Origin of the sequence: Pseudoalteromonas aurantia 208, from assembly GCF_014858725.1 — a bacterium.
In the GTDB taxonomy this organism is placed as follows: Bacteria; Pseudomonadota; Gammaproteobacteria; order Enterobacterales; family Alteromonadaceae; genus Pseudoalteromonas; species Pseudoalteromonas aurantia.
Genome location: NZ_AQGV01000012.1, coordinates 1,268,770 through 1,499,455, shown reverse-complemented (window position 1 = coordinate 1,499,455; position 230,686 = coordinate 1,268,770). Strand labels below are relative to the sequence as shown.

At 40.5% G+C, this 230,686-nt stretch carries 186 protein-coding genes and 5 pseudogenes (2 of these 191 running past the window's edge); 92 read left to right on the top strand and 99 right to left on the bottom strand.

Annotated features, from left to right (window positions below; translation table 11 throughout):
• The 9 genes from imuA to PAUR_RS10195 all read left to right on the top strand — a co-directional run.
• On the top strand, positions 1-315 hold the end of the coding sequence (imuA, locus tag PAUR_RS10235; RefSeq protein WP_192507662.1) for a translesion DNA synthesis-associated protein ImuA. 366 nt of this gene lie to the left of the window's left edge; 315 of the gene's 681 nt are visible here — the last part of the coding sequence; its start codon lies off the left edge, out of view; the stop codon is at positions 313-315.
• The gene (locus PAUR_RS10230) at positions 312-1,715 is read left to right on the top strand and encodes a Y-family DNA polymerase (protein WP_192507661.1); all 1,404 of its coding nucleotides are present in this window, start codon (positions 312-314) and stop codon (positions 1,713-1,715) included. The genes imuA and PAUR_RS10230 overlap by 4 nt, the downstream gene beginning before the upstream one ends.
• Positions 1,715-4,777 (top strand): error-prone DNA polymerase, encoded by a 3,063-nt coding sequence (locus PAUR_RS10225; protein WP_192507660.1) that lies wholly within the window; start codon positions 1,715-1,717, stop codon positions 4,775-4,777. The genes PAUR_RS10230 and PAUR_RS10225 overlap by 1 nt, the downstream gene beginning before the upstream one ends.
• 111 nt (positions 4,778-4,888) lie before the next feature.
• Positions 4,889-6,205 carry a methyltransferase domain-containing protein gene (locus tag PAUR_RS10220; RefSeq protein ID WP_192507659.1) on the top strand — a complete coding sequence of 439 codons (1,317 nt, stop codon included), beginning with the start codon at positions 4,889-4,891 and terminating at the stop codon, positions 6,203-6,205.
• A 171-nt stretch (positions 6,206-6,376) separates the two neighbouring features.
• Positions 6,377-7,750: a M24 family metallopeptidase gene (locus tag PAUR_RS10215; RefSeq protein WP_192507658.1), complete on the top strand. Its 1,374-nt coding sequence runs from the start codon at positions 6,377-6,379 to the stop codon at positions 7,748-7,750.
• Between the two features lie 117 nt (positions 7,751-7,867).
• Positions 7,868-8,308: a carboxymuconolactone decarboxylase family protein gene (locus PAUR_RS10210; RefSeq protein WP_192507657.1), complete on the top strand. Its 441-nt coding sequence runs from the start codon at positions 7,868-7,870 to the stop codon at positions 8,306-8,308.
• Positions 8,309-8,321: 13 nt separating this feature from the next.
• Complete coding sequence (locus tag PAUR_RS10205; RefSeq protein ID WP_192507656.1) at positions 8,322-9,113, top strand: helix-turn-helix domain-containing protein; 792 nt, start codon at positions 8,322-8,324, stop codon at positions 9,111-9,113.
• Positions 9,114-9,446: 333 nt separating this feature from the next.
• A complete protein-coding gene (locus PAUR_RS10200) occupies positions 9,447-10,172 on the top strand; it encodes a phytanoyl-CoA dioxygenase family protein (protein ID WP_192507655.1) in 726 nt (241 codons plus the stop codon).
• A 371-nt stretch (positions 10,173-10,543) separates the two neighbouring features.
• A complete protein-coding gene (locus PAUR_RS10195) occupies positions 10,544-13,381 on the top strand; it encodes a TonB-dependent receptor domain-containing protein (RefSeq protein WP_192507654.1) in 2,838 nt (945 codons plus the stop codon).
• 159 nt (positions 13,382-13,540) lie between these two features.
• Here PAUR_RS10195 and PAUR_RS10190 read toward each other — a convergent pair whose 3' ends face one another.
• Entirely contained in the window at positions 13,541-13,732 is a 192-nt protein-coding gene (locus PAUR_RS10190; protein ID WP_192507653.1) for a hypothetical protein, read from the bottom strand.
• 556 nt (positions 13,733-14,288) lie between these two features.
• Between PAUR_RS10190 and PAUR_RS10185 the strand changes: the two genes are divergently transcribed.
• Entirely contained in the window at positions 14,289-14,705 is a 417-nt protein-coding gene (locus tag PAUR_RS10185; RefSeq protein WP_192507652.1) for a globin family protein, read from the top strand.
• Positions 14,706-14,796: 91 nt separating this feature from the next.
• Here PAUR_RS10185 and PAUR_RS10180 read toward each other — a convergent pair whose 3' ends face one another.
• On the bottom strand, positions 14,797-16,014 hold the full coding sequence (locus PAUR_RS10180) for a glycoside hydrolase family 18 protein (RefSeq protein ID WP_192507651.1): 1,218 nt from the start codon (positions 16,012-16,014) through the stop codon (positions 14,797-14,799).
• Positions 16,015-16,640: 626 nt separating this feature from the next.
• Between PAUR_RS10180 and PAUR_RS23905 the strand changes: the two genes are divergently transcribed.
• The 5 genes from PAUR_RS23905 to PAUR_RS10155 all read left to right on the top strand — a co-directional run bounded on the left by PAUR_RS23905 (position 16,641) and on the right by PAUR_RS10155 (position 23,472).
• The gene (locus tag PAUR_RS23905) at positions 16,641-18,560 is read left to right on the top strand and encodes a S8 family serine peptidase (RefSeq protein ID WP_192507650.1); all 1,920 of its coding nucleotides are present in this window, start codon (positions 16,641-16,643) and stop codon (positions 18,558-18,560) included.
• A 115-nt stretch (positions 18,561-18,675) separates the two neighbouring features.
• On the top strand, positions 18,676-19,203 hold the full coding sequence (locus PAUR_RS10170) for a GNAT family N-acetyltransferase (protein WP_192507649.1): 528 nt from the start codon (positions 18,676-18,678) through the stop codon (positions 19,201-19,203).
• A gap of 654 nt (positions 19,204-19,857) precedes the next feature.
• Entirely contained in the window at positions 19,858-20,922 is a 1,065-nt protein-coding gene (locus PAUR_RS10165; protein ID WP_192507648.1) for a flavin reductase family protein, read from the top strand.
• Positions 20,919-21,971: a fatty acid desaturase family protein gene (locus PAUR_RS10160; RefSeq protein ID WP_192507647.1), complete on the top strand. Its 1,053-nt coding sequence runs from the start codon at positions 20,919-20,921 to the stop codon at positions 21,969-21,971. Before PAUR_RS10165 ends, PAUR_RS10160 begins: the two co-directional genes overlap by 4 nt.
• A 709-nt stretch (positions 21,972-22,680) precedes the next feature.
• Positions 22,681-23,472, top strand: coding sequence for a hypothetical protein (locus tag PAUR_RS10155; protein ID WP_192507646.1), 792 nt, complete (start codon positions 22,681-22,683; stop codon positions 23,470-23,472).
• Between the two features lie 63 nt (positions 23,473-23,535).
• Here the strand turns inward: PAUR_RS10155 and PAUR_RS10150 are convergent, their stop codons facing one another.
• Positions 23,536-24,432 carry a TIGR01777 family oxidoreductase gene (locus PAUR_RS10150; RefSeq protein WP_192507645.1) on the bottom strand — a complete coding sequence of 299 codons (897 nt, stop codon included), beginning with the start codon at positions 24,430-24,432 and terminating at the stop codon, positions 23,536-23,538.
• A 142-nt stretch (positions 24,433-24,574) separates the two neighbouring features.
• Here PAUR_RS10150 and PAUR_RS10145 point away from each other — a divergent pair, with 142 nt between their 5' ends.
• The 4 genes from PAUR_RS10145 to PAUR_RS10130 all read left to right on the top strand — a co-directional run bounded on the left by PAUR_RS10145 (position 24,575) and on the right by PAUR_RS10130 (position 29,809).
• On the top strand, positions 24,575-25,594 hold the full coding sequence (locus tag PAUR_RS10145; RefSeq protein ID WP_192507644.1) for an AI-2E family transporter: 1,020 nt from the start codon (positions 24,575-24,577) through the stop codon (positions 25,592-25,594).
• A gap of 478 nt (positions 25,595-26,072) precedes the next feature.
• Positions 26,073-26,411, top strand: a complete 339-nt coding sequence (locus tag PAUR_RS10140) for a PadR family transcriptional regulator (RefSeq protein ID WP_192507643.1) — start codon at positions 26,073-26,075, stop codon at positions 26,409-26,411.
• 1 nt (position 26,412) lies between these two features.
• The gene (locus PAUR_RS10135; RefSeq protein WP_192507642.1) at positions 26,413-27,132 is read left to right on the top strand and encodes a hypothetical protein; all 720 of its coding nucleotides are present in this window, start codon (positions 26,413-26,415) and stop codon (positions 27,130-27,132) included.
• A gap of 43 nt (positions 27,133-27,175) precedes the next feature.
• Positions 27,176-29,809, top strand: a complete 2,634-nt coding sequence (locus PAUR_RS10130) for a M1 family metallopeptidase (protein ID WP_192507641.1) — start codon at positions 27,176-27,178, stop codon at positions 29,807-29,809.
• A gap of 101 nt (positions 29,810-29,910) precedes the next feature.
• Here the strand turns inward: PAUR_RS10130 and PAUR_RS10125 are convergent, their stop codons facing one another.
• The 5 genes from PAUR_RS10125 to PAUR_RS10105 form a co-directional block, all read right to left on the bottom strand.
• A complete protein-coding gene (locus tag PAUR_RS10125) occupies positions 29,911-30,324 on the bottom strand; it encodes a hypothetical protein (RefSeq protein ID WP_192507640.1) in 414 nt (137 codons plus the stop codon).
• Complete coding sequence (locus PAUR_RS10120) at positions 30,311-31,651, bottom strand: ATP-binding protein (protein WP_192507639.1); 1,341 nt, start codon at positions 31,649-31,651, stop codon at positions 30,311-30,313. Before PAUR_RS10120 ends, PAUR_RS10125 begins: the two co-directional genes overlap by 14 nt.
• Positions 31,645-32,319 (bottom strand): response regulator transcription factor, encoded by a 675-nt coding sequence (locus PAUR_RS10115; RefSeq protein WP_192507638.1) that lies wholly within the window; start codon positions 32,317-32,319, stop codon positions 31,645-31,647. Before PAUR_RS10115 ends, PAUR_RS10120 begins: the two co-directional genes overlap by 7 nt.
• 2 nt (positions 32,320-32,321) lie before the next feature.
• Positions 32,322-32,564, bottom strand: a complete 243-nt coding sequence (locus PAUR_RS10110) for a PepSY domain-containing protein (protein ID WP_192507637.1) — start codon at positions 32,562-32,564, stop codon at positions 32,322-32,324.
• An 89-nt stretch (positions 32,565-32,653) separates the two neighbouring features.
• Positions 32,654-32,950, bottom strand: coding sequence for a YciI family protein (locus tag PAUR_RS10105; RefSeq protein ID WP_192507636.1), 297 nt, complete (start codon positions 32,948-32,950; stop codon positions 32,654-32,656).
• A gap of 167 nt (positions 32,951-33,117) precedes the next feature.
• On the opposite strand from PAUR_RS10105, the gene PAUR_RS10100 reads away from it, so the two are divergent.
• A complete protein-coding gene (locus tag PAUR_RS10100) occupies positions 33,118-34,542 on the top strand; it encodes a sodium-dependent transporter (protein WP_192507635.1) in 1,425 nt (474 codons plus the stop codon).
• A gap of 72 nt (positions 34,543-34,614) precedes the next feature.
• Here PAUR_RS10100 and PAUR_RS10095 read toward each other — a convergent pair whose 3' ends face one another.
• Positions 34,615-35,616, bottom strand: a complete 1,002-nt coding sequence (locus tag PAUR_RS10095; protein WP_192507634.1) for a hypothetical protein — start codon at positions 35,614-35,616, stop codon at positions 34,615-34,617.
• Between the two features lie 504 nt (positions 35,617-36,120).
• Here PAUR_RS10095 and PAUR_RS10090 point away from each other — a divergent pair.
• Entirely contained in the window at positions 36,121-38,142 is a 2,022-nt protein-coding gene (locus PAUR_RS10090) for a S9 family peptidase (RefSeq protein WP_192507633.1), read from the top strand.
• A gap of 60 nt (positions 38,143-38,202) precedes the next feature.
• On the opposite strand, the gene PAUR_RS10085 is transcribed toward PAUR_RS10090, so the two are convergent.
• Genes PAUR_RS10085 through PAUR_RS10075 form a run of 3 tightly spaced genes read right to left on the bottom strand, consistent with a single transcriptional unit; the run spans position 38,203 to position 43,147 of the window.
• Positions 38,203-38,775, bottom strand: a complete 573-nt coding sequence (locus PAUR_RS10085; protein WP_192507632.1) for a hypothetical protein — start codon at positions 38,773-38,775, stop codon at positions 38,203-38,205.
• Positions 38,772-39,530, bottom strand: a complete 759-nt coding sequence (locus PAUR_RS10080; RefSeq protein WP_192507631.1) for a hypothetical protein — start codon at positions 39,528-39,530, stop codon at positions 38,772-38,774. Before PAUR_RS10080 ends, PAUR_RS10085 begins: the two co-directional genes overlap by 4 nt.
• A 29-nt stretch (positions 39,531-39,559) precedes the next feature.
• The gene (locus tag PAUR_RS10075; protein WP_192507630.1) at positions 39,560-43,147 is read right to left on the bottom strand and encodes an ATP-binding protein; all 3,588 of its coding nucleotides are present in this window, start codon (positions 43,145-43,147) and stop codon (positions 39,560-39,562) included.
• Positions 43,148-43,883: 736 nt separating this feature from the next.
• Here PAUR_RS10075 and PAUR_RS10070 point away from each other — a divergent pair.
• Both PAUR_RS10070 and cspE read left to right on the top strand, forming a co-directional pair.
• Positions 43,884-45,746 (top strand): S8 family peptidase, encoded by a 1,863-nt coding sequence (locus PAUR_RS10070; protein WP_192507629.1) that lies wholly within the window; start codon positions 43,884-43,886, stop codon positions 45,744-45,746.
• 395 nt (positions 45,747-46,141) lie between these two features.
• Complete coding sequence (cspE, locus tag PAUR_RS10065; RefSeq protein WP_192507628.1) at positions 46,142-46,351, top strand: transcription antiterminator/RNA stability regulator CspE; 210 nt, start codon at positions 46,142-46,144, stop codon at positions 46,349-46,351.
• Between the two features lie 218 nt (positions 46,352-46,569).
• Here the strand turns inward: cspE and PAUR_RS10060 are convergent, their stop codons facing one another.
• Positions 46,570-47,319, bottom strand: a complete 750-nt coding sequence (locus tag PAUR_RS10060) for a response regulator transcription factor (RefSeq protein WP_192507627.1) — start codon at positions 47,317-47,319, stop codon at positions 46,570-46,572.
• 129 nt (positions 47,320-47,448) lie between these two features.
• Between PAUR_RS10060 and PAUR_RS10055 the strand changes: the two genes are divergently transcribed.
• Both PAUR_RS10055 and PAUR_RS10050 read left to right on the top strand, forming a co-directional pair.
• Positions 47,449-51,759 carry a hybrid sensor histidine kinase/response regulator gene (locus PAUR_RS10055; RefSeq protein WP_192507626.1) on the top strand — a complete coding sequence of 1,437 codons (4,311 nt, stop codon included), beginning with the start codon at positions 47,449-47,451 and terminating at the stop codon, positions 51,757-51,759.
• 134 nt (positions 51,760-51,893) lie between these two features.
• A complete protein-coding gene (locus tag PAUR_RS10050) occupies positions 51,894-53,477 on the top strand; it encodes an alpha/beta fold hydrolase (RefSeq protein WP_192507625.1) in 1,584 nt (527 codons plus the stop codon).
• Positions 53,478-53,812: 335 nt separating this feature from the next.
• On the opposite strand, the gene PAUR_RS10045 is transcribed toward PAUR_RS10050, so the two are convergent.
• The gene (locus tag PAUR_RS10045) at positions 53,813-54,454 is read right to left on the bottom strand and encodes a CPBP family intramembrane glutamic endopeptidase (protein WP_192507624.1); all 642 of its coding nucleotides are present in this window, start codon (positions 54,452-54,454) and stop codon (positions 53,813-53,815) included.
• A gap of 70 nt (positions 54,455-54,524) precedes the next feature.
• Positions 54,525-55,106: an inner membrane-spanning protein YciB gene (locus PAUR_RS10040; protein WP_192507623.1), complete on the bottom strand. Its 582-nt coding sequence runs from the start codon at positions 55,104-55,106 to the stop codon at positions 54,525-54,527.
• A 155-nt stretch (positions 55,107-55,261) separates the two neighbouring features.
• On the opposite strand from PAUR_RS10040, the gene PAUR_RS10035 reads away from it, so the two are divergent.
• Entirely contained in the window at positions 55,262-55,540 is a 279-nt protein-coding gene (locus tag PAUR_RS10035; protein WP_192507622.1) for an HU family DNA-binding protein, read from the top strand.
• A 9-nt stretch (positions 55,541-55,549) separates the two neighbouring features.
• Here PAUR_RS10035 and trpA read toward each other — a convergent pair whose 3' ends face one another.
• The 6 genes from trpA to PAUR_RS10005 are packed head-to-tail and all read right to left on the bottom strand — an operon-like array spanning position 55,550 to position 62,078.
• Positions 55,550-56,356, bottom strand: coding sequence for a tryptophan synthase subunit alpha (gene trpA / locus PAUR_RS10030; RefSeq protein ID WP_192507621.1), 807 nt, complete (start codon positions 56,354-56,356; stop codon positions 55,550-55,552).
• On the bottom strand, positions 56,356-57,540 hold the full coding sequence (gene trpB / locus PAUR_RS10025) for a tryptophan synthase subunit beta (RefSeq protein ID WP_192507620.1): 1,185 nt from the start codon (positions 57,538-57,540) through the stop codon (positions 56,356-56,358). The genes trpA and trpB overlap by 1 nt, the downstream gene beginning before the upstream one ends.
• Before the next feature lie 7 nt (positions 57,541-57,547).
• Positions 57,548-58,915 (bottom strand): bifunctional indole-3-glycerol-phosphate synthase TrpC/phosphoribosylanthranilate isomerase TrpF, encoded by a 1,368-nt coding sequence (trpCF, locus tag PAUR_RS10020; protein ID WP_192507619.1) that lies wholly within the window; start codon positions 58,913-58,915, stop codon positions 57,548-57,550.
• The gene (trpD, locus tag PAUR_RS10015) at positions 58,908-59,912 is read right to left on the bottom strand and encodes an anthranilate phosphoribosyltransferase (RefSeq protein ID WP_192507618.1); all 1,005 of its coding nucleotides are present in this window, start codon (positions 59,910-59,912) and stop codon (positions 58,908-58,910) included. The genes trpCF and trpD overlap by 8 nt, the downstream gene beginning before the upstream one ends.
• 8 nt (positions 59,913-59,920) lie before the next feature.
• Complete coding sequence (locus tag PAUR_RS10010; protein WP_404821682.1) at positions 59,921-60,508, bottom strand: aminodeoxychorismate/anthranilate synthase component II; 588 nt, start codon at positions 60,506-60,508, stop codon at positions 59,921-59,923.
• On the bottom strand, positions 60,501-62,078 hold the full coding sequence (locus PAUR_RS10005) for an anthranilate synthase component 1 (protein WP_192507616.1): 1,578 nt from the start codon (positions 62,076-62,078) through the stop codon (positions 60,501-60,503). The genes PAUR_RS10010 and PAUR_RS10005 overlap by 8 nt, the downstream gene beginning before the upstream one ends.
• A 447-nt stretch (positions 62,079-62,525) precedes the next feature.
• Here PAUR_RS10005 and rnm point away from each other — a divergent pair, with 447 nt between their 5' ends.
• The 5 genes from rnm to rluB are packed head-to-tail and all read left to right on the top strand — an operon-like array spanning position 62,526 to position 66,303.
• The gene (gene rnm / locus PAUR_RS10000; RefSeq protein ID WP_192507615.1) at positions 62,526-63,374 is read left to right on the top strand and encodes an RNase RNM; all 849 of its coding nucleotides are present in this window, start codon (positions 62,526-62,528) and stop codon (positions 63,372-63,374) included.
• Between the two features lies 1 nt (position 63,375).
• Positions 63,376-63,996: an L-threonylcarbamoyladenylate synthase gene (locus PAUR_RS09995; protein WP_192507614.1), complete on the top strand. Its 621-nt coding sequence runs from the start codon at positions 63,376-63,378 to the stop codon at positions 63,994-63,996.
• Between the two features lie 9 nt (positions 63,997-64,005).
• Positions 64,006-64,806, top strand: a complete 801-nt coding sequence (locus PAUR_RS09990; RefSeq protein WP_192507613.1) for a segregation and condensation protein A — start codon at positions 64,006-64,008, stop codon at positions 64,804-64,806.
• Between the two features lie 49 nt (positions 64,807-64,855).
• The gene (scpB, locus tag PAUR_RS09985) at positions 64,856-65,440 is read left to right on the top strand and encodes an SMC-Scp complex subunit ScpB (protein ID WP_192507612.1); all 585 of its coding nucleotides are present in this window, start codon (positions 64,856-64,858) and stop codon (positions 65,438-65,440) included.
• Positions 65,437-66,303, top strand: a complete 867-nt coding sequence (gene rluB / locus PAUR_RS09980) for a 23S rRNA pseudouridine(2605) synthase RluB (RefSeq protein ID WP_192507611.1) — start codon at positions 65,437-65,439, stop codon at positions 66,301-66,303. The genes scpB and rluB overlap by 4 nt, the downstream gene beginning before the upstream one ends.
• Before the next feature lie 89 nt (positions 66,304-66,392).
• Here rluB and PAUR_RS09975 read toward each other — a convergent pair whose 3' ends face one another.
• Entirely contained in the window at positions 66,393-67,136 is a 744-nt protein-coding gene (locus PAUR_RS09975) for a YciK family oxidoreductase (RefSeq protein ID WP_192507610.1), read from the bottom strand.
• Between the two features lie 196 nt (positions 67,137-67,332).
• Here PAUR_RS09975 and PAUR_RS09970 point away from each other — a divergent pair, with 196 nt between their 5' ends.
• On the top strand, positions 67,333-69,744 hold the full coding sequence (locus PAUR_RS09970; RefSeq protein WP_192507609.1) for a VolA/Pla-1 family phospholipase: 2,412 nt from the start codon (positions 67,333-67,335) through the stop codon (positions 69,742-69,744).
• Between the two features lie 74 nt (positions 69,745-69,818).
• The gene (sohB, locus tag PAUR_RS09965; RefSeq protein ID WP_192507608.1) at positions 69,819-70,823 is read left to right on the top strand and encodes a protease SohB; all 1,005 of its coding nucleotides are present in this window, start codon (positions 69,819-69,821) and stop codon (positions 70,821-70,823) included.
• 74 nt (positions 70,824-70,897) lie between these two features.
• Here the strand turns inward: sohB and PAUR_RS09960 are convergent, their stop codons facing one another.
• From PAUR_RS09960 to PAUR_RS09945, 4 genes are all read right to left on the bottom strand, one after another.
• A complete protein-coding gene (locus tag PAUR_RS09960; RefSeq protein WP_192507607.1) occupies positions 70,898-71,272 on the bottom strand; it encodes a PH domain-containing protein in 375 nt (124 codons plus the stop codon).
• Positions 71,273-71,274: 2 nt separating this feature from the next.
• Positions 71,275-72,177 carry an ABC transporter ATP-binding protein gene (locus tag PAUR_RS09955; RefSeq protein WP_192507606.1) on the bottom strand — a complete coding sequence of 301 codons (903 nt, stop codon included), beginning with the start codon at positions 72,175-72,177 and terminating at the stop codon, positions 71,275-71,277.
• Positions 72,174-72,983: a hypothetical protein gene (locus tag PAUR_RS09950; RefSeq protein WP_192507605.1), complete on the bottom strand. Its 810-nt coding sequence runs from the start codon at positions 72,981-72,983 to the stop codon at positions 72,174-72,176. Before PAUR_RS09950 ends, PAUR_RS09955 begins: the two co-directional genes overlap by 4 nt.
• A 103-nt stretch (positions 72,984-73,086) precedes the next feature.
• The gene (locus PAUR_RS09945) at positions 73,087-74,907 is read right to left on the bottom strand and encodes a M2 family metallopeptidase (protein ID WP_192507604.1); all 1,821 of its coding nucleotides are present in this window, start codon (positions 74,905-74,907) and stop codon (positions 73,087-73,089) included.
• A 144-nt stretch (positions 74,908-75,051) separates the two neighbouring features.
• Between PAUR_RS09945 and PAUR_RS09940 the strand changes: the two genes are divergently transcribed.
• Positions 75,052-77,310: an acyl-CoA dehydrogenase gene (locus tag PAUR_RS09940; RefSeq protein WP_192507603.1), complete on the top strand. Its 2,259-nt coding sequence runs from the start codon at positions 75,052-75,054 to the stop codon at positions 77,308-77,310.
• Between the two features lie 47 nt (positions 77,311-77,357).
• Here the strand turns inward: PAUR_RS09940 and PAUR_RS09935 are convergent, their stop codons facing one another.
• Together PAUR_RS09935 and PAUR_RS09930 are read right to left on the bottom strand one after the other, a co-directional pair.
• Positions 77,358-78,362 carry a hypothetical protein gene (locus PAUR_RS09935; RefSeq protein ID WP_192507602.1) on the bottom strand — a complete coding sequence of 335 codons (1,005 nt, stop codon included), beginning with the start codon at positions 78,360-78,362 and terminating at the stop codon, positions 77,358-77,360.
• Positions 78,363-78,657: 295 nt separating this feature from the next.
• Positions 78,658-78,972 carry a hypothetical protein gene (locus PAUR_RS09930; protein ID WP_192507601.1) on the bottom strand — a complete coding sequence of 105 codons (315 nt, stop codon included), beginning with the start codon at positions 78,970-78,972 and terminating at the stop codon, positions 78,658-78,660.
• Positions 78,973-79,560: 588 nt separating this feature from the next.
• Here PAUR_RS09930 and PAUR_RS09925 point away from each other — a divergent pair.
• The 6 genes from PAUR_RS09925 to PAUR_RS09900 all read left to right on the top strand — a co-directional run bounded on the left by PAUR_RS09925 (position 79,561) and on the right by PAUR_RS09900 (position 94,812).
• Complete coding sequence (locus PAUR_RS09925) at positions 79,561-82,227, top strand: TonB-dependent receptor plug domain-containing protein (RefSeq protein WP_192507600.1); 2,667 nt, start codon at positions 79,561-79,563, stop codon at positions 82,225-82,227.
• Positions 82,228-82,665: 438 nt separating this feature from the next.
• Entirely contained in the window at positions 82,666-82,974 is a 309-nt protein-coding gene (locus PAUR_RS09920; protein WP_192507599.1) for a hypothetical protein, read from the top strand.
• Between the two features lie 70 nt (positions 82,975-83,044).
• Positions 83,045-83,845: a hypothetical protein gene (locus PAUR_RS09915; RefSeq protein ID WP_192507598.1), complete on the top strand. Its 801-nt coding sequence runs from the start codon at positions 83,045-83,047 to the stop codon at positions 83,843-83,845.
• A 62-nt stretch (positions 83,846-83,907) separates the two neighbouring features.
• The gene (locus PAUR_RS09910) at positions 83,908-84,690 is read left to right on the top strand and encodes a hypothetical protein (RefSeq protein WP_192507597.1); all 783 of its coding nucleotides are present in this window, start codon (positions 83,908-83,910) and stop codon (positions 84,688-84,690) included.
• A 202-nt stretch (positions 84,691-84,892) separates the two neighbouring features.
• Positions 84,893-94,360 (top strand): SpvB/TcaC N-terminal domain-containing protein, encoded by a 9,468-nt coding sequence (locus PAUR_RS09905; protein ID WP_192507596.1) that lies wholly within the window; start codon positions 84,893-84,895, stop codon positions 94,358-94,360.
• Positions 94,360-94,812 (top strand): hypothetical protein, encoded by a 453-nt coding sequence (locus PAUR_RS09900; protein WP_192507595.1) that lies wholly within the window; start codon positions 94,360-94,362, stop codon positions 94,810-94,812. The genes PAUR_RS09905 and PAUR_RS09900 overlap by 1 nt, the downstream gene beginning before the upstream one ends.
• 241 nt (positions 94,813-95,053) lie before the next feature.
• On the opposite strand, the gene PAUR_RS09895 is transcribed toward PAUR_RS09900, so the two are convergent.
• Positions 95,054-96,019, bottom strand: a complete 966-nt coding sequence (locus PAUR_RS09895; protein ID WP_192507594.1) for a hypothetical protein — start codon at positions 96,017-96,019, stop codon at positions 95,054-95,056.
• Positions 96,020-96,199: 180 nt separating this feature from the next.
• Here PAUR_RS09895 and PAUR_RS09890 point away from each other — a divergent pair.
• Positions 96,200-96,304: pseudogene (locus PAUR_RS09890) on the top strand (transposase); the annotation flags it as partial.
• Between the two features lie 282 nt (positions 96,305-96,586).
• Positions 96,587-97,561, top strand: a complete 975-nt coding sequence (locus tag PAUR_RS09885) for an IS30 family transposase (protein ID WP_192507422.1) — start codon at positions 96,587-96,589, stop codon at positions 97,559-97,561.
• Here PAUR_RS09885 and PAUR_RS09880 read toward each other — a convergent pair.
• The 9 genes from PAUR_RS09880 to PAUR_RS09840 all read right to left on the bottom strand — a co-directional run bounded on the left by PAUR_RS09880 (position 97,491) and on the right by PAUR_RS09840 (position 111,052).
• Positions 97,491-99,026, bottom strand: a complete 1,536-nt coding sequence (locus PAUR_RS09880; RefSeq protein ID WP_192507593.1) for a two-component system response regulator — start codon at positions 99,024-99,026, stop codon at positions 97,491-97,493. The two genes, PAUR_RS09885 and PAUR_RS09880, sit on opposite strands and share 71 nt — an antisense overlap.
• Before the next feature lie 389 nt (positions 99,027-99,415).
• Positions 99,416-99,664 (bottom strand): DUF3862 domain-containing protein, encoded by a 249-nt coding sequence (locus PAUR_RS09875; RefSeq protein WP_192507592.1) that lies wholly within the window; start codon positions 99,662-99,664, stop codon positions 99,416-99,418.
• Between the two features lie 14 nt (positions 99,665-99,678).
• Positions 99,679-100,515 (bottom strand): CsiV family protein, encoded by an 837-nt coding sequence (locus PAUR_RS09870; protein WP_192507591.1) that lies wholly within the window; start codon positions 100,513-100,515, stop codon positions 99,679-99,681.
• Entirely contained in the window at positions 100,516-103,989 is a 3,474-nt protein-coding gene (mfd, locus tag PAUR_RS09865; RefSeq protein ID WP_192507590.1) for a transcription-repair coupling factor, read from the bottom strand.
• A 31-nt stretch (positions 103,990-104,020) separates the two neighbouring features.
• A complete protein-coding gene (locus PAUR_RS09860) occupies positions 104,021-104,911 on the bottom strand; it encodes a carbon-nitrogen hydrolase (protein ID WP_192507589.1) in 891 nt (296 codons plus the stop codon).
• A gap of 3 nt (positions 104,912-104,914) precedes the next feature.
• A complete protein-coding gene (locus PAUR_RS09855) occupies positions 104,915-105,958 on the bottom strand; it encodes an agmatine deiminase family protein (RefSeq protein ID WP_192507588.1) in 1,044 nt (347 codons plus the stop codon).
• A gap of 54 nt (positions 105,959-106,012) precedes the next feature.
• Positions 106,013-106,609, bottom strand: coding sequence for a PilZ domain-containing protein (locus PAUR_RS09850; protein WP_192507587.1), 597 nt, complete (start codon positions 106,607-106,609; stop codon positions 106,013-106,015).
• Positions 106,610-106,701: 92 nt separating this feature from the next.
• A complete protein-coding gene (locus PAUR_RS09845) occupies positions 106,702-109,875 on the bottom strand; it encodes an efflux RND transporter permease subunit (protein WP_192507586.1) in 3,174 nt (1,057 codons plus the stop codon).
• Between the two features lie 4 nt (positions 109,876-109,879).
• Entirely contained in the window at positions 109,880-111,052 is a 1,173-nt protein-coding gene (locus tag PAUR_RS09840; protein ID WP_192507585.1) for an efflux RND transporter periplasmic adaptor subunit, read from the bottom strand.
• 284 nt (positions 111,053-111,336) lie between these two features.
• On the opposite strand from PAUR_RS09840, the gene PAUR_RS09835 reads away from it, so the two are divergent.
• Entirely contained in the window at positions 111,337-111,939 is a 603-nt protein-coding gene (locus tag PAUR_RS09835) for a TetR/AcrR family transcriptional regulator (protein WP_192507584.1), read from the top strand.
• On the opposite strand, the gene PAUR_RS09830 is transcribed toward PAUR_RS09835, so the two are convergent.
• From PAUR_RS09830 to PAUR_RS09805, 6 genes are all read right to left on the bottom strand, one after another.
• A complete protein-coding gene (locus PAUR_RS09830) occupies positions 111,923-113,767 on the bottom strand; it encodes an ABC transporter ATP-binding protein (protein WP_192507583.1) in 1,845 nt (614 codons plus the stop codon). The two genes, PAUR_RS09835 and PAUR_RS09830, sit on opposite strands and share 17 nt — an antisense overlap.
• Before the next feature lie 236 nt (positions 113,768-114,003).
• Complete coding sequence (gene fur, locus PAUR_RS09825) at positions 114,004-114,450, bottom strand: ferric iron uptake transcriptional regulator (RefSeq protein ID WP_192507582.1); 447 nt, start codon at positions 114,448-114,450, stop codon at positions 114,004-114,006.
• Between the two features lie 105 nt (positions 114,451-114,555).
• A complete protein-coding gene (fldA, locus tag PAUR_RS09820; protein ID WP_192507581.1) occupies positions 114,556-115,083 on the bottom strand; it encodes a flavodoxin FldA in 528 nt (175 codons plus the stop codon).
• A 14-nt stretch (positions 115,084-115,097) separates the two neighbouring features.
• Complete coding sequence (ybfE, locus tag PAUR_RS09815) at positions 115,098-115,376, bottom strand: LexA regulated protein (protein WP_010363446.1); 279 nt, start codon at positions 115,374-115,376, stop codon at positions 115,098-115,100.
• Positions 115,377-115,378: 2 nt separating this feature from the next.
• Complete coding sequence (locus PAUR_RS09810; protein WP_192507580.1) at positions 115,379-115,600, bottom strand: DUF2788 domain-containing protein; 222 nt, start codon at positions 115,598-115,600, stop codon at positions 115,379-115,381.
• Between the two features lie 86 nt (positions 115,601-115,686).
• Positions 115,687-116,451, bottom strand: coding sequence for an alpha/beta fold hydrolase (locus PAUR_RS09805; RefSeq protein WP_192507579.1), 765 nt, complete (start codon positions 116,449-116,451; stop codon positions 115,687-115,689).
• A 126-nt stretch (positions 116,452-116,577) separates the two neighbouring features.
• Between PAUR_RS09805 and seqA the strand changes: the two genes are divergently transcribed.
• The 7 genes from seqA to PAUR_RS09770 all read left to right on the top strand — a co-directional run bounded on the left by seqA (position 116,578) and on the right by PAUR_RS09770 (position 124,642).
• The gene (gene seqA / locus PAUR_RS09800; protein WP_192507578.1) at positions 116,578-117,120 is read left to right on the top strand and encodes a replication initiation negative regulator SeqA; all 543 of its coding nucleotides are present in this window, start codon (positions 116,578-116,580) and stop codon (positions 117,118-117,120) included.
• Positions 117,121-117,130: 10 nt separating this feature from the next.
• Positions 117,131-118,768 (top strand): phosphoglucomutase (alpha-D-glucose-1,6-bisphosphate-dependent), encoded by a 1,638-nt coding sequence (gene pgm / locus PAUR_RS09795; RefSeq protein ID WP_192507577.1) that lies wholly within the window; start codon positions 117,131-117,133, stop codon positions 118,766-118,768.
• 125 nt (positions 118,769-118,893) lie between these two features.
• Entirely contained in the window at positions 118,894-119,928 is a 1,035-nt protein-coding gene (gene astE, locus PAUR_RS09790) for a succinylglutamate desuccinylase (RefSeq protein ID WP_192507576.1), read from the top strand.
• A gap of 260 nt (positions 119,929-120,188) precedes the next feature.
• Positions 120,189-121,406, top strand: coding sequence for a thiamine pyrophosphate-dependent dehydrogenase E1 component subunit alpha (locus PAUR_RS09785; protein ID WP_192507575.1), 1,218 nt, complete (start codon positions 120,189-120,191; stop codon positions 121,404-121,406).
• Positions 121,406-122,383, top strand: coding sequence for an alpha-ketoacid dehydrogenase subunit beta (locus PAUR_RS09780; RefSeq protein WP_192507574.1), 978 nt, complete (start codon positions 121,406-121,408; stop codon positions 122,381-122,383). Before PAUR_RS09785 ends, PAUR_RS09780 begins: the two co-directional genes overlap by 1 nt.
• Positions 122,384-122,392: 9 nt before the next feature.
• The gene (locus PAUR_RS09775) at positions 122,393-123,955 is read left to right on the top strand and encodes a dihydrolipoyllysine-residue acetyltransferase (protein WP_192507573.1); all 1,563 of its coding nucleotides are present in this window, start codon (positions 122,393-122,395) and stop codon (positions 123,953-123,955) included.
• Positions 123,956-124,246: 291 nt separating this feature from the next.
• Positions 124,247-124,642: a hypothetical protein gene (locus PAUR_RS09770; protein WP_192507572.1), complete on the top strand. Its 396-nt coding sequence runs from the start codon at positions 124,247-124,249 to the stop codon at positions 124,640-124,642.
• A 90-nt stretch (positions 124,643-124,732) separates the two neighbouring features.
• Here the strand turns inward: PAUR_RS09770 and PAUR_RS09765 are convergent, their stop codons facing one another.
• Complete coding sequence (locus PAUR_RS09765; RefSeq protein WP_192507571.1) at positions 124,733-125,275, bottom strand: hypothetical protein; 543 nt, start codon at positions 125,273-125,275, stop codon at positions 124,733-124,735.
• Positions 125,276-125,697: 422 nt separating this feature from the next.
• Here PAUR_RS09765 and PAUR_RS09760 point away from each other — a divergent pair, with 422 nt between their 5' ends.
• Genes PAUR_RS09760 through PAUR_RS09745 form a run of 4 tightly spaced genes read left to right on the top strand, consistent with a single transcriptional unit; the run spans position 125,698 to position 126,608 of the window.
• On the top strand, positions 125,698-125,838 hold the full coding sequence (locus PAUR_RS09760; protein ID WP_192507570.1) for a hypothetical protein: 141 nt from the start codon (positions 125,698-125,700) through the stop codon (positions 125,836-125,838).
• 39 nt (positions 125,839-125,877) lie between these two features.
• Complete coding sequence (locus tag PAUR_RS09755; RefSeq protein ID WP_225738333.1) at positions 125,878-126,261, top strand: Mor transcription activator family protein; 384 nt, start codon at positions 125,878-125,880, stop codon at positions 126,259-126,261.
• Complete coding sequence (locus PAUR_RS09750) at positions 126,258-126,419, top strand: hypothetical protein (protein WP_192507569.1); 162 nt, start codon at positions 126,258-126,260, stop codon at positions 126,417-126,419. Before PAUR_RS09755 ends, PAUR_RS09750 begins: the two co-directional genes overlap by 4 nt.
• The gene (locus PAUR_RS09745; protein WP_192507568.1) at positions 126,420-126,608 is read left to right on the top strand and encodes a hypothetical protein; all 189 of its coding nucleotides are present in this window, start codon (positions 126,420-126,422) and stop codon (positions 126,606-126,608) included.
• 416 nt (positions 126,609-127,024) lie between these two features.
• Here PAUR_RS09745 and PAUR_RS09740 read toward each other — a convergent pair whose 3' ends face one another.
• Positions 127,025-127,765, bottom strand: coding sequence for a hypothetical protein (locus tag PAUR_RS09740; protein ID WP_192507567.1), 741 nt, complete (start codon positions 127,763-127,765; stop codon positions 127,025-127,027).
• Between the two features lie 305 nt (positions 127,766-128,070).
• Here PAUR_RS09740 and PAUR_RS09735 point away from each other — a divergent pair, with 305 nt between their 5' ends.
• Genes PAUR_RS09735 through PAUR_RS09690 form a run of 10 tightly spaced genes read left to right on the top strand, consistent with a single transcriptional unit; the run spans position 128,071 to position 135,397 of the window.
• Positions 128,071-128,301, top strand: a complete 231-nt coding sequence (locus PAUR_RS09735; protein ID WP_192507566.1) for a hypothetical protein — start codon at positions 128,071-128,073, stop codon at positions 128,299-128,301.
• Positions 128,298-128,714 (top strand): glycoside hydrolase family protein, encoded by a 417-nt coding sequence (locus tag PAUR_RS09730; protein WP_225738332.1) that lies wholly within the window; start codon positions 128,298-128,300, stop codon positions 128,712-128,714. Before PAUR_RS09735 ends, PAUR_RS09730 begins: the two co-directional genes overlap by 4 nt.
• Positions 128,711-128,959: a hypothetical protein gene (locus PAUR_RS09725; protein WP_192507565.1), complete on the top strand. Its 249-nt coding sequence runs from the start codon at positions 128,711-128,713 to the stop codon at positions 128,957-128,959. The genes PAUR_RS09730 and PAUR_RS09725 overlap by 4 nt, the downstream gene beginning before the upstream one ends.
• A 1-nt stretch (position 128,960) precedes the next feature.
• A complete protein-coding gene (locus PAUR_RS09720) occupies positions 128,961-129,464 on the top strand; it encodes a DUF1804 family protein (RefSeq protein ID WP_192507564.1) in 504 nt (167 codons plus the stop codon).
• Entirely contained in the window at positions 129,464-131,203 is a 1,740-nt protein-coding gene (locus tag PAUR_RS09715; RefSeq protein ID WP_192507563.1) for a hypothetical protein, read from the top strand. The genes PAUR_RS09720 and PAUR_RS09715 overlap by 1 nt, the downstream gene beginning before the upstream one ends.
• Positions 131,196-132,683 (top strand): phage portal protein family protein, encoded by a 1,488-nt coding sequence (locus tag PAUR_RS09710; RefSeq protein WP_192507562.1) that lies wholly within the window; start codon positions 131,196-131,198, stop codon positions 132,681-132,683. The genes PAUR_RS09715 and PAUR_RS09710 overlap by 8 nt, the downstream gene beginning before the upstream one ends.
• Complete coding sequence (locus PAUR_RS09705; protein WP_192507561.1) at positions 132,676-133,140, top strand: hypothetical protein; 465 nt, start codon at positions 132,676-132,678, stop codon at positions 133,138-133,140. The genes PAUR_RS09710 and PAUR_RS09705 overlap by 8 nt, the downstream gene beginning before the upstream one ends.
• Positions 133,141-133,196: 56 nt before the next feature.
• The gene (locus PAUR_RS09700; protein WP_192507560.1) at positions 133,197-133,679 is read left to right on the top strand and encodes a hypothetical protein; all 483 of its coding nucleotides are present in this window, start codon (positions 133,197-133,199) and stop codon (positions 133,677-133,679) included.
• A 43-nt stretch (positions 133,680-133,722) separates the two neighbouring features.
• Positions 133,723-134,253 carry a hypothetical protein gene (locus PAUR_RS09695; protein ID WP_192507559.1) on the top strand — a complete coding sequence of 177 codons (531 nt, stop codon included), beginning with the start codon at positions 133,723-133,725 and terminating at the stop codon, positions 134,251-134,253.
• Positions 134,254-134,260: 7 nt separating this feature from the next.
• Complete coding sequence (locus PAUR_RS09690; protein WP_192507558.1) at positions 134,261-135,397, top strand: phage head morphogenesis protein; 1,137 nt, start codon at positions 134,261-134,263, stop codon at positions 135,395-135,397.
• A 588-nt stretch (positions 135,398-135,985) separates the two neighbouring features.
• On the opposite strand, the gene PAUR_RS09685 is transcribed toward PAUR_RS09690, so the two are convergent.
• A complete protein-coding gene (locus PAUR_RS09685; RefSeq protein WP_225738331.1) occupies positions 135,986-137,065 on the bottom strand; it encodes an ABC transporter substrate-binding protein in 1,080 nt (359 codons plus the stop codon).
• A gap of 63 nt (positions 137,066-137,128) precedes the next feature.
• Between PAUR_RS09685 and PAUR_RS09680 the strand changes: the two genes are divergently transcribed.
• The 7 genes from PAUR_RS09680 (at position 137,129) to PAUR_RS09650 (ending at position 144,488) form a co-directional block, all read left to right on the top strand.
• Positions 137,129-137,485 (top strand): LysR substrate-binding domain-containing protein, encoded by a 357-nt coding sequence (locus tag PAUR_RS09680; protein WP_192508549.1) that lies wholly within the window; start codon positions 137,129-137,131, stop codon positions 137,483-137,485.
• A 185-nt stretch (positions 137,486-137,670) separates the two neighbouring features.
• The gene (locus PAUR_RS09675) at positions 137,671-138,054 is read left to right on the top strand and encodes a response regulator (RefSeq protein WP_192508548.1); all 384 of its coding nucleotides are present in this window, start codon (positions 137,671-137,673) and stop codon (positions 138,052-138,054) included.
• Complete coding sequence (locus tag PAUR_RS09670) at positions 138,051-138,956, top strand: AAA family ATPase (protein WP_192507557.1); 906 nt, start codon at positions 138,051-138,053, stop codon at positions 138,954-138,956. The genes PAUR_RS09675 and PAUR_RS09670 overlap by 4 nt, the downstream gene beginning before the upstream one ends.
• Positions 138,956-139,888: a DUF58 domain-containing protein gene (locus PAUR_RS09665; protein WP_192507556.1), complete on the top strand. Its 933-nt coding sequence runs from the start codon at positions 138,956-138,958 to the stop codon at positions 139,886-139,888. Before PAUR_RS09670 ends, PAUR_RS09665 begins: the two co-directional genes overlap by 1 nt.
• Positions 139,878-141,812, top strand: coding sequence for a transglutaminase family protein (locus tag PAUR_RS09660; protein ID WP_192507555.1), 1,935 nt, complete (start codon positions 139,878-139,880; stop codon positions 141,810-141,812). The genes PAUR_RS09665 and PAUR_RS09660 overlap by 11 nt, the downstream gene beginning before the upstream one ends.
• Positions 141,809-143,131 carry a Na+/H+ antiporter family protein gene (locus PAUR_RS09655; protein WP_192507554.1) on the top strand — a complete coding sequence of 441 codons (1,323 nt, stop codon included), beginning with the start codon at positions 141,809-141,811 and terminating at the stop codon, positions 143,129-143,131. The genes PAUR_RS09660 and PAUR_RS09655 overlap by 4 nt, the downstream gene beginning before the upstream one ends.
• A 184-nt stretch (positions 143,132-143,315) precedes the next feature.
• A complete protein-coding gene (locus tag PAUR_RS09650; protein WP_192507553.1) occupies positions 143,316-144,488 on the top strand; it encodes a nucleotide sugar dehydrogenase in 1,173 nt (390 codons plus the stop codon).
• A 23-nt stretch (positions 144,489-144,511) separates the two neighbouring features.
• Here PAUR_RS09650 and PAUR_RS09645 read toward each other — a convergent pair whose 3' ends face one another.
• Positions 144,512-145,417 carry a LysR substrate-binding domain-containing protein gene (locus tag PAUR_RS09645; protein WP_318782617.1) on the bottom strand — a complete coding sequence of 302 codons (906 nt, stop codon included), beginning with the start codon at positions 145,415-145,417 and terminating at the stop codon, positions 144,512-144,514.
• A 141-nt stretch (positions 145,418-145,558) separates the two neighbouring features.
• Here PAUR_RS09645 and PAUR_RS09640 point away from each other — a divergent pair, with 141 nt between their 5' ends.
• Complete coding sequence (locus PAUR_RS09640) at positions 145,559-146,326, top strand: isocitrate lyase/PEP mutase family protein (protein ID WP_192507551.1); 768 nt, start codon at positions 145,559-145,561, stop codon at positions 146,324-146,326.
• On the opposite strand, the gene PAUR_RS09635 is transcribed toward PAUR_RS09640, so the two are convergent.
• Positions 146,310-148,337: an ATP-binding protein gene (locus PAUR_RS09635; RefSeq protein WP_192507550.1), complete on the bottom strand. Its 2,028-nt coding sequence runs from the start codon at positions 148,335-148,337 to the stop codon at positions 146,310-146,312. The two genes, PAUR_RS09640 and PAUR_RS09635, sit on opposite strands and share 17 nt — an antisense overlap.
• A 178-nt stretch (positions 148,338-148,515) precedes the next feature.
• On the opposite strand from PAUR_RS09635, the gene PAUR_RS09630 reads away from it, so the two are divergent.
• Positions 148,516-149,406 (top strand): gluconeogenesis factor YvcK family protein, encoded by an 891-nt coding sequence (locus tag PAUR_RS09630; RefSeq protein ID WP_192507549.1) that lies wholly within the window; start codon positions 148,516-148,518, stop codon positions 149,404-149,406.
• On the opposite strand, the gene PAUR_RS09625 is transcribed toward PAUR_RS09630, so the two are convergent.
• A complete protein-coding gene (locus tag PAUR_RS09625; protein ID WP_192507548.1) occupies positions 149,386-149,721 on the bottom strand; it encodes an Hpt domain-containing protein in 336 nt (111 codons plus the stop codon). The two genes, PAUR_RS09630 and PAUR_RS09625, sit on opposite strands and share 21 nt — an antisense overlap.
• 20 nt (positions 149,722-149,741) lie before the next feature.
• Here PAUR_RS09625 and PAUR_RS09620 point away from each other — a divergent pair, with 20 nt between their 5' ends.
• Positions 149,742-150,776, top strand: coding sequence for a glycosyltransferase family 4 protein (locus PAUR_RS09620; protein ID WP_192507547.1), 1,035 nt, complete (start codon positions 149,742-149,744; stop codon positions 150,774-150,776).
• 3 nt (positions 150,777-150,779) lie between these two features.
• Here the strand turns inward: PAUR_RS09620 and PAUR_RS09615 are convergent, their stop codons facing one another.
• The 14 genes from PAUR_RS09615 to PAUR_RS09550 all read right to left on the bottom strand — a co-directional run bounded on the left by PAUR_RS09615 (position 150,780) and on the right by PAUR_RS09550 (position 168,217).
• Complete coding sequence (locus tag PAUR_RS09615; protein WP_192507546.1) at positions 150,780-152,216, bottom strand: sigma-54-dependent transcriptional regulator; 1,437 nt, start codon at positions 152,214-152,216, stop codon at positions 150,780-150,782.
• Positions 152,217-152,256: 40 nt separating this feature from the next.
• A complete protein-coding gene (locus tag PAUR_RS09610; RefSeq protein ID WP_192507545.1) occupies positions 152,257-153,720 on the bottom strand; it encodes a SpoIIE family protein phosphatase in 1,464 nt (487 codons plus the stop codon).
• A gap of 13 nt (positions 153,721-153,733) precedes the next feature.
• A complete protein-coding gene (locus PAUR_RS09605) occupies positions 153,734-154,438 on the bottom strand; it encodes an AAA family ATPase (RefSeq protein WP_192507544.1) in 705 nt (234 codons plus the stop codon).
• Entirely contained in the window at positions 154,435-156,516 is a 2,082-nt protein-coding gene (locus PAUR_RS09600) for an SLBB domain-containing protein (protein WP_192507543.1), read from the bottom strand. Before PAUR_RS09600 ends, PAUR_RS09605 begins: the two co-directional genes overlap by 4 nt.
• Positions 156,517-156,520: 4 nt before the next feature.
• Positions 156,521-157,405, bottom strand: coding sequence for an OmpA family protein (locus PAUR_RS09595; protein WP_192507542.1), 885 nt, complete (start codon positions 157,403-157,405; stop codon positions 156,521-156,523).
• A 13-nt stretch (positions 157,406-157,418) separates the two neighbouring features.
• The gene (locus PAUR_RS09590; protein WP_010363390.1) at positions 157,419-157,733 is read right to left on the bottom strand and encodes an STAS domain-containing protein; all 315 of its coding nucleotides are present in this window, start codon (positions 157,731-157,733) and stop codon (positions 157,419-157,421) included.
• A gap of 162 nt (positions 157,734-157,895) precedes the next feature.
• Positions 157,896-159,707, bottom strand: a complete 1,812-nt coding sequence (locus PAUR_RS09585; RefSeq protein WP_192507541.1) for a sugar transferase — start codon at positions 159,705-159,707, stop codon at positions 157,896-157,898.
• Between the two features lie 12 nt (positions 159,708-159,719).
• Positions 159,720-160,796, bottom strand: a complete 1,077-nt coding sequence (locus tag PAUR_RS09580) for a glycosyltransferase (protein WP_192507540.1) — start codon at positions 160,794-160,796, stop codon at positions 159,720-159,722.
• Positions 160,793-162,292 (bottom strand): GumC family protein, encoded by a 1,500-nt coding sequence (locus PAUR_RS09575; RefSeq protein ID WP_192507539.1) that lies wholly within the window; start codon positions 162,290-162,292, stop codon positions 160,793-160,795. The genes PAUR_RS09580 and PAUR_RS09575 overlap by 4 nt, the downstream gene beginning before the upstream one ends.
• A gap of 122 nt (positions 162,293-162,414) precedes the next feature.
• Positions 162,415-163,557 carry a glycosyltransferase gene (locus tag PAUR_RS09570; RefSeq protein ID WP_192507538.1) on the bottom strand — a complete coding sequence of 381 codons (1,143 nt, stop codon included), beginning with the start codon at positions 163,555-163,557 and terminating at the stop codon, positions 162,415-162,417.
• Positions 163,554-164,270, bottom strand: coding sequence for an acyltransferase (locus PAUR_RS09565; protein WP_192507537.1), 717 nt, complete (start codon positions 164,268-164,270; stop codon positions 163,554-163,556). Before PAUR_RS09565 ends, PAUR_RS09570 begins: the two co-directional genes overlap by 4 nt.
• Positions 164,242-165,627, bottom strand: a complete 1,386-nt coding sequence (locus PAUR_RS09560) for an O-antigen ligase family protein (protein ID WP_192507536.1) — start codon at positions 165,625-165,627, stop codon at positions 164,242-164,244. The genes PAUR_RS09565 and PAUR_RS09560 overlap by 29 nt, the downstream gene beginning before the upstream one ends.
• Positions 165,620-167,032, bottom strand: coding sequence for a lipopolysaccharide biosynthesis protein (locus PAUR_RS09555; RefSeq protein ID WP_192507535.1), 1,413 nt, complete (start codon positions 167,030-167,032; stop codon positions 165,620-165,622). The genes PAUR_RS09560 and PAUR_RS09555 overlap by 8 nt, the downstream gene beginning before the upstream one ends.
• 33 nt (positions 167,033-167,065) lie before the next feature.
• A complete protein-coding gene (locus PAUR_RS09550) occupies positions 167,066-168,217 on the bottom strand; it encodes a glycosyltransferase (RefSeq protein ID WP_192507534.1) in 1,152 nt (383 codons plus the stop codon).
• 214 nt (positions 168,218-168,431) lie between these two features.
• Between PAUR_RS09550 and PAUR_RS09545 the strand changes: the two genes are divergently transcribed.
• Together PAUR_RS09545 and PAUR_RS09540 are read left to right on the top strand one after the other, a co-directional pair.
• Complete coding sequence (locus PAUR_RS09545) at positions 168,432-169,352, top strand: glycosyltransferase family 2 protein (protein ID WP_192507533.1); 921 nt, start codon at positions 168,432-168,434, stop codon at positions 169,350-169,352.
• Between the two features lie 13 nt (positions 169,353-169,365).
• On the top strand, positions 169,366-169,773 hold the full coding sequence (locus PAUR_RS09540) for a response regulator (RefSeq protein WP_192507532.1): 408 nt from the start codon (positions 169,366-169,368) through the stop codon (positions 169,771-169,773).
• Here the strand turns inward: PAUR_RS09540 and PAUR_RS09535 are convergent.
• The 4 genes from PAUR_RS09535 to PAUR_RS09520 all read right to left on the bottom strand — a co-directional run bounded on the left by PAUR_RS09535 (position 169,762) and on the right by PAUR_RS09520 (position 172,927).
• Entirely contained in the window at positions 169,762-170,670 is a 909-nt protein-coding gene (locus PAUR_RS09535) for an endonuclease/exonuclease/phosphatase family protein (protein WP_192507531.1), read from the bottom strand. The two genes, PAUR_RS09540 and PAUR_RS09535, sit on opposite strands and share 12 nt — an antisense overlap.
• 148 nt (positions 170,671-170,818) lie before the next feature.
• Positions 170,819-171,250, bottom strand: coding sequence for an acyl-CoA thioesterase (locus tag PAUR_RS09530; RefSeq protein ID WP_192507530.1), 432 nt, complete (start codon positions 171,248-171,250; stop codon positions 170,819-170,821).
• On the bottom strand, positions 171,247-172,074 hold the full coding sequence (locus tag PAUR_RS09525; protein WP_192507529.1) for a M23 family metallopeptidase: 828 nt from the start codon (positions 172,072-172,074) through the stop codon (positions 171,247-171,249). The genes PAUR_RS09530 and PAUR_RS09525 overlap by 4 nt, the downstream gene beginning before the upstream one ends.
• On the bottom strand, positions 172,067-172,927 hold the full coding sequence (locus PAUR_RS09520) for a 6-carboxytetrahydropterin synthase (protein WP_192507528.1): 861 nt from the start codon (positions 172,925-172,927) through the stop codon (positions 172,067-172,069). Before PAUR_RS09520 ends, PAUR_RS09525 begins: the two co-directional genes overlap by 8 nt.
• Positions 172,928-173,121: 194 nt before the next feature.
• On the opposite strand from PAUR_RS09520, the gene fabA reads away from it, so the two are divergent.
• The gene (gene fabA, locus PAUR_RS09515; protein ID WP_192507527.1) at positions 173,122-173,637 is read left to right on the top strand and encodes a 3-hydroxyacyl-[acyl-carrier-protein] dehydratase FabA; all 516 of its coding nucleotides are present in this window, start codon (positions 173,122-173,124) and stop codon (positions 173,635-173,637) included.
• A 63-nt stretch (positions 173,638-173,700) separates the two neighbouring features.
• Here fabA and rmf read toward each other — a convergent pair whose 3' ends face one another.
• From rmf to PAUR_RS09500, 3 genes are all read right to left on the bottom strand, one after another.
• Positions 173,701-173,871: a ribosome modulation factor gene (rmf, locus tag PAUR_RS09510; protein WP_192507526.1), complete on the bottom strand. Its 171-nt coding sequence runs from the start codon at positions 173,869-173,871 to the stop codon at positions 173,701-173,703.
• Positions 173,872-175,469: 1,598 nt separating this feature from the next.
• Positions 175,470-176,396, bottom strand: coding sequence for an electron transfer flavoprotein subunit alpha/FixB family protein (locus tag PAUR_RS09505; protein WP_192507525.1), 927 nt, complete (start codon positions 176,394-176,396; stop codon positions 175,470-175,472).
• Positions 176,393-177,145 (bottom strand): electron transfer flavoprotein subunit beta/FixA family protein, encoded by a 753-nt coding sequence (locus PAUR_RS09500; RefSeq protein WP_192507524.1) that lies wholly within the window; start codon positions 177,143-177,145, stop codon positions 176,393-176,395. The genes PAUR_RS09505 and PAUR_RS09500 overlap by 4 nt, the downstream gene beginning before the upstream one ends.
• A 175-nt stretch (positions 177,146-177,320) precedes the next feature.
• Here PAUR_RS09500 and PAUR_RS09495 point away from each other — a divergent pair, with 175 nt between their 5' ends.
• Entirely contained in the window at positions 177,321-178,970 is a 1,650-nt protein-coding gene (locus PAUR_RS09495; RefSeq protein ID WP_192507523.1) for an electron transfer flavoprotein-ubiquinone oxidoreductase, read from the top strand.
• Between the two features lie 121 nt (positions 178,971-179,091).
• Entirely contained in the window at positions 179,092-179,571 is a 480-nt protein-coding gene (locus PAUR_RS09490; protein ID WP_192507522.1) for an acyl-CoA thioesterase, read from the top strand.
• A gap of 269 nt (positions 179,572-179,840) precedes the next feature.
• On the opposite strand, the gene PAUR_RS09485 is transcribed toward PAUR_RS09490, so the two are convergent.
• Positions 179,841-180,923 (bottom strand): response regulator, encoded by a 1,083-nt coding sequence (locus PAUR_RS09485; protein WP_192507521.1) that lies wholly within the window; start codon positions 180,921-180,923, stop codon positions 179,841-179,843.
• Positions 180,924-181,013: 90 nt separating this feature from the next.
• Between PAUR_RS09485 and PAUR_RS09480 the strand changes: the two genes are divergently transcribed.
• Positions 181,014-185,021 carry a hybrid sensor histidine kinase/response regulator gene (locus PAUR_RS09480; protein ID WP_192507520.1) on the top strand — a complete coding sequence of 1,336 codons (4,008 nt, stop codon included), beginning with the start codon at positions 181,014-181,016 and terminating at the stop codon, positions 185,019-185,021.
• Positions 185,022-185,060: 39 nt separating this feature from the next.
• Here PAUR_RS09480 and PAUR_RS09475 read toward each other — a convergent pair whose 3' ends face one another.
• Positions 185,061-185,390 carry a hypothetical protein gene (locus PAUR_RS09475; RefSeq protein WP_192507519.1) on the bottom strand — a complete coding sequence of 110 codons (330 nt, stop codon included), beginning with the start codon at positions 185,388-185,390 and terminating at the stop codon, positions 185,061-185,063.
• Positions 185,368-185,541, bottom strand: a complete 174-nt coding sequence (locus PAUR_RS09470; RefSeq protein WP_192507518.1) for a hypothetical protein — start codon at positions 185,539-185,541, stop codon at positions 185,368-185,370. The genes PAUR_RS09475 and PAUR_RS09470 overlap by 23 nt, the downstream gene beginning before the upstream one ends.
• 171 nt (positions 185,542-185,712) lie before the next feature.
• On the opposite strand from PAUR_RS09470, the gene tsaA reads away from it, so the two are divergent.
• The 3 genes from tsaA to PAUR_RS09455 all read left to right on the top strand — a co-directional run bounded on the left by tsaA (position 185,713) and on the right by PAUR_RS09455 (position 189,238).
• Positions 185,713-186,417, top strand: a complete 705-nt coding sequence (tsaA, locus tag PAUR_RS09465; RefSeq protein ID WP_192507517.1) for a tRNA (N6-threonylcarbamoyladenosine(37)-N6)-methyltransferase TrmO — start codon at positions 185,713-185,715, stop codon at positions 186,415-186,417.
• Between the two features lie 91 nt (positions 186,418-186,508).
• On the top strand, positions 186,509-188,236 hold the full coding sequence (locus tag PAUR_RS09460) for a proline--tRNA ligase (RefSeq protein WP_192507516.1): 1,728 nt from the start codon (positions 186,509-186,511) through the stop codon (positions 188,234-188,236).
• A 183-nt stretch (positions 188,237-188,419) separates the two neighbouring features.
• Positions 188,420-189,238, top strand: a complete 819-nt coding sequence (locus tag PAUR_RS09455; RefSeq protein ID WP_192507515.1) for a UDP-2,3-diacylglucosamine diphosphatase — start codon at positions 188,420-188,422, stop codon at positions 189,236-189,238.
• A gap of 63 nt (positions 189,239-189,301) precedes the next feature.
• Here the strand turns inward: PAUR_RS09455 and PAUR_RS09450 are convergent, their stop codons facing one another.
• Genes PAUR_RS09450 through PAUR_RS09440 form a run of 3 tightly spaced genes read right to left on the bottom strand, consistent with a single transcriptional unit; the run spans position 189,302 to position 192,106 of the window.
• Complete coding sequence (locus PAUR_RS09450; protein ID WP_192507514.1) at positions 189,302-190,510, bottom strand: ABC transporter permease; 1,209 nt, start codon at positions 190,508-190,510, stop codon at positions 189,302-189,304.
• Positions 190,503-191,288 (bottom strand): ABC transporter ATP-binding protein, encoded by a 786-nt coding sequence (locus PAUR_RS09445; protein WP_192507513.1) that lies wholly within the window; start codon positions 191,286-191,288, stop codon positions 190,503-190,505. Before PAUR_RS09445 ends, PAUR_RS09450 begins: the two co-directional genes overlap by 8 nt.
• A 14-nt stretch (positions 191,289-191,302) precedes the next feature.
• On the bottom strand, positions 191,303-192,106 hold the full coding sequence (locus tag PAUR_RS09440) for a DUF3025 domain-containing protein (protein WP_192507512.1): 804 nt from the start codon (positions 192,104-192,106) through the stop codon (positions 191,303-191,305).
• A gap of 149 nt (positions 192,107-192,255) precedes the next feature.
• Here PAUR_RS09440 and PAUR_RS09435 point away from each other — a divergent pair, with 149 nt between their 5' ends.
• Together PAUR_RS09435 and PAUR_RS09430 are read left to right on the top strand one after the other, a co-directional pair.
• Positions 192,256-193,881 carry a M28 family metallopeptidase gene (locus tag PAUR_RS09435; protein ID WP_192507511.1) on the top strand — a complete coding sequence of 542 codons (1,626 nt, stop codon included), beginning with the start codon at positions 192,256-192,258 and terminating at the stop codon, positions 193,879-193,881.
• 71 nt (positions 193,882-193,952) lie between these two features.
• The gene (locus PAUR_RS09430) at positions 193,953-195,113 is read left to right on the top strand and encodes a putative manganese transporter (RefSeq protein WP_192507510.1); all 1,161 of its coding nucleotides are present in this window, start codon (positions 193,953-193,955) and stop codon (positions 195,111-195,113) included.
• A gap of 55 nt (positions 195,114-195,168) precedes the next feature.
• On the opposite strand, the gene PAUR_RS09425 is transcribed toward PAUR_RS09430, so the two are convergent.
• The 3 genes from PAUR_RS09425 to hutH all read right to left on the bottom strand — a co-directional run bounded on the left by PAUR_RS09425 (position 195,169) and on the right by hutH (position 199,358).
• Positions 195,169-195,513 (bottom strand): cupin domain-containing protein, encoded by a 345-nt coding sequence (locus PAUR_RS09425; RefSeq protein ID WP_192507509.1) that lies wholly within the window; start codon positions 195,511-195,513, stop codon positions 195,169-195,171.
• A 338-nt stretch (positions 195,514-195,851) separates the two neighbouring features.
• A complete protein-coding gene (locus PAUR_RS09420) occupies positions 195,852-197,852 on the bottom strand; it encodes a urocanate hydratase (protein WP_192507508.1) in 2,001 nt (666 codons plus the stop codon).
• A 12-nt stretch (positions 197,853-197,864) separates the two neighbouring features.
• Positions 197,865-199,358: a histidine ammonia-lyase gene (gene hutH / locus PAUR_RS09415; protein ID WP_192507507.1), complete on the bottom strand. Its 1,494-nt coding sequence runs from the start codon at positions 199,356-199,358 to the stop codon at positions 197,865-197,867.
• 134 nt (positions 199,359-199,492) lie between these two features.
• Between hutH and PAUR_RS09410 the strand changes: the two genes are divergently transcribed.
• Positions 199,493-200,395, top strand: coding sequence for a LysR family transcriptional regulator (locus tag PAUR_RS09410; RefSeq protein ID WP_192507506.1), 903 nt, complete (start codon positions 199,493-199,495; stop codon positions 200,393-200,395).
• 152 nt (positions 200,396-200,547) lie between these two features.
• On the top strand, positions 200,548-202,590 hold the full coding sequence (locus PAUR_RS09405; protein ID WP_192507505.1) for an ATP-binding protein: 2,043 nt from the start codon (positions 200,548-200,550) through the stop codon (positions 202,588-202,590).
• Between the two features lie 25 nt (positions 202,591-202,615).
• On the opposite strand, the gene PAUR_RS09400 is transcribed toward PAUR_RS09405, so the two are convergent.
• The 7 genes from PAUR_RS09400 to PAUR_RS09370 all read right to left on the bottom strand — a co-directional run bounded on the left by PAUR_RS09400 (position 202,616) and on the right by PAUR_RS09370 (position 208,615).
• Positions 202,616-203,131 (bottom strand): YdcF family protein, encoded by a 516-nt coding sequence (locus PAUR_RS09400; protein ID WP_192507504.1) that lies wholly within the window; start codon positions 203,129-203,131, stop codon positions 202,616-202,618.
• Between the two features lie 19 nt (positions 203,132-203,150).
• Positions 203,151-203,780: a LysE family translocator gene (locus tag PAUR_RS09395; RefSeq protein WP_192507503.1), complete on the bottom strand. Its 630-nt coding sequence runs from the start codon at positions 203,778-203,780 to the stop codon at positions 203,151-203,153.
• Between the two features lie 22 nt (positions 203,781-203,802).
• Positions 203,803-204,267 (bottom strand): GNAT family N-acetyltransferase, encoded by a 465-nt coding sequence (locus tag PAUR_RS09390; RefSeq protein ID WP_192507502.1) that lies wholly within the window; start codon positions 204,265-204,267, stop codon positions 203,803-203,805.
• 161 nt (positions 204,268-204,428) lie between these two features.
• Positions 204,429-205,058: a uracil phosphoribosyltransferase gene (upp, locus tag PAUR_RS09385; protein ID WP_192507501.1), complete on the bottom strand. Its 630-nt coding sequence runs from the start codon at positions 205,056-205,058 to the stop codon at positions 204,429-204,431.
• 139 nt (positions 205,059-205,197) lie between these two features.
• A complete protein-coding gene (locus PAUR_RS09380; protein WP_192507500.1) occupies positions 205,198-205,746 on the bottom strand; it encodes an NAD(P)H nitroreductase in 549 nt (182 codons plus the stop codon).
• Positions 205,747-205,856: 110 nt separating this feature from the next.
• A complete protein-coding gene (locus PAUR_RS09375) occupies positions 205,857-206,549 on the bottom strand; it encodes an HvfX family Cu-binding RiPP maturation protein (RefSeq protein WP_192507499.1) in 693 nt (230 codons plus the stop codon).
• Positions 206,550-206,653: 104 nt separating this feature from the next.
• On the bottom strand, positions 206,654-208,615 hold the full coding sequence (locus PAUR_RS09370; RefSeq protein WP_192507498.1) for an FAD-dependent oxidoreductase: 1,962 nt from the start codon (positions 208,613-208,615) through the stop codon (positions 206,654-206,656).
• 260 nt (positions 208,616-208,875) lie between these two features.
• Between PAUR_RS09370 and sppA the strand changes: the two genes are divergently transcribed.
• Together sppA and ansA (PAUR_RS09360) are read left to right on the top strand one after the other, a co-directional pair.
• Positions 208,876-210,750 carry a signal peptide peptidase SppA gene (gene sppA / locus PAUR_RS09365; RefSeq protein ID WP_192507497.1) on the top strand — a complete coding sequence of 625 codons (1,875 nt, stop codon included), beginning with the start codon at positions 208,876-208,878 and terminating at the stop codon, positions 210,748-210,750.
• A 66-nt stretch (positions 210,751-210,816) separates the two neighbouring features.
• Complete coding sequence (ansA, locus tag PAUR_RS09360) at positions 210,817-211,827, top strand: asparaginase (RefSeq protein WP_192507496.1); 1,011 nt, start codon at positions 210,817-210,819, stop codon at positions 211,825-211,827.
• 881 nt (positions 211,828-212,708) lie between these two features.
• Here ansA (PAUR_RS09360) and PAUR_RS09355 read toward each other — a convergent pair.
• The 6 genes and pseudogenes from PAUR_RS09355 to PAUR_RS09330 all read right to left on the bottom strand — a co-directional run.
• Positions 212,709-213,326 (bottom strand): IS5 family transposase, encoded by a 618-nt coding sequence (locus tag PAUR_RS09355; protein ID WP_225738329.1) that lies wholly within the window; start codon positions 213,324-213,326, stop codon positions 212,709-212,711.
• A gap of 22 nt (positions 213,327-213,348) precedes the next feature.
• Entirely contained in the window at positions 213,349-213,834 is a 486-nt protein-coding gene (locus PAUR_RS09350; protein WP_318782604.1) for a recombinase family protein, read from the bottom strand.
• 457 nt (positions 213,835-214,291) lie between these two features.
• Positions 214,292-215,077, bottom strand: coding sequence for a hypothetical protein (locus tag PAUR_RS09345; RefSeq protein WP_192507494.1), 786 nt, complete (start codon positions 215,075-215,077; stop codon positions 214,292-214,294).
• 16 nt (positions 215,078-215,093) lie between these two features.
• Positions 215,094-219,359 carry a hypothetical protein gene (locus PAUR_RS09340; protein WP_192507493.1) on the bottom strand — a complete coding sequence of 1,422 codons (4,266 nt, stop codon included), beginning with the start codon at positions 219,357-219,359 and terminating at the stop codon, positions 215,094-215,096.
• 91 nt (positions 219,360-219,450) lie between these two features.
• Complete coding sequence (locus tag PAUR_RS09335; protein ID WP_192507492.1) at positions 219,451-222,426, bottom strand: hypothetical protein; 2,976 nt, start codon at positions 222,424-222,426, stop codon at positions 219,451-219,453.
• Between the two features lie 295 nt (positions 222,427-222,721).
• Positions 222,722-223,159: pseudogene (locus PAUR_RS09330) on the bottom strand (Tn3 family transposase); the annotation flags it as partial.
• On the opposite strand from PAUR_RS09330, the pseudogene ansA (PAUR_RS23585) reads away from it, so the two are divergent.
• Positions 223,155-223,262, top strand: a pseudogene (gene ansA, locus PAUR_RS23585) (asparaginase); the annotation flags it as partial. The pseudogenes PAUR_RS09330 and ansA (PAUR_RS23585) overlap by 5 nt on opposite strands.
• A 532-nt stretch (positions 223,263-223,794) precedes the next feature.
• Here ansA (PAUR_RS23585) and PAUR_RS23580 read toward each other — a convergent pair.
• The 3 genes and pseudogenes from PAUR_RS23580 to PAUR_RS24030 form a co-directional block, all read right to left on the bottom strand.
• Positions 223,795-224,049 (bottom strand): GNAT family protein, encoded by a 255-nt coding sequence (locus tag PAUR_RS23580; RefSeq protein WP_225738328.1) that lies wholly within the window; start codon positions 224,047-224,049, stop codon positions 223,795-223,797.
• Positions 224,050-224,189: 140 nt separating this feature from the next.
• Positions 224,190-224,570, bottom strand: a pseudogene (locus PAUR_RS09320) (hypothetical protein); the annotation flags it as partial.
• A gap of 370 nt (positions 224,571-224,940) precedes the next feature.
• A pseudogene (locus tag PAUR_RS24030) lies at positions 224,941-225,063 on the bottom strand (IS91 family transposase); the annotation flags it as partial.
• Between the two features lie 335 nt (positions 225,064-225,398).
• Here PAUR_RS24030 and PAUR_RS09315 point away from each other — a divergent pair.
• Positions 225,399-225,770 carry a hypothetical protein gene (locus tag PAUR_RS09315; protein WP_192507491.1) on the top strand — a complete coding sequence of 124 codons (372 nt, stop codon included), beginning with the start codon at positions 225,399-225,401 and terminating at the stop codon, positions 225,768-225,770.
• A gap of 89 nt (positions 225,771-225,859) precedes the next feature.
• Positions 225,860-227,839 (top strand): TonB-dependent receptor plug domain-containing protein, encoded by a 1,980-nt coding sequence (locus PAUR_RS09310; RefSeq protein WP_192507490.1) that lies wholly within the window; start codon positions 225,860-225,862, stop codon positions 227,837-227,839.
• 141 nt (positions 227,840-227,980) lie between these two features.
• Here PAUR_RS09310 and PAUR_RS09305 read toward each other — a convergent pair whose 3' ends face one another.
• The 3 genes from PAUR_RS09305 to PAUR_RS09295 all read right to left on the bottom strand — a co-directional run.
• On the bottom strand, positions 227,981-228,508 hold the full coding sequence (locus tag PAUR_RS09305; RefSeq protein ID WP_192507489.1) for a GNAT family N-acetyltransferase: 528 nt from the start codon (positions 228,506-228,508) through the stop codon (positions 227,981-227,983).
• A gap of 159 nt (positions 228,509-228,667) precedes the next feature.
• Positions 228,668-229,195, bottom strand: coding sequence for a PepSY-associated TM helix domain-containing protein (locus tag PAUR_RS09300; RefSeq protein WP_192507488.1), 528 nt, complete (start codon positions 229,193-229,195; stop codon positions 228,668-228,670).
• A 9-nt stretch (positions 229,196-229,204) separates the two neighbouring features.
• Positions 229,205-230,686: the 3' portion of a TonB-dependent receptor domain-containing protein gene (locus PAUR_RS09295; protein ID WP_192507487.1), read on the bottom strand. It continues 399 nt past the right edge of the window; only the last 1,482 of its 1,881 coding nucleotides appear in the window; its start codon lies off the right edge, out of view — the gene reads right to left on this strand; it ends in the stop codon at positions 229,205-229,207.

The following is a 230,686-nucleotide window of genomic DNA, read 5'->3' as shown; positions in this document are numbered from 1 at the left end:
AGTGTGTTACTTTGGCAAAATAGACTCGCGATACATCATATAAAGCGTTTACAGCTAGCAGCAGAACGAGGGCAAGCATCACTATTTTTAATGCGCAGTGCAGAGGGGGTTAACCTGTCTTTGCCTGTGTCTTTATGTTTAAAATTACAAGCTCATGAGCGTGGCCTTGCTATTACTATAAAAAAGCAAAAAGGAAGATGGGATAAAACACACTTTATACTCGATATTTCCAGTTATTGGCCTGCGTTATATCGACCGACAATAGAGAGAAAAGTCGTTTCGTTGGCACAGCATCGCCGCAGGTTAATAACATGACTTTGTGGGTATATTTACACTTTAATAGTTTGCAATTAGATAGTTTATTTTGTGAACAAGCGCATCAACCTATCATTATTGTGGAGGGGAAAGACAATAGAGTTGTACAAGCGTGTACCAAGGCACAAACAGCGGGTATCACCATTGGGCAAGGTCTTGGGGCTGCGGCATCATTGTGTCAGAATTTACAGGTACAGCCCTATAATAAAGAGCTTGAACAAGAAAAATTAAAAGAAATTGCCCATAGCTTATACACGCTGACGAGTGATATCTGCTTTTTTGCGGATGCAGGTTTATTACTGAGGGTTAGTAATATGTTGAGCCTGTATCAGGGGCTGCACGCTTACTGGCAATCTATAAGTACTTTATTAAACCGTTTGGGATTTAATTATTGTTATGCCTGTGGCTATTCACCTTTAGCTGCTAGGTTGTTGGCAAGAAACGGCATGAATAAAATCACGGATGATCATGTACTACTCTTACGTGCAGTGAGAGCTCATGCGTTACATGAAAGTGACTTACCGCATAACATGAGCGAGCAACTAACTCGAGTAGGAGTACACACCTTAGATGCGCTTTTATCTATTCCAATGGTGCAATTAGCAAAGCGTTTTGACGCCGAGTTAGTGCATTATGTGGGTCGTTTACTTGGACATTTTAAGCATCCAGTGAATTTTTATCAGCCGCCCGAGCGATTTTCGCGTGAGTTAGAATTGCTTTTCGAACTAGAGAATATAAGTTGGTTAAGTAAACCGCTTAATAAATTATTACTCCAGCTGGAAGATTTTTTATCGAGCCGTAATAAGATTGCGTATCAAATTAATATCACATTACAGCAAAGAGACTGTGAGGCGTTAGTGGTAACCGTACAGTCCAAAGAGGGAGAATATAAAGCGACGAAGTGGTTAGCACTGAGTGAGCTTGCGATGTCAAATGTTCAGCTTGATGCCCCTATACAGGGGCTAAGTTTACAGGCTAAGCGTATTACAGCTTATGAAAATACCCATGGTGATTTATTTTCAAAACAGCAAAAAGGAGGCTCTCGCACTGCCTTGCTTTCTATATTGCAAGCTAAGTTAGGCGAGCATGCGATACATACAATGCAAGTGCATGCTGATCACCGGCCGGAGAAAGCAAATAGTTCGGTTACTCTGGGTGCTGAGACACCTGATTTGATACGTGATGCGAGTTTTATACGGCCAACAATTATGCTGCCCTTTCCTGAGATCTTATCTGAAAAAGTAATTATACAGCAAGGGCCTGAACGTATTTCAACGGGGTGGTGGGATGCACAACCTATTATTCGAGATTATTTTATAGCGAGAGATCCTAGTGGGCGATGGTTATGGGTATTTAGAGATCCAACGCAGCAATGGTTTGTGCATGGCGTGTTTCACTAATGCGGTACGCTGAATTATTTTGTCAGAGTAACTTTTCATTTTTGCAAGGCGCTTCACATCCTGAAGAGTTGGTAAAACAAGCTGACTTTTTGAAGTATGATGCCCTTGCTATTTGTGATGAGTGCTCAGTTGCAGGTGTCGTACGAGCCCATACAGCAGTAAAGAAATATGGGTTAGGTGTTAAACTGATCATTGGTAGCTTATTACGTTATCAAGACTTAGAACTGGTGGTTATTTGCCCAAATCGTACAGCATACGCAGAATTATGCCGAGTCATCAGCAATGCGCGTAAGCGCAGCAAAAAAGGGCAATATGAATTGGCTTTATGGGATGTGATGTCAATAAAGCATGGGTTTATTTTATGGCTACCAAGTTTATCTGAGCGGGACAATTATTGGGCATCGTGGTTACAGCAATATCATGCTAACCGTTTATGGATTGGCGTACAGCGACACTTACAAAATAATGATGCGGCTTACTTAGCACATTGTGAGTCACTCAGTGCACAGTTTTCATTGCCGATAAGTGCATGCGGTGGGGTGCTCATGCATAGCGCTACTCGACAGCGCTTACAACATGTTCTCCATGCGATTAGATTGGGTACCTCGGTTGAAAAAGTCGGTAGTACTTTGTTATGTAACGCTGAGCGCTCTTTAAGAAGCATTAATAAGTTAAGTAAGTTGTTTAAAAAAGCATGGGTGGACAATTCGGTTGTGATAGCAAAGCGCTGTGAGTTTAATTTAGACTCGTTGCGTTATGAATATCCAAGTGAGTTAGTACCTCGCTCTCACACTGCTATGAGTTATTTACGTGCATTAGTTGAACAAGGGAAACAGAGGCGCTTCCCCAATGGGGTACCCGATCATATTATAGGGATTATACATAAAGAATTAGCGTTAATAGAGGAGCTTGATTACGCGTATTTTTTTTTGACGATACACGATGTGGTGATGTTTGCTAAACAGCAAGGCATTTTATATCAAGGACGCGGTTCAGCGGCTAATTCGGTCGTATGCTATTGCTTAGAAATTACTTCAGTGGATCCTCAGCAGATTTCGGTATTATTTGAACGTTTTATTAGTAAAGAGCGCAATGAACCGCCGGATATTGATGTTGACTTTGAACATCAACGCCGAGAAGAGGTGATCCAATATATTTATAAAAAATATGGCCGAGAACGAGCTGCTTTAGCTGCGACAGTCGTGAGCTATCGGTTTAAAAGTGCGGTGCGGGATGTGGGTAAAGCACTGGGTATTGATGCCACTCAACTTGAGTATTTTATAAAGAATATAAATCGTCGTGACAAATCACAACACTGGCAGGCACAAATTGTTGAACTTGGGCTCGCCCCTCACTCTTTTTTGGGGCAACTATTCATTGAGCTTGTGGATGAAATTATGGGATTTCCAAGGCATTTATCGCAGCATGTAGGTGGCTTTGTGATTTCTGCTGGACCTTTGTATGAATTGGTGCCCGTCGAAAATGCCAGTATGACAGAGCGCAGTGTTATTCAATGGGATAAAGACGATTTAGAAAGTTTGGCGTTACTTAAAGTAGATATACTTGCTTTGGGCATGCTCACCGCGATTCGAAAAGCATTTCAAAAAATAGAATTACATTTAGGTCATCGTTGGCAAATAGCCGATATAACACGTTTGCAAGAGGATGCGCAGGTATATGGCATGTTACAAAATGCAGATACGGTAGGCGTCTTTCAAATTGAATCGCGTGCACAAATGAGCATGCTACCGCGTTTAAAACCTGCTTGCTATTACGATTTAGTGATTCAAATTGCGATTGTACGCCCAGGCCCAATTCAAGGAGATATGGTACATCCATTTTTAAAACGTCGTAATGGTGAAGAAGAAATTAGTTACCCCTCGGAAGCCGTTAAAGATGTGTTGTCTCGTACTATGGGTGTACCGATATTTCAAGAGCAAGTGATTAAACTCGCAATGGTGGCTGCTGGCTTTAGTGGCGGAGAGGCGGACCAATTACGTCGAGCAATGGCTGCATGGAAAAAGTCAGGTGAATTAATGCAGTTTAAAAATAAGCTGATAAACGGTATGCAAGAACGAGGGTATACTCAAGCATATGCAGAACAAATATTTTCGCAAATTTGTGGGTTTGGAGAGTATGGTTTTCCAGAAAGCCATTCAGCCTCTTTTGCGGTTTTGGCGTATGTATCGGCATGGCTAAAGTATTATTATCCTGCTTTTTTTTATTGTGCATTATTAAATAGTTTACCTATGGGTTTTTATAGTGCGTCACAGCTATGTCAAGATGCTGAGCGTCATAATGTAACAATATGGCCGGTGTGCGTGAATCAGTCGGATTATGATCATAAAGTATGTGAAACAGATAACGGTTTTGTCATTCGCTTAGGACTTAGATTAATTAAAGGACTTAAAGCAAGCATTGCAAAAACGGTGGTGACTGAACGGCCTGAGCAAGGATATAAAACTGTGGAAGCACTATTTGAGGTGGTATGTGAACACCGTACAATGTCGCATTTGGCCTCAGCCAATGCATTACATACTTTTACCAATGGGCGATACAGTGCCCGATGGGCAATAATGGATAGAGAGTCAACCCTACCATTATTTAGAACGCCAGAATTAGTTGTGGAACAAATACAAAAGAAGAATGTAGCTCCAGTAGGAGAAGCCGAAGAGATTGCCACGACGATTGAAGATTATAAATCAACAGGATTGAGTTTAAATAAGCACCCGATCACCCTATTAGACGAGGCAGGAAAGTTAGCGCACTTTACGCGCGCTCAGCACCTTATGAACTTACAGCATAAATCTTGGGTAACGGTTGTCGGGGTTGTGACGGGAAAGCAATCACCGGGGACCGCAAAAGGAGTGACTTTTTTCACGTTAGAAGATGATACGGGAAATATTAATGTTGTTGTATGGTCAGGTACTGCAAGAGCACAAAAGCAAGCATATTTAAACGCAAAAATACTAGAAGTAAAAGGGATTATAGAAAAAGAAGAGAAAGTAATTCATGTGATAGCAGGGCGCTTGACTAACTTAAGCGACCTGCTAACAATGTAATGGAGGGCTCAATGACTAGAGTGTATGTGTGTAAGTTGCTGTAATAGCAATTATAGTTATTTTTGATGCATTATGTTGAGAAGGTATACAGAATTACTTGAAAGGATATGTATGGAACATGTGAGTGATAGTGAATATAAAAATGCGGTATTAGCATTACTGAATTCAGAGCCAGATGCGGGGTTAATGGCACCATATATTTCAGTGTTAGTTGAGTACCTTGCCACTACTACGGGGATCAGCGCACATTTTGATATGAATGAGTGGAATGATGCTACCACCGATCAAGGTGTCGCAATATCACCCGTACAGGCTGCGAAGTGCTTACAGGAAACGTTACGCAGTCAAAAATTTATGCAAGGGGTACATTCAGCAATAAAAGATAAAGCTGCTCAGAGTGATGAAACGATTCAAGTGCTTTATGCTGGGACTGGGCCATATGCAACATTATTACTGCCTTTACTATCGGTGTTAGAATACACACAGGTTAAGGCAACACTAATAGATATTCACCCAGAAAATGTAGCAGCGGTAAAAGCGCTGATCACGCATTTTGGTGTTGAAGATAATATTATTGACATAGTGTGCGCTGATGCGACTCAATGGCAAGCCTCAGAAAATAGGTTATTCGACATCATTATTTCAGAAACAATGACCGCATTATTAAAACGAGAACCCCAAGTTTTTATTTTTGCACATTTATCTCAGTATTTAAAACCTTCAGGTGTACTTATACCAGAAGAAGTATCACTTAAGTCATGGCTAGTAGATGACATTAATCCGGATGTTTTATTGGGTGAGTTTTTTAAGTTAGATCTGGAGCATGCGCTAGATATTTATAAAGGTGATCGCAGTGCGTTTTCTGGTTCTCAACTTATTCCTGAGGGGTTTGAAACAGGATATCGATTTAAGTTAACTACAGATATTAAGGTATATGGAACACATTATTTAACTGAAAATGAGTGTAGTCTCAATATTCCGCTGACCTTTTTACCACACAAAGCGATACTTAAAGGAGGTGATAAAATTCACTATGACTATGTGACTCCCAATAGTGCCGATTTCGTATTCCGGTTTCCTTTAAAGGTAATACCCACATCAGAGCAAGAACTATCTAGTTGGGACGTTACAACAAGTAATGGCATAAAATTGGTCAAAAGAATATATGAACGCTCACAAACAGGGAAGCATGGCGGGGGACTTAGTGTGCCAGACAATGAGTGGCAGGCTCAACTGAGATTAGTAGAATTGCTGGATTTGCCATTACATAGTGTGATGCAAGCATTATTCGAATATGAATCGTTTCCATTATTTGAACAGTGGTTAATTGAGCACTATGAAGGGTTAGAAAATCCCGTTGCAGTTAATACAATGAATGACGCACTGATGGATTGCCTATTATCAAAAAGTGAGAATACGCCAGTATAGAGCTTGTATTACTTAGCCTATGGTGACTGAATGAGTATGTGATCATAGGTTATTTATTCTTGCTTATAAATAGCCTATTTCTCACCTTCACACCACTTAACGCAATTCTTTCGTATTTTATTTCATGGCTGCTAGTGTAAGTTATACTAAATCATTTTAGGCACTTTAGTTATGCATCAAAATAATAGAAATCATACTCGGTTGTTGAGTGCTTTATTGTCATTCGCCTTTTTACTTTATAGCTTTTTAAGTCACGCTGAAACGGAATTGGCTGATATGATCTTGCCCATGAAAGCACGTGCACAATGGATTGATAATAATACTCAGGAACGGGTAAAAGTACTTTTACCTCAATTGATGAAAGACACAAATATTGATATGTGGATATTAATCAGCAGGGAATATAATGAAGACCCCGTATTAAAAACCTTGCTCCCTGCCACGTGGTTATCAGCGAGAAGAACAACAGTGTTGCTTTTCGCACGCAATAAACATGGTCAAGTGGATGCATTGGCTATTGCACCATACAATGTGGGTGACGTGTTTCAACGGGCTTGGAATAAGGCAGAACAACCCGATCAATGGAAAGCTTTGGCTGAGGTAATAGAAAAATATAAACCAAATAGCATCGCGCTGAATACCTCCGAGCATTGGGCACATGCTGATGGGCTGGTTGTCACTGATAAAGAGCTGCTTGTTGCCCATTTACCAAAAGGCTATCAAAAGAAACTGGTATCAGCTGAACCGCTAGCTGTGGCTTGGTTGGAACAACGTACTAAAAATGAAATATTCCAGTATAGTCAGATTGTTAAAATTGCCCATGCAATCATTGCGGAAGGTTTTTCAAGTAAGGTAATAAAAGCCGGGGAAACAACGACAGATGACCTGACATGGTGGTACCGAGAAAGAGTACGAGAATTAAAGCTCACCACGTGGTTTCACCCAAGTGTGTCAATTCAAAGAGCTGGTGTGGAGGCTTTTGATCATGAGGCGAGCTTTACCAATGCCAATGGTGAAAATGTGATCCAACCGGGAGACCTATTACATTTAGATTTTGGTATAACATATTTGCGTTTAAATACAGACACGCAGCAGCACGCTTACGTACTTAAAAAAGGAGAGTTGCAAGCACCAGATTATTTACAGAATGCGCTCGCCAAAGGTAATTTATTGCAAGATATTTTGACAGAGCAATTTGTGGTCGGGCGTACTGGTAATATGATTTTGAAGCGAGCTCGTGAGTTTGCTATAGCTCAAAAATTAAAGCCGACCATCTACACGCACCCAATTGGTTTTCATGGTCATGGCGCGGGCACGACAATAGGTATGTGGGATGCTCAGCAAGGGGTTGTTGGCGATGGTGATTATCCTTTACATCTCAATACGGCTTATTCGATAGAGCTTAACAACGCAGTCTATCTACCACAATGGAGCAAAGAGATCCGCATTATGTTGGAAGAAGATGCGATTTTTACCAGTGAGGGTGTGCAATACTTAAATGGACGACAAACACAATTATTTTTGGTAGAAAGTGCTTCAAAATAACGACATGGAATGGGGCAAAAAAGGATGTTTCTATACATTTTATGTCATGTCGATTTTATTCAATACGGGATAATTAGGTACGCGTTACATTATGGTTTTAATCATAAGGAACGCCACATGATAGCAATTAACTATTATAAATTAGCACCAAATGCGGTTGAAATATTGTTAGAACAAGAGGCATATTTGAAAACCGCATTTGGCGATTCTAAATCTCTAAATTTGTTACTATGGGATTTAATCAAAATGCGTGTGTCACAAATTAATCAGTGTGCTTATTGTATTGATATGCATAGTAAGAGCGCTATCTCTAATGGGGAGTCAATAGAGCGGTTATTTGCATTGAGTGCATGGCAAGCATCATCACTTTTCTCAGAAAAAGAGCAAGCCATATTGAAATGGGCCGAGTTAATCACGGCCAATCAGGATATCGACGGTATTGAATTGGTCAATTTACAGCGACATTTGGACAAACGCGCGATTTGTGATTTGACCTTCGCAATTAATGCAATTAATAGCTGGAATCGAATCGCCAGAGTGTTTAAACCCGAAATATAATGGGTAGAAAGTAATGAAAATGTTGCTGCAACAGAGGGATGGTTTCGATTTACGCATCTATTTCCCTCAAGGTAAGTTGACGAAATACGTGCAGGGTATTTGGGTTGCAAATTATGATAGCAGCAACATATTGTTGCGGCACTTAAAAGCCAATGCATCTAATTCAATTGTGTATTGCTTATCAGGCAGTGTATTACTGGGTGGTGAGGAGAGATCAGCAGGCGTGTACTTATGCCCAACGGCATCACAAGCGCAAAAAATCGCGTTTTATCCAAATACACAGGTTGTGGGCATATGCTTTCAACCTGGAGGGATGGCGCAATTATCTCCACTGGCACAACCAAATGAAATTACCCCAGCGCAGAGCACTGAGTCTGAAAAGCATGATACGTGGGATGCGTTATTACGCCTTTCATGCTATAGCCAAAACCCGCAGGCGCTGCTCACTCTTTTGTATCGGAAGTTACTCCCGTTATGTGAGTTAGCGCAAGGGTTTGATCCCGTACTGATAAAAGCACTGTCTCGCTGTAAACAGCCGCTATTATTACAAAATATTGTAAGAGAATTACCTATTGGTCAACGACAGCTTGCCCGATTGTTTAAACAATCGCTTGGGATCACGGCTAAACAATATCAACGTATTACTAGGGTTAATAACACAATCGATTATTTAAAAAAGGCGCCAAAATGTAGCTTAACACAGTTGGCTTATGATTTTGGTTACTCAGATCAAGCGCATATGACACGTGAATTTAAATACTTTACTCACCATACTCCCAGTTATTATTGCCAGGAAATGGCGTAGGCCTTTTGTGAAAAGGGCAATAACACCCGAAATATCATTAAGATATTACATGTCACTGTAATGCTCTGTAATTGCTGATACTGGTTAATACCACTAACCTATTTGCATTAAACTAAGAGTTGCTAATTATAAGTGAGTGATGAGAATGAGAGTTCACAAAGGACATGTAAGCCATAAAATTCAAGAAAGTAAACAGCAATTGCGGTCTTACTTTGTCAGTGAGAAAGGGCACTTGGCTGTATACAATAAAACGGTACACGATGTGAGAATACATTGCGCATGTTCATTGCCTCCACTCGTTATTTGCTTGCACAATAGCATGGAGTGCTGTTAATGGTTAACGTTACGCCGAGTACACTTGAATTAAACAAAGTTTTTGCAGGTGAAAACTTTACTCATGCATGTATATGCTCGCATACGCCACTAAAAAATTGGTTGTTATTGGATTTTGATATTCATCAATTCCCCTTTGCAAAAATCATGAGTCAGCAAATCCTCAAGTGCAATAATATTGATAAGTATCATGAGAGTATCATGGCACAAAGAGCCCAATTTGGATTACCGCAAAAGTTATTCTCTCAGGATAATTTATTTTTTAGAGACATGATCATTACTCAAACTCAAGGAAGTGGCTTAATTGAATTATATCATCAGTTTATTAACAAGTTCTTAGCGTACAAGGTTGCTCATGAACTCAGTTTTGATGAACGTCCAGATATACGGGTTCATCTCCCCGGTACACTGCCTGTCAGCGAATTCCATGATGACTATTCTATAACTCATCACTTTGAACAAATTAATATGTGGTTGCCCTTAGTGGATACCGCGGGTACATCAACTTTGTGGTTAGAATCTGATTATGGGACGGGTCAAGTTACACCAATTGACGTTAAGTATGGACAAGTTTTACTTTTCGATGGAGGGATCCTAAAGCATGGAAGCCGCAAAAACGAGACTAACAATACACGGATCAGCTTAGAATCAAAATTGTCTTTATTAGGTGCGGGTTTACGTGCGGATGCTGTTCATTTACTCGACCGTTTCAGTTTTGTGCAATGACCTGATTTATGGTTTTTTTGTGCACAGCAGCGTTGTTTGTGCACAGCACCCGAAGTAAGTTATTATTCTTCGGCGGCTAGTTAAGCAGTTAAGTTCCCCACTCGTATGTCATACACACAGTTTTATCTATTACTGAATCTCTAAACCTCTAAATCTAAAAACCCACTTTTGTCGTTGAGTATGGCTCGCTGATCATGTCGTTTTTTACATAATATGTGTGTTTAATGTGCACTCAATGTTTATTTTGTGTTTGTTAAATGTTTATTTTTTGTATTTTATTTGTTTATAATGCGGTTGAAAAAGGTACGAAGTGATGAAGCTTCACCCATCACTATCCAATAAAACAATAAAATAATATTCAGGGGAATAATGTGAAAGGACGAAATATAATCGCCATAAGTGTTAAAGTTGCCTTATTGGCATCCGCTGCATCATGTGGTGTAACGGTCGCTGCTGACAAGGGAGATACGATAAAACTCGACAGGATAGAAGTAACGGGTTCAAGAATTAAGCGTACTGAAATTGAAGGCCCTGCACCGATTCAAGTGCTGACCGCGGAAGATATTCAGGATAAAGGTTTTCCTAATATTTATGAAGCAATCCAGTCTTTAACGGCTGCAACGGGGACCATTCAAGGGCAAGGTATTACGAATTCATTCACACCAAATGCAGAAACAGTTAATTTACGTGGGCTAGGGCCAAATAGAACTTTAGTCTTGTTAAATGGTAGACGAGTTGCGAACTATCCACGTGCATTTAATAGTCAAAATAATGTGTTTAATTTATCAACAATACCGACGTCAGCAGTTGCTAGAATAGAAATTGTAACCGGAGGAAAGTCAGCGGTATATGGTTCTGATGCTATGGCGGGTGTTGTTAATATAATAACCAAAAAGAATGTTGAGCACACTACTGTAACAGCACTAGCAAGTACCACAGATCAAGGCGGCGCAGACAATCGTAAGTTTACGATCACAGGTGGAGCGAGTACAGAATCATTTTCTTGGACGTACTCAGTTGATTACTCAAAACAAGATATGCTACTTGGTAATGAAAGAGACTGGTTAGACTCTGTGGATGATGGACCGGCCACTGATACTCAACCACTATATTCACGAGTCAACTCACGAAGTGTTATGGCTTGGACGATTGCGGGCGGCTCTCAATATGTTCACCCTAATGAATTCATAAATGGTGCATGCGATCAATGGACTGAATATGATTTATCTTTACGTCCTGACCGAGGTTATTATTGCGGAAAGGATACAACAGGTGATAGCTCGTATATAAATGAGCGCGAAAATGTGTCGATTTATAACAATTTTCAGTGGGATCTTTCAGATGACCACCAAGTTTTTGGTGATTTACTTTACTGGAACAGTGACTCAGCAAACCAAGGCGGTTTAGGTCCCAGCTGGCGTTCAGATAACTCCCCAATTGATAATTTAGCATACGGTCGTTTCTTTTTAGATGAGACAGCTGAAAACAGGCCTTTATATTTACAGCGTACGTTTACGCCATCAGAAATAGGCGGTGACAACAAGGGGCATTTCGAAGATGACATGTATTTTGTTGCGGCGGGCATGAAAGGCATTGTACTTGAAGAGATAGCGTACGAAGTTGCATTCTCGCACAGTAAATCGAAAAACTCAGAGTCTGAAATATTGGTTGCAGCAGATAAAGCCAGAGATTACTTTTTAGGTGCAAGGCTAGATGCCAACGACCCGCTATATAGCCCTGACTGGCAGCGTTTTTGGCGTCCATTAGATCAAGCAGGGCGAGACGCTATTTTAGAGTCTAATGATTCCACAGCAGATGCAAGTGTTACCACATTAACGGCGAGTTTGTCTGGTGCAATCATGGAGTTATCAGCAGGAGATTTAGGATTTGCGGCCGTTGTTGAGTATGGTTCGGAAGATTATCGAATTTCAGCCCATCCACGAACATTAGATGAAAGCAAAGGATGGGGTAACGGTTTAACAGCTACAGAAGGCAGTGGTGAACGCGATAGGTATGGAGTCGCACTTGAATTTGAAGTGCCAATTACAGAGCAAGTGAAAGCCAATATTGCAGGCCGTTACGACTATTATGATGATAATACCGATGTAGATGGTGCATTTACCTATCAAATTGGCATTGAATATCGACCTACCGATGATTTGTTAGTGCGAGGAAGTTATGGCACATCATTTAGAGCGCCAGACATTCATCAAGTGAATGCGGGCCCATCTGGGTCTTATAGCGGTATAACGGATGATCATTTAGAGCTTTTATGTCAAGACTATATTTCGGCTGGCAGAACCAACGATGGTGCACTAACAGAGCAATGTGATCCAGATAGTGCTGGACGTTTGCGTGCATCACAAACCATTTTTATCGAACGTACGGGTAATACAAAGCTAAAAGAAGAAACTGGGTTTTCCGCTACGGTAGGGTTTGCATGGGAGGTAGCTGAAGGACTTGATTGGACATTTGATGCTTATCGAATTCGTATTGAAGATCAAGTGGAGTCATGGAATTTAACCGATTTTTTCAAGAATGAAGCTGCGTGTCGTCGAGGAACTGCCAATGTCACTGCAGAGCGTTGTGATGAAATAATAAGTCGTGTTGACCGTTTTCCAGGTACTAATCCAACCAACGGCTATAGTGTTGATAAAATACGGACGACATATGTCAATCAATCATTTAACGAACTAACTGGTATTGAAACGAATGTAATATATAAATATGACGCGGGTAGTTGGGGTGAATTTACAGCCAATATGCGTTACAACCATGTTTTAGAAGTGATCCGCCAAGAATTTCCAGGAGATCCCATAAATAAAGAGTATCGTGATGATTTTGATAACGATGACCTACGTTCAAAAGTAGATAACACTTTTACTTGGCATAAAAATGCATGGCGTGTTTCTCTACAGCAAATTCGCTATGGTTCAACATGGAATGCAGAAGACCCAAATGGACAAGTTGAAAATAGAGCGGTGTTGGGAGGGCGATTAAAACCGTGGCTGATTTATAATGCTGGTGTGACATATGACATCAACGATGCACACTCATTGAGGTTTGGGGTTAATAATTTACGTGATACCAGAGCACGTAATGATGGCTCTTGGGATTCTGGGAGACCGTGGTTTAATCGTGAAGTTTACCCGACCACAATTGCTGTGATGGGACGTTCATTCTCGTTGCAATATACCGGTCGCTTCTAATCTAGCTGTATATGATAGCAAACTTTATATACTTCAGTTTTATATCGGGTTTTATATAAACTTTGTTTTATCATCTTAAGTATATGGCTGTTTGCTGTCCTTGTTAGTGAGGATAGAAAACAGCCTTGATTTATATCAAAAGTTGTTTGTACTCGGCCATTAATAGTATTGATATGAGTCACAATGACATTGTGGATCCGCTGTTAGGTCATTGGCGGTGAGCGTGAGTTGCAATTGATTCTGATGATCGTAAACTGTGGCCGTTTTTAAAATCTCATCAATGCCTATGACTTCGACTGGGTGGTTATTGTACTCAACCCATTCCCCATTTCTTAACTCTTTTAAGTTCATAATAATAACTTAACCTCAGCTCTGAATAAGCGAATTTGCCCAATAAAGCTATTTTTCTCACTCTCGGCGTTGCTTTCATTTGTAATAGCCCGCTATTACTGCATAAAAGCGCCTTGATATTGAACAAAATATCATCATTGGATCGTACTTAAGTTTGTTTACAAAATATTTCCTATTCCAAAACCCTTATCCAAACCTGAGGTTAACTTAAATCTATTCTATGGTGACTAAAGTATAGTGATTGATTTGTTGTGTGGGGATGTTTTTTAATAGTAGAGGTCAAACGAACTTGCACAGGGCTGGAAAAGGCTGATAGCGGTTATCGTATGCGGTATATGTTGAAAAGAGATAACAGCTTTATGGATGCAATTTTATATTGTTGATGCAATCACAACAACCCAATCACAGGTATACACAGGAACACTAGAATAGTCAGTACAGGGGGCTGTGCAGAAGTATAAAACCAAGCATGGTATGAAATATAATTCGCGACAATAGCGCTTAACGACTAAATTAGAAGGTAAAGTGCTAACTAACTGAATAATTAGGCAGGGCAATGACGATAACGAACAGGCAAAAGCAATTGGTGCAGCAGAGTTTTGCGCAGGTTGAACCCATTGCAGAGCAAGCTGCTGATATTTTTTATACCACCCTTTTCCAATATGATCCATCGTTAAAGCCTTTATTTAAAAATAGCTTGAAAAGCCAAGGCCAAAAGTTGATGGCAACCCTTAAGGTTGCGGTAAATGGTTTAGACGATTTAGATGCATTAATACCTATCTTGCATAAACTTGCTGATAGGCATGTCGCCTATGGTGTGCACGCCAAGGACTTTACCCCAGTAGGTAATGCGCTCTTACATACACTTAAAGTTGGGCTAGGTAATAGTTGGACCCCAGAAGTACGTCAAGCGTGGGTTGATGTTTTCAGGATCATTGCCACAGTAATGAAAGCACATGCATTTCGAGAGTAAGCGGGATAGGTTGTGCGCTTATGATTAATTGCGAACCAGATAATGTGTGTTAAGGTACAGATTATCTGGTGCGAGCTTAAATGAAACGAGGTTACAGTTGGCTTACCACGTAGTTTTTACATGCACCTAGATCTTTATATCTGTGTGTATGCCCTAATGTCATCGGTTGTACACTGTGTAGCGGGCCGCCCGTTACTTGCCAATTTTTCCCTGCAAAGCTTACGGTGTCACCCGTGTTATAAATAGCAGGGTATGACTGCCAAGGATCAGTACAAGGTTGGCATTTGGGGAGTTCTTTGGCAATCACATTAAGCAGCTTATACTGCTCATCTCTCGAGTCTTGATGTAACTCCCAAATAAATACCCCAGGATATCCATTTTCAGCAACGAATTGTGTTTTGGTGTGTATTAAGTTTGGGGTTTCCCAAAAGTATGCATCGTTATCTAAGATATATTGCCCGCTGTTATAGTTTATACCGAGCCCTTTGACTAGATTATCAACAATGCCACGAGATGTGTACACTGATACAGGACCATTTTTACCATCAATAAATGTTTTATTGTAAAATGGCAGGCCTAGGCTGGTTTTACTTACATCATATTTAGTTATCATGCTTTGACTGGCGACGTTTGGATTTACGAGGCCACTATGAATATCGTCCCATGATGCATGATGTCTAATCGGAGAGCCCCCCCAGCCTCCTGTATAGTCGTAGGCCATAAAGCGAATGATATCAGCATATTTGTCTAAGTCGGGGTGAAAGTTAATGCCTGACCAACCACCGGCTTGTACGTCGACAGTGACCTCAATATGTTTAGGCAGTGCTGCGCGGAGATCTTTGACTAAATTTAGGAGCCTGTTACTTTCTTCAGGGTTAGGTTGGTTATAACTACTCCAATCTTCCCAGTCAACGTCTATACCGTCGAGATTATGTCGCTTTGCATATTCAACGAGATTAAACACAAGCTGACTTCGAGCAGCTTCATCCATTGAAAGAAAGTCAACCCCAGCGCCGCCGACCGATATCATCACACCGGTATTATTGGCATGTGCATGACTCACAATATCATCGATATATTGATCCGCTTCTTGAGTATCAAGACTGCCATCAGACTGCGGGTAAGCAAATGCGACAATAATGTGAGTGAGTTGGTCGGTCGCCAAATCTTTAATATCCATATTACCACCGGCAGGGTGATCCCATGTTGCGTAAAACCCTTCAACACGAGGGCAAGACTGCTCTACTGATGCCATTACTGAAAGCGGGAGCACGCTGACTAAGCTGGCCATAACTGTTTTTTTAAACATTATATAATCCTTAATTTTACATGTTGTATATCGTTTAGCGACTTTGTTGTAGCACCAATATCAATTTTATGTAAAGTGAATAAAAATAATGTAATTAAAAGCACACTTAATTGTTGTGAAAAATAATAATAAGCAATGATGTGATCTATGGATAAGTGACTTATGTACTTGTATTAAAGAGTCAGAAATAGCCCGGTTTTGGACACAATATATGTTTATTTAGACAAAAATTAACATCACAAGGTAATGTCTTAATAGATGGAGGTGTAACTTTTAATTTGTATAAAACAAGTGCTTATGTGTTTTTTGTGATTTTATTTGTAATTGAGAGAGTAAGGTGAACAGTCGACGTATATGTGATAGCGCGAAGCGTATTTTGGATCTGTTTCATGGATTGAGAGACAGTGGTTGTAATTATATATTCCTACATTGATGCATCGTGTAAATATTATCAATTTCAAATAACGAAACTATTTACTTTTAACTTATTGTTTTAAAACTATTATTTAATTTTTATGTTGGTTTCGTTAACAATCTTTTACAATCCAGCTTCATTTACCTATGTTAATTTTTATGTTTTCTGATACATTTTTTAACGAAAATAATAACAAATGACAGGTTTAACCATGATCAAGCAACAAAAAAACAACAAAATACTTTTCAGCGCAACTTTACTATCGCTTGCTGTTTCAGCGTCGTTACAGGCTGCACCAATGCTAGAAGAAGCAAATAAATCGCCTCTTCCAAAGCGCTATATCGTTAAATATAAATCAGGAACAACTTCAGCTGTAATGGGCAGTGAAGGTGAGATGTCACATCTCACTCAATCTAGAATGTTTAACCTAGGAATTAACAATGCACAATTCAAACCGAGTCTGAATGCCGTTGTAACGCCATTAACCAGCGCACAGCTGCAAACACTACAAGAAGACAGCGATGTTGAATACGTTGAGGAAGATTTACCACGTCGTCTAATGTCTCAAGATATCCCTTATGGCATTAGTTTAGTTCAAGCTGATCAGGTTGATGATATGGTCGCATCAGCAGCCAGCGGTGGTAAAAAGATCTGTGTAATTGACTCTGGCCTAGATTTGCCACATGAAGATATGGGTTCTAACGGTGGAACGATATCAGGCACCAATGACAGAGGCACAGGAAACTGGTTTGAACATGGTGGCCCACATGGTACACACGTGGCTGGCACAATTGCGGCATTGAACAATGGTATTGGCGTTCGAGGTGTGATTGGCACAGATCCTTCAATGCATATTATTAAAGTATTTAATGCAAGTGGTTGGGGATATTCATCAGAGCTTGTTGACGCAGTTAACAAATGTCAATCGGCAGGTGCAGATGTTGTAAACATGAGTTTAGGTGGAGCAGGTTCAAGCACGACTGAACGAAATGGTATGCAAGCCGCTGCAGATGCAGGTATGTTATTAATTGCCGCAGCAGGAAATGACGGGGTGTTATCTAACCCAACGGATCTAGAAAGTTTCCCTGCATCATATGATTCAGTTATGTCAGTTGGTGGTGTAGATAAAAATAAAGATTTATACACCAGCTCACAAAAGAATAGCCAAGTAGAAATTGCAGCACCAGGCGTTGATGTGCAATCGACTTACCCAGAAGGTGATGGCTCTTCAGTATCTTTAACTGTAAATAGTATTTCGTACGATACCAATGCAATGGAAAACCAAGGTGTTGTTACTGCTTCTTTATATGATTTTGCAACTGGCGAAGCGACTGACAATGGTGCCAATGGTAAGGTGTGTTTAATTCAACGTGGTGCTATTTCGTTCCATGATAAAGTTAAGAATTGTGAAGACAGTGGCGGCGTAGGCGCGATTATATATAATAATGCAGCTGGGAGCTTCAGCGGCACTTTAGGTGATTCAAACCAAACAACGATTCCAAGTTTAACCGTGACTGATGTTGCTGGTGCAGCCATGCTAGCGGATGCAGGTACATCGGCGGCTATTAATATCAGCCCAGGTAACTACGGAAAAATGACAGGTACTTCAATGGCTTCTCCTCATGTTGCTGGTGTTGCTGCATTGGTATGGAGTCATCACCCAAGCTGTACCGCTGCACAAATTCGTACTGTGTTAACAGCAACAGCGGAAGACTTAGGTGCACCAGGAAGAGATGTGCAGTTTGGCCATGGTTTAGTTCAAGCAAAAGCAGCCGTTGATCACTTAAATGCAAATGGTTGTTCAGGTACACCAGGTGGTGACTTACCGGCAATTGATGAGACAACAAATAACATTAATGTTTCGCGCCGTAACTGGGTTCGTTATACGTTTGACTTAGCGGATGGCTATTCAAACTTTAACGTTGCAATGTCAGGCGGTACAGGTGATGCTGATTTGTATGTAACGTATGGCAAAGCATCTACTCGTTCGAAGTGGGATTGCCGACCTTATGCTGGTGGTAATGTTGAAAATTGCGCATTTACTAACCCACAAACAGGCACGTGGTATATCGATGTTTATGGTTATAGTACTGCAACAGGTGTCTCTGTGAATATCACAGCAACACCGTAATAAAATCTATTAGCTTAGAATAGGGCCGCATAAGCGGCCTTTTTTATTTCTCTATTACTCACTAATAGAGAGAGACTAATATCAGCCAAGCTTATTCCATCACTAGGTTAATTTAATGAACATACTCAATGATAATGTCAGGCTTGAGCCGCTTAACCAATCTGATTGGACGTTATTTTTAGAAATGAATCAATGTCAAAATGTAATGCACTATGTGTACGATTGTTTACCATTGGATGTACTTAGCGCTAACTTCAGTCGGCGTATAGCAAAAACATCATGCATGAGTGAAAGTTGGCATTTTAGTATTACAGATGCTGAAACAGATGAGAAAGTCGGCAATATTGGTATACAGCTCTTAAATAAAAAGAGGCGTGTTGGCGAAGTTGGGTTTATGCTAAAGCTACAGGCTCAGGGCAAAGGGTACGCGAGCCATGCCCTGAAGTTGTTAGTTGAGTATGCTTTTGAGGCACTCGCGATTCAAGAACTGATTGCAATTTGCGCCACAGATAACGTCAGCTCGTATAAATTGCTTGAAAAAGTAGGATTTACTCGTGTTCGAGTAATGGCAAAGAACACCATGATTAAAGGTGTGTTAGTCGATGACTATGTATATGCAATAACTAACCTCAGTTCTGGATAAGCGAATTTGCCCAATAAAGCTATTTTTCGCACTCTCGGCGTTGCTTTCATTTGTAATAGCCCGCTATTACTGCATAAAAGCGCCTTGATATTGAACAAAATATCATCATTGGATTGTACGTAAGTTTATTTTTAAAACATTTTCTATTCCAAAACCCTTATCCAAATCTGAGGTTAAGTAACCTCAGCTCTGGATAAGCGAATTTGCCCAATAAAGCTATTTTTCTCACTCTCGGCGTTGCTTTCATTTGTAATAGCCCGCTATTACTGCATAAAAGCGCCTTGATATTGAACAAAATATCATCATTGGATTGTACGTAAGTTTATTTTTAAAACATTTTCTATTCCAAAACCCTTATCCAAATCTGAGGTTAACTAAAAAGAGTGCGTAAAAATCAAAGAAGCCACCAAGTCTTCCGCTTTATAAATTTCCAGTACGTCATATTCACCCTCACATAATGCATGACAGTGGCCAATATACCTGTTGATAGATGGCTATTTATCGTATCAAAAATAATGATTTATCGCTGAGTTGTTCATTGCAATGATCTCATACGTTTCCTTCAATTGAGCTTTTATTCTAATTTAACTTGAATTCCTGAAATTTGAGCGTACACTTGTGCGCTCAAATTTAAGCTAACAGGTGTACGCTCAATTGAAACGAACATTACAGGCCGTCTCTAACAAGTTTTCACAATGGTTTTTACATCATCGGAGTTTTGCTGGGTATATTGAACCTGTGATACAGCACTTTAAACCCGCTTGGAGAGCCGACTTATATCGAGCTCATATCGAATGTGTGGAAAAAACGGCAGAACATTTTATTCGTATATCTTTACGGCCTGAGCATAACTGGCCTACCCATTTGGCAGGACAACATATAAATATAACGGTTGAAATGAATGGCCGTTTATTGACGCGTACTTTTACCATTGCGTCATGCCCATATGAGCGTGATAAACAGGGCTGTATCTCGTTATTAGTACGCGTTGACCTTAATGGGCGCTTTACAAGTCAACTCTATGAACAACTGAAAAAAACTGCATGGGTTAATATATCGAAACCACAAGGAATATTCGTTGTTCAATCTCTAAAAAAGCCTTTGCTTATGATTGCGGGAGGCTCAGGAATAACGCCAATCGCAGCAATGCTCGCACAGCATTTGCGTGATATACAGGAGCCAGTTCGCTTGGTGTATTTTGCCAAAGCAGATCAGCATCAACTTGTTGAACAGTTAACTCAACTTGAGACTGAGCACCGTAATTTTAGCTTTGAGTTATGTACGAGAGCGCACAGTAAACCATTATCCTATTATATATCAGTGAGCAAATTAGTGGATGTTTACTGCTGCGGACCGAATGAAATGCTACATGAGGTACAACAGGTGTGTGGTGATTTAGGACTAAAGTATTTTGACGAAGTGTTTGGTTTAAAACAAGCACCGACTGATCACAGTTTGGATATGGGGGCTGAGCATACTTTAAATGTTGATGGCCAAGTCATATCAGTCAATAGCAGCGATGTTCTACTTGAACAATTGGAAGAAAAAAATGTTGCTGTAACCCGAGGTTGTGGCATTGGGATCTGTCACCAGTGCCAATGTGTAAAAAGTAAAGGTGTGGTCAGAGATATTCGCACTGGCGCGCTATCTGATAATGGCCATCAGTTGATCCAATTATGTATCTCACAGCCCGTTTCTGATTTGGAGGTTACGTTATGAGTTCAGTTAATTTTGACTTATTGGCTAAGGAGTTAGATGAAATAAAGCAACTCACGTTAGCCAAAGTAGGTCAGTATGATGCAGATCATATTAGACGGGTAATAAGCATTCAGCGCTATAGTGAGTGGTTAGGTCGCGCTCTGTTGCTATTGGGGTTTTGGCAACCAGTTATATGGTTGCTTGGCGTTGCTTTACTTGCATTGGCTAAAATACTAGACAATATGGAGATTGGTCATAATGTAATGCACGGTCAGTATGACTGGATGAATGACAAAAATATAAACTCCATGGCCTATGAGTGGGATATTGCATGTGATGGACAGAGCTGGCATCGAGTGCATAATTACGAACATCACACTTATACTAATATCATTGGCAAAGACAGAGATTTTGGTTACGGGCTATTAAGGCTGTCTGATGACTTTCAATGGCGTTTAAAGAACACTTGGCAGTTTTTTACCTATATAAATTTGAGTGTATTTTTTCAGTGGGGCGTGTCTTATCACGAACTTGCAGCCGAACGGGTTTTTTTGGGTAAGAAAAAACAGAATCGAGACTATAAAGTATCACACGCTATATTGAAACGGCGCTTTTTTAGCAAAGGAAGTCGGCAATTGGTGAAAGACTATGTATTGTTTCCATTGCTTGCAGGGCCGTTATTTTTATGGGTGCTCGGGGGGAATTTTCTGGCTAATTTACTACGTAACTTATGGACATCAACCATCATCTTTTGTGGTCATTTTACAGAGCAGACCAAAACGTTTAGTCAACAGCAATGCGAAAATGAAAGTCAAGGTCAATGGTACTATCGCCAAGCATTGGGATCGTCCAATATTCAAGGAGGTCGTACTTTTCATATATTAACAGGACATTTAAGTTTTCAAATAGAGCATCACTTATTCCCTGACTTACCTTCGTCCAGATATCAAGAAGTCGCGCCGATGGTGCAGTCTGTCTTTGCACGTCATGGAATTGCATACAATACGGGTACATTTTTTTGCCAATATGGCTCTGTGCTGAAACGGATAATGCGTTATTCATTTCCCTGATTGTACAACTAGATATTGCTACCATTCCCACGGGGGTGTTATTGGTTTACTTTTAACCAGTTTAAACGTACGAAATTAAGCTGGTTAGTACCGCACTGAATTGCCCCTCATATAACAGTACGTGATGTGTGTTTATATTTGTGGGCAGCACGCAGTAACAAGGAAAAACCAGGATATAAGAGGTATACTAGGTATCAATAACCTTTCCATAGTACGTTAAATATTCTATGCATTTTATTACATTGCGCTTTATTTCAATATCGGTGATGTGACTTAATTCAAAGCGCACATATCGCCTCTCTTCTTAATTCGCCACTGCAAGATTCATATAGATACTGTTTGGTTCAGACCTAGCTAAGTGTACCTTAGTAATGTCCGTTCATTTATTGGTCAATAAATATTTATTAATAAAAATAATGGATAATAAAACTAATGTGAAGTACGGTGAATGAAATTCTCATTCTACTGAGTGCAAAATAAAGATAAATAAAACTAATCTGATGTGGTTGTTCTATGTTTATTTAAGTGAATGATATTTAATAAATTTTACGGTGTTTGTTGTTTCTAATTATGTTTTTTGAAAATATTTAGTTAAAAATTGTTAATTAATTTTGTTGATCTTAACTTTGATTTGTAGTTAAAATGGGTTCAATTGATGCGGGGTGAGCCTGTGTTCAATGAAATAAGTTACTTAAAAAGGAAATTAAACATGAATAAAACTAATGCGTTATTATTGGCTTCAACATTGTTCTCTGGGGCAAGTTTTGCATTAGCACAAAATGTAGAAGATACGGATGGATACGAGCGTTTGACTCAATATGCTTCTGGTCCGGTGGCTTCTGCGACAATTATCAGCGAATATGCACATCATTTAACAGTGGAGTTGTTACTAGCGCAAGATACCAGTTATTGCGATGTAGCGAATGTTTATTCGAACACGGGTGGTTGGAATAACAATGGTGAGCATGTTGCCAATACGCGTGTGACTATTGATACAAATAACCCTTCAAAGTTGACGGCGTCAGTGGCCATTCCAGAGCAGTTTTTATCTACAAACAAAAAGTTGCGCGTAAGTTGTTACGATGCACAAGGAACTGACTATAAAGTACAGGTTAATATCCCTGGTGCACCAGATGTGGATTGGCAAATTGATGTAACACCAAAAGGTGAGTTCGTTCACCAACCATATTCATTTGGTTACCACAGTGAGTATCACGTATCTAGCCGTTTAACAGTAAACAACCATAACAACCAAGCTTATTGTTCTGTTGTTGCCAATCGTGGTGTTGAGCTTGGTTTGTTTTCAGGCAAAGAGTCAAAAGGTCCATTCCATTCAGATGTATTCACTGCGAATAAAGATGTCGTAAATGTGCGTCAGCCAGTGTTATATCAGATCTTAGAATGTGAAAACGCGGCAGGAAAAACACTCGCTGTAAAAGTATTTAGCTTGACCGACCCCAATGGTATTTACTTGCTTGAAGACCAGTTAATCGTAAAATAATCGAATTGACTTAGTTTTAGTTATAGCGTTACAAAAATGCAAACACCCTCGGTGTCTGCATTTTTAACGTAAGAGGTTCGCTAATGCTTTATCTAAGTGACTAAATCTAAATGAAAACTGACTATCAAGTAATTTTTTTGGTATAACAGTTTGTCCATAAATCAGTAAATCAGCCATTTCCCCGAATAGTAGGCGTAATACAATCTTAGGCATTGGCAACACCGCAGGTCGCGACAGGGTACTGGCTAATATTTTTGTGAATTCTTGGTTACTGACAGGGTTGGGAGCCGTTGCATTAAAAGTACCAGACAGGTGTTGGTTATTAACTAAATGTAATATGATGTTCACCATGTCATCAATGTGGATCCAAGACATCATTTGTTGGCCATCGGCCATTTTTCCACCCAGACACAGCTTAAAGGCGGGTAACATCTTTGTAAGTGCCCCAGCATCTTGGCTCAATACAATGCCAGTACGCAATACACACACACGCGTGTTTCTTGACTCTGCACGACGAGCGGTTTGCTCCCATTCGTTACATAAGTGATGACTAAATTCTGGGTTGTAATCGTTGAACGTTTCATCAATCGTTATTAGGCTATTTTGTCTGCCATAGAAACCAATCGCACTGCCAGATATGAATGTATGAGGTGGGGTGGTGGCCTGCGTTATTTTAGTGACTAACTGTTGCGTTATATTGATACGACTTTCAGTAATGAGGTGTTTTTGTTTTGTTGACCAACGTTTTTCGGCGATAGGTTCGCCAGCTAGGTTAACCACAACGTCGATTGTGTCAAAGTTTATTGTCTCTAATGTTGAAATGCAGGTTACTTTACGACCAAATAGCGCTTGCGCGTTATCAACGTTACGGGTGAGGGCCGTCACTTTAAACTGCTGTGCTAAAAATCCACATAACTGCCTACCAATTAGCCCTGTTGCGCCTGTAACAAGTATTCTCATTTTTAATTATCTCCACCGAGGAAAGTATGCTGTGTATTTCAGTATACGAGATGATTGTACTATCGATCACCTTTCGCTCTATGCTGCTACAACTTTGGGATGGAATGATTTAGAATTAACAAAAAATTGTTAAGGAAATTCTGTGTCTTCTCTGTCAGGCCTAAACAAAAGTCTTGTTATTTTAGCGTCGTTATTTGTTGTACTTGCTGGTATTAAATTAGCAAGTGATATCGTGATCCCTTTTATTTTAGCTGCTTTTATCGCGATCATTTGTAATCCATTACTGAAGTTTTTTGCGCGTTTTCATATCCCAAAAGGGATCGCTATTGTATTGGTCATTTGCCTTATTACTGCAATTGGGATGAGCTTAGCAGGACTTGTTGGCCAATCTCTTACTGATTTTTCAAAGCAATTACCACAATATCGAGAGGAGTTACAAAATAAGTTTATTTGGACCGTGAATATTGCTGCACAATACAATATTTTGATAGATAAAAACCAACTTATTTCTTTGTTCGACCCGGGTAAAATGATTGATATGGCCACTAATATGTTAACAGGCTTTGGTGGCGTTATGGCGAATGTGTTTTTAATCATATTGACGGTTGTGTTTATGTTGTTTGAGGCACCGATGTTAAGTAAAAAAGTGCACTTGGCGTTGGATGATCCGCAAATGAAAATGCAACAAATCGACCGATTCTTAGACTCAATCAATTCTTACTTGGCGATAAAAACAATGGTGTCGTTGGCCACTGGATTCTGCGCTGGTTTGCTGCTGTGGGTATTAGGTGTAGATTACTTCGTACTGTGGGCGGTTGTGGCATTTCTCCTTAACTATATTCCTAATATTGGCTCAATGATTGCCGCTGTTCCTGCTGTGTTATTAGCATTGATCACATTGGGGCCAATTGTGGCTGGTATTGTCGCCGTTGGTTACATCATAATAAATACGGTAATGGGCAGTATCATAGAACCTAAATTTATGGGCCGTGGCCTTGGGTTGTCGACACTCGTGGTGTTCTTGTCGTTGATTTTTTGGGGCTGGTTATTGGGCACCGTCGGCATGTTATTGTCAGTGCCTTTAACAATGGTGGTTAAGATAGCCCTTGAAGCGACCGAAGAAGGGCAGTGGTTAGCAACCATGCTCGGAAACGCGGAATAACATAACGCGGATAGGAAAATTTAATAAAAAATGTAAAGCCTTGAGGTGTATAACCATGTAGGGCTTTACCTTTCAAAATAAAATCGGTGTGCCGATAGGTGAGTGATAACCCATTGATGATGAACTGTATTTTCTGATTTTTCCTCACATCAAATCATGTTAACTAAAAGCACTTTAAATAAAAAGCGAACATCTGCACCTGTAAGCACGCCATACCTTGATAACGACAAAACGCAATTTTCTCAACCCTTTACCCAGATGAGTAAAATCGAGAAGCTAACAGTATCTGCTTTGTGCGCAATGCCTTTTCTACTCAACTGTTTATAGCAGCAATGCAGGCTAAAATAGATTTTTCCTAGATACTTCGGTGCTTATATGAGGATCACGTAAGGGCATTAATAATAACTACATAATAGATATTATTGACATTGAATATGTTTATTCTATTATGTAGTTATTATTGTGAGGGCGGTGAAAAATGGCGAATAAAAAATCATATTTAGGCGAATTCGAACATTTGGTTTTGCTGAGTATTTTACATCTTGGCGATGAGGCTTATGGTGTGACGGTGCGACGTTATTTGAAAGACAGTATTGATAGAGAGGTGTCTATTGGCGCTATCTATACAACCGTTGAAAGGTTTGAGAAAAAGGGCTTTATCACATCAAAAAAGGGGGGGGCAACGGCTGAGCGCGGTGGTAAGGCTAAACGGTATTTTACAGTCACAGCACTTGGCGTATCGAGTTTGCAAGATACGCGGATCAGATTAGAAAAGATGTGGTGCAAATTACCTGTGATTGCAGGGCTTGGAGATTGACATGACAAGTGCATCATTAAAAATTGCAAAGTGGCTTCTTGACGTGATTTTACCCAGTAAAGTGAAGGATGAAATAGTAGGAGATTTGGAAGAAGAGTATTCCCATTATCTCGCAGTTGGTGCTGGCAAAGCCAATTATTGGCTTTGGCATCAAGTTTTGTTGACTTGCTCTCAGTATTTATTCATCTCTACTCGTTTACTGATGGCTCTCGCTGTGTGCGTTACTTTATGTGTGTTAGCTCTGTTTTATACGGCGTTGGCATTTTTATCATATGCAAATAGCCCCTTGGTTTATGGCAAGTCATACTGGCTCAGTGGCAGTGCTAACATGTTGTTTTTTGAGGCGGCATTTTGGCATTTCGCCGCTGAAGCGATAGATGGGCGGTTCGGCATTGATTTCTTAATTGATTCTAGAGCCGTGCTTTACACCGTTTTGATGTTTACGTTGCTACAGGTTATAGATAAGAAATACCCATTATCTGTTGCGCAATTTATAGCTGTGAGCATCGCCTTTATATTGCTCCCTCATATTTGTTTATTTTTTTACTTTCAAATGTATAACTTAGTACTACATCAAACTGGGCCTTACATAGCGCTAATGTGGCTATCTACCATGTACCTATTGCCAATTTGTAGCTATAGATTGGTAAGTAAACTCCATGAGCATGCGCGCCAATATGGGGGGGAGGGTCGCTCTTTGGCTTGTCATCGTAAACATTGAGCGTTTTTTATTACTATGAGTAAAAATAGTTGAGGGTAAAAGTTTGAGCACGAGAGATGTATTATGCACACTTTTTTATATTGCAGCGCTACTCATCAAGTTAGAACATGTTGAAGCGGCTGAGTATAAACTGGGTCATTATGTCACACCAGAACAGCAAAAAATTGTTCTGCACTTGAACCCCAATATAGATGAATACCGTGGTACAACGGAAATATTAATACATATTAAGTCGGCCGTTAGTGCGATTAAACTATATAGTAAAAAGCTAAATATACGCCGTGCCACACTCACTTTGAACGCTGAAGAGCCTATAGGTTTGGTCGCCTCTGAACCCAATAAATACGATATTATAGAACTTACAGCAACGCAGAAAATTGAGAGAGGGCATTATCTATTATCCGTTCAATTTTCAGGTAATTACAACCGAGATATGACGGGGTTGTATCAGTTTTATGATCAGGGGCATTATCTGGCGACGCAATTTCAGGCTATGCAGGCAAGAACGGTTTTTCCATCATTTGATGAACCTGAGTTTAAAATTCCTTTTCAAATAACCATTATAGCTCCCAGCGCTTTTGATGTAATTAGTAACACGCCCATCAAGTTCATTGATGAAAAAGACGGCTACAATACACATCACTTTAAAGAAACAAGGCCAATCAATACGGATGTGATTGCTTTTTCGGTAGGTAAATTTAAGTCATTAATCATCAAAGGGTTACCTGTCTCGTCAGTGATTTATACAACCCAAGGTGCAGATAATCATTATGAGCATGTGGCACGAGTCATTCCTAAACTTTTTAATTATATTCAGTGTTATTTTTCAATTAAATTCCCGTATCAAAAATTGGATTTTCTTGTGCTGCCTGCATATGAAGGCGCGGGTATGGAAAACGTGGGGCTCGTTACACTCAACAAAGCATGGATCACATCACCAAGTGAAGTGTCAAAATCAAAGCGATATGCACAGTATAAATTACTGGCACATGAAATAATTCACATGTGGTTTGGTAATTTAGTGACAATGCGGTGGTGGGATGATCTTTGGCTTAATGAGTCTTTTTCGGAGTGGCTAGCGAGAAAAATGGTTACCACTCACTACACCGAATTTGAAAATAATTTAGACTTGCCGCAACTTGAATCTTTTTGGGATGATACGCCAACATCACGACCAATTAAACGGACAATGCGCACAGTCGATGATTACCATTCTATTGGACAAGTGGTATATACAAAAGGCAGTTCGGTTATAGCAATGGTTGAGCAATATGTGGGTGAAAGCGCATTTCGACTCGCTGTTATTTCTTATATAAAGCAGTTTTATGGGAGAAATGTATCTTACTCTGAATTTATCGCGCATATAGAAGCGCATGCAAAACGGCCCGTCGCAGATATTTTTGACTCTTTTTTGAAACAGCCAAGTTACCCTTTTGTGAGTGTGACAAGAAAAAACAATCAACTGATCATTACTCAGCGTCCATTTACTGAATTAGGCAGTGAGCCAGTCAGAGAACTAAACAGCACCAATAAGGCTCCGTATTGGCACATACCGTTGCAGCTTAAGTTTTTTACACACCGTGGTGTGATCATTCAACCTGTTGTGTTGAATGAAACTGAGCTTACCGTGCCTTTACCTAAAGGCACGTTTGCGGTGTTTCCTGATGCATATGGCTTGGGGTATTACCGGTATACGAGCTATTTTGATGACACGGTGAGTGATGCAGGTAATGAAACTTGGATTAATTTACTGTCTGATATCGAAAAGCAGTCACTCATGGCAAATAATCAGGCTTTAGTTCGTGGCGGATATAGAAGTTATGCTGATGCACTGACTCTGCAGTTGCAAATGATAAACAATAAATCGGTTAATCAAGAGTTGGTTGTAGAAGGACTTCGCACTCTAAACAATGATTTTTATGATGTGGTACCCCCTCGTCTTTATGAGCCGCATGCGAGTTACATAATTGAAAAATTGTCGCCCATATTGAATGCGAGGCGTTGGTATCGTGATAATAGTGACGCAAGCGCCAATAGTGAATTGAAATCAATTTCTTTAATCTTCCTCGGGGCAAAATTACGAGATAATGACGCAATCAATTTCGCAAAAACACATTACCAAGCAATATTAACAAAACAATCCCAACTGGATATTGAACTACAAAATGCAGTACTTAATGTCATAGCCAGTACCTCAGGGAAAAAAGAATTTAACCAGTTTATGGCAGTTTATAAAACCTCGAAGAATGAAGCACTGAAAAAGCGCCTAATTCGCTACATGGGGTACTTTTCTTTTGAAGGTGCGGTGCACATGTATTACGCCTTTTTATTTTCTAAAGATGTGCGTAAAGAAGCGTTTAAAGGCTATTACCTCCAATACCCAATCTACAACCCGAAAAACAGAACATCAGCCATCAATTACCTTGAGAAAAACATAAATAAGTTGTTTGAAAAATCATCGCCTGAAGAGCAGCAGTGGCAGCCTTATTCTTTTGCGACTGTATGTTCTATTGAGCTGAAAGACAGAATAAATAAGTTATTTTCTTCATATATAGATAAAATTGATGGACTAAAGAGTAAGCTTGCCAACGTTAATCATATGATAACTCAGTGTGATGTTGCGCAAAAAGCGCAATATGAACGACTGGTTGATTTGTTTTCAGTGAAGGAGAACTAATGACTTTAAGCGCGTTTCAACCGAGAAGTTAATCGGTGCGTGCAGTTTAAAGCGCACGAGTATATTGAAAGGCACCCTTCGAAAACCACTCGCTGTTAAGATTAGAAGGGGAGCTTGAGGTCTTCAATGTGCCTTTGTAACATGCGAATTTTACATTTTTTATAGATGATGGCAGCCTTAGTCGCGTTAGGCATTTGATGTAAATATCGCCAGCGACAGCTGTCTTCAATATATTTGTCTTGCCTGATAAAGCTGCGTTCTACAATAGGTAGTAATTGAGAGTTGCCAGTATCTTGTTCGATTAAATTCATGTCTAGTCTAAGTTTGGTGATCCAGGTTTTTCTGGTGCGCTCTAGGTTGGTAATGTTCCCGTCTAAACAAATAATATAATTTTTTGCGCGTGACGGATGCGTATCAGCCAATGGCTCACAGTCTTTTAAAATATCGATATTCGCATTGGCTGATGCCGCACAAAATAGCAGTGAAAAATAAAAGACGTGTTTAGTTTTTTTCATAATTAAACTCAATCGAAAACCTAGCTCCACCAAGTGGTGAGTTATCTATATGTATATGCCCATGGTATGCGTTCACTAAGTCGGATACAATGGCCATTCCGACACCATGTCCAGCTTCATATGTGTCTAATCTCGCACCACGTTTTAATAGTTCAGACCGTTGATGGTCGGGTATTCCAGGGCCGTCGTCAGATACTTCAATACATATCCCTTTATTATTCAATGCACGTAGGTTTATTTCAACTGTGTGTTGGCAAGCTTTACAAGCGTTATCAATAATATTGCCTAGAATTTCCATTAAGTCTGTTTTATCGCCTAAGAAAGCAAGGTCCGGGCTACATTGACAATGGAAGTCAATATTTTTGTCGTGATATACCTTACGCATTGCATTCAATATAGATTTTAGCACAGGTTCTACAACTGTTTGCTTTTTCCAAGTATCTGATGCGCCTGTCGCAGCCCGTTTTAATTGGTGCTCTATCATTGCATTTATTCTATCGAGCTGCTCTTGTGCGTCTTCATCTGATGCCATCGGGCTAGATTTCAATACTGCTAAGGGGGTTTTTAAAGCGTGGGCTAAGTCACTTAAGGATGATCTATAACGCTCTTTTTGGCGGCGTTGAGAATCAAGTAATAAATTTAGGTCAGCCTTAATGGTTTGCAGTTCAACAGGGTAGAGGCCACTGATTTTGTCTCTTTCACCGGCTTCCACTTCTTTAATTTCTTTATCAAGCCGTTGCAAAGGTCTGGCATTCCAAATAAAGCCCACAGCCATGAGCGCTGCAATAAGTACCCCCATGACCAACATCCAATTGACAAGCGTATTGCGAAAACCCGACATTTGTTCAACGAGTGCATCGTTGCGTTTTAATAAAATAAACCGTGCATGTTGAGATTGTTCTGCGTTACCTAAAATCACAGTTAAGCTTAATTGCCAGTACTTTGCTTGATTGTATTTCACTAACTCAAATTCAGCTGCGCCAGCTTCTCCGTTTACAAATTCAGGTGTGACAGACAGGTTAACCGCTGATTCAGAATACCAAACAAGCGTTTGATCTTGATAAACCATTGCAAAGGTATCTGAATTTAACCGATTTAGCTCAGGTGCCAAAATGGTTCGAGGCATTTCAATGCCATCAGTGACAAATTCGACTTCAGATATTAGGGAGTATAAATGCGCTTCTAAGGTTTTCTCTGTTGCTTCAACTAAAGAGGCATGATAGGCACGGCCAATGGAGAAAAACAAGGCCGGAAGTGCAACTATAAGCACAAAGACAAGAATGAATCCTTGTCTTATTTTTAAAGAGATTTGTGCAGCGTTTACCACTGGTTTTTAAACCTGTAGCCTCTTCCTCGCAATGTTTCGACAGGATTAAGCGTACCATCGGGATCGAGCTTTTTCCGCAATCGTAAAACAAAGACTTCAATGACGTTTGAATCTAAATCAAAATCTTGATCATAAATATGTTCTGTAAGTTCTGATTTTGATATCACTTTTTGGGGGTTAACCATTAAATACTCGAGTACTTTATACTCATAAGCTGTTAACGAGAGTTCTCTTTCGTTAACCCATACCTGCTGAGAACGGGTATGAATTTTTATTGGCCCAATACTGATTTCGGGATTTGCTTGACCTGCACTTCTACGAATTAGGGCATTACAGCGAGCGATGAGTTCTTCTAAATGAAACGGTTTGGTTAAGTAATCATCTGCACCAGCATCAAGCCCTTCAACTTTATCTTGCCAACGATCTCGCGCGGTGAGTATTAGAATAGGAATGTCTATTCCAGCAGCTCTGGCTTGACGAATAATTTCGATACCATTTAATTTCGGGAGCCCCAAATCGATAACCGCCATATCTAACGGATATTCTTTCAGATGAAACAAACCAGACTCACCATCATGGCATAAATCGATACTGTATTTTTCTTTCTCAAGTGCGCTACGCAGGTTTTCGGCCAGTTGAATATCATCTTCAATTACTAAAATTCGCATTTCTAATCCTTTTTGACCTCTCCAGTCACTTTATTAACTTTGAGATCTACAATACGACCGTTGCTTTGCAATATACGTACGATGAAATAGTCACCTTGCTCGGTTATTTTCAAGGTTCTACCAGAAAAGTCTGCTAAGGCAAGTTCGACAGCCTGTTTTTTGGTTATTGTCTGCTTTTCAGCACTTGAGGCGTTACTTGACAGTAACAACAACCCAGAAAGAAACAGACAAACTATCAATCGCATTTTACAAAGCTCCACGATCTTAAAGTTACTAAACAAGAGTATGTAAGATTAGAACACAGGTGATTAACCTTTCCTGAACTTACATCAGATTAAAATACTTTTTTAAATGGTTTTACGATACTACCAGCGTAAACACCCGCGTGAATATAAGGGTCATCATCAGCCCAAGCTTGTGCTTGTGCTAATGAATCGAATTCAGCGATGATCAATGAGCCAGTAAAACCCGCACTGCCAGGATCATTCGAATCAATCGCCGGTAATGGGCCCGCCGCAACAACACGACCTTGTTCTTGTAGCTCGGTAATGCGCGCTATATGCGCGGGTCGGGCAGCTAAGCGCTTTTCTAAAGAGTTTTCTACGTCTGTAGAATGGATCATATATAACATAGCTATGCTAATCAGTAAGATAAATTTTCCATATAGTAGTCTGATTTGCACTAGCTTGTAAACGATGATCAGATTTGTCTGGGCCTTTAACGTTAAAAACTTGAAAATAGGCCGTGAAGGCTGGTAGAGTCGCTCGGATATTTTAAAATAATAATAAGGTTGTCTGCATGAGTGCAAATCGTGAGCATTTTAGCTCCCGACTAGGTTTCATCTTAGCTGCAGCAGGTTCTGCTGTCGGGATTGGTAACTTAGTTGGCTTCCCAGTATCTGCTACTAAAAATGGTGGTGGTGCATTTTTACTCGTTTATGCTTTGTTCGTCGCTTTTATTTGTTTGCCCGTTATGATGGCTGAAATGGCCATGGGCCGAAAAGCACAAAAAGACCCATACGGTGCGTATAAAACGCTCTCTGACAGTGACAAAAAGTGGTCGTTTGCAGGTATGTTAGCGGTTTTAACGCCTTTTATGATCGCTGTATTTTATATGGTTATCACCGTTTGGATTTTTGGATACTTAGCACAGACAGCCATGGGGAACCTAGATGCATTAGCGGATCCGGCGCACTTTGGTGAGTTTATTAATCAATCTAGTGTTTTTTGGTATATGTTGCTGGTTGGTATTATCGTTAATTTAATTTTAGTGGGGGGCGTAAAGCAAGGGATTGAAAAAGCGGCTAAGTTTTTGATGCCTGCGTTGTTTGTGCTATTGATAGGGCTTGTTGCCTATGTGCTAACATTAGATAATGCGATGGCTGGTGTGCGCTATTATGTGATTCCCGACTTTTCTAAAATGAATGCCAGTGTATTAAATGGTGCGTTATCTCAGGCGTTCTTTTCATTGTCTTTGGGGATGGGTATTTTAATGACTTATGCCTCTTATATTTCTAAAAAGGAAGATATTGTTGGTGGTGCAAAGATGGTTGCGCTTACTGATTCTTTGGTCGCATTTATAGCGGGTCTTATGGTGTTACCAGCCATATTTAGCTTCAACCCAGCAACCAACCCTGATGAATTATCTGAATCGTCAGTATCAATGATTTTTGTATACTTACCTAAAATCCTACTTGCCATTCAATCAGATATTGGATACACCGGCGCTTCGATTGTGGCTTTTGTGTTTTTCTTGCTGGTATTTTTTGCGGCAATCACGTCTTTGGTCTCTATTATTGAAGTGCCGACCGCAGCGTTAATGGAAGAGAAGAATGTGAGTCGTAAGGCTGCATTAATCATACTTGCAGGTGCAACGGGTATATTAACGATACTCTCAACGATGTCATTTGGTATGGTTGATTGGTTAACCCAATTTATAAATTATGGTGGCGCAAGTAAGAGCTTATTTGATCTGGTATATGATGTTTTTTACGATACGATCTTGCCTCTCAATGGCTTAATGGTGTGTTTATTTGTGATATATCGTTGGAAGAAAGTACGTTTATCTGAAGAGTTATCTCAAGGCTGTGAAGGATATGAAGGGAGCTTTACTGAGAAATACGTGAACTTTTCACTATCGACGTTCATTCCAGTAGTGTTACTGATCATTTTTGTGAATACCGTGGCAACGAAGTTTTTCGCAGTGAGCTTGTTTGGCTTTTAATTTACGATAGATAAAAGCAAAGCCAGCACATCGTGCTGGCTTTTTTGTTGTTGAATGACTGTAACCGTTATTTTAATAAAAAGGCGCGTATAACCACATATTTAAAAACGTAATTTGAGAGTTTGCATCTTTGAACTGAACACCCGCTTTGGAAAACTTCATGGTGTATTGCACTGCATCACCAACACGCTTGTTATCTAACGCTGTGATAGGCACAAAGTTAACCGTACTTAGGTTGGCATGATGTTGAATGGCAGCAGGGATGTCTTGGGTCATATCTACCCCAAGGAACTCAAAGACATCAATTACAATACGGCCAAATTCTTCATATAGTTTATCGAATATTTTAGGGGTTAGCTGCTCAAATAGTTCGAATAAAAATGGCAGATTAACATCAACGTCTACTTTCGGTTGAAAGCTAGATTTGGCAGGATCAATACTCAGGTTCCGACTATAGATGTTATACTGGCCTTTCAATAGAATGTTTGAGTATTTAATGTTGACGGTAAAACGTACTGGTAATCCTAATTGGTACTTTTTTAATTTGCCCTGAGTGAGCACTTCAAACCCTGAAGCAGTGATAGGAACATTGCCTTGGCTATCTACTCGCCCTTGAATACGAATGGTGGCTTCACCGATAAATTTAGCATCGACACCTTTGACGCGCGCGCCTGTTTGTGCAGACACATTGTTAACGATTTGAGTGCCAATCTCTTTGAAGTTGGTTTCAATAATCGACACCTGTGTGCGTGCTATTGGGTGTACCGCGTTGTACATATCATCTATGGATTGATCACTTGTCGTAAGTCCTCGGATGTAACACTCGCCATTATTAATCACTAAAGGGTGAAAATAGGGGAACATGAAAATAGGATCCCCTGGGTCGAATGCCGTTTCTTGCACTTCAATACATGAAGCTGAATTATTAGTATAAATTAGATCATGCATCGAGGAGCCAGTTGTTGAACTACTAACAAAGGTCGATGATGACTGTTGGGTATCTAGATCATTGGTCGAGCTATTGGCAAATAAGAGGGGGGATGCCAATAACAATGCCATGACTGCGTATTTCATTTTCATTTCCTTATTGATGGATAGATATTATTAATTTAACCTCAGGTTTGGATAAGGGTTTTGGAACAGAAAATGTATTGAAAACACACTTACGTACAATCCAATAATGATATTTTGTTCAATATCAAGGCGCTTTTATGCAGTAATAGCGGGCTATTACAAATGAAAGCAACGCAGAGAGTGAAAAAAATAGCTTTATTGGGCAAATTCGCTTATCCAGAGCTGAGGTTAATTTATTTACAGCTGAGCGTTATCTCCACTTTGTGACGAGAAGGAATGTCTGTTTTTTAGTCTAATTATCTATGTTATCGGCTGACTCACATGGAATAGCCATGCTAGGCAGCCTCTTCCTTGTATAAAAGCCAACCAAACTGCTGCAAAAATGAACCTAAAAGATCAACAGCCCCTAATTTATTGATAGTTCATCGAGTATGGAGTGACGACTTTGTGCCTTTGTTTCATAATGATTACCTATCATTTTAATGACTTTTTTGGGAAACACTCATGTCTCATATAATTCGATGTGCAGTTATGGCTTGTGCTATTGTGCCGGCTGTTACTCATGCAAGTACTGTTTTTGATTCAAAAGATATATTTTCTCTTGAATATGCAAGCGATGTTCAATTGTCACCAAATGGTGACAGTGTCATCTATGTACGTAATTCAAATGATGTGATGCGCGACAGCAAAAGGCGTAACTTATGGCTAGTAGACACTAAATCGGGCGAACAAAGCCCGCTGTTTTCAGGCGAAAGTCAATATAGTCAACCCAGATGGTCAGAAGACGGTAAAAAAATAGCATTTGTTAGCAATATGTCCGGTAGTTCGCAAATTCATGTGCATTATATCGCTGAAAACAAAACGGCATTGTTAACTCAGTTACAGTCTGGTGTGAGCAATCTAACTTGGTCACCAGACGGTAAGTGGCTAGCGTTTAGTCAATTAGTTAACGAAAAGCCTTCGGTCATTGCGGCAATGCCAGCTAAACCAAAAGGGGCTACATGGTCGGAACCTGCGATAGTTATTGATAAAGCATATTATCAAGCCGATGGACGAGGGTTAGTGAAGCCAGGATATCGGCAGATATTCGTGTTGCCAAGTGATGGTGGTACAGCGCGACAATTAACCTCGGGTGAGTATCACCATAGTGGAAAGCTATCTTGGCGACGCGACTCAAAAAGCATTATATTTTCAGCAAATAGAATAAAAGACTGGGAATATAAGCGATTAGAAGGTGATTTGTTTGAGGTTGATTTAAACAATAATTTGCAGCAACTGACGTCTGCATCTGGACGTGAACATACGCCAAGTTTTTCAAACGACGGTAAGAAGCTGGCGTATTTAAGTGCATCTAATGCACTAAACCCATATCGCAATCAAAAGCTTAACATCATGAAGTGGCAAAACAAGACCACAAAAATGATAGCAGGTGAATTCGATCGTTCGATTAGCAATCCGATGTGGATCAGTGACTCTAAGCTGGCGATTTCGTATGATGATTTTGGTAAAAGAAAACTTGCCACGATCACCACAAAAGGGAGAATCACAGATCTGACCGACTCCCTTTCAGGTACTACTTTAGGTCGCCCTTATTTAAGTGGGGAGTTCAGTGGTAACTATTCAGGTAAAATTGCTTTTACTCACGGGAGCAGTGAAAGGCCAGCTGATGTTGCTATCATTAGTAAAAGAGGCAAGCAAAAGCAACTCACCACGTTAAATGAGGATCTATTGGCCCATAAGACGTTAGGTAAAGTCCATGAAATTAACTACAAATCATCATTTGATGGTGAATCAATTCAAGGTTGGTACATTACACCTCCCAATTTCGATCCGACCAAAAAATATCCGCTGTTACTTGAGATCCATGGTGGGCCACACTTAGCATATGGTCCGCATTTTTCAGCTGAACTACAGCGATATGCAGCCGAAGGCTATGTTGTATTCTATGATAATCACAGAGGAAGTAGCTCATATGGTGAGCGATTCGCCATGCTTCTGAAGTATAAATATAGTTCGAAAGAAGATTTCGCGGACCATAACTCGGGTGTTGACGCGATGATTCAAACAGGGTTTATTGACAAAGAGAACGTATTTATTGCTGGTGGATCTGCAGGAGGAATTGCCACGGCTTATGCGATAGGTTTATCTGAGCGCTTTAATGCTGCTGTCGTCGTCAAACCGGTCATTAATTGGCTTAGTAAAGTGTTAACAGCCGATAGTGGCTTATTGCAAATTCCAACGCAATTTCCAGGGATGCCGTGGGATCATGTTGAACACTATTGGCAGCGTTCACCTATGTCACTGGTTGGCAATGTGAGCACGCCGACAATGCTAATGACTGGCGAGGAAGACTTACGTACACCAATGGCTGAAACGGAGCAATACTATCAAGCGTTGAAACTTAGAAAAGTTGATACGGTACTAATAAAAATTCCAGGTGCACCGCATGGAATTGCAGGACGTCCGTCTCGTATGATCAGCAAAATTGAACATACGTTAGCGTGGTTTGAAAAGTATAAAAAATAGCGTGGAAGCCGCAAAAGCGGCTTTTTAAGACTCATGCTGGTTTAAATTCTGGGCAGTGGCTTACTCTGGTGCTGCTAGAGAAAAGAATTCCAGCATTAACTTAAAGTGGCCGCTCCCTAAGTATTCATTAGAAAGTACTTTACCGTGGCCACTGACATAGTCACCTTCAAAAGAGTGGACGAGCTCTCCTTCCATAATCACTTGCTGCTTGTTTTTAGCCCAATAAATGCGGATCCCTTGTTTAGAACCCCTGAAAGTGGCAAAGTAATCATCAAATTCTCGTTCTTTTCCTTTAATTGGGTTTAGCTCGAAATCGACTTGATCTTCAATGTTCTGATCTGTCGAGCTAAAAACAGCCAATTGAAAGGTGTCGTTAATGATAGTGTCGAAGTCCCACCAAGGCTTGTTTAAATTGCTCGTTTCAGGGCTTGCCGCGAGCAAAGGCACTTCAAAATGTATGCTCGGTGTTTTATGCTCTTCCTCAACATATTGCGTAAAAATAGAGTTAATGATACGCATATCGTGAACTGTGAGGTCTACCTGCTTTTCACGTTCAAATTCGCTAATAGATTGTGCAATTAGGTGATCTTCAAGCGACTTATACACCTTGTCTGTGATCTTAACCTTGTTCATACTGATATCGTCTCATTTAATTTATTACTGTGATTGAGAAAGTAAATGTCTAATTCTGCTAGCTGTGAGCTACTAAGTTCTAAGCTGAGTTCAGACGCTTCAACGCGCTGTGCAAGTTTGTTCACAAAGCGCGAAATATGTGTAATGGCTGTGTTCCCTTGAAAGCCATGAAGCTCTCCTAATTGTTTCTGGGTATGGCCTGTTTTTCGATAAGACAGAGAAAAGAAATCGTAAAATAGTGCGCGTTTCTTATTGTCAGGTTCTTGTCCGATGGTTTCTAGTAATAAGTTGATAAAAAGAGTCGCATTTTTATCTATAGCGGCAGCTTGTTCTGGTTTTGGCTGCTTGCTTGGGAGCATCTCATAGATATTAGTTACCTTCTCAGGACCATGGGTATGTTCGTATACATGTATTAATTGAACTGAATTAATTTGGTCACGTGAATGAGTTTGTTCACTCGAAGATTTACGGCGAAATGTCACATTGGCGCTCATGTCAAGAAAAACACTTTCGAAAGACCGGTATGTGTAAGCTTTTAATAAATGATTAAAATCAGTTTGAGCACTCAAGCGTTGGGCTGCGGGACGCTCTTTATCAGAGGTTATTTCGCTTCGAGTTGCCTTGATCACCTTAAGTAAGGTTTCTTGAATGAGTGCCTCAGTATCGATACGATGGTCAGAGATTGACTTTTTTTTAGTTAAGTATTTGATGTATCGGTAAGCTTCTTCTACAGAGTCTTTTTTGCTAAACCACATTCCCACCTCCTTTTCATTGTTTGCACACGTCACGGTTGTATTGCAACACGTTTACATGAAAGTAATTCGATATAATGGTCGAATTTCTTAGCTGATTTATTAAAAGCCAAGTGCGTTTGTTCATTTGAGTATTTTTCAACAAAGTGCTTGCCAGACAAAAAGTATTGGCAAGCTTGCGTATTGTCACCGAGCTCAGTGGCGATATAACCAAGATTAAATAATGTTCTTCGGTAGCTATTCTTATACTTAAAACTGGTGGTGTTTTTTTCGATTAAGGTAAGTAAAGTCTCTTTTGCTTTTTCAAAGTGTGCCAGTGCTTGTAACTTCTCCCCTAAGTCATAAAAGTTGTTTGCTACTTGGGCATGAACGCTTTGTAGTAAATAGGCAAAGTTCAAGTTGTTTTCATCAGTCGCGGCAAGGCGTTGTGCCGATGTGAGAGCAAGTTGATGATATTTTTTGCTTTGCGTATCTAAATTAGTTGCTGAGTAGTAATTTGCAAAAGCGGCATACAGCTCAATAGTATGACCTTGCCAATCAATATTAGAAATATCTAAACGTTGTAATTTATTGGCAATTTCCACTCCCGATAAAAAGTACTTTTGTGATTCAGGCATTTGTTTGTTAGCTAAGTACTCCTTGCCGAGCCTTGTGGCTAATAGCAGCTGTGCTACTTGCACATGTACATTGTCGGGATCTTTTATAGCGTATATTCGAGCCAACTCATCTGCTTTTTTATAGTATCGAGATGCAATCGATTTTGATGCACTTTTTTCAGCTAAGTTGATATACGTTTTTAATAAATTGTATTGTGATATAAGGTGGTTGGGGTCTTTATCAAGAAGTTGGTTTAATAAGGTTTCAGCTTGAACTAACATTTCCTTGGCTATTGTATTTGATGGAGCAGCTTTAGCTAGGTTGCGATAAATGTCCACACGCAAATTGTTGAATGATTGCGTTAAGTGTGTGGGTTGCTTATGTGAGTTTAAAGTGAGCAGCACTTTTTCCAGCTGACTGGTCGCTAAATCAGTGTTACCTGATTCAAGTGATATTGTGGCAACACGGGTGGTGAGTTGCGCATTGAGTAATGCCAATTCATGATGACTCTCAGGTATATCGGTTAACAAACTGATAGCTTCTTCAAAATACACTTTCGCATCTGATGAAAAGCCTTGCTTTAATAATAGTATGCCTAATTCATAGTTGAATTGAGCTATTACTTTTTTATGAGCAAGCTCCGGTGATTGAATTTTTGGAAATGTCGACACTTTACGTTGGATTTGCTCCAAAACCTGCTTAATTTCACTGCGGTGTGTAGAGTCATCTTGACGCAGAATTTTTACCTGTATTAATAAAAGCCTGAGCTTATCAATATCAGCAAGTGGGATACCATCTACGCTGTCTATTAGGTTTGATAAGTGCTCATTTAGCTGTTTTCTTTGAAAAGTGGGCAAGTAATCGGCAAGTATTGGCTCTAACGAATCAATATTGACCAATACGTTATCTTTTAAGTGCGTAAGTGCTTCGGTGGTTTTTATCTGTTCAGCAATTATTTGCTGTTTTTGTATATAAGCAAATGAGCCCGCAATAAGTGTACACAAAAATAGCATGCCTGTTGTCAATAAGCGGCGTTTTTGCTGCTTATTTTGTAATTCTAACGATGATTGATAGTCATGCTGAGATTGCATTATGTAATTACGGACTTCTTGTAAGCAAATTGTATTTGGCTGGCTTAAAAATCTGCTTCCTTCATTAAGCTCATGTTTGCTTAAGGCGTAATGTTTTTGTTCTTCTATATTATCGTGATGCCTTATCCATTGCGTATATTTAGTTTCAACCCCATGAAACCATTGTAAGTATTCTTTACGATCGTTTAGCCAAATATAGAAGCGAGGCCAAATTTGTTGGTCCAGTGATAGGTCTTCAACAACAGTGATCAGGCAGTCGTGTGTTAACTTTACATAAGGAGGTGATTTGTATACTTGGTGCCTAATAATGAGTTGTTTTTCTATAAGCTCATCAACCAAGTTACTGAGTTGTGGATATTGTTGGCCCAGTGCTAAAAAATCAACATGTTTTGCATAGCAATTACCATTAATATTAACCCCAACAAATAATTCAAAAAACTGCTCAGTGAGTGGCTCAAATTGTCCAAATATTTTTTCCGCTTGTCTGTAAATTACACCAGTTAATTTATTTAATTGTTTGTATTGTGTATAAGTTAATACCTTTGGATGATCACTTTTGTTGGCAAGAGTGTGCATTTGTGCGAGTAAGTACTCTACCGCAGGAAGTGCATGAGACAGTTTAAGCGCTTCGGTTTGTATCGTCTGAGCTAAGCCTGTCTCCAGTGATATTCCAAGAGCAATTGCTTGGTTTTCAATGATATCAATCCAATTTTCGGCAGATAAGCTGTGGGGAACGTAGAAATCATGGCCTTGCATACCTGTGTAATGAAGATATTCACTGCGAATACTGACAATTATGGATATGGGAGTAATTTCACCAATGAGCACAAGGCTTTGCAGAAGCTGGCTATTTGGTTGTGCGTCATAAAGTTCTTCAAACTGATCAATAAACCAGATATATTTTGTTTTATGTGCAGTTAAGTGTGCAGATAGCTCATCAAGATATTGTGTTTTTTGCTCTAATAGTCCATCAATGAAGCTTTCGACAGAGACGTCGAGCATTTTCAGTATTATGTCAAAGCCAACTTCCGCCGACGTAATAAAATCTTTTAACAAAGCGGTACTATCTTCGAATTGCTTTGGCAGGGCTATGTGCCACTTTACGCTATCATATTGTTTGACTATCGCAGGCAGCAGACCGGCTTTTACTAAACTCGATTTACCACTACCAGATACACCATGGACTTTTATTAAAGGTGTATCTTCTTGGAAAAGAGCAAGAAGTTCCGAAGTTTGTTGCTCTCTTCCAAAAAAATAATATTCATCATATGGGTCAAAACTGCAAAGCCCTTTAAATGTGAGGGTTCCACCGACTTGAGAACCATCAAAATCAGGGCCTAACAATATTTCTAAGGCTTGATTAATATGCTCTACAGGATGAAGAGCCCCCCCTAAATGCTGCACTTCATCGATGAGAGTTGGTGTAATATCATGAAGGTTTGCTTTAGGATAAAATATTGCAAATGGCATGTCTGGGTGACTTGCCATTGCATGTAATGCACCTTCTATCTTAGTGTTGATATGGCCAATACTGTGTACATTACCACTTGGAGATACCTCACCTGTTGAAAAAACATGCTCTAGTACTGGTGCTTTTTTATTTAACTGTTGACGATAAGCGAGCGCTACTCCTAATGCATATCCAAGCCCTACGCTAGTGCTCTCTGGTTGTAAATTAATAAGCTCACTATCATGACTGACCAGGTTGAGTTCAACGAAGAATTGCTTGTTTTGTCTATCAATCGGATTCAACGACATAAAAGCAGCTTCGGCAGCCATTGCAAAATAATTCATTTGCTCGGTGAACCTATAACCCAGCGAAAGTACAAGGTCATTTGAGAACTTAACTTTCACTTTTTGTTGGTCTTTTGGCGTAATGAACCTAAATGTCGGTTTATAGGTATAGCGTTTGTCTGACAAAAGAATATGCATTGCGTTTAGCTCTTATTATTCGTGTGGCATTACGTGGTGTTTTGCGACGTTGTTACATCATTAATATCAATCTTCTGTTGTGCGTCACTTAAAATTGATTCAATTGTTAGATACTAACGATAATTAATCGGAAAAATAACAGAAAGATAAAATAAATTTATAAAAACAAAATGGAAAGTGAACTGGTTTTTTTGCTTCGTTGTTCAAGAGACACTCGCATCGTTTTAATGACGACTTGCCAGTTGTACTTTTTTTGCGTGTCGAACCCTAATAGAGAGGCACTAAAAATGAATTTTTATTCATAATTACTCATAAGTATCCTCCTCCTTGTTATTTTTTAACCATTTTCTCGTTTGATTAGTTATCCATGCACAAAGCGCTTGAAAATAACGTAGATTATTAATGAATAAATTTCAATAATCAATAAGGTGATAGCTGAGGAATGACAGTATAATTGAGGTCTGGGCGTTGGCCGACATGGATGAAATAGCAATCCTAATACACAACAACACTATTACGGCGTTCATATTAACGGCTTTTTAGAAAGTAGAGATGACTTTTGCGTTAAAAGTGGTCCGAGTAGGTAAACCTTAGTTGCATATGAGAAGGTGGCATAGAGCCTTCTGATGGCTTGAACATGATTTGTTAATTTAAAAAATTGACAAAAACAGGAAGATTCTAAAGAAAAATAAAATACACAAAGATAAAAACTACATGATTTTTAAAGGGGAAAATAATGAAGAGAAAGATCACGAGCTATCTTATTGCAGGCTTATTGACTGGTATTGGCTATGCCAGTGAAATGAATACCCAAAACCTCTACTTAGTACAATATTCTCCAGGTAGTATCGATAATCAACTCATTAAATCATTCAAAATTATCGGCCGCAGTGGCAATAGTAATATCGCACAGGCGGTTTTGAGTGACAGTGAAGTCACTTTGTTGGAAAGTTTCTCAGGAGTTGTGATAGAACGAAACTATGGGCTTTCTTTAAACACCGGTTCTTTAGAGTATTTAGATACCAGTGAAAATGGCATTGACTTGTTGCAGTATAGTGAACTTGAACCCTATTGGTTACGCACAACGGGAATTAATAAATTGCCCAATGTATCAGACAGTGTGCCTGTTTGCGTTATTGACTCAGGCGTGGATGAACAGCACATAGATTTACCGCAAAATATGCGTGGCTATCATAGTCAATATGCGGGCTTTTGGAATTCCGATGCGTTAAGTCATGGTACTCATATGGCGGGTATTATAGCTGCACAGGAAAATGGCTGGGGTGTCAAGGGCGCTTTGAGTGATGGTGCGGTTAACTTACATATCAGTAAGTTAATCAGAACAGCCAATGGAAAGAATTCAACCATTTGGGGCAGTAATTTAATTGAATCAATAGAAATCTGCGCTAATTCTGGTGCTAAAGTAATCAATATGTCGTTAAGTGGTACGAAATATTCATCGATGACAATGAACGTAATCGACAGGCTTACTTATGATAGAGGGATTATTTTTGTCGGTGCAGCGGGGAATCATGGCACAGCTGAAAAAAAGCAATCTGGAATATATAATGATCCACTCCATTACCCTGCTTCATATCATAATGTAATTTCTGTTGGCGCGCTAAACACGAATGGACAAGCTGCGTCATTTTCACCCACTCATAATAAAATTGATTTTGTCATGCCGGGCACGAAAATAGTGTCGACAGCTAATCGCCATTACTCCGTGGTGCAAAAAGTTAAAGCAAAATCTATTGCTGGTTACGAGGTTGAAGTACCATTTTCTCAAATAGATACAGGGACTTTAATACCACAAAGCGTCATACCATTGATGACTTCTTGTTTATTTACGCTCTCAAAAGAAGATATAACAGAGTTGACGAAGTTTAGGCGTTTACCTAATGATACACACAAAGCGCTATTTGCTACCGAACGTCAATGCCAAGAAGATGCGGGGAAAGTGCTCCTCGTAAAATATCCAAATACAAATAGTGGGTACTTGTACGGGTTAGATTATTTAACTGATTTCCCCACTTTATTAGTGCATAAGTGGCCGTTTGATGAGTCTGCTAATGTAGAGTTACAAATTAAGAGCTATCAAAGTAGCTATTTGGTCGGAGCAGGCACATCTCAGGCAACGGCGATTATGACAGGGGGGATTGCCAAGCTATGGTCTCAGAATCAGCAATGGACGCGAGATCAGATCATCAATGCTTTGAAATATGCAAGTTATGACCTAGGAGCTGCTGGAAAAGACGGTATGTATGGTCATGGGCTACCTGATTTTGCAAAAGCTTTAGAGTACTTAAACGCGGGGAGCATCAGCCAGTGCCCGAGTGAGTGGTATTACAATAAAGCGTATAATGGTGGGGAAAATATCACCTATTTAGGTACGATATATCGTGCTAACTATTGGTCAAAGGGGAGCAACCCCACAGCAAGCAGTAATAATTGGCGCGTCACAGGCTTATGTGACGACAGTGTGAGCAATCCTTCTCACGTTAATAGTGATGCTGCACACTTAATGAATCTAACAGGATTAGAAGCCGGTGAAGTGGAGTATGAATGTAAGGGGCTTAGTTTAGGCTGTGGGAGTTAGTTCTTTACGATAACATGATGTAAAGGTCATGGCTTTTTTGTGGGTAGGTGTCAGCTATGTGCGATGCTTGCCTGCATGAACGCGCTTTGAGCAGGGGGGGTTACGGTTTAATTGCTCAAAAATAGAGTGCTTAAAATAGTGGGAATAAGGGACAACCTTTGTTAGCCTCTTAACGTGACCACAACAAATTTTAAAATACTTAAAAGTAAGGTTTGACTTTGTCAGAAAACTCTATAATATGTTCCGCAGCTTAAAAGTAATACCTTTTATACACTCCATTTCGAAGCTTTATTAGTATCTCGTCCTGTAGTTTTTAAATATCATTTATTTTTTGTGCTATTACGTCTGACTTTGATGATAGTCAGCAATTTTTCTTCATATACAGGATATACATTATGTCTAATACAGTTACTGGTACAGTAAAATGGTTCAACGAGTCTAAAGGCTTCGGTTTCATCGCTCAAGAAAATGGCGCAGACGTTTTTGCTCATTTCAGCGCAATCAAAAGCGAAGGTTTCAAAACTTTAGCTGAAGGCCAACGTGTAGAGTTCACTCTTTCACAAGGTCAAAAAGGTCCTCAAGCGGACAACATCATCGCACTTTAATTTTAAAGTGAAATGAAGAAAAAGGCAGCTTTAGCTGCCTTTTTTAATGCCTAAAATTTGGTTCATAGGATGTAAAACCGAACTGAAGTTGCAGAGTCACTTAGATAGTCAGGTAAGATAACCGTGTATGAAAGGATGACACGAACAATAAGCTATTTTAGTTTGATATTTTTTGTTGGTATTCGATGCCGATTAAAGGGTTGATATCATAAGCATTACTACGTTAATTTTTGCGAAGAGTAACGATACCCGGCGCCATAAACTGATTGGATAATTGCGTGCTCAATCCCAAGTGTTTTTATTTTTTTACGAATATTCTTAACATGAGCATCAATACTACGGTCAGAAATATCTCTTAGATCAGGATAAGCAAGATCTAAAATCTGCATACGAGAATATACTCGCTCTGGTTGAGCGTACAGAAGTTGAAACAACTTGAATTCTAATTTAGTGAGCTCTACAGATTTTTTCTTATAAACGATTCTAAGCGTATGTTCGTCAATAATGAGGGACTGAGGGCCTAAAGTTAAGCTTGAATTAATGGCTTGTAGTTTCTGGTTATGGGCTTCTAGTGCTTGCTGCTTTGTTGTAATCTTTAAATGTGTTTCAATTCTTGCTTCTACTTCAAAAGTATTAAAGGGCTTACTGATAAAGTCGATCGCGCCAGCTTGTAGACCTTTAACCTTCTCCATAGGATCGGTGATGGCGCTGATGAATATAATAGGAATGTGCTGAAATCGATGGTCTTTTTTTAGTTGTTGGCATAAGTCAAATCCACTCACCTGTGGCATCACAACATCTAGTAAAATTAAGTCAGGTAAACATGATGTACTACCAAGGTATTTGATTGCTTGCTGTGCGCTCAGTGCAACGCTGACAATATAATTGGGGGAGAGTATGGTGCCTAAGGCATTAATATTTGTTCTTTCATCATCAATGACCAATATCCTTGCTAAATTCTCTTGCATACGTGTTTTTTCTCTAGGTAAGAATTGTTGTAACATTGCACTTGTGAACTATTTTAACGTAAATGATAATTAGAAACACTTGGTATATTCTCAACCATACCGCTGAAATATGGATACTTTATAGATTTTATGATTTTATTTATCGGTCAATTTACTTGCATGTTTGTATGGGGGCTTGTGAGTGCTTTTTGTTGTTTTTCTGCTTATGCAAGTATGGCGAATAAATCACCCAATACGCATCCATTGTTCGTTAACGCACCTTTATATTTAGAAACTGTGGTTGATAAAGATCAATATGCCAATGGCTTGTTGTCAGACTTAACGCAAGACAAACATGGCTTTATGTGGATTGCAAGTCAGCGTGGAATAGTGCGATACGATGGGTATAAATTTAAGCAATTTCGTAAGGATATTGCCAATGAAGCGAGCCTGATTAGTGATATAGCCATTGAGTTATTTATAGATATACATGAGAAAATATGGGTATCGACGATACATGGTTTATCACAACTGGACCCCACGACAGAGCTTTTTACTAATTTTGAGTATGATAACCTTGCCGTACCACTCCCATTTTCCTATGTATCTACGTTTGCTGCTTGGCAACAGCAAGGGTTTTGGCTTGCCACTAATAATGGTTTGGCATTTTTTGATTTTTCAGTGGGTGCTTTCACGAATAACCACAAAGACATACAACTACCTGAGTCTTTAAAGCATGGAGTGATCCGACATATCATTACCTTAAATAACGGTGATCTTATTGTTGCGGGCAGTAAAGATGTTTGGCGCTTATCTAGTAATAACGATAGATTTCATAAGCTTTTAGATCGTAAAGTGAACCATATTTATGAAGCTGAGAATGGTGATCTTTGGCTTGCGACCGACGATGCCACATTGCTCAAGATCCGCGATAATCAGCATATTGAGTCCAGTCGCCTACCTCAAGGCATAATCACATCGATAGTCCAGCCCAACAATAATGAACTGTGGGTAGCTTATAACTTTAACGGCATTGTGACGATAGACTTAACCACTTTAAAGGTCACACGACATTTACAACAAGATGAAAATGCGGTTGGTGGCTTACTCAGTAATACCATTCAAAAGTTGTTTATTGATCAAGATAAACAGCTGTGGATTGTGACTAATGGCAAAGGGTTACAAAAATTCTCAACAAAAAATCAATCATTTGCAACGCTGAGGCAAGTAGAGAATGACTCAACGAGCTTATCAAACCCAGAAATATATAGCGTCGCGGAGATGTCAAATGGCGAACTTTGGCTTGGGCATAGTTCAGGGATTGATATTATTAACCATTTGGGCAAGCGCATACACACATTAGTGCCCCAAAAGAGTCAGGAGATAAACTCAGTTCAATCTTTGTCTGTTTCTGCGATAGCACAAGGACTGAATGGTGATGTTTGGGTTGGGTCAAGTGTAGACGGGCTATACCGTATTGATCTGGCGAGTAGAAAGACGCTAGGTTGGTACTCAACAGAGCTAGGGTTGAGAAATAAAAAAATTCGTCATGTGGTGCCTGTTGAAGGAGGTGGCGTGTGGGTTGGCTCGTTTGAAGGGATCCAATACTTAACGCCTAAGCGCGACGCATTTTTAGATCCGACAATTATAAACGGGGCGCTGCCTGATACATTTGTCCGCGTGACTGACCACCAAGTCCTTGAAAGTGAAGATATTATATTTACACTTAACAATGGTTTTTTATGGGTTGAGCATAATAGTGAAAATAGACAAGCATATCGGTTTGTACGCCAATCTGAGCACACTATTGACATGCCTTCAAATTTAATTACCGCGGTTACCCAATCAGACGCAGGTCAGATATGGTTCTCTGGCTTAGAGGGGGTAAGTTTAGTATCGAAACAGAACAATCAGAGTATTGATTTTACATGGTTTGCTTCGTCAGGCGAGCATTCGGAGAAAAAAGCATTTACTAATCTATTAACGGATAATCAAGAGCGTTTATGGGAGTCAAATCTCATGTTTTCGCCTGATGATAATGTCGTGTTTGAATTAGAATCATCTGATGGGGTAGATATTGGTAACGATTGGATCGGAACATCTTTCAAAATGCGCGATGAAACGCTGCTTTTTGGAGGAACGACTGGTTTGCTCATGGTTTGGCCTGAGTTTTTCCATGTAGACTCAGGCGCATCAAAGTTGCGGGTCACAGATATTGAAATTGAAGGGGAAAAACGCTTGGTTAGTGGTACAGATATACGTTTAACCGAGAGTGAGCGACGGCTTTCCATTGAGGTTGCACTGTTAGATTACAATCAACCGGTAGACACTAAATACCGATATCGGATGTTCAGTGAGAGTGATAAATGGCGCGACTTAAAATCCGGAAATAGGCTTATCAGTTTTACTAATTTACCTATTGGCAAACACACGCTAGAAGTTCAAGCTGCCAATAGATTAAATCAGTGGGGGGGGCATAATATAAAGTTACATATTGAAGTGACCCCAAAATATTATGAAAAAACGTGGTTTTTAATTACCGGCTTTATTTTGACCTGTTTGCTTATTTATCTTGCTTATCGATGGAAACTAAATCAAGTATTAGCGCAAAGCCAAAGTTTATTTACACGCAAGCTTGAAGTGCAGCGACTTCAAAATATTGAACAACAATTAGAAGAAAGAATTAGATCTGAGTCCATCCTTGCAGAATCTAACTTAGCCCTTGAAGAGCAAAAGAAAAAGGCGGAGCGTGCTACGCTTGCCAAAAGTCGGTTTTTGGCGAATATGAGTCATGAGATCCGTACACCCATGAATGCGGTGATTGGTATGGCGTATTTAATGTCCAGAACGGTATTAACGCAACACCAGCAAAGTTATTTGAAGAGTATACAGTCATCAGCAGATGGGCTATTAAGTGTTATTAATGATGTATTAACTTTGTCAAAAATAGAGGCTGACGCAATGGAGCTGCATGCTTCTGTTTTTTCGATAAGGCGCTTGTTACATGAAAGTATCAGTGTTTTACACTATATGGCCTCTTCTAAAGGTTTATTTCTAAGAGCAATACTCAGCGATGATTTCCCTGAATATATTTGTGCAGACAAAGGAAAGCTAAAGCAGATTTTGGTCAACTTGATTGCCAATGCCGTTAAATTCACCCATGTAGGTGGTGTGGAGGTTATTGGCAATTGCGTTGCGCTCCCTAATGGTGAATGCCAGATCAGCATCGTAGTTAAAGACACCGGACAGGGGATTGACGATAAAAATATTTCAGAGATCTGTAATGCTTTTGTACAGGTGGATGATAGTCGAACGAGAGTAACGGAAGGTACAGGGTTAGGTTTACGAATAACCAGCCAATTACTCCGTTTGATGGGCAGCAGCATAGAAATAAAAAGTGCGTTGGGCAAAGGAAGTGAATTCAGTTTTAATGTTGTTGTAAAAGAGAGTACGGAACGCGAAGAAAACAGTCTCCCTCAACCTGAGAGTCACGAAGAAAATCAAAAAGTCACAAATGCACAGGTATTGATTGTCGATGATCATAAAACTAACCGTATGTTATTGAAAGCACTTTTAGATGAGGCAGGGCTAATTGTGGTGGAGTCTGACAATGGGGTAGACGCAATCAATATGTGTAGAATACATCAATTTCATGTGATTTTAATGGATGTGCACATGCCAAATTTAGATGGGTATCAAGTCACGGCGAAAATAAGAGCGCTGCCAAGCTATCATGATACGCCAATAATAGCGGTCACTGCCAGTGCATTTGATGGGGATAGGGAGAAAGCATTTGTTGCTGGGATGACTGCTCATGTATCAAAGCCTGTTGATCCAATTGCGTTGTATCATTTACTGACGAGGTGGTGTGATATTGATGTAACCCAGTTAACAGTAGGGCAGGGCGCCGCCAGTAATAGCGTAGAGGCTACGGGTGAAATTACGCAAAATACTACTATGCTCAAAGCATTTTCCGAAGATTTCCAAGGCATTGTTGATGAATTAGAGAGTATCATCCAGCGTGGTGATATAACGCGTTGGCATGATACTTTACATAGCCTTGCAGGGTGTAGTGCTGCAATTGGTGCGAATGAGTTGTATGAAAGTGTAATACTGTCTGACAGTGACATCGAATTTTTGACCTTAACAGCGGTTCCTAAGGCACTTGAAGCTGGCATTGAACGGACATTATCGCAGGTGAAAGATAGGCTGGATAAGTCACTAGTAACTGATAATACGAGTGGTTTTAATCGCCTAAATTCAACATCAGCTATAATAAGCAGTTTAACTAAAAGAATAGAAAATCAGGAGTTTGATCTCACAGAGGATATTAACCGATTAGAGCGGAACTTAAAGGTGGATAAAGTTGAGCTAATTCAAGAGCTAAGACTTTCTTTGGAGAACTTCGACTTTGACAGTTCACTTGATATATGTAAAAAAATCCAAATTTTTTATGATTAGAATAGTGAATGTGGAGATGTTTTTATTACTTAGCTGAACCTTGATATTACATAATTTTTTATTATGAATATATTTCATTTTTGCATTTTGTTTTTTTGTCGTACGTTGTGTTTTTACCTATTTAAGGAATTCATATGACATTTAAAGGAAATGTATTTTTGTCACTGATATTAGTGGCATTAATGAGCCTTTCATCTACATCATTTGCTAGTACTCACTTTAATAAAAAAATATCAGAATATAATCAATACCAAGAGTTTAATTGGGGGCAGTGTCCAGCCCAGTTTAATACAACAGATAAACAAAATAAGTGCTCTTTTGCTGAAGTACCATTAGATTGGGCTGACCCTACAGGCAAAAAAATTGAAGTACTCGTTGCAAAATACCCGGCAAGAGGTGGAGTGAGTAAAGGCCAGCTATGGATGATAAGTGGAGGGCCTGGTGCCTCTGCTTCTATTGCTTTCCCACATGTAATTGAATATGACATGGCTGACATCGTTGAAGATCATGACGTTTATATAATAGAACATCGAGGAATAGGTTGGTCAACAGAGTTACAGTGTGACTGGCGTGATTATTTTAATCCTCAAGCATGTTTTGACGCCCAGCATGAAATCTGGGGTGATGGTCTATTTGAATTTAATACGACCAATGCTGCACGAGATTTAGAATATGTGATATCAAAGAGTCGGGCATTGAACTGGTTACCGAGTTATATTTACGGGGTATCTTACGGTACTATGCTTGTGCAGCGTTTTACACAAATAGCCCCCAATGGTGCACAAGGGATAATTTTAGATTCAGTGTTACCGACTACGAATTTTGGCGCTGACATGTATGAGGAAAATGCGGACAAGGTTTTTACACAACTCGCCGACTATTGTGACCTTGATGAATATTGCCGTAGCAAGTTTGTTTCACCAGTTAACCAGACAATTCGAGACACACTTTCAAAACATTTTGCTGGTCAACATTGTTCAGACGTGTCGATTGACCGTGAAAAGTTGCAGTTGTGGTCTATGGAGCAAATATCACGAAATGATAAACGGGCACTTTTACCATTTTATAGTCGTTTAGCTCGCTGTAACACAGATGATATCGTTGCGCTAAAGAAGGCTGTAACATTTTATAAGTTGGGGGGAAGCACTTTTATTTTACGTCAAGAAAATAATGTGCCTGATGAGTTTAAGGCAACTTTTTCTGGCCCTTTATATGACCTTATATCAATGAATGAGATAAACTTTGTAAAAAGAAGTGTAGACCAACGACGCTTATTTTGTGCGAATGCTGTTGTATGTTTCACCTTAGCAGATCATGCATTATCGGCCAAATACCAAAGTACATGGTCAGAGCGATATACAGGAGAATATATTTATAAACGCATGAGTCACTATATGCCACTTATAGCCTTCAATGGCACATTAGATCACGCCACACCTATATTTCACGCAAAGACGATTGAGTCATCTTTCACCAATATAAATCAACGGTTTATAGAAGTGCCTTATGCGCCACATGGCGTGGTGTTTAATACGGGGGTTAAAACGGCGGGCGAAGGTATTTGTGGTGTTGATATTATGGAGAGTTTTATGGAGAACCCTTGGACAAAACCGAATACGGATTGTTTAAATGATCTGACGGATCATACATTTAAGCTAGCTATAGAGCATAGCCAAGAAGTGTATGGGGAAGATGATGCATTTGGTTCATTTAAGTAACCTCAGTTCTGGATAAGCGAATTTGCCCAATAAAGCTATTTTTTCACTCTCGGCGTTGCTTTTATTTGTAATAGCCCGCTATTACTGCATAAAAGCGCTTTGATATTGAACAAAATATCATCATTGGATTGTACGTAAGTTTGTTTACAAAACATTTTCTATTCCAAAACCCTTATCCAAACCTGAGGTTAAGTAAGTTACTGACAACGCAGATACATTTATAACATGCGCCAGCAATGGATTGTATTATTTCCTCGATAACCAGAATCGTGATTTTAATAGGGTCTATGGCAGGCGTATGCTAAGCATCTAGGTAATACATATTTTTAGTACCACTAAAAAGATACCCCAGAGTCTAAATAATGCCCAATACCGAGTGTAAATATCCATAATCCCCATAAACTATGCTCAAGGACACATACTAGGAGTGAGCGACTGTGCGCGTATGTATAGGAAAATAGTAAACCCCCGCCAAATGAGAGCGCTATTGCAACCCAGTTATCATATACACAATGGGCTAACGCGAATACGCTGGCACTGAGGATAATGCGCGTGGTTTTATTTGGTAATATTCGTTTGTAACGGTGAAAAAAATAGCTGCGAAAAATAAGTTCTTGTGGTAATACCGACAGCAAAGGGTAAGCAATTAGGAGTATGAGCCACTGTGTGGTTGAATTGAGCGGGAAACTAAACCAATTACCTTGGTTTAATAATCCATACAGCATGGCTGAAAATAATGCACCGGCAAAAAAGCTGGTGAATATGCGTTTTTTCACAGTAGAGAACTGGCCTAAACTGGTTAAACGAAAACGTTTAAAATGTGGATCGGTGAGCAGTAAGAATGTACACACCGTCATAAGGATAATCAGAGCAGGGAACAACCAGTTTGAGAGATGATAGCGAAAAAAGTAAGCTAAAATGGGTAAACCAAAGAAAACAAGGAAGAGTTCACACCAACGATATTGACTTGCATTCAAAGACGCTTCTCACTTAGTTGTATAGTTTAAAAAAACTATAGCAGTAAAAAGCGCCTGCAATTATGACAATTTAACTTTGGTCTTCTGGTAAGTATTTGTATATTTTTGCCATGGTAATGAGTATGGCGACGAACGTGATCCCCATTAAACCAAATACTTTGAAATTGACCCAAAAGTCGAGCGAAAAATTGTACGCTATATATATATTGAGGCCTGCAATAAAAGCCAAAATAGCGACCCACATTAGGTTCAGTTGTTCACATATGTGCTTAGGTAACTCAATATTGAGCGGTGCATCGGTATCGCCTTTTTCATTGGCTGATTTCAGTACGCCAATAAGCGCCTTTTCTACGAGATTCTTTTTGAAAATATATCTAGAGATGATTAAGCTGACTGCCAGTACTGCGTATATGACCGTTGCCTTCCACTTTATGAATTGCTCATCTTGAAATAAAATAGTGAGGCCACCAAGAACCAAAGCGATAGCAAAGAATATCCAATGCCGAGTTGCTATTTTTCCATGCGCAAAATGATGGTAACCAAGTTGAATTGATGAAGTGACAATTAAAACACCCGTCGCCCAATAAATATCGACAAATTTATAGACCGCAAAAAACAAAATTAACGGAAGATACTCTAGCAATGCTGCCATTTATGTTTACCTTTTTGAATTCTCTACCATGGTTTTACCAAGAACTGGGCATAAGTTCAAGATTGACATTTATTACTTAAATCCTTAGCCTCAGCAACCCTTCAGTTAATGTGCTCTATACTGGCGCTTATGAATAAAGAAAAAGAGAATATATAATGAACAAATCGGAACTGATTGCAGCAATGGCACAACACAGCGATTTAACAAAAAAATCGTCACAAGTGGTGTTAAATTGTATTTTATCCAGCATTACTAAACGCCTTTCCGAAGGGGATCAGGTTCCATTATCTGGTTTTGGTACATTTGCACTGAGTTATCACCCCGCAAAGAGTGGTCGAAATCCACAAACGGGGGAGGAGATTATGATCGAAGGAGCGAATAAAGTGCAATTTAAGCCAGCCAAGGCATTAAAGTCTGCCTTAGCTGAATATTGATAGAAATGGTTATTTTTGGGTCGCAGCTTTCATTTTGCTAACAAAGGCTTTTAGCTCACTTAGCATAGTTGCTGGATCATCTAAATTGCGTTCGATAATTTTTACAACCGCTGAACCAGATATTGCTCCGGCAGCCCCAGAGTCTAAAGCGGCCTTAACATGTTCAGGGCTGGAAATACCAAACCCCAGTAGCGCTGGGGCAGCGTGGTACTCTTTGAGTTGTGTGACGATTGAATCTGCGGGCATTTGTACCGTTGATTCTGTACCAGTAACACCAGCTCGTGATAGCAGGTATGTATAGCCTCTGCCATAGCTTGCACATGTGCGTAATGTGTCATCGTTTGCATTTGGTGTCGCAATAAATATGGGGTCAATCTGCGTTTGCTGGGCTGCTTGGCGGAACATTTTTGATTCGTGAAGCGGTACATCAGCAACGAGAATAGAGTCTACGCCCGCAGCGTGTGCTTGCTGATAAAAAGCACTAATACCACGCGCAAAAATCAAATTAGAATACAAAAGTAAGCCAATAGGGATAGTTTGGTTATATTCTCTTACTTGTTTAATAATGTCGAAGCACGCCTCGGTGTTAACGTTTGCTTCAAGGGCACGAATATTAGCAGATTGTATTACAGGCCCGTCTGCGATTGGATCTGAAAATGGGATCCCGAGCTCTAAAGCATCTGCGCCTGCGTCAATTAAGCTTTTAATAATATCTAAGCTTAATGCCTTATTTGGATCACCTATGGTGACGAATGGAACAAACGCCCCTTGGTTCTGTGTCGCCAATTGGTCGAATGTTTTAGCATAGCGGCTCATTATAGTGCTCCTCGTTCATTCAGTACTTGGTGTACGTGGGCTAAGTCTTTGTCACCACGACCGCTGAGGTTTACCACGATAACCGTTTCTTCAGTTTGGTTTTCTGCATACTTCAATCCGTAAGCCAGTGCATGGCTAGATTCTAAAGCAGGGATGATCCCTTCATGTTTGGCAAGTGCTTGAAACGCGTCAAGTGCTTCAGTATCTGAAATTCCGACATATTGCGCTCGGCCGGTTTCATGTAAGAAAGCGTGTTGTGGGCCTACAGCCGGATAATCAAGCCCCGCAGAAACGGAATATGACTCTTCAATTTGACCATCGCTGTTTTGCATAATATAGGTATAAGCGCCGTGCAGTATACCTTTAGTCCCTTTACATAATGCAGCGCCATGCTCATCAGTTTCAAGCCCTTTTCCGGCTGGTTCAACCCCAATCAACTTAACACTTGGTTCATCAATAAAGTCACTAAACATACCTATCGCATTAGAGCCGCCGCCAACACAGGCAATGACAGCATCAGGCAAACGACCTTCATTTTCGAGTACTTGTTGTTTGGCCTCTTCACCGATCATTTTTTGAAACTCTCGTACGAGCGTTGGGAATGGGTGAGGGCCGGCAGCTGTACCTAACAGATAGTGTGCCGTTTGATAATTTGCAGACCAGTCACGCATCGCTTCATTTACTGCGTCTTTTAAGGTACCTGACCCAGCTGTGACAGGGATCACTTCAGCACCCATCAATTTCATTCTAAAGACGTTAGGTTGTTGCCTTTCAATATCTTTTGCGCCCATGTATACACGACACTTTAAATCAAGCAATGCGCATGCAAGCGCTGTAGCAACGCCGTGCTGTCCTGCACCTGTTTCAGCAATGACTTCTTTTTTCCCCATACGCTTGGTTAATAACGCTTGACCGAGCACTTGGTTCGTTTTATGCGCTCCACCATGTAATAGATCTTCGCGTTTTAAATATAATTTTACTTTTGGGTTTTTCACTAGGTTTCGCGTTAGGGTTAACGGCGTCGGGCGTCCTGCATATTCATTAAGAAGTTGCTGAAACTCTTGTAAAAAACCGGCATCTTGTTGTGCGTTATTAAACTCTTGCTCTAGCTGTTTAAGTGCTGGAACAAGTAACTCTGGGACATACATGCCACCAAAGTCACCAAAATAGGCTGCATTATTCATTTCCACCTCAGTAATTTCTAATGTTAGTAAAAGCGTCTTTCAGTTTGAACTGACACTTTTTGCCAGGGCTTAATTCCACCCCTGAATTTAAGTCTAAGCCTTGTGCTCCATAGTGTGCCGCGGTTTCAACATTCTCAGGTGTTAACCCACCGGCAAGCATAAAATTGCGCACTGGGTGGCTAGTTAATAGCTGCCAATCAAATGTCACCCCAGTCCCGCCAAAACCGTTGGCTGTTTTCGTGTCATATAGGTGTTTATCAACCCCGTCAAGAGGAGAGGGTAAGTTGCTTTCTATACCTTGCGCTTTCCAAATTTGACAAGTGATAGGTAAGTTATCACGTAAAGAACGAATATATTGCTCGTCTTCCGAACCATGTAGCTGTACAGCACTGAGTTTTAAGGTTAAAGCGTGCTCGGCAACGGTGTTTATATCAGCATCAACAAACACTCCGACATATCGAAGTGGGGCACTGTCAACTAATGCTTTAGCGCAGTCTAAGTCAACAAAACGGGGAGACTTAGAATAGAAAATGAGCCCTCCATACACGGCGCCGGCTTCATAGGCTGATACGACATCTTGGGTGCGTGTTAAGCCACAGACCTTGTTTTCACCTAAGATCAATTTGCGGCAGGCCTCGTCGAGGTTTTGTTCACTCATCAGTGAACTACCTACTAAAAAGCCATCACATAATGGTGCGAGTCTTTTCACGTCTTGGTGGGTATAAATTCCTGATTCTGAAATAACAACTTTATCATCAGGGATCAATGCTCTTAATCGTTCAGTCGTCGCTAAATCGGTACTTAAATCTCGTAAATCACGGTTGTTAATACCAATAATATTGGCTTGTAACTCGAGTGCTCTGATGACTTCGTCTTCGTTACTGACCTCTGTTAGTATCGCCATGTTTAAACTGTGAGCCACTTTAGCCAGTGTCTTATACTGTGCGTCGTCTAATACAGATAACATTAATAAGATGGCATCTCCACCATGTAGCCGTGCTAGGTAAACTTGATACTCATCAATAAAGAAGTCCTTGCAAATAAGCGGTTGGTTTACTTTTTCGCGAACGTAGGCAAGGTAATCGTAACTGCCTTGAAAGTACTTTTCATCGGTTAAAACGCTGATACAACTCGCGTGATTTTTATAGACAGATGTGATTTCGTCTAAATCAAATGTTTCACGTATCAACCCTTTAGATGGTGATGCCTTCTTACACTCGAGAATAAATTGCGTCCCTTTCTTGGCGAGTGCGGCACAGAAATCTCTTTTCGTGGGCTGCACTTTTTCAATAAAATCAGCTAGTGCACACTCCGCTTTGCGCGTGATTAATTCATTGCGTTTGTCAGCGACAATTTTTTCTAATACGTTAGCCATTGCTTACCTCTACAATTTCAGCAAGTTTTGAAGCGGCTGATCCAGATGTGAGTACGTCAAGCACTTGTTGAGTCGCATCTTTAAAGTTATCAGCTTTGTTATTCATGACTAATAGCGCTGCAACATTCACAGCAATTGCGGCGTTATGAGCTGTTGGTGCCTGACCGTTTAATATTGCGAGACTGGCTTTAGCATTATATTCAGGTGAGTCCCCAGCAATATCTGTAAGTGGAAAATGTGCTACCCCAAAGTCTTCTGGAGATAATGTGTATTGTGTAATGAGGCCATTATTCAGTTCTGTAACATCTGTTGTGCCATGCAGGGCAATTTCATCAGTACCACTGCCATGTACTATCATCGCTCGTTGGGTTCCTAAAGTCTTTAATGTTTCAGCCATAGGCTTACACAAAGCAGGGTCATAAACACCCAGTAATTGCGTTTGTGGCGCACCAGGGTTAGCCAGCGGGCCAAGAATATTAAAAATAGTGCGGGTTTTCAATGCGCCTCGTACTGGCATTGCGTGCTTCACCCCTTGATGATACTGAGGCGCGAATAAAAATGTAAAACCGGTACTGTGTAAGCATTTACTGGCTTGTGCCGGCGTCATTTCTAAATTAATACCTAAGGTTTTAAGTAGGTCAGCTGACCCTGATTTACTAGACACACTGCGGTTGCCATGCTTGATCATATTTATGCCACATGCGGCAGCAACAATGGCTGCGGTTGTGCTGACATTAATGGTATTAGACCCATCACCCCCAGTGCCGCAGCTATCAGAGCAATGTAAGCTTTGGTTATCAAATGCGAGTGCGTTACTGCGCATAGATTGTGCTGCACCTGCAATTTCATCTACTGTTTCACCTTTGAATTTTAAAGACACGAGTGCGGCAGTCAATTCGATGTCAGAGATATTGCCTAACATGATTTGATCAAACAGTGCACGCGCTTCTGAAAAGTTCAGAGAGTGTTGGTCGAGTAATTTTTTTAAACTATCCATGTTGGCTCCTAACGAGTGAGATAGTCGATGGTTTGCTTAAGCAATTTGGCACCATCAGGGGTTAAAATAGATTCAGGGTGAAATTGATATCCGATCACTCTATCTTCTGCATGATAAATAGCCATTGGAATATTTTCATACTGGGCAATAACTGTGAGTGTGTCAGGAACTGATGTTGCCATAAGTGAGTGATAACGCGCTACAGGGAATTGTGCGCCCAAATCTGCAAATACAGGGTGATCTTCTACCTGAATAATAGAAGACTTACCATGTACCGTTTCACCGGCGTGACCAATGGTGCCACCGTAGCTTTGCGTTAATGCTTGTTGGCCCAGACAAATGCCAAGCATTGGGAACTTACCTTTACACAATGCTATTAATTCTAATAAACAACCAGCGTGGGCTGGGTTACCAGGACCAGGAGATAGTACCAACATTACCGGCTGTGTTTCTTTATTCATTTCAGAGAATATTCTTTGTGCGCTGATATTATTTCGGTAAATGACCAGCTCGTTGCCTAACAAGGTTAGTTCATCGACCAAGTTGTAACTGAATGAATCGAAGTTGTCGAGGAAATAGACTTTAATATTACGCATGTGCATCTCCTTGATATGTTGATTGCACAGCTTTGATCACTGCTTGAGCTTTTGCGCGTGTTTCATCGGCTTCAGCTTGCGGAACAGAATCATAAACAACTCCTGCACCCGCTTGTACGTAAGCGATATTATTTTTAACAAATGCTGATCGTATCACTATACAACTATCCATAGTGCCGTCTCCAGTTAGGTAACCTACTGCTCCACCATAGCTTCCTCTTCTATGCTGTTCTGTTTGACGTACGAGTTCTGCTGCTTTTACTTTAGGTGCACCAACCAAAGTCCCCATGTTCATACATGCTTGATAGGCGTGTAATGCATCAAGGTCAGGCTTTAGCTGTCCAACGACACGAGAGACTAAGTGCATCACTTGAGAATAACGATCAACTTTTAACAGTTCTTTGGCATGACGAGTCCCCGCGACACTAATTCGAGCGACATCGTTTCGTGCCAAATCAACGAGCATTAGGTGTTCCGCGCGTTCTTTTTTATCATCTCGTAATTCGAGTTCTATGCGACTATCTAAGTCTGGGTTAATCGTACCATCGGCAAATTTACCGCGTTGCCTTGTACCTGCAATTGGGTATACTTCAACTTGGTTGCTATCTACACTGTACTTTAATGCTGACTCAGGTGACGCACCGAATAGAATAAAGTTTTGGTCACGCATATAAAACATATATGGGCTGGGATTTTGAATTTTAAGCTGTTGATATGCAGATAGTGGTTGTTCGCACGGCAATGAGAAAGTACGTGAAGGTACAACTTGAAAAATATCGCCGTCAATAATGTTCTGTTTGAGTTTACTGACTTGATCACAAAAAGTATTGTCGTCAATGTTTACTGCAACTTTAGACTCTCCTGAAATTAATGAAGGAGTATAGGGTATTGCTGCATCACATTGTGCATTTAATGTTTCTAGTTGTTTTCCGATCTCAAAGCAGTTTGCATGTACGTCAGGGCCATTAAAGACATTGCCAATCAGTTCGGTGGTTTTTTCTTGGTGATCAATAACAACCAATGTTTCGGCTAGGTAAAAAACGTAATCAGGGCAGGTGTTTTTATCGTTATCTACATCGGATAACTGTTCAAAATTAGCCACCATATCATAAGCAAAAACGCCGCCTAGAAACACAGAAAACGGCGTATCTGAGTTACTTTTTATTTCATTGATACAGGTTCTTAACGCACTAAATGCATTATCAGCTTTTAATTTACTATATTCGTCTAGCTGAACATCATTGCAGCGATACTCTAAGGTAAGTAATGGACCCTCCAATTGGGCGTTACAGTTCTGAACGTGAGCAGCCAAATGTGCCAATAATTGCTTACCATTATTTGATAACGCAGTGACTTGAACTTGCTTACCCTGGCATTCAATTCGTAATGCCGCATCAACGAGGATCAGGCTTTTTACATTGTCTTTTGAATCAATTTCAGCTGACTCTAAAAGTAGCGAGTTACTTTTATCTAGTGTTGCATATAACGACAGTGGGCTACTTATATAGTCGCGCCGTTGTCGTATACTGGTCACCTCACCAGGTGTTGTTGTTATATGACTAAAAATCAAACCTCATTCCCCTAAAACAAAAAACCCCGCTAGTAATTTACTGAGCGGGGCGATTAAATACTTATAACAATGCCGTCCCGCTATATTAAGCTCCACCACCAAGAATGTGTCATTGCATTGTTATTTAACATATATAATTCCAACTTTTAACAATTATTTAGATATAAAAAAACCCGCGTAAGATGCGGGTTTAAACTTTCGTTAGATACAACGAAACACCCGACTTTACGAGCGCCACCACCAATTTTTTGTTGTTGTTAAGTTAAGCATGTGGTTAATCATCATTATGTATCTTTAATGCACACAGTAAACCCTACTAGGCATAATACTGTCAAGGGCAAAACAGCGATAGTGACAGAAAAATATAAAAAATATACAAAGTTCGTAGCACTAAGCGGTGTTATACTTAGCTTCTAATAAAAAGCTACCAGATATAAAAGAGTTAGTTTGATTAAATATGATTTACACAGCCATACCACTTTTTCTGATGGACGTTTAACGGTTCCACAACTTTTAGAGCGCGCAACGGAAAAAGGCGTAGATGTATTGGCGATTACCGACCATGATACAACTGCAGCAATATTGCCAGCTCAGGCTTATATTGAGCAACATGCACTGCCATTAAAGCTCATCCCAGGTGTTGAAATTTCTACGCGGTGGGAAAGTTTTGAAATTCATATAGTGGGGCTTGCAGTTGATACAAGCTCAATGGACTTGATGACGTTACTGAACGAGCAACAATCTAAACGAGAAGAACGGGCGAAAGAGATTGGTTTTAGACTGGCGAAAAGAGGCTACGAAGGGGTTTATGAGCAAGCAAAACTCCTCGCTGGTGATGCTGAGATAACACGCGCTCATTTTGCGGCAGCATTGGTTGAAAGAGGTGTTGCAAATAACATTCAAGGTGTGTTTAAGAAGTTTTTAGCGCGCAATAAAACTGGGTATGTCCCAAGTACGTGGTGTGATATGGCAACAGCAATTAAGGCGATTAGAGCTGCTGGTGGCATAAGTGTTGTAGCCCACCCTGCTCGTTATCAAATGTCTAATAAATGGTTACGCAAATTGTTGCAGGAGTTTGCAGACGCAGGTGGTCAGGCTATGGAAGTGGCTCAACCACAACAAGCGCCAAGCGAGCGGCAGTTTTTGGGACTATTGAGTCGTGAATATGGGTTGCTTGCAAGCCAAGGTTCAGACTTTCATTATCCAATGCCTTGGCTAGAATTAGGGAAAAACCTATACTTACCAAAAGATTGCCAAGGTGTTTGGCAGTTTTGGGAAGAAAACGAGGAATGTTAGTATGAGCCAATTTTTTCATATTCATCCAGATAACCCCCAAGCTCGCCTAATAAAACAGGCCGTGGAGGTTATTCAGCAAGGTGGGGTTGTTGTATATCCGACTGATTCAGGGTACGCCATAGGCTGTAGTATTGGTAACAAGCAGGCAAAGGAGCGCATTGAGCGCCTTCGTGGCATTGAAAAACACCATAACTTTACTTTGATGTGCCGAGATTTATCTGAGCTTGCGACTTATGCGCGAGTGGATAATCAGATGTTCAGACTTATCAAAAATAATACGCCAGGCCCTTATACTTTTATTTTTAAAGGTACAAAAGAAGTTCCTAAGCGTTTGTTAAATGATAAGAAAAAGACGATAGGTATTAGGGTTACCGATCATCCAATTACTGCAGCTTTGTTAGAAGAGCTGGCTGAACCAATGATGTCGTGTTCATTAATTTTACCCGGCGAGCAGTTCACGGAGTCGGATCCAGATGAAATTCGATTGCGAATTGAAAAGCAAGTTGACTTGATAATTCATGGTGGCTACCTGATTGAACAAGCGACCACGGTGATTGATTTATCGGAAGATGAAATCGATATTTTACGCGTAGGGTGTGGTGATACCGCACCATTTTCTTGATACTCAATAATGACCGTTGTATCAGACACCCCCCAACCGTTTGCTTTTTTAAATGGGCAAGCGGTTATTGAAAAGCCAGAAGATTTATATATTCCGCCCGATGCATTAGAGATTATTCTTGAGACATTCGAAGGTCCGCTGGACTTACTATTATATTTAATCAAGCGGCATAAACTCGATATTTTAGAGTTACCGATTCTAAGTATCACGCAACAATATGTCGCTTATGTTGAGTTGATGACAGAGTTTCGTCTTGAGCTGGCTGGTGAATATTTAGTCATGGCAGCCTTGCTAGCCCAAATTAAATCGAGAATGTTGTTGCCTGTACACGAAGAGCTTGAGGAGGAAGAAGATCCTAGGGCTGAGTTGGTACGCAGGTTACAAGAGTATGAGCAATTTAAAGTTGCCGCAGAAAATTTAGACGAACTTCCCAGAGTTGAACGAGATATTTTTGTTGCGCATGCTCTATTTGATGACAGTGACGCGTCGATTTCAGAGCGCCCTGATATTGACGTAAAGGAATTGTTATTGGCATTAACTGAGGTCATGGCACGTGCACGAACTTTTGATCATCATCAAGTGAGTGCCGAGTCGCTTTCTACAAGAGAGCGAATGAGTGACATTTTACAGTATTTATCAGATCATGACGGTCCGTGTGCTTTTACTAATTTGTTTCGTATAGACGAGGGGCGAAGTGGGGTTGTTGTCACATTTATTGCAATTTTGGAGTTGATTAAGGAACAATTAATAGATTGTTTGCAAGTTTCACCTTCAAGTCAGATTTATTTAAGTTTACAACTACAAGAGTAGTCTTTCCTCTGTCATAATAGGGGATTGTGTTTTGCTTTTGGTGTAAAGAATGCGGCGTGTTAGTGATGAGCAGTTAGTAGAGCTAATAGAAGCTGCCATTTTTGTTTCAGATAAACCATTGTCAAAAAAGCGATTAAAAGAAACAGTATTGAAAGATATTGCAGCCTCAAATATGAGAATTGATGAGGCTATTAACTCTATTTCAGAGCATTATCAAGTTCGCGGTATTCAACTTGTAGCAGTTGGCAGCGGGTATCGCTTTCAAGCGTGTAAAAGGTTGACACCTTGGTTGAGTCATTTGTGGCAAGAAAAAGCACCAAAATACTCACGTGCAACCTTAGAAACATTGGCGTTAATTGCGTATAGACAGCCGATTACACGTGGTGAAATAGAGCAAGTACGAGGCGTTTCAGTGAGCTCAAATATAATGAAGAGCTTGCAGGAACGGGAATGGATTAAAGTTGTGGGCTATAAAGAAGTGCCGGGTAAGCCTGCACTATACGCAACGACCAACCAATTTTTAGATTATTTTTCGTTGTCTGGTTTAAGTATGTTGCCTGATTTACCTGAGCAGCATGACGTTAAAATTGACCAGATATTAAGCGATCCTTCTGTGAGAGAATCATCCGAATGAGTGAGAAGTTACAAAAAGTATTAGCCCGAGCTGGTGTGGGTTCGCGCCGTGAAATGGAAAAGTACATCGACGCAAACCGCGTCAGTGTAGATGGCAAGGTTGCAAAGCTAGGTGACCGAGTTGAAGAGGATGCATTGATCCGTGTCGATGGCCACATTGTTAAAATAGAGCAAGAAGTAGATCGTATTTGTCGTGTGGTTATGTATCATAAGCCGGAAGGCGAGTTGTGTACCCGAAAAGATCCTGAAGGGCGCCGTACTGTATTTGATAGGCTCCCTCGCATAGATGGTGAACGATGGATTGCGATCGGGCGTTTGGATATTAACACGTCAGGGTTATTGTTGTTTACGAACGATGGTGAATTAGCAAATCGGTTAATGCACCCCAAATATGAAGTAGAAAGAGAATACTCTGCACGCGTTTTTGGTGAAGTCACGAATGAAACATTACGTACATTAACGAAAGGCGTAGAGCTAGAAGATGGCCATGCAAAATTCCTTAATATTAAGCCAATGGGTGGCGAAGGAATAAATAAGTGGTTTAATGTTATGTTGACCGAAGGTCGAAATCGCGAAGTACGACGTTTATGGCAATCTCAAGATGTTGAGGTATCGCGTTTGATCCGCATCCGGTACGGAAAACTAGAGCTAAATAAACGATTACCGCAAGGTGGCTGGGAAGAGCTTGAGCTGGCGGATGTAAATTACTTGAGAAAGTCAGTTCGTTTGCCTAACGAAACGCAAACGAAGTTGTCTGTTATGCCTGAAAAACGCAAAGATAAGCGAGCGAAAATCAATCAAATTCGTAAGGCCGTTAAAAAACATAATCAACGGGCTCAAAAGCCAAAACGTCGTCAATCGTAAGTCGAGATGGTTCGAGATGATAAAAAAGCCGCTAATTAAGCGGCTTTTTTCATCATTGACTTGTACATCGAATCAATATTGAACTTATACTACTTTGGTTGAGCATCAATTGATTGACCATTTACAGTGGCTGAATCTTCACTCATTAAGTAGAGGTAAGTAGGCATTAAATCTTCAGCTGTTTTCAATGTGTCTTTGTCTTCTCCGGGAAAAGCAGAAGCACGCATGCTGGTTCGAGTTGCGCCTGGGTTAATGCAATTGATGCGGATATTGGTTTTACCGACTTCAGCAGCCCAAGTTTGCATCATGCCTTCAGTGGCAAATTTAGAAATCGCATAAGGTCCCCAAAATTCACGACCTTGACGTCCAACCCCAGAAGAAGTGAATACAACAGATGCAGAAGCAGATTTTCTCAGTAATGGGAACATGTATTTAGTGATCATAGCTTGCGCAGTGACGTTTACTTTCATAATATTTTCAAAAGTAGATACGCAAAAATGCTCAAGGGGCCCAAGTGAACCTAAAATAGAGGCATTATTGAGTAGTCCATCTAATTGTCCAAATTGCTGCTCAATCGTAGCAGCAAGATCCCGGTAGTTTTGTTTTGTTGCGCCACGCATATCTAAAGGTACAATAGCTGGCTTAGGATAGCCAAGATTGACTATCTCATCGTAAACACATTCGAGTTTTTGTGTTGTTTTGCCCAGTAGGATTACAGTAGCGCCGTGTTTTGCGTAAGTAATAGCAGCTACGCGGCCAATACCGTCGCCTGCGCCAGTAATAAGTATGGTTTTATTTTCTAAGGCATTTGCCGCAGCTTGATAGTTGTGCATCGTGGACCCCAAATTAGAACTTTTGGACATTTTATCATAGCAATCACTCAAGTTATCGAATTTATTGTAAATATAAGTGGCGAAAGGCTACACTTTGCGTTAACTTTAACTGGTCTAATGTCTTATTAAAAGTACGATTACAAAAATTTAACTAATTACAGCAAAATAATAATAAGATTCTGTCGGAGCCTAAAAAATGAAAAAAATGCTACTCTCACTCGCAGTCACTTCAGTCCTAGCTGGCTGTGGTGGTGGTGAAACATTAGAAGATGTCAAAAATGAAACAACCCCAGTACTTCCTTCTGTTTCAATTAAGTTCGATCCCTCAAATGGGGTTATATCTATACCAAATGATTTATTATTGAGTGGCACCAAAGATGGCACACTCAATTTACCCGGTGAGCTGGATGCAGAAGGCAACCCTGCAATCACACGTGCACACTACGCAAACCCATCATTGGCTTTAGGGGCCTTGGATGGTTGGTCTTCACAAATGCCTTATATCATTGATTTAAATATGGCCGCTGGTATGAGTGTGAATGGAGACTCAGTAAAGACCCCTGGCTCAGTCCGTATTTTCGAAGTGATAATGGGGGCCAGTTCAGCCGACAGTGAGTGTGAAACTAAACCCGTAGGGACTGCATGTAAGTCTATTGCTGAGTTAAGTAATGGGCTGACGGGGGATTTTATCGCTCAGCTAACCAGCTCTGGTGATGGAATTGCGATTCAACCGTTAAAACCTTTTAAACCCGGTTCAACTTATATTACGGTATTAACATCTGGTATCGAAATGGCGGATGGTCGGCCAGTGAAAGCGTCATCGACCTATACATTAGCTAGGCAATCAGCACCACTTGTAACACCAGCTCAGCTTGCGTTACAAGGAGCGATTAATAGTTATGAAGCGGCGGTGACCAGCGGGAGCTTTGATGACGCATTGGGTGCACTAAGCAAAGAAGACATTATTTATTCTGCTGCTGCGACTATTCAGTCGGTCGGCCCAGCAATGAGTGCGGTTAAAGGCTTATTAGCAGCGAGCTTAGCGTCGGGCTCGAACCCGAAGTTAGCAGTACCCGAACAGCCCGTAATTACAGTAAGAGATGTGCTGGTTATGGGTGGTCAAGATGCAGCAGCTGTTGCACCATTTCAAGCCATTCAATACATGAAAGGCAGTATTCAGTTGCCTATGTACTCAGGTATGCCACAAGCCACAGGTGTAGAGAGTTTAGCTGATACATATTGGCAAGCCAGATGTGATAATGGTGCAGTGGTTGCCGGTTATAAAGCGGCTATTGGAGGTACGTTGCCTGCGCCTGAAGCTGGCACTAATGATGCGGCTTGTGCAGCATTATCGGGTGGTTTACTAAGGGACTTTGGACTAGACACAGTCCGTCACGTCACAAAGTTTAACAGTATTCCTAAGCAGCAATGGCTAGCTAATGTGCCGGTGCAAATTACTAAACCAATTCCGCAACTACTCGGTATTGAGCAACCAGCAACAGGGTGGCCAGTTGTTATTTTACAACATGGTATTACCACCAATAAAGAGACCATGTTAGGTTTAACTTTAGCATTAAGTGCGCAAGGTTTTGCCACAGTTGCTATTGACCACCCAATGCACGGTGAACGTGGTATTGATGTTGATAACGATGGCGCTGACGATTTTAATGCCACGACAGGGTCAATCCTGTCATACATGAATTTAACATCATTGTTAGTGGCACGTGATAACTTACGTCAATCAACAGCTGACTTACTTGCACTGCGTTTAGGACTTAATTTTGGTGCCCCAGCGATTGGTTTAAACCCAACAGATGTGAGTTTTGTCGGTCACTCGTTGGGTTCTATTGTTGCGCCAAGCTTTATTGCGCATACAAATTCGCCTTTGAATGAACAAGTAGATGGGTTGTTTAAAATTCAAAGTGCGGCACTTGCCAGTGGTGGTAGCGGGATTGCTAGTTTCTTAATTGCATCAGAACAATTTGGTTCATTTGTACAAGGCTCAGTGTTGAGCGCAGCGGGTAACGTTGCCTCTAAAGCATTCTTGGCATTCTTAGCCAGCGATGGCGTAGCTGGTTGTACCGCGGAAAACATAGTTCCATGTGGTTATGCTGCGTATATTAAACACTTAACTGAAACCGGTGACACGGCATCATTAGCCGCGATCAATGGGATTATTCAGCAGTTTGCGGTTGCAGCTCAATCTGCATTAGATAGTGCCGACCCATTAAATTATGCAGGCCTTGTGCAAGCGGTGAACACACCAGTGTATATGAATGTTGTGACGGGCGGTGTTGATGGTAATAAACCGGATACTGTTATTCCACCGACAACGTCGAATCCACTGTCTGGCTCAACACCGTTGGCACGCTTTATGGGATTACAAACCGTTACAGAAGCTGGACCTCAACCAGCAGGAAACTATGTGGTTAATTTCAGCCAAGGTCATCATGGGTCAATTATCACCACTGCATTCAGTGAAGGAGCAGGTGGAACAGCGCAAGGTCATGCGATGGCTACAGTTGAAATGCAAACTCAGCTTGTGTCGTATTTAAAATCGAAAGGGTTATTTTTACAAGTAACTAATCCTGCAGTTATTGCTAATTAATTACAATTAGTTCACTATGAAAAGCCGCTAAATTTAGCGGCTTTTTTTATTGGCAAAGTTTATAGGAGTTCGAGTTGGCATTTTTATTTGAGTATGGCTTATTTTTAGCTAAGGCAGTCACCATTGTTGCTGCAATAGGGGTTATATTAGTTATGATTATTGGTGCAAGCCAAAAGCCAAAAGGGAAAGCTGGAGAAATCGAGCTAAAAGACCTATCAAAACAAATTGATGAAACACGAAACCAATTTATTGAGCAAACATTGGATAAAAAAGCGCTGAAGGCACATAAAAAAGCCATTAAAAAGCAAGATGAGGTTTCGCCGCAAGGAAAGGTCTTTGTGGTCGATTTTAATGGCAGTATGGATGCCCATGAAGTAGAGAGTTTACGTGAAGAAGTCAGTGCAATATTAACAATCGCAGATAAAGAAAAAGATCAGGTGTTAGTGAATTTAGAAAGTGGTGGTGGAGTGGTGCATGGTTATGGCCTTGCAGCATCACAACTGATCCGCGTGAAAGATTATGGCTTACCTCTGACGGTATGTATTGATAAGGTTGCGGCAAGCGGTGGTTATATGATGGCCTGCGTAGCAGATAAAATATTTGCAGCACCTTTTGCGATTGTTGGTTCGATAGGGGTTATTGCCCAAGTTCCTAATTTTAGTAAAATCTTAAAAAAGAATGATGTAGATTTTGAGCAAATAACAGCTGGAGAATATAAACGTACTTTAACTATGTTTGGTGAAAACACCGATAAAGGTCGTGAAAAGTTTAAGGAAGAAATAGAACATACTCATGGGTTATTTAAGGCATTCGTTGCAGAGCATAGATCTACATTAGATATTTCAGCGGTTGCTACCGGAGAGCATTGGTTTGCAACTCATGCTCAATCGTTTAACTTAGTTGACGAGATAAAAACCAGTGATGATGTGCTGCTGTCATTCAATGAAAATTATCAATTATTTAAAGTGGGCTATAAAATTAAAAAGCCGTTGGCTGAAAAAATAGGCCTTAATTTAAGTGTGATGATTGAAAGGCTAGGCATTTCATTATGGTCAAAAAGCAACAAAATGCGACTGTAACACCACTGTTTGGTTAAACTTATACGTGTATGAAGCAATGACAACTTCATACACGTACTGTAACGAAATAATATCTACAGTATATAGCTACTCATGATCTTATATACGTCGTTAATATTATCACCGGCTTTAAATTCTTTTGTGAGTGGCTCTACGTCAGAGCCTACCCAAATCTTGAGTTCTGAGTCCATGTCAAAATGACCGGCGCTTTCTTTGCTAAACTTGGTTATTTTACTGTATGGAATAGAGAGTATTTCCACTTTTGAGCCAGTTACACCTTGTTTATCAATAAGTAATAGACGCTTGTTGGTAAAAACAAACATATCTCGTATTACTTGGTAAGCTTTTTCAATTTCTTCTGACTCAATTAATGTGTCTGCGAGTAGCTCATCAAGTTTGTCGTTATCTACTTCACTGGCATTGCCGAGTAATCCGCTTAATAATCCCATGACTAATCCTTCTGAAAAAGTTGGTTTTCAAGAGTATGCCCATTAACTAATTGGCGATACTGCCAGCTTAATTTGTGACAGTATTTAAGCAAGTGTATATCAAATTGTTCAAAGTTGGCTTGATACTCAATAATATATTCTTTGTTTTGGCTCTGGGAAACGTGTAAAACACCATTAAGTTGCTTCAATTGTTCAATGGCATTACGGGGACTATCAATAAGCGTTAATGTAACGTATTGGCTACTGCCTGTACTGGTATCACGGTCATGCGTGGTAAGTTGTCCCTGATTTAAATATAGAACGTGATCACATAGCTTTTCTAGTTCTGCAAGATCATGAGAGCTTAATATAAAGGTAATATCTTCACTCAATGAGGCAATGACGTGACGTATCTCACGTGCATTTAACGGATCGAGCCCAGCGGTTGCTTCATCTAGCAGGACTATTTTTGGTTCACCTATAAGCGCTTGTGCGATACAAACACGTTTTTTCATGCCATGAGACAGCTCACTAATTTTAGCGTGGTGATTATCTGCTAAACCAACCAGCTCTAGCACTCTGCTGGCTTCGTTAGTGGCATTAGCTAGACTTAAGCCCTGTAGTCGAGCATAAAAGCTGAGCTGTTTTTGTAATGAGAACCGAGGATCTAAGGTGGCATCCTGAGGGAGGGCACTGAGTGTACCAAACAGTGAGGGGTTACCCAGCGGTTTCCCCATAATGCTTACTGACCCTGAACTTGGTCGAAGATACCCACATAATATACTGAATAGGGTTGTTTTACCTGCGCCATTGGGCCCAACCAATGCAACCGTTTGCCCTTGCTTTACCTCAAAACTGACATCATTTAGTGCGTATTTATCACCAAAGTGTTTGGATAGGTTATTAACCTGAATTAAAGAGTTCATAGTGAGCGCCTTCTAAATGTAAATGCACTAAGTGCTAACAAACCAGCGCTCTGTCCTATAGGTAATAGCCAGTTGACCATAGATGTTGAGGTTTGTGGAGCGATATCCAACAATTGCACGCCAGGGAAAGCGTATAATAACCCTGAAATAATAGGCAGGTAGTAACTTAGGTATCCAATGAGTGCATTCGCTAAGGTGAATAACAAAATGGCTAACACAACAGTTAAGCGTGAAGAACTGGATATAAGGTTGAGTAGCGACATGAGCGCGATAAACGGCATAACAACAATAACAAGCTGAAGAATTAACTGTAGGCTAAGTGCGAGCCCCGAACCAAATAGGCTCATATCTCGATAAATCATTACGAGAAATGTGGCCAATACGGTGAGCGAGATAAGGATCGCGATAATGAGTAATTGCCCAAGAAAACGGCCCAATAAGATTTCGTCACGCGTACAGCGTAAGCTGATAAAGCGGAGTGTCCCTCTTAACCTGTCTCCGACAGTTTGGTCTGAACAGACGAAAATGCAAAAGCCGGGAAAGCTATATAATGCAATTAACCAAAATACTGCCAATTCAGCTTGAGGCCAACTCACGAGCTTTTGTAGCCCGATGTTACCAGCAAGTTCTTGTGCAACCTCAGAAAATTCAGGGCTACTGATAAATGGCACAGCTTGTGCGATTAAATAGTTCAGGATCATAAACCAAACCATGGCAAACGCACTGAGTGCAAGTAGGCCACGCTTGGTAGCAAAGAGGCGTGTTAGCTCAAATTGAGCAAGTTGCCACACTCTAAATAGCGACATAATTTCTCCTTTTTTTGAACAGTACCCTGTTGTGTACTGAATTTAAAGCAGAAAACTGTTTCAGAGTGTGGCAATTGTGACAAATTAATTCACAGTACTTAAATTACCACCCGCATTGACGGTCTTTATTTTGTTCATCTAAGTAAGTTTGTAGTGGTGCAAAGTAATCAAGCATCGCGGTTGCATCCATTTGTTTGCTGCCAGTAACACTTTCTAATGCTTCCTGCCAAGGACGGCTACTGCCCATTTCTAACATGGTGTTTAAACGCTTACCTGCTTCTTTTGAGTTGTAAACAGAGCAACGGTGAATTGACTCTTTGTTTCCGGCAATTTCACACAATGAGCGATGAAATTCAAACTGCAAAATATGGGCTAAAAAATAACGAGTGTAAGGTACATTACCTGGTACGTGATATTTGGCACCTGGATCAAAGTGGGTTTCGTTACGTGCGATAGGTGCTTGTACACCTTGGTATTTCTTACGGAGATCCCACCAAGCTTGGTTGTATTGCTCAGGTGAGATTTCTCCTGAAAATACCTGCCAGCGCCATTGATCAACCAATAAACTAAATGGAATAAATGCGACTTTGTCGAGTGCCATTTTCATCAATAAGCCAATGTCTTTTGATTCGTCAGGAACCTGTTCTAATAATCCAATCTCTTTCAAATAGCCAGGCGTAACGGATAAAGCAATGGTATCGCCAATCGCTTCATGAAAACCGTCATTTGCACTTTCTTGATAGTAATAAGGTAGGGTGTTGTAGGCACGTTGATAAAAATTATGACCTAGTTCATGGTGAATAACTGAAAACTCTTCGCCAGTGCGTTGAATACACATTTTGATACGTAAATCATCTTTGTTATCTAAATTCCAAGCTGAAGCGTGGCATTGTACGTCACGATCTTTTGGCTTGGTAAATAACGAGCGAGTCCAAAATGTGTCTGGCAACTTTTCAAAACCCATCGAGGTAAAGAAGGTTTCTGCACCTTGTACCATTTTTAATTCATCATAATTATGCTTGGCAAGTAATTTAGTTACATCGTAGCCGGGATCTGCATTTTCTGGTGCAACAACATCGTAAATATTACCCCATGTTTGCGCCCACATATTGCCTAACAAGTGCGCAGGAATTGGTTGGTTTTGAGGGACTTTGTCTTCGCCGTACTTTTCACCAAGTTTTGCACGAACATGGCAGTGTAATGCATTATATAAAGGCTTAACTTGGCCCCAGATACGATCTAATTCAGTGGCAAAGTCGTCGGCAGGCATATCATATTTGCTGCGCCACATAGCGCCGGTATCAGCGTAACCTAGTTGATTAGCACCTTCATTTGTTAGGGTTATTTGTTGCGCATATAAAGGGCGCATAGGTTGTGAAACTTGTCGCCATCCTTGCCATAAATCGAGTAACTCTTCATAGTTTCGACTTGAAGCCATTTTTGACGTCATGTCACCTAAACTTAAACACTCGTCTGGCGTTTTACAATAGGCGCCTTTTGCATACAGGCCATCTAACTCGGCTTTAAGTGCGGCAAGCTTTCTTGACTTTTCTGGGTCTTGAGGCGCAGGCAGCGTAAGATTTAATTTTAATTTATTCATTTTTCGACGATTATCGTCACTGAGCTTTACGTTATCAAACTGGGCTGCATCACTGGCTAACTTCACTATGATATCGGTTTGCTCTCTGTTCACATCAGCGGCAAGGCTGGCTGTATCTTCAGTGACAAAGTTTGCGTATATCCATTCTGCGCGGCCAGAGCGTTCAGACAAATCAACTAAGGTTTTTTCTGATTGAGCTAGAAATAGCTCAGCATCTTGCTCTGTTACTTGTTTGTTTTTAGGTGCTGTATTGTTACAAGCTGTCAGGGCTAATGTGCTTGCGACAATCAATGCCCCAAAGCTAAGTTTAAATTGTGGTTTCATGAAATTATCACTTGTTGTTGTAAAAGCAGGGAAATGATAACAGTGAAGGTGATGAGCTACAATTACTGTACGATAAATGCAGTGTTAAATTGAGTTTACGCTATATTTTAATTCAATACATAAACTGTGAACAGGAGGTCAAAAATGAGCTTTATTGTATTGGTTATTATCGCTATGTGTGTGATTTTTATGGTGCATTCAATTAGATATAAGTTGGTTACCCTGCCTACCATGAAATACTTTAAATCGGCGTTGCCTACTTTGAGTCAAACCGAGCAAGAAGCGATGGAAGCCGGAGATACTTGGTGGGATACGGAGTTGTTTTCAGGTAAGCCCAACTGGCAACAGTGGCATCAAATAGATGCCCCTAAACTGAGCGATAAAGAGCAAGCTTTCATTAATACAAAACTTGTTCACCTACTCGATATGCTCGATGAAGAACAAATTCAAGCTGATAAAGATTTACCTGAAGCAGTTTGGGCGTATTTAAAAAGAGAGGGGTTCTTTGCATTTATTATCCCTGAAAAATTTGGGGGGTTGGAGTTTAGTGCACAAGCTAACTCGACCATTGTCGCGATGATTGCCAGCAAAAGCCTCTCTACAGCAGTCACTGTTATGGTACCTAATAGCTTGGGTCCAGCGGAGTTGCTTTTACACTACGGTACACAGACACAGCAAGACGATTGGTTACCAAAGCTGGCATCAGGCGACGCGTTGCCTTGTTTTGCATTAACGGCGTTAGATGCAGGCTCAGATGCAGGTAGTATCCAAGATTTTGGCATTATTTGTGAGGGAGAGTATGAAGGAAAAAGCACGCTTGGCTTACGTCTTACATGGTCAAAGCGGTATATTACGTTAGCACCGGTCGCCACAGTATTAGGCTTGGCTTTTAAGGCCTATGATCCTAATAAGCTATTGGGATACACTGAAGATTTAGGGATCACATGTGCGCTGATCCCAACCTGTCACCCAGGAGTCAAAGTGGGTGACAGGCATAATCCCCTTAACCAAGGGTTTATGAATGGAACAACGCAAGGAGAGGATGTATTTATTCCTCTGGATTGGGTCATTGGCTCGCAAGCAGGAGTAGGCAAAGGGTGGCGCATGTTGGTGTCTTGTTTGAGTGCAGGCCGAGGGATCTCTTTACCGGCATTAAGTGCCGGCACGGCGCACTTATGCACGCGAATGACTTCTGCATATACACAAGTTCGGTCTCAATTTGGTGTACCTATAGGGGCTTTTGAAGGCGTTCAAGCAAGCTTAGCTCGAGTGGCAGGGCTGACTTATAGTATTGAAGCGTGTAGGCAAACAACGGCCCAAGCGATTGATATGAAAAAAAGCCCTGCAGTTATCACGGCAATTGCAAAATACCACCTCACTGAGATGTCGCGAGTTGTAATGAATGACGCGTTAGACATTCATGCTGGAAAAGGCATCCAAAAAGGACAAAGCAATTATTTAGCAAATAATTATATGGGCATTCCTATTTCAATTACGGTTGAAGGGGCTAACATTTTGACGCGCAACCTGATGATTTTTGGTCAAGGTGCAACACGTTGCCATCCTTACATTTTTCAAGAGATACAAACGATTCAAAATAAACCCGCAGATGAAGCGGTTAAACCATTTGACAAACTACTCATGGCGCATTTACAGCATGCTGGTGTCAATGCAATAAAGTGTATTGGCTATGGGCTGACCGGTGCTTTATTTTCGGCCTCACCTGTATCGGGGCCCACAAAAAGGTACTATCAGAAATTAAACTGGCTGAGCAGCTGTTTATCGATAAGTGCAGAGCTCGCGATGCTGAGGTTAGGTGGTGAGCTAAAGCGTAAAGAGATGCTTTCAGCGCGATTAGGAGATGTGCTAAGTCATTTATACTTAGCATCATGCGTATTGAAAAAGTATGAACATGATGGCCGCCAGCAAGGGGACCTGCCAAGTGTATGCTACGCAGTGGAACACCATTTGGCGCAGGGATTTACCGCATTAGATGAGTTCATCGATAACTTTGCCAATATGCCAATTGCCTTCGTATTAAAACGGTTAATGTACATTGTGGGTCATGGTTGCAAACAACCCAATGATAAATTGGTGATACAAGTGTGTTCAGCATTGCGCCAAAGCGATGCATCTAGAGAGCGAGTGAGTCATTTATGCCGCATAGGAGATCAAGGTGCTATTCATACTATGGAGCATGCATACAACTTGAGTCGTGCTACTTTTACTTATAGGGCGCTGTTTAATAAATGGGTTAAAGGTCGTATAGATACTGTTAGTTTGTCATTTATCGAGCAAGTAGAGCTGGCAGTGCAAGAACAAATATTAACTCAAGAGCAATCGGCGTCTCTTTTGGAAGCCGAGAAGTGGCGGATTGCTGCGATTTCAGTTGATGTATATTAACATAAAGAGTGGGGTTAAAAAGCACGCTTTTTAACCCCAAATACGCACTAGAATATATAGGTCAACCATATTCGTAAGGCAATATCACTTTGAGCATCAACCAGTCTTACTTGGCCCCATGATAAAATGATATCCATTTTCACTCTGTCACCGCTTTGATAACTATCTAATTGTGTAATAGGCACAATTGAAGAGTTGCTAACCGTTACGTTATGTTGTACTGCTTGTGGTGCTTTGTTTATGACATCGACACCAACGAATTTAAATACGTCGATAACGATGCGACCAAACTCTCTTTGTAGTGTTTCAAATATTTTAGGTGTTAGTCTGTCAAGTAGGTCTAAGAAAGAGGGAATATCAACATCTACCGCTACATCGGGTCGGAAGTTGGATAAATTAGAATCAATATTTAAAGTTCGATTATGTATGTTGTATCGGCCTTTTAAATTGACGCTCGCATAGGTGATCTTAGGGTAAATATGTACATTAGAGAAAAGTATTTTTTTCGTGATTTTGCCTACTGTAACCGCGTCAAAGCCATGAATCTTGACTGGTACATCGCCATTTGAATTAACCACACCGTCTATTGAGATGACAATATCACCTACAATGGTGGTGTCTATTTTTGATATTTTTCCATCAGATTCATAGGCAATATTATTCACGATCTGCGTATTTATTTCTTGAAAGTTTTGTCTAATAAGTGAAAATTGGTCCATCGCGGGTTCATAGATGTCTTGAAGCATACCGTCAATGGCAGCATCGTTTGTCGTCAACCCATTAATGTAGCATTCTCCATTGGTCATCAACATGGCATTTTCGAGCCAGTCGTAATTAAGTATATCGTGTACACTAAACTTCCACTCTTCGGCCTTTTTACACGACGCACTATTATATTGATGCGGGTAAATTTCATAGTTGCTATTTGAGGATACTGTTGCTGTTAGCACGAGGTTGGAAAGCATAAATCCGTGAGCATAGCTTTTGTGCGGTAATGCAAAGACACTCAGCAATAATGCAATGGTAAAGCTTAGTCCTTTAAATAATTTCATATTGAGTCATTTTCCTATTTTTAAGCGGTTATGTTTTTTTGTAAAAAACGTTACTTAAACGTATGTGGCTGTATTTTATTTAGTCAGTAGGGCCATTTTATTCGACTTTATGAGTAATAACTTACAAAAACACCATAGGAATGAATTTCGGGGTGCTTAACAGAATAAGAATATCAGTAGTGAGGTTGAGTCGTTGTGTTTGTTTTTAATCAAAAATCTATAAGTAATGTGTGGAAGGTTGAAGATTGAAGTTAATGTGAAGTCAGTCGTTTAATAAAACGACTGACGATACGAATTAGTTATTGGGAATGTAACAAATAACGGCTTTTTGATCTGGGTTATCTTGAGTATCTTCGATTAAATAACTGGCTTTTAAGCTGTTTTGGCAGGTACACATATCAAAATGGCTTATCATATAAGACTGACCAAACTCATCTTTATCTGTTTTTGTAATACTGCAGGTTGGTTCCCGCCACCTTGGATCAAAACCACTTTGTCCTATTGCGACAATTTTTATTTTTTGGCTCAATAATTGTGTGTTAATTTCATCTGATTGCGCAGATACGGTTAACGTCGTGGCTGCAATCAATGCAGCGATTAGTTTTTTCATAATTCATCCTTAAGGTCTATTTTGGTTTATAGAGTTACAACTTTATAACGAAGGTGATTTTATTCATAAAATATCGTAAATCAAGGGTTATTTATTCTTTTGATCAGAGTTTAAGTGAATTGAGTTTCATCAAATGCAATACTGAAATGTATATTGTATGCCATTTGTATTTATATTGTTAATATATCTAATGCAAATATAGATTCTAATTATGTATTCTCATTTACTTACAATTATCTAAATAATTTTAAGTCGTTTTGTGAAACACGACAAAAGGTAGGCTGTAGAGCGCTTTAAATAAGGTAACAAGAGACTCACCAGGCGCAGCTATGTACCTTTAATGTTAAAAAATGCGAATTTTAATGCTGTGTGGAGTGTGGTTTTTTTAATCACTCCATTCAGTAAAGCTAAATAAAATAACTAAAGGTACATGTTATAAGGGCTAATTACTGTTTTTTTGTTGTTATTTTGTGTACGTGGTTTTTGTTTTTGTTGTAAATATGTTGATTTGTTTGTCTTTTTAAATTGTGATAAAACTCTATGTGATTAATTAAAACAATAACTTACACTACAACAGGGACAAACATAATGAAGACAACATTTAAGTTCAGTGCATTGTCAGCAGCAATCTTGCTTGCACACTCTGGTGCAGCGCTTTCTGCAGAAGAAAATCAAGTGGAACGAATTGAGGTAACTGGTTCGCATATCAAGCGAACAGATATGGAAGGCCCATCACCGGTTCAATCATTGTCTGCGTCGGATCTTGCGGCAACGGGCTCAACCGATTTAATTGGTGCCCTGCAAAAGTTACCCGTATCAGGCGCTGGTACATTTAGTACACAAGGTAACTCAAGTGATGATACCGCCAATGGGGGGTCAAGTGTTGCTTTGCGTGGCTTAGGTGCATCTTCTACGTTAGTTTTAATTAATGGCCGCCGCGTTGCTGTGAGCCCGTTTGCAAAAGACATCGAAACATCATTTGTAGATTTAAACAGTATTCCTATTTCATCGGTTAAACGTATCGATATTCTAAAAGATGGTGCGTCGGCAACGTATGGCTCTGATGCGGTAGCTGGGGTAATTAATATTATCTTACGCGACGATATTGAAGGGTTTGAAGTGTCGGGTAAAGTGTCTGATACAGCCGATGGCGGCGGAGAAGAACACAATTTCACTATTTTGTGGGGCTCATCAAATGACAAGGGCAACCATAACTTCTCGCTAGACTATTTCAAACGCGGCGATATCTTTTATTCAGATAGAGACTACGCGGCTACAGCTGATCAGCGCTTTCGCGGTGGTAACAATGCCCTAAGTTCTTCAGGTATTCCAGGTAGCGTTGAAGTGGTGCGTAGCATGCTGACTGAAGCTCAGTGGAATGCATTGCCTGTGGTACGCGTTGAAGATGATGGCACACAAGTTAGGCAAACGATTTTTGCAGATGTGTGGGGGAATGACAAATGTGACCCTTCGCTGATCATTGGTGATATATGCCGATATGATTATGCACCGCACATGAGTTTAGTGCCATCAACCGAGCGCTATAGCTTTAACTATAATGGTGTGCAAGAAATAATGGATGATGTTGAAGGCTTCGCAGAGTTTTCGGCACAGCATACGTCAACTTTTATTCAAGGGGCTGGCAGCCCAAGTTTTACAGAATTAACAATGAGTGGTACTAACCCAAATCATCCTCTTGCAAACGACCCAAGCCATTTCCTACATGGTGTTGATATTTCAATGCGCCGTCGTACGTTTGATATTGGCAACCGAAAGAAAGATGTGGACTCAGAATATTATCGAGGCGTACTAGGCGCCCGTGGTAACTTTCAAGAGTGGGATTGGGAAGTGGCTTATTCCATGATCCGTTCAAGTGCGGTAGAGCGCGGATTTGACGGTTTCCCGAATAAGGTGAGGGCGCAGCAAGCAATCGATACAGGTTTATGGAACCCGTTTGAACCCAGCACAAATACAGCGGAAGGGTTAGCATTTTTCGAGACCACAACAACACGTTATGGATCATCTACGATGCAATCTTTAGATGGTACTATTTCTGGCGAGTTGTATGAATTAGATGCGGGCTATATCGCAGCGGCATTTGGTTTTGAACATCGCTATGAGAAAATCGAAGATAACCCAGATAGCCAGTATCTACGTGGCGAAATATTTGGTACAGAAGCAACACAAGCCAATGGCGACCGTGACAATACTGCTGTGTTCGCTGAATTTAGTATTCCGGTACTTGAAACCCTCGAACTGCAATTGGCTGTGCGTCATGAAGATTACAGTGACTTTGGTACAACTACCGATCCAAAAGTGGCATTTCGTTGGTCACCGATTGATGAGCTTGTTGTAAGGGGTTCTTGGGGTACCGCATTTAGAGCGCCTTCGCTGGTTCAGTTACACTTAGGCCGTACCGATGAATCCCCCAGTGTGATTGATAAAGAGCGTTGTCGTCAAACAGGTGCTGAAGTGGATTGTGAACCAACAGAGTACACTGCGATTGTGGCGGGTAACAAAAACTTGCAGCCAGAAGAGTCTGAAAACTTCAACTTAGGCGTGGTGTGGGAAGCAACAGATAACTTCAGTATTGGTGTTGATTATTGGAACTATGATCAAGAAAACCTGATCAAGAAAATTGGCGCACAAAAACTGGTTGATTGTTGTGGCAGTGATACAAGCCTTGTAGTACGCGCACCAAATCAGGGCAGTACACTGGGTCGTATTTTACAAATTAACGACACCTTTGTGAACATTGGTGGCCGTGAAACAGATGGCTTTGATGTTAATTTAGAATATAAATTAATGACCGACAATTTAGGTGAGTTTAAATTCAATTATAACTTAACGTATGCGCTTAACTTTGAAGAGCAAACGTTTGAAAGTGACGACGCAGGTAATCGTATTAACGTGATTGATGACCGTAACGGTGAATACCAACACCCTGAACTGCGTTGGACCAGTGGTGTAGATTGGAATCGTGACGATTGGGTGGCCACCTTAAGTGTGAGCCACATTGATTCATATAAAGACTTAGAAGACAGCGATGGCAATAAGTTTGAAATTGACTCATGGACAACCGTTGATACCACCGTCAGCTATGTTGGTTTTGATAAACTGGTACTGACAGTCGGTGCAGCCAACTTATTTAATGAAGAAGCGCCTCAAGCACCATCAGAATCAATGGGAGTAGATAATAAAACCCACAGTGCACTAGGACGACAAGCGTATATTAAATTTAATTATAAATTTTAACTAAACGCATTTAACTAAACGCATTTAACTAAACACATATAGTAATACGCGTTGATTAATGTACATAAAAAGCCCAGCGATAAGCTGGGTTTTTTTATGCAGTAGCTTCTGTAGGTCACATTAAACCTCTAAAGTACTAAATAGCGAAATATTGAGGAACGTTGTTGAGCCGCTGAAGTTTTGAGCGCACACATTCAATATATTCATACGTTAAGATTATATGGCGGTTATGCTGCACAGTGCCCCCGCAGCGTAAAAAGGGGCTAACTCCGCCATTCGTGCAGTTTACTGTATCGCTTTATTTTTTATTTTATTGTTGGAAGTAATTGAATAATTGTACGTTACCTATTTTGACACCTGACGATATTTTGATTAAAATGCGGCCCCTTTAACTTACCACTCTACATTATGCCTATTAAATTAATAGTAAAAGCGGTAATGCATACAAAGCTGCTCATTTTAAGCGCACTTTTTTCAAACACGGCTTTGGCAAATATATCAAACGTAAAAATTGTCGATGACATTGTCTATTTTACGTATTTAAATCAAACCTCAGCAGCATGTGTTGAAGCAGGCAATAGCAATGTTTGGGCGTTTTCTCTAAACGCACAAAATGGCCCTGATTTGTACCGCGCTTTGCTTCATGCTCAGTCTTCTTCTTCAAAAGTAACCGTTGAGTCGACACTGACGTGCAGTGATAAAGCCGGTTATGAAACACCACGCGCTATTTCGGTAAGTTACAACTAACTCAGTAAGTTATAACTAAGCTAGCGTTTTAAAGCACCCTCACACTCATATAAATAATGGACTTCTTATCATGAACTTCACACTTAATACACTTACAGCCAGTGCATTGGCGGCTACCTCGTTAGTTATGTCAGCAACTGCGGTTGCCTCAGATAATAAAATCACCAATATTAAAGTGAATGGTGATACGGTGCATTTTTCAACATCACAGGCTAAGTCGCACACTTTACCAAACTGTGTAACATCCGCGAATAATCAACAGTGGACGCTGTCTTTAAATAGCGCCGCAGGTAAAGCCAGTTATACCTTACTGGTTGCTGCCATGACAGATAACCGCAGTATATCAGTCACCTCAGCCAATGATTGTGCCGATAGCACCGGGTATGAGCGCGCACAAAGCGTTGAAGTGGGTAATGCCAGTCAACAAAGTGGGGCTGGAAGCAGTAAGTTAATGACCTTATACCAAGGTGATGGCGTTACAAAGGTGGGTACTATCTATAGTATAACTGGGATAGGTAATAGTACGTCATTCCAGTTGTTGAGAAACGAAGGGGATAAGTGGTTAGACAGTGTCGCCCCTTATTATAATATGCAGCCGGTATGGGTCTATTATACAAATACCGATTGTACCGGCGACGTCGCGCTTGATGCCGTTGATACAACTAAATTGAGCTATAATGAAAATTTCAACAATGGCCACTTCTTTCATGTTGGAAATGCACCATCACAGCGTTATGTAAAATCATATAAGCAACAAACTGGCAGTCAGTGCCATTCAATGTCTGGGCAATATAAAAGCGTCATAGTAACAAATCTGAATGCTATAGACCGAACATGTGGTGTAGCCCCATGCCAAATTCGAACGCAGTAGCTGTATATTGCCCTTTACTAAATCTAATCATCTAAAAATAAGAAAAATATGGAATTTCTTACATGTCTCAAAAATTAAATACTGCTACAGCTGTGCTGACAACAGCGTTAACTCTGTTGTACAGCGGCAGTGCCGTTGCCTCAGACAATAAAATCACCAATATTAAAGTGGATGGTGATACGGTGTATTTTTCAACATCACATGCTAAGTCGCACACTTTACCTAACTGTGTGGCATCCGCGAATAATCAACAATGGACACTGTCGTTAAAAAGCGCCGCAGGTAAAGCCAGTTATACCTTACTGGTTGCCGCCATGACAGATAACCGCAGTATATCAGTCACCTCAGCCAATGATTGTGCCAACAGTACCGGATATGAGCGTGCCCAAAGCGTTGAGGTTGGAGATACCATAGCAAATACAACCCGTGGTAGCAGTGGGCAGTTGAGTTTGTATAAATGGGATGGCGTAACCAAGGTGGGTACTATTTTTGAAATAGACCGAAGCTCTAATCCACGCCGTTACTGGGTTTTAGCTAATGAGGATGATGCGTCTTTAATAGATATTAAACCTCATGAGAATCTAAGAAGCGGAGAAGCCTTTTTTACTGAGCCAGACTGCCGAGGTGAGGTTTACACACAGGGAGCAAATTCTAGCCCAGGTTATTTCGGTGGGCGGCTATTAGAAATAGTTGGTGAGTATACGTTTATAACAACATCTTCTGTATTGGGAACAAGCGGGGTTTGTAAGAATCGCGCAAATCGCAATGGGTATTTAAAAGCAAAGATAGCAACTAACCCTCATCCAATATGCGGCTTTGGCCCGTGTAAGATTAAATCTAGGTAGAGAGTGATGAGTCATACATTTAAACGAGTTGCTACCGGTATATTTATAGGTCTTATTAGCGTGTTTTTCAGAGACAGCGAGGCTGATCAAACAATATGATAAAAACACCACACCTATATTATTCATTCGCTAAATTGAGCCAGTTAAAATGAATTTAAGACACCTCAGTATATTTTTAGTATGTAGTATTATGTGCTGCTCTATGAGCAGTGCCTATGCGAGTAAATCGTGGTTGCCTATTGCAACGTATAATTTACTTGATGAACGCCCAGAGCAGCCAGCAAAGCCTGCCAATACCCGCCATGAATGGGATAAGTACAGCACCACTTTTGATATTAATGCACAGGGCCAAAGAGTGCTCACTTGGTACCCACAGGCGAATGTAACCCAATACAAAGTCATGTATAAAGTTGCGGGAAATAAATGGCAAGAAGTCATTGTCACAGACAACCAGTTTGTTTTAGCCAATGAAGTCACTGGAGACGTTGAATTTAGAGTGGTGGGGTGTAGCTCAGCGCAGCTTTGCCAAGATTATGCTAATGAAGTGACTGTGAGTTTAAATGGTGCGGGTGACAGCGCTCCTGCATATTTGTCATTACCTCAGGTGATTGACGCTGGGCAGCCATTTCAGATCAGTTGGGCCAATGTGCCTAACGCAGCAATGTATCGAATTCAACGTAGTACTGCTATAAACGGCAATTATGAGACCGTATATACAGGTAATTGGTCTTATGGGGATGCCGCGCAATCTTTTGATCACCCAAGCCTAGCAGATGGCAAATACTGTTTTAAAGTGAATGGGGTTGACGCGCAAGGCAGTATGCTTGCTTCATCAAACGCAATTTGCACCGTGATTGGTACTCGGGTATTGAATGCGCCGTCGGACGTAAATCAAGTGGCTGTTGATTTCGGGGTACACAAAATTTCTTGGCGTGATGTACCTGGAGCGGTTACATATGAAATTGAACGTGAAAGTTATCAAGTCCCTGTTGCAAAAACATTTATTAACATGCGCTCGCGACTTCAAAGTGTATTAACGCGTCATAGTACACAAAGCGAAGATACACACTGGAAAACAGTGGCACGTATACAACAAAGCACCTTTGAACAAGTGCATACAATTGACACCTTTGATTTGCACGGCCAGCAAAATTATCGAATAAAGGCTTGTGACAATAAAAATCAATGTACGTCAGCAAGCTCGATTAGTTATACCGTGCCAGCTGCGCATGTGGTGGGTGCACAACCAACTAATATCCAAGCTGTACAGGCCTCTAGTAGCCAGATTAATTTTAACTGGAATAGCGTAAAAGATGCCAATTATTATGCTTTGACTATGTCACGCCGTGGATCCGCTTGGGAGTCACGTTATGCGAATATTCGCGATAATAACTACACTGTAACGCAACACCTTGAAGGGGAATACAACTTTCGGGTAGAAGCATGTATTAAAGCCAGAGGAAATGACTTTTGTGCTTATCCACGAACAATCGACACAAGTTTTACAAAAGTGATTACGGGGGTCGACAACAGAACCCCGCAATTCTTTGACGTACCAGAAAAAGTAACGCAAAGCAGTCAAATAAGGATCAGCTGGAAAAAGCCTAAAATCGACCTTCCAATTAAAATGTACGAAGTGCAGGGCGAGCTAAAAGGTGCGATTGCAAAGTATGTATTCACTGCAGATGCAAATGATTATTCCGTACTTTATAGACCGGCCAGCGAGCTCGCGCCTGGGCGAGAGTATTGTTATAAAGTTCGAGCCTGGTTTACAGATCATACCCATGGGCCTTATACGCCAACTATGTGTACTGTTGTTGGCTTTAAACGTTACGATGCGGTCACTCATTTCACAATGGTACAAATCGGCACTAAAGACTTTAAGATTAGTTGGCAAGCGCCGTCAATTGAATCGTCAGATATTCCACCTGTAAAATATTTATTAGAGCAACAGACCTATGATCCGGGTAGATATACACCAGACACGGTGCTTTGGCAGCCGGTGTATTACGGTTCTGAAACTCAGCTGCATCAGCAATTTAGTGACTTCCATAAATACTATTATGGTCGAACTTCTCATATGGCTTATCGAGTCTCCGCGTGTGATGCCCAAGGGGTGTGCGGTAATCATAATAGGGTATTTTATCGCAACTTTAATCCGAGTGCCTATTTAGACTCACCGTCTAATGTGCATTTGACGCCAGCATGTTTAAACGTACCTGAGAGAGTGAATACAGGCGAGAAAATCGCAATATCTTGGTGTGAAGCACAAGCATTAGATGTTAAAGAGTACGAGTTGTATGGTGAATTACAAAATCTAATTGGTGTATACCCCGCTTCTAATTTGCCAAAAATAACGCAAACTTTGATGAATGTTGAGCGAGGTCCGCATGCTAAAGGGCGCGAGTATTGTTACAAAGTACTCACTGTTTTCAACGATGGGTCAAAAAGTGATTTCACCCATACCAAGTGCGCTGTGGTTGATAAAGTGGTGTATGAAAAGCCAGCAGAGTTTGATGTTGCCCAACAACCAAACAAGCAAAGTGAATATACCCTAACTTGGTCTCATATCGCGGGAGCGGCTAACTATCAATTAGAGCGTATGGTGGGGGTTGGTGTTTGGCAAACCGCAGCGTGTCAAAATATGACGCAACAGGTTGTCGCGGGGAAAACATACAAATCATGCAGTGTCACGGTAAGTGCAAGTGACTATATCGAAGGTTGGAATAGTGTTGTATACCGAGTTGCTGCATGTGATACCGCAGGTACATGCGGTAACTTTGCAAGAGCGCGCATTTATGATCTATCAGGGTTTCAACTTAGCTCTAATGGAGTAGACCTGTCATGGCCGGCAATTAATGGGGCGGTGAGTTATACCATAGAAAGCGCAAATTGTTCGGCAAATTGTCATGATAATGCGAACTTGAATTGGCAAGCTTGGGCAACATTAGATGGCAATCAATCAAGTTATACCTTGCCAGCCGGAAATGGCCGAACGTACCGGATCAAAATATGTTTCAGTTATGATAAATGTAGTTTGTGGAACTATGTTATTGAGCCAAGTACGTTGGGCTTCTCAGAAACAACGACAGCGGCATTGCCTGATGCAAAGTTAGTTGATATTACCGCGCCAACAGCTGGCAATGTAGGTACTGCCACAGGCAGTGCAAGTGTGAGTGGTGGTGCGGCAAGTTATCGTATTCCTATGCCTTTACCTCCAGGTCGAAATGGTGTGCAGCCAAGCGTTTCACTTAATTACTCATCGCGTTCAGGCAATGGCATTGCTGGGGTTGGTTTTGCACTGTCGGCAGGCTCACAAATTAGCCGATGCGCAGCAACGTATGCCCAAGATAGCTTTACCCAAAATCCACAGTACAATGACAATGACAAACTATGCCTAGACGGCCAACGCTTAATTAATGTCAGTGGTCTATATGGGCAAGATAATACCGTGTACCGCACCGAGCTTGAAAGTTTGGTTCGAGTAACGCAATCTGGTAAATTAAACTCAGGGAGTGTGTCATTTACAGCTGAATATGCCAACGGTACCACGGCGTATTTTGGTCAAAAGGCAGATTCGCGTGTGACTCACTCAGGTCGTACGCAAACAAACACATGGTTAATAAGCCATCAGCATGATGCAACAGCGAACAACTATATGCATTACACTTATACAGACTATGGTGTTGCTGAAAAACTGCTGACAGAAATCGCGTATACCGGTAACAGTGAAAGCGAAAAAGGCCAACAAACAGTTCAGTTTGAATACGAAGGTAAAAATGCGTCCCGTTCAGGGTATATGGCTGGAGGGTATTACGAGTCAACACAGCGGCTAAAGCGAATTGTAACGTATAATAATACCTCAGAAATAAATAGCCTGACATTGACCTATAAAACCAGTGCCGCAACGTCGCGTGAGCTAATAGAATCTGTACAACTATGCGCAAATACAACGTGTTTACCAGCAACGTCGTTCACATGGCAAGACACTGCGATGACGGTTAAGAATGAACATTTAGACATTCAAACATTAACAACCATTACCCAAAACGCACCAGTTGCTGACCGTAATGGAGATGGCGCGCGCGACTGGCCGGGTAAATATATTAATGCAGAAGGCGTCAGTGTTAACAACACGCACCCAACCAATTCGTGTGTTTATGATGGCGGGGCGGTACAAAATTGTCATCAAAAAACCGCAGACCTCAATTTAGACGGTTACTCTGATCAACTTGACTTGGTTCTATCTGGCACAGGCAGAAACTTACAGTATACCCTTAATAATAAAGATGGCAGTGTTAAAGCTGGGACCACGGATATTCAAGTAGAAGCGTTAGCGAATATACTTGCGGTTCAAGATTACAATGGTGATAGCTATCCCGATGTCCTTATTTTGAACAAGTTTGTTTCTACTCATGCAGATCAAGTGCTAATTTATTATCACAGTGGCAATATTACTGCGCCTTATACTGCAGCAAATCAGTCAGTGCTCATGACGTTAGATAAAAATATCCCCGAAATGCCACATACCACGATGTACAATATTGTGCCTATGGGGGATTTAGATGGGAATGGGTTAGCTGACTTTTATGTAACGGATGGCTGGGACCGACGCAGGGACCAAGCTGTAGTCGGACAAGCGCCCATCAATGCCCTTTATTTTACCCATGCCAGTGAGAATACCGTGAGCTTACAGCGTGGAACGGGGTTACCTGATAGTGGTAGCTATGGTAGCGATGGTGGTTCTACGCAGTATACCCGCTTTTACTTCTTTGCCGACGTGAACGGTGACGGGCTACAGGATTGGCTAGGGTGGAAATCTCCCAATAATCGCAGTACGAATAAAACGCGTTTGTATGTAAGATATAATCAGGGCGGGACGTTTTCCGACTTTCATGATACTGAGCTTAATATGCCAATGCGGGAAGTTATATATAAGGAATTCTATGGTTCAGATGATGAGGTTAGGGACGCGGCTTATGAACCAAAATACGCGAACGCCTTACAAATTGGCGACATTGATAATGATGGTAAAGAGGAAATATTATACCCCGCTACGGTTACAGTAAGCCACTGTATTGAAGCAACAATAGACAGTGGTTTCACTAAAGGTGAAGTTTGTGGAGATCAATTTGATAACGCACTTGAGAAAATAGGCGCCGGTAATTTCGCCTATGTTAAGACACTAGATACGCGCTACGACCGCAGTATTTATCAATATAAAGCCATTCGTTTGAGTAATGGGGCATTTAGTGCCCACACTACGGGGTTTTATGGTTCACGTAACCACAGTATGTTGGTTGATGGGCAAGGTGATGGGTTAGTTGATATGATTTTCAACTATGGTTACCGCTGTGATTCATCTGGGTCATTGGGATGTAATTTCAGTACTGCACCACCGAGTGGTTTTGCACAAGGCAAAGTCAATGTAAGCCGTAACTATGGCTCAGGGTCTGGCGAAACGGGCAGTGATTATGCCCCATCTGATATGCTGACCTCGGTCACCAATGGGGTTGGCCATCAAAGTGGTTGGGCATATCGCCCACTTTCATCAGGGCTTGATACCAAAATAGCGGGTGCTAAAAAGCTGTATGAAAAAGGCACGAACTACGTCAAAGGGCACCAGAACTTTGCCTCAAGCATGTATGTGGTTACCACGTTTAGCCAAGATGATGGTATTGGCGGTAAACAATATACAGATTATGCGTACCGAGGGGCGGTGTATAATGCCCAAGGTCGAGGCTTTATGGGCTTTGAGCGCATCATAGAGCAAAACCGCACGTTGGGTGTGGTGTCTCAATCAGACTTTAAACAAGTTTTTCCTATGCATGGCAAGGTATTCCGCCAAGCAAGCTTCCTGCCTGATGATTTTAGCGCGCGCACCGCAGGTCAGTTAGATACACTCACAAATGAAACAAGCGCCATCAGCTTTGCACAATCAACTTGGCAGGTTAATAGCAGTCATACTATTGATGGCGTGAAGCATGTTTATTTGCAGTCAAAACTACAAGTACAGAACGACATTGATGATAAATCAGAAGTTACACGTACAGACTATAGCGCAGTTGATATTGACGCATGTGGTAATGTAACCAACTCAACCAATACCGTCCAAGATAGCTGGGGGACATATAAAACAACCACAAACACAACTTTTTCAGCGTATATAGGCTGTAGTTATAATGGTGTGTGGTGGCCTAATATAGTAGACAGCGTGTCGGTAACGAAGGCCGCAGTTACTAGTAGGCATACAAGTGACCCCGGTGTAGATGCCACCTTAGATAAAGCCAGCACCATAAAAACCACGTTTACAGAGTATGCCACTAACCGTAAACCAACTACAGTCAAGGTAGAAGGATTAGAAGGAACGGCTAAATCAGGTGAAGGTTCGACCACCACCACGGTATTTAATATCTATGGTTTACCGACCAGTGTGAACAAAACGGCAAATGTACGCAATAGTGCCGGTAAGTGGGTGGCACAAACACGCCCAGTGACAATGACATACTCTAAAGATGGTAAAGCAAATGCAACCGATGGGTACTTCCCACTGACCGTCACCAATGCCAAAGGTCATCAAGTGTTTACGCAAGTGAACCCTGCAACAGGCTTACCAACGTTAAAGATGCAACAAGTTGGCGCCAGCGCGTGGGTAACGAGTACCATTCAGTACGACAATCTAAATCGTCCGTATAGCAGCAAAGTCGATGGTGCACCGATCCAGTATACCGCAATACAATCAGTGGTGGGCGATACACACGCCCCAGCCAAAACGGTTATGATGATAAAGCAGCTCAGTGCGGGAACACCAGAGTCGCGAATATATCAAGATAAACTGGGTCGAACGCTGCGTGTTGCCACACAAAGCTTTGATGGTACGTGGGCATATCAAGATACGACATATGATGGCTTAGGGCGTACTACTTTTGAGTCGATGCCGTATAAAGCAAATGGCTCAGCGGTAGGCACCCGTTATTCAGGTTTTGACGTACTGGGCCGCCCGACGACCAAAACGGTGGCACAACAATGTACCAGCACCACTACAGGTACAATGACCGTGACTTACGGTTATTCAGGCTTAGACACCACCATTGATGTGACTGAAAACTGCCTTGGTCTATCGCTTGGTCAAATGTCGCGTACCTACAATAGCTTAAAGCAATTGGTTGCAACCAAAGATGCGCTGGATAATCACACTTACTATGGCTATAACAGCCAAGGGTTACCTGCGGTTATTCAAGATGCGGGTAAAAATCAAATCAAGGCGTATTACAATGCGTTAGGTCATAAAGTGAAGGTGGAAGACCCAAATCAGGGCACAAGTACATTCGCTTACAATGGCTTTGGTGAATTGCAAATAGATGCGCGAAATGGTGTTCAGTCGTTGACTTATTTAGTTGACACATTAGGCCGAGTAACCAAGCGCACCGCAACCGGTGAAAGTGATTTAAGCTATGGCTTTGATGCAGGTAACGGCTATGGTCAAATGACCAGCTCATCAGGCAATGGCGTATCACATAGCTATGGGTTTGACAGCTTTGGCCGCCCAACCACTCACACCGTATCAGGCGATGGCAAAAGCTATACCAATACCACCTTTTACGATGGTAATTATGGTCGAGTAAAAGGAGTACGTTATCCGAATAACCTCACGCTGGAGTACACCTATAACAACCTAGGTTACCAAGAGTCGATAAAAAATGCGGCCAGTGACTATGTATATCAAACAGTGAGCAACCGCGACATATTGGGCAACATTACCCAACATGCTTTGGGGAATGGGTTAGCGCAAACCACCTTATACAGTACCGTCAATGGTCAAATGACCAGTGTGACCACCAAAGACGGCAACGACCAATTGATGTCGCTTCAGTACACCGGTTACGATGGTTTTGGTAACTTAAACGCCATGACAGTGAGCACGGGCAGTATTGGCAATCAACATACGTTTAGTGAAAGCTACGTGTATGATGGCTTACATCGCCTCACAAGTAACTCAGTCAATGGTATAGAGACCATTAGTTATGGCTATGATGCACTGGGTAACTTAACCAAAAAAACAGACTATGCGTCAGAGTATAAGTACGATACGTCGTTAGCTGGGTTCAGTGGTGGCGGCAGCAATGCAGTTAAGCAAGTTAAGAAAAATGGTGCTTGGGTTGGTTTTAGCTACGATGCTCGCGGTAATATGATAAAAGGCGATGGCTTGAGCTCTGCCACGTATAACGCGTTAGATAAACCTGTCAGCATTACCAAGCATGGGGTTACGACCGAGTTTATGTATGGCCCAGACCACATGCGCTATAGGCAAATCAGAGGCAAAGGCACCGCAGGTGAAACACACATGTATTACGCCGGCGCATATGAAGAAGACGTTAAAAATGGCAAAACCACCTGGCGCGCCTATATTGGTGATGTGGCAGTTGTAAGCCAAGGTGAAGGGGAAAGTGCCACCATTCGTTACACCCACCGAGACCGCCTCGGCAGCGCACGACTGTTTACCGATAAAAATGGTAACGTGTTAGCAGAGCGTAACTTCGACCCATTTGGTAAGCCAAAAGAAGCCAGCGGTCAGCAAAAACTGCCAGCCATGTTAGATGATATGGACACGGCGACCACGATGCGCGGCTTTACTGACCACGAGCATTTAGATGAGCAACAGCTTATTCATATGAACGGTCGGGTGTACGATTATAACCTCGGGCGGTTTATGAGTGTGGATCCGGTTATTCAAGCACCGGGGAATAGCCAGTCGATAAATCCTTATTCGTATATTATGAATAACCCGCTGGCGGGGACGGATCCGAGTGGGTATTGTTCTACCGGGACGAGTATTAAAGGAAAAAATGCAGTAGGCTGTACTGTTACCATGGGTAATATAGAACCATCTGGTGGAGAAAAAGCGGCTGCATACGCTGACGCATCTTTGGCTGCGGGTTGGGCGCAAAAATCAAATGGCACGCAGCAACAGAATGCGAGTGTTAACACTACGAAGTCAATCAATGACTTGGGCGGACAAGGTGAAAAGGCGAAAGAAGGGGGCAGCAAACAAAAAGGTAATGTGGATTGGTTAGCTGTTCAGAAATGTCAAGCTGGAGTACAAAGCTGTGGAGGGTTTGACATTCATAGCTGGGTTAATTCGGCTGAAGCGACACAGTTAGGGAACTATGGGGATATCAAATCTGTTTATGATGGGCTTTTCGGCCCTGAAGGCCGTTGGTGGGATAAATCGCTTTTAGCGAGCTCAATTACAGCACCTGGGTTTATGGGATCGCCGTTGATCAGGATGTTTAGTGTAAGCCCAAGCACAACTATGTTGAGGCAAAGTTGGAGTCGTTCTGGAAACTTCAATATTGACCCTAATAAATACAATTACTTCTTCGGTAGAGTGACAACAGGAAAACAGTCTAATATTGTCAGGTCTGCTCAAAATCTGAAAGATCTTACAACGCTTGGTATTGAAACAGAAGCGCAGCTTTACAAAGTATTCGCCAAAACGTTTTCTCAAGGGAAGTTTATTAAGCGCCAGCAAACTGAGCACGGGGTCAGTATTATGAAAGAGTTAAAAATTGGAAATAGAGGTGCTATCCAAACAAGCTTTTTTTACAAAGGTGGGAACTTTAGTAGTAAACCGAATGTATCAACGATAATCCCAAAGGTTTATAATTAATGATGTTTAGTATCAGTTATTTAAGTAAGAGTCAATATGATGACTACCCCGCGCAAGAGTTACTTATTCAAAGCGAGATCTCTCGAAGGTTTGCTGTATTAAAACTAAATGGAGTAGATTATAAGTTTTCATGGTCAAGTGATTTAATAACTCCTGAAATCTCTGAGCTTAGTAACTCATATTTATTCATTGGTATTGATCAAAATTGTATACTTATTAATAATGATTCGCACAAGGTGTTTGAACTAGACTACTTTTATTGTGAATATATTCAACTATTTGATAAGCTTGTTGTTTTTTCAGAGATGCAGTTGATAATAATTAGTATGCAGAATGGTGTTCTATTAGATACTGTTAACTTGGACGACACTTATGAAGACTTTCAGGTATGTGAGAATGAAATTACAATCAATTTATCCAATGGAGGTACTTCACAGTACGTCTTGTACTAACTAAATGTAACTAAATGGACAGCCATTCAAATTGTTTATCTGGCGGCATCTAATGAGCCAAATCTAGCCTTGCTAGTTTTGTCGGAATAGATGCCGATTTAGATTGGATCGGGTGCAAATGAATTTTGGAATGGCTGCCTAAATGCAATGGAATTTGCAATTGTAGAATCCATTGAAATTGGCAGTTGATCCAATTTGCGATTGCATAGATCCGATCAAAATTAGCATCCATGGTTATAAATTATCCGTACCGATAAACATACTCAGTGCTTAGTTTTTCGCTTTTGGGTCTTGTTGTATTCAGTTTTTTAATAAGCCATTTTAAGCCTTTGGGGTGATCAGTTAGCTTCCATTGCCCGTGTCGATGGGCAAGAGACATTTCTTTCACAATTTCGCGCCTGTCTCCCATCATTTTCCAAAAGTAAAACTCTCTGCCTTGTTCACATGACCAAACCAGACCAAGATCTTCAGCCAGCAATAAATTTTTGTTCTCAATTTGGAGCATATAAGCGACGTCTTCAAGGTTATCTGGCCAAGGGGACTCCCTAATTCGCTCTTGGGGTTTATTGAGGATTTGGTTGTATAAGTATGCGTAAATCGTTAGTTGTATGTTGTATGGGAAAAAATAAGAGAGGAAGTTAAATATTACATTGTAAAGCTGTGTTTCAATATATTCGAAAGCGCATGCATCTTGATTACATTGTTGAAGAAGTAGACCAATGAGGGCTGCAATTGCATGATCATTACCTATTCGTATTAGTTTGATTAGTGGCATGTTTTCCTGTTTGACACGGCCATCAAGGATCTTTCCATGCCATAAAAACTCAAATACTAAGCTTTTAACAGACTCGTCAAGCTGTAAGTAGAATTCTTGCCATTGGTTTTGAGTGCGCTGCTTTTCTTCAATTGCTAGCCAAAAAGGTGAGCAGTAATGTTGGTAAGCATGAGGGCACTTTTCTTTTATCCGCGATAATGACTTTCCTGTTGGGGAAACCCCGTTTTTGATAAAGCGATCATATTTGTCAGAACGGTATGTTTTTCCTGTTCTTTTGCTCTCTTTAAAATTCTCAGGTTCAAAGTATTTCTCAAAGGCGTAGCCAGACAAAGGCATGTGCATTTCACATGAGATGGCACACATTGTGGATATTGCCTGAAGTTTCTTAGATAGCGCTTTTTTGGGTCGTGCCATGACATGCTGATTCAGCATACATAAGATGCTGAATTTTCTATTACTGCCTTTGTCTCGCTTAAGTATAGCTTGTCACGCTTTAGCCGCGAAATTTTGGAGCAATGAGCACAAATTTTAACTGACACCCATTCAAAATTGATTGTTCTTCATTCATTGCCTATCTTTTAAATTCAGCTTAAAAGATAGGCAGGTTCCTCGATGGCCACAGCACGCAAAAGACAAGTGAGTTTGACTGATACCAAATATTATCATTGTATTTCACGGTGTGTTCGCCGTGCGTATTTGTGTGGTGAAGAGAAATTTAACAAGACACCCACCATAAATTGACTGTTTTTCATTCATTGTCTATCTTTTAGGTTCAGCTTAAAAGGTAGGCAGGTTCCTCATGGCTACAGCACGCAAAAGACAAGTAAGTTTAATTGACACCAAATATTACCATTGTATTTCAAAATTTAACAAGACACCCACCATAAATCCCGAATTCAAGTTCTAAGTGCACCACGTATAAAAACTAGATAGAAATAAGACACTTCTCAGTTTCTGCTAATGTAAATGTGCGACCAAATACATTTTAGGAGCTGAGAAATGTCTTATGAACATCTTAACAGTTTTGAGCGAAAAGCAATCTATTATCGCCATAATAGTGGTGAAAGTTACCGCTCAATCGGCCGTTTACTTAACCGACACCACACTACCATTATGCGAGAAGTAAAGAGGAATAAACCCCCTTACTATACTTACTTCGATGAATCTGCAGAAGACTTGGCAGCCGAACGTAGAAAGAAACCAAGGCACGCAAAAAAGTTTGCTAATAAAACGCTTTATCAGCATGTTGTACATAAACTGCAAGAAGGTTGGTCACCAGATGCCATAGCTGGAAGGCTTAAAAAAAACCATCCAAATGACAAGGGAGAATGTGTCAGTCATGAGACAATTTATCAATGGGTTATTAAAGACTATCAAGTTGGTGGTGGGCTCTATAAAGCATTACCAAAACGTCACAAAAAGAGAAAAAAACAAAGAAAATATGGGGACTTACGAGGTAAGATAAAAAACCGAGTTAGTATCCATGAACGACCTAATGTCGTTGAGAAACGGTCTCGTATTGGCGACTGGGAAGGTGATCTTGTTGAAGGAAAGAAAGGCTCTGGATATATAATTACTCATGTGGATCGAGCAACAAAATATCTAATGGCCCAAAAAATAGAAAATAAAACAGCAGAGCTTTTCAATAAAGCAACGATTTCAATGTTTATAACGTTAGCCACTTCTAAGAGGCTGACACTTACACTTGATAATGGGAAAGAGTTTTCACTTTTTAATAAGCTTGAAAATAGGCTTAATATGGATATTTACTTCGCCGATCCTTACTGTTCATGGCAGCGCGGTACAAATGAAAATACAAATGGGTTGATACGTCGATATTTCCCCAAAAAAACAGATTTTTCGACTATAACTGATAATGAACTACAAGAAGTAGTAAACAAAATTAACAGTCGTCCAAGAAAGATTTTAGATTATCAGACGCCTGAGGAAGTCTTTTCACTTGATAGTTTATAGTGGTGCACTTGCATGTTGAATTCGGGAGATTAATGGAAGTAAGCCCTAATCCAAAACCATCAAGTGCTATGTTGAAGCCAAGTTCGCAGAGGTGTTTTAACGTGTGCGTAATCATCTCATTTTTGTTGAAAAGGGTCGGTTCAGTAATTTCCAGTGTCACATATTGATTATGAATACCTGATTTTTGACAGGTACTTACAAGAAATTCAGTAAACTCACCGTCTCTAAGTTGTAAGGGGGAAATATTGATCGAGAGTACTAACTTCTGGCTAAATTTATGGTGCCATATTGATAATTGTGCTATCGCTGTGTTTATTATCCATTGTCCGAGCTCAACCATAATTCCTGACTCTTCGGCAATCGGTATAAATTCATCAGGAGTGTATATAGTCTCGAATTTTGGCCAGCGTATCAACGCTTCTATACTGGTTAATTCTGATGTGATAGTAGAAAAAACAGGCTGATATACAAGCGTGAAGCTAGAACTATGTAAGAGTGTGCTCATGCTATTTTGAATACTAAAACGCCTATGAAACGTTTGTTGATATTCGCTCTTGAAATAACAAATGTTATTATCTTCGCTTTGTTTTGCTCGATACATTGCAATGTCAGCACATTTCATCAACTCTTGAGCGTTACACGCATCTGTTGGAAATAAAGCAACGCCAATACTGACGCCACAATACACCTCATGGTTTTCTACTTTAAATGGGGATTTAAACACATCACAAATTCGATTTGTGATAACGCTGATAATTGATATGGATTGAATGCCTCCTATAACGATGGCGAACTCATCACCACCAACTCGAGCAAACCCCTCATTACTTCTTAAGCATGACGAGATACGGTTAACGACTTCTTTTAATATTGCGTCTCCTGCGCTGTGGCCTAATGTATCATTAATTATTTTGAAGCAGTCTAAATCGAGACTAAGCAACGCGATACTTTGCTTATTTCGTTTGCTATTTGCGATTAAACCAGAAATCATCTCGTCGAAATGATAACGATTTGATAGCCCTGTTAATGCATCTTTTTCTGCCATTTCTTTTACTTGCAGGTAGCTAGCATGCTTTTTTTGTTCTATTTGAAAGCGTGTTTTAGCTTGCTGGAGTGCTTTATCTAATCTTTCTCGGTTGATGTCTTGCTTTGAAATAAAATCTTGAGCGCCGGCTTCAATACATGCCAGTGAAAGGTGTGATTCTTCAGAGCCACTCGCCATAATAATGGCTGTGTCACCCAAGTTGGGTTTCGAACGGAGTTCGATAAGCAATTCTAGCCCATTAACATCGGGCATACGGTAGTCTAAGATGATGACATCGAAGCTACGGTTTTTAATGGCTTTAATACCTTGCAATACAGAACTTGCTTCCACTATGTGATGATCGTTAGAGGTTGATGCACTCAATGATTTTTTAATAATCTTTCTATCTACACAATCATCATCGATAATTAGAATATCCATCTACATATTTCCTAGAAATAGCGCATTCGCTCTGATCCAAAGCATTGACCTTATTAACTTTAACGTAAAAAATGATAAGGTCAAAAAATGGCCTGAAATAGTCGGTATTTTATAAAGGAGTCAGAAATTAGCGGTTACTTTAGCCAAAAAGCCTTAGCATGACATATATTAATTTTGGTAGATAAATAACGACTTATTCTTGCGTTATTTATCTTTTGATATACCGTAGGTCTGAAGAAATACGCAGGGAATGAAGTAATGTAGCCGTTTTAAAAAGCCATGGCGTAATTTGCTCGCCATGGCCAAGTGCTAAATTGTATGTTTAAATAAACAAAGAAATTCCGGTGAACTCACCTAACTTTGTAGGTGAAATCGAGTTAGAGGAGAAATTACTCAAGCCCTTTTTTTGTGTAAAGAGTGACTTTATCGGTTACTAAGGTAACCTTAATATACTGTGTTTCGTCACCCCATGTACAATTTGTATGCAGTGTTTTTTCTTCACAGTTATCAGCAGTACCTAAAACTTGTTCTAATTCTGTTTTGTCCATTCCAACTTCTATTTTATTGTAGTTTTCAAGCGAAACTTTAGAGCATCCGGCAAGCGAGAGTAATCCCGCAATGATAAGAAATTGTTTCATGTTTTTCCCCGTTATTAGTGTTGGTATTTTCTAATTTGAAATATTATGCCAAGTTTTGGGTGATCCAGATAATGCATATCACCACTATAAACCCGTGTGTACTGAGACATACGTGCAATTTGTGTGTCGCCAGTTTCTATTTCGTAACGTATATCTAAATCGGTTGTTACGTATAGGTAGTGTCGCACATGTATTTTTACTAGGCCTTCAATTTGCCAGTTGTCAGCGTGTTCAGAGGGCATAGCGTGTGGTTTTTTGGGTAATAAGCTCACATAACCTTGCTCAGTGACAGTGTCGGCAATATGGTAGCTAACGGGCACCGGAAAACGCTTGCCTGCAAACACCTTGATAAAAGGTGCGCGTCGTTTACTTTGCTCTGGAAAACGCCAGCCAGTATGCAAGATTGGTTTTAAACCTTTGCGCTTGAGCTTACTTACCGTATTGTCAAATTGTAGCTGCTCTTTAGCCAGTAGATAAATATTATCCATATGCTCTTGGGCCGGTGCGAAAGGCGTTAGTGGCAAAATATCATATTTAGACATGTAATCGGCGCTGTCAGTACAAAGCCATGACGCATTCTTGCTGGTTAACTTTACACTCAGTGGCCGAGGGTCAAAAAAGCTATCGCCGCTTAAGCAGTGTTGCTGTCCTTGCGCATTGTAGCCATCAGTGAGTAAATCTCGCTTGCGGTTACCTTTGATCTCAGCATGCTCTAAACTGAAATCTTCTCGCAAGAGAGGAGATGCTTTTTGTTCAAATGCTATCATTTCGATTTCAAACCATCGTACTGCATGAACATCGAAAGCACTTGTGGCAGCCAACAATATGATCATTGTTTTTACTAAGTGCATTTATGCCAGCGCCTTTTTGTCAAAATCATCCATCATTGCATTGATTAACTTCATTCTTTCTTGCCCATTCTTTTCTTCGATTGCAAAACGTAACTTACTTGCACCTTCCATTTTATAAATAGAGGGATTGCTTTGTATCAAACCTATAATGAACGTTGGGTTAACCTTTGTCGAGGTACTAAATTCAAAGTACCCGCCTTTGATGTTTGCCTCGACCTTACTGATCCCTAAATTACTTGCTTTGAGCTTGAGAGCCTGTATTGCGAATAGGTTTTTAGCGGCATCAGGTAACAAACTGAATCGGTCAATGAGTTCGACTTGCAGTTCATCTAACTCGCCTAAGTCTTTTGCACTTGCAATACGTTTGTACATACTCAAACGAATGTTCACATCTGGAATATAATCATCCGGCAGTAACGCTGGGACTTTTAAATCAACGTCAGACTGTTTTTGCAGTAAATTTTCAAGTGTTGGCTCTTTGCCATCTTTTAATGCTTGTACCGCTTGTTCCAGCATTTCCATATAAAGTGTGAAGCCAACGGATTGAATTTGACCACTTTGGTCGTCACCTAATAACTCACCTGCGCCACGGATCTCTAAGTCATGTGTGGCAAGCGCAAAACCGGCCCCCAAAACTTCAAGAGACTCGATTGCCTGTAAACGTTTAACAGCATCTTTAGTCAATGTTTGGGTATTTCGCGTCAATAAGTACGCATAGGCTTGATGATGACTACGCCCAACACGGCCGCGTAACTGGTGTAATTGCGCAAGTCCAAGCTTGTCGGCACGATCCATGATAATGGTATTTGCCGAAGGAATATCAATACCTGTTTCAATAATGGTGGTACAGACGAGTACGTTATGCTTTTGGTGATAAAAATCTCCCATAAGCTGCTCAAGCTCTCGTTCGCGCATTTGTCCATGTGCAATGGCAATACTTGCTTCAGGTACTAAGGCTGCAATATCCGAAGCTGTTTTGTCGATGGTTTCAACATTGTTGTGCAAGAAGTAGACTTGTCCCCCGCGTTTAATCTCACGCAAAATTGCTTCTCGGATCAACTCATCATTGCGTTCTTTAACAAATGTTTTAACAGCTAAACGTTTCGCTGGTGGGGTGGCAATAATTGATAAGTCGCGCATTCCACTCATTGCCATATTAAGTGTCCGTGGAATAGGCGTGGCTGTGAGTGTTAAAATATCAACATCGGCACGCAACTGCTTAATTTTTTCTTTTTGCCTAACACCAAAACGATGTTCCTCATCAACAACCAATAAGCCTAAGTCATTAAACTTAATACTCTCTTGTATAAGTTTATGCGTTCCAATAACGATATCAATGGTGCCGTCTTTAAGCTTTGTTAATGTAGACTTTTGATCTTTGGTGCTGTTGAAACGAGACAAAACCCCAACCTCTATTGGCAGGTCAGCAAATCGGTCTTTAAAATTCTCAAAATGCTGTTGGGCGAGCAGGGTAGTGGGGACTAAAACAGCCACTTGTTTATTGTCATTGACTGCCGCAAAAGCACCGCGCATGGCGACTTCCGTTTTTCCAAAGCCGACATCACCACACACTAATCTATCCATCGCGAGATTAGACTGCATGTCAGCCAAAACAGCTTCAATGGCATTGCGTTGGTCATCGGTTTCTTCAAAAGGAAAACTGTCACTAAATTCCCGATATGCAGCACCATCAATTTTGAACGAAAAACCAGGTTTACTTTGTCGTTTAGCGTATATATCGAGCAACTCTGCTGCAACATCTCGGACTTTCTCGGCCGCTCGACGTTTGGCTTTTTCCCAGACATCAGAGCCTAATTTATGAAGTGGGGCGCTTGCTTCTTCTCCACCGGAATATCGACTAAGCATATGCAGCGCTGAAACAGGTACATAGAGTTTTGCTTCATTCGCATAAATAATGGTCACAAATTCTGTCGCGACACCGGCTGCATCAATGGTTTGCAAACCGAGATAACGGCCTACACCGTGATCGAGGTGAACGATGGGTTGACCTTCTTTTAATTCTGCTAAATTACGAATAAGGGAATCTTGGCCTTGCTCGTACTTATGCTTACGACGGCGACGTTGTGAGACTTTAACGCCTAACAACTCTTGTTCTGTAATGATGCTTAAGCTGGGCTCTCCAGATAGGTAGACACTTTGCTCTAATGGACTTACAACTAGCCCAACATCACTTTTTGCAGATAAGAATTTTTGAAAATTATCAAACTCTTTAAGTTTTAACCCCGTCGGTTTTAGTAGCGTGAGTAATGATTCACGTCGGCCATCGGTTTCAACGCTGAACACAATACGTGACTTTTGTTTTTTCTGAGCAGTAACAAACTTCAATAACTGTGCGTATGGATCCGTCTGTTTGTGGTCAATACGCACATCTTTAATCGGTTTTGCGCTGAGGTTAGTATGACCTGCTTTTGTACCAAGTTTTGCTTCGCTTAGACGGATCCTAGGATGGCTGTTAAAGTTTTTAAACAGCTCTTCTACAGGTTGATACAACATCGCTGGTTCAAGCAAAGGCCTGAGTGGATCCACTTTGCGGTTTTCATAACGTTTATACACATCAAGCCAAAACTCATCAGCAGCATGTTCAATATCACCTAAATGAACAATAGTGGCGTTCTCTGGTAAATAATCAAAGATAGTTGCTAACTGATCGTAAAAAAGAGGCAAATAATATTCAATGCCTGATGGCCAGTTACCTTTAGTCACTTGCATATAAATAGAGTCTTGCTCGGCACTTGCACCAAATGCATTCCGGTATTCCACTCGAAACCGTTCGATATCTTCATCGTTGGTTGGAAACTCGTGCGCTGGCAGTAAATCAATGTTTTCTACTTTATCGCTAGAGCGTTGGGTCTCTATATCGAAAAGACGTATGCTGTCTATATCGTCATCAAAGAAATCAAACCTAAACGGAGTAGGGCTCCCCATAGGAAAAAGATCCACTATCGAGCCCCTTACCGCGAACTCGCCATGCTCCATTACCTGCTGAACATGCCGATAACCAGTTTCTGTTAACGCATTTTTAAGTTGTTGTGCATCTACCGTATCACCGACCTTAAATTGGAGTGCATTGCCATAAATGAATGCCGGTGGGGCAGTACGTAACATTAAAGTGGCTACAGGCACAATGAGCACGCTTTGCTTCTGCTTTTTCAGGGCGTTAAGTGTGGCTAATCGTTGTGATATTATATCTTGATGTGGTGAAAAGTGATCATAAGGAAGAGTTTCCCAGTCAGGAAAAACCATCACGGGTAAATCGGGTAACAAATAGTCTAACTCAGTTTCAAGGCGCAAGGCTGAGGGAGTATCTGGGGTTACGATAACAACCAACTCTGGGTTGTTTCTTATTCCTTCGCTTAATGCGATAGTTAAACCGCTGCCACTTAGTTGACCCCAGTGTATTTTATCCTTTGAGTTTTTAATCCAAGGTAATTCGCTCCAATGCGCAGACGCCATTGAGTACTCCTAATCTGTTTTTCTAATTGTTTTAGTCACGATAAATCTTGCAAAGGTCTTGATAGTGATCAATTCGTCTATCGCGTAAATACGGCCAAATGCGTCTAACGGATTCACTTTGCGCCTGATCAACTTTAACAACCGATACTTGTTCTTTATCTTCGCTGGCGTGCAGTAACATTTCGCCTTGGGGGCCTGCCACAAAAGAGTTACCCCAAAACGTTATTCCATCACTTTGCCCACTTGGGTCATGTTCATGGCCAACTCGGTTTACACTGATCACAGGAATACCATTGGCAATAGCGTGGGCGCGTTGTGAAATTATCCAAGCGTCACGCTGTCGAATTTGTTCGTCTTTATCATCTCGAGGATCCCAACCAATCGCGGTTGGATAAATTAGTAACTCTGCACCGGCCATGGCCATTAACCTAGCGCCTTCAGGAAACCATTGATCCCAACATATTAGCACACCTAATTTACCGACGGATGTATCAATTGGTGTGAAACCCATATCGCCAGGTGTAAAATAGAACTTTTCATAAAAACCGGGATCATCAGGAATATGCATTTTGCGATATTTACCCGCAATAGAGCCATCACTTTCAATAACAACCGCGGTGTTATGATACAGACCCGTTGCTCTTTTTTCGAATAGAGAAGTGACAATCACTATGTTGAGCTCTTGTGCTAGTTTACCGAAATAAAGCGTGCTCGGACCTGGGATCGTTTCTGCTAGGTCAAATAAGTCTGTATTTTCTGTTTGGCAAAAATATAAGCTGCGATGTAATTCTTGTAATATAACCAGTTTTGCCCCTTGTTTTGCAGCATCTCTGATCCCCTGTTCAGTTATTAATATGTTTTGTGCAAGGTCATCACTGTTGCTGTGTTGTACAATGCCGACGTTTAAGGCGTGAGTACTCATAGTCTATTCCTGTTGTAAAAAGCCACGCGGTAATTGCATTGTAATGCAGTGCAAGCTACCAAATTGATGAATAATGGGTAAACAATCAATGCCTATAACTGCATGCTGGGGATAAGCTGATTGGATTTGAGAGATTGCTAAACTATCATTGTCATCGCCATAAATAGGTACCAAAACGGTATTATTAAGAATGAGGTAATTGGCGTAGGTTGCCGGCAAGCGTTCTTTCTCATCATTATATATCGCTTTTGGCCATGGCAAGGGTACTATATTATATTTACTACCGGCAGGGGTTGTAAATGATGCCAATTGACGCTGCATGTTCGCCAATTCAATATAATGCTCATCATTAATATCATCACATGTTACGTATACTATCGTATTATTTGGCGCAAATCGTACTAACGTATCGATATGGCTATCCGTATCATCACCTGATAAATATCCATGTTCAACCCATAAGAAGGCCTCTGCGCCTAATTCTTGTGACAGTGTATATTCAACTTGCTCTTTGCTAAGTTCAGGGTTTCTATTTGGGTTTAATAAGCAAGCAGAGGTTGTCAGTAAGGTGCCATGTTCATTTATTTCAATACCACCACCTTCTAGTACGAAATTGATGCTATCAAACTGGATGTGTTCACTCATAGCTTGTGTCGCAATCGCAGTATTGAGCTTGTTGTCTAGCTGCGCTTCATACTTGTTCCCCCAGCCATTAAAGGTAAAATCTTTTACCTTTAATTTTCCTTGTTTATTGGCCACAGTAATGGGGCCATGATCACGAGCCCAAGTATCATTGCAGGGAGCGATAACAAAAACAATGTTATCTAAGTCGATTGACGCATTATTCAGTAGCGTCGTGATATGTTGTTTTAGCGCCAGTGTGTGGGCCACGATCAGTATTTTCTGAACTTGGGAAATCTCTTGACATAAAGTGACATAGACCGGTTCTACATCTGATAATATATTAACCCAGTCAGTGTTTTTATGAGGCCACGTCAACATAATTGCATCTTGTGGTGCCCATTCAGGTAAAAGTCTAAAGCTCATGATGTTACACAAATAAATTACTAAGCTACTAGTTTATCATTCCCATGTTTGGTGTCAGCTATTTTGTTCTTTATTCTGTGCTAATTGACGCTTTTTTAGTTGTCGGGTCTGGGCATGTAAACTTGCGCGAACCACTAACTCTTGGTCAGCATCACGAATTTGGGTAAAGCCTAACGTGTGTTGCTGCTTTTCACTAGAGAGCCGTTCTACAGCAATAACCTGTGTGTAGCAGTAAATAGCGCTAGCTTCTTGATTTAAAAACAGTTTTGTTCGTAATTGAGTCCCTATAGATATCTTCTCCGCTAAGGTTACTTTCAATCCACCACCACCATAACTATCACAATATACATTATCTTCGTCAGGTTGCTCTGTTGCCAGTATATGGCTCATTATCAGATCGATTTTTCGAGACTGGGCTTGTAAAAATGATGCAAGCTCCGTTGCCACATCTCCCAAATTCCGTAAAGGTCTTAATGCGTTATTATCTAGTTCATTGATTTCATTGGCGAGTTTAAATAGTGCGGGGATGTTCTTTTCTAATTCTGCCTGTGTTTGTGGCACATCGCTATTTTGGACAACAAATAAGTTAACCTGATTACTGTCTTCTACTTGAAAGTATTCATCAAAAGTATTTTGTAGGCTACTGCTCATATATTAATCTGTTACTGACTTTTTATTTAATCTTAACGGCTTATAAGTAAAAACGCCAACTTTGTAGTTGGCGTTTTATTAACGTGTTTCGGTTATGCGAGCCCTTCTTCGGTGTCAACTTGTTCCTTTTTATGTTGCTGGGCGATTTCTTCAGCAAGTTCCTGTTTGCTTCTTTTCTCAGTTAACTTTCTGTTTGTTAACCAAAAGAAAAATAATGGGACAAAGAAAATAGCTAAGAATGTGGCTGCAATCATGCCACCCATAACACCGGTACCAACACTGTGTCGGGCACCCGCGCCAGCACCGGAGCTCAATACGAGTGGTACCACCCCAAGTATAAATGCCAATGATGTCATAATAATAGGTCTAAAGCGTAGCCTTGCAGCTTCAAGCGCAGCAGCACTGGCACTCCAACCCTGTTGATATTTCATAAGCGCATATTCAACAATCAAAATAGCATTTTTACTGGCCAAGCCAAGTAACGTAACGAGGCCAATTTGAAAGTATACATCATTGGTTAAACCCGCTATCCATACAGAGATCAACGCACCAAATGTACCAAATGGTAATGCAAGTAATACCGATAAGGGCAAAGACCAACGTTCATACAACGCTGCTAATATTAGAAATACCATTATAACAGCAAGACCCAGCGCTAAACCTGTAGTGCCAGAGCTTTGCTTTTCTTGATAGGCCGAACCTGTCCAGTCGTAAGTCATATCAGGTGGGAGTACTGTTTTGGCTATACGTTCCATTTCAGCTATAGCTTGGCCTGAACTGTATCCCGGGGCGGCTTCACCCAGTAGCTTTACTGCAGATAAGTTGTTATATCGTTCTAGGTTCTCAGGTCCTCGGCTGTACTCAATACGTGTAAACGCGGAAATCGGAACCATATCACCTTGATTGTTTTTCACATATATACGACCTACATCTTCAGGAGTCATCCTAAACTCAGCTTCGGCTGAAAGCAGTACTTGCCAAGCGCGACCAAATTTATTGAAGTCGTTTACATAGTACGTTCCTAAGTTAGCTCCCAAAGCGGTGAATGCACTATTGATGTTAACACCCATAGCACGGGCTTGTTCTCGGTCCATATGTACTTTGAGCTGAGGCGCATTAGGTCGCCACAGGGTTTGCAAACTTGCTAACACAGGGCTTTTTTGTGCTTCAGCCATTACCAGTTGCATATTCTGCTTAAGCTTCTCATGGCCGCCAGCACCTTTATTTTGTAGATACACTTCAAACCCACCGGTACTGCCTAGTCCGAATATTGGCGGAGGGTTAAATGCGAGTACTAACGCTTCGTTAATATGCGCTGTTTTCATATAAAGCTCACCAACAAGTGACTTTGTGTCAATTTCTCGTTCGTCCCAGTGTTTTTGAGTGACGAATAGGGTCGCAGCGCTGTTTTTATAACCGCCGCCGATGAAGTCAAATCCAGTAAAGGCGACAACATTTTCGTTGGCAGGGTTAGATTGAACTGCAGCAATAACTTCTTCGACAACTTTAGCTGTACGCTCAAGTGAAGAACCATCAGGCAGGAAAATAGCAGATACATAGTAACCTTGATCTTCATCAGGCACTAGAGAACCGGGTGTACTTTTCCAAAGGGTTGCGGTTGAAGCGATCATTGCGGCAACTAAAATTAACCCAAGTAACCCGCGACGGACCATAAAGCTCACAGCACCAACGTATTTACCAGTAATACGGGTAAACCACGCATTAAACCACAAGAAAAATCGCGCAGTTTGTTTGTGTTCTTGTTTTAAAATAAGCACACATAAAGCGGGGGTCATTGTTAACGCGACCACACCAGATAAGCTAACCGCGATTGAAATTGTAATGGCAAACTGACGGAACAATTCTCCCGTTAAACCGCCCAAAAACGCAATGGGCACGAATACAGAACATAACACAAGTACAATCGCGATTACGGGGCCACTGACTTCTTTCATAGCCTGTATTGCAGCATCACGTGCGGAGGCTTTTTGTTCGTGCATAATACGTTCAACATTTTCAAGTACCACTATCGCATCATCGACAACAATACCAATAGATAACACCATACCGAATAATGTGAGGGTGTTTATTGAGTAACCAAGCATATACATGCCTGCAAATGTACCTAGTAAAGATACTGGCACGGCTAATGTTGGAATCAGTGTTGCTCGCCAGTTTTGCAAGAATAAATAGACCACTAAGAATACCAAAACCATGGCTTCCATTAAGGTGATAATCACTTCGCGAATAGACACTTCTACAAAACGTGTTGTGTCGTATGACGTAACATGAGCTAGCCCAATGGGGAATTGTGTTTTTAACTCTTCAATTGTACTGTTTACCTGAGCTGCAACATCTAATGCGTTAGCGCCAGGTTGTAGAAATATCCCAAGTAACACCGCTTCTTTTCCGTTGATTGTTCCGGCAAAGTCGTAATCTTTAGAGCCTAACTCAACACGGGCAATGTCTTTTAGTCGTAGATTTGATCCATCCGGGTTAGCACGAATGATGATGTCGTCAAACTCTTCTGGTGTTGAAAGTCTGCCTTGTGCCGTCACACTATAGACAAGTTCTTGAGCATGTACTGAGGTTGGGGTTGCGCCTATCTTGCCAGCTGCATATTGTGAGTTTTGCTCTCGGATAGCGGATGCAACTTCTTCAACGGTAACAGCTAGCTGACTCATAATATCGGGTCTTAACCATACGCGCATCGCATAATCTTTGGCGCCAAAAATTTGCACGCTGGTGGTGCCTGGGATCCGTTTAATACGATCAAGAATATTCATGGTGACATAGTTAGAAGTCCATAAACTGGTTCGAGTATTATCAGGTGAATAAAACGCATGAACTTGTAAAAAGCTAGATGAACCTTTCGTTACCTGAACACCTTGGCGTCGGGTTTCTTCTGGTAGTCGAGCCTCAACCTGTTTCACTCTGTTGTTTACGTCTACCGCAGCTTGGTCAACGTCAGTGCCGATTTCAAATGTAACAGCAATTGTGGTTGCTCCTGAGCTTGTGCTAGTCGAACTCATGTACATCATACCTTCAACACCGGTGATGGCATTTTCTATTGGAGCTGCAACCGTTTGCTCTAATACATCAGCAGAAGCGCCTGGGTACACTGCAGTCACTTGCACAACAGGAGGGGCGATTTCAGGGTACTGTGCTACGGGCAAACTCCGCATTGCAGCAAGCCCAGCTAATACAATGACAATAGAGATCACAAAAGCAAAGATTGGTCGGTCTATAAAATAGCGAGAGAACATCGTGTTACTCTCCTTTATCAGCTATAGCAATAGGCATTCCAGGAAAGAAGATACGCGCGAACCCTTCTGTGATGACAGGCTGACCATCGGTTAATCCGCTTCGAATTATCCAATAGTTTTTATCGTCTAAATGTACCCATTCACCCACCTCAACAGGTGCTGGTAGTGCGACCATAGTCCCTTGTTCATTTTTCGTGGCGACATAAACAAACTTACCTGTGCCATTATCAAGTACGGCTCGTTGTGGCAAAAGTACTGCATTGTTTCGAACGGCGCCAATAAGCTCTACACGAACAAATTGCCCTGGTCGTAGTTGACCCGTGGAGTTTTCAACTTTGGCTTGGAGCTCACTTGTTCCGGTATACCGGTTAACGCGAACATCACTAAAGTTTACTTTGCCCATACTCTCGTGAGTGGACCCGTCCTGAAGAATCAATTTTGTATCGAATTCATTATTTTTGGGTAAGCTTAAGTTGCCATTTTCAACATCTTTACGCATTTGAAGTTGTTCGCGCTCAGAAAAGCCAAATCGTACACGCATAGTGTCAGTTTCGGTCAACTCGGTTAACAACAGTTCAGGGCCTGATACATAGCTTCCTTCAGAGACTAACTCACGGCCGATCATGCCTGAAACAGGCGCCTTTACGTGCGCGTAATCCAAGTCTAACTTTGATTCATTCAAAGCAACCTTGGAGGAAGCGAGGTTCGCTACTGCGATATCATAGTTTGATGCTGCATTATCGAAATCTCGTTTTGATACTGAACGCTCATTTTTGAGCTTTTGTAATCGGTCGCGTTCTCGTTTTGCTTGTTTTACGGTTGCAACCGCCACATTGACTTCAGCTTGAGCTTTCTCTACTTCCAATGTAAAGGGCTCTAAGTCTAAGGTAAATAGGGACTGACCCGCGGATACTTTCTGTCCTTCTTCGAAATTACGAGACTCAACGATACCCGACACGCGAGCACGGATCTCAACCTCTTTGTTACCAGCGAGGGTTGCAGGCAATTTAATTATGATTGGTACCGATGTCCTTGATACAGGCTCTACACTTACCTGGGCAGGAGGCATACCGCCTGATGATTGCGCTTCAGGCATATCTTGGCATGCGGTTAATAGTGTAAAAGATGCTATTAACACGGAAATTTTTTTTAAACGACTGTTAAGTGGGGGATACATAAACACTCCAAATCCTATTTTATGTTTATAAGTAAATTTATAGACATAAGTGTTATCACGAGTTGGCAATATAGTGGGTCAGGGCGATTGACAACTCAAATAGACTACCTTGCATAGTTCATTTCATACCCAATACGACATAATGTAAAGAAATTAGGGTGACTTTTATGCAAGTAAACACAAGTGTATACTTTTTGCCATATAAGGTAAACGGTATCGTATACTATTTATTTGTGCTATTTTTTATTAAAATGTGGCCCACCAATCATTTATATTTGTAACTTATGCCGGATTATTCCATCAAACAGCAAGATATTTTAAAAGCGGCAATTGCGCAATTTGCCCAATTTGGTTTATCAGCAACGACAATGGAAGCGATTAGTAGCGAAGCAAAAGTTTCAAAGCGAACCTTATATAAACACTTCCCGACTAAGGACGCGTTGTTTGACACCGTAGTTTCGCAATTAATTGAGCGGATCACACCACTGACTGCGATTCAATTTATTCCGAACTACCAATTTGAATCACAGCTAAAACATTTGGCAATTAGTGCTCTAGCGCTATTGAATGATGAAGATTACCTTACTTTGTCGAGAATCGTCATGATTGAATCTATGCGCTCAAAAGAGCGCGCTGAAAGTTTGAAAGGGCGCTTTTTAAATTGTGAGAAATCAATGTTGCAATGGTTTCAAGATGCGGCAGATACCCAGTGTTTAGGTGAATTTAATCCAGAATTTGCGGCAGGTTTTTTTTGGGGAGGACTTAAGAAGCTGAGCTACTGGGAGCAAACAATTAGTTGGAAAGCGCCACTTAATGAAGCAGCGCTTGATGAATTAGTTGACCAAGCATGCCGGATCTTTTGTTATGGGGTCACTCCAACCCAATAAAGCCCCCAGTTTGATGAGCCCATAATTTGGCGTAAACACCATTTTGTTTTAATAGTACCTCGTGCGACCCTTGTTCAATAATTTCTCCTTGTTCCATCACAATGAGGCGATCCATTTGTGCAATAGTTGATAATCGGTGGGCGATAGCGATAACCGTTTTATTGGTCATTAAGTCATCTAAACTATCTTGAATTGCAGACTCAACCTCTGAATCAAGGGCAGACGTAGCCTCGTCTAAAATAAGGATTGGCGCATTCTTTAGTAACACTCTTGCGATGGCGATACGCTGACGCTGCCCCCCAGATAACTTGATCCCGCGTTCACCAACTTGTGCATTAAAGCCTGTGTTACCGTGGCTATCTTCTAAATCTTTTATAAAGTCAAACGCCTGTGCTTTTTTTGTGGCGGTGAGTAATTCTTCTTCGCTTGCTGTCGGTTTACCATACAAGATATTATCTGCGATGCTGCGGTGCAATAAAGACGTATCTTGCGTAACCATTGCAATAAGCTGGCGTAAACTCTCTTGTTTCACATCTGAAATATTTTGGTCGTCTATCGTTATTGCGCCATTATTTAGGTCATAAAACCTCAGCAGTAAATTGACAAGTGTTGACTTTCCGGCCCCTGAGCGGCCAACTACGCCAATTTTCTCACCGGGTTGAATTGTTAAGTTGAGGTTATTTATAACACTATGTTCTTTGGATTTATCTTTACGTTTATAGGCGAACTGGATATTTTTGAAGGTTATTTTTCCAGTTTGATATTCCAATTGAGGTGCGTCTGGTTTATCTGTGACATCGAGCTCTTGAGAAAGGCTGGATATTCCGTCGGTTACGGTGCCAATGTTTTCAAATAAACCACTTATTTCCCACATTATCCATTGAGCCATCCCATTTAACCGCAATGCTAAACCAATTGTAATCGCAATGGCGCCTGCGGTTATTGCACTATATGACCATAAATAGACTGCGACGGCGGCAACGGTAAATACCAATAGATAGTTAACAGTTTGAACACAGACATTCAAACTAGTTACAAGTCGCATTTGTTTGTATACTGGTTCAATAAATACTTCCATACTTTCTTTTGCATACTGTTCTTCCCGTTGTGTATAAGAAAACAACTTAACAGTAGAAATATTAGTATAGCTGTCGACGATACGACCTGTCATTTCTGAACGCGCGTTGGCTTGCTCAGTTGAAATATTCTTCAATCTAGGAATAAAGTACAACTGAACCGCAATATACAAAAATAACCACAGTACTAAAGGAACCATCAGTCGGGGATCAGAACTCGCTACAAGGGTGAGCATCGCGGTGAAATAAACAAGAATATAAACCAGAACATCAAGTAACTTCATTACAGTTTCCCTCACGGCTAGGGCAGTCTGCATTACTTTCGTTGAAATTCGACCAGCGAATTCATCTTGATAAAAAGCCATGCTTTGCTGTAACAAATATCGGTGAGCTTGCCAGCGAATAGACATAGGGTAGTTACCCAACAAGCTTTGATGGATAATTGCTGAGTGAAAAAAAGTAATGAGAGGTAAGGCAATAACCGTGACTATGGCCATGAAAACGAGCTCTGATTTTTTTTCAATAAAGAGCGTATCTGGTGTGTAATGTGATAGCCAGTCCACTAAGTCCCCCATAAAGCCGAACAAAGCTACTTCGAGTATTGCTAACAAAGCTGCACTCAACGACATAATACCTAGCGGCCACTCCATACCCTTGGTATAAAAACGACAAAATGAAAAAAGTGACTTTGGGGGCTGAGCTACTTTGGATTGAGGAAATGGGTCAGTGAAACGCTCAAAAAGCTTGTACATTGCAATTATCCTTTATGACTAAGGTAGGTATTGTAACTTAGACTGTTTAAATATCCAGTAGGTAGTAATGTTTAATCTGGCTTAGCAATAAAAGAGGAGGAAAGAGTGAAAGTTAAATCGTTGATTCCTTTGCGTAGTTTGAAGCAAGTGGCATGTATAACTTAAAGAGCCAACAGGAAAGCGAAAAAAATGCATGAAAAAACCGGCTAGGTAGCCGGTTTTAAAAATACACAGTATTAGTTACCGTTTTCATCCGCATACTTTTTGCACGCTTCCATGTCTTCACATTCACCATATAAATACAACGAGTGATTAGTCAAACGTATGCCATTTTCGTTAGCAATTTGTATTTGACGAGATTCAATCATCTCATCCTCAAACTCAACAACTTTACCGCATTTTAAACATACTAAGTGGTCATGATGAGTGCTACCAGATAACTCAAAAACAGACTTTCCACCTTCAAAATGGTGACGTGTAACAATGCCAGCATCATCAAATTGGTTTAGTACCCGGTATACTGTTGCTAAACCAATTTCTTCACCTTTATCGAGTAAAATCTTGTACACATCTTCAGCACTGATGTGTTGGTTGTCAGGTGATTGTAATATTTCAAGAATTTTTATTCTTGGTAATGTTACTTTTAAACCTGCTTTTTTTAACTCTAAGTTGTGATCAGTCATTCACTCTGTCTCAATTAATTATAGTTTTGTCTTAAGTCATTCGCACGACGCTGCTTTGACTTAAGAATAACGCGCTAAAGCGTGAAGTGCAAAGTAGTCTTTTATTTAGTCTTCAAGCTCTGAAAGACACATTTCGTCATATACTTGCTTACACCATGCTTTTACACGTTGTTCTGTCAATTCTGGTTGACGATCTTCATCAATCCCTAAGCCAACAAAGTGATTGTCATCAGCCATGGCTTTAGATGCTTCAAATTGGTAACCCTCAGTTGCCCAATGTCCAACAACAATCGCACCACGCTCGGTCACAATGTCGTTGATCATACCCATAGCATCTAAGAAGTACTCAGCGTAATCTTCTTGATCACCACAACCGAAAATCGCGACTAGTTTACCTTCAAAGTCGACTTCTTCAAGTTCTGGAAAGAAGTCATCCCAGTCACATTGTGCTTCACCATAATACCAAGTAGGGATGCCAAACAAAATTAAATCGAATTCAGCAATTTCTTCTTTACTACTTTTTGCAATGTCTTTGACGTCAATGAGCTGTTTACCTAGCTCTTTTTGAATCATTTTAGCAACATGTTCTGTGTTACCGGTGTCACTGCCGAAAAATATACCTACGCTTGCCATTAAATACTTACCTTCTATCTGTTATTCGCTAATTTCTCTTGCAAGATGGTCTCTATCAGAGCACTGCGGCTAATGTTTTGCTCATCAGCCATATCGCTCAATGCTTGGTAAAGCTCTGACGAAACCTTAAATTCAACACGTTTTAAACCTCTGGCGCGATCTCTTTTTATTTGATTGCGCTTATTGACTTTCAACTGAACCTCTCTGGGGAGTGGGTTAGTTTTTGGTCTTCCTGGTCGCTTTTCATTTTCAAACAAATCAATCGTTGTTCTGTCTGTTTCAGATTTGGCCATTTTTATCCAACACCTGCGCCTTGCCAAAAGACTTGAATTAGCCCTTTAGCAATAAAACCAGAGCAGCCTAGAAACAATACTAACCACACAGTATATCGACCAAACTTGGGTACATCACCTTTTTTTAAAACGTCTTGAATTGCCATTCCGATAAAAAAGAAAATACCCGCTAAAGCGAAATACAGTCCTAAGGTTTCAAATTCATTAATATACTGGCTGACCATATGCACCCAACTGAAAACTTAAACGGCGGCTACTATACCATACTCAATAAAGATAAATTAAGAGCGGTACAACAAAAACCGAACAATTATTGAAGAAAATCAATAATTGATTTATTTACAGGCAGTGGTTTTTCTGCATGTAGCCAATGGCCAGTACCATGAATAACTTTAGCAGTTGCGTTGGGAAATATGGCCACAATTGCTTCGCGATGCTCAGCAAGAATGTAATCAGAGTTATTTCCTTTGATAAACAATGCGTCGCATGAATTGCCTGTATAAGCTTTTATGTTAGAAATGATACTCTGATAGTTTGCAGAGATAACAGGTAAATTAAATTTCCAATTAAAATTGCCGTTTGGATTCTTGGCCAAACTTTTCAATAAAAACTGACGAACCCCCGCCATTTCTACGTGCTCGGATAGAATTTCATCTGCTTGTTTTCTACTAACGACGTGTGGGTGTAGTGAAACTTTATTAAGGCCGTTAATAATTTCATTATGGCGGGGTTGATAAGTAACAGGTGCAATATCGAGCACCACAAGTTTTGTGACTTTTTCTTTATATAGGGTCGCGAACTGCATGGCAACCTTGCCACCCATAGAGTGGCCTACAACATGCGCTTTCTCTATGCCAAGGTGGTGCATTAATTCAACGACATCGTTTGCCATGACGTCATAGTTCATCTGGTTATCATGAAATGATTGCCCGTGATTACGCAAGTCAACATTGACCACCGTAAAGTGTTCAGACAAGGCTTTTGCGATTATATTGAGGTTCTCTAGTGAGCCAAACAGGCCATGCATCAAAATTAGGTTAGGACCTGTTCCTGTTTGCTTATAGTTTAGTAACATATTTTCTCCAATGTATCTGTGCTAATTGTGCCAGTCAAAGACATAAATGCAAAGCCGTAGAGTAATCTGTGAAATCAGGATATAATCATTTTGAGATGCATTAATACCAGTAATGACAGGAAAAGCATGAAAAAAATAGAAATAGATGACGAGCTTTATCAATATATTGCCAGTAACACTCAAAGTATTGGTGAGAGTGCCTCGCAAATCTTACGTCGTTTATTAAATTTGACTCCTGATAATAGTATTCAATCGATTACGGAAGATGACGCGGAACCAGTAGCTACTGAAGTGGCGGTCGAAGACACAGTCACTAAAGTGTCAGAATCTTCAGCTAACGTATTTAATATTTTAAATAAAGAAGAGCTTGCTATGCAAAAAGGTGTTGTTGGCAGGTTTTTGTTTATTTTATGTGCCTTACATCGTACACATAAAACAGCGTTTAAAAAAGTACTTGATATCAAAGGCCGAGATCGAATTTACTTTGCGACAAGCAAAGAAGCGTTGCTTGAAAGTGGTAGTAGTATGAACCCAAAAAATATTCTGGACAGTGAATATTGGGTGATGACCAACTCAAACACAACTCGTAAAAAAATGATGCTTCACGAGGTTGCACTTGGCCTAGGTTATAATGAAGCACAAGCTGAAACTATCCGAGACTACCTATAAGGAAATCTTAATGGCAATTCATCCCGGTGCAGGAAAAAAAGCTGCGCAATCAGAGTTAGTTAACATCCCTAAATTGATGTCTGCATATTATTTGAATGAACCCGATCTAGAGCAAAATCCAGAACAGTGTGTGGCTTTTGGTACTTCAGGGCATCGAGGGTGCTCTTACAATGTCAAATTCAATGAATCGCATATTTTAGCGATAACGCAGGCTATTTGTGACTACCGTAAAGCAAATAATATTTTTGGCCCATTATTTTTAGGTAAAGATACCCATGCGCTATCTGAAGCTGCCTTCAATTCAGCTATAGAAGTATTAGTCGCAAACGAAGTGCAAGTTATTACACAAGATAACGATGATTATACGCCTACACCTGTGATTAGCCACGCGATTGTCACCTACAATAAATCCCACCCTAATGAGTTAGCCGATGGGATTGTAGTCACGCCGTCACATAATCCACCCCAAGATGGTGGCTTTAAATATAACCCACCGAATGGGGGGCCCGCCGATACTGATGTCACGAAATGGATTGAAGACAGAGCAAATCAATTACTCATTGAAGATCTCGTTGAAGTAGAGTTATTCCCGTATGCTAAAGCAAAACGTTCTGGCTTTATTAAATACGAAGATTTAATGACACCATATATTGATGACTTAGAGAACATTATAAACTTAAAGGCAATTGCTGCTGCAGGCATAACCATTGGGGTTGACCCACTTGGGGGGTCTGGCATCAACTTTTGGCCAATTATAGCTAAAAAATATGACCTAAATTTAACCGTAGTTAATGATGTTGTCGACCCAGCATTTGGATTCATGCCACTGGATAAAGATGGCAAAATTCGTATGGATTGCTCATCTCCTTTTGCAATGGCTAATTTAATCGCTATTAAAGATGATTTTGACATTGGCATAGGTAACGACCCAGACTATGACCGCCATGGCATTGTAACCAAAGATGGGTTGATGAATCCAAATCACTTTTTAGCTGTTGCCATTGATTATTTATTAACCCACAGAGACTGGCCTAGCGACGTTAAAATCGGTAAGACATTAGTGTCTTCAGGCATGATTGATAAAGTAGTACAAGCCAATAATCATGAAGTATATGAAGTACCTGTTGGGTTTAAGTGGTTTGTTAAGGGGCTCAATAAGCAATGGTTGGCGTTTGGTGGGGAAGAAAGCGCCGGCGCGTCTTTCTTGCGTTTGAATGGTGACGTTTGGAATACTGACAAGGATGGGTTTATCCTTGGTTTATTGGCAGCGGAAATATTGGCTGTGACTGGCAAAACCCCTTCGCAGCGATATAAAGAGTTAGAGGCCAAATTTGGCGCGCCACTATATAAAAGGATAGACGCACCAGCTGACATAGCTCAAAAAGATAAACTGAAAGCCCTGAGTGAAAGCGACGTAACAGCGAACGTATTGGCCGGTGATAAAATCACCCAGATTTTAACTCGCGCACCAGGCAATAATGCCTCAATTGGTGGTTTAAAGGTTGTGACTGAGTTTGGCTGGTTTGCTGCACGCCCCTCAGGTACCGAAGATATATATAAAATCTACCTTGAATCATTTAAAGGTGAAGCACATCTGGCTCAGCTTGAGCAAGAAGCAAAAGAGTTAGTTGATTCTGTTATTAGCTAACTTATTTTTATTTGAAGCCATGCGTGATGCATGGCTTTTTTGTATCCTTAAATAAGCGGACAGACGTCATTGTAGTCGGGTTAATTAAGGGTATTTACTCTCACATTATTATAACAGGTGGCTGTATGTACCTTGAAGCATTAAAGAAAACTGGGGATTTTTTAACCCTAACACGTGAAAATGAATTCGACTTACCGGCTAGCAATTTCACGCTGGATAACGGCACATTAGTGGAAGTACTTGATACAGGCGTTATTCAGTTTACTCCCCAAGGCAACACCTCAAAGGATATTGTTCTATCAAGTGCGGTACATGGTAATGAAACAGCTCCAATCGAAATATGCGATCAGTTAATTCAATCGGTCATAAAGGGCGAACTCACCCTAAAACAGCGAGTATTGTTTATTTATGGTAACCCGAAATCAATTAATATCGCTAACCGATTTGTTGAAGAAAACTTAAATCGACTCTTTAATGGTGAACATGCAAAGGGAGAGATCACAAACCCAGAACGCGTTCGAGCAGCAAAATTAGAAACCTATGTGACTGACTTCTTTACCAGTGTAGAAGAAGGGCGTTACCGCTGCCATTACGATTTGCATACGGCAATTCGTGGTTCTAAAAATGAAAAATTTGCGGTCTATCCATATTTGCATGGCAAACCATGGAAAAAACAACAATTACAGTTTTTACTGTCTTGTGGCGTAAATACGGTATTAACAATGCGTTCTGCAGCAACAACCTTTAGTTATTTCTCGTCATTTCAATTTGGTGCCGATGCCTTTACCGTCGAACTTGGGCAAGTAAAACCATTCGGTGAAAATGACATGGCTAGATTTGCAAAAACCAAAGATACATTGACCGCATTAATTAGCCAAGAGGAAGTGAAATATCGAGATTTTAATGCGCAAGACTTTGAGTTGTTTCAAGTTCATCGAACAATAAACCGAATACATGATGAATTTTCTTTCCCATTCCCTGACAGCGCAGTGAATTTCACGGGTTTTTCTAAAAATGCGTTATTGGCTACAGATGGTGATACACAGTATTTTGCGGAAGTCGAGGGTGAGGCTATAATCTTTCCAAATGCCAAAGTTGCACTAGGTCAACGTGCACTGTTAACTGTTATTCCAATGGAAATAAATGAAAAATTCATTTAATTCGTTGTTATAAAAGGTTTTTTATTTCCGTATCGAAAACTTTCCAACTTATATAATGCAAATTAAGGGTTATTCACCTACTATCAGTTGAATAACCCTTTACGTTAACGTAAAGTGAAGGTTGCTTTAATTTAATCAATTTGCATTTGTCGCACAGATTATTCGTATAAGAAATAACGCGAATGTGTAGATATTCCAAAGCTCAAAAATTGGTGTCTCATAGTTTGCAAATGTGTTTCGACAACAAGAGAAGGTAGGTTATGACTAACCCCAATAACATATCGCTAAATATCAGTCATGCGCTGAAGTTTATTGATAGCCATGCCCTAAATATTCCAACACTGACAATACTTGGTGAAAATGGAGAGATATTAGAAGGCGCAACAGCCCCTGATATCGATCAAGAAACTGCTTTAAACCTATATTCGACCATGCGCTTTATTCGTTTATTAGATGAGCGTATGCAAGCTGCACAGCGCCAAGGGCGAGTGAGTTTTTATATGCAGTGCTTAGGAGAAGAAGCTGCAATTACAGCAAGTGCAGCTGCGCTTAAGCCAGAAGATATGATCATGGCCCAGTATCGTGAACAAGCAGCATTGGCATACCGAGGTTTCACTCTAGAACAGTTTATGAACCAGCTTTTCTCTAACGAAAAAGACTTGGGTAAAGGGCGTCAAATGCCCGTTCATTACGGTTCAAATGAATTACACTACCTAACTATTTCATCGCCTTTAGGTACCCAGATCCCACAAGCAACAGGGTATGCCTATGGACAGAAACTAAAACATATTGATCCTAAAACCGGTGAACTTAGTTCTGAAATTGATAATTTGACCATTTGTTATTTTGGCGAAGGCGCCGCGTCTGAAGGTGACTTTCATGCAGGTTTGAATATGGCCGCAGTGCATGAGGCGCCGGTATTATTCTTTGCAAGAAACAACGGTTATGCAATTTCGACTCCAGCCGACGAGCAGTTTAAAGGCGACGGGATCGCCTCTCGCGGCGTAGGTTACGGCATAAAAACGATTCGAGTGGATGGCGGTGATGCATTAGCAGTGTTTGCAGCAACGCAAGCTGCTAGAAAAATGGCTGTTGAAAATGGTGAACCCATTTTAATTGAGTCTATCGCTTATCGTTTAGGTGCCCATTCAACATCTGATGATCCATCTGGGTATCGTAGTAAAGAAGAAGAAGCCGAATTTAAAGATAGCTGCCCAATTGAACGTTACAAGAAATGGCTATTAAAACAAGGGTGGCTAAATGAGCAAGAAGATGAAGCTGAAAAAGATAAGATCAGAGAAGATATTTTAGCAGCATTAAAAGTAGCAGAAAAAATTCAAAAGCCAGCGCTCGAAGAGTTAGTATCAGATGTATATGATCAACCGATACCGGCTTTGCAAAAACAATACGAAGAACTTAAAGAGCACATAAAACAACATCCAGAAGCATATCCAGTGACCGCAGGGAGAATTAAATAATGGCTAAAATGAACATGTTACACGCCATTAACTCGGCACTCGATATTACAATGGCTGAACATAACCAAGCGTGTATTTTTGGTGAAGATGTAGGTCATTTTGGTGGCGTTTTCAGAGCCACATCAGGTTTACAAGAGAAGTATGGTAAACACCGTGTTTTCAATACACCACTGACGGAACAGGGTATCTTAGGTTTTGCTAATGGTTTGGCCGCTTTTGGTGCGCCGGCATTAGCCGAGATCCAATTTGCTGATTACATCTTCCCTGCATTTGACCAAATCGTCAATGAATCTGCCAAGTTCCGCTACCGCAGTGGCAATGAATTCGATGTAGGTAATTTGACCATTCGTACACCATATGGTGGTGGTATCGCAGGAGGGTTATATCATTCACAATCACCTGAAGCATATTTCGCCCATACTCCAGGATTAAAACTGGTTGTGCCACGTAATCCATACCAAGCAAAGGGTTTGTTACGTGCATGTATTCAAGACGATAACCCCGTTATTTTCTTTGAGCCCAAACGTTTGTATCGTGCGTCGATTGGCGAGGTGCCTGAAGAAGACTATAGTATCGAAATCGGCAAGGCTGAAGTGGTGAAAGAGGGTACAGACGTCACTCTTTTAGCATGGGGAGCCCAAATGGAGATCATCGAGCAAGCAGCTCAAAAGGCAGAAGAAGCAGGGGTTAGTTGTGAGATCATTGACTTGCGTAGCATTCTACCGTGGGATGTTGACACAATAGCTAAGTCTGTTGTGAAAACGGGTAGACTCATTATTAGTCATGAAGCACCAATCACAAATGGTTTTGGTGCGGAAATAGCAGCCACGATTCAAGAAACATGCTTTTTACACTTAGAATCACCTATCGCTAGAGTGTGTGGTCTCGACACGCCATATCCATTAGCGTTAGAAAAAGAATATGTGCCAGATGCGCTTAAAGTATTTGCTGCAATTAAAAAGTCTGTAGAGTTTTAAGGAGTAGTCATGGCTAAAGAATTTATTCTACCTGATATTGGTGAAGGTATTGTGGAGTGCGAAGTTGTCGAATGGCTTGTTGCTGTCGGTGATGAAGTGAAAGAAGATCAGCCAATTTGTGATGTTATGACAGATAAAGCACTTGTTCAAATTCCTGCTGTACATGATGGCGTGATAACAACGTTACATTATGCTAAAGGTGAAATCGCTAAGGTACATGAGCCACTTTTTGCAATGGAAGTTGCTGGCGTGGAGTCAGTCAATGATTCGCCGACAAATAACACGCAAGATAATGTAGATTCAGCAACACATTTTGAAGATTTTATTTTACCTGATATCGGTGAAGGAATTGTCGAATGTGAAATTGTCGAATGGCTTGTTGCACAAGGGGATGAGATTAAAGAAGATCAAGCTGTGTGCGATGTTATGACTGACAAAGCATTGGTCCAAATACCGGCTAAATATGATGGAGTTGTTGAAAAGCTCTATTACCAAAAAGGTGAGATTGCACAGGTACATAGCCCGTTATTTCAAATGCGTTTAGCTGGTGACAGTGGTGGAACTTCAAATCAAAGTGTCACTTCACAGACCCCAACAGAAAACATAAAAACTGCTGCTGAACCAGTAAAAACACAACTCGCTGCAAATGGCAAAGCGATTGCATCTCCGGCGGTAAGAAGGTTAGCAAAAGAAAGAGATCTGGATATTAATCTAGTGCCAGGCTCGGGTAAAAATGGACGGGTTTATAAAGAAGATATAGCTCGCTTTGTATCAGGTAATACTGAGCAAGCACCAGTAAATACATCGGATGACAAAGTCGACACGCAAACTGATATTGTGAATAAATCAGTTGAAATCATAGGAAACAGCACACGCGTTGAACCAATTCGAGGCATGAAAGCGGCTATGGCGAAACAAATGGTCGCATCCGTTTCAACGATCCCGCACTTTACATTTAGTGATGAAATTGATTTAACTGACATAATCGCTCTACGGAAAGATCTAAAAGAGCAATATGCAAAAGACGGTATAAAGCTAACCATGATGCCATTTTTCATTAAGGCATTGTCTTTAGCAATTAAAGCGTTTCCAATTGTTAACTCACAAGTGAATGATGCGTGTACTGAACTAACATATTTTGATGATCATAATATTGGCATGGCGGTTGATTCTAAACTGGGCTTATTAGTCCCGAACATTAAACAGTGCCAAAATAAATCAATTGTTGATGTTGCTCAAGAAGTAACTCGTTTAACCAATGCCGCAAGAGAAGGGCGAGTCTCACCAAATGATTTAAAAGGTGGCACGATTTCAATTTCAAACATTGGTGCAATTGGTGGCACAACCGCAACGCCTATCATTAATAAACCAGAAGTCGCCATTGTTGCACTGGGTAAATTACAACATTTACCACGCTTCGATGAGCAAGGTAATGTCGTATCACGCTCAATAATGCAAGTTAGCTGGTCTGGCGATCACCGTGTAATAGATGGTGGTACAATCGCACGCTTTAATAACTTATGGAAAGCCTACTTAGAAAATCCTGCCAAAATGATGATGGCAATGAGCTAAGATCTACTTTGTCACGTTTTCAATAGTGCCTGACTCTCAAATCCCCACAGTTGTGGGGATTTTTATATCTATGGTTTTTAAATATTGAATTCATAGCTACGATAATAATCTTTATATATTATTAATCACTAATTTTCGTGTTTTATTTTCAATGCTTTCAGAAACTATCCAGTTATAAGCAAAGGCCGCAAGTGTTTTAAATATATTGTAATCGTTCTCAATTGAAATAAAGCTCATTAAACGCTACATTGTCTCAGAATCTATTGGAATACTTATGCTATGGAGTTAGCGATGAAAAAATACAATTCATTAACCTTGTTATTTGTAAGTACTTTTCTAGCTGTGTTTTCTGTTTCTGCAGCACAGACAAAAAATATTAATGGTCTTTGGGAGGATGTAAATAATGAACATTTTAAAAATGGACACATGATTGTATCCCAAGATAAAGACGCTATATATATAACCCATTACGTAGAGTTTAAAGGTCTTCCCCTGGTTGAGTATGGTATCGGAAGTCGTTCAGGAAATACGATAGAATATAAGGTTAAGGTGACTCAAGCTATACCTGGTTGGACTACAGAAGGCACTCATACTTTGGCACTTTCAAATGACGGTACGCAGTTAGTTGGCTATTACAGCTCAGATGGAAAAACAGGCCCACTAAAATTTAAAAAAATTGGGAAGTAATTGCACCCTTAGCGTTGCCAATTAAAGTTCATGGTCATTTTAACATAATGTAAATGACCATATATTTCAACACGAAAGAACTGGTAATGCTCAATCAGAATGCGCAGACTTGCGTTTTCCTATACTTGCAAAAGCTTCAATACCGCTAACTATTTTATTAATTCCTTTTGACCCACCGGCCATTAGCGCACCCATCGTAAATAATTCAAATGCATTGAACAAAATGAGCTGTAGTGTAGGGATCCCCGAAAAAGAAAATACATCTGAAAAAATACGTATTCCAACTAGCCCCATGGTTAAACCTATTAAAAACCCTACAATGCCAGCTTGTTTTGTTGTTTCTGCCCGGTAGCTAGCTAATAATTCTGTCGCTTCAATCCGTTCATCTTTATTGCCATTATCAATTCTATTTACGAGTTTAATTTTTCCAGGTTGTCGGTAAGCTATGACATACAATTCGACAATACGCTCAACGATGAGTGATAAAAACAGTAACCTTAACAATAATAAAATAAACTGTTGCGGCTGGGTAAATCCAATCCAAGTTAAGTTGTGGCCAATAGCAAAAAAGTGAGAGCATATCGACAAAGAAAGTACTGATATGATGCTAATAAAAATATATTTAATGTTCATAATATAACAAAGCAATCCAAATTTTATATGAGTGAAATCAAACGAATCATGAGTTTGACATCAGCCAATTATTTTTAGGCCCTATGATTAAATTTTTTTAAATTAAATTCAATGTTTCATATGTAAAATAAACCTTGGTACTTAGTGATCATGAAATAGAAATGAGTGCGCAGTTGTTGATATGTATAACGTCAAGTAATCTAATAACCCTATTAAAAAGAGTGGGCAAAAGGCCTTAAAATATAGAACCACAGTAAATTTAACATAATATTTGTATCGCAAAAAATTTCTATCATTAATGACCAAACCAATAGCCCAATCACTAGCAGGAGTTTAATTCGTTTATAACGGCAGTGGTGGTGACAAAAAGCTTAATTTAATCACCAGCGAATTACCATATTACCATAAACCCAAACAGAGAAATGTTCAGTGAAAACCAAGGCTATAGAAAGCCAAGTGCCAAAGATGTTGTACGGTGTCGTCAGCGCAGAACCGTTGAAGCAATACTAGAAGAACGGGCCATTGAACGCGCGTACAGCATAGAGGGCTTAATCGATGAGTGAGCTAAATGTCATGAGTGAATAAAAGTCGACTTAAGAGCATTGCCCGCAGGCATTCGCGCATTTGTCGATGTGTTGGGCGTTGAAAAAGCCATAGGCGTACTCACTGAGCAGGGCGGTCAGGTGTTTTATATCCCCAAGCACCCCACGCAAAACTGTGAATTTGTAAAGGTGTTTGGTATGGATATGTGCACTGCATTATCGCGCTATGCAGAGCAGCAATATCAAGTACCCATGTTAAACAAAGTACTCGCTCAAGTACGTAACCAAACAATAGTAAATGAAGTGGCCAAAGGCACGACGATTCAAGAGCTGGTAAAGCGCTTTAAAATTACACGCCAGTGGATAAACAAAATTCTACACGAGTACAACGCGTATGAAGCAAGCGAGGTTTACCGTGAACAGCAAATGGAGTTTAAGTTATGAATTTAGCAATGAAACAACTTGTTGTTATAGGGCTAGTCACACTTGGTTATGTGCTAGGCCATGTTAGTTGCTCACCTAAACATGCCGAAAAAACTGACTGTATAGACACAACTATTGGCAGAAATGGCGGCGAGTCTATCGCCCCAGCTAAACCTTAAATGGATAAAAACAACTTTGCGCTGCTCACCGCTTTACAGTTAAGCGGTGGCAGCGAACCAAAACCGTGGATGCTCAAAGCCGGTATTACCATGTTGAGCAAACATATTAAACAACGTAAACGCCTTGGATTACCGCTTTTAAAGTTAGAAAAAGAGCTTGAAGAGGCTAAGAGAATAAAACCTGATTGATGTTAATTGGGTTTAACTCTCTTGCTATTATTATTCATCTAAACTTATCTGGCTTTATTGCCAAAGTAACGAATAGCGTTGAAGACATAAAAAAAATCGCGCAAATACTATAAATAATACTTAACATATCACTTTCAGTTTCGATGTCCTTCAAAAATAAAGCGCATAAATACGTTGCAACAGAAAATACGTAAACTAAAAAACTATTCCACTTATCACCCGCTTTAATTTGAGCGTGGTAAGTAAGAATCAAAGTTACGAAACCAATGCATATAAAAGCCAATGCTCACTCCTACACATAACGAGACTATAGATTTTTTAATAAATATAAAACAGAGTCTTTTTTTGACCCAAATCTTTGATTTTAGATGCTAAGTTGTTTAATGAGCACCACTCATAATCAACATTATAAGTAATTATAGAGTTTTAACAAAGCTTAGAATACAAGAGGCAATTAAAGAGCTCGTTACACCTAAACTAATAGCTAATAGACTTGAAAGTACTAGAGCTAATACTGGATGCTTTTTCACCCATCCTAGGATTCTGAAATATAGATCTTTTCTGATTCTTTTTATTTCTTTTTTTGAAGAGTCTATATATGATTTTGACACTCTTTCATTACTTAATTTTACTTGGCATTCATTGCAAATAATTGGTTTATGGCACGAAGCAATAAGGTCTGTTTTTATGCCATTCATGTCAAATAAACAACCTCGAGTTTCGTCGTGTGTATACCCAGTTACTTCACCAAAATCTGGAATCTTATCTCCGGCACGACGATACAATAAGGTGTAAGCATAAAGAATACGGTAAATTACGTTTTCTAAAGGGATATTTGAGTGCTCTAGAATTTCTTTGATTTCATTAAAAGTAAATACAACTTGATTATTGCCTAATCTTCGAGAGTACCAATTATTTTCAATTGGCACATTAACAATAGCGATCATGAAGTCCCCATTAAAATTCATAGGTAATTGCTCTTTTACAAGCCGATCAGAAAACTCCCAGTTATAACCGTCAGAATCACAGTTAAGAGTAAAACTATCAAAATCTTCTACTATTTCAAAGGTAGAAGATTTCCACTTTTTGATTTTCGCAGTACTGAAATTTAAAGGCATATGCCCAATAGTTAGTAACTTAATTTTGACTTTGCTCATGAGCTTCCTTGAAAAGCAGATTAGCGGGAGCCTACCTTACAAGGTAGAGATTTATAAAAAACGATTTTACTTTAAATAATTGATAAGCATATTAAATCATGCGACTAGAAAAATAAACTGAATGTATACGAACGGCTGTTTCTCATTCATAACTGCCATTGAAGTTCTGTGTGATGTTCTCATTCCAATCACTATTTCTTGCATATCAGCCATTTTTAATTTAGCCTAATTTAGTGAATTCACTCCCCACTTTGCAAACTAGTTTACATATACCCCTCATATAGTTAGCACGCCAAAATAGCCCCATGAGCAAAGCAAAATCATTGCCTGTGTGGGTGTTGGCTGAATACATAGTTGCTGCAAATACGCGAGAAGAAAAACAAGCGATTGCGGCATTATGTGAGCCACGATATTTACAGTTGCTACGTAATAGTGTGAAAGCGCTGTTAGCCAAAAAGCGTGCTGCTAAACCACCCAAAACTGTGCCTTTTTGCTTTGTGCAAGTTAAAAACAAACTTAAGCACAGGTCTGAATGATGGAAAAACTAGAACAACAATTAAAACAGCACGAAGGGTGTGTGACCACGGTTTATCTTTGCTCCGAGAATAAACAAACCATTGGCTACGGCCGAAATTTAGAAGACAGAGGCATAACAGAAGACGAAGCCCTGTATTTACTGCGCAATGATATAACCGCGTTTACAAAACAAGTAACAAGCAATATCGACATATCAAAGTGTAACCCCGCCCGTAAAGCCGTACTCATAAACATGGCGTTTAACCTCGGTATTGCTGGGCTACTCAATTTCAAAAAAACCATCGCAGCAGTTGAAGCCGGGAAATGGGAAACCGCCGCAATTGAAATGCTCAACAGCCGCTGGGCCTCACAAGTAGGTAGCCGCGCTGACGAACTGGCCGAACAAATGGCAAGCGGGGAGTGGCAGCTATGACCCCAGAGCAAGAGAACCAACTATTTCAATCAATCGGCCAAATTCAAGCGACACAAACCGCGATTTTAAAAGAAGTCACCGACATTAAAACCGACCTAACCAAACGCGTTGACGGCTTAGAAGCCCGTGTTGAAAAGGTTGAAACCCATGTAACCAATAACCGCGTCAAAATAGCAGGCTTTGGTGGTGGTGCGGGTCTAATTGTGGCCATGGCTGTTGAGCTGTTAAAGGCTGGAGGCAGTTAGTATGGCTCACAGTTTTGATACCAAACTTGCAGTACGTCACAGCTATGTAAACGAGCTATTGGCTCTTTCAGTCGCAGCAATAAAACATAGTGTTGCCGATGGTACTGCTCGACGCTGGAAAGCGGAAGCAAAAGCTGATGGCGACGACTGGGATCTAGCCCGCGCAGCTGCTCGCAAAGCCACTGGACCTGCTGGCGAGTTTACTCAGGACTTTATTGAGGAGTACACGATCCAAACCAGCGAAACATTCGCTTTATTGAGAGACCCTGACAACGGGTTATCCCTAACTGAAAGAGTTAAGGTGTTAACTCAGCTTAGTGATACATACAGTAAAGTGATGGGTCTTGGCGGTGGTAACAAAAAAGTCGAAAAACGTACCACTGCAGCAGAAGTTTTGAAAAAACTCGCTCAATTTGTATCGTCTCATCACCCTGACTTTAGCCCTGCACTTGTACAAATCCTTCACGCTTTTGGCCCACGTTTAGACAAAGAGCTAGACGACTAATGGCGGATATGAATTCAAGAGAGTTTTTAAAAGAACTCGACGACATAGCAGCCACACTGCGCCGCGACATCGAAGCCAAAGAGCGTAATATTGACCCAAGCCCCGAGGCAATTTCAGCGCGAAGAAAACGGGTGCTAAACGGCGATTTTGAGTTTTTTGTGTATACGTATTTTCCCCACCATATGTGGTTGGATGACGACCAAAAGGCAAGTGAGTTTCAAGATTACTTTATGAAGTGGTTTCCCAATGCCATTGCGTTGCCCAATGGCTGGAAGAACTGGTTTGTGGCCCCACGAGGCGAGGGTAAAAGTACCTTAGCGGTAAAAATAGCCCCGCTTTATATCGCTGTTTTAGCCTTATTACAAGACGATGAAGTATGCGAAGAACTAGGCATTGAAAAGCCTAATCTATTTATCGACTTTGTGATTTTGTTTGGCGCTGAAACCAAGATGCCCGCAAAAACATTAGAGGTGGTTAAGACCGAGCTGCTTAACAATAACAACTTGTCGTTAGACTTTCCTGAAGTGTGTGCAGCATCCAACACGTGGAAAATTGGCGAGTTTGTAACAGCACAGGGCGTTAGGTTTGAAGGGCGTGGCGCAGACCAAGCAGTAAGGGGTGCATTCCATGGCGCAAGCAGGCCAAAACTGCTTTTATCAGACGATATTCTAACAGACAAAGAAGCCAAATCAGCCACCGAACGAGACACACGTTGGCGCTTTTTAGAGGCGGGCGTGCAATACCTTGGGCCGCCCGATGGCTCTGTGAAATTCTTAGGCGTAAACACCGTACTCAACAATGACGACCCTATATCAAGGGCTGAATCTGCACCTGGTCATATCGTGCATAAGTTTAAAGCCATTGCCCAATTTCCTGAGCGTATGGACTTATGGGAGCAATGCCGTGAGCTGATGCTGCATAAAGACAAAGACTTTGAAAAGCGTGAGGCCAAAAAAGGCAATGCAGTTGCCACCCATGATAAACCCAGCTTTAAGTTTTGGCTGAAACATAAAAAGCAAATGAGCAAAGGATCACAAACCAGCTGGCCCAGTGTGCGAACACTGTACGATTTGATGTGTATGTGGGCCGCAAACAAGCGCGAATTCAACCGAGAAATGCAGGGCATTGCTAAAAGCGATGAAGAGCAAATATTTTTCCAATTTGAATTTTGGGTCAACCGCTTAAACACATGGATCCCCTACGGCGCTTGTGATCCAAGTATGGGTAAAACGGCCAGTGCCGACCCCAGTGCTTTGTTGGTTGGTTTTTACTGCAGAGAACTGCAAAAGCTGCACGTAGAGCATGAGAGCCGCAAAGTTCGTGGAGCCAGTAAGTTACTGAATGATTTGATACGCATGCAGCGTGAGTTTAACTGCTTAGTGTGGGGGTTTGAGAACAACACCGCGTTTGAATACATGCGCCAAGACTATATAAAACGCGGCCTTGATCAGAATGTTGCATTACCTCTTAGAGGCGTGACAGCCACCGTGGCACAAGAAGAACGAATAGAAGCCCTTGAGCCTTTTGTAACCAATACCCCAGCGCAAATTGCACTGCATACTAAATGCCGATTACTTCAAGACGAGTTAGAAAACTGGCCCGATAAACAAAGCATGCACCACTACGATTTGAGCTGCGCGCTTTCTATTTTGTGGATGATTTCAAGCACTGGCGCGGGTGGTTTACCCAAGCCTCGCAGTACCAAAGTAATTCAGAATATTGAGGGCTACCATGTCTAAGCCGCATTTAAGCTACAAGAACTATAGAAAACTACAAAAGCTATTCAACATGAGCGCAACCGACCCCAACACGTTTGCCATGATGACGGAGTTGCCCAACCCTGATCCAGTGCTACGCAAAGCAGGTAAAAGCGCGCTGATTTATGATGAGATAACGCGCGACCCCCATGTAATTGGTGAACTGCGTTCACTACGCTCAGGTATGTTTGCATTCAATGCAGAGCTGGTACCAGGCGGTGATGATGCAGCAAGCCAGAAAAGCTATGAGTTAGCAAAGCAACTGTTTGCACGTAGGCCCCGTGTAAATACTCAGTGGCTAGACCTAGATTGGCACAATTACAGCGCCATTTTGCACGGCTATTCGGTTACGCATTTAGGCAAGTATGAAAAGGCCAATAATCAATGGTTGCCATCGAGCATCGACAGCTGGCCCACCAGTCGTTTTGTGTTTAATTCAGATCACGAACTCCTTGTGAAAACCAAAGAAAACCCGCAAGGCGAACGCACTGATCACGCCCGTTGGACCTGCGTTCGACATATGCCCAGCAGTAAAAACCCTTACGGTATTCCGCTATTAAGCAGTTGCTTTTGGCCATGGACGTTTAAGCATGGCGGTTTTAAGTTTTTTGTACAGTTGTGTGAGCGTTTTGGGGTGCCATTTCCTATAGGCAAACACCCCGTTGGTACACCTGATGGGCAAATAGAAGAGCTCATGAACGGGCTAGTAAAGCTCATTAGTGACGGTGTGGCGGTTATACCTGACGACACATCTATGGAAATATTAGAAAGCAAAATGAGCGGCGAGCCCGTGCAGCTGCAGCTTATTAATTTATGTAACTCAGAAATGAGCAAAGCGCTCACCAGCCAAACCTTAGCAACAGAACAAAAGCAAGGCGGAGCAAGGGCTGCCAGTGAAACCCATGCTAAACGCGCGGGTGAAAACCAACGAGCTGATAGGGCGCTTGTATCTGGGTATAGAAATCAAATTTTAGAAGCCATTCACCAAATAAACTTTGATGGTGGTGAACCCCCTAAATACATTTGGCGTGACAAAAAAGACATCAACTTAGATGCGGTCAGCGTAGTACGTGAAAGCGCAAAGCTGGTGCCAGTCACCGAGGATCACGCTTATAACACGCTGGGTATTCCCAAGCCCCAAGCCGGCCAGAAAATATTAGAAGTACAGGACGATGGCGCAGGTATTGCCAGTGCTGCAAAACAAGATTTTGCGGCCAATGATAATACAGATACCGACGTGTCTACATTCGATGAGTTCGATAAAGCAACCAGCGACCAAATTGAACAGATTTGGCAGTTTGCACAGCAAGCCGAGTCGCTCACCGAGTTACAAAACAGCATTAAAAACACATTCCCTGGCATAACCGATAACGCACTCGCTGAAGTTGCAGCTTCAGCGTTTGAGCTTGAGTTTTTGCAAGGGATGAATGAAGCCAACCAACAGGAAATTCCAAATGACTAACGAACAAAAAAGCATTGTTGTGATCACAAAAAAAGGTAAAGACGAAAGCAAGCGCAAGGCCAGTGCAACACTCGCTGAGTTGGCCCTAAAAGGCTGGGAATATAAAACACAAATTGAAAATGCGCAAAAACAAGTAAAGCAAATTAACAGTGAGATTTTAAAGAAATTAGAGGTTGGTCAAGCATTGGTTATTGAAGGTGTAGGGCGCTGCACACCGACGCAAGCTGAGCGGTATTCAATCTCTGACTTAGAAGAACTGAAAACACTTCTAGGCCCTCGTTTTAAAGACCTGACAACACAATCTGTTTCATATACAGCGAGCGCAAAGCTTAAAGAAATGGCTTGTGATGAGGACTATGCAAAACACGCAGAACTACAAGCCTGTTTTAGTATTTCACAGTCTTTAAGTGCCCGTTGGACGGGTGAAAAAACCAAAAAAGACAGCAAAGCCGCGTAATGATTTAAACCACATGTATACGCGGGCAAGCCCCGCGTTTAGGGGGGAGTTCGATTATGAAAGTCGATGACAGCACATTAATACAAAAAATATGGACGCTACAATTATCGAATTTGGTGACAGGTGCTTTATTTAGATATGTAGGCAATAGGTATGGCGTTGTTGAGGATAATGATTTTTGGCTTAGAGCGGGTTCAATTCATAGGACTCAAAGACACAAGATAACGGATTCTATTGGCAAGCAACAAATCCTCAAACGACTTAGAAAGCTTGTAGAAACAGGGCATTTAAATAGTGATTATCACGAGCATATGTTTTTCATCAACACTAAGCAGGCTAAAGATGCGTTTGAACATGCCCGAGACTTCTGGCTGAAAAATGGGGTACCTACGGGTTATAAAGGTGGTCGTGCATTGTGTGCTTCAATAGAAAATTTTGAGCATCTGAAAGATGAATGTTTAAAGTCTCTAAACAGTAAATTTAGGTCGGTATGTTGGCATGATCTTGAAGTAAATATTCAAAAAGCTAAACAGAGGTAGTTATGGCAATAAGTAATGAAAACAACTCTATGGAGTGCACATAATGGACCCAATAACCATAGCCCTTGGAATAGCAAAACTCACTGGATTAGACGATAAAATTGGTCGTTGGATTGGTGGCGATAACGGCGCTGATGTGGCCACAAAACTGGTTGATATGGCGCAAACACTCACGGGTGTGCAAGATACCGAAACCGTGATTGATAAAATGAGTAAAAGCACTGAACTGCAATATCAATTTCGTACAGCGCTGCTTAACAAAGAACAGCATTTAGAAGAAATCGCTTTTAAGAATGTAAACAGTGCACGCGATATGCAAAAAACGGCACTTGAACAAGATGATAACGAGTCAAAGCGCTTTATCTATAAATTTTCGTGGTTTTGGGCGGTCAGTTCGTCTTTATATATAGCAGCGGTAACGTTTATAGAAATACCAGCCGGATCAGAACGGTTTGCTGATACTGCACTGGGCTTTATTTTAGCGACGGCACTGGGTGGCATGTTTAACTTTTTCTATGGGTCAAGCCAAGGGTCAAAGCATAAAACCAATAGCTTATTAAGCAAATTTAAGTAGGGCACTTATGCCAGTTTCTCCCAAATATGGTCGACTCATAAAGTTTGACGAAGCCATTTCCCACTTTAAGCAGAAGATCCAAATACCCACTGAGTCATACAAAGATTTACGGGGCCATATCCATGCGCGCGCATTTACTGTTGCAGGCGCAACGAATACCGAATTACTTGGTGATTTACACAAGGCTGTGACGCATGCCATAGAAGATGGAGAAACGTTAGCAGCATTTAGAAAACGCTTTGATGACATTGTTGCTAAGCATGGTTGGTCATATAACGGTAAACGAGGCTGGCGAACTAAAACGATTTATCGTAATAACAAAAATACGGCACGAGCAGCTGGCCGTTGGGAACAACAGCAACGGGTAAAAGCGCGTCGGCCATATTTATTATATTTAACGGCGGGTGATCAACGCGTAAGGCCGCAACATGGCAAGTGGAATTACATTTTATTGCCAATTGAACATAATTTCTGGGATACCCATTATCCGCCAAATGGTTGGCTGTGCCGGTGCAAGGTTGTAAACCTGAGTGAGGCCGAGATAAAACGCCAAGGTTTAACGGTGACGCCAGAAAACGCATTAAAAGAACACACTAAATATTTTACCGAGGTAGACGCTAACACAGGTGAAGAATTACAACGTTTGCCAGGCATTGATTTGGGCTGGGACTATAATCCAGGTAAAGCATGGCTTGGTGGTGACATATCAGCGGGCAAAACACTCTATAAGCAAGACAAACACATTAGAGATGTGTTGATCCCAAAGTTCAATGATGCGGTGAATGCTGGCGAGTCACATTTTAAAAAACACATAGCAACAACAGCTGCTAAACAAGCTTTAGGACGAGAGTTAGATGATGGTGCAAAATTGATAGTCGGGCACTTGAATAACAATGCGGTTGATAAAGTTATTGCCAAGTCTGCTTTAGATCACAGTACTTTGGTGGTCATTGATGACGCGATGATAAGTGTGTCGTTGGCGGCAATTGGATTTGAACAAACAGCGAACTTAATGCAGTTAATTCAGCAAGCAAGTTCAGCGACCTATAATCAAAGTGTGTTAAAGCTAACAACTGACAGTGCGCTGATCACAATTCAAGTGATGGCTGATTTTAATCGTGTGGTTGCCGTAGAGAAACTTTAAACGGTATTAAAACTGGGTTTAAACGTTATTTAAACTCGCTTTAAACACGTTTTAAAGTGAACGATTGTGATCTAATTCTAAACGTATAATGAGCAGGAATGATCGTGGAATGAGTCAAAATGAGCGGGTTTTGTCTAAAAACAAACGTAATTTGATTTGTGGTGATTTTAAGGCTAGGATATGTGAAGTCCTTAGTTAATAGGGGCTTCAGAGCAATCAAATCTAAAATATCACTTCCTCATTAAATCTAGAAATGAACGACCCCTTACAGTTAGTCTAGGCGAAGTCCTTAGTTAATAGGGGCTCCAGAGCAATCAAATCTAAAATATCACTTCCTCATTAAATCTAGAAATGAACGACCCCTTACATCAATTCTAAAATATTACTTCATCATTAAATCTAGAAATGAACGACCCCTTACATCAATATGCGGGAAATGAGGTAATTTAACATAATATAAATTATAGGTTATCTTTGCTTATTATAATATGCTGGTATTTTGATTTTTATTAAGCGAATGATTTACTTATTAAATGTCCAATACTAGACAGTATCGGACATTGTGGTAGGATACACCATTTATATCATTTATGGCTTCTTACTGTAATCCATCTCTAATGGTGCTGGTCCTTTATATGGTCCGATCAACTGTTCTAGTTGTAACCGGAAACGCTCCACCATGTCACGCTTTAGCATAAATCGATGAAAGTCGGCTGGTGATGTGTTGTAGTGCTGAACCGATTTATAACCGCCTGGAGATTTAACATCCATACGTACTGGAAATTGTAACCATTTACTTTGAAACTCTTTAGATATCATCCAGTTTAGGTATAATTTTGCAGCCGCTTTATTCTTCGCATTTCTCGGAATTGCAGCAACTTGAAACCAAGTTAAAAAATAGTCTTCTTTAGGTAAAATAAGGCGCGTGTCACTGTTTGGCCAAGGTACAAACGCCCAAGATGTTGTAAAGCTGGCACCGTACCAACCATTGCTGATCGCGACATACGGCATAGAAGTTCCACGTACCCAAGTCGGGTTTGTTGCAACCAGCTTTTCTAAATACTCCCACCCATACTGCTCTTTTAGATTCCAAAATTGATATAGCACAGCATCATCAGTATGTGGATAGGTTAAAATGACCTTTCCTTTTAATGCGGGATTTAAATAATCCAAAGCATCACGAGGAGCTTCATCTTCTGCAATAATTTTGTTGTTGAATACATTGGTAAATGCCACACCGAATAAGCCAACCCAATGTCCATGAGGATCTTTATAGTCCGGATATATTTTCTCCCAATTTTTGGGTTTATATGATTCAAGTAATCCCCGCTCGCTGTAATAGTCAAAATCATGTAATGTTTGAAGCTGTATTACATCAGGGATATTTATATCTGCTGAGCTTTCTAGTGCATTATCATAGCGAGATGCATGGTAAAAACTTAAGTCAACACTGTGCGTCAATTTAATCTTTGGAAAACGCTTTTTGAACATATCTAGATAATAATCTGCTTGATCATCCTTATCCCCCCCAGCTCGAAGCATCAGTTGACCGCCCTCCTTAACCGCTTCTGCATATAGCTCATCTAATGATCGTGTTTCTATCGTGCTCGCTAATACATTTGGCATTATGAGTATTAAGGTGATTAAAGTCGCAATTAGTCTTTTCATTGTGTTCTTCCTATGAGCTTAGTAATCTAAATATAATCGGGAGTATTCAACGTAGTTCCATGCATTGAACCCTCTACTGCTGGGGAGTTAAGTGAACACAATTGCGTTATTGATAGCTCAATTCGTAAACCCGGGCGATGGCGGTACTATGAAGGTGAATTAGAAAAACACGTTAATGTTATGGGTCAAGTAGAAGTTAACTACGGTAATATCGCAGCTGATTATTCAGCCGATGCTCTCGGCATTGCATTTTTGCCTGATTTCTTAGTACGACGTTACTTGAATACTGGTAAGTTAATACCGATATTGGAGTCATTTCAAATGCCTTCAGCGCCAGTTTCACTCGTCTATCCAGCTAATCGGATAAAAAATCCTGCATTAAGTGAATTGGTACGGTACTTAATTAATAATGCTCCTTAGTTATTACGATACATTCCAACTTTGGGGAACATTCTACGGCTTCAATCGAGAAATATAATATCGGACATTAAATTGGTTACTACATTACTGATACATGTAATTTAGTGTAATCATAGTAAAAGTTATTGAGCTTGATAAATCCATGGATTAGTATGAACGCAGATGTAAAAAAGAAGTCTCTTTATATGGAATTTGTAAAACCACTTGAACCAATTTTAATTGTTGATGATGTAAAAGAAATTAGAGAGTACCTATGTGAGATTTTATCTAACCTTGGGTTCGAAGAAATTTTAGAATCAAAAGATTTTGATTCTGCAAAACCTCTGTTAGCAAGTAAAGAGCCCGGCGTTGTCTTTTTAGACATCGAACTACCGGATACAGACGGTACTCGAATTTTAGAATTTGTGAACGATAACTACCCTAACACGCATGTAATTATGTGCTCTGGTCACAATAGCCTTGAAAATGTTCAAAATACTTGGGAACTGGGCGCGAAAGGATTTATTGCTAAGCCGTTTAATGCTAAAAAAGTAGACACTGTTTTAAAACGATTAGAATTAATTACATGAATCAATTTGTCACCCCAATATTGGGTGCGTTATCTCACATAATTTATGGTAAAGACGAGCAGATAAAGCATGCTGTGTGTAGCTTACTTTGTAAAGGCCATTTATTAATTGAAGATTTACCTGGAATGGGTAAGACTACATTGTCACATGGGTTAGCTAATGTATTAGGGCTTAGCTATCAACGGGTTCAATTTACCAGTGATTTATTGCCTGCTGATATTACAGGTTCTGCTATTTTTAATACTTCCGAGCATTCATTTACGTTTCATCCTGGACCGATATTTAGCCAAGTGATGCTCGCTGACGAGATTAACCGAGCAAGCCCAAAAACTCAAAGTGCATTATTAGAAGCAATGGAAGAGCGACAAGTAACGGTTGATGGTGAAAGCCATGCATTACCTAGCCCTTTCTTTGTGATTGCTACGCAAAACCCATTGCACCAGTCGGGCACGCATCCCCTGCCTGAATCACAGTTAGATCGATTTTTCATGCGGATCAGTCTCGGGTACCCAAATGAAGACGCCGAGAAAAAACTTATTTTAGGCATTAAAGACAGTATTGATACACAATTGCACCAAGTGATCAGTGAAGAACAGCTTACTCACCTTCAGTTGCAGGTTACTTGTGTGAAATTGGCCGAGCCTGTTGTTGAGTATATTCTGGCTCTCGTGCGCTTTACGCGAGAGAGTGGTTTGTTTGCAGATCCGCTTTCACCCCGTGCGAGTATCGCTTTAGGTGCTGCGACTAAAGCGTGGGCGTTAATGCAAGGGCGAGAATATGCAACCCCTGATGATGTGCAAGCTGTATTTGGGCCGGTTGCAGCACACAGATTGAATCTTTCATGTAATGAACAAGAAAAGGTCATATCAAGTATTATAGAGCAAGTATTGGTTCCTGTTTAATGCCGCCCTTATTTCAAAATTTACTTGATAAGATTTTAAGCAAAAAACACCAGTGCGAAAGTATCGTTTTTAAGCATGACTCTATCTACGTTGTACCTTCTAAAGGGGGCTTTGGCTTTTTAAGTATTGCGCTATTAAATTTTATACTTGGCATTAACTACCAGAATAACCTGATATTGGCAGTGTCTTACATCATGGTTATATTACTCGTTGTTTCCCTAATATATGGCTATTTAAACTTCAAAGGTCTTGGCTTAAGGCTTATTCACGCACAAGCTGATCATGCTGGAGGCAAAACGGATGCGGTGTTTGAATTAATAACGGATAAAAACCGATTTGATATCTCGATTCATCATATCAAGACAGGTGCAATTACTATATGTGATTTTTTATCGCAAACGAGCATAACCAATAGCAATTTAAAACTCCCTCGTGGCGTACATCTTATTGGGAAGTTTAAAGTCTTTAGCCACTACCCGTTTGGCCTTGTTCGAGTATGGAGTTATCTAATTTCTCAGCAGAAGATCTATGTCTATCCTGCGCCTTTAAATGCCAATACTGATATGTCTTCGATTGAAACAAATAATGGAGCAAAGCAAAACCTTCTCGTTGCAGATAGCAATGATGAATTTAAAGAGCTTACTAATTATCAAAAGGGAATGAGTTTACATCAAGTATCTTGGCGTCATTATGCAAAGAATCAAGAAATGCTGGTGAAGAACTATGTCGGGGAACAAAGGGCCAGTGTTGGGTTTGATTTTAATTTGTTAACTGGTACCGTCGAAGAAAGATTGAGTAAATTGTGTTTTTTAGTGTTACAGGCAACTGAAAATCATCAACCGTTCGCAATGAAGTTGCCTAATAGGGTTCTTGATAGTGGGTCTGGGCGCCAACATTGCCAAGTTAGCTTGGAGATCTTAAGTGAATACTAAACTAATGACTGTGACAGTAATCTACTTCTTTATGAGTATGCTATTGATATCAGAATTAGGGATCCCGTTTACTACACTCATTGGGTCATTAGCCATTTGGCACCTTTTTCTATGGAAATACAAAACCACCTCTCCATCAAATACTGCGCTTAATGTGCTTGCCGTTATTGGAATGGTTATATTATTGCTTTCGATTGGAGTAGATAATTCCGTATCGCTGTTTGTCTCTTTAATGGTGTTAGCTTGCCAACTGAAAGTAATACAGGCACAGAGTCAACGGCAATTTCAGCAGATCACAACGCTAAATTTTTTTACAATCCCTTGTTTATTTCTTTTCTCACAAAGCTTATACACGACCTTGATTGTGCTATGCTCACTGGGAATAAACTTGGGGTTAATGATAGCCCTTTCACATAGACAACCACTTTTATACGCAAGCAAAGATGCTTTTAAGAAACTTATTCTGATTTTACCAATCAGTGCACTATTGGTTATCTTCTTACCTAAGTTACCAGCATTTTGGCAATTACCTGGGCCTAGTTTAGCTAAAACAGGGCTATCTGAAGACGTCAACCCTTTTAACATCGCACAGTTGTCTCAATCGGATGAACTTGCCTTTAGGGCAATTATTGATGATGAACAACGTTTCAATTCGCCTTTTTATTGGCGCGCAATTATCCACGACAAATATGATGGCGCATCTTGGTTGAAATCTAACCAACAAAATATTCCACTACGAACCAATGTAAATGTGTCGGGTGCTGGATATCGGGTGATTGCAGAATCAAGCAACCAGCCATGGCTGTTCTCACTTGGCACGAGCGTTAGTTACACGGGTGGCGTATCGCGTAACCAGTTTGGTACGCTTTTTCGCTCAAACTCGATGTCAAACAATTTTGAGTATCAAGCGTTTTCATACCAACAAAATTTAATTGAACTTACTCGCTGGGAGTATAGAAAAAATACTCAATTTCCCAATCAGCTGAATAAACGTGCACAAACGCTGGCTCGACAGTGGGATACGCAATCAAGCACAACAGCTGAATTTATTAAGCTTATGAAACAATATTTCATAAGTAATAACTATCGTTATACGCTAACGCCTGCAGCAATGACGAATGAAAGTACCATAGATGAGTTTTTGTTTGAACAAAAAGCGGGGTTTTGTGGGCATTATGCGTCTTCTGTTGCGATGATGATGCGCAGTGTAGGCATCCCTACTCGTCTTGTTTCTGGCTACTTAGGGGGAGAATATAGTGTAAAAAATAATTACTATAGCGTATACCAATATGATGCGCATGCATGGGTAGAATACTACACACCAGGACAAGGTTGGCAAGCAATAGACCCAACTGCCTGGGTTTCGCCTGAACGGCTCCTAGGATCTTTATCGCAGCACTCATCATTATCAGCGGAGTTTCAAGCAAATTTAGGGATCAGTTTAGTCGCATTTACAGGTATTCCTGGTGTGCAATGGTTAAGGCTTAAATTAGAAGAATACGACTATCAATGGACAAGATGGGTATTGAACTTTGATGAAAGTAAACAGCGTTCATTCTTAGAAAAGGTGTTTGGGAAAAGCGGTAGATCGTTATCTGGTGTGGTGGCTATCATTTTCGTAACGTTCATTCTTATAGCCGTATATTGGTATATGCAGCGCCCGAGTAAAGTAAATAAGCCTACTGCTGTGGTATTGTTTGAAAGGCTAAGTAAAATAAGCAAATATTCAAATCTAAATATGAGCCCCTATCAACTGATTGAAGCGCTAAAACACAGTTACCCTGAGCAGGAAGTTGAATTAGAGCAGTTTTATCAAGACTTTTCTTCTTTTCGCTACCAAGGAAAATCATTCAGTAAGACACAGCGAATATCAGCACTTAAGCTGATAAAATCAATAAAAAGAAAAACAAAGAGAGATTTATGAATGCAGTAATAATAGGTGTTTTGCTTATGCTTACACTGTCTTTAGTGAGAGTTAATGTAATTGTTGCAATGACCGTTAGCGCGATGGTTGCTGGGTTATCGGCAGGATTAGACTTATCTACCACACTCAATGCCTTTAACGACGGCTTATCTGGTGGTGCTGAAATTGCTTTGAGTTATGCTATGCTCGGTGGCTTTGCGGTTGCTATCTCGAAATCAGGGTTAACGCAAATTCTCGCCCAAAAATTATTAACAAAGGTTGAAGGTGCAAAAGATAATCATACAAAAGCCTTAAGTTTTATGATTATGGCCATAATACTTGGTTGTGCTATTGCGTCACAAAACCTGGTTCCAGTTCACATTGCTTTTATTCCAATTCTTATCCCCCCCCTACTCGTTATTTTGAACAAACTAACGTTAGATAGAAGAGCTATCGCGTGTATTTTAACATTTGGACTTGCCACCTCCTACATGGTATTGCCCTACGGATTTGGCGGTATTTATCTTTACTCAATTTTACATAAAAACCTCGCCGATAATGGCTTAGAGATCGTTAGCACACAAGTCCCTTCCGCAATGGTGATACCAGCAGTAGGTATGCTTGTAGGATTATGTGTTGCATTATTATTCAGCTACAGAGCAAAACGAATATATAAGAATGAAAGCATGCCTTCTACTCCTGTATTAACGGCAATAGAGAACCCAAAGAAGGTGGTGATCATTGGTAGTATCGCTGTAATTTGCTCACTAATCGCGCAAAATATCAGTGGTTCAATGATACTCGGGGGTCTTGTTGGCGTCATGATGTTTAGCGTATTTGGCATTGTAAAGTGGGAGCAAAGCTCAGACGTTTTTAGCAAAGGTGTTGCTATGATGGCAATGATTGGGTTTATTATGATTTCTGCTCAAGGGTTTGCATCGGTTATGAAAGCAACGGGAGATGTGGCTAGTTTAGTTGCTACTAGTGCTGACTTTATAGGTGATAATAAGCCACTCGCAGCAGCGATGATACTCGTTGTTGGATTATTAATAACGATGGGGATTGGTAGTTCATTTTCTACAGTGCCTATTATTGCCACTCTTTTTGTGCCTCTGTGCTTAGAAGTGGGTTTTTCAGCTATGGCAACCGCTGCGCTAGTCGGAACGGCTGGTGCTTTAGGTGATGCAGGCTCTCCTGCATCAGATTCAACATTGGGTCCAACTTCAGGGTTAAACGCAGACGGTCAGCATGATCATATATGGGACTCAGTTGTACCAACGTTTATTCACTTTAATATTCCACTGCTTATTTTTGGTTGGATAGCCGCTATGGTTTTATAAAATACGCTGCTAAATGCGTCTCAAAATGCAAAAAAGAAACGAGCTTTTTTACGAGATGTCGTTTCTTTTTACATAATCTATTGATTTAAATATCATTAAAGTTTCACAAACACGTCAACAAAACTTAGCCTAAATATTGCTCTATTACCCTTAGATAAAATAATATTCTTGATAGGATTTAATTATGGCTTTTAATATTTCGGTTGTGGGTTTAGGGTATGTTGGTTTAGCAAATGCGTTACTTTTGTCTCAACATAATAATGTCTGTGCATTAGAGACAAACCCAGATAGAGTAAACTTGATTAACCAAAAAAAGTCTCCAATTCAAGACTCTGAGATAGCGCACTTTTTATCAAAAAATAGTACTGAGATTTTTGCCACCAGTGACCCATTCCTGGCACTAGAGAACGCAGATTATATAGTTATTGCCACGCCCACTGACTATGATCCCCAAACTAATTACTTTAATACATCGAGCGTGGAAGGTGTGATAGCGCAAGCTCAAGAGATTTCACCACAGGCGACCATTATCATTAAATCTACCGTCCCGGTGGGATTTACTGAGCAAATGAAACAGAGATATCAAACTAACAACATTGTATTCTCTCCTGAATTTTTAAGAGAAGGGAAAGCCTTATATGATAATTTATACCCATCGCGGATAATTCTGGGAGCTTTAACTGAACAGGCACAAACTTTTGCCAACTTGCTTAAGCAAGGGGCACACACAGACGACGTTGAAATTCTCTTAACGCATTCAACAGAAGCTGAAGCAATTAAACTGTTTTCGAATACTTACCTTGCCATGCGGGTGGCCTTTTTTAACGAACTTGATACTTATTGCGAAGCAAAATCATTAAACACCAAGGAAATTATTGACGGAGTAAGTTTAGATCCACGTATTGGAGGGCATTACAACAATCCATCTTTCGGCTATGGTGGGTATTGTTTACCAAAAGATACCAAGCAATTACTTGCCAACTTCAATGGTGTGCCAAATGATATGATCTCTGCGGTTGTATCGGCGAATGATACACGTAAAAAATATATAGCAGAGTCAATTATGGCCAAGGCGCCTAAAAAAATTGGGGTTTATCGGCTGATCATGAAAGCAGACTCTGACAACTTTAGGGAATCTGCCATTCTAGATGTGATATCTCATTTGCGCCAAGTCGGTGCTGGCGTAACTGTTTATGAGCCTAAGCTTGAAAAGCCGCTTTCTGATGACTTTTCTCTATGTAATAACTTAAACATATTTAAGTCAGAATGTGATTTAATTATCACTAATCGCGACGTCGATGAGCTAAGTGATATTGCTGATAAATTATATACCCGTGACTTGTTTCACAAAGATTAATATTTTCTGGCAGGTCGATGTGATTATTGGCCTGCCTCGTTTATTATTTGTGATTTAACCCATTCAATAAAAACCAAAATTCTTTCGTGCTTAGGAGAGCGCTTATCGTATACAAAATAACGCTCGACTTTATTAGGGTGTGGCAATGGCAATGCAATACCAAGCGCACCTGACTCAATATGATTTTGACACAAATAATCAACAATCAGTGCAATGCTGTTACTATTTAGGATAGCAGTCAGAGCCATATCAGTGCTGCTAACAGACGTATATATTGTATTTTCGCTAACCTCACTAATACCATGATGCTCTGCCCATTCTAACCAGTCATATGGACTGGAGCTTCCAATTTTAATAAGGGGATGACCTAAAATCTCTGCACACTTTTTATTTTTTAACCCATCTAGTGTACTCGCAGAGCAGACAGGGTGAACTGTTCCATCACCAAAATGGAGGCACTCATATTCTTTGGGAGTTTTCTGCCTCACATTAGTTCCAAACCGTATAGCCAAATCAATATGCTGTGTTATTAAGTCGTCAAACCCAGTGGAAGACTGAATATTGATAGTTATCTCAGGGTGTAATTTTGAAAACAAATGCAATCGTGGCATTAACCAAATTGCAGAGAAAGCTTGAGTCGATGATACAGTTAATGGTCCAGCAAGTGGTTGCTTAGAGAGGGTATATAATGACTCACTCAGCACTGATAGTGCATTGTTTGTTGCTAAAAATAAGACTTTTCCACTTTGCGTCAGCAACATACTTTTTCCTTTTCGAGTAAAAAGTTGCTGCCCCAGTAAACTTTGTAGTTGCCGCATCTGCTGGCTAACAGCCGCTTGTGAAATACATAGCTGATCCGCAGCTAAACTATAGCTGGCGTGATGTGCAGCAGCATTAAAAGTACGTAGTAGGTTTAAATTATTCAGCACTTTATGCAATGGGTTGTCGCCTATAGATCAGCTTTTTAATATAAGGAGAGCTTATATTACTGTCGCAGTATTATCGTTTGTATAAACAATACTGTCAACGCATACTGGCCACATCAAGTAAATATAAACGGAACTATTACTATGTTAGTCAACACTTTTAGAGCATTGCATACAACATCAACGCCTTTACTTCTTGCCAATGTTTGGGACGTGCCCAGTGCAAAAATTTCACAAAAAAATGGCTTTAAAGCAATAGGAACATCTAGCGCAGCCCTTGCTGCTACATTGGGATATGAAGATGGTGAAGAGTTACCCTTTTCAGAGTTACTTTTTATGATAGATAAAATTGCCTCGGCAGTTTCAATCCCTTTGACAGTCGATATTGAAGCCGGTTACAGCGATGTTCCTGAAAAAACCTTTGAACATATAAGATCGCTGGTGAAGCTTGGGGTTGTTGGTATTAATATTGAAGACAGTAAAGTGTTAGACGGCGAACGTGCATTAATAAACGCCGATAAGTTCACCTGTTTTTTGTCTGAGATTAAAGACCATCTTAATAAAACTAATATAGACGTGTTCATTAATGTGAGAATTGATACGTTTTTACTTAATGTTAAGAATACGATAGCTGAAACTAAAAATAGAATTACGCAATACCAAGCTGCGGGGGCTGATGGCATATTCATTCCATGCATAACCAATGACACTGACATAAAAGCGGCCGTGAGTCATACCCATTTACCTGTTAATGTAATGTGTATGCCTGAATTAACCAACTTTACTGACTTGACTGACCTTGGCGTTAGCCGGATCAGTATGGGGAATTTTATACACCAGCAGCAGCTTCAGAACTTTGAGAATATCCTTATAGATATAAAAGCAACAGACTCTTTTAGCACTCTTTTTTAGCTGTTCTCGTTAAAGAGTTAATTGCACTGCTTAACTCCGAAAACTTTATTGGTTTCGTCAGCACCTTATTCATACCGGCATTCAAGCAATTGATTTTGTCGGTTTGCCCGGCATTGGCCGTCAAAGCAAATATTGGCACATCCAGCGACATTTCTTCTCGTATATATTTAGTCGCTGTCAACCCGTCCATGACCGGCATCATCATGTCCATTAAGACAAGATCAAACTGTTTCGCTTTAATAGCATTTAGCGCTTCGGAACCTGTTTCTGTTAGCGTTACACTGTGATTTAACTTTTTCAAAAGGGCTTCTATCAATACTTGGTTCGGTTTATTATCTTCCGCTACTAAAATGTTTAGAGGTTGCTGTATTTGCTCTTGCTTACTTGTAACGGGTGTCACGTTAACGGCTTTAACTGGAAGAGTAACCGTGAATGTTGTGCCTACACCTAATAAGCTGTGGCAATTTATAGTCCCTTGCATCAGCTCAATCAGTTTTTTGGTAATACTCAGCCCTAGCCCTACGCCCTGCTGCTTTCGCTTTACACTGTCACTTACCTGACTAAAGGGCTTAAATAAACGATTTAGATCTTGCTCAGCTATACCAATCCCAGTATCTGATATTTTAATTGTTAACAGATTATGCTCTCTACTTATGTGTAAATTTACACGTCCGTGGCTGGTAAACTTAAATGCATTCCCCAATAAGTTAAATAAAATCTGCCCTAACCGTGTGCTGTCTCCCTCAATAATATCTGGAACTGATTTATCAATGATTTGTTCAAAAACGAGCTTTCCAGGCGCTGTATGTGCCTCAAACTGAGCTGAAATACTCTGAATAAGTTCTTTTAGATTAAACTCACTGTTATCTAAACTCAGAGTGCCTGATTCAATTTTAGAAAAGTCTAATACATCTGATATCAAACCTAGCAATAAATTCGCGCTGCTTTGTGCATATGAAAGCCACTCTTTTTGCTGCTCTGTAAGCGCAGTGTCATTGAGCAGTTCTACCATTCCAAGTATTGCATTCATTGGCGTGCGTATTTCGTGAGACATCACCGCTAAGAACTGAGATTTTGCCGAGTTAGCACTTTCTGCTTTTTCTTTTGCTTGCTTATATGCTATTTCTCTGTCTTTTGCGTAGGTGATATCCTTAGCGATACCCATATAACCGTTGAATTCACCTATGGAGGTAAACTGAGCTTTTCCACTCAAAGATATCCATAGATGGCGTTGACTGTCTAACTCAAACTCGAATTCAAAAAAATCTCCATGTTGGGTTAATATGTGCTGAAATTGAGCCCACTTTCGCAAGTGCTCCATTTCATTATCAGATCGTAACTTTAACGCTGACTTTCCTATAAAAAACTGACTATATAAATCATCATGGGGTGCTAATTCATCCACGCACGTAAATATGTTCTCGGTATCTGTTCGCCAAAACCACTCGGATGCTAGTTCTTTAAATAAATCAGCTCGCTCAGTCATGTTCGCAATAAGTGATAATAAACTACTGGTTCTAGAATGTGACTTTTGTAGTTGATCTGCTTTTAAATACACTTGTTCTAGCAAAGTTATAAAATTAAGATCATTAGTGTAGGTATCAGAGGGTGGATTAAGTAGACCAGTGAATAGAATAATACCTTGGCCACATAATTCAGATAACTTAAAAACTAAACTATTATTTAACCCAGATAACACCGTTTTACTGATTGAAGTTTGATCATACTCACTAACGGCATGAGGTATAAATTGTTCATTTTCTGATATTCCTTGTGCGAATAAATCAACATACTCATACCAACTTTCATCATTGAACAAAATGCTAGAAGTCGCAATGGTACGATAAGCGCCTTTGCTCCTAGATGCTAATACAACACAAGCTTGATATGAAAACAACTCAGCCATAGCCCTGTCAATTTCACTATATAACTGCTCAAAATCATTGCTCGAATTTATTTTTATTAAGGTTCGCTGTAACTTACTTGGGCTTATCAAACTTCCATTTTGCATATTGTAGAACACCATGATTTTAAATTGCTTTGCACTTTGCAAAGATAGTTCTATATCGCATTTATTTCAAATTATATTTAGATACATTTATTTAAATTCAACAGCTTAATCATTATTTAAAGTTGGAATAAAACCTGCTTTTTCATAACTAGTTAAAAAATATCAGTTTGGAGATAACATGAAAATAGTATGTTTAGGCGGCGGTCATGGGTTAGCACAAGTACTTTCAGCAATAAGACCTTTATGTAGTGATTTAACAGCGGTTGTTGCCACTACCGATAACGGAGGAAGTACCGGCCGACTCAGAGAATCTCAAGAATGTGTTGCTTTAGGTGATATTCGTAGGTGCTGCTTACAGTTAACCGATAAACAATCACTTATACATTCAATATTTGAGCATCGTTTTGATGGCGGTGAGTTGGATGGGCATAGTTTAGGTAATCTGACGCTGCTAGGTTTGATGCAGCTTACAGACTCTCCAACAGAAGCGGTTGCTTGGTTTAATGCAATGCTGGGGAATGCTGAAACAATTTTACCTATGTCTGATTCAGCAACCGACTTAGTGGCAACCTATGCAAACGGCGAACAGGTCGTAGGTGAATGTGAAATAGACGCATTGACGGAACTGCCTGATGCGATTGGTCTATCAAAATCAGTTCGTGCAGCTAAGGGCGCAGTTGATGCAATTACCAACGCAGACTTAGTTTTAATTGGGCCTGGTAGTATTATATCGAGTGTAATGCCACCACTATTAGTTAAAGAAATTGGTGATGCGATTGAAAATACCGCTGCATGTAGAATTTTTATTGAAAATATTGCAGAAGAAAATAGCGTTGCTCGGTCTCTTAAAGGAGAAACGATCATCGACTGGATGCAAGAAAAGCTAGGTTATCAATTCTGTGATTTAAGTATTTCTCCACAGGCAATCGAAGAAATAGTTGTGCACTGTGACGAGCTAAATGATACTCAGAGTACGCAGCATAACATAGAGCAGCTAAGCCATGTTTTCTCTCAGTTGCTAAAACTGCCACTTAGCACTAAGGTTAACTCAACATGTACCATTAATTAACTTGTATGCATCAGTAAACGTGACGGTACTTTGCTGATGAGCAGCTGCAATCAAAGCAGTAACTTCATCACAAACACCGACAGTTTTTATCTGATGCTCAATTTTTTCACATAGTTCGGCTAATTGCAGAGCACCATAACTTCGACTACTGCTTTTTAAACTATGTGCTGTAATTTGAAGTAGGTCGCAGTCATTCGATGTAGTCAGCCTTTTTATTAAAACTTGCGACTCACTTAAATAAACACCTAAAAGTTGTGCGGCTAGCTCTTCGCCAACATCAACTTGGAGTTGAGAATAGGTCGTTAAATCTATCATGTATACCCCTGGAGTTAGATATGAAATATGACGTTGTATTATTTGTTGATTCTTCAATATTCGGTGGTATTGAGTCTCACTTAGTAGAGCTTGCAAAATTATTACAGCGCAAAGGCGTTATATGCAAAGTCCTATTTTACCAAAACCACGATAACCAACTATTTTACAATAAGCTAGAATCTAACAATATTCAATTTGAATTTTTAAATGGCTCCATTTCAAGTTTAAAATCGGCATTTGCGAGTTTTTCAAATGACACCGTAGTTCACACCCATGGGTACAAAGCCGGTATATTGGGCAGACTAATGTGTAAGTATCTAAAAGTACGTTGTATCAGCACTTACCACGCAGGGGAAACGGGTCAAGGAATGGTTAGGCTTTATAACATTTTGGATAAATTAACCGCACGACTTTCTATTAATTTCGCTGTATCAAAACGAATTAAATACCAGTTAAAAGAGGCGGAAGTACTCGACAACTTTATTGAAACTACCCCATTGGCAGTCACAAGCTCTACTTATCACAGCGCGAACAAGCTAAAAGTAGGTTTTGTTGGGCGGTTTTCATACGAAAAAGGCCCAGACAGGTTCATTGAAGTTGCAAACCACATGGTCAAACAAAACATGTTCGAGTGGCATATGTTTGGTGATGGAGATATGCAGAAAACACTTGATATACCAGAACATGTTGTTTGTCATGGAGTGGTCCCATCTGAAAAAATTTGGAAAAATATTGATGTGTTATGCGTAACCTCGAGACAAGAAGGATTACCAATGGCTATTTTAGAAGCAATGAATCATGGCGTTATGGTCATTAGCTTAGATGTAGGTGCTGTTTCAAACGTCATTACAAACAACCTAAGTGGCTGGGTCATGCCGACCTATGATGTTGATCTATTAACAAGAAAAATTGAAGAAATAACGAAAATCGCCCCAGAAAATTTGATTATGATGAAACAATATGCACATAGCATTGTGGCTCAAAGATTCTCGGGCCATGCACAGTGGACACTTTTACATGAAGCGTACTCAGGTCAATGCCCATCCCGCATATAATCATTATGCCTGTGCGTCTTCCCAACCCTTGATTTTACGATAAATTGTAGAAGGGCTAACATCTAACAAGGCTGCTGCTTTTGGAATATTGCTTTGGCAAAGGGCTATCGCTTGCTCTATATACCGCTTTTCTATAACCCATAGTGGTTCAATATCTTGCATCGATCCCAACGTCGTTCGCCGTTCTAAATTTGAATCATCAACGTTTCTAGTAGTTGGTACTAACGGAGCCACATTAGGGGCCGATTGCACCAAAGGTAGAGCATTGGTGTTTTGCGAACTCAGTAAAGCAGGCACCATATCCAGATCAATCCATTCATCTGGGTTGAGCACTAAGGTATTACGTACGGTGTTCTCCAATTGGCGAACATTACCAGGCCATGTGTAATCTAAAAAAGCCCGCTTAACAGCGTCAGAAATACCTTTATAGGGATGTGATTCTTCTTTACTAATTTTTAAGAATAACGCCTCAGCAATTTCAATGATATCTCTTCCCCTCTCTCGTAAAGGGGGTAAATTTATCGGGATCACGTGAAGACGATAATAAAGATCTTCTCTAAATCGACCCGCTTGTACCTCTAGTAATGGATCCCTATTTGTGGCACAAACAAAACGAACATCTACCTTAGTTTCTTTTTCACTTCCAACTTGTTGATAACAGCCCGTTTGTATAAAGCGAAGAAGTTTGCTTTGCAAATTTATATCCATTTCACAGAGTTCGTCTAGAAATAAAGTCCCTCCATTCGCTTGACCAGCAGCCCCTTCTCTATTTGCTATTGCACCTGTAAATGCCCCTTTTAAATGCCCGAATATTTCGCTTTCTATTAAGTCTTTAGGGATTGCGGCACAGTTGAGAGCGATAAAGGGTTTACTGGCCCGAGGTGATGCTTGATGTACCGCTTTTGCACATAGCTCTTTACCTGTCCCGCTTTCTCCGGTTATAAATACGGTTGCTTTACTGGTTGCTGCTGAATTAATGATTTGATAAACGGATTGCATGGCGCGAGAACTGCCTATTAAGTCAAAAAAGCGTCCGTTCTCATATGTTGCTTGATATTTTTCGACCGTACTTTTTAGGTCTTTTAACTTCAGAGCATTATTTATTGTGATCCTAAAGCGGTCAGCTTCTATGGGTTTTTCTAAAAAGTCATTGGCGCCAAGCTTTATGGCTTGTATTGCCATTTCTTTAGTCGCATGCCCCGTTAGTACTATAACTTGCGGCTGATCATCACCTTGTAAAGAAGAAAGAATATCCAGCCCATTCATATCTGGTAGCATGACATCTAGTAGAATAAGATCAGGCGTAAATTCAGCAATGGTAGCCAAAGCATCTGCACCTGTGGCTGCAACCCGTGTTGTCATCCCTGTTGGGATTAAATACGACTGGTACATCAAAGCCAGAGACTCTGTATCTTCAACTATTAGAATTTTTGGCGGCATAGGCAACTTCCTTCTTTTTATGCTTATGAATTTATTATAACTAATTAATAACGATTAGCGATGCATCGTCAATCTCTTTTGTCAAACTAACTTGAGAATTGTGCCAAAGTGTAGATGCAAATTCGCTCTGACTCAAAGTTAGATTAGGTAAGATTTGTTTAAGTTGCAGTAACCCGCTTTCATCTGTTTCTCGATTATCAAACAATCCATCGGTATAAACCAAAATATGTAATACATCCTTTAGTGACACAGAGTAAACTTCGTACTGATGTTCAGATGACAATCCTAATAAGGGGTCTACACCCGCTAACTCGCTTAATGTCCCATTTGACTTTATTACTATCGGCGGGGGATGCCCTGCATTCAGCCAATAAAAATGTCCTTCTGAAACATACCCAGCAAGCAGAGTGACCAAGCTATTTTTACATAACTGCTCTTCATATAACGCTTGATTAAGCGTATTGAGCAATTCATTACAATTTGGTTTGCTTGCCAAAAAACCGCGGACAAACCCTTTAATCGCAAAACTTTCTTTTCTCGCTTGAATGCCGTGCCCCATCATATCACCTAAAATAAATCCATTTTGTTGATTTGGGATAGGCATAAAAAAATCACCACCATCACCTACCTCGATTGAGCCAAATAAATGGGCATTAAAGCCCTCATTTAGTCGGTAATTATCGATACTACGTGGTGCTTCTATTTGATACTCAAACGCTTTAACCCTATTGGTCACTCGCTCTAAACTTTGCAGTAATCTAATTTTTTTAACTGGCTTCACTAAATAATCGTCAATACCCAAACGGTTTATACGGGTAATCGTATCATCAGAGTCTGTGCCTGTTAGCATGACTACGGACAGTGTACTCCTATGATCAGAACCATTTAACTTCGTAAGCAATGGTTCTGATGTTTGCTTTTGTAATTGGTAATCTAAAATCAATACCTGTACATCATGCAATGTGATCGCTTGCCAAGCCTCACTCAACTCTTGGCAAACGATTACGTCATAGTCGTCTTTTAGGTATGCATTTATTAATGCCAGTTGAGCAAGATCGTCGTCAACATAAACAGCTTTAGGCTTATTCTTGCCTTGGGTTAGTGGTATAGAAAAGTGGTTTTTACTACGCTTGCTCGTGTATGCCGCTTTTGGAAAATAATGCCTTATAAGCTCAACACCCATTCCTCCCTCAACTAGTATGCCGCTGTTAATATCCCAGTCAGATTCATTACAAGCAAATAAATCGTAAGGCGTTAAATTATCAATCACTTCTAATGTGTAATCTCCTGTTTTGTTTCGTGTTATGAGTAACACAATCGTTTCATCTTCTCCCTTACTATGCCGTAAAAGATTCGTTAAATACTCAGTTATAACGAGCCCAGCAGCATCAAGGTCATCACTTAATACGGCTAACCCACTCAAAACATGTTTAAGAACGTGCCGGATCTCAGTAACAGCGGGTGCGATTAAACTGAAGCGTCTGTGGTATATTGGTTCGTTCATGATTGACTTATAATTAGTGTGGATGAAATAGCCAAGTTTGACGATTTACCTTGTTAATTAAAAATTGTGTTATCCTTGGCCAACGGTTTCGGTGTCGCTCTAATGCGTGAATGAGTTTTTCCCCTAAAGGTGCGAAATGATGTTGCGTCACTACGACTCTTACGTGTTGATGTCCACCTTGTTTAATATTTTTAATACTGGTGCATAGCGATTCTTCATCATTTATGCCCAAACCAACGGTTACAATTGTCATATCACTACACAAGCTCAGCGCATGTAACGGCACGTTTCCCCTATTCATTTTTGTCGCCGGTGACATATCTAAAAGAATATAATTATACTCTTGGGAAAGTCGCTCGACGGCTTCTTTCATAACTTGTTTATTTTTTGCAGACTCCAAATTAGATAGATTTTGCATGGTTAGCAAGTCGACTTGATTATGCTCAATAATATTCAATTGACAGGTAATATCGCTGAAACACCATTCAGGACCCGTAGGTTGCGCAATTTCATCTAACTTTAGGGGGTTTATTGGGTTTAAATCGATAATTAATACACGGTGTCCGTTCGCTTTAAACCGTTGAGCTACACTTGCGCATACAGTTGAAGAGCCTGAGTTGCCTTCAAGTGAAATAAATGTGACACATCGAGCGTTGTTATCAATAATTTCATTACCAATATCTTCAACTTCTTGATATTGATGAGGAATAAGGTTCATAAGCCCACCACTAATGCTATAATAGTTATAAAATCAACAAAGTTATCTTTAAACTGACTCATTAAGTCTTGGCCTTTATCTGGTATGTATAGCGTATCTCCAGCTCTGAGTACCGGTATATTTACTGAGTTTGGATTTTTCACAAAAGCTTCTAAGTCAAAAACCCGTGAACGCTCTTTACAACATGAATGATTCACAACCACTATTTTGTCAATTAATGCAGACCCTGTTGGCCCGCCAGCTTCAGCGAGTATATCTAACAAAGTCATGGTGTCATCAAAATTATAGCGCCCTGGCTTTTGAATGGCCCCCATAATTCTTACCACTTGTTCCTTTGGTTTTCGCAACCAGTCTTTAGTTTTTTCAGGGACAAAAATAGTGTCTCCAGGTAGAACATTAGGAAAGAGAGTTTCATCTCCTGTTTCAAAATATAATGCTAAATCGAGCTTACTCACTCTGGCTTTATCTTCATTTCTATGTGTCACTCTAATGTTTTTTATATCCGCGTTGCCATTTGGTCCATCGGCCGCTGCCAAGATGTCTATGAAGTGCATATTGTGATTAAATGAATATCGCCCTGGAGACCCTACCTGACCCATAATGTATATTGACTTGCTTGACTCTTGACGGATCCATTGTGATTTATTGTCAGCAGGGTCTACTGGTAATTCTTCCACAATCACTGTGTCACCTGCTTGTAGACTGGGTAAGGGCGTTTTCCCATCCGATATCGTGTACTTTTCTAAGTCAAATCGCTTCGTTACCTCTCCATTTCGTACTATTTTAATATCATTAATGTTGGCACCTTTTGTTGGGCCTCCTGCATGACCTAATAGATCTGTAAAGTCCATCTCCTGACTCCACTCATATCTACCAGGAGAGAAAATTGCGCCGATGATTTTAATAGCCCGACTCGGCGGAATTTTTAACCAACTTTTCTCGTTTAGATCTGTTTTTTCAGGTACAAAAATAACGTCTCCAGGGTTAAGCAAAGGGATCTCTGCTGAAACAATCCCTTCACTGTATCCTTGCAAATCAAATAAAATATTTTCTCCAGCTGGTGTTAAAATTCTAATTTGTCGGGTTTCTGCAAACCGTGTTGGGCCGCCTGCATTCGCCAATATATCGAGGAAATTGATATTGTCGGGTGCTTCATACGCCCCCGGTTTCTGGACTTCCCCCATAATATAGACAGTCCGCGCAGTGGTATTTACATCATCCACCATGATAGGAACGTAAATGGTTGAACCTGCTTTTAAATCAGGCATATTGTCTTTATTTGGTTTATCTAAGTATGCTTTTAAGTCAAATACTTGAGGGGTCTTATCTACAATAACTCTGATTTTTGTAACATCAGCATATCGAGTAACGCCTTCGGCTCGCATTATGGCATCTAATACACTCATATCGTCTTTAAATGAAAAGCTACCAGGGTTATGTACCTCCCCCAATAGGGTAATTGCGCTGCCTGCGCTAGCATCCCCGGTTGCACTGAGAGTTTGCGCATCAAAGTCTATTTGCACATTACCAAGTAAAGGGGATACCGGCACGAATACGATATCTCCACTTTGTAAATTAGGGAGTATCTTGACATTGCCCGAGTCTAAGTAAGCCTTATAATCAAATTCAATAATAGACTCACCGCGTCTAATTTGAAGTCTATCAAGCTGCGCTCCTGGTTTTAACCCACCCGCTTTCGCTATTACAGTTTGAATGTTTCCATCAAAAGGGATGCTAATTTGTTCTGGTGCATTAACATAGCCCAACACTGTTATGAAAATATCTTTGGCTCGTAGCTCTATATAAAAATCATCCATTGCCCTATAAACATTACCAAGCGTTATTTTCACCTCATTTTGGAATTGTTGAACCGTTTTACCTGCGGCTTGCACACGACCCACTTCTGGTAATACAATTGCCCCGTCTTTACCGACTTCAAACACGGCTTCAAATTCAGCTTCACCTGGGACGTAAAGAAATAACTTATTACCAATTTGAATTGTATCTGTACCCTTTGAATGAGTATCAGCAGATATTAAAAACGACAATAATAAAACTAAGCAAAGAAACAGCCGCATAACATTACTCCTTAGTTGCTTTAATCACCTTTGTCCATTCAACTAACGATCCTGCTTTGACAGGTTTACCGTTGTTGATTTCCGTCAGTGATAAAATTATTGCTTCGACACGCCGATCAGAATGTCGTTCTGCGTCACTATTACTTATATTGTTATATGGCTGTAAACTGCCTTGTGTTAACGTTGTGATCGTCTGTTGTTGTACACCATACACACCAAGCCAGTGCTTTACGGTTTCAGCCCGTTTAAGTGCGAGTTCATAGTTGTTATCATGATTACCCACTTTGTCTGTGTGTCCAACTAATAATATTGAAATATCAGAGACTTGCTTAATTAAATCCGCTGCTTGGGCTATTCTCCCCATATATTTAGGTGTGATTTGATAGTCATCAAATGCAAACTGGTTATCACTATTCAATAAGTCTGTTATTTGATTTTTAACTTTAACAGGCACCTCTTTCACGACTACTACATCATTTTTAGGGGCACACTTCGTCATCGCTTGTACCATTTCAAAATGCCCCGAAAGTTGATTAAGGCCATGGTAGTGAATGAGTAAATCATGTTCCGCATCGGCCCACATTTGTGCTGACATTAAACGGCGAATGCGATTTTCATAGACTTGTGCTTTTAACAGTTGTGCAGGCATACAATCACGGATCCCTTGAGCTTTTAGCAAATCGAGTTTCATCACAAGGTGCTCAAATTCGTTAGTAACAACATTTATGTCATCAGAAAATACGTGGTCCGTATCGCCCAAATGCTTTTTACCGTCCTCACTTTTATGCTGACTGTAATGTTCTGCCCAACCTCCTTGCCCTTCTTCAGGCCAAGAAGCACATCCGCCTATCATGACTATTACCGATAAAAATAGTGTTATGTGCTTCATAAATTCTCCTTGCTTACAATTCAAGCTGCTCAATGAAAGGAATCGTTTTGTCGACCCTTAGTAAACTCATTAATTTGAAGGGCTGCCCATTTACTTTTAACAAAGCAAGATTTTGTCCTTTCTTTTCAATTCGTTTGTATAAGAAAACCATAGCCCCTATACCTGAAGAATCAATAAATTCCGTTTCTGAAAAGTCTAAAATGATGTTTGTATTGTCACAAACAGCGAGTTTTTCAAACTCATCCCGAAAGCTATCCACAGTAAAGCCTGAAAAGTCGCGAGGTAAAGGTAAAACACGAGGGGTATTTGAGTAAGTTGCTTCAGTCATGATCATCACCAAGTTTATAATAGAAGTTATGATTACTATTACAACTATAGTGCCAACTTTATACTTTAAACAATATGTTGTTTTATAATTAAATAATTGATAATTACTGCAAAATGCAAAGGAATTTAATAAAACCATTGCATTTTGCAAAGCAGATTGTCGTTACTGGCCTTTTCCTAATACAACAACCTGTACGGTTTTAAATAGTATGGTGAATTCCATTTTAATCCAACTCAAAGGTGATGACATACTTAATACATAGGCATAATCCCAGCCAATTTTACTTCTTGCATCTTCCACAGATTCATCATAACCATTCATTACTTGAGCAAGACCTGATATCCCAGGTTTCAACCCATAAGTTCTATGGCAAAAATACGGTATGGATTTCTCTAATTTACCATAAAAAACAGGTCTTTCTGGTCGAGGACCAATTAAAGACATCTCTCCGATCAGCACATTCCAAAGTTGAGGTAATTCATCAATTCTCGTTTTTCGTAGGAATGAGCCGATGGGCGTTATACGGGGGTCGTCCTTACTGGCCCATACTGCGCCGCTTTTCGCTTCAGCATCCACCACCATAGAGCGAAATTTATATACATAAAATAATGACACAAATTCATCGGTGCTTTCACCGACTCTTAGCTGTTTAAATAATACCGGGCCTTTAGACGATAATTTAATAGCCATAGCTGCACCTAACATAATTGGTGACACAAACAGTATACCGACGCTGGCTCCAATAATATCTAGTGCCCTTTTCGCACACTTAACACCATTACATCTCGTTGTAGCGCTCGATACTCGTTTCCAAGGCGAATCAAAATACCCATATTCAAATTTCACAATACCTATTAAAGCTATCCAATAACTATTTAGTACATAAGCTATTTGGTCCAAAATGAGCAATCGCTTTTTAGTGTTAAATAGAAATTTGAACAAACTGGTCAAATGGATAGCTAGCAGCCCACTGCTGACGATCATAGACCATTGTGTTTGATATATTATCACCTCAGCTATCAATGCAAGGTACATCCCTAGAAGGAGAATTGGCATCAAACCTCGTAATACTTTATGGGATAGGAAGTTAATACTTGTCCATCCTAACTTGACGTTCATTAAAGGCATCAACAGTTTAATTTGTTGCCAATTCCCAGCTCCGACCCTCTCTCGGCGAGTATAATCTTGTACTTGGTCGTCACAGTCACATTCGTACATGACCACTTCATCATTGATTATTGCATTGCCTCCGTGAGCCAATGCTCGCATCGACAATATAAAGTCATCGTTGATGGCATTTGGTTCCAGCACAGTCACTAATTCTGAACGCACAGCAAACATCGCTCCAGGTACTCCAATCACAGCACCTACATTAGACTCAAGCCTTTTTAGGGTATTTTGATATTGCCAGTAGGATTGCTGCGAAATTGGCGCTGAATCTTGTAGCGTATACTGACCCGTTGTCACAGCCACGGCATTATCTCTAAAATCCTGCTCTATTTTATTCAGTGCATCAATACTTAACAGTGCACTAACGTCAGTAAACACCAATATATCGTATCTATCTCTAGTCATAGAAATCAACGTATTTAAACCCGCGGTTTTGCCTTTATTCTCAATTTGCAAATGCAAATTGCAATGCACATTGTTAGACTCTAGCTGATATGAAACTGATTTCGCTAATTCATACGTGTTATCAGTACAACCATCAAAATAGATATGAATATCATATTTATGATTAGGGTAAAGTAATGACCCCAAATTATGCAGCTTTTCTTCTATATATTCAGCCTCATTATAGGCACACATCAAAATAGCAATAGTTGGTGTTTCAGTCTGGTTATCGCTAGGTTCAACTTCCCCCATACTATTATTTTTCATACTATTCATTAGTTTAAGTACAGCCATATACCCTATATGATGATATATGGCCATCAGAATTAACACGAAAAACACAATTGCAAATATTGACATATTATTTATTCCTTATGCATTAAGGCCTCGGTATAATTGGTCATACTGCGAACTCATTTGAGAAACATCCGCTATTGCGATTGCATGTGCTCGAATAGATGGACCACGTTCTAACTTTATCGCTTTAATTAGAGCAAATGGCAGGCCACTATGTGCTGTAGGGCTTAATAAAATTCCTTGTTTAGGTGTTAGGACTTCGTGAATTCCTCCCACATCACTGGCAACAATAGGAAGCCCGCAGGCCATAGCTTCTAAAATTGACAGAGGTAATCCTTCTCGTTCAGAAAACAAACAAAAAACATTAATTGCTGAATAAAAAACCTGCATGTTTTGAACGTTACCTAAGAAGTGGACGCGTGATTCCAAACCTAAAGAGATAACATGTGTTCGTAAACCTTGCTTTAAGCTCCCATCCCCCGCTAGTACTAAATGATAATCACCAGGGAGGTCTTTTAAGCTCGATATTAGCGCTTTATGACCTTTACCCGGCTCTAATCTAGCCGCACAGCCTACGAGCTTGATAAACTTAGGTAACCCAAGTTGATATCTTGCATGTTCCATATTGATTGCAGCGAATTGAGTACAATCAATGCCATTTAAAATGGTGTTCTGTGTTGATATAGCAGTTCTAGACGTAAAATCATCGGCAACCACTTGCGCGTCTGCAACCCAATGGATAGCACATATACGATTTAGTAACTTTGTGATCACGCGTTGCTTGAAATTATTTAAGTACCATGCATCATGAATTGTCGATATATGTCTAACCTCCTTACGCTTTAAACAAGCCAAACTTGCATATAGCATAGGTCCAATATGATGACTGTGGATCACTTCAATTTTTTTCTCTTCGATGACCTTTATCAATTTATCTACGACTGATAACTCAAACTTTGGGTTTTTATCTAAAAAAACTAAATGCTCTTCCATTTCTTGTAGTTGCGGCCAACTAGCCAAAGATTCGACTTTATTGCCTTGCAGCGCGACAATCACACTGTTTTGTGCAAAACAACTCTTTTGCATTAATGTCACTGCCATTTTCTCCAGCCCGCCAATTTTTAAGTGTTGTACTAGATGTAATACTCTCATGATTCTTCACCTTCTATCTGTCGACTTACCACCTGACCATTTACAATCTGGTCTTGATCAAGTCTGATAATGGGTAACACCGTCAACACAGGTTGAGCGGCGAGCTTTTCAATCGTCGCCAAGTCTTTCAAATGACTATCGCAAAGTGTTGCCACGAACACACAAGCAAATCCAGTAAAAATACCCAATACAACACCTACAATGGCTGATACAGATAACGCCGTGTTTATGGCTTTAGTAGGGCTATATGCTCGCTCGATCGTCTTCACTTTGTCAGGTCCCTCATACTTCACTAGCTTTCCTGTCACCTTTGCCATTTCATAACGACTTAACATGTCTTTGTATAGGGTTTGTTTTACATCGTAATCACGCTCAAGCTTTCGCAACTGCTTCTCTATATCACTAGTGATAAGCAGCCGTTGACTCAACTTAGAAGTTTGCTCTGTTAACATATCAAACTCTTGTTGATGCTGTTGAACCATGTTTTTTGCGTCTTCAAGCGCTAAGATTTGCGATACTAATACTGTACTTTCTCCATTCGAACCGGTGGATAAAGTATTTGCCATTTGCCATAGCTTATCTAAGTCCGTCACGTCTAAATCGGTTCCATGACTCAACAATGTTTGTTGACGTTGTTTTAAGTTGGCCAACTCCCTTGTCTTTTCTATAACTTTACTGTGTTTATCGGTATATCTTGTTTTCAATAAGCTCAAATCTGACTCCGAGCGAATGATTTTTTCTTCAAGACGTCCCAAAATAGGGTTTGCTTGCCCTAATTTACTCGCAAGTGCTTTAAGTTTTGCTTCAGCGCCTGATAAAATGACAAACTTTTGCTGTTTATCATTTATGAGCTTATCAAGCATTTGGCGGTTGCTATTTAATACGTCAGGCAACGTATCACTGTAGGTGACTTTGAACTTAGCTAACTCGTCTTCTGACTTTTCTAATTCACCTCTTAAAGCATCTAGCTGCTGGTAGAAAAATTGTTCAGAGGTATCTAACGATGCTTTGGTTGGCGCCAATAAACGCTCAATGAATTTTTCCACTACTTTTTCTAAAATAAGCTTCATTTGTGAAGGCTCATGCCATTTTAAATGTATACGGACAAGTTCATCTCCTACTAATGAAAGGGACAATCCTTGTGATAGTTTTTGCTGCACCAAATCAATTTCATGAGAAGTTGGATCGTCAGATAATAAATTAGCTTCTTTTGCTACAGAAGTGAGTACTTTGCGACTTATGACCAAGGTACGAAGAGCCGCCATTCTATTGGATAGCTCAAACGAGAATGATAAATCATCAAGAAAGGGGTTCAGTAACGATGATTCTTCAATTAAAATTGTTGCATGGTTGGTATATTGTTTTTGTGCTGTGGCGGCAAAAAAGAACACAACAAGAGGCACAACCAGTAAAGGCACAGCAAAAAGCTTCGCTCGGCTGTATAAAGCATACAGTGCGAGGTAGATTAGTCTTTTTATTTGTTCTTTTACTAGCATGACTCCCTACCTATTACTTTTGCAAATTGCAAAGCACGATTGTCGTTCCATTCGCATAATGAGAAAAATATCCAATTTTTCGTGCTTCCCTTGTAATATTGCAGAGTCTAGACCACTTTTTGTTACTCACCCTGAAATGCAATTAATTGTTGTTCTACAGAGCGTGCTTTAGCACTCCAGCTATGGTTTTTTGCCAATGACGATTGTGTTTCTTTCCAACTTTTATTTAAAACTTGATTTAACGCAATTGCGGAATCAATACGCTGTATAAAGCCACTATCGGTAGAAGCAACCAATATCGTTTCTAAATATTTGTTAACAGCGGGAAAATTGGTAGATACTACAGGAGTACCTGCAGCTAAGTATTCTTTGAGTTTGAGTGGGTCGCATGCTTGAATTTGCTGGTTATCAACAAATGGTAAAATAGACACATCCCAATGCTGAGAAAACTCAGCAAGTCGTCGGTGTTCAACAGCTTCTATGTGCGTGACATTATTAAATGACAATAATGAGTCGATGTTATGTGTGATAGTACCGACTAAAATCAATTCATAATTGGGTCTTTCCGATACCAATTTGGTCAACAAATCAACGTCTAGCCATTCATTTATAGAGCCATAAAAGCCAATTTTAAACCGTGTAACATGTTTTATTTCGTTCGCTATGGTGGTTGGTTTTGTGAATAACTCGAAATTTACTCCATGGGTAAGCATATAAGTTTTATGCTTTGGCATCTTGTTATATAAATGATCGCTGATCACATATATCAAGTTTGCTTTGGCAATCAACTTTTGCTCAATAGGCGCAATCATCTTATGGTCCACACCGGCTAACGCTGAAAAATCATCGCCGCAATAGTAAACAACTTTATCAATAGGCCGCACATTAATCATTGTGATCGCAGTAGGGACGCTAATCCAGTACAAAATAGGCTCGTTTGAATCAAAATGCTTTTTAGCAAATACAAACTCGTTGAATGATTGTACTAAAATATTGTCATGCCACGGTAGTACGGCCAAGTTATAGACCGACGGCTGGTCATTTCTACTCGCAGCAATCCCGACCTGCGCTCCACCCTTTGATTGCCTGAAAAGTTTTTTTGCCTTATTGAATACACGAGACAAATCTGTAAACCTTAGACTAGGTTTTCGCATCCCAACAGAGTTTATCCAGTGAACGTCATGGTCTTTAGACAATTGCTTAAATAGATGCTGAGTGCTGCTTGGATGAGCGCCCCAATCTTCTCCGAAAACGACAAATTTCATACTGTTACCTCTTGTGGGATCTGCTTCACTATTTTGGCTGGATTGCCAGCTGCAATGGTAAATGCAGGAACATCTTTGGTAACAACACTGCCTGCCCCAATTATGGCCCCCTCACCAATAGTTACGCCAGCAAGCACAGTCACTCCAGTACCAAGCCATGCCCCTTTCTTAATAATAATAGACCCTATTTGTGACTCATTATCAGGGAGCCCTTGAGCCCGCGCTTTAGCATCTATAGGGTGTCCAGGGAAGCCAGCTAGAAAAACACGACCCGCGAGTCTCACATCGTCATGTAGTTCGATAGTGGTACCGATTGAGAATGCATTTTGCCAGCCTACGTCAACGTTATTACCAATTTTCAAAGTAGCTACATGAGAATCACAGTAACGACCACAAAATGTACTAATACCAGACATTCGAACATCGTCACCGATATCAACATTGAGAGGGCCTAGCATCTGCGGCAATCCACAATACAAAGATAAGCGTTTTTTACTACCACCTACCTGACTTTTAAACAAAGGCGTATAATAAAAAACTCTTAAAAGCTCAGAAAACAGTATAATTAGGAAATGATGCAGCTTAAAAAGTAAATTGTGTATACCGGGTATAACAATCATTTGAGGGTTTCGGACTTTTTTTGCTAATTTAAATAGTTGTTTAGCTAATGCACTGTCACTATTTTTAAGCCATGTTTTGAGAGAAATTACCATAATCCTTTTCCTTAGCGTTGTCAGTAGCAAGCTTTTCTAAAGCAATAGTTAAAGATAAAATAATGTATAATGGCCAAGTAAATGCCTGAGTCAAAAATGTACCGGAGACCATAAACCCAATTAGCCCCGCTTTTAAAGCGTAGGCATTAATCGCAACTTTTGGGTCAAAGTTCAGTGAATTTCTAACAATTGTTCTGTTTAAACTTCTATAAATTCCCACAATTACCAATACAAACACCATAAGGCCAACAAATCCGGTTTCACCTAAGACTTGAAACCATGTGCTATGCACCGCATGATTTTTACCATCCCAATGCGGACTATAAAAGAAGTAATTTGAATAAAAATTATTCACACCAACGCCTGTTAAAGGGTTGCTCAAAGCCATATTAATTGCAGCTTGCCACGCATAAATACGGCCCATTGCCGACGCATCGACTCCTCCTTCAGCAGCACCGCCACTTTGTCTGTCTGTAATACCTGCGAAAATGACCATGACTAACATACCAACCGCACCGATTGCCCCTACAATTATGGGGTTTTTAACTTTTTGATAGACAAAAAAACTCAGAACGGCTGCTATACCCAATAACCCTCCACGACTTTGCGTCGCGATCACGCCACTTATCACTAAGACTAAACCCGTACCGGCTAAGATTCTCCGCCATTTATGGCCATTGCTATCAAATAACTCAGCCGCTAAAAACGACACAGGAAACATTAACACCAAAGATAAGTCATTCGGATCTCCCAACTGAGAGCGAATGTCTCTTGAAATTGTGACCCGAGTACCTTCAACCAGCCCAATACCATTGGCCTTATTTTGCAACGCAACCAGCGCAATAGATGTTCCGGATAGCATAATACCAATACGAACTAAGTTGAAATGAGACAATGTTGTCATCCACCAACTAATCGCGAATACCATAATGAAAACTTTGGTCAAAATTCCAGCCCAGTACTCTATTGCGAGCCCTCTGTTAGATGCCGCAAAAACACAGACAGTTAACCAAATAAAGAGAGCAAAAAATAAAATATGGCAGGAGTTCCAGTGAGGTTTCAATTGCTTTGTTATAAATAAGTGCCAAAAAATTCCGAGTAATGATGCAAGCGCCAACAATTTTGGGATCTTAAACGGCATAAGTACTGGAAAAGCTTCATGTAACCTGAAATAACTAAATAAAATGAAGAGAATAACAAAGGCTGTGCTCACTCGTACTGCTGTAAATGCAGCAAAAGGCATGACAATTATGGCAAAAGCAGCGATGGGACCTATCGTTTTATACAGTACAAGTACTAATAATGCCGCCAACCCGCCACTAATTAATAGCTGATTTGCTTTTAACCAGTCAGACATAGGCTCCCCTTTTGGGAAGGTGTTTTATACACTGAGTCACTTCCGCGCTGTATTGCTTTGCAACAATGACAAGTAATACAACGATAATTACGGCCTGATAAGCGTAAATAAAAGTTGGTTGAATATATGATAAGCAAGTTAACGCACCTAGACTTAACCAAACAATAAATAAAGACTGAAACCTATAATCAACATACTCTAGCCTTTGACTCACTAATATAAAGGCAAAACAACGGACCACTTGAACTAAGAGCAAAGAGCTCACAACCCCGTCAACTTTATAAATTGGGATCAACCAAGAAAACATACTTACCACTAATACAGCACTTATCGCATTGATATACGTGACCCAAATCCCATTGCGACATTTATAGCATGCGATATTGAATATATCGCTATGATGGCGCAGCACGACAACTAAAATTAACCCTGTAAGCCACATATCATTGCCATAATAGCTCGCAGGTAACGTGACTTTAAATATAACTGGCACTACAACCATCATTAATGCACAGAGAATTAACCCTAAATTTAGACTTCGTAGCGCCATATATCCATACTCATTTGGTTCATTAGCGAGCACATCAAATCGTTTTGCAAACCACCACATTCTAATTGGTTCAAATGTGAATGACGTCATTAACGCAAATTGAGCAGCGACAAAATAGACTGCTAATGCTCTTTCGCCTTCTAATGCAACGATGAACCAATTTTCAGCACCATTAGATGCGTATAGGCACAGAGATGAAATTAAAATCGATGTTAAAAACAAAAGATGCCGAGATTCGATTTGCCATTTAAACTGCGTCAGTGTCATTTTTATAAGGGGAATTAATAACCATAGTGCAGCAATTAGTACTAAAGAAGCCGATATTGCCCCCGAAAGCATCACTCCCGTTACCCCAAAACCCATAAACAACAACCCAATACTCAATCCAGTCTGAAATACTCCATGAACAACAGCCAAGTAACAATAGTGTTTAGCATTGCCAACTAATCGATAATAACTGTATGGAATAGCTAACACGGACGAAGCAAACAGGTTAACAGCTAGCAATCTTAAATTTGTGAGGTCTACATCACCTGGTAACAAGTTCGTTATACTTTGAGTGAATAGCAGAACCACAATCAAAAAAGCGAAGCAAACCCCTATACTCACAACCAAACAATCGCGGAAAAATGCTATTTTTTGATTATCATCTTGATAATGCTGACGAAATAAAAGCTCTGGTAATCCTAAACTTAAAAGTAGGGAGCACACAGCTGAAATTGTGACTAAAAAATTCAAACTTCCATATTCTTGTTGCGTTAATAAACGGGTAGCAATCGGCAGCATCAAAAAGCCCAAGCCTTTCAGTACCAACATAGCAACACCATAATACGCAACTTGCTTTAGTCCACTCATGCTCATTCCTTACTGCTACTTTTAATAACTAACTTATAATGCCTGTACCCAATGAGAGAGCTTTTCGGCCTGTGCTCTAGCGTTAAAATGTTTAGTAACGAAACGCTTACCGTTTTGACCCATTGTAAATCGTTGGTAAGGGGAAAGTTCGCAAAAATCTGTCACTATTTTAGAAAGGCTCATAATATCCGATGGTTTACACTTGAACCCCACTTTCTGATTGACGATTTCTTTTGCTCCCATCAATTCTGTTGTTAGGACTGCTATACCAGAGCCCATTGCCTCTTTTAAAACGAGCGGTCCAGTATCCCTGTCCCCATTTTTTGCAATACAAAACGGAGCAACTAATGCTGAATAGTTTTTTGTATTTTTAGCTATCCAAGCTGGCGGCTTACGGCCTAAAAAGTTTACATTTTTTTCAATACCCAATGCTTCAGCCATAAATTTCAGGTCATTCATTAAGGGCCCATCACCCACTATGTCCAAAGTCACTTGATGCTGTACCAATACATTTTTCAACGCGGGCATTAAAAACTGTAATCCTTTTTTTTCTACCAACCGACCAATAAATAATAATTTCACATCGCTGTAAGCCGATGAAGGTGATTGATTGAAGCTCTCTAAATTTATACCGCAATGAAGGAGCTTAACGCGACTTTGAGCATACCGACTAAATTGATTCGCCATATCTTGACAAACTGCCACTGAAAAATCACATAGAGAGAGCTTTTGTGGTATATCAGCTTGGTTGACATAAACGTCGTGGCCATGACCAATCGACGATACCGTAATGTTCGCAAGTTTTGCCCCCACTATGCCGTAGGCGAGTGATCCATGCATGAAGTGGCAATGAAGATGTTCAATCTCTGTTAACTTTATTATTTGAGCAATACTATTGCCATAAGCAAGAAGTGATGGCGTTGGAATGGATGCCATTTTCGATGCAGACATATACCCCCGATATAAAGCTGATAAGTTGAGACAACCCATAATCAGTGATTGGTGAGAAGGCTTTGAAATTTCTACCACATCAACGCTTGGGCTTAAAACATCAGATTTTCCCATATTTTCAAATGTTATTACCGTGACTTTATGTCCACTCTTGACTAACGCATTGATCTCAGTAACCACGAATGTTTCAGAAGCGACTGGGAAGCTTGGAACCAAAATACCAATATGTTTCATAATTTACCCTCCAACTAGGTCATGCTTTACATACGCAATTGCCATGCCGTACTTTAATCACTAATAACCTCACTTAATTGGCTATTAATTGCAATCACATTTGCAAAATGCAATGCATTCGTAGAATCTGAGATAAAAATGAACGGTTAAAGAGCAAATAAAGTTGGCGTCTTACTTGCGTATACAGGAATACAATTAATGTGGAGTGCAAATAATGAAACCTGATATTTCTGTGATAATTCCTAACTACAATTGCAAAGCGTATCTGGGTAAAGCGTTAGCAAGCGTAATTAAGCAAACCGATGTTATATTAGAAATCATCGTTGTAGATGATGGCTCAACTGACGGGAGTGTTGAATGGCTTGAAAAAGCATCGCAAACGTACTCTAATTTAATATTGGTAAAACAAATACGGTGCGGTGTTGTTGCTGCTCGAAATAAGGCAATTTCAATTGCACAAGCAGACTATATTGCATTTCTCGACGCTGATGATTACTGGAACGAAGATAAGCTTGCCACACAACTGGCTTATATGAAATCTAACCAAAAATGTACGTTGAGTTTTACAAACTATATGCACGTTGATGAACAGTATAACAAAATCATAGATTGCTTTTCTTACTGGCCCGAATTTTATAATAAAGAACTAAAAGATACGACAAAGTATCAATATCTTAGTAATAGCCAAGATATGTTGCTTTACGCAAATGTGATTGGTACGTCTACCGTTATGGTAAAGCGTGATGCAATTCAATCTGTGATGTGTTTTGATAACGAATTAAAAAGTGCAAGTGACTGGGATTGTTGGCTAAAGTTAGCATCTGTAGGAGAAGTTGCGTACACTTATCAATGCGCCATGGATTACTTAATGCGTTCGAACTCAATTACATCAAATAGAATAAAAAGAATTGATGCTATGAGGTTGATATTAAAACGATTTGTTAGTTCTAATAATGTTGGGTGGATAACCCAAATAAAAGCAGGTGCACGCTTGAATGAGTGTTACGGAGAATATTACAGAGAAATGGGGCAAAAAGTTCCAGCGTTGATATGGGCGTTAAAAGCGTTTTTCCTATACCCCCACAGACGCAATTTAAGACACCTATTACATGATATAAAAAGCTTAACCGCATAAATTAGGAAGCACTATGCATTCGATTTTGATAATAGACGATGAAGAAGCAGTATTGAGAGCACTTGGCCGTTTGTTTAATAGAGAGTATCAAGTAGAGCAACACAGTGATCCTCTGACAGCTGTTGAAAGTATGAAAGTAAATGACTTTGACTTGGTTATATCCGATATTCGCATGCCAAATATGGATGGCTTCGCTGTATTGAAACACTTCAAAAAACATCAGCCTAATGCAGGGAGGATACTTGTAAGTGGATATGCTGATATTGAAGACTGTCAAAACGCGGTACATGATGGACTTGCACATATGATAGTGTCAAAGCCATGGGATAATTTTGAACTTAAATCTGTCGTTAAGTTAGTCCTAGAGAATAGTGAGCTGAAAAAGAAAAATAAAGTATTGCTGACACAGTTAAAAGCTTAATTTATAGGTCAGTACAGAATGGTCACTGCCAGTAAAAGGGAAGACATCAAACTCATTGATATTGATTTCTCGACTTACTGCACAGTGATCAATTGCTAACCCACCTATAATAGCGGGTATACTTTCAACGCTGCGCCAGGTCGTGTGATAACCTTTTGTAGAATAACACCACTTCCCCAACGTGGTGTTTAAGTAACGCGACCAAAAAACAGTATTGAAATCTCCCGCCACTACCCAAAGGCTACCTAGTTCCTTTAACAGTGCTCCTACTTCAGTCAACAACTTGTTACGTTGTTTCCACAGCTTTTCATTGCGGGGGGAAGGCGGATGTAATACGACAATGTCTACAATTCTATCAGTAACCAAAATTTTTAAATGAACGTATCCAACCTTTGGACCATCAACTTGGACAAACTGCCTGTATACAATTGGATATCTAGAAATCACAGCGACCCCCATTGGGAAACCTTCAATTTCTTTGTAACCATATCGAGAAAACAAAGGCTTTATTTTAGCAAATTGTGCTCGGTTTTTATCTGAAAACTCCAACAATATAAATAGGTCTCGGTCATCAGAGTTAAAATCAGTAAAGTGTTCAATTAGATTATTATTTGTATAGCGCAAATTAATTTGCTTTACACTTAATACATCATTTTTAACTTCAGGATCAAAGCCTAAGCTATAAAAATAATGTGAAGTGGTCAACAAACCGGATATGACTAAAGCCACGCTACCTAGATATTTATTTTTTATCTGTAAAAGTACTGCTAATAAAATACAGCTCAGCAGCAACTGCCCTCTTAAGCTGTGTAAAAGGTCACCGATATAAAATGAATCTAAAGCACCATACGCTATTGCACACACTGCAATATAAACACTACACAAAAGAACGATCATAGAACCTCCCATATGGTATATGATTAGCTTTAAATTAACGTTGTGCAAATGTTAAGAGAGATTTAAATTGAGATAAATAGTATGATGTGTTCCTTTCTTCTTGGAAGAAGGACGTGATTTTATTAACACGAGCCCTTCCTACGTCTTTTTAATTAAACCCGTCTAACATTTTTTGACATACTACAGGCGTAGGTCGATGATTGTCGTCTACCGCAACAAATGTAAAGCTGCCCGAAATAGCCAAGTGCTTATCATCTTTATGCATTCGCTCTAAATAGATTTTTACTTCAACCTTTAAACTTGTATTACCAACATGCACTACTTTCGATACTAATTCGGCAAATGTTCCTGCTGGTATAGCTTCTTTAAAGTCAACACGATCAGATGATATCGTCACCAGCGGTTTTCTACAAAATCGAGTTGCAGCAATGAAAGCTGCTTCATCCATCCACGCGAGTGCATCCCCGCCAAACAAGGTGTTATGGTGATTTGTTCTACCCGGAAAAACCGTCTTAGTAATGGATGTTACCGACTCTTCGATACGCTTTACAATAATATTTTCTTTCTCTAAATCTGTCATTTTTTACTACTTTTGTTCGCCAGTGTGTTAGTCATTAATAATTGAGGATCTAGCCGTTCTCCAAACCAATTGAAACGCCAATCCAAATGAGGGCCTGTTACACGTCCAGTAGCACCAATATCTGCAAAATGCTCTCCTACAGATATGTTGTCTCCAACTTTTACATGTATTTTATTTAAATGAATATAGGTTGAGGTAATTCCATGTCCATGGTCAATGATGACCGTTCCACCACTGTAATAGAGATCATTATCAGAAAATACAACAGTTCCATTTAATGGCGCCCAAACAGGCGTGCCAGTCTTATTTGCAATGTCTAACCCATAATGCGGATTACGAGGCTTGCCATTAAAATACCTTTGACTGCCATAAACTCCAGAAATACGACCTTTGGCTGGCCTTAATACCGGATCTAAAAAATACACTAGGTCGGAGCTTTTGGCTCTTGCAGCTCTCACTGACTTTGCCTCAGCTCTAATACGCTCTAATACCGAATCAGGAGGAGATACGTACTTTTTCTCGACACCAGTAATTCTATCTATATTGAAAGTTCGCGATGTAATTAGCAGTTCAGTGGAATGTAGTTTCTCATCGGTTGTTACCCATGACAATGTGTGTGTTGTGGGCGCATTTCGTCCAAAGCCAAAAACAAACTGACCTTCATTCGTAACTTTTATTGCTTGTCCGTTCAACTCAACAGATTGAACTTTTTCTATTTTACCAATCACCATACCACCTTGAGTGAGGTGACCCGTTAATTCTAACGCACTTATCGTACAAGTACTCAGCAATGCACCAGTAAAAAAGAATGCCCGCTTAAGCATATGCAATCGCTCCTTTCCCAACTCCTTCATATGCTTTAACCATTACTTTTTGCATTGGATATGACTTTTTGACTTGGGTAGCTAAATAATCAGCAATACATTCAACAGTTGTATCGCAAGGCAGAATATCACACCTGTCTTTACTAATGGCTAATTCAAAGTACCCCTGTGCGGCTTCATAAGCAAAGCAATAATCACTTGCAAAAGGCGCAACATATTTTACAGCTGCGGAATCAATCTCATCTTCTTGCGTACCTAAGTAAATATCTTCCCATTTAGCCGCCCATTCTTTCTGAAGTCTTGGCATACTGATCCCATCTAAAGAAATCCCGATCAGAGAGCGGTGCCCATGAACGATTCGCTGACAATTACCATCATGCTTCTTTAATCCGTGACTGTAATGATAGTAGAAACTTGTCGCAGGCTCTGGTCTTAACTCAATACCTATATCTTTAACGTTATTAGGCATACTCGGCATAATAACCGACTTTAAAAATTCAATAACAGATTCTTCGTTAATCGTTTTACATGGAAGCAAACACACAGCTTCACTCGGGGCACTCATTGCTAAATGATGTTGCCCACCAAAAGTGCAGTCTAACTCTACTCGCCCATTGATATCATTAACATGCCCTTCGACATCAAGACTTGCTATCGCAAGCTTATGATCTATTGTTTCATCAATAATTTTTTTTATTTGCTTTTTAACTAATGCAAAATCTAAAACCATGGACTCATCATTGAGTTTACCATGAAGGGTTAAATCAACGATCCAGCTTTCGCCTACTGCACCTCGTTGATTACACAAGTAAGAAAAATCGATCACGGTTAGAGCATCTACAAAAAGGATCATAAACTTCCGATAAATTAGTTTAATTCTGGCGATATTATAAAGATTTTTGAGATAAAAATCGCCTATATAAGTGGTTAGAATTCAATTTAAATGCGAATTATTCTTATAGAAAATTGAAATTTAACTGTTCGGAGTTGTCTAGCGTACAAGTGTACGCTAGAGTAGCGTGGATTTTTAAGCAAAGATTGTGAACTATGGAACCAAAAAATAGCTATACAAAAGAAGAATTAGTACTTTGTGGTCAAGGCGAGATGTTTGGCGAAGGTAACTGCCGTTTACCTAGCGACAATATGCTTATGATGGATCGTATTGTAGAGATCAACGATAATGGCGGCGAGCATGGTAAAGGTCTTATCATTGCCGAACTTGATATTAACCCTGATTTGTGGTTTTTCGACTGCCACTTTAAAGGTGATCCAGTAATGCCTGGTTGTTTAGGACTAGATGCTATGTGGCAGTTAGTAGGTTTCTTCCTAGGTTGGTCCGGTGGACCAGGTCTTGGCCGCGCACTGGGTGTGGGTGAGGTAAAGTTCACGGGTCAAATTTTGCCTAACGCAAAGAAAGTGACATATCGATTGGATATGAAACGCGTTATTAAGCGTAAGTTATTTATGGGTATGGCTGATGGCACCGTTGAAGTTGATGGACGCGTGATCTATGAAGCAAAAGATTTGAAAGTCGGTTTATTCCAAGATACCAGCGCTTTTTAAATTTTTGTTTATAAACAACAAAGCCCCATATAAGGGGCTCTGTTGTCTCATGAATTCTATTTATTATGTTTTAAACATATTTCTATTATCTATGGCTTCTCGCCATCCACCAAGCCACTCAGAACGTGACTCGATTTGCTGGTATGGACATAAATCTTTAGACCGCCCCGATAATCCAGCTTTAAAACCTTGAGAATGTGCTCTTTCTAAACGGTCTCTTTTCTGTCTCTTCATAGGTAAAAATCCTCACCTTTCATATCTTCAATGATGTTGCTATCAAATTCGACAACAACATTTAACGAATAGCTAATAACGCCATAAATATCAAACTTATTCCAATTTTTAGTACATCAACTACACCTAGTTTAATGACTTTATAAATGCTAATAATTTTTCATCCGATGTGTACCTTTCACACCTTTATTGTTGAATATTTTAGACTAGTGACTTATCAAACTATATTTGATTACCTCTGAACACTGCGTTCAGCCTTTTCTAACTGAAGTCTTTCCGTAAGCTCAGTATTAAATAAATCATATTCCATCATTCGGTGCAATGTCATTAACCGCAATATTTATTGCTCAAACCCAAAAAGGGATAAAAAACACGAAAACATACAAACAACTAGATAAAAGAGAGAGAAAAACCAAGAGTAAAACATAGTTTACCCAATAAAATTAGTAAAAAAACATTCATCTTTTTGTCATGTATATTTCACTTAAAAAGTATTTCAATAACAGTATTTTATAATTTTGTATTAGAGATTACGATTTCATCTTGTTTAATAAAAGCGTACAGATACTAATATTATCGCTACATCTGAGTACTCGATTTAACAACTGCCAGCGTCATGATATGGTACTAAAGGAGAACAAGAATAGTCATAAAAACTTGATATTTAAGTTGATTTTTTTGATTTGTTTTTAACCGCTGAAAAAGGCACTAATATTCTCTAGTGCCTTACTGCTTTATTTCATGAAACACGTCATCCTTGAGATACACTTCCAAATCGCTCAATAATTAGTCTAGCGTAATTTAGGCATTAGCACCATATAGAGAATTCAATTATCTTACCTCAACGTTAAGGTAACTTTAGACGACCAAAATCTATAGATTTAATGCGCTGACGTTCAGGTTTCTCGAAAGTTTATACCGTATTCAAAGTAAATTTTTTATAGTTAGCACATCTATATGTAAGTAATTATCACCTGAGTAAACGTCTCACACCATTTGTGTGTTTATTCGCTAACCTCATGTCGCTATCCACTCGATATTGTAACTTGTACTCAACCCTCATTTCCTATGTACTTATCTAACCCACCTCATTATACTAACTTACAGTTTACTCCACCTGATAGTGCCTGATACGTCTGCTATGGAGTGATGCTCATCAATTACTTGCTTGATTATTTTAAACCTCGATTTTGCTGCATAAATTGGTTTCTCATATTTTCACCTACTTAGTCCGCACTGTCGCCACCATTGCGCAAGTGGCTTAACTTCTTATGCTTTGAACTTTCCATTCACGCTGTTCGCCGTAATACCTTATATACGTTTGTATTACCCAGTTTTATTCACAGCCTAAAATCAACTAATTAAACTCGTATATTTAAGGCCTTTATATGGAATTAAGTATGGAATTATATTTTTATTGGATATTATCGTGAAATTTAGCCACTATTCTTGGTTGGCATCCGGCGCTAATATTTCATTAATTTACTGGACAGGTCCCTTCAAGAGGGCGCTTAGTGACCTTCTATCTTATAATAAAAAAGCCGCGACCAAACGGTACAACGGCTTAACAATCAGAATTTAATACTTACCTATTTATTTTATAGTGCACTTTCTAATTCAGGTAATACGTCAAACAAATCCGCTACCAAGCCGTAATCTGCAACTTGAAATACAGGCGCATCCGGATCTTTGTTGATAGCAACAATCACTTTGGAGTCCTTCATTCCTGCTAAATGCTGAATCGCCCCACTTATCCCAACGGCTATATATAAGTCAGGCGCTACAATTTTACCTGTTTGGCCTACTTGCATATCGTTCGGTACAAACCCTGCATCTACCGCAGCTCTTGAAGCACCTATGGCAGCACCTAATTTATCAGCAATACCATTTAGTAGCGCAAAATTTTCACCATTTTGCATACCACGGCCACCTGAAATAACAACTGGTGCTACATTTAATTCTGGACGTTCTGACTCTGTTTGCTCGACACTCACAAAGCTCGATAAGGTATTATCTAACGCCAAGGATAATATTTCGACTTCACATGCACTTTGTTCAGACTGACTTTCAAAAGCACTTGCTCGAACCGTGATAACCTTTTTAGCCTCGTTCGACTTAACCGTTGCAATAGCATTACCGGCATAAATAGGTCGCTTAAATGTTTCGCTGTCGATAACATCTATGACTTCTGATATTTGTGACACATCCAATAGCGCCGCGACACGTGGCAGCGTGTTCTTACCAGTAGTAGACGCGCTTGCTAAAATATGAGTATAGCCACCAGCAATCTCTACAATCAGATCAGCGGTATTCTCTGCTAATTGATATTCAAATAACGCATTATCAACAACACGTACTTTTGTAACTCCGGCTATGTTGGCTGCTGATTGGACAACATCATCAACATTATAGCCAGCAACTAATACATCAACGCCTTCCGCCACTTTAAGGGCAGCATTAATAACCTTAGCGGTCTCCGCTTTAAGCTGACCATTTTCATGCTCTGCAACGACTAATACACTCATGAGATCACCTTTGCTTCATTTCTAAGTTTAGATACGAGTTCTTCCACACTGTCAACAATCACACCGGCTTGTCGTTTACTTGGCTCTTCAACTTTTAATAATTCGATTCGAGGTGTAAGGTTAACACCTAATGTGTCAGCTTCAATGACCTCTAACGGCTTGCGCTTTGCTTTCATGATATTTGGCAAAGATGCATAGCGCGGTTCATTAAGCCTAAGATCAGTTGTGACGACTGCTGGTAGTAACAATGATAAAGTTTGTAGGCCTCCGTCAACTTCTCTTGTAACAAGCGCCTTGCCACCATCAATGACCATTTTCGACGCAAATGTTCCTTGGCTACGTCGTGTTAACGCTGCCAGCATTTGTCCAGTTTGATTATTATCGGAATCAATTGACTGTTTGCCTAAAATAACCAATTCCGGTTGATGTTCATCAACAAGTTTGGCGAGAAGCTTTGCCACATGAAGAGATTCTAATTTGGCGTCGGTTTGAATATGAATCGCTTTATCTGCGCCAAGTGCCAGTGCTGTACGTAATTGCTCTTGGCATGCTTTATCACCTATTGAAACCGCAATAACCTCGGTCGCAGTCCCCGCTTCTTTTAACCTTATTGCTTCTTCTACCGCAATTTCACAGAATGGATTCATTGCCATTTTTACGTTAGTTAAATCAACATCAGTGTTATCTGGCTTGACTCTTGCCTTTACATTGTAATCAATCACGCGTTTGATTGGCACAAGTACTTTCATAGTTACTCCATCATCTGGTTATTCATACCGCTGACGCCAACGTCAACATATTTATTTTATAGATTCAGACTACTTCCTGTTGACGTAAACGTCAACCTAAAATAACCTTAGTTTAACTTTATACAAACTAAAGTCCTGCTTTAGTTAAAATACCGTCAAAGATAATGAGGTAATTATGGTTGAACGTGAAACCATGGAATTCGATGTAGTAGTTGTTGGCGCAGGTCCTGCGGGACTATCTTGTGCAATTAGGCTTGCACAACAAGCACAAGAAAAAGAACAAGAACTCATGATCTGTGTCGTTGAAAAAGGATCAGAGGTAGGCGCACATATTTTATCTGGTGCTGTATTTGAAACAAAAGCTCTTGATGAATTACTTCCCGACTGGAAAAAAATGGGTGCACCAATCACCACAAAAGTCACTCAAGATGACATTTATCTATTTAAAGATGAGCAAAAAGCCTTATCCATTCCACACATAGCAGTTCCTAAAACATTTAAAAACCATGGGAATTATATTGTTTCTATGGGCAATGTATGTCGATGGTTAGCTGAACAAGCTGAAAACTTAGGCGTAGAAGTATTTCCTGGGTTTAGCGCACATTCGATTATTTGCGAAGATAACCAAATAAAAGGTATTGTCACTGGTGATATGGGCGTTGACAACAACGGACAACCTAAAGACAGTTACATGCCTGGCATGGAATTACGAGCTAAATACACAGTGTTTGCTGAAGGATGTCGTGGTCATTTAGGTAAACAACTTATTAAACAGTTCAAGCTTGACGAAAATACAAGTCCACAACATTATGGACTTGGGTTTAAAGAAATTTGGCAGGTTCCACCTGAACAACATAAGGAAGGTACTGTTGTCCATGGCACTGGCTGGCCACTTACAAGTGATACCCATGGTGGATCATTTATGTACCATGCAGAAAACAATCAAGTTGTTGTTGGGCTCATTGTCGATTTAAACTACTCCAACCCTTACCTAAGTCCATTTGATGAATTTCAACGTATGAAGCACCACCCAGTATTTAAAAACACGCTGCAAGGCGCTGAGCGGGTTTCTTATGGCGCGAGAGCAATCGCCAAGGGTGGTTTTCATTCATTGCCCAAAATGCATTTCCCTGGGGGATTACTCGTTGGGTGTGATGCCGGTACCTTAAATTTCGCGAAAATAAAAGGCAATCACACCGCAATGAAATCAGGTATGATTGCAGCAGATTCAATCATTGAAGCCCTTGCTTCAGAGTCACCGGCTTCTGATCTCAGTACCTTCACTGAAAAATTCAAATCGAGTTGGCTATATGATGAGTTATATCAATCTCGGAATTTTGGCCCTGTGATGCACAAGTTCGGCAAAATTATTGGTGGTGCATATAACACGTTAGATCAAAACTTATTTTCTGGGGCATTGCCCTTTACGTTCAAAGATAATCTCGCTGATCACGATACTTTAGAGTCAGCACGAGATTCAATAAAAATTGACTATCCAAAACCCGACGGCACACTCAGTTTTGATAAGCTTTCCTCTGTGTTTCTATCCAATACGAACCATGAAGAGTCACAACCATGTCACTTACAATTACACGATCCAGTTATCCCGATTAAGGTCAACTTAGCGCAATTTGACGAGCCGGCACAGCGTTATTGTCCTGCTGGGGTATACGAGATAACCGAAAACGATAGCAATGAGCCTCAATTTGTTATTAATGCTCAAAACTGTGTACATTGCAAAACATGCGATATTAAAGACCCGAGTCAAAATATTACATGGGTGACGCCCGAAGGTGCGGGTGGCCCAAATTACCCAAATATGTAAACCCATCCTCAAAATTCCAAACTGCGGGGCCTAACGGCCCTTTTTTATGCTCGTATGAATTGACGCAAAAATTCAAATTTTGCATATACTTAAATAATAATTTAAGTCTCAGGGGCATAAAATGGACAGTAAATCAGAAGTGGTTTTTCGGTTTTTGGCAGAACCTACCGACGTTAATTTCGGCGGGAAAGTACATGGTGGCATTGTAATGAAATGGATCGATCAGGCAGGCTATGCGTGTGCGGCTGGTTGGAGCGGCAGTTATTCAGTGACTGTGTCGGTCGCGGGTGTACGCTTTAAGCGCCCTATTTTAGTAGGCCAAATTGTAGAAGTCTCAGCAAAAATTGCCCATACAGGCAAAACGAGTATGCAAATATTTGTACGAGTAAGGTGTGGTGACCCCCAGAAGCAAGTATTAACCGAAAGTAACCACTGTATTATTAGTTTCATTGCAATGGATCAAGCTGGCTACCCTATTCCCGTCCCTCTGTTTGAACCTTCCACAGAAGACGAAAAAAAGCTAGAGCTTTATGCGATAAAAATGAAAGAAATCGCGATCGAAACAGAGTCTTTGTTACATCGCACGATAGAAGACGAGTAACCTTCTTATCTATACCTTATAACCGTGCCAATCTTGTGCGGTTATTTAGTTGACCTCAGGTTTGGATAAGGGTTTTGGAATAGGAAATGTTTTGTAAACAAACTTACGTGCAACCCGATGATGATATTTTGTTCAATATCAAGGCGCTTTTATGCAGTAATAGCGGGCTATTACAAATGAAAGCAACGCCGAGAGTGAGAAAAATAAGCTTTATTGGGCAAATTCGCTTATCCAGAGCTGAGGTTAGTTACATAGCAACGCATATTGGGTTAACCATCGGTATACTTCTGTGCAATTTCGTAAAATTCGGTTTCTATTTCAAAAAAGGCGTCAATCATGTCAGGATCAAAATGAGACCCTCGACCCTCTGCAATTATCTTCATTGCTTGTTCATGGGTCATCGCATCTTTATACACCCGTTTACTAATCAGTGCGTCATAAACGTCAGCAATGGCCATTAATCTCGCACTCAAAGGGATTGCTTCCCCCTTTAATCCATCAGGGTAACCGCTTCCATCCCACTTTTCATGATGATAATGTGCAATCTCTTTCGCTACTTTCAAAAACGTATCGTCTGCCCCCATTTCCGACTCAGCATTTTCGATGGCCTTAAACCCAAAGTCGGTGTGTTGTTTCATCACCTCAAATTCATCAAAATCTAATTTTCCGGGTTTTAATAATATATTATCAGGGATCCCAACTTTACCAATGTCATGTAACGGCGCAGATTTATAGAAAATATTGATGAGCTTAACGGTTAACTGGTCTTTATATTTATCCTTTTTATGCAGTTTATCAGCAAGTAACTTTACGTATAATTGCGTACGACGAATATGATTACCAGTTTCTTGATCTCGGGTCTCTGCCAAACTCGCCATCGCAGTGATAGTCGCATCTTGAAGCTTTGACATTTCTTCTGTTCTTTTTATTATCTCTTTTTCTAAAAAGGTGTTTTGATCTTTCAAAAAATCTCGAGTCCGCTTATTTTGTAGATGCGTTCGAACCCGTGCTTTTACAATGGGTGGACTGATTGGCTTATTGATATAATCACACGCGCCTAATTCAAACCCTTTTTCCTCATCTTCAACACTGTCTTTGCCCGTTAAAAATATAACGGGCAAATCTTGTAAAGCATCTTGAGACTTTATATGTGTAATTACTTGATAGCCATCCATATTTGGCATAACAACATCTAATAAAACAATATCTATTTTTTGTGAAGTAAGTAGCTGTAACGCTTGTTCTCCACTTTTAGCAACTACAACCCGGTAGTCTTCTTTCAGAAGTTGCGACATTACTGCTAAATTTTCCTTCGCGTCATCCACAACCAGTACAGTGTACTTATCTGACATTACTGAGCCTGCTTTGTTTACATATTATTAGCCAATATCATCATATTAGGTCTATTCTTGTGATCGTGCCAAAAAGTTAGGTTATTTTCTATGATCAGTGTACGTACTTTATTTATATCTATATTTTCAGTGATGTTTAGTATCAGTGTCGCAATTCAATATATTTCATATTACATGCAGAAAAAGGAAACATTAGAGCAACATGATAGCAAACAACTGTTGGCGCTAAGTGAGCTCACACAAGAATTAAAACAAAGCTCTGATCAACTAACTAACTTCGCCCGAACTTACGCTTTAACAGGAAACACACGTTGGTACGAACTATTCCAATATGTCCTCAATGTTCGAGATGGTAAAGCGCCTCCACCAAATGAATTAAGCTTTAGTTATTGGGATGCTTTGGCATCCCCTTATGCCTCTCCTCCGGATATCTCAAGTGGCTTCAATGGCCCATCAATTATAGAACGTTTTGAGATAGTTGGCATTGATGATTATGAACTCAGCCAAATGAAATTAGCCCTAGCAACATCTGATGCACTGGTCAGTATGGAGCGTCACGCATTTTATTTAGTTGCAGGGATGCAACAAGATATATTCGGAAATTGGACCGTTCAAGGTGAGCCCGACTTGCCTGCGGCACAACGTCTACTTTTTAGTGATGAATATTTTATCGAAAAAGCAAAAATTATGACTGCCTTAGACGATGCTCATTGGCATATGGCAAGCAAATTAAAAACTAGAATTATCAATAACGCGAATGATTTAATATGGATGCATCAACTACAAAAGCTAATGAGTATAATTTTGATAGTCAGTATTGCATTATCATTCTACCTGCTTTGGAAAATGTATATCAACCCTGTTTCTAAGATGCAAAAGAAGGTCGTCTCCCATGTTGAAGAAGACGACTATGATTTTAGGCTTGATACTCAAACACAGGGGGAACTCGCAAACTTCTCACGCGCAATGAACACGTTACTTCACAACATTTCTAAACAACTGCAATTTAATACCATAATGAAAGACTTCGGACTTGCGCTAAGAGGAAAAAACTCCGCCAAAGAGTTAGGCGAAGAGCTCATGCAGTTTCTTGGCCGTAGGCTATCCGTTCCTCTGCTTGGACTCTATGTCTTCAATGACTCGAAATTATTTCGTGTTGCTGGGACGGGCTACTGTAAAAAATCCCCTACTTATTATGATAACTATGATTCAATTCATTTTCATGTACTCAGTAGCAAACAAACTTATTCTATGTCGTTGCAAGAGTCTCAATATGCTATCGAGCTCAATGGAGAGAGCTTATACCTGTCTGAACTCTATTACTTCCCTCTGATGGTCAGCAATGAGTGTGTGGGGTTACTTGAATTAGGTAGTCTAAAGCCAGTTTCAGAAAAAGATTTTGAATGGGTTGAATCCGTTATTCAAGATTTGGCCATTAGTTTGCAACTCACTCAGAATATTGAATTACAACGCAGTACAGAGAAAAAAGTGCTAGAGCAACTTGAACTTAATCGACAGATCATCGATGCAATTCCAAACCCCATGTATTATCGCAATCGTGATGGCGAGTATTTGGGTGTAAATTCAATTTTTCATGAATTCATAGGTACGTTTGACGCTGATGTAATTGGCGCGGTTCCCAGTGAGATTTTTAGCAAAAATATTGCGCAACAGTTTGTCGAATCTGAGCAAGCTCTTTTAAATGAACCAGGCAGCCATAACTATGAGTTAACTTTAATTAATATCGAAGGGCAACCTAGAGATGTGGTGATTTACGAGGCTACCTTTTGTAATGCTGATGGTGAAGTAGCGGGAATTGTCGGCTTAATCTTAGACGTTACCGAACGTAAAGAAATGGAACAACAGTTAATTGTTGCGAAAGAACAAGCTGACCAAATGAGTACAGCTAAAGGCGAGTTTCTTGCCAATATGAGCCACGAAATTAGAACTCCAATGAATGCAATTATTGGAATGAGTCATTTGGCACTTAAAACCAACCTTAACACGCAACAACTTGGATATGTCACCAAAATAGATCAAGCCGCGAAAAACCTGTTAGGGATCATTAACGATATTCTCGACTTTTCTAAAATAGAGTCGGGTAAAATGACCGTTGAGTCGGTTAGCTTTCTGCTTGATGAAGTAACAGACAACGTAGTGACAGTTAATGCAGTCAAAGCACAAGATAAAAACCTAGAGCTATTACTTGATGTCGCCCCTGATATACCAATAAGCTTAGTAGGAGACCCCTTGCGACTAGGTCAAGTCTTAATAAATTTATGTGGTAACGCGATTAAATTTACTGAAACAGGCGAAATTGTTATCGCAATTACAGTTGCGGAACAAAGCAACGATAATGTTGTACTGAGGTTTAGCGTTAAAGACAGCGGCATAGGTTTATCCCAAGCACAACAAGAAAAGTTATTTAATGCGTTCTCTCAAGCAGATGGTTCAATTACCCGTAAGTATGGCGGTACTGGTCTCGGTTTAAGTATTTCTAAAAATCTCGTTGAGCTTATGGGCGGGGAAATTGGGGTAATCAGTGAAGTCGACAAAGGCTCGGAGTTTTTCTTTACTGTGCAATGCGGCCTCCAAGAAGCGAAAGTCAGAAATTTTGTTTGTCCTGAAGCTAATCTCAAAGATAAAAAAGCTTTGGTAGTAGATGATAATGACAGCGCGCGGGCTATATTATACAACCTGTTAAAAGCTATGGGCTTGGCGGTCAATAGCGTAAGCAGTGGAAGAGAAGCGGTGAGTGAGTTAGAAGTCGCTAAGTATGACTTAGTCTTTATGGATTGGAATATGCCCGGCATGAACGGAATAGATACCATAAAACATATACGTAATATGCCGATTGCAGAGCAGCCAGTGATCATTCTAGTGACCGCCTATGGAAAAGAAGTTGGCATGAATAAAGAAGTATCCACCCTGCTGGATGGGTTGATTATTAAACCTGTTAACGCTTCCATACTACTAGACACAATAATGGAATGTTACGGCTTACAGCGACCATCAGAGCATCATGTTAGCCCAGTTTCTGAAATAGAAAATATGGGTTTTTCAGGTGAACGTATTTTATTAGTTGAAGATAACATCACAAATCAAGAAGTTGCATACGAAATGCTGCAATCTGTCAATTTACATATAACGATTGCCAATAATGGCCTCGAAGCCCTGAATATGGTGCAAGAGCAACCGTTCGATTTAGTGTTAATGGATATGCAAATGCCTGTTATGGATGGGATCACGGCAACGCAAGAAATTCGTAAAACCAAGCCACTTGATACACTGCCCATAATCGCAATGACAGCAAATGCAATGCAAGAAGACATACATAAATGTACCCAAGCAGGTATGAATGCTCATATTGCAAAGCCGATAAACTTTGATACGATGTTAGCTACTATCCACGCTTGTCTAGAACCCACACAAATACCACAAAATATAGCCCCAACTGGTACTATTGATAACGTTGAAATAGAGACACAAAAGATAGAAGTAGAATCGTTTACATTGGATGGAATTGCCTATGCGGAAGGTATTAAACGTATTGGTGGAAACGAAAAAGCCTATTGGTCAATTTTAACTAAATTTATTAAAAACCAAATAGAAGAAATGATTAATTTAGAGCAAGCACTCATAATTGGTGACACAGAGCACGCATCTCGGATTGCACATTCGTTAAAAGGATCTGCAGCCAATTTATGTGCGACTCGTCTCGCTGATATTGGTGGGCTATTTGAATCAACAATCGACAGTGGTGGTAGCGTAAATATGAATGATATTCACGACATTATTGCCTATTTAAAAGAAATATCTATACGCTTAACTAAACGCCCTAATTATGAGGCAAAAAAACAAGTGTCTGAACAAACTGATAAACTCAATAAACCCCTAATAATCCAACGTTTAAAGTTGCTTACTGACCTGATAGACTCTAACGATGTCGAAGCAATTGAGACCGTTAATGAACTAAACAGCCTTCAGTTTATGTCTAGCGACGACTCTTCTGAGCTAGAAGAGTTAATTAACGACTTTGAGTTCGTCCAAGCTAAAGAGTTAGTTATTAAGATAACAGATAGGTTCAACGCAAATTAATAGGTTTATTTCAAATTTTTACCGTCCGTGTTTATTAATTTAAGAATATGCATACTGTAACGCATTGCGTGCTAACCCGTAAACTGTATGATTAAGCATTGGCGCAATATCGCTAGGCGCTCTGTGCGCACCTTCCATATTACACTGCAGTTTGTTTTTGGTTAATTCGAGAATTTCTTCATAACTTTCAGCTGATGTATCTGTACTTACAAATACGGTATATAGCTCTAACAACTCATTCTTGTATTCTAATAAACTTAGGTAAAATTCATATCTAGCTTGCACAGAGTATTGCTGTAAGCTAGATTCACAACAACTAAATAGTAGCTTTTCGAAACAATCGACCTTATTTTGGCTCGTTCTTATCATTTTGACTTTTCAACGCTTCAGTTAAGCTCTTGCTTTGGGAAAGTAAATTACGTAGCTCATTTGCTCTTCCTCCTAACAACTCGATGTAACTATCTTGTTCAGTCTCGACATGGCTAGGAAACTTTAACGTCGGTTTTTTGTTCTCTGTCATAATCTAATTATCAGCTTTAAATCTACTTGTCTGCATTGGTTATAAGATTATCCGTATATAAAGAATAATGATATTACATGGCATTACGCCCTATTTCACATTGGTTAATTTTTTATTCCCAAGTACAATAGTGACAGAACTATGACTTAGATAAAAACGAACCGAGAACTTGTGGACAATTATCAAATCGTGCCTATTGGCAATATAGAATCACCTTACAAGCAAAAATTTGCCATTCCCCGTCAACCTAGGTTAGTGCCACAGGCAAAAGCAAGACTCATCTTCACCAAAGACTTTAACCGAGAAGAGTTTGTTAGGGGCATTGATGAGTTTAGCCATTTATGGCTGTTGTTTCGGTTTCACGAAACCGCCGACAAAGGTTACTCCGCATTAGTACGTCCTCCTCGCTTAGGCGGAAATGAAAAAAAAGGCGTTTTTGCTACCCGCGCAACATTTCGACCTAATGGTATAGGTATGAGCGCGGTAAAATTAGAAAGTATTGAATATAAAAATGGCCAACTTGCTTTGCAGCTCTCTGGTATAGATTTACTTGATGGCACCCCCATTATTGATATAAAACCCTATTTGCCGTATTCCGATGCAATGACTGACGCAAGTGCTGGTTTTGCTGATACTCGCCCTGAAACCCAAATGACAGTGGCATTCAGTGAACAAGCTGACTCGTACATTTCTCAGCAACAGCAATACCCTGAATTACGTGCTTTTATAACGAATGTGTTAAAGCAAGACCCACGCCCAGCTTACAAAAAACAAAAGCAACAGACCCAGTTTTATGGTATGACTCTATACGATTTTAACATCCGCTGGCAGGTTGATGAAAACCACAACCAGGTCATTGAGATTTCCAAACAATAGCGACATAGAATAATTACTTGTCTGCGCCGCCAGCGCTGTTAAACTACGCGGAATTAACACGAAAAATAAATACATTACGAACGGAACAACCATGCGTACTAGTCAATATATTTTAGCGACTCTAAAAGAGACGCCTTCGGATGCTGAAATTATCAGTCATCAGCTTATGCTTCGAGCGGGTATGATCCGCAAATTGGCTTCAGGCCTTTATACTTGGCTTCCTTCTGGCTTGAAAGTTTTACGCAACGTAGAAAAGATTGTGCGAGAAGAAATGGATAATGCTGGCGCGATTGAGATGCTGATGCCAGTGATCCAACCAGCCGATCTTTGGCAGGAATCTGGGCGTTGGGAGCAGTTTGGTCCAGAGCTTCTACGTATCACAGATAGAAATAATCGTCCTTTCGCACTAGGTCCAACACACGAAGAAGTTATTACAGACTTCGTTAGAAAAGAGATCAATAGTTACAAACAACTTCCGATCACGTTGTATCAAGTACAGACCAAGGTACGTGATGAAGTCCGTCCTCGCTTTGGCGTAATGCGCGCACGCGAATTCACTATGAAAGACGCTTACTCTTTCCATTTGAGCGAAGAGTGTTTAACACAAACCTATCAGCGAATGCATCAGGCCTATTGTAATATTTTTGAACGCTTGGGACTCGATTATCGTCCAGTACTTGCAGATACAGGTTCAATCGGTGGTAGCCTATCACATGAATTTCATGTTTTGGCTGAATCGGGTGAGGATGCTATCGCATTTAGTGATGCAAGTGATTACGCAGCTAACATTGAGAAGGCAGAAGCATTAGCACCAAAAACAGAAAGAGCGGCCCCCTCCAAAGAGCTCAACTCATTTGCTACTCCAGAAGCCAAAACGATCGCTGAATTAAAAGCCAACCACGGTGTAAAACCACACCGTGGCGTTAAAACGTTAATAGTTTATGGTGCAGCAGATGAAAACGAGCGACGTGGGTTGGTTGCATTAATTGTTCGCGGCGATCATGATTTGAATGAATTAAAGGCACAGTCTCACGACCTAGTCCATTCACCTCTTGAAATGGCAAAAGAGCAAGATATTATTTCCGCTATTGGTGCTCGCCCTGGTTCTTTGGGACCTGTCGGTTTAAATATGCCTGTGATCGTTGACCATAGTGCTGCTGTCATGGCTGATTTTGTAGCTGGCGCCAATAAAGATGGTGAACACTACAGTGGCATAAACTGGGGTCGTGATGTAACGGACTATGTAGTTGCTGATATTCGTAACGTTGTTGAAGGCGATCCAAGCCCTTGCGGTAATGGGTCATTACATATCAAACGCGGTGTTGAAGTCGGCCACATTTTTCAGCTCGGCACTAAATATTCAGAATCAATGAATGCTGGTGTGCTTGGTGAAAGTGGTAAAAACCAAATGATGAGCATGGGTTGCTACGGTATCGGTGTATCACGTATTGTCGCTGCAGCAATTGAACAAAATAACGATGACTATGGTATTAAATGGCCATTAGCATTGGCGCCATTTTCGCTTGCGATTGTGCCTATGAATATGCATAAATCTCATCGTATCCCTGAAATTGCTAACAATTTATATTCAGAATTTAAAAAAGCAGGGATCGACATACTCTTTGATGACCGAAAAGAACGACCTGGTGTTATGTTTAATGACATGGAGTTACTTGGCGTACCATATACACTCGTCATTGGTGAACGTAACCTTGATAATAATCAAGTTGAGCTTAAAAACCGACGTACCGGTGAAAAACGGATGTTTAGTATTGACGATGCTGTCACCGAAATTTGTGCGTTGATTAACTCACAGTAAGCTGCTTTAAATAATCGCAGTAAATTATTTGTCGCGAGTGGCTTATTAGTCACTCGCTTTTTTATAATAAGTATTCCAAAAAGTATATACCTGAATAACTGTCATATTCTCTTCTTTATCTCGTCGTCGAATTGTCACTTTCTAACACTATGCTTGATTTTATTACGCTAGAGATAAGAGCGAATGAAAGCAACGTACTATCCAAGTATTTGGATTTCAGATACCCACCTAGGCTACAAAGACTGTAAAGCTAGCTACCTACTTGATTTCTTAAACCGAACAGAATGCGATGTACTTTATCTCGTCGGTGATATCGTCGACCTATGGTCAATGAAACGGCAATTCTATTGGGATACAAGCCATTATAAGGTATTAGAGTGCATTCAAGAAAAAGCGGAGGCTGGCACAAAAGTAATTTATATTCCAGGGAATCATGATGAAACGTTCAGGCAGTATGCCGGTCACACCCTGTTTAATGTAGAAGTCCACAAATCATTTATCCATACCACCTCAGCAGGGAAAAAATTCTTACTGCTGCATGGTGATGACTTTGATTCTGCAACTCGATACAACAAATTAATCAGTATTGCCGGAGATGCTGCTTACGATTTTTTGCTCTTTCTGAACCGTTGGAGTAATCGTGTAAGGCGTTTATATGGAGGCCATTATTGGTCACTCGCCTCTTGGCTTAAAAATCGTGTTCATAAAGCGAGAGAAGCAATTGCGGCATTTGAAGCGGCAGCTATTCACGAAGCAAAAAGACAAGGAGTGGATGGTATTATATGCGGACATATTCACCAACCCGCCTTAAAAGTATGCGATGGAATCGTTTATTGTAATGACGGCGACTGGATAGAAAATTGCACCGCGTTAGTTGAAAATAAAGAGGGTAAAATTGAACTATTACATTGGTCAGATATTCAACATGTTCTTAATGTTGTTGCGTTAGATGAAGGTTTACAAGGTATGCCATCCCAAAATGCTTCTGATGAAGCGGCATAGCAAAATGAGCGCGCTCGTTAAATACGAATGAGCACGCTCATAAAATATTAATATAAGCCGCTATTACCTAAATAGAACGGATTCTTTTTTAAACCACCTTACACAGCTCAGTAAAAGTAAACTGGCCAATGCAGCTGATGCAATAAAGATAAGTGCAATAGCACCTTGATCAACAGTGCCTTTTACAACCTCCTTGATAGCCAATGCAACATTGGTTATTGGAATAAGCGCGGTAACGTTATCAAGTTCCATGTTTGGCAGTAATGAAACAGCAATAGGCACAAACACAGCCATACTCAATGGACCCATATAGTTTTGTGCCTCTTTAAATGTCCGTGCATATATTGATATCGCCAGAACCAATGAAGATAACATCGCAGCTACAGGCAACAACAACGAAAATATAAGTATAAAGTCCCACGCAGTCACGCTATTGAATGCGGTTTTGACCGCCTCTAAACTCACAAAACTTGATGCTACGCTCACCCAAATAGCCAAACTCGCAACTGTAATCAATGTACATGCGATTGAACTTGCCAATACAGTAAAAAACTTTCCTAGGACTAACTCTGAGCGCGTCACGGGAGTTAATAATAATGTTTCTAAAGTCCCTCGTTCTTTTTCTCCAGCCCCCAAATCGATTGCCGGATAACTGGCTCCCATTAATACCAAAGGTAACAACAAATAAGGGATCAATGCGCCCAACTTTTCACCGTAGTTTTCCCGCTTATCGGCCGTATCGACTTTGCTGATCGTAATGGGAGTAAGTAACGCGGGTTGATGCCTAATATCAACACCTAAATCCTTTAAAGCTCGGGTTCTTAACTCATTCGATAATTTACTAGCGACGGAACGCACACGATTAAAAATGAAGTTAATCGCTTTTGCATCGTTAAATACGATTTGCCACTGGCTCTGCTTTCCTGCTTGTATTGCAATTTTTGGGTCATTCGGGATAAATATACCAACATCAATGATTCCCTCTTTAACCGCCTCAGAAAGCTGTTCTACTGAGTCAAACTGCTTTTGTCCTGCATATTTTTTAAAGCTCTTGTGGTAGAATATTTCCTCTGAAAAAACCGTCGAAAATTGCGTGTTAACAATATAATATGTGTGAACCTGTTGTTCGGCTTTTAAACTTGCTTGAGACGTTAAAAATGCCACAAAACCTAAAATAATCGGGAAAATAAGCATTGGTAATGCAATGATAAAAAAAAGCGTTTTCCTATCCCTCAGTAATTCTATAATTTCCTTTTTAAAAACTTCAAACATGCTTATTCCCACTCAATAGATTTAGAAAGGCCTGATTCAACTCTGTACTGCCGCCCTGCTTCATAAAGTCGGTTACAGTACCATCAAAGCAACTTAGCCCTTGGTCAATCACCGCTATTTTGTCACACAACAAGGCAACTTCATCAAGGTGATGTGTTGAAAAAATCACCGGTATCCCTTGTGCTTTTAAAGAACGAATGAATGAAATAACCGTCTGAGTCGTCATAATATCAAGCCCTGTGGTTGGCTCATCTAGAATGACCACTTTGGGGTTATGTACGACAGCTCTGGCAATATTTGTTTTTTGTTTCATTCCTGTCGATAAATGCTCTGCCCGTTTGTCCAAGAATGTGGTCATGTCTAGCATGCTAAATAACTCATCACACTTTGCTTTCAGCGCATGTCCTTTAAGGCCATGTAGCTTGCCAAAATACTCAACATTTTCTTTTGCCGTCAAGCGACCATATAATCCAGTCGAGCCAGATAAAAAGCCAATTGCTTTGCGTCCAAGTAATGGCTGTTTAACAATATTATCGTCTTCAATTAGTATTGACCCGTGATCCGGTTTCAAAGCGGTAGATAACATACGTAATGTCGTTGTTTTTCCCGCTCCGTTTGGACCTAAAAGCCCCAATACTTCACCGTGATTACATGTAAAACTGACATTTTTTACCGAGTGAAAATAACCATCATATTCTCTACTGTCATGACGTTCCTTGTTTTTCTTATGCTCTTTGGTTAGCTTGAACCGCTTCGCTAACTTATCAACTGCAATCATGATTGATCCTTTTCTTAACGCCTTTTTGCTCTGAAATAATCCGTATTATCATAAAACTTTGCATCTTCATTTTCCTCACACCACCCGGGTATACCCAATAACGGTAATGGTGACATTTGGCTGTTGTCTTTTAAAATCCCTTCATATGCAATTCGCGTATAAAGTATGTCATCTAAATACGCGTACTTTTGTTGTAAGGTTAATGTACTAAAACTTGTTCCCACTACAATACACAGTACTTTTCCGGTAAGTCCGATAAAAGGTTGAGTGAGCATTTCATAATTTGCGTGCCCAAATATGAATGGCTGTATAGCTTTCCCCCACTGTGTGCGTTTTGATACAAATACGCTATGCCAGTTGTGGGCTCGTAAATCAGTTTTTATCTGTTCGTCGGTGATGGCCATCACAACACCACACTCATCAAACAAGGTTAAGGCATTACGATGTTTGCTACGTTGTTTTAAACCATACTGCTCAATATCATCGATATGACTTTTATTTAACAATGATTTAGTCTTTGGGAATAAACACCAAATTAATGCACCAAACAAGTCGTGCCAATTCTGCTCTCGAGTTGGAATATGACCCGTTTCGTAAATGATCTGCTCGTAGTACCGCGTTTCTTCTTGAAACTGTGAATCAGGTACAAAACTAACTTTTTGCCCATTGCTATTTTTAAGATGGGCGAGTCCATTTAGCCATAGAAAATCAGGCCAGCCAGACTGGTTGCCTAGACCAAATAATGTATTAAGGTGGGTAAATGCACCGCCTCTCAATAACTGTGGCTCATAATGCTCAGAGGGAGTAAATTTCTTCATAAATAGAACAAGTTCAATATATTTTCATTAGTTTACCTTAAGTCCTGTTGGCGTCCAATCAAACCAGCCCCAACTATCGCAGTTACTCGAAAAAAAACCAAAATTGTGTTTATACTTACGTGTCTTTAATACATAACAAAAGAAGCATTATGAAACTTAAAATGACTCTAAGCGCGCTTACAATAGCCGTGCTCAGCGGTTGTGTTAGTACCTCAAACACCCCTGAAAATGTAAAAACTGCCTATGATAGTATCAACACACAACAACTTGCTGAGCATATTAAAACTCTCGCATCTGATGAATTTGGTGGCCGAGCACCTTCTTCAAAAGGAGAAGAGCTGACTCTTGCATATTTAACCAAGCATTTTAAATCTTTGGGATATGAGCCTGGTAATGGTGATAGCTTCTTGCAAGAAGTAGACTTGGTTTCTATCGAAGCTGATGCCAATATGGCGCTTAAAATCGGTGGTAAAGACTACCTATATAAGAAAGAAATGGTGATGGGCACCAGTCGGATCAGCCCACTAGAGTCGATCAAAGACTCAGAGCTTGTGTTCGTAGGCTATGGGGTTAACGCTCCTGAATACAATTGGAATGATTATGATGGCTTAGATGTGAAAGGCAAAACGGTTGTTATGCTTGTTAATGATCCAGGTTTTGCAACGAAAGATCCGAGTATGTTTACAGGTGAAGCCATGACCTATTACGGTCGTTGGACATACAAGTACGAAGAAGCAAGCCGCCAAGGAGCCGCAGGCGCTATCATTGTCCATGAAACAGCCCCTGCATCATACCCTTGGAGCGTAGTCGAAAACTCATGGAGTGGCGAACAATTTGGTTTCCAAAAAGCCAATAAAAATATGGATCGAGTCGCTGTCGAAGGTTGGGTCACTGTCGATGTTGCAAAAGAGCTATTTGAAAAAGCGGGTTTAAACTTTACTGATGCAAAAGCGAAAGCTGCCAAAGGTGCTTACCACGTCGATATGGGTGACTTAACAGCATCTATTACCGTAAAAAGTAAAATTAAAACGTCTACTTCTTACAACTTTATTGCCACCTTGCCCGGTAGTAAGAAACCAGATGAACACATTATCTACTCTGCTCATTGGGATCATTTAGGCACAGATAAAAATAGAAAAGGTGATCAAATATACAACGGTGCTCATGACAATGCCACTGGTACCGGTGGTATGATAGAAGTTGCTGAGGCATTCGCAAAACTCCCGACAAGGCCTGATCGTTCAATGACATTTTTGGCTGTTACAGCAGAAGAACAAGGTTTATTAGGCTCAAAATTCTACGCCGCAAATCCAGTTATACCTGCAAAGCAAACTGTTGCAAACATTAACATGGATAGCTTAAATTTATTAGGTAAAGTAAAGGATATTAGTGTTGTTGGTATAGGTAAGTCTGACCTTGACGACATGCTAGCCAATGCAGCTAAAGCTCAGGGACGTGTGGTATCTGGTGACCCAAGACCAGCATCAGGCGGCTATTATCGCTCTGACCACTTCGCATTTGCGAATATGGGAGTGCCGGCCATGTATGCAGGCGGTGGTACTGAAGCCATTGATGATGCCACCACTAATTACCGTAAACGTATGAGTCTTGTGCTAAGAGGCTGCTACCACCAACCCTGTGATCGCTACAGAGATGAATGGGACTTGAACGGTGCAGTGCAAGACCTACAACTATTTTATCAAGTCGGTTATGACATATCACAACAAGCTGAATGGCCGCAATGGAAAGCAACATCAGAGTTTAAGAGAAATTAAATGCAAATGATATTGCTTTTCATTTAGAAAAAAACTAAAGTGCAACTGAGTTTATCAACCGGTTGCACTTTATGCTCTCACAGTCTGTAAATTTTCCTTCCCGCTTAGTGCACTTACTAAGTACCCAACTAACTAACAAACGTTTGTTATTGCCATTGCTTCTCGGTTTAGCGTTAGCGTACGAGCCTATTAGAGCAATAACACTTCCAACGCTAGCGGATGCGTTTTTTCAAGTAACCGCATTCGTTGCTGGTACGCTTTTCATATACTATTACCTTGTAGATAAGTTGCCCCAACTAGAATTGAGTTACTTAAAAGCAAAGTCTCCAACTCTTGAGATAGTATTCGCAGCAATTCTTGGCGCATTGCCTGGGTGTGGTGGTGCTATTATTGTTGTCACTCAGTTTACAAAACGTCAAGCGAGTTTCGCATCGGTAGTCGCTGTACTTACCGCAACAATGGGCGACGCTGCGTTTTTATTATTAGCAAAAAAGCCGCTCGAAGGATTATTGATAATTGGGATAGGTGTAGGTGTAGGAATTATCAGTGGCTTAATTGTCAGTGCAATACATAAACAAGAGTTTTGCCAACCCGATGTACAAGAAGCCAATAATCCACATTGTGCTAAGCCAAGTAACGTAGTCATAGCCAGCACAAAAGTCTGGAAGATTGCCCTGTTGCCAAGCCTTGTAATTGCTTTTTTAATTGCCTTTAACGTTGATCTAGGAGCATTTGAAGCATCAATTACACTGGTTGGCGCGGTTATGGCGATTTTTGCTGTGCTTGTGTGGGCGCTATCATCAGAGGGGAAAACTTATAAACAAATTACCGCAGAAGATGAAGAATTTGAGCCTCCTTCCAAGTTTGCCAGAGTACTACAAGATACACACTTTGTAACTGCATGGGTGGTTGCCAGCTTTATGCTTTATGAACTCGCAGTGACACTGTTTGGCCTGGATTTAAAACAATGGTTCAGTGAGTTTGCCGTATTCGCCCCGCTTATTGCCGTTCTCATTGGATTACTACCTGGATGTGGTCCACAAATCGTGGTCACTACGCTCTATATTCAAGGTATCATTCCATTTAGTGCCTTAGCTGGAAATGCAATCTCAAACGATGGTGACGCGCTATTTCCTGCGATTGCAATGGCGCCAAAAGCCGCGATTCTGGCAACCTGCTATTCCGCTATCCCTGCGCTTCTAGTGGGCTATGGCTTATATTGGTTAATGTAAATTCGGTCAGGTCAGTTCAACTTAATAAAGTTAGTAGCGTAACGTACTACTGGCTTTATTCTTCAGGGTATTCACTGTGTACTGATTGCCCTGGTGTGTGATAAATGAACTTACAGCCTTTATTTGCAGAGGGTTTGTGCCATACCCCCTTAGGGACAACAAACGCATCTCCGCTGTGGGCAACATACGTTGATGACACACCCTCCCTTAATACGGTCATTTCAAATTCTCCATCAATGATATAAAAAAACTCATCCGTATCTGGATGCATTTCCCAAACCGGTGACTCGCCAGTAATATCACACGTACTAAACGAAGAAGCGTTAAAAGGCAGCATTGGAATAAATACGCCTTCATTCTTTGACGATAAAACCTCTAACACATTGACAATTTTCATCATAAACGCCCTTAGTTACCGAATTAATAAGTATATAAATACGCTTTGACACGTTGAAAGTCACGTCGTTTTGATTGCTATACTATTCAGGATAGAAGCTTACTCGCCACAGAAATCAAATTAGCCCATTATAATTAGGGTATAAAGATAAAAGGGTTATCCATTGAATAATGTGCTCATTTCTATAATTACACAGAAAGACAGCTAGCGAAGAAACACGCTATAATTATAGGGCATTAAATCGTAGGCAATAGGAAAGTATCAATGAGCCAAATTAAATCTAACTCGATAGCGGGTGCCTGATTTAATTTAAGCAGGCACCCGCAAAATTTATGCAATAATTAGAGTGACAAATTGCTTAAAATATCGTCATCCACTAAATTTGCTAGCGTCACCTTTAACTTAGGTGTACGAGCCATTTCACGCTTAATCGCAAAATTAGCCTCTTCATTACGTGCCCAACTGCGACGCGCTATGCCATTGTTTACGTCAAATAACAGCATAGATTTTAGGCGGCGTTCAGCACTATCAGTGCCATCTAACAACATACCAAAGCCGCCGTTAGTTACTTCTCCCCAGCCAACGCCACCCCCGTTATGAATCGACACCCAAGTTGCACCACGGAAACTATCACCAATCACATTGTGAATGGCCATATCAGCGGTAAATCGGCTACCATCATAAATATTAGATGTTTCACGAAATGGTGAATCTGTGCCACTAACATCATGATGATCACGTCCTAATACAACGGGGCCAATATCACCTCGGCTTATTGCGTCATTAAACGCTTTAGCGATTTCCATTCGCCCTTGTGCATCCGCATAAAGAATACGTGCTTGAGAGCCGACCACGAGCTTATTTTGCTTCGCATCGTTGATCCACGTAATATTATCCTGCATTTGCTGCTGAATTTCTTCAGGAGACTCTGCCATGATTTTATTCAAAACCTGCGCGGCAATTGCATCAGTTTTATCTAAATCTTCAGGCTTCCCTGATGCACATACCCAGCGAAATGGTCCAAATCCATAGTCAAAACACATTGGCCCCAGGATATCCTGTACGTATGATGGATATTTAAAATCAATACCATTGTCAGCCATGACATCGCCACCCGCTCGTGATGACTCAAGTAAAAATGCATTCCCATAGTCAAAAAAGTAGGTGCCTTTTGCAGTATGTTTATTGACTGCATCTGCGTGACGTTTGAGGGTCTGTTGCACTTTAACTTTAAACAGCTCAGGTTCTTCTCTGATTAACCTATTTGACTCTTCATAACTAATATCTACAGGGTAATAACCACCTGACCATGGGTTATGCAATGACGTCTGGTCAGATCCTAAATGAACGAAGATGTTATGTTCATCAAATGCTTCCCATACATCAACCACATTCCCTATATAAGCAATGGAGACGACTTCGTCATTTGCTTGAGCCACTTTTAAACGTGAGATCAGATCATCCATATTATCAATTAGCTCATCAACCCAGCCTTGTTGATGACGCTTGATTGCTGCTTTAGGGTTAACTTCTGCACAAACGGTGATACATTTGGCGATATTACCGGCTTTAGGTTGTGCACCACTCATGCCACCTAATCCTGCGGTAAGAAATATTTTCCCTTGAGAGCTTTCACCTTTGTTGAGTACTTTACGGAACGCATTCATAACCGTAATTGTTGTACCATGTACAATACCCTGAGGCCCAATATACATGAATGAGCCAGCTGTCATTTGACCATATTGTGTTACGCCTAAAGCGTTGAACTTCTCCCAATCATCAGGCTTAGAATAGTTCGGGATCATCATGCCATTTGTAACAACTACGCGTGGCGCATCTTCTGATGATGGAAACAACCCCATTGGGTGACCTGAGTAAATATGCAACGTTTGATCCGAGTGCATTTCACTTAAGTATTTCATCGCTAATAAATATTGAGCCCAGTTTTGAAAAACTGCGCCATTTCCACCATAAGTTATTAATTCTTCTGGGTGCTGCGCAACAGCAGGGTCTAGGTTATTTTCAACCATAAGCATTATCGCTGCTGCTTGTTCACATTGTGCTGGATACTCAGACACAGAACGGGCTCTCAGATCATAATTTGGTTTAAAGCGATACATATAGATACGACCGAAGTCATTTAATTCTTGTGCAAATTCTACCGCCAACTCTTGATGCCATGCTTTGGGGAAGTAACGTAACGCATTTCTTATTGCTAACTGTTTCTCATCCACGCTCAAAATATCTTTGCGTTTTGGTGCGCGATTCGCATCAGCTGGATAAGGTTTAGCAGCCGGTAATTCAGATGGAATACCTTGTTTTATCTGTTCTTGAAAATTCATCACAACTCCCTCTTAATTTACTGTAAACGCTTGTGACTTAACCAATGTTATCATCGCATCAATATCGGGCTTTAATAGCCTATCTTCTTCAAGTTTTGCAACTTTAGCTCTAATCACTTTTAAATTTTGCTCAATTAATTCTGAGCACTTATTTGGTCGTCTGAATTCAATAGCTTGGGCAGCATACATCAACTCAATGGCGAAGATTTTTTCAATGTTACCTAAAATTTGGTTAAGCTTTCTACCGGAAATACTCCCCATAGACACATGGTCTTCTTGACCCATAGAGGTAGGCACACTGTCCGCCGACGGTGGGAAACATAGAGACTTGTTTTCCGTTACAAGTGCTGCAGTTGCATATTGAGGGATCATCATGCCTGAATTCAATCCGCCAGAACTTGTGAGTAACCGAGGTAAGCCGTGCAGCCCTTCTAAAAGCAAATAACAACGTCTATCAGAAATATTGCCTAACTCAGCTGCTGCTATTGATGCATAGTCTAATACCATAGCTAACGGCTGGCCGTGGAACCCTCCCCCAGAGATCGCTTCTTCTGCACTGACAACGATAGGGTTATCTGTCACTGAGTTCATTTCAATTTCAGCCAACTCTTTCAAATGGTAGTACGCATTACGAGATGCACCATGCACCTGAGGGATACAACGCAGCGAATAAGGGTCTTGAACACGCTCACAGCCTTGGTGAGCAGCCATATTTTCCGAATTTTTGAAAAAGCGTCTCATACGAGCAGCAACTTCAACATTACCTACAAATGCACGAATTTCATGTAGCTCAGCTCTAAATGGCGATTCACTGCCTTGCATACCTTCAATACTCATAGCACCCGTGACATCAGCAAGATCGAGCAAATACCCCATTTTTGTTAATGCTGTAATCGCATGCGACAAAATGAATTGAGTACCATTAATGAGCGCTAATCCTTCTTTTGCATGCAGCTCAAGCGGCGCTAAACCGTGCTCACGCAACAGAGGTGCCGCTGGGACAACTTCCCCATTTTGCCAAAACTCTCCTTCACCAATAAGCGGTAAAAACAAGTGCGATAGAGGTGCTAAATCACCAGATGCACCAACTGAACCCTGCTCTGGTACCACAGGAATGAGATCAAGATCGATAAATGCCAGCATTCTTTGTATTACTTCAAGGCGGATCCCAGAAAACCCCTGACTTAAAGCATGAACTTTGGTAATCAACATTAATTTAGATATTGGTTTAGCTATTGGTTCACCAACCCCAACAGCATGGGTGATCAGTAAGTTTTTCTGCAATAAGTGTGTTTCTTCTGGGGAGATCTGTGTATCACATAAAGGACCGAACCCGGTGTTGATACCATAAATTGCTTTATCAGAGTTCGCCATTTTGTCGACGTTTTGTCTGCTTTTATTAACTTTATCTAATGCTTCTTGACATAAGTGTGCTTTAACACTGCCATCTGCGATTGCATTTACAATATCTACATTAAGGCGATCTACACCATACTTAAACGTCATTTCACTCTCCAAAATCAACTTCTTATGTACTTTTATACTGATAATAACGTTATCCTAGCTTGCTCTTGATGTTTCATAAATGCATAATAATCGGTATTCATTCCGGCATTATCAAACTTATTAAGCGAGATAAAGTGCAAGTTCATGACGTTGATTTAAGATTGCTAAGAATATTCGTTGCAATTGTTGAGTGTGGCGGCTTATCAGCTGCCGAATCACGCTTAAATATTGGCCGTTCCACTATCAGTTCGCATTTATCAGACCTAGAAGTTCGCCTTGGGATCAAGCTGTGTAAAAGAGGCAGAAGCGGCTTTGAATTAACCGAACCCGGCAGAGTCACATATCAAGCATCGCTTGAGCTCCTGCAACAGTGTGAGGCTTTTACCACCACCATTGCCAGTTCAAAAAATGAACTATCTGGTAGAGTCACTATTGCGACAATAGACACTATGGTGAGTGATCCACGCTGTGGGGTCGCACGCGCTATTTCAGCGCTGAGAGCGCAAAGTGAACATATCCAATTTGATATCAATGTGTGTGAGGCCAAAGAAGTCGAAACATCTGTCATGAATGGGCGTTCTTTAGTCGGGCTTGGCGTCAGCAGGCATCATATAAGGGGTCTCGATTACCATCCACTGTATAACGAGAATAACTATTTATATTGTGGTGTTGGCCACCCTCTTTTTGCTTGCAACCCATCAGATGTTGAACGGCATCTACAAAGTGCAGAGGTCATTACCAGTAACTATACTCGAGATAAAGAAACAAGAAATGATGGTCTCAACTACCAAAGTACGGCTATTGCCTATCACGACGAAGGTATTGCGCATTTGATCCTATCAGGTGATTTTATAGGCTATTTACCAGAGCATTACGCCAGTTATTGGGTAGACAAAGGGCTATTTAAACCAATTCTACCTAGTCGATACTCATATCAGATCCCTGTTGTGATGATAACGTCAAAAAACAACCTAGCCTCTCCCTTGGCCAACGCCCTCGTTAAAGAAATTATACGTTGCCATAAAACTGGCCAATAATTTGTTATCCTCATTTTTCCGGTATGTGGTAGATACGTATTTTTGATTAAGTATTTACCACCATTCGAATTCGTAAACAGAGTAATCTTAGCTACACTCAATAAAAGTATATGCAACAAGCGGTTTCTTGAATGAAAGAATGTTGTGGTTTTATGATTTCTCTTTTTTTGGCGTTTTATCCACTTTTTACAACCGCTAAGATGTCAGATGAGGCATTTAGTGAACTACGAACACAAATTAGTACTGCCAGTAGAAAGTCTCCACTGGCCGGTATTGTTAAAGTGGATGAACTCATGGTACATCACAGCTTAAGCCTTGTACCAGCTCAACGAATCAGGTTGCTATATTTAAAATCTTGGTACCAAATTAACGCCGATCGTATCAAAGAAGCAATGAATACATTAGCTCAAGCACGGTTACTTGCCAGAGAAATTGAAGAGCCGGGTATTTTGTATAGCTACTACAGTATTTCGGCAAGTGCGTTTTCCAATGTAGAACTTTATGAACTTGCACTGGAAAATAACTTAAAAGCGTATGAAGAAGCCCCTTTATTAAAAAGTACTGAATTTATTCATCAGACAGAAAACAACATTGGCCATATTTATTTAAAACTTGGTTTATTGGACGAAGCACAAAACTATTTTCAACGGTTTTATGAATCAGCATTAGCCTTAAATCAGCTTTCACAACAAAGCACAGGGCTTAATAATCTTGGAGAAGCAGCATTTTTAAAAGGTGAATTGGATAAAGCACTTGACCTTCATACCCAAGCTTTAGTGATCCGTCAGACCCATGGCTACGAATATCATGAATCATGGTCACTTTACAATTTAGGCCGTGTGTATATAAAACGAGAAGATTACCAACAAGGTGAAAAATACCTCACGCAAGCAATTGATAACTGGCGCAAGCAAAACGCCGTATCAAAAACGATTCAGCCCAAGCTTGAGCTCGCTAAAGCATACATACAACAACAAAGAACTGATGAAGCAATCGATATGCTTAAAGAAGTGGTCGACATCGGCTACCAATACCAACAATTTTCAGCGCTACAAGAAGCGTTAATGTTACAAAGTAAATTGACGCGTAAAGAAGGTTTATTGGCTGATGCCCTTATTGCACTTGATAAATATAATCTTGTAGCGAAAAAGTTTACACAGAAGCAAGCCTCAATAGGGTTAGCGTATATGGTATCGCAAACTGAATTACAAACAAAAGAAACTGCGCTTAAACAACTAGAACAACAACACCAGTTAACGTTATCCATGGCACGTGCGCAACAACAACGAGATTTCATATTGCTGATCAGTGCTGTAATAATTATTCTTATTTCAAGTTTTTTTTTATATCGTCTAAATAAACGCAAGCATCAATTACAGACATTGGTAGAGCAACTGGAAGCGACACAAGACAAATTAATTGAGTCAGAAAAAATGCGTGCTATGACCACCTTGGTCTCTGGTATGGCACATCAACTCAATACGCCTCTTGGTTTAGTCATCACTGCAAACTCGACTCTGCAAGCCCAAGTAAACACTCTCACTACCCAATTTTCTGAGCAAACTCTTACACAAAAAAAGCTTGCTGATTTCATTGGCGGCTCTACTGAATTGTTAGCCCTTAGCCAAAATAACACTGAAAAAGCGGCTGATTTAATTCAGCGCTTTAAAATGATGTCTTCAAAATTACAAATTAGCGAACTCAGCACGTTTACCTTGGTGCCTTTCTTAGAAGATAATATCGCAAGTTTGGTAAAAACTCATAAACACGCATTTTCGTCTCATGTTAATGGAGCTGACATAGAAATAACGAACTACAAGTCGGTGCTATTAAAAGTTATCACACAACTTGTCGAGAACTCCGTCAAACACGGCTTTGGCAATACAGTCACACCGCGTATCGATGTGCAAATCGTTCATATAGATGATAACAACGTTATGATCCACTACAAAGACAACGGTTCGGGGATCCCTAAGACAAAGCACAAACAAGTATTTGACCCATTTTATACGACTAGGCTCGGAGAAGGCAGCCTAGGACTGGGCCTCAATATTATTTATAATTCTGTCGTCCACATTATGAAAGGCGACGTAGAATGCACTGATGACAGCGAAGGCGCTCATTTTGTGATTAGTATCCCTGTCAATGTACAGCGCACAAGCTTAGTAGATTCATCCGACTCTGCACAGCTGTAACCTTAACCTCATCAATGTTTGTGATTTATGGTATCAAGTTTGACTTTTCAGCAAGAATATTCCGTTGTTCTCTTTTCATTGCGGCTGCTTCATGTGCCACTAACTGGCTGAGCTTATTCGCTGGCAGTGCAAAACTGTCCGCTGAAGATATCTCAATACTACAATTAGTTAGAACACTTTTAAACACATAGCTAGCCCGGGGCATATGAAAATCGGAGGTAACTAATATGATATGATAAATTCGAGCCTGTTTAAGGATACGCTGCGATAATGTGGCGTCTTCATATGTATATCGACTCAATGCATTTTCCAAAAACGCCTGCTTAGGCACACCTTTTTTAATCATATAGTTGCGCAGGTACTCAGCATGTGCAATGTTTGTTCTATTAAAATGATCGCCAAATCCGCCAGTACACAACAACTTATGGCTTCGCTTTGCATCAAATACAGTCAATGCGTGATCACAGCGCGAAATGGCAATTTCCGAAAGGCTACCATCATCATTATTTGGGCTACCAAGCAAAACAATCGCTGAATTCATTTAGCCTCCTCTGAATAGTTTATAAATGTTCAATCGCTGCCCACATATCATGAACTAATTCACCACAGACAGACAAAACCGAGGCCAGTAATAGCGTCGCCATTATGTAGTTAAAACATCGCCGATGCTTTTGAGTCTGCAATGTTTTCTTTAATAAAGTGCCAAATATAAGCCATACTCCAACACACGGAAACGCAATAACTAAAAAGACTAACGCAATCAACACATTTTGCGATAAATACGCATCTCCTGCATTCGTAAAAGCCACTATTGCCCCGCTGGCGACTACCCACGCTTTTCCATTAACCCATTGAAACAATGCACCGTTCATAAATGTTAAAGGCTTAGCACGTGTTATTGACTGCATATCAGTATTAGATTTTGCAATGAGCCAAGCCAGATACACTAAATACACAACCCCAACACACTTTATAAATAACTGTAACGAAGGAAATAGCACAAACAACTGCCCAAACCCAAATCCAACGAGTAACAACATTGTTGCAAACCCGACGCTTATCCCTATTAATAATGGCATACTCCTACGTACACCAAAATTAACACCAGAGGTAAGGACTAATACATTATTTGGTCCAGGTGTAATCGAAGATGAAATAGCAAATAACACAACTGCTAATAAGTTGTCCATGTGAGGCCTTACAAAGTTCAGATTAACGACAAGAAAGCGTCATATATAGACATTCATTGTATGGAATTGTGCCAGGGTATGTAGCAAACCTAAAACCCGCTTTTTCATACGCACGAATAGCACTTAAATTATGCATTAACACAAACAAAGATACTTCTTCTAAATGGAAAAGTGTACGTCCTTGTTTTATGAGTAACGAGATCAGATGATTGGCGATACCTTCGCCTCTATGTTGTGGCGAAACACTTAAACGTCCTAAATGACACCGACCAAGCCGTTCATAAACTTGACCGAATGCGAAACACTCTTCTTTATTATCAACCAAAACATAAGATGACACTTTATTAAGGTTTAAATTTTTCTTGAATGATTCAAAATTAAATGGAAACGGAAAACTAGGGCCAGCCCACTCTCGAACAGCTTGCTCATCTTCAAACCACAGCATAAGTGTACGTAACTGTTTTTCAGCTGGTATTACTAATTCCATATTTTGATCCAACTTGCATCATATCGTTATAAATCACTTGAGTTTACAAAACATAATGGCCTAAAAAAAAACCGTGATCAATGGGCCTCATTAAGACTATATACTGCGACTCATCAAAAAATCAAACCGTGTCTGCGTGGCGCACAGTAAAATGAGGTGTGTTATACCGTACCAAAAATTTTGTCTCCAGCATCACCAAGTCCTGGCACAATATATCCCTTTTCATTTAAGTGACTATCTAACGATGCGGTATATATTTCAACATCAGGGTGTGCACTGAGCGTTGCATTAATGCCTTCCGGAGCCGCAACCAATATCACCGCTTTTATTTTCTTACACCCGGCTTTTTTAAGCATATCTATCGTCGCAATGAGTGAACCACCCGTTGCTAACATCGGATCAATCACCAAGCTCAAGCGTTCATCAATTTTACCCACCAACTTCTCAAAATACGGTACCGGTTCAAGCGTTTCTTCGTTTCGTTGTAACCCTACAACACTTACTTTTGCCGCTGGTATTAGCTCCATAACGCCATCCATCATGCCTAACCCCGCTCGTAATATAGGCACAACCGTGATTTTTTTTCCATGTAACTTAGCAACTTGAATGTCACTGCCTTCCCACCCTTTTATTGTTTGAGTTTCTAAAGGGAGATCTTTTGTTGCTTCATACGTTAATAAAGTGCCAATTTCAGCAACCAATTCGCGGAAGCTTTTCGTGCTGATCCCTTGCTGTCGAAGCAACGCAAGTTTATGTTGAACTAGAGGGTGATTAATTGTGTGTAAAGCCATCAAATTTTCCATATTTACAGTAATGGCATTATTATAGAGGTAATTAGTAGGCAGTGTACTTTACACGTAAAAAATATTTCCAAAGAAGGTGGTGTAAAATACACAATGGTTTGTGCTAACAGACCATTGTGATTTTTTATTATAGGGATTCGAAAAACTGCTCTGGTGTACTTCTAATTGGCTTAGTGCAAGTTACAGTAGGTGTACCTAAATATAAATACCCTACAATCTCATCTTCTGCTTTCATACCTAAAAGCGCTTTAACTTTTGGGCTTTGTGCAAAATACCCAGTGCGCCATACACCTGATAAATGCTGTGCGAATGCAGCTTGTTGCATAGCAAACACGCTGCACGCGGCACTTTCTATTTGTTCGATACGCGGCACCTTTGGGTGCTCTTGAAATGGGCAAATGGCAATAATTAACATAGGCGCTCTTTGAGGAAGCGCTCTAGCACGATTAATAATGCGCTCTTCCTGCTGCTCTTCAACAGCGGCCTGATAATATATGTCACCCAGTTTATCCCTATCATCACCTTCAACAAGAATAAATCTCCATGGCTTAAGTGAACCATGATCAGGCACTTTTAACGCTGCTTTTTTTATTATCTCTAGTTGTGCTTGTGATGGCCCAGGAAATGATAAATTGCTATCTGATTGGCGCGTGGTTAAGAGTTCAATGGCATCCATGATAACAAACCTTTAATGAGTAATGAGTGTTATTTAGGATACCATCATATGTGTGGCTGGGCTATGACAACTCGATATAAATCATTTATTTATATCCTAACAAATTCCTATTAATTACCCTTATTGACGAGTTTACGTTTCAACCAAAAATCAACACTCACAAATCGCCCTCCACCACTGAATATCAGACTAAGCAACATCGCAAAATAAATCGCAGCAAATTCTATCCCATTGTTAAGTACAGCTATCGACCCTTTTTCATACAAGTAATCTGGGAATCCATGCTCACTAACAATGCCCTTTATTCTATCTAATCGCTCCCCGACCTCTAAGCTATTATCTAAACTTTCTTGAGCGCCTGGTATGTTCAACCACTCAAATACTTGAGCGGCGCTTGTATCAGGGTTCGTAGGAGCAATAGCAAACCAGCCATTGTGCCAATGCACTGTAGTTGCAGCAATAAACATTGTAAACATAAGTGGAATCGCGGCAATTCTTGTAAAAAGGCCGATTAAAATTAGCCAGCCACCTAAGAATTCAGACCAACCTGCTAGAAATGCCAATAAGTCAGGAAACGGTAATCCTAACCCCCACTCACTATTGCCAAACCATGCCACAACATTTGAGTCTGCCAACAAAGTACTTGGAAAACTTATATCCTCATTCGCTAAATTCAATTTATTGAACCCAGCTATAATCATGATTGGGGCTAGTATCAGCCGAAATAATAACGGGGGGAACCCATCTAAAACGTATATTTTGTCTAGAATTTTTTGATAAAGGGCGTGAATTTGTAACAGCATGTGCGGCCTTCTGATAGTTATATTTAAAACTTAGTTATCAGTGTAGACCGCATTTTGAAAAATTTTATTGCACAAGAATAAAGAAAAAAGTATGAGTTTTATCTTTATATCACCCTAGCGACCTGTAGCGCTTCATAAATCGCTCGTTTAGCATCTATTGCGCTTGCCAATTTGGCGCCGCCGATAACATGTTGATTATCGGGTAAAGCTTCTTTGTTAAATAGCTTATCATTTGATACTTGCCCGATACACGCAATGACAGTATCAACCTCTAGCCAAGTTTCTTTGCCATTAATACTTACCAACAGTCCCTTATCTGAAAAAGCAACATATTCACACCCAGCAATTTGCTCAACATCATGGTGCTTTGCTACTTGTCGATGTATCCACCCCGTTGTTTTACCTAAATCACTGCCGAATCGACCGTCACTGCGCTTTAACATATAGAGCTTGCGAGGGTCTTTGGTTTGGTTTGCTTCACATTCTATTCCCCATTGCAGCTTAAAATCATCAATTGACTGCTCGGGTGTTTCTGCTAGAAACGCCACCATATCAAACCCAATACCACCGGCACCCAAAATGGCGATTCGCTCGCCGAGCTCCACCTCACCTCTAATTACCTCATCATACGCATACACCTGTTTCCCGTCTGTACACTGTATTGGAGATAAACGAGGCGTTACACCGGTTGCAAACACAACATCATCATATTTGCTGAGCATTTCTTCGCTATATGCGGTATCAAGCGTCAAATTTACCTTTAGCCGTTGAAGTTCAGACAAGTAAAATGCCAATGTCTTTTTAAAATCTTCTTTACCCGGAATTTGCATAGCAAGATTGAACTGACCACCTGGATGCGTATTCTTATCAATTAAAGTGACCTTATGGCCTTTTTTTGCCAAATAGTAGCTCACCGACAACCCAGCAGGACCTGCACCGACTACTAATACGTCCTTCGGCTTTTCAGCGAGTTCTAGTGGATAATCTAGCTCAAACCCTGCCTGTGGATTTACCAAACATGTCGCACGTTTTCCCTTAAAAACATGATCTAAACACCCTTGATTGCAGCCAATACAAATATTAATTTGTTCACTGTGATTATTGCGGTATTTGTTAAAAAACTCAGGGTCTGCCAATAGTGGCCGAGCCATTGAAATTAAATCGGCTTCGCCATTGTGTAATATATCATTGGCAATATCGGGCGTATTAATGCGGTTAACAGCAATGACAGGAATATTTACTACATCTTTCAAGCGCTTTGATGCTTCTTTAAATGCGCCTGGTGGAACCATGCTCGCTATCGTTGGAACACGTGCTTCGTGCCACCCTATCCCAGTATTGAGAATATCAACCCCCGCCGCCTCGAGCGCCTTTGCTTGAGTTGTTACCTCTTCAGGCGTTGAACCATTCGGAATTAAATCCATCACTGACAGCCTAAAAATGATCATGAACTTATCGGATACATTTTCCCTAACAGCTTTGACTATCTCAAGCGCTAAACGCATCCTATTGTCTAAGTTACCACCGTATTTGTCACTGCGTTTATTGGTATGACTGGCCATAAACTCATTGATCAAATATCCTTCCGATCCCATTACTTCCACCCCATCATAACCGGCTTTCTCCGCAAGTTTTGCCGAATGCGCGAAAGCTTTAATAGTGCTTTGGATCATGTTCAATGACATGCTTTTAGGCTTATATGGATTAATGGGCGCCTTTACTGCACTTGGTGCAACATTAAAAGGATGATATGCGTAACGCCCTGCATGTAAAAGTTGCAGACAAATTTTAGCCCCATGTTGATGAACTGCACGTGTGTAGGCTCGGTGTTTAACAACATCATAGTAGCTATTAAAAGAAGAAGAAATTGGCGTCAACTTTCCTCTAATATTCGGGCTATACCCTCCAGTAATAATCAGTCCAGTGCCACCTTTAGCTCTGGCCTCATAAAATGCACTTAAACGCTTTCGGTTATGCCATCCCTCTTCTAACCCTGTGTGCATTGAACCCATAACTAAGCGATTACGTAATTCTGTGTGTTTTAATTCTATTTTTTTTTCTAACATTACCTGCCCCGGCTAACTGGTCTAACCTGTGCAACATTATCAATTTCCCATGAATTAGCAAGTACCTTAAGAAGTAAATTAATTGTTTATTTCCATTAATGACGTTTTATTGCTAAGTTTCTCACGCTATTGATACATTTTTAGGATATTTAGACGTCTATAAATACTTCGTTACGTTTTTATCGTTACACCTTTATATTTTCTGAGGTAATATCACAATAGCGAACATTTTAGGTACTCCTATATATTGAGGTCTGATTTTGAATTTAATTGGTAAACTTTTTAAAGGGCTATGGCATGGCCTTAACTTTTCTCGCCGCCTTGTCTTGAATTTGTTATTTTTAGGCATAATTGTTGGCGTTGTGATAAGCGCATCAAGTACAAAAGATGAAGTTGTTATTGATGACAGCAGCGTACTTCGACTCAATTTACAAGGTGCGTTAGTTGAAGAGCTTACATATGTTGATCCCTTTGACGCAGCATTAAATGATGCAACCAACTCTAACGATCAGCCTAAAGAAATTTTATTGGATGACGTTTTACGTGTGATCAATGAAGCAAAGCATGATAACCGCATTCAAGTCTTATTACTTGATTTAAAAGGCTTGCGAGGTGGGCACTTAGACAAACTACGCAGCATTGCAAATGCAATAGAAGCCTTTAAAGAGTCGGGTAAACAAGTTTTCGCCCATGGTTCATATTATTCACAAGGCCAGTATTATTTGGCATCAAAAGCAGATTCCATTTCTCTACACCCATATGGTGGTGTTGATATTCGCGGTTTTGCAACATACCCACTGTATTTTAAAGATGCATTGGAAAAATTAAAAGTGACGCAACACATTTTCCGCGTAGGTACATATAAATCGGCTGTTGAACCTTTTATTCGCAACAACATGTCTGAACCCGCAAAAGAAGCGAGTAAACTTTGGTTAAATGAACTTTGGACACAATACAAACAAGACATTGTGGCTTCTCGATCATTTGATGTGTCAAACTTTGATGAAACAACAGAGCAGTATTTAACAAAAATAGAGCGAGTTAATGGTGATTACGCACAGTATGCACTGTCAAATGGCTGGGTCGATACATTAAAAACAGATCAACAATTGCAACAAGAACTGATTGAGTTAGTCGGAAAAAACAAATCAGGCAAAAGCTATAAACAAGTATCATTCAGTAAATACCTAAACTACATCACACCAGCAGTTGATATGGTAAACCCGGTCACCGAAAAAGTGGCAGTTATCGTAGCAAGGGGTAACATTGTTGACGGTAAGCAAAAAGCGGGTCGTATTGGCGGAGAGTCAACCGCTGCATTACTTAAAAAAGCACGTCTTGACGACAAAGTTAAAGCTGTTGTACTTCGTATTGATTCCGGTGGTGGCAGTATGTTCGCCTCTGAAATAATCCGTAATGAGGTACTTGCTATTAAAGAAGCAGGAAAACCGGTTGTCGCCTCGATGGGGTCAGTGGCAGCATCTGGCGGTTATTGGATAGCCACATCCGCAAACGAAATTTGGGCATCACCAAGTACAATTACTGGGTCCATTGGCGTATTTGGTCTAATAATGACCTTTGAGAATGCACTAAATGATTTAGGTGTTTATTCTGATGGTGTAGCAACTACCGAGTTACACGATATTTCACTGTCACGCGGTTTAAACCCACAACTAGCCCAAGTACTCCAGCTTGGGGTAGAAAACGCCTATGACAAATTTATTAGTGTGGTGGCAAACTCTCGAGGCCTTGAAAAATCGGCTGTTGATAAAGTCGCACAAGGGCGTGTTTGGACTGCAACACAGGCGAAAGAGTTTGGTCTTATTGATAACTTAGGTGACAAAAAAGACGCAATTTCTGCCGCAGCCAAGCTCGCAAACTTAGAGTTTTACGACATCATCACTATTGAACAAACATTATCTGAGAAAGAGTTATTACTAAGAGAAATTTTTGGCTCAGCCATGGTTCACGATACACTCAGTGCACTCGCACCACAATCGAGTTTATTAAAATTAATAGAGCAAGGCTTTGGCAATATAAGCACTGATTTAAGTCACCATCTCACGACGTTATCACAAATGAATGACCCTAACGGTATCTATACACAATGTGTGGTATGCCAGATAACATATTGATCATTCGCTGCAATAATTAGCGACACTTGATATACTAAGCCCAGAATCGATTCTGGGCTTTTTAATATGAAAAGAAAAAAAATATACATCGCTTATACCGGTGGTACCATCGGGATGAAGCAATCTAGTCGTGGTTATATACCTGCCGAAGGCTATTTAACTGAAACGGTAAAAAGCAACGCTGAGTTCACGCGTGAAGAAATGCCGCTTTTTGATATTCATGAATATTGCCCGTTAATCGATTCTTCTGATATGTCACCTCATCATTGGCAATTGATTGCAGATGACATTAAAGCCAAATATGATCAATACGATGGATTCGTTGTGCTACACGGTACCGACACCATGGCATATACCGCGTCAGCTTTGTCTTTCATGTTTGAAAATCTAACCAAACCGGTCATTGTGACAGGCTCACAGATCCCTTTATCTCAACTTCGTTCTGATGGACAAGTGAACCTATTAAATGCAATGTACTTGGCGGCCAACTATCCAATTGCAGAAGTCAGCTTGTTCTTTAACAATAAGCTATTCAGAGGCAATCGCGCCACCAAAGCACACGCAGATGGCTTTGACGCATTCTCTTCTCCTAACTTGCCCCCCCTTGCACAATCAGGGATCAACATAAAACTAAAAGAGGGTAAGTTAAGTCCTTATGTAGAGCAAGCACTGCAAGTGACGCCTATCACGCCTCAACCTGTGGGCGTGCTCTATCTTTACCCTGGGATCAATATAAATATTGTCAATAATATCCTTGACGGTGATATACGCGCACTCATTTTACTGAGCTTTGGTGTTGGTAATGCACCACAACAACCACCATTTCTAAATGCTTTAAAAGCAGCGTATGACAGAGGCGTCGTTATTGTAAACTTAACTCAATGTATTCAAGGTCAAGTAAATATGGGCGGTTATGCTACAGGAAATGCCCTTCTCAACTGTGGTGTGATCAGTGGTTATGATATGACACTAGAAGCGTGTATCGCCAAATTGCATTATTTATTCAGCCAACAGTTAGAAATTGAAACTGTCAGGCATTTAATGCAAGACAATTTAAGAGGTGAAATAACTCGGTAACTGTGTGGATATGTTAATAGGCTGATTATCATTAAAGCGTAATGAATAATAAATGTTTAATTCACCGGCAGTGACAAGACGATTTATCAAATGCAAAGACAGTGTTACTGGGGCTTCACTGTCTTTGTTATTAGGGTGCCCAGCTTGATTAAAATGTTCACTTTGCTGAACAACACCATAAACATTAATGTAATTTTAAATGCATTGACACACAACTCATATGACAATGGTTAATACCAGAAAATGTTTCTTTATTTGTATAAATTGAAACGGTTTTTCTGCAATTTAACTGCCAAAAGAACGCTAACAAAGGTGCTGCAATTGGAATGTGACTCATTTAGGTAAGCCCATGTACTGCTATTTCCACACAGTGCAGGCTTACCAATTAAAAACACCATAAACTCTTATTGGGTACAGTGACCATTTTTTGCAAAGTATGATGAAACAACCACTTGGCTAGATGACTTGAAACCTGCATTTGGTAAAGAGAAATGCTTCTGGCTGGTTTGGAGTACAAAGCAATGTAACAGAAAACTCAGGTGATATGGAAAAGAGCCAAGCATTAGCACTTTTTACAAAGTGCGATCCCGCTGGGCCCATCACGGAAGTGACTTTTAATTAATCAATAATAACATAAGCGTTCTGAACAAACTCCTTTGCTTTGGAGCTGATCTTAAGCCAGTTGCTGTCAATCTGCTCACCCAGAGGTTTTACAATTAAAGCAGCCAAAGGTTCACATAAGACTGTTGTAGGCATACCTGAATGGCAAATTGCTAACGCGTCGGGACCTTCCAGCTCGTGCAATGATGTAATTAAAAATTCGAGGTCACTATTTAAGGCCTTGTTGATCAAATAGCTAACTACCAATCAATTTCTCAGTTTTAACTTTGTTGCTGATATTTGGGCATACCTAGCCCATTCATTTTATTTATTGCCTTCACTTTAATCATCGTTTCAGTGTGCTGACTATTGAATCGACGACTTTTTGGCTTATCACCCATTAATTGTTTAAAACGATACATCGCTGTCTCAGCAAGTGAACGTAGATGGTACCCTGAGTTTACTTTCCACTGCGTTAACCCTATTTGGTGCATCATAAATACGGCATTGTTTCTGGGGTGACCTTCTTCCCAATATTGTGCATTATCTCTGGGTGGCCCCAGCATAATCGCGATTTTTGCTGCGACCTCTTCATAGCAGCTGCGTGTGTCATATGCTCCATCACCTTTAACTCTATCTATATTCCTGCGCAGTGGCCTGATTAAATCGGTAAGGGCTTCACCATCTGACACATTTACCATCGATAGCTCAGCACCCATAATATCGTGACTTCTCGCATCAATAGCTAAGTGCAATTTTCGCCAAGTTCGGCGCTTATTCGCACGATGTTTTCTCGCATGCCATTCACCATTTCCGTACACTTTAAGGCCCGTGCTATCGACCACAATATCCATAAAGCCTTTGCCTGTGCTCTTTCTATATTGGGGTAGTGACCACATAGCTGTGAAAACGGCCAACTTTTTATAGTGACAAATATCGGTAAAAAGTTGCCCGGGATATTAAAAGCGACTCACAGATAGAATCGACAGAAAGAGATTTGTTTTGGTGCATCTGTTTGGCCATCTGGACTTTCGGGTTCTTGCTTCCTATTTTTGGCCGGCCTCCATTTCTACCTCTGGCTCTCGCTGCTTTCAGTCCTGCCTTTGTTCGCTCTTGAATAAGCCGCCTTTCAAACTGCGCTAGGGCACTAAAAATATTGAACATCAATTCACCAGATGCGGTCGTTGTATCAATTGCACCGTCCTGAATAGATTTGAACCCTATGTTTCTCTCGATAAGAGACTCGATGAGATTAATCAGGTGAGACATAGAGCGGCCAAGTCTATCTAAGCGCCAAACAACTAAAGTGTCACCTGGCTCTAAAACATCAAGACATTGATCCAACCCGGGGCGAGTGGATTTTGCTCCGGAAGTGTGATCTTTGAATACCAGTGACTGGTCACACACTTCTCTTATTAGCGCATAATTTGTAGATCAAGTTCCTGTTCATTGGTACTGACTCTGGCATAGCCAATTTTTCGTCCCATTTTCTTATATACTAAAAATTTAACGACTTTATGAAACTATGATAGATGAGATGGATTAACAAGACAAATAACCACTGAGTTTTTGGGGGAAGTCGATCTAAAAAAAGAAGTCCCATAAAACGTTCGTTTAATGAGACTTCCAATATTCGCAGATATGCACTTTTTTACATTTCGCCGGTTGGGTATGTTCGTGCAACGGGCTTGCAGGCCCTATGAATACTGTAACTGAAAGGGATTACTTTTTACAAAAAGCGCCTTTTGTAAAAGCTTGGACACGCCCCTGCTTTCATTCACCTATCCAATCTATTTCACGGCCAATTACTACGATTATTGACAGTGCTACTTACAATTGAATAGCAGAGTTATACAAGCAAAAATCAATAACTATTTTGGTCACCTAGATAGGGATCAAAGGTAAATTTTTGGGTACCGTTGTTGACAGTAAACTCAAATCGATAAGCCCATTCGATATCTGATTCGGGATCAGAAAGCACACGGCATTTATATTGATTGGTTGTATTGGAAACCGGTTGTGGAGTCGTGATCAATGAATCGATTCGGGCGTGACCCTCGCTCACAGGACTTAGAAAAAAACCGCACAATTGAATGGTATCTTTGCCGTTTTTACTCACGGCGGTCCAGTGGATGCTTTCATTGGGCGAAAGACTGTCAGAAACCAGTTCACTGGTACCTTGGCCTGTATTGCGGCTTTTATGATTACTTGTCATACAAACAAAATTCGAAACATCCGGTACAGGAGCAGAACCGTCGAAATCGTATGACTGCTGAAGCCGGCTGGTCTCTACCGTGATCACTATCTCAAGAAAAAAAGGATCTGCTGCAGTAGCAATCTCGGCGGAACTAAAAGGGGCTGGGTATAGAATCTGCGCCAAACCATGTTTTAGCTCTTCTAGGGTGATGCAGTCGATCCAAGTTTGATACAGGGCACCGGCCCATACTTGCACAGTAGCGGTAACCCCCCCCTTGTTTATTTCTGAAATGCACCCTTGCCAATCAGTTAACCCTTGCGCATTTAATCCGCAGTGCCCCGTTTGCCGACATTGCACCAATATTTGGGTTAATGTCGACAAATCGACTTGCTCGTGTCCATAACCCTGTATCAAATTGACAATCGACGAGTTTGTTTTGATAGCTGTTTGCAAAATATTTTCCTCTTACTTATTGGGTGAAAGCGATTGTTTTATGTCCATAACCATCCAAAACGTATTGTTCTTGCTGGCTGATTGACCAAGCTTTGCCCGTTTTGGCTTGATAGTACGTCATCAGTCCATCGAGCGCTTGGCTCAAAGACAAACCCGCAGCCTTAAGACCCCTGGCAAACAGGGTGATCTCGGCGCCTGACATTGAGTCGAATCCAAATTTTAACCCGGTAGGATCCATTACTTTGGTAACCAACGTAGGATTAGTTAACTGTCTGGGGTCGGCATCCTTGGTTAAGATAAACTGTTTGATCTCAGCTGGCGTGGGCTCCTTTGTCGACATTTGGCTTGAGGGTTTTCCGATGGACCCAGAGAGTGTCGCCCAAACCTTGATCTTAAAAGTATTTTCCTCACTAATACTTGGGTAGAAAAAGCTCACAGTCTCAGCGTTGATATTATCAGTGGTTTGCACGGGCGTTGCTTCCTTACCAATAAATAGTTGGGCCGAGTAGGTGACGGTTTTGTTGCTTACGGCAACAGGATCCCAAGTCGCACTGATCTGGGATTGTTCATGGTCGACCGCTACCAGTAATCCGGTAGGTGCCGCCAAGTTGTACAAAGTGATGGTTTTTGGCAAATTCCAAACCGTACTTGACGGCTGTCTCTGCTCTGCACCGAGCGACAATTCCAGGCTATCGCCATCGGTCACCGTTGCCAGGGCAAGGGTCCAGCCTTTTTGCTCTAAGGGCAGTGAAGTCATGGGATTTATCTGCTGGGCGGACAACTTGGTTTTGTTATACAACAATTCATACACGTATTCTGATACACCATTAGATGCTTCCCATATAACTTGTACCAAGCCATTGGCGCAATCATAAGTGAAATTCAACAAGACCGGTGCGTGTAAGTTACTGTAGGTGATCTTAGGTGCAGTTACCCAAGCCGTGGCAAACGGAGAACTCTGACCAACAGTTTGATTTTGCTCTACAATGGATCTCACCCATGCCGTATAGCTTGTACCCGACTGTAAATATTGACCGGGAAAGGTGAAATGCGGCTGAGAGGTGTTGATAACTGACGTTGTCGGTAACAATTGTCCTTGGTTTGAGGGTGAGATATTGACTTCAAATTCTGCCAGAGCAGCACTGTGCCAGCTAAACACAATATTACTTTCTACCTGTTTAACTTGTAGATTGGACGGCAGTACTGCCGGTAATGAAATGGTTTGCGATTGCGACACTTTTCTGTAGTGATTGGCAGCCTGTTCGTAGCTGACAGTAACGGCCACACACAGCGAATGACCGAGGACTTGCGATTCGGCGACATTCACCGTGGTTTCGAGGCTCTGCAAAGAAGCCATAATGCCAATCGGCTCGCCGTCGATGAGCAATTGATACTGTAAGGTAACGCTGTCAATACGTCCGGTCACTGAGGTTTTGCTCCAACAGCCATTCAAAGCAAGTTTTCCGTCGCCAAGGTAGTCAATTGACAAGTCAACAGCCAACAAGCCTTCCACGATTGCAATCGCCTTTTGCTTCGTCTTAACCACTTTAGCCAATTGGTCCTTAGCCAATTTCTCTTTGTCGTTAGCGGTGCCCAGCAACGCAGCGAATCGCGCTACAAAACCAATTAGCCCGGTAAAAATGCCAATGGCCACAATGGCGTCGGCAATGGCTTCTTCTGCGGCACTGACGGCAGCGTCAAACGCTATTGCCTGCGCAGCTTCCGTTACGGCTGTCTCGGCATTCTGTAAAGACTCTTTACCGCCTTTCAATTGCTTGTCGCTATCCTCGTTGACTTGTGTTTTGAATGTGTCTGATAGCGATGCTTGAATATCTAGCAACGAGGTTTGAGTGCTGTCATCGATGGAGAGTTGCTGCTCCAGTTTACTTTCTACCTGCTTGAGCCTAGGGGAGTTTAAACGCTTGTTATTGTTATCTTCGGCAAGCGCTTTGATTTTGCTCAGCAATTGTTGTTTAAGGTATCTGGAGATGGTAAGTCCACCGCTTGCTAAGCCGAGGATCGCCCCCAAAATCATAGCGAGAGTAAGAACTGGGTTTTCGTTCGGTTGTGCCGGGTTGTTGTGGGTAGGCACCCGTGTATTGGGATCCGGGTGGTGGGGGATCAGCGGAGGCCCTTTTTTATTCGGTTTGTCGGTTGACGGTGGTTGTTTTTTTTCAGGGTCAATTGGCACTGGTCGATGGTTACGGTGCCCATATGCTACACCCCAGATCCGCTTTTTGTTTCCGGACGTCTCAGTCAGCTCGGCAATAAAGTTTTGTAAGGGAGTCCCGTTGTGGTCAAGTGAGACGAAGTAATTCAATATCTTGAACTGTTCAATGACTTCAGGCACCCGTCCGGTTGGGTAGGGCCAAGTGTCAGTGAAAGACTGCCCCCAAAAATAACTCAATACGTCGGCATTGCCGTTAAACAGGCTCATCAGCTCATTCATAAACAGGCTATTTTCAAAATAGCTTTTGCTCTGCATCGCGTTCAATCCTTTGAGTGCCGCCAGTCTGGCATCGACTGCAGTAGCAGTAAGCTCATATTTACGTTCAAACATTCTCATTGGCTTGCCGGGACCGAGATGCTGTGAAGAGCTACCGTTAGATCCGGTATAGTAATTCATTATATAGCCGCTCAAGTCATAGATGTCTGAAGCACCAATGAAAAGCTCTCCTATCCGCGCCGATGAGGGATCATTTTGATGTTTTGACAATAAATCCATATTAAACAAATGGTAGTTGTTGTCGTTATTCATCAAATAGGTCGGCAGGAGGTAGCTGTTCTGAGCACATTGAAATGTCAGAAGATCAAATGAAAAACCATTTTGGTTCTGGTAGCAATTATTGGTAAGTGCCTCCGTGGCGGCAACATAGGCTTCGATACTGGTACCTTTAGGCTTGCTGGTCGAAACTATGTTTGCTTCCAACGCCTTGAGCTTTTTGACCAAACCGAGGTGACTTTTATAGAATGCGGTATCTTTGCTTTCTGGCCAGGTGTATGGCACTTGTTCACTTGCTTGAGCGATACTGGCTTGGTCTAAAGGGGTGAAATCAATCTGCTGAAACAGCGGGCTGTAAACGACATTGAATCGCTTCAAATATCGGTTGGCTGTGCCTGGCACCACCGAGGCAACACCGACATCCAAATAGTCGTAATCGGCGGTGATCATAGTTTTCCCCGGCTCCAACGATAGCGGAGAAGTCAGTGCCTCACTGGTCACGTTAGAAAAAGCAATGCTCAATACCGTTTGGGTGTTGTTGGTCAAGGTCAATACTCGTTTATCGGAAAACGCGATACTTTGAACTAGAATGACGAGTAACTGTTTAATGTCTTCAACGGCTTTGAAACGATCGCGACTAAAAGACTGATCGGCAATATCTGTGCCGGCAATGCTGAAAGTGTCCGGGTTAAACATGCAGTTTATTGAAGCAAGCGTTATACCTTGGGCCAATTCGGGATCAATCACACTAGTCGATACAGTTGAATAGCCTTTGCCTGTAATGAACGCATATTCAAAGTAGTAGAGTGAAGGCTCTGCACTTTCTCCTGCAAGTCCCAAGGAAAAGAAAGAGCCATGACTGGGTGTTTTATATACCTGAACTGCCCCCCCGAGCGCGCTAAACATCAACTCACAGATAATTTTCTGGATCCCGTCGTTAAACAGGTTTGTATCATAGTCAAAACTGAGCCCCTCTTTGACTGAGACTTTTGAATTATCGACTCTGATAGCTGTTTGAGGGGTCTGCAACACAGTAATAATATCCGACGAAACCATTACCTGGCTGCTGCTCAGCGTTTCTACACCGCCACTTTGATCGGCTGAATAAAGTAAGTAGACCAATTTGCCGCCAGCCTCTGTGGGCGCTGCGACTAAATAACCACTGTGCCCAGATGAAGCGGTCGCATTGGCTACTCGCTCAACGGCCAACCCCTGAAAAATAATATCTCGAAAAAACTGCCGTAATGCCGAAACAGTAGGAAACTGTGCTGTAGAATACTGCCCAGTTTTGGTATTGCCGCCAATGCCTTGTGGCGATGACAATGAGAATTCTCCTGGTTGTGAAACAGTCAACAACTCAGGTTGCATCAACAAATCCAGGCAAGCTTGCGGCTCGATACTCCAACTGGTCGCTTCGATATTATCGAAATGACCGGTTATGCTCAGCGACATGCCGCCTATCGTTACATAGGTCAAGCCTCCTGAAGCAAAATATAGGTAAGCCTCGGTTGCAGAATCTTGATAAATGGGTAATGGAAATTTGATCGGTACTGAGTCCATAGTAGACACTCCCGTAAAAAGCAGGGTTAATCAAAAAAGGAATATGACGATGGCAAACACAATGCCATCGTCTGATTGAAGCAGTGCGCAGTTAAGCAAGTTCGGCAAATTGAACGACGATTTCTTCCAACTCTTCGCTCGTTGTTGCCAATTCAGTCGATATGTTCGTCAATTCTTCGGCCGCAGCAAAAGACGCAATACTGGCCAATGTTGATGTTAGGTTTGCGGTAAGCTGATTGAATTCGGGGATGGCATCAATTACCAAACCAGTCAAAGGTGAAAATACGGTGGCATTCATCAAAAAGTTGGAATTGATATTGGCTGCTGTTTCGGAAAAACTTCTAACCGATTGCAGAATCTCAGGTGTCAGTCTGACACCTGCTGCTTCCAACTGCCCTGGTAATTGCTCAACTTTGGCTATGATAGATCTAAATTGCAGTAATTGGTCACCTAATACTGTTGATGCCAAAGCACGTGCTACCAGAGCTGTCCTTTGGTAGTTAGCACTATCTATCTGGGCATTGTTCAGCTCATTTAAATCGTCAATATCGGTATCGCCCTTGGTCAAAAAGCCGGGACCTTGGCTGATTGCGGGTTGTCGCTGTTCGGCTACCGAAGCCCAGTACTCCGCAAATGTCCCCAGTCCCAATGCGCTGGCGACTACGCCTGCGATCGTCAGCTCCCACGGCTGGGTTGTTAACGTCGGTGGCGGGTTTCCACCACCATAAGGCCGTCCACGCCTTGGGTTTCTGGGTTTGGGCGATCGATAAGTGCGTTTACGTTTCTTAGGTTCCCTTCTCGGTAACGGATGGGGCTTTTTCTCCGGGTTCAGTGAGATTAAGCCTATTACATTGATTGGTTGGTCAGTATCTGCTTCAACTATTTTTCCATAAAATGCCGGCAAATTAAGAGTGCCGCCAAGTAGACCACCTTGTGGATCCTTATAGGGGATTTCCAAATAGCTGTTTATCGAAAACTTGACAAAATCGGCATCGGTCGATAAATCAAAACCTGTTGGGTAAGGCCAATAGTTGTGGAAAGCAGCAGCCCAAAGTTGGTTAAAGAGCTTGGTTTTATCTGCAGTTTCAGTTGGGATAAGCGTACTTCCTAGAGTATTAGTAATGGCATCGAAAAACTCACTTTTTTCAAAGTAGACATTCCCGACTAAGCCTTGCAATTTGTTATATATTGCATCGGATACGTTGGCTTTTAGTAACTTCAAACTTGAATCAGTAAAAACCAAGGCCGTTTGAGTCATATCGAATGCGTACTCATTGGATTGATTCACTGAATAGGAGACCTTTCCCTTAAAACCATCCAGGTCATACTTGTCATTACCGGCCGCTTTGTCGACTTTCAGGTCGCAGATGTAAGCATCTTCGATATTCTCCTTGAGCGACTTATTTGCGCTAAATTTGGCTGAATCCAGTATTTTATAAACATAGTCGCTAGCCAAATGGGTCGGTAGTAGGAAGTTTTGCTGTGCTATTTCAAATGCTTGCCAGTTATAGCTAAGCTTGGACGTGTTGACCAAAAAGTCATTGGTCAAAGCATTTTTGCTCGCGAGCACCAGATCCAGTTGGTACTTTGGTTTTTTGGGGTTGTTCTCCTTCATCGTATTAAAAGCCGTAAGCAACGCCTCGCTTTTGGCAGCCAGTTTCAGATAACCCTTGTAGAATGTCGAATTTTTATGGATAGGCCATGTGTAGTTCACTTGCTTGGCAGCTGCAACCACTGTTTTTATCAAGTTATCATCAATAGTTATTGTTTCGGCATTACGATACAAACCGCCCACAACAGGATAGAGGTATTTGACCGGCACGGCAGCATTGGTTTTACTGACGTCTGAGTCGATAACGGTGATCGTTCCTGCTTCAAACAAATTATAAGGCACTACTCGCTTGCTTTGACTGTTTATGGTTACACTCGGTATTCCAGATTCACTGGTATATGTATGTGCAGTAAGCGTCAACGACAACTTACTGCGGTTGTCGATCACAATGGTTTCACTCGGGGCGTAACGTAGTGCTTGTGAAACTAACGCTATGACGATATCACTAACATTATCGACAGACGGATAAAGGTCTGGTGAATATGGTTGCTTTGTGGTGTCACTCTTGCCTATGGAGAAGCTTTGTTCATTGACACTGACTGTTACGTCGTTTTTTTTGATAGCGCGCAACTGGCTGGCGGGAACCGATGTGGCCTTACCGATGATTGCATAGCCGTTAATTTTGGAAATGGAATAATTGACGAACAGGAGGGAAGAGGCGAATTCCAGTTCAGTCAAAGTTTGCATGACCATACCAAACGCTATGCTGTTGCTTGATTCGCTCAGCAACGTTGATCCGCCCAAGGCGGCCATCATACAATCGCACAGCGCCATTTGGGCGGCAGCTTTAGTGGCTAGGAATGAATCTGAATATTTTACCTTAAACTGGGTTTTATTAGCAGTGCTGATCGTTAAAGTGCCGTCGGCAGTGTCTATATTTGCATTGGGGTCTTTAAGTACCAGACCTATATCGGCAGCAGTAAAAACTTCGCAGCTGTTTAATGTTTCATTGTCACCGTTTGTCGAATACTCTAAGTAGAGCAACTGAGCGGAATTACCCGTATAAATGGGCACCAAATATGCGCTGTTTTGCTGTTGCCCGTCTGCGCAGGCAATTTGGGAGGCGGATAATATATTGAACAGGTGATCACGGATAAAAAGATACAATGATTGAGCGTCGGCAAACAGATCCGTAGAAAACTTACCAGTATATTTGGTTGTGGTTTGGCCTCGGGTGGGGTCATTGATGACGACCTGGATAGAAAATACGTCGTTGTCAACCGTCAGGCAGTCGGGTGTGCAGAGAATATAGCTGTAGTGGTCGATGGGAATATACCAGGGATCTAAAGTCAGACCATCGTACTTACCATCTTTTTCAACAATATTGTTTATCGAAACATAGGCTAGGCTAACGCCTTGCTGATGAAAGTAGGCCACATCATGATCTGTAGAATAAATCGGTGAGGCACTATTTATGCCATGTATATCACTTGTGCCTTGTGTTAAAAGATTCATATTTCTTTACTCTCCAATTGTTGATTGAAGTTATATAATTGTTATGTTTTTACAAAAAGTTTGATTAATAATTACTCTCGTCCACTTTCTAAATAGCTCGGTGAAATGCAATCAAGTCAATTGACTACACACCTATATTTTTGAACACTATACTCATAACAAAATGCGCGTTCTGTAAAAAGTTACTGTCAGTATTTTCAGGGATATAAGCTTAAAAATACTGGCAGCAACACAGATAAGAGAAATGTAGCAGAATGGTTAAAAAAAGATATTACAAGTTATTACACAAACGTTCCTAAGCAGTTAGCGCTTGTTCAATAGGCAAGCGTTGAGTCATATCCAATTCGAAAATCCCATACGGATTTACATGAGCATAGATCAGTGGAGACAAAGCCCTGTAATCTTCCTCCGTTAACACGCCACCCCACTCTGTGGCTGACGTGACTTGTTGGATCATTAAGGTATTGACGTAAACCAAACATATCTGCACCAGGTGCAACGCCAGAACGGACAGTTCCTGATCTTCAAGCTGGTTTGTGGCAACCTCTCCACCTTTACCGTAAAAGATAAACGAGTTGGCAGAGTTCCAGTTCTCAACAACGTTTAAGCCTTCATGGATTTCCCTGCGTAGCGCTTCTTGCTCAAGGTATTGGCAAAGAAATAGGGTTTTTATCACTTTCCCCAATTCAGAGAGTGCTCTATAGGTTGGATGCCGAACGTTGTTTCTGGTGAAAGCGTGTATCGCCAAATTGCATTATTTATTCAGCCAACAGTTAGAAATTGAAACTGTCAGGCATTTAATGCAAGACAATTTAAGAGGTGAAATAACTCGGTAACTGTGTGGTTTAATTATCAGGCGGCCTTTCAGGGTAACGTAATGAAAAATGAATTATTAACTTATACGCAGTGACATTATGATTTATTAAATACAAGACAGTGTTACTGGGACTTCACTGTCTTTGTTATTAGGGTGCCCTGCTTGATTAAAGTTAACTGAGCCTTTACCTAACTGGACGAATGAGCCATCTCCTTGAGTAGCGAATAGATTAAGGTTAACCGCGATGAATGTGCAATGGCCGTAAACTATTTTGACAGCTAACCGACATCGCGAAATTGAATAGGTTTAAAGATTGCCAAAACAAATTAGCTGCGTAAAAGCAGCTAAAAAGAATCAGGATGCTTATTTGGCCTGAGAAGGTTCATATGTGTATGCTCATAGCGTATTCGGCACAGCCAGTATGCTCAAAAATGTGCTCATTATCTACCTCAAAACCTTGAGAAAGATAGAACTTGTAAGTCGCCTCATTGTCTTTGTATACGTTTAAAGTCAATTCCAAACACTGCTCTTTAGCATGTGCCATTAACTGCTTACCGACCTTGACCTTTATGTTCAGGTGAGACAAAAATTGCTGCTAACAGGTTTTCATATAATGAGTAGAAACCAATGACGCCCCCATCAATTTCGAACACATAAGTTTTCGATGCTGGGATGTAGATTTCACGCATGTTTGAAACTTGAGATCCCCAAAATTCTGCTGCGACAAAATCATGAGCTTTAATTGATGCTTGAAGCCAAATATCGAGAACTAACTCACTATCTTCTTGTTTATATTGTCTGATCATCTTCGATTCATCCATCGTGAACTATAAAAATATTAAGTCACATTATGGCGGCCCCAACGACCAAATAATTGAAGATTTACGACCACTTAGAGCTGACTTTGTCGCGAAAAAATAACTATTTAGCGTTTATGCAGCATAATTGACACTATTTCATTGAAAAAAGTCATCGTGGCATTATCGAGTACTTCTTCACTAACATATCTATCTACCAATAAATCACTATTGTAAAGTTGATACCAACGCTTAATAACATCATCATCTGACCAATCGAGCGCAGTTTGCTTATTTACTTTCACAAAAAGGTGATAATGGTTGCTCATAATAGCATAAGCCGCTATTTCTATTGCAAATACACTACTGAGTAACTTCATTCTCTCGACCAACCACTCCCTTCTGTGGTCAAAGTTCTTTCCTGAATACTTATCTTCCCCACACAAAAAAGCACGGCGTACACACCGTGCTATTAAATGGTAATAAGGCGTTGCAGACAAATCAATTAAAGCATTCCGTGCTCTTGTCATTTTAATCGCTCAAACAAACTGGATGTATAAACAGTAGTTAAACCACCCAATTATGCAAGAAATTTGTGCCTGTCCTTTTTTCGTTTTCTTTTTTTTGGACTGAGTCGTTACCTGCTCGGTGTGTCAGTCATTTACCCTATGGGAATTTGCTTTTAGTAGCATAACTTGCCTCAAGTCTATTTTATCGGCTTACCTATCGCGCTTAAGCCATCCCTGCATTACTCAATACTTTTAATCTTGCCATTAGAGCGAATTTTCACTGCTTTATCAATGATATTTTCACCGTCCACGAACTTTTTTAGGCCGAACAATTAAGCAGATTAACACATTGATTTAACTAAGCATTGATTTAATTCAGCAGGCTCTGCTGCTAGCGCGTTCGTGCCAATTTCATTATTTCTTCACTTGAATTAACCATTTTGTCAAATCGTAAGACCCCGATTTTGCATATTTTACAAGACCAATGAAACAGTAATAACGCCGCCTCTACCTTTATAACATTTAACCTCATTCTTTACTGTTTTTTGGTGTAAAACGAGTTTACTCCGAGTTAAAAATGAGGGAGTTTGTGTTACTCCACTCGAATAAGATTGTATGGCATATTGAGAATGCGCATATGCCCCTCAATTTTCTCTACTGGCCACCATACTTTGCTCTACCTTTCTCTACTTTATCTTGTAATGCAGCGGCAATGGTGTGTTCAATGAATCCACGCGCCATCAAAAAGATCAACCCATTACCACCTTTTTTAGCAAAAAGCTGCGATTAAACATTCACATAGTGAAAGAAATTCATTAGACTAACCTCGAATTTTTTATTGAGACCTTTATGCTTCAACCATTTTCAAAAATACTGGTTATTTTTATGATGATGATTGCCTTTTTTGGGCAAGCTGCAGCGTATAGCATTTCTGTAACAATGAATGTATCAACCGCCACTCATTCGGTTATTGATACCGCCAGCATTTCTGCTGATAACTTAACCACAACAACCAGTTCAAGCGATGATTGCTGTGACGTAGAATGTTGTGAAGCTGAATGTATTTGCCCAGCCAATACATGTACAACTACCCTTTATTTGCCTAACGAAGAAGCTGGCGCTGAGTGTGCTGCTTCATCGCCCTCAATCTTTCCTCATAATACTCAACGCCCCACTCCCATAGTGAAATCACTTTTTCGACCGCCAATTGTAACCTCATAAGAGATGAGCACAGCTTATTCTTTTTAAAAGTTAAAAATAATATAAATCAGTGCATTGCACACAATTTTTAGCGTTCTTTGAGGTCAAAAATGCTTCCTAAATATACCAAATTGGCAACAGCTGTGTTGCTAATACCTTCGCTTACTTACGCCAGTGAGCAGCATAATGAACATGGACACCATGAACATGAGCAAAAAAATATAGAGAAAATTCAAGTAACAGCCTCTCGGTTAGGTCGTATTGTTACAGAGTCAGCCACTCGCACCGAAATCATTAATGGTGAAGAAATTCAAGAGAAAGCACTGATGCGGCCAGGAAATATTTCTATGTTAGTGGCCGAAACAGGAGGCGTAAGAGTACAAAATACCTCGCCAGCACTCGGTAGTGCCAACATTCGGCTACAAGGATTATTTGGTAGATACACTCAACTACTGAGCGATGGGCTACCCTTGTACGGCGGTCAAACCGCCTCTATTGGTTTGCTACAAATTCCTCCGACAGACCTCGCTAATGTAGAGATCATTAAAGGCTCTGCGTCTTCCCTGTATGGCGGCTCTGCACTTGGTGGAGTAATCAATCTGATTTCCCGAACGCCCTCTGACAAGCTCGAAGGTGAAGTGCTTCTAAATGCAACCTCTAAAAATGGCCAAGACATTACATCTTATTTTGCATCTCCATTAACTGATTCACTGAGTGCATCGGTCACAGCAGGGTTGCATCACCAGCAAGAACAAGACCTTGACGATGATGGCTGGATAGACCTAGCTGGGTATAAAAGAGCCAGTGTGCGCCCTCGACTATATTGGTATGATGACAGTGGCGCCAATTTATACCTTACGTTTGGAGCAATGACAGAGCAGCGAGAAGGTGGCACATTACCTAATGCAACCGTACCTGATGGAAACTTCTTCTTGCAAACACAAGACACCCTCAGAGTAGATAGTGGTTTTGTGTTTGATAAGCCGCTGGATGATGATCTTAATATGAATATGCGTGGTTCACTTACTCGTCAAGAACACCAGCATGAATTCGGTCAAGCATTAGATGACGACACGCACGAGAGCTATTTAATAGAATCAAGTCTATCAGGGTATCACGATGCAACCGCTTGGGTTATCGGAGTTGCGTATCAAGCTGACAAATTCGATTCTATTGCGTATCCAGAGTTTGACTACCACTACGAAGTCCCTGGGTTATTTTCACAACTTGATTACGATATTAACCCAGATACAGCGATATCATTGAGTGCACGCACCGATTGGCATAATGAATATGGCACCCAAGTAAGCCCCCGTATTTCAGTGCTATACAACCCTGAAAATTGGTTGTTCCGAGGCTCATACGGGCAGGGCTTTTTTGCCCCAACCCCATTTATCGAAGACATTGAAGATGCCGGATTATCTCGACTCGCTTCATTTGAAGACCTAAATGAAGAGCGAGCCTCTACCGCTTCACTCGATATAAGCTATATTCTTGATAATATCGAAACCAGTGTGACCTTATTCGCCTCTGATATCGAAGACGCAACCGAGCTACACACCATAGAGCAAGCTCAAAAAAATGCTCAGAAGCAAGTTCGTATTATTAATGCGATTGGCCAAAGTAAAATTCGTGGAGCTGAACTGTTGCTGCGCTATCGTTGGAGAGATATTAAATTTACCGGCAGCTATTTATACACAGATGCAAGCAAACAAGGGCAAACTGCCTTTGAGCGTACCACCTTAGCACTCACACCGGCTCACTCTGCGGGGTTAGTTGTTATGTGGGAAGAACACGGTAGTCATTTACTTGGGTTTGAAGCTTACTATACAGGAACCCAGCACTTAGAGGGCAACCCTTATCGGGATAAAAGCGACGCATATTGGCATTTAGGCTTGTTAGGCCAAATCACCCTTGGTCACATTAGCTGGTTTATTAATGCCGAAAACTTACTAAACATCAGGCAAACCAAAGAAGACACACTGATATTACCTGAGCAATCACCGAGTGGCCGATGGACAACCGATATTTGGTCAAGAAATGATGGTTTTACTGTCAATGCAGGTGTTCGTATTCAGTTTGGAGGTTAAACCGAATGTGAATGACAAAAGATAGACATAGAATACATTTTTCCTGTGTCTATCTCATTTTAACTCGTATTTAAACCGCCTTATGCCAAACGTAGATTGTAGTGCTCAATCGTAATTTTGCTATTCGCATTATTATGACCTTTAACCTAAATTTGCCAATTCGCTCGGTGACTCCCAGCCATAAATAAACTCTTTCACTTTATTTCCACAAGGAGTGTGCCAGTATCCATAGTCAATATTTTGTCCACCATGATACTTGTAAAACCGAATTGCCTGCTCATTGCATGCGAGTACTTCAAGATACAAACCATCATTTTTATAGTTTACAAAGGCCCATGACGCTGCCGCTATCAGCAATTTAGTACCTAGCCCTTTGCCTTTGCAATTTTTTGCCACGTGTAGATTGTCAATAATCGACCCATATTTAAGGTGCTTGCCACCATACACACAGATAAATCCACAAAACCCTGTATTATCTTCAGCAATAAGTACATATTGATTTGACGACGGTTTCATCAAGCGTTTCGTCCATACCGCGGTTCTTTCAACAAAAACTTGCTGATTTAAGTAATCTGCTGGCAATACATCACCGTAAGTTTCACGCCAACTCTGTGCATGCAATCGAGCAATATTTGATAAATCTTTAAGACTCGCTTCGCGAATGTCCATGTTTACACCTAGATCCTTTGATTATTTCATTACTTGTTTTATAAGCCAAAGCATATAATTTATCCAACACAGTAGACCTGCAACCTATATGACTAAATAAACACAACGAAGCCATCATATTTACTCAGAGCACTCATCACTTTTTTGCTGTTAGGCTATTTATTCATCTTTAAACCGCCTCTCCAGTTTTCTTTTTTTCTTTTTCCTATACGGTTGAATAAATAAAATAATGCCGGTTATGGAAATAATAAGAACAACTAAAGAAACTGGCAGCATGAGCCAGATGTTGGCATTTTTCTCGAAGAAAGTGCCATCATGAATTGATTCGATTAACTCTGAGTTACGTTGTGCTACGTGAAGTACCTTACCGGTCGCGCTATCAACTTGAATCTCTACACTATTGTGACTACGTATTTTCGTTATACCTTTACTCGGCCTAACATCTAGTCTGCGAATATCGTCCCAATCGGTTATATTGGCACTCTCTACTGATTTAGCCACCGTCAGTATTTGCTCAAATGTCATTGTTGGCACCGTAAACTCCCCCTTAGCCGTCGGGGGTTGAATAAAGCTAAACTCTTTTTTGACCAGTAGCAAAATACCGGTGACTAATACCACAAGCAGCGGTAATGAAATAACAATACTCGCCCATTTGTGAATGCTTCTATTGGTTTTATATACACTCATTGCGCTTCTTTAAAACTGCCAGCTGGTTGATAATTTGAAACTTCGTTTAGGTTGAAATGCAGCATCTTCATCTAAACTCGCGTAATATTCTTCATTGGTTATATTATTCACACTTAAACTCACACTGTGATGCGCATTCAATTGATGCTCTAGAGATAAATCCCATACTATAAAGCTATTTCGTACCTGCTCAGAGTTACCCACTTGGTTAACCTCTAAATAGTAGCTATAAGAATTTGTTAAAGACCACCGTTCTAAAGTAAGGCGTGCTCTCCAGCTTAACTTTCTAGGGTGTAAATCAGCTAATACTTGCCCTGAGTCATCTTTGCCAACTTGCTGCTGGTAACTTACTTCATGCTCTATGCTATCACTTTGATACCATCGCAACTCACTCTCAAACCCATAAACCTGTGCTCTACCTAAGTTTCGATAGCTCAGTTGAACATCATTAAGCGTATAACGCTCAATGTAATTGTTTAATCCATAGTGGTATAATGCGGTGTGGACGCTAATATGCTCTAGTGGATACCAAGTCACAAACAGTTGAGTACCAACGCTGGTTTCAGGCCTTAATGTTTGTTCACCAGCAATAACACCTCTAGGCGTTTTACCATAAAAAAACCGCTCCGTCAGTGTTGGATAGCGAAAACCGTTGCCAATATCTAATCCTGCCTTGAACGTATCAGACAAAGGGAACTCGATGCTCAGTGATGCATTAAAGTGATTATCAACAGAACGTTTAGCTTGCTGACTGTGTTGCATCAACCAATCATACCTTAACCCCAGAGCGAATTGCATATCCTCCCAGTGCCACTGTGTTTTACCATACAGAGCAAAGTTATCTTCTTTGCCCGTCATCTCATTGCTGATCAAGCTATAACTTATGCCCTCTTCCTCACTATGAAGATGGTAATCACTGGTAATTTTTACCCCTTTACGTGATAGCCAGTCAATACCCCAATAACTTTCTTGCTCTTTGAGTCTGATCTGATGTAGCCACTGCCCACCAAGTGTGTGGCTTTGATATTGCGTCACCCCATCGTACTGATCAAACCTGTGTGTTTCGCTATCCCAATTTTGATAGTGATGAAAAAGTTTAACTGACCACTTATCATCAGCACTTACTTGAAGCTGTGCCAATGAATGTTGTTCTTGCGGGTAACTACTGACTTGTCGGATTGGATACTTGATATTACTTTTGCCAATATTCTTACCAATGCTTGGCAACCAAGAAGCGGTCACTATATACCCATCGAACTGATGTTTGTACCTTAACAGTCCTGACACACGTTCAAACTCAGTATTTAACACGTCACCATTAACAGCTTCGGCATCATTAGCCTGTTGATAAGCGAGAGCTGAAGTAAAATTATTATCTTGATGATTTACCGTCACACTTATTCCTTGGTCAACACTTTGTCCAGATACCCTTAACACTGTTTTATCCAGCGACTCAGTACTCAGGCTCACTACGCCCCCCAACGCTTGAGA

What these genes read in the sequence shown, in the direction of transcription:
- PAUR_RS09585 (WP_192507541.1), bottom strand. Translation starts at nt 159,707, where the DNA reads ATGTCAATATTTGCAATTGTGTTTTTCGTGTTAATTCTGATGGCCATA.
- PAUR_RS09740 (WP_192507567.1), bottom strand. Translation starts at nt 127,765, where the DNA reads ATGAGCAAAGTCAAAATTAAGTTACTAACTATTGGGCATATGCCTTTA.
- PAUR_RS09570 (WP_192507538.1), bottom strand. Translation starts at nt 163,557, where the DNA reads ATGAAATTTGTCGTTTTCGGAGAAGATTGGGGCGCTCATCCAAGCAGC.
- PAUR_RS10090 (WP_192507633.1), top strand. Translation starts at nt 36,121, where the DNA reads ATGTCTCATATAATTCGATGTGCAGTTATGGCTTGTGCTATTGTGCCG.
- PAUR_RS10055 (WP_192507626.1), top strand. Translation starts at nt 47,449, where the DNA reads ATGATTTTATTTATCGGTCAATTTACTTGCATGTTTGTATGGGGGCTT.
- PAUR_RS09425 (WP_192507509.1), bottom strand. Translation starts at nt 195,513, where the DNA reads ATGATGAAAATTGTCAATGTGTTAGAGGTTTTATCGTCAAAGAATGAA.
- PAUR_RS09480 (WP_192507520.1), top strand. Translation starts at nt 181,014, where the DNA reads ATGATCAGTGTACGTACTTTATTTATATCTATATTTTCAGTGATGTTT.
- PAUR_RS09545 (WP_192507533.1), top strand. Translation starts at nt 168,432, where the DNA reads ATGAAACCTGATATTTCTGTGATAATTCCTAACTACAATTGCAAAGCG.
- scpB (WP_192507612.1), top strand. Translation starts at nt 64,856, where the DNA reads ATGCGGCGTGTTAGTGATGAGCAGTTAGTAGAGCTAATAGAAGCTGCC.
- PAUR_RS10010 (WP_404821682.1), bottom strand. Translation starts at nt 60,508, where the DNA reads ATGCGTAATATTAAAGTCTATTTCCTCGACAACTTCGATTCATTCAGT.
- PAUR_RS09375 (WP_192507499.1), bottom strand. Translation starts at nt 206,549, where the DNA reads ATGCTGTTACAAATTCACGCCCTTTATCAAAAAATTCTAGACAAAATA.
- PAUR_RS10160 (WP_192507647.1), top strand. Translation starts at nt 20,919, where the DNA reads ATGAGTTCAGTTAATTTTGACTTATTGGCTAAGGAGTTAGATGAAATA.
- ansA (WP_192507496.1), top strand. Translation starts at nt 210,817, where the DNA reads ATGAAAAGAAAAAAAATATACATCGCTTATACCGGTGGTACCATCGGG.
- PAUR_RS10205 (WP_192507656.1), top strand. Translation starts at nt 8,322, where the DNA reads ATGAAAATGTTGCTGCAACAGAGGGATGGTTTCGATTTACGCATCTAT.
- PAUR_RS09990 (WP_192507613.1), top strand. Translation starts at nt 64,006, where the DNA reads ATGACCGTTGTATCAGACACCCCCCAACCGTTTGCTTTTTTAAATGGG.
- PAUR_RS09455 (WP_192507515.1), top strand. Translation starts at nt 188,420, where the DNA reads ATGAAAGCAACGTACTATCCAAGTATTTGGATTTCAGATACCCACCTA.
- PAUR_RS09495 (WP_192507523.1), top strand. Translation starts at nt 177,321, where the DNA reads ATGGTTGAACGTGAAACCATGGAATTCGATGTAGTAGTTGTTGGCGCA.
- trpCF (WP_192507619.1), bottom strand. Translation starts at nt 58,915, where the DNA reads ATGGCTAACGTATTAGAAAAAATTGTCGCTGACAAACGCAATGAATTA.
- PAUR_RS09300 (WP_192507488.1), bottom strand. Translation starts at nt 229,195, where the DNA reads ATGAGTGTATATAAAACCAATAGAAGCATTCACAAATGGGCGAGTATT.
- PAUR_RS09830 (WP_192507583.1), bottom strand. Translation starts at nt 113,767, where the DNA reads ATGTACAAGCTTTTTGAGCGTTTCACTGACCCATTTCCTCAATCCAAA.
- ybfE (WP_010363446.1), bottom strand. Translation starts at nt 115,376, where the DNA reads ATGGCCAAATCTGAAACAGACAGAACAACGATTGATTTGTTTGAAAAT.
- PAUR_RS09785 (WP_192507575.1), top strand. Translation starts at nt 120,189, where the DNA reads ATGACTAACCCCAATAACATATCGCTAAATATCAGTCATGCGCTGAAG.
- PAUR_RS09580 (WP_192507540.1), bottom strand. Translation starts at nt 160,796, where the DNA reads ATGAGAGTATTACATCTAGTACAACACTTAAAAATTGGCGGGCTGGAG.
- PAUR_RS09490 (WP_192507522.1), top strand. Translation starts at nt 179,092, where the DNA reads ATGGACAGTAAATCAGAAGTGGTTTTTCGGTTTTTGGCAGAACCTACC.
- PAUR_RS09685 (WP_225738331.1), bottom strand. Translation starts at nt 137,065, where the DNA reads ATGAAAAGACTAATTGCGACTTTAATCACCTTAATACTCATAATGCCA.
- PAUR_RS10075 (WP_192507630.1), bottom strand. Translation starts at nt 43,147, where the DNA reads ATGCATATTCTTTTGTCAGACAAACGCTATACCTATAAACCGACATTT.
- PAUR_RS10140 (WP_192507643.1), top strand. Translation starts at nt 26,073, where the DNA reads ATGGCGAATAAAAAATCATATTTAGGCGAATTCGAACATTTGGTTTTG.
- PAUR_RS09710 (WP_192507562.1), top strand. Translation starts at nt 131,196, where the DNA reads ATGTCTAAGCCGCATTTAAGCTACAAGAACTATAGAAAACTACAAAAG.
- PAUR_RS10210 (WP_192507657.1), top strand. Translation starts at nt 7,868, where the DNA reads ATGATAGCAATTAACTATTATAAATTAGCACCAAATGCGGTTGAAATA.
- cspE (WP_192507628.1), top strand. Translation starts at nt 46,142, where the DNA reads ATGTCTAATACAGTTACTGGTACAGTAAAATGGTTCAACGAGTCTAAA.
- PAUR_RS09945 (WP_192507604.1), bottom strand. Translation starts at nt 74,907, where the DNA reads ATGAAACCACAATTTAAACTTAGCTTTGGGGCATTGATTGTCGCAAGC.
- PAUR_RS09810 (WP_192507580.1), bottom strand. Translation starts at nt 115,600, where the DNA reads ATGGTCAGCCAGTATATTAATGAATTTGAAACCTTAGGACTGTATTTC.
- PAUR_RS10150 (WP_192507645.1), bottom strand. Translation starts at nt 24,432, where the DNA reads ATGAGAATACTTGTTACAGGCGCAACAGGGCTAATTGGTAGGCAGTTA.
- PAUR_RS09505 (WP_192507525.1), bottom strand. Translation starts at nt 176,396, where the DNA reads ATGAGTGTATTAGTCGTTGCAGAGCATGAAAATGGTCAGCTTAAAGCG.
- PAUR_RS09340 (WP_192507493.1), bottom strand. Translation starts at nt 219,359, where the DNA reads ATGGACTCAGTACCGATCAAATTTCCATTACCCATTTATCAAGATTCT.
- PAUR_RS10110 (WP_192507637.1), bottom strand. Translation starts at nt 32,564, where the DNA reads ATGCGATTGATAGTTTGTCTGTTTCTTTCTGGGTTGTTGTTACTGTCA.
- PAUR_RS23905 (WP_192507650.1), top strand. Translation starts at nt 16,641, where the DNA reads ATGATCAAGCAACAAAAAAACAACAAAATACTTTTCAGCGCAACTTTA.
- fabA (WP_192507527.1), top strand. Translation starts at nt 173,122, where the DNA reads ATGGAACCAAAAAATAGCTATACAAAAGAAGAATTAGTACTTTGTGGT.
- PAUR_RS09950 (WP_192507605.1), bottom strand. Translation starts at nt 72,983, where the DNA reads ATGTCGCTATTTAGAGTGTGGCAACTTGCTCAATTTGAGCTAACACGC.
- PAUR_RS09420 (WP_192507508.1), bottom strand. Translation starts at nt 197,852, where the DNA reads ATGAATTTTCAAGAACAGATAAAACAAGGTATTCCATCTGAATTACCG.
- PAUR_RS09750 (WP_192507569.1), top strand. Translation starts at nt 126,258, where the DNA reads ATGAATTTAGCAATGAAACAACTTGTTGTTATAGGGCTAGTCACACTT.
- PAUR_RS09720 (WP_192507564.1), top strand. Translation starts at nt 128,961, where the DNA reads ATGGCTCACAGTTTTGATACCAAACTTGCAGTACGTCACAGCTATGTA.
- PAUR_RS09575 (WP_192507539.1), bottom strand. Translation starts at nt 162,292, where the DNA reads ATGCTAGTAAAAGAACAAATAAAAAGACTAATCTACCTCGCACTGTAT.
- PAUR_RS09390 (WP_192507502.1), bottom strand. Translation starts at nt 204,267, where the DNA reads ATGGAATTAGTAATACCAGCTGAAAAACAGTTACGTACACTTATGCTG.
- PAUR_RS09565 (WP_192507537.1), bottom strand. Translation starts at nt 164,270, where the DNA reads ATGGTAATTTCTCTCAAAACATGGCTTAAAAATAGTGACAGTGCATTA.
- PAUR_RS09695 (WP_192507559.1), top strand. Translation starts at nt 133,723, where the DNA reads ATGGACCCAATAACCATAGCCCTTGGAATAGCAAAACTCACTGGATTA.
- PAUR_RS09690 (WP_192507558.1), top strand. Translation starts at nt 134,261, where the DNA reads ATGCCAGTTTCTCCCAAATATGGTCGACTCATAAAGTTTGACGAAGCC.
- PAUR_RS09745 (WP_192507568.1), top strand. Translation starts at nt 126,420, where the DNA reads ATGGATAAAAACAACTTTGCGCTGCTCACCGCTTTACAGTTAAGCGGT.
- PAUR_RS09700 (WP_192507560.1), top strand. Translation starts at nt 133,197, where the DNA reads ATGAAAGTCGATGACAGCACATTAATACAAAAAATATGGACGCTACAA.
- PAUR_RS09955 (WP_192507606.1), bottom strand. Translation starts at nt 72,177, where the DNA reads ATGAACTCTTTAATTCAGGTTAATAACCTATCCAAACACTTTGGTGAT.
- PAUR_RS09335 (WP_192507492.1), bottom strand. Translation starts at nt 222,426, where the DNA reads ATGAATCTTTTAACACAAGGCACAAGTGATATACATGGCATAAATAGT.
- PAUR_RS09555 (WP_192507535.1), bottom strand. Translation starts at nt 167,032, where the DNA reads ATGAGTGGACTAAAGCAAGTTGCGTATTATGGTGTTGCTATGTTGGTA.
- PAUR_RS09540 (WP_192507532.1), top strand. Translation starts at nt 169,366, where the DNA reads ATGCATTCGATTTTGATAATAGACGATGAAGAAGCAGTATTGAGAGCA.
- PAUR_RS09655 (WP_192507554.1), top strand. Translation starts at nt 141,809, where the DNA reads ATGAATGCAGTAATAATAGGTGTTTTGCTTATGCTTACACTGTCTTTA.
- rluB (WP_192507611.1), top strand. Translation starts at nt 65,437, where the DNA reads ATGAGTGAGAAGTTACAAAAAGTATTAGCCCGAGCTGGTGTGGGTTCG.
- PAUR_RS10170 (WP_192507649.1), top strand. Translation starts at nt 18,676, where the DNA reads ATGAACATACTCAATGATAATGTCAGGCTTGAGCCGCTTAACCAATCT.
- PAUR_RS09730 (WP_225738332.1), top strand. Translation starts at nt 128,298, where the DNA reads ATGATGGAAAAACTAGAACAACAATTAAAACAGCACGAAGGGTGTGTG.
- PAUR_RS09400 (WP_192507504.1), bottom strand. Translation starts at nt 203,131, where the DNA reads ATGAATTCAGCGATTGTTTTGCTTGGTAGCCCAAATAATGATGATGGT.
- PAUR_RS09595 (WP_192507542.1), bottom strand. Translation starts at nt 157,405, where the DNA reads ATGAAGCACATAACACTATTTTTATCGGTAATAGTCATGATAGGCGGA.
- PAUR_RS09315 (WP_192507491.1), top strand. Translation starts at nt 225,399, where the DNA reads ATGCTTCAACCATTTTCAAAAATACTGGTTATTTTTATGATGATGATT.
- PAUR_RS09835 (WP_192507584.1), top strand. Translation starts at nt 111,337, where the DNA reads ATGCCGGATTATTCCATCAAACAGCAAGATATTTTAAAAGCGGCAATT.
- PAUR_RS10050 (WP_192507625.1), top strand. Translation starts at nt 51,894, where the DNA reads ATGACATTTAAAGGAAATGTATTTTTGTCACTGATATTAGTGGCATTA.
- PAUR_RS09650 (WP_192507553.1), top strand. Translation starts at nt 143,316, where the DNA reads ATGGCTTTTAATATTTCGGTTGTGGGTTTAGGGTATGTTGGTTTAGCA.
- PAUR_RS09885 (WP_192507422.1), top strand. Translation starts at nt 96,587, where the DNA reads ATGTCTTATGAACATCTTAACAGTTTTGAGCGAAAAGCAATCTATTAT.
- PAUR_RS09620 (WP_192507547.1), top strand. Translation starts at nt 149,742, where the DNA reads ATGAAATATGACGTTGTATTATTTGTTGATTCTTCAATATTCGGTGGT.
- PAUR_RS09905 (WP_192507596.1), top strand. Translation starts at nt 84,893, where the DNA reads ATGAGCAGTGCCTATGCGAGTAAATCGTGGTTGCCTATTGCAACGTAT.
- PAUR_RS09355 (WP_225738329.1), bottom strand. Translation starts at nt 213,326, where the DNA reads ATGTGGTCACTACCCCAATATAGAAAGAGCACAGGCAAAGGCTTTATG.
- PAUR_RS10060 (WP_192507627.1), bottom strand. Translation starts at nt 47,319, where the DNA reads ATGCAAGAGAATTTAGCAAGGATATTGGTCATTGATGATGAAAGAACA.
- PAUR_RS10190 (WP_192507653.1), bottom strand. Translation starts at nt 13,732, where the DNA reads ATGAACTTAAAAGAGTTAAGAAATGGGGAATGGGTTGAGTACAATAAC.
- PAUR_RS09550 (WP_192507534.1), bottom strand. Translation starts at nt 168,217, where the DNA reads ATGAAACATATTGGTATTTTGGTTCCAAGCTTCCCAGTCGCTTCTGAA.
- PAUR_RS09960 (WP_192507607.1), bottom strand. Translation starts at nt 71,272, where the DNA reads ATGGGATTATTAAGCGGATTACTCGGCAATGCCAGTGAAGTAGATAAC.
- trpA (WP_192507621.1), bottom strand. Translation starts at nt 56,356, where the DNA reads ATGAGCCGCTATGCTAAAACATTCGACCAATTGGCGACACAGAACCAA.
- PAUR_RS09525 (WP_192507529.1), bottom strand. Translation starts at nt 172,074, where the DNA reads ATGCTTAAGCGGGCATTCTTTTTTACTGGTGCATTGCTGAGTACTTGT.
- PAUR_RS09460 (WP_192507516.1), top strand. Translation starts at nt 186,509, where the DNA reads ATGCGTACTAGTCAATATATTTTAGCGACTCTAAAAGAGACGCCTTCG.
- PAUR_RS09485 (WP_192507521.1), bottom strand. Translation starts at nt 180,923, where the DNA reads ATGTCAGATAAGTACACTGTACTGGTTGTGGATGACGCGAAGGAAAAT.
- PAUR_RS09930 (WP_192507601.1), bottom strand. Translation starts at nt 78,972, where the DNA reads ATGAAAAAACTAATCGCTGCATTGATTGCAGCCACGACGTTAACCGTA.
- PAUR_RS09405 (WP_192507505.1), top strand. Translation starts at nt 200,548, where the DNA reads ATGATTTCTCTTTTTTTGGCGTTTTATCCACTTTTTACAACCGCTAAG.
- PAUR_RS09380 (WP_192507500.1), bottom strand. Translation starts at nt 205,746, where the DNA reads ATGGATGCCATTGAACTCTTAACCACGCGCCAATCAGATAGCAATTTA.
- PAUR_RS10200 (WP_192507655.1), top strand. Translation starts at nt 9,447, where the DNA reads ATGGTTAACGTTACGCCGAGTACACTTGAATTAAACAAAGTTTTTGCA.
- PAUR_RS10070 (WP_192507629.1), top strand. Translation starts at nt 43,884, where the DNA reads ATGAAGAGAAAGATCACGAGCTATCTTATTGCAGGCTTATTGACTGGT.
- PAUR_RS09635 (WP_192507550.1), bottom strand. Translation starts at nt 148,337, where the DNA reads ATGCAAAATGGAAGTTTGATAAGCCCAAGTAAGTTACAGCGAACCTTA.
- PAUR_RS09310 (WP_192507490.1), top strand. Translation starts at nt 225,860, where the DNA reads ATGCTTCCTAAATATACCAAATTGGCAACAGCTGTGTTGCTAATACCT.
- pgm (WP_192507577.1), top strand. Translation starts at nt 117,131, where the DNA reads ATGGCAATTCATCCCGGTGCAGGAAAAAAAGCTGCGCAATCAGAGTTA.
- PAUR_RS10155 (WP_192507646.1), top strand. Translation starts at nt 22,681, where the DNA reads ATGAATAAAACTAATGCGTTATTATTGGCTTCAACATTGTTCTCTGGG.
- PAUR_RS09775 (WP_192507573.1), top strand. Translation starts at nt 122,393, where the DNA reads ATGGCTAAAGAATTTATTCTACCTGATATTGGTGAAGGTATTGTGGAG.
- PAUR_RS09915 (WP_192507598.1), top strand. Translation starts at nt 83,045, where the DNA reads ATGAACTTCACACTTAATACACTTACAGCCAGTGCATTGGCGGCTACC.
- PAUR_RS09395 (WP_192507503.1), bottom strand. Translation starts at nt 203,780, where the DNA reads ATGGACAACTTATTAGCAGTTGTGTTATTTGCTATTTCATCTTCGATT.
- PAUR_RS09705 (WP_192507561.1), top strand. Translation starts at nt 132,676, where the DNA reads ATGACTAACGAACAAAAAAGCATTGTTGTGATCACAAAAAAAGGTAAA.
- PAUR_RS09920 (WP_192507599.1), top strand. Translation starts at nt 82,666, where the DNA reads ATGCATACAAAGCTGCTCATTTTAAGCGCACTTTTTTCAAACACGGCT.
- PAUR_RS10040 (WP_192507623.1), bottom strand. Translation starts at nt 55,106, where the DNA reads ATGGCAGCATTGCTAGAGTATCTTCCGTTAATTTTGTTTTTTGCGGTC.
- PAUR_RS09500 (WP_192507524.1), bottom strand. Translation starts at nt 177,145, where the DNA reads ATGAAAGTACTTGTGCCAATCAAACGCGTGATTGATTACAATGTAAAG.
- PAUR_RS09470 (WP_192507518.1), bottom strand. Translation starts at nt 185,541, where the DNA reads ATGACAGAGAACAAAAAACCGACGTTAAAGTTTCCTAGCCATGTCGAG.
- PAUR_RS09870 (WP_192507591.1), bottom strand. Translation starts at nt 100,515, where the DNA reads ATGCACTTAGTAAAAACAATGATCATATTGTTGGCTGCCACAAGTGCT.
- PAUR_RS09615 (WP_192507546.1), bottom strand. Translation starts at nt 152,216, where the DNA reads ATGCCGCCAAAAATTCTAATAGTTGAAGATACAGAGTCTCTGGCTTTG.
- PAUR_RS09860 (WP_192507589.1), bottom strand. Translation starts at nt 104,911, where the DNA reads ATGAGTACTCACGCCTTAAACGTCGGCATTGTACAACACAGCAACAGT.
- PAUR_RS10225 (WP_192507660.1), top strand. Translation starts at nt 1,715, where the DNA reads ATGCGGTACGCTGAATTATTTTGTCAGAGTAACTTTTCATTTTTGCAA.
- PAUR_RS09735 (WP_192507566.1), top strand. Translation starts at nt 128,071, where the DNA reads ATGAGCAAAGCAAAATCATTGCCTGTGTGGGTGTTGGCTGAATACATA.
- PAUR_RS09725 (WP_192507565.1), top strand. Translation starts at nt 128,711, where the DNA reads ATGACCCCAGAGCAAGAGAACCAACTATTTCAATCAATCGGCCAAATT.
- astE (WP_192507576.1), top strand. Translation starts at nt 118,894, where the DNA reads ATGTACCTTGAAGCATTAAAGAAAACTGGGGATTTTTTAACCCTAACA.
- PAUR_RS09900 (WP_192507595.1), top strand. Translation starts at nt 94,360, where the DNA reads ATGATGTTTAGTATCAGTTATTTAAGTAAGAGTCAATATGATGACTAC.
- PAUR_RS10115 (WP_192507638.1), bottom strand. Translation starts at nt 32,319, where the DNA reads ATGCGAATTTTAGTAATTGAAGATGATATTCAACTGGCCGAAAACCTG.
- PAUR_RS09935 (WP_192507602.1), bottom strand. Translation starts at nt 78,362, where the DNA reads ATGAAATTATTTAAAGGACTAAGCTTTACCATTGCATTATTGCTGAGT.
- PAUR_RS09640 (WP_192507551.1), top strand. Translation starts at nt 145,559, where the DNA reads ATGTTAGTCAACACTTTTAGAGCATTGCATACAACATCAACGCCTTTA.
- PAUR_RS09445 (WP_192507513.1), bottom strand. Translation starts at nt 191,288, where the DNA reads ATGATTGCAGTTGATAAGTTAGCGAAGCGGTTCAAGCTAACCAAAGAG.
- PAUR_RS10135 (WP_192507642.1), top strand. Translation starts at nt 26,413, where the DNA reads ATGACAAGTGCATCATTAAAAATTGCAAAGTGGCTTCTTGACGTGATT.
- PAUR_RS09850 (WP_192507587.1), bottom strand. Translation starts at nt 106,609, where the DNA reads ATGAGCAGTAGCCTACAAAATACTTTTGATGAATACTTTCAAGTAGAA.
- PAUR_RS09780 (WP_192507574.1), top strand. Translation starts at nt 121,406, where the DNA reads ATGGCTAAAATGAACATGTTACACGCCATTAACTCGGCACTCGATATT.
- PAUR_RS10215 (WP_192507658.1), top strand. Translation starts at nt 6,377, where the DNA reads ATGCATCAAAATAATAGAAATCATACTCGGTTGTTGAGTGCTTTATTG.
- PAUR_RS09600 (WP_192507543.1), bottom strand. Translation starts at nt 156,516, where the DNA reads ATGCGGCTGTTTCTTTGCTTAGTTTTATTATTGTCGTTTTTAATATCT.
- PAUR_RS10100 (WP_192507635.1), top strand. Translation starts at nt 33,118, where the DNA reads ATGAGTGCAAATCGTGAGCATTTTAGCTCCCGACTAGGTTTCATCTTA.
- PAUR_RS09840 (WP_192507585.1), bottom strand. Translation starts at nt 111,052, where the DNA reads ATGTATCCCCCACTTAACAGTCGTTTAAAAAAAATTTCCGTGTTAATA.
- PAUR_RS09910 (WP_192507597.1), top strand. Translation starts at nt 83,908, where the DNA reads ATGTCTCAAAAATTAAATACTGCTACAGCTGTGCTGACAACAGCGTTA.
- trpB (WP_192507620.1), bottom strand. Translation starts at nt 57,540, where the DNA reads ATGAATAATGCAGCCTATTTTGGTGACTTTGGTGGCATGTATGTCCCA.
- PAUR_RS09845 (WP_192507586.1), bottom strand. Translation starts at nt 109,875, where the DNA reads ATGTTCTCTCGCTATTTTATAGACCGACCAATCTTTGCTTTTGTGATC.
- PAUR_RS09625 (WP_192507548.1), bottom strand. Translation starts at nt 149,721, where the DNA reads ATGATAGATTTAACGACCTATTCTCAACTCCAAGTTGATGTTGGCGAA.
- PAUR_RS10230 (WP_192507661.1), top strand. Translation starts at nt 312, where the DNA reads ATGACTTTGTGGGTATATTTACACTTTAATAGTTTGCAATTAGATAGT.
- seqA (WP_192507578.1), top strand. Translation starts at nt 116,578, where the DNA reads ATGAAAAAAATAGAAATAGATGACGAGCTTTATCAATATATTGCCAGT.
- PAUR_RS09770 (WP_192507572.1), top strand. Translation starts at nt 124,247, where the DNA reads ATGAAAAAATACAATTCATTAACCTTGTTATTTGTAAGTACTTTTCTA.
- PAUR_RS09940 (WP_192507603.1), top strand. Translation starts at nt 75,052, where the DNA reads ATGAGCTTTATTGTATTGGTTATTATCGCTATGTGTGTGATTTTTATG.
- PAUR_RS09665 (WP_192507556.1), top strand. Translation starts at nt 138,956, where the DNA reads ATGCCGCCCTTATTTCAAAATTTACTTGATAAGATTTTAAGCAAAAAA.
- PAUR_RS09760 (WP_192507570.1), top strand. Translation starts at nt 125,698, where the DNA reads ATGTTCAGTGAAAACCAAGGCTATAGAAAGCCAAGTGCCAAAGATGTT.
- PAUR_RS09895 (WP_192507594.1), bottom strand. Translation starts at nt 96,019, where the DNA reads ATGCTGAATCAGCATGTCATGGCACGACCCAAAAAAGCGCTATCTAAG.
- PAUR_RS09975 (WP_192507610.1), bottom strand. Translation starts at nt 67,136, where the DNA reads ATGCACAACTATCAAGCTGCGGCAAATGCCTTAGAAAATAAAACCATA.
- fldA (WP_192507581.1), bottom strand. Translation starts at nt 115,083, where the DNA reads ATGGCAAGCGTAGGTATATTTTTCGGCAGTGACACCGGTAACACAGAA.
- PAUR_RS09670 (WP_192507557.1), top strand. Translation starts at nt 138,051, where the DNA reads ATGAATCAATTTGTCACCCCAATATTGGGTGCGTTATCTCACATAATT.
- PAUR_RS09590 (WP_010363390.1), bottom strand. Translation starts at nt 157,733, where the DNA reads ATGACTGAAGCAACTTACTCAAATACCCCTCGTGTTTTACCTTTACCT.
- PAUR_RS09925 (WP_192507600.1), top strand. Translation starts at nt 79,561, where the DNA reads ATGAAGACAACATTTAAGTTCAGTGCATTGTCAGCAGCAATCTTGCTT.
- PAUR_RS09475 (WP_192507519.1), bottom strand. Translation starts at nt 185,390, where the DNA reads ATGATAAGAACGAGCCAAAATAAGGTCGATTGTTTCGAAAAGCTACTA.
- PAUR_RS09805 (WP_192507579.1), bottom strand. Translation starts at nt 116,451, where the DNA reads ATGTTACTAAACTATAAGCAAACAGGAACAGGTCCTAACCTAATTTTG.
- upp (WP_192507501.1), bottom strand. Translation starts at nt 205,058, where the DNA reads ATGGCTTTACACACAATTAATCACCCTCTAGTTCAACATAAACTTGCG.
- PAUR_RS10125 (WP_192507640.1), bottom strand. Translation starts at nt 30,324, where the DNA reads ATGAAAAAAACTAAACACGTCTTTTATTTTTCACTGCTATTTTGTGCG.
- PAUR_RS09610 (WP_192507545.1), bottom strand. Translation starts at nt 153,720, where the DNA reads ATGAACGAACCAATATACCACAGACGCTTCAGTTTAATCGCACCCGCT.
- PAUR_RS09530 (WP_192507530.1), bottom strand. Translation starts at nt 171,250, where the DNA reads ATGACAGATTTAGAGAAAGAAAATATTATTGTAAAGCGTATCGAAGAG.
- hutH (WP_192507507.1), bottom strand. Translation starts at nt 199,358, where the DNA reads ATGACGTTTAAGTATGGTGTAGATCGCCTTAATGTAGATATTGTAAAT.
- trpD (WP_192507618.1), bottom strand. Translation starts at nt 59,912, where the DNA reads ATGGATAGTTTAAAAAAATTACTCGACCAACACTCTCTGAACTTTTCA.
- PAUR_RS09630 (WP_192507549.1), top strand. Translation starts at nt 148,516, where the DNA reads ATGAAAATAGTATGTTTAGGCGGCGGTCATGGGTTAGCACAAGTACTT.
- PAUR_RS09520 (WP_192507528.1), bottom strand. Translation starts at nt 172,927, where the DNA reads ATGATCCTTTTTGTAGATGCTCTAACCGTGATCGATTTTTCTTACTTG.
- PAUR_RS09605 (WP_192507544.1), bottom strand. Translation starts at nt 154,438, where the DNA reads ATGAACCTTATTCCTCATCAATATCAAGAAGTTGAAGATATTGGTAAT.
- PAUR_RS09875 (WP_192507592.1), bottom strand. Translation starts at nt 99,664, where the DNA reads ATGAAACAATTTCTTATCATTGCGGGATTACTCTCGCTTGCCGGATGC.
- PAUR_RS09765 (WP_192507571.1), bottom strand. Translation starts at nt 125,275, where the DNA reads ATGAACATTAAATATATTTTTATTAGCATCATATCAGTACTTTCTTTG.
- PAUR_RS23580 (WP_225738328.1), bottom strand. Translation starts at nt 224,049, where the DNA reads ATGATCAGACAATATAAACAAGAAGATAGTGAGTTAGTTCTCGATATT.
- PAUR_RS09430 (WP_192507510.1), top strand. Translation starts at nt 193,953, where the DNA reads ATGCTCTCACAGTCTGTAAATTTTCCTTCCCGCTTAGTGCACTTACTA.
- PAUR_RS09535 (WP_192507531.1), bottom strand. Translation starts at nt 170,670, where the DNA reads ATGATCGTTCTTTTGTGTAGTGTTTATATTGCAGTGTGTGCAATAGCG.
- PAUR_RS10085 (WP_192507632.1), bottom strand. Translation starts at nt 38,775, where the DNA reads ATGAACAAGGTTAAGATCACAGACAAGGTGTATAAGTCGCTTGAAGAT.
- PAUR_RS09305 (WP_192507489.1), bottom strand. Translation starts at nt 228,508, where the DNA reads ATGGACATTCGCGAAGCGAGTCTTAAAGATTTATCAAATATTGCTCGA.
- PAUR_RS09995 (WP_192507614.1), top strand. Translation starts at nt 63,376, where the DNA reads ATGAGCCAATTTTTTCATATTCATCCAGATAACCCCCAAGCTCGCCTA.
- PAUR_RS09715 (WP_192507563.1), top strand. Translation starts at nt 129,464, where the DNA reads ATGGCGGATATGAATTCAAGAGAGTTTTTAAAAGAACTCGACGACATA.
- PAUR_RS09855 (WP_192507588.1), bottom strand. Translation starts at nt 105,958, where the DNA reads ATGAGCTTTAGACTTTTACCTGAATGGGCACCACAAGATGCAATTATG.
- PAUR_RS10185 (WP_192507652.1), top strand. Translation starts at nt 14,289, where the DNA reads ATGACGATAACGAACAGGCAAAAGCAATTGGTGCAGCAGAGTTTTGCG.
- PAUR_RS09560 (WP_192507536.1), bottom strand. Translation starts at nt 165,627, where the DNA reads ATGTCTGACTGGTTAAAAGCAAATCAGCTATTAATTAGTGGCGGGTTG.
- mfd (WP_192507590.1), bottom strand. Translation starts at nt 103,989, where the DNA reads ATGGCGTCTGCGCATTGGAGCGAATTACCTTGGATTAAAAACTCAAAG.
- rmf (WP_192507526.1), bottom strand. Translation starts at nt 173,871, where the DNA reads ATGAAGAGACAGAAAAGAGACCGTTTAGAAAGAGCACATTCTCAAGGT.
- PAUR_RS10220 (WP_192507659.1), top strand. Translation starts at nt 4,889, where the DNA reads ATGGAACATGTGAGTGATAGTGAATATAAAAATGCGGTATTAGCATTA.
- PAUR_RS09450 (WP_192507514.1), bottom strand. Translation starts at nt 190,510, where the DNA reads ATGTTTGAAGTTTTTAAAAAGGAAATTATAGAATTACTGAGGGATAGG.
- PAUR_RS09970 (WP_192507609.1), top strand. Translation starts at nt 67,333, where the DNA reads ATGAAAAAAATGCTACTCTCACTCGCAGTCACTTCAGTCCTAGCTGGC.
- PAUR_RS09440 (WP_192507512.1), bottom strand. Translation starts at nt 192,106, where the DNA reads ATGAAGAAATTTACTCCCTCTGAGCATTATGAGCCACAGTTATTGAGA.
- fur (WP_192507582.1), bottom strand. Translation starts at nt 114,450, where the DNA reads ATGACTGATCACAACTTAGAGTTAAAAAAAGCAGGTTTAAAAGTAACA.
- PAUR_RS10180 (WP_192507651.1), bottom strand. Translation starts at nt 16,014, where the DNA reads ATGTTTAAAAAAACAGTTATGGCCAGCTTAGTCAGCGTGCTCCCGCTT.
- PAUR_RS09675 (WP_192508548.1), top strand. Translation starts at nt 137,671, where the DNA reads ATGGAATTTGTAAAACCACTTGAACCAATTTTAATTGTTGATGATGTA.
- PAUR_RS10035 (WP_192507622.1), top strand. Translation starts at nt 55,262, where the DNA reads ATGAACAAATCGGAACTGATTGCAGCAATGGCACAACACAGCGATTTA.
- PAUR_RS09880 (WP_192507593.1), bottom strand. Translation starts at nt 99,026, where the DNA reads ATGGATATTCTAATTATCGATGATGATTGTGTAGATAGAAAGATTATT.
- PAUR_RS10095 (WP_192507634.1), bottom strand. Translation starts at nt 35,616, where the DNA reads ATGAAATACGCAGTCATGGCATTGTTATTGGCATCCCCCCTCTTATTT.
- PAUR_RS09435 (WP_192507511.1), top strand. Translation starts at nt 192,256, where the DNA reads ATGAAACTTAAAATGACTCTAAGCGCGCTTACAATAGCCGTGCTCAGC.
- PAUR_RS09370 (WP_192507498.1), bottom strand. Translation starts at nt 208,615, where the DNA reads ATGTTAGAAAAAAAAATAGAATTAAAACACACAGAATTACGTAATCGC.
- PAUR_RS10080 (WP_192507631.1), bottom strand. Translation starts at nt 39,530, where the DNA reads ATGTGGTTTAGCAAAAAAGACTCTGTAGAAGAAGCTTACCGATACATC.
- PAUR_RS10105 (WP_192507636.1), bottom strand. Translation starts at nt 32,950, where the DNA reads ATGTTATATATGATCCATTCTACAGACGTAGAAAACTCTTTAGAAAAG.